Source organism: Streptomyces rubiginosohelvolus (assembly GCF_014649875.1).
GTDB classification, from domain to species: Bacteria; Actinomycetota; Actinomycetes; order Streptomycetales; family Streptomycetaceae; genus Streptomyces; species Streptomyces rubiginosohelvolus.
Genome location: NZ_BMTW01000009.1, coordinates 54,913 through 268,800 on the forward strand (window position 1 = coordinate 54,913; position 213,888 = coordinate 268,800).

A 213,888-nucleotide genomic window follows, 5' to 3' on the forward strand; every position below is an offset into this window, starting at 1 on the left:
CCGCTCGCCTCCTGCGACTACGACTGCCCCTACTGCCCGTTCGCCAAGCGGCGGGACAGCCGCGCGCAGCTCACGGCGGACCGGGAGGCGCTGGAGCGGTTCACCGGCTGGGCCGCGGCGCAGACGGCCGACCGGCTGTCGGTGCTGTTCACGCCGTGGGGCGAGGGTCTAATGCGCTCCTGGTACCGGCGGGCGCTGACCGAGCTGTCGCTGCTGCCGCACATCGAGCGGGTCGCGATCCAGACGAACCTGAGCGGCCGCACCGACTGGCTGGCGGACGCCGATCCGGAGCGGATCGCGCTCTGGTGCACGTACCACCCGGGGCAGACCCCGTACGACCGGTTTCTGGGCAAATGCCGGGATCTGTCGGCGAGGGGCATCCGTTACAGCGTGGGTGTGGTGGGGTTCGACGAGCATCTCGACGAGGCGCGGCGACTGCGGGCGGAGCTTCCGGACGCGGTCTATCTCTGGGTGAACGCCGCCGAGGGGCACACGTACACCGACGAGGAGGCGGCGCGCTGGACGGAACTGGATCCGCTGTTCCCCTACAGCCGTGATCCGCACCGCTCGGCGGGGCTGCCCTGCCGGACGGGCGAGTCGGTGATCTCGGTGGACGGGCACGGCACGGTGCGGCGCTGTCACTTCGTCAAGGCGGAGCTGGGCAACCTCTACGACGGCAGCTACCGCCGGGCGCTCGGCCCGCGGGCGTGTCCGCTCGCCGTGTGCGACTGCCACATCGGCTATGTGCATCTGGAGTCGCTGCCGCTGTACGACGTGTTCGCCGGCGGTGTCCTGGAGCGGATACCGGCCGCCTACGGCACGGGCACGCCGCCGGACGGGCTCGTCGTGCCGAACCCGTCCCGGCGTGCGCTTCCTCTGCTGGAGCCCTGAGCAGGACCCCGGAGGGACCTGCTACAGCGGCAGCAGGTCCGGGCGCTTGGCCTCGACGTGGTCGCCGGAGGACTCGCCGCGCAGCCGTCGGCCGATCCAGGGCACCAGGTATTCGCGGGCCCACTGGATGTTGTCGCGCCGCTCGTCGAAGGGGCGGCGCTGGGCCTGCGGCGGCCAGGGCTGGTCGGGGTCGGCGGGCACCTCGTGGCCGAGGACCTGGGCGGCACGGAGCGCGACGCGGGTGTGTCCCTCGGGCGACAGGTGCAGCCGGTCGGCGTCCCACGCGCGGCGGTCCTGGACGGAGCGCAGCGACCACAGGTCCAGCACGGGGCACTGGTAGCGGTCGGCGATGGCCCGCAGATGGACGTTGTACGTGGCGATCTTGCCGCGCATGTGGCGCAGCACCGGAACGCCCCGGGTGTCGAAGCCGGTGGTGACCATGACCCTGCCGACGGCGTTGCTCAGATCGGCGACGGCCCGCTCGAAGCGCTCGGCGAGATCGTCGGGGTCGGTGCCGGGCCGGATGATGTCGTTGCCGCCCGCGCAGAAGGTGACCAGGTCGGGGGCCAGTTCCTTGGCGCGCGGGACCTGTTCCTCGACGATCTGGTCGAGGAGGCGTCCTCGTACGGCGAGATTGGCGTAGCGGAAGTCCCCGTGCGGGGAGTCCTCGAACGGGGCGCCCTCGGGGCCGGCCGGGTCGGGGGCCGGGAGCCGGTCGGCGAGAAGCACCGCGAAGCGGTCCGCCCACCCGACAAAGGTCCCGCCGGGGCCAGGGTCGCCGACGCCCTCGGTGAAACTGTCGCCGATCGCCGCGTACGACCCGATGATGTGCTGCTGGTTGTTTCTCGAATCGACTGCCACAAGGACGTATCCTGCATCGTCCGATGTGACCTACGCGACCGTAATACGGGGTTGACGGGTGGTGAGATAGACCACCCGGTCAGTTTTCGGTAAACCCGGAATAAAGCGAGGGACGGTGCGCCGCCGCGCACCGCCCCTCGGACACTTCTCGTCGCCGCTCGGTCAGACGGAGACGCCGTGCTGACGCAGGTAGGCGATCGGGTCGACGTCCGAACCGTAGCTCGGGCCGGTGCGGACCTCGAAGTGCAGGTGCGGGCCGGTGGAGTTGCCGGTGGAACCGGAGAGGCCGATCTGCTGGCCGCCGGTGACGGTCTGGCCGACCGAGACGTTCAGCGAGGACTGGTGGGCGTACTGGGAGTACATGCCGTCCTCGTGCTTGATGACGACCTCGTTGCCGTACGAGCCGCTGTTGCCGGCCGAGACGACGGTGCCCGGGCCGATGGCGAGTACGGGGGTGCCGGAGGCGGCCTGGAAGTCCGAGCCGGTGTGGTAGCCGCTGGACCAGCTGGCACCGGAAGCGCGGTACTGGGTGGTGACGTTGGCGCTGGCCAGCGGGGCGGACCAGCCGGAGCCGGTGGCCTCGGAGGAGCCGGTCTGCGCCGAGGCGCCGGAGCCCTCGGAGTCGTCGGCGGAGATGGTGTCGCCCTTCGGTGCCTCTTCCGTCGGCGCGGCCTTCGGAGCCGGTTCGGCCTTCTTCGGGGCGGCCTTGGGAGCGGCGGACTTCTCGGCCGGGGCGGAGCCCTTGGCGCCGAGGGTCAGCTTCATGCCCGGGTGGATCAGGCTGGGGTTGTCGCCGACGGTGGAGCGGTTGTCCTGGTAGAGCTTCTCCCACCCGCCCTTGAGCTGGTGCTCGGAGGCGATCTTCGCCAGGTAGTCGCCGGCGACCACGGCGTACGTCTTCGGGGCGGCCTTCGACGCGGCGGGGGCGGCGGCCGGAGCGGTGTGCGCGGCGGCGACCGAGGCGGCGGCCGGCTTGGCGGCCGGGGCGGTCTGGCCCGCGGCGTTCGCGGCGGTGGCGCCGATGAGCGGGAGGGCGAGTGCGGCGCCGCCGGTCCCTGCGGCGAGGACGCCGCGGGAGATCGGGCCGGACTTCGGACGACGGTGCTTACCCTTTGCGGGCATGGGGAAGTTCCTCTCCGGCGCCTGCGAGGTGAGCTGTCGGGTTCGGGCTGGAGATGCCCGGTCGCATGGCGGCGACTTCACCCCTAGCCGGTCCGGATCTCTCCGGATCGGCGGCTTACCTGGTTCCCCCGCTCCTGCCACACGTGAGTGGGTGGGTGCGAATTCCGGGCGGCGGCAGGATTAGGCGATCCGTCCGGATTGACGGTGACCGTAAACCGGTCAGGACGGGCGGAACAAGCCATCGGTTGCCCGGCGGAATCATCGATTCGATATCGCTCCGGATTTCCCGTCACACTCCGTGGATTACGGATCTTGGATTTCCGTGCGGGCAACGGGAATGCCCGACGGCGCGCTCACCACGGACCGTCACGGATATGATCCCGCTCACCCCCGAAAACCCATCTCCCCCATTAGCGGGGCATGTTCTGCGAAATGCACCAATACGGACATGTGGAGAGCGGAGCCCCTGACGCCGCATCAGCACGACCTCCCCGGCACCCGTCGCCGGGGAGGCCACCGTGATGATTTTCCGTCGAATCGATGTCGTATCGTCACGGGAGCGCCCTCGCCGGAGAGCCGCGCCGACGCCCGAGATCCCAGGAGCCCCCGTGACGCAGCAGGTGCCGCAGGTCCCGCCGACAGAGACCGTGCTGACCGGAGTCCGCAACTTCCGCGATGTGGGCGGGCTCCCCACGACGGACGGGCGGCGCACCGCCTTCGGCCGGCTCTACCGCAGCGGCCACCTGGCGCACGCCACCGCCGAGGACGCGGCCTTCCTCGGCGGTCTCGGACTGCACACGATCTTCGACTTCCGCCACTCCGCCGACCACAAGCTCGACGGATACGACATCGAGCTGACCGGTGTCCGCAATGTCAGCATCCCGCTCTCGGACCCGGCCGACGGCGCGGAGTTCTGGCGACTGGTGGGCAGCGGGAACATCGAGCAGCTGCGTTCGGTCCTCGCGGGCGGCAAGGGCGTCGACCGCATGATCCGGATGTACCGCGCGACGATCGAGGACCGCACCGCCGAGCACAGCCGGGTCCTGCACGCCCTGGCCGAGGACAGCGTCCCGGCGCTCATGCACTGCGCGGCGGGCAAGGACCGGGCCGGCCTCTCGATCGCGGTCGCCCTCCTCGCGGTCGGCGTCGTTCCCGAGGCGATCGAGGAGGACTACCTCAAGTCCAACGACCTCCACCGCCGGTACAAGGTGAAGCGCTCCGACCCGTCGGGGGCCGGCATGTCGCCCGAGGTGCTGGAGCTGCTGGACCCGCTGTTCGGGGCACGGCCCGCCTATCTCGCGGCCGCCTTCGCGGCCATCGAGGAGAACTGGGGAACGGCGGACCGCTATCTGTCCGAGGGGCTGAAGATCTCCGCCGAGACCCGGGAGCGGCTGCGCGAGCGGCTGCTCGACGAGGGCTGACCCCTCCGGCGACCGCTCACCCCGGGTCGGCCCGTCACTTGCTCCCGGCCACCACGAAGAGCAGGTAGAGGAAGGCCGCGACGATGTGGCCCGCCACCAGATAGGCGAAGAGCCGGATGATGACGCCGCGCGGCATCCGCTTCTCCTGCGGGTCCTCGTTCACGCGGCGTCCGGGGCCCAGCGGGTCGTAGTGCTCGGAATCGGACATGACGGTCCTCTCTGTCGGCCTCGCGGCCGGTGGAGTGAAGGGTGGGGCCGGCGGGGACGGCCGGTCAGCGCGGGTGCAGTCCGCTGCCGAGGCAGAGCTCGGCGGCGGGACTCTGCAGCAGGGAGTGGACGAAGAGCAGCTCCGCGCCGCAGCGGTCGACGGCCGCGATCCGGTGCGGGGTGAGCGAGTCGAAGTGGGCGCTGTCGCCGGGTTCGAGGTCGTGGACGGTGTCGCCGAGCCCGACCCGCAGCCGGCCCTCCAGGACGTACAGCCACTCCTCGCCGGGATGGACCCGGACCAGGTCGCCCTGGGCGCCGTACGGGACGCGCACCCGCAGTGCCTGCATCGCGCGGCCGGAGCCGCCCGCCTGCCGGTACATCCAGCCGTCGGCCTCCGCCCCCTCGAAGCCGCCGCCGCGGATGATCGCGTCCCGTTCGGGCGGCTGCTCGCCGAGCAGCTCGGAGACCGTCGTACCGTAGATACGGGCGAGCCCCAGCAGCATCGGCAGCGAGGGCTGCCTGCGGCCGGTCTCCAGCCGGGAGAGATGGGCCGGGGAGAGCCCGGCCCGCTGGGCCGCGGTCTCCAGGGTGAGGCCGCGGGAACGGCGCAGATCGCGCAGTCGGGGGGCGACGCCGGGGAGCTCGTCCGGCACCCCTTCGTCCGGAGGGTTCATACCTCTATTGGGCCAGGACCTTTCCTCTGAGGCAAATAACTTGCCTCAGAGGCAAACGCCAGGTCAGCGGTTGGCCACGGCCTGCTTGACCAGCGTCCGGCCGAAGTCCCACATCAGCCCGCCGCCGCTGTGCGCGTCCTCCATGACGGAGGTGAACGCCTCCACGAACCGGTCCACCTCCGCGTCCCCGATGACCAGCGGCGGGATCAGTTTGATCACTTCCAGATGGTCGCCGGAGACCTGGGTGAGGATCCGGTGCTTCTGGAGCAGCGGCACCACGACCATCTGGGCGAAGAGACCCTTGCGGGCCGCCTGGAGCATGGTCCAGCGGCTGCGGAGCTTCAGGGAGGAGGGCCGGCCGAACTCGATGCCGATCATCAGCCCGCGCCCGCGCACCTCGTGCAGCAGCTCGTAGCGGTCCACCAGGGCGGCCAGCCGCTCGCGCAGAGAATCGCCGGTGCGCCGCGCGTTCGCGACGATCTCCTCGTCCTCCATGACCGTCAGGACGGCGAGCCCGGCCGCCATCGCCTGGGCGTTGGAACCGAAGCTCGCGGAGTGGACGAGGACCCGGTCCATCGAGGAGTAGACCTTGCGGAAGATCCAGTCCTTGCCGAGGGTCGCGCCGACCGGCACATAGCCGCCGGAGAGGGCCTTGGCCACGCACACGAGGTCGGGCTCCACCCCCTCCTCGTGCTGGTAGGCGAAGAAGTCCCCGGTACGCCCGAGGCCCGTCTGGACCTCGTCGGCGATCAGGAGCGCCTTGTGCCGGTGCAGCAGCTCCTGGGCCTCGCGCAGATAACCGGGCGGCGCGGCGAGCACGCCCTTGCCCTGGATCGGCTCGACGACCAGGGCCGCGACGTCCCCCCGCTTCAGCTCGCGGCGCAGCGCGTCGAGGTCGCCGAGCGGGACGGCCGTGTCGGGGAGCAGCGGGGCGAAGCCGTCGCGGAAGCCGCTCTCCCCGTTGACGGACAGCGAGCCCGTGGTGAGCCCGTGGAAGGCGTGGTCGCAGTAGAGGACCCTGGGTTTCCCGGTGGCGTACCGGGCGAACTTGAGCGCCGTCTCGACCGCCTCCGTGCCGCTGTTGCCGAAGAAGACGCGGTCCAGGTGCGGGCTGTGGGTCAGCAGTTTCTCGGCGAGCAGTCCGGGCAGCGGCTGGCAGTCGAAGCGGGTGAGGTCGGCGAGCTGGGCGTCGAGCACGTCGTGGAGGGCCTTGCGGACGACCGGGTGGTGCCGGCCGATCCCCATGACGCCGAACCCGGCGAGCATGTCGAGGTAGTCGTTGCCCTCCGCGTCCCAGAAGTAGGCGCCCTCGGCCCGCTCGTAGACCTTGTCGAAGCCGATGGTGTGCAGCATGCGCGGCAGCTGGTGGTTCAGATGGCGCGCATGCAGCTCGTACCGTTCGGCCCCGCGTTCGGCCAGGAGCCGTCCGAGGTCGAAGCCGCCCGGCCCGCCGTCCGTCACCGGTTGCCGCCCACGCTCTCCCGTGCCGCGCGCAGGGATTCCTTGAGCGATCCCATGGTGGCGAGCACGGCGGTGGGTTCGTAGCCGCAGTGCGCCATGCAGTTGGCGCAGCGCGGGTCCTTGCCCCGGCCGTACTTCTCCCAGTCGGTCTCCTCGATGAGCTGACGGTACGTCGGTACGTAGCCGTCGCTCATCAGGTAGCAGGGGCGCTGCCAGCCGAAGAGGGAGTAGTTCGGGATCGCCCAGGCGGTGCACGGGAAGTCCGCCTTGCCCTCCAGGAAGTCCAGGAAGAGCGGCGAGTGGTTGAGCCGCCAGCGGGCCCGGTTGCCGCCCGCGAAGGCCTTCTTGAAGAGTTCGCGGGTCTGCTCGACGCCGAGGAAGTGCTCCTGGTCGGGGGCCTTCTCGTAGGCGTAGGCGGGAGAGATCATCATCTCGTCGACCTTGAGGTCGTCGTTGAGGTAGTTGAGGACCTCGATGATGGTCTGCGGGGTGTCGGTGTTGAAGAAGGTGGAGTTGGTGGTGACGCGGAAGCCGCGCGCCTTGGCCTCCTTCATCGCGGCGACGGCCTCGTCGAAGACGCCTTCCTTGGCGACCGACTCGTCGTGCCGCTCGCGCAGTCCGTCGATGTGCACGGCGAAGGCGAAGTACGGGGACGGGGTGAACTTGTCGAGCTTCTTCCGCATCAGCATCGCGTTGGTGCAGAGGAAGACGTACTTCTTCCGGGCGACGAGCTGGCGCACGATCTCGTCGATCTGCGGATGCATCAGCGGCTCGCCACCGGCGATGGACACCATGGGGGCCCCGGATTCGAGCACCGCGCCCACCGCCTGGGCGACCGGCATGCGCTGCTTCAGGACACCGGCCGGGTGCTGGATCTTGCCGCATCCCTCGCAGGCGAGGTTGCAGGCGAACAACGGCTCCAGCTCGACGATCAGCGGGAACTTCTCACGCTTGCGGAGCTTCTGTTCGAAGAGATACGTCGCAACCTTGATGGTCTGGCGGAGCGGCATGGCCATCTAGCTCACCTCCTGGGGAGCAGTAAAGATCGGTGCCATTCATAGAAAGCCGGAAGGACGGCACGAAGTACGCGGAACGCCGATATTCCACCGCGGACCGTGCCGATACGGACGAGCTCATGCTCAGGAGCGTCCACGACCACCCGGACGGCCGCAACCGGGCGCGGTCCGTGACACAGGGCGGTACGCAGTGTCGCGGCGGACTCCATGTCGACCGCGATGGCCCCGCTCGCCCGCAGCGCGGCCCGCTCGGGACCTCGTACGACGTGGTCGGAGCCGGTCAGCGGGCCGGTGTGGACGCTGCGGCCGGGGAGGGCGCGGGTGAGGGCGGCGACCAGGACGCCGGTGCCCGTGCAGGGGGTGGTGCCGTCCGCGTCCCGGGTCTCCTCGGCGACGACGAGGTCCCCGGGGTGCATCCCCGGGGCGAGCCCGGCGCAGAAGCCGGAGGCGATGACGGCGGCGTCGGGGACCCCGCCGGGGCCCAGGAGGCGCGCCACGGCCGCCTCCGCCGCCCGGGGGCCCATTCCGGTGCGCAGCACCCGGACCGGGCCCGGGGCGCCCCTGCCGCTGCGCAGGGCCACCTGCTCGATGCCGAGGGCGCAGGCGACCAGCAGCGGCGTCACGGGGCTCCCGGCCCCTCGCGGATCGCCCATCAGGCCCCCTCGGCGGCGTCCGGGCGGTCCGCGAAGGGGTCGCCGTGCACATAGCGCCCGAGTGCGGTGAGGGGGAAGACCTGGCGGTAGAGGTGGTAGTTGATCGAGAAGTCCCAGGGGAATCCGGTGCCGGTGAAATACGGCTCGTCCCAGGACCCGTCGGCCTGCTGCGCCTCGGTCAGCCAGGTGACGCCCCGGGTGACCGAGGCGGTGTCCCGGCGTCCCGCGGCGAGGAGGGCCAGCAGCGCCCAGGCGGTCTGGGAGGCGGTGGACTCACCGTGCCCGATCCACTTCTCCTCCTGGTAGGAGCGCAGGTCCTCGCCCCAGCCGCCGTCGTCGTTCTGGACGGACTCCAGCCAGTCGACGGCCCGGCGGATCGCGGGGTGTCCCGCGGGCAGTCCGGCGGTGATCAGGGCGGGCACCACGGACCCGGTGCCGTAGACGTAGTTGACGCCCCAGCGGCCGAACCAGGCGCCGCACGCCTCCTGTTCGGCGAGCAGCCACTCGATGCCCTCGCGGGTGCGGGGGTGGTTCGCGAGCCCTTCGACGGCGAGCATCTCCACGACATGGCCGGTGACGTCGGCCGACGGGGGGTCGATGACCTCGCCGAAGTCGCAGAAGGGCAGCCGGTTGGGGAAGGGGCTGGTGTTGTCGGCGTCGAACGCGCCCCAGGCTCCGTTGCGGGACTGCATCCCGAGGTTCCAGCGGACCCCGCGGGCGATGGCGGACTCCAGCCGGGCGGGGTCGGGGTGGCGCACCCGGCGCAGCGCCAGGACGACTTCGGCGGTGTCGTCGATGTCCGGGTAGTTGTCGTTGTGGAACTCGAACGCCCACCCACCCGGGGGCAGTTCGGGTTTGCGGACCGACCAGTCGCCGGGTCTGGTGATCTCCTCGGCGAGCATCCAGTCGGCGGCCTTCACCAGGGCGGGGTGGTCGGGTCTGAGCCCGGCGTCGGCCAGCGCGATGGTGGCCAGGCAGGTGTCCCAGACGGGCGACTGGCAGGCCTCGATCATGCGGGCGCCGTCCTCGCGGTGGACGGCGAACCGGTCGAGGGAGGCCAGGCCGGCCTTCATCACCGGGTGGTCGAGGTCGTAGCCGAGGAGGTGCAGGGCGATGACCGAGTAGACGGCCGGAGGCTGGATCCCGCCCCAGCAGCCGTCGTTCTCCTGGCGTTCGATGATCCAGCGGGCGGCCACGTTCATCGCGATACGGCGCAGCGGGCGCGGGGCGACCTTGTGGTAGAGGTGCAGCCCTTTGTCGAGGCGCTGGAAGAGTCCGTCCCAACTGGTGGGCGGGGCAAGCTTCCTGGGCGGGTTGGGGTGGTCCGGGTCGGTGTGCAGCTCGTCCAGGGCGAAGGGCGCGGGGCGTACGGGGCGCTTCGCGGAGACGATGGTGAGCGGCACGATGGTCTGCCGGGCCCAGCAGCCGAAGTCGTAGATGTTGAGCGGGACCCACTTGGGGAAGAACATCAGCTCGGGCGGCAGTTCGGGGAGGTCGTCCCACTTCCACCAGCCGAACAGGGCCAGCCAGATGCGGGTGAAGACGCGGGCGGCGGCGATGCCGCCCTGGTCCCGGATCCAGCCGGAGGCGCGGGCCATGTGCGGTTCGTCGGGGCGGTCCCCGGCCAGCCGCAGGGCGACGTACGCCTCGATCGTGGCGGAGAGGTCGCCGGGTCCGCCGTAGAAGGTGTTCCAGGTGCCGTCACCGAGCTGCTCGCCGCGGATGAAGAGGGCAGCGGCCCGGGTGGTCTCCGGGTCCTGGATACCGAGGAACTGGCGCAGGAGCAGGTCCTCGGCGTCCATCGTGACGTTGGTGGCGAGGTCGCCCTTCCACCAGCCCTGCTCGTCCTGTCTGCCGAGGAGGTGCTCCACGGAGCGTTCCGCGGCCCGCCGCGCGGCGTCGGTGACATCGTCGGCGGCGGTTCTCGTGTCGGTCGGATCGTCGGCGGGAGCCCCGGTGATGTTCGCGGCCCCGGTCGATCCGTCGGTCGTCGCTGTCATGAGCTTCCCCTTACGTGCAGTCGGTTCTCTGCTGTGCTGGGGTCTCCGTCGGCCGGCGCCCCGGTGAGGGCGCCGGCCGGCGACTGCGAGTCATATGGAGAAAGTGATCATCTCTTTCGTACCACCACGAAGTCGGCGAGCTCGGTGAGCTGCACCCGCACCCGGTGGGGCATGTCGACGGCGTGCAGCGCCTCGATGGCGATCGCGTGCTGGCGACGGGCTTCCTGGGCGGTCCACTCGCGGCCGCCCGCCTCCTCGATGAGCGCCGCGCGGGCGGCGAACTCCTCTTCGGAGAAGCTGTCGAAGTCGTTGCTCTTGGCGTCGGCGGCGAGCAGTTCGCCGAGGCGCTCGGACGCTTCGCCGCCCGCGGCGAGCGCGGCGACGACCGGCAGGGACTTCTTGCGCTGGCGCAGATCGCTCCAGGTCTGCTTGCCGGTGGACTCCGGGTCGCCCCAGATGCCGAGCAGGTCGTCGACGGCCTGGAAGGCGAGGCCGAGGTGGTAGCCGTACGCCTCCAGGGTGTCGGCGGTACGGTCGTCGGCGCCGCCGAGCACCGCGCCGATGGAGACGGCGCAGGCCAGCAGGGCGCCGGTCTTGTTGCCCTCCATCTCCAGGCACTCCTCGACGGTGACCCGCTCGCGGTGCTCGTAGGAGATGTCCTGGGCCTGCCCGTCGATGAGCTTGCGGGTGGCGGTGGTCAGCCGGCGGGCGGCGCGGCCCGCCTCGACCGTGCCGAGCTCCAGCAGCAGGTCGTAGGCGAGGGCGAAGAGCGCGTCGCCGACCAGGATCGCCTGGGCGGGGCCGTGCACCTTCCATACGGTGTCGCGGTGGCGGCGCTGTTCGTCGCCGTCCATCAGGTCGTCGTGCAGCAGCGAGAAGTTGTGCACGAGTTCGACGGCCACGGCGCCGGGGATGCCGGCCTCGGCCGGGGCGCACGCCGCCTCGGCGGACAGCAGGGCGAGCGCGGGGCGTACGGCCTTGCCGCCGTCGCCGTCCGAGGGCCGGCCCTCGGCGTCGATCCAGCCGAAGTGGTACGCGGCGACGGTGTCCATGGGCGGCGCGAGCCGGTCCACGGCAGCCCGCAGGACCGGCGCTGACAGGGCTCGTCCGCGCTCCAGAAGCGCGGTGACGTCCGCGGTGTCAGCCACGGTGTCGAAAGCCGGATTCGCCGGGGTCACAGACTCTCCTCTTGTTCCGGTGGTACTGCTCATGCCGCCTCCTGCAGCGGATGTCCTGGGGGGCGGCCGAGGTCGTGGAGGGCCGCGTCGGCGGCGGCGGCGCCGCTGCGAACGGCACCCTCCATCGTCGCGGGCCAGCCGGTGTCGGTCCAGGCCCCGGCCAGCTGGAGGCCGGGCAGCCGGGTGCGGGGGCCGGGGCGCAGCCGTCCGACGCCCGGGGCGGGCGCGAAGGTGGCGGTGCGCTCCCGGGTGACGAAGAAGTCGCGGATGCCCGCGCCGCGGGAGGCGGGCAGCAGCCGCTCCAGCTCGGGCAGGTAGCGGGAGCGCAGTTCGGCGACGGGAAGGTCGATCTCGGCCTGGGCGGCCGACTGCGAGACCGCCAGATACTGCCCGGGGCCCTTCAGGCCCGAGGAGTGGGTGCGGTCGAAGACCCACTGGACCGGGGAGCCGATCGCGGCGAAGAACGGCCTGCGGAGCACCGTGCGGTCGTAGATGACGTGCACGTTGAGGATCGGCGCGTTGTCGATGTCGAGCAGCAGCTCCGGCTCGTCCAGCGCACCCGCGGGCAGCAGGTCGTGGGTCTCGGTCTGCGGCACGGCCAGCACGACGGTGTCGGCGGTGATCCGCTCCCCCGCGCTCTCCACGGTCCAGCGGCCGTCCTCGGTGCGGGTGAGGGAGCCGGCCTTGGCGCGCAGTTCGGTGCGGACGCCCGCGGTGTCCAGGGCCTTGCGGGCGAGGGTGTCGTGCAGGTCGCCGAGGGGGACGGTGGCCCAGCCGATGTCGGCCGCGCCGGGGTCGGAGAGCAGGCCGGTCTTGAAGACCTTCGCCGCGAGCGCCATGGAGGCGTCCGGGGCGGTGGCGTTCAGGGTGGCGACGCCGACGAGGTCCCAGAGGGCCTCGATGGCGCGCTCGGACTGGCCGTGCCGGCGCAGCCAGGTGGCGAAGTCGATCCGGTCCAGCTCGGGGTCGGCGGGGTCGAGGCGGCCGAGCGCGAGGGCGGCCCGGCCCACGGCCGCCTTCTCGGCGAGCGAGAGGTGCGGATAGGCGGCGAGGCCGCCCGCCAGGTGCAGCGGTACGGGCAGGGCGGTGCGGCGGATCCGGCCCAGGCGCGGCCCGGCGGTCCGGCCGACGTCCAGCACGGGCACGTCGAGGCGGTCCTGGAGCGGGGCCAGGTGCGCGGCGTCGATGCGGTCGAGGAACCAGCGGTAGCCGGTGCAGCAGCGCAGGTAGACGTGCTGGCCGTTGTCGACGGTGAGGTCGCCGCGCTGGAAGGAGAAGGCGAGGCCGCCGAGGCGGGGCCGGCCTTCCAGGAGGGTCACGTCGAGTCCGGCGTCGGCGAGGCGGAGCGCCGCCGTCACCCCGGCGAGGCCACCGCCGACGACGACGCCGACGGGGCGCGGGCTCTCGTCGCTCATGTCTGCCCCTCCCGCCGGGTCGTGGCTGTCTGCCGGTTCCTCACCCTGCAGATCGTCGCAGTCAGTGACGCGCCGGGCCACCGGAGGGTTGCCCCGGGGCCGGAGCCGCGCAGCCGCATCAGGCTCGCCCCCTGGCGGTGAGCCGCGAGATGTGGCGGGCGTCGAGACCGGACAGGCCGCGCACCGCGACGTAGGCCTTCTCGTGGCCGGGCAGGGAGACCCGGCCGCGCAGGACGGCTTCGGGGTCGCTCTCGATCCGGTCGAGGAGGCGGCGGTAGATCCCGGCCATCGCGGCGACGCAGGCGCCGCTGCGGCGGTCGAGCATCGGCAGCAGCCGGTAGCCCTCGGCGAACAGGGCGCGGGCGCGGCGGACCTCGAAGTGGATGAGGCCCGCGAAGTCGGACCCGGGGGGCGGGGTGGTCCGGTGGAACCCGGCCGAGCAGCCGAATTTGGCCAGGTCGTCGGCGGGCAGGTAGGTGCGCCCGTTGCCGGCGTCCTCGCGGACGTCGCGCAGGATGTTGGTCAGCTGGAGCGCGAGGCCGAGGGTGTCGGCGTACTCCGCGGCGCGCTCGGCCCCGCGGGCACCCGGCGCGGTGCCGAAGACACCGAGGCTGAGGCGTCCGATGGCTCCGGCGACACAACGGCAGTAGGTCTTCAGATCGTCCCAGGTCTCGTAGGTCGCACCCCGGACGTCCATCAGGACGCCGTCGATCAGCTCGTCGAGTCCGCCGAGCGGGAGCGGGAAGCGGCGAGCGGCGTCGGCGAGCGCGACAGCCACCGGGTCGGTGTCGTCCTCCTCGACCTTGCCGTGCCGGACCCGGTCGAGCAGCTCGCGGGTGCTCTCCAGCCGGGTCCGCTTGGTCCCCGCGTCCAGCTCCCCGTCGCCGATGTCGTCGACCCGACGGGAGAAGGCGTACAGGGCCGACATGGCCTGCCGCTTCTCGTGCGGCAGCAGCCTGATGCCGTAGGCGAAGTTACGGGCCTGCTGTCCGGTGACGGCTTCGCAGTAACTGTATGCGGCCTGCACCGGCGGCGACATGTACGTCGTCTGTCCCTCCACGGTCCGGCTCACCTCTCTCCACGCGCTCTTCGCAAGACGGTTCCCACTTCACGCAGCAGGCTGGGCTTGGTGGCCTTGGGCGGTCCGGGCAGGACGTCGAACCCGGCGGCCGAGATCGCCGTGAGCGCGCTGCGGCCGCCCCCGACGAAGCCGGCGAGGAGCAGTTTCAGCCTGCCGTCGACGCTGCCCACCAGCGGGGGGCCCTCGTCCAGCAGGTCGCTCGCGCGCTGGGCCTCGTACGCGATCAGGGCGCGGACGGAGGCTCCGGCGGAAGGCACGGCCAGGTCGGCTTCGGTGACCCGGAAGCGCTCCATGTCCTCGGCGGGCAGATAGATCCGGTCGCGTTCCAGGTCCTCGGCGACGTCCTGGAGGTGCTCGACGATCTGGAGTGCGGTGCAGACCGCGTCGGAGCGGCGGACGCGCTCGGGGCTGGTGGTGCCGGTGAGGGCGAGGACCAGGCGGCCGACGGGGTTCGCGGAGAGCTCGCAGTAGGCGGCGAGCTCGGCGTAGGTGCCGTAGCGGCGGACCTTCTGGTCCTGGCGGTTCGCCTCGATCAGGCCGAGGAAGGGTTCGGGGGTGAGCGCACGGCGCCGCACGGTGGGGCGCAGCTTGCGCAGCAGGGGGTGGCTCGGCTCCTCGCCGGTGGCGGCGAAGACCCGGCGGAGGTCGGTCTCCAGGGCGTCGAGCATGGCGAGGCGGTCCTCGCTCTGCTCCGGCTCCAGGCCGAGGTGGCGGGCGTCCGCGCCGCCGGGGGCGAGGTCGCCGTCGCCGATGTCGTCGACGAGCCGGGCGAATCCGTAGACCGCCATCAGGTCGCCGCGCCAGGCGCGGGGCAGGAAGAAGGGCGCCACGGGGAAGTTCTCGTCCGCGGCCTTGCCGAGGGTGGCGTCGCCGGTGCGCGCCGTGGGGGTCGGGGTCACTGCGGACCAGCCGGCGCGGGGACGGCGAGACCACGTCGGAGCTGGAGATCTTCCGTCATTGCCGTCACATCTCCCGTTCTACACTGCTGACCCAAAACAACCCTTTTCGGACACGCCGCTCAGTCTTCCGAGTGCACTGCGGCAGAGCGTCGGTGCCGCGGCGTATCGCCCTACTTGCCATGAATCAGCACCGCTCCAGCTTACGTTGTACAGCTCACAGGGGGTCGGCGGGGTGGAGCGCCCGCGACCGCGTCCCGGCCGTACCTGTCAACCTTCCCCGCGCATGGCTGACTTGACGTCATCCGCCGGGAGGAGATCACCCCCGGGCCCCTACTGCGGAGGGCCTGCCCGGCACCGGGCACCGCACGGCCCCCGCCGGACGGATCCGGCGGGGGCCACGGGATGGGCCGGGGGGCTACTTGCCCGTCTCGCGCTCGTACGCCTTGAGGACTTCCTCGGTGGGACCGTCCATCAGCAGCTCGCCCTTCTCCAGCCAGAGCGCGCGGTCGCAGGTGTCCCTGATCGACTTGTTGTTGTGGCTGACCAGGAAGACCGTGCCCGCCTCCTTGCGCAGCTCGCGGATCCGCTCCTCGGAGCGGATGCGGAACTTGCGGTCACCGGTGGCCAGCGCCTCGTCGATCATGAGGACGTCGTGGTTCTTGGCCGCGGCGATCGAGAAGCGCAGCCGCGCCGCCATGCCGGAGGAGTACGTCCGCATCGGGAGGGTGATGAAGTCGCCCTTCTCGTTGATGCCGGAGAAGTCGACGATCTCCTGGTAGCGGGAGCGGATCTCGGCCTGGGTCATCCCCATCGCCAGACCGCCGAGCACGACGTTGCGCTCGCCGGTGAGATCGCTCATCAGGGCCGCGTTCACGCCGAGCAGCGAGGGCTGGCCGTCGGTGTAGACATGGCCGGATTCGGTCGGCAGCAGACCGGCGATGGCCCGCAGCAGCGTCGACTTTCCGGAGCCGTTGGTGCCGATGAGGCCGATGGCCTCGCCGCGGTAGGCGGTGAAGGAGACACCGCGTACGGCGTGCACCTTCCGGACGCCGCGCGGTTCGCCCTTGCCGCGCCGCACCATGCGGCTCAGCGCGGCGGTGGCGCTGCCGCGGCCGCCGCCCGCGCCGTTGACCCGGTACACGATGTGCACGTCGTCGGCGATCACCGTGGGGATGCGCCCCTGCGCGTTGTCGTCAGCCACGGCCGTACCGCTCCTCCGCCTTCCAGAAGTACACGAATCCCACGACGCCCAGCAGCACGGCCCAGCCCAGCCCGGCGGCCCAGACGTGGTCCGGCAGGTTCTCGGAGCCGTACCCGTCGATCATGGCGAAGCGGACCAGGTCCATGTAGATCGCCGCCGGGTTGTACTGGAGCACGTCCGCGATCCAGGCCGGCTTGTCCTTCAGCATCACCGGGATGGAGAACATGACGCCCGAGGCGTACATCCAGGTGCGCATGATGAACGGCATCAGCTGCGCGAGGTCGGGGGTCTTGGAGCCGAGCCGCGCCATGACGAGGGCCAGGCCGGTGTTGAAGACGAACTGGAGAAGCAGGGCGGGGATCACCAGGAGCCACGACAGCGAGGGGTAGCTGCCGAAGATCACGGCGACCGCGACCAGCACGATCATCGAGAAGAGCAGCTGCTGGAGCTGCTGGAGCGAGAAGGAGATGGGCAGCGAGGCCCGGGGGAAGTGAAGCGCCCGGACCAGGCCGAGGTTGCCGGAGATCGACCGGACACCCGCCATCACCGAGCTCTGGGTGAAGGTGAACACGAAGACGCCGGTGACCAGGAACGGCACGAAGACGTCGTGGGGGATCCCCTCCCTCGTCCCCAGGATCAGGCCGAAGATCAGGTAATAGACACAGGCGTTCAGCAGGGGTGTGACCACTTGCCACAGCTGGCCCAGCTTGGCCTGGCTGTACTGGGCGGTCAGTTTCGCCCGGGAGAAGGCCAGGATGAAGTGGCGTCGGCCCCAGAGCTGTCGCATGTACGCGAACAGCCCCGGCCGGGCGCCGCTCACGGTCAGGCCGTACTTGGCGGCCAGCTGGGCCGCGTCGAGGCCCTCGTCGGCGGACGGCGGGGTCCCGAGGGCTACCCCACCGTCGTGGGTCGTGTCACTCACAAGTTGAAACTCTCGTCTTCACGCGCAGCCAGTCGCGGGCGCGGCTCAGGCGGACAGGTTCCGGAAAGAAAATACGCCTCATGCTCTCAGAGGAAAGCGTCTCAGATGACCGGAGGTCGGCCCAGCCTCGTCAGCCGCCACACCGTACGCCACTTCATCGGGCGCCGGGTTCCGCAAGGGGCTGTCCAGCCTTCCCGGAATCCGCCGAACCATGCCTTCAGCGCCGGCCGGGACGGGCGCCTGACCAGGGTCAGCAGCAGCCAGACCCCCGTGTAGAGGGGAACCAGCGGGGCGGGCAGGTTCCGGCGGGCGAGCCAGACCCGGTTGCGGGCGATCATGCGGTGGTAGACCGCGTGCCGGGACGGGGCGGTGGTGGGGTGGTTCAGCACCATGTCGGCGCGGTAGTCGATCATCCAGCCCGCGTCCAGCGCCCGCCAGGCGAGGTCCGTCTCCTCGTGGGCGTAGAAGAAGTCCTCGGGCAGCGGGCCGACCTCGGCGATGACCTTGGTGCGTACGGCGTTGGCTCCGCCGAGGAACGTCGTGACGCGTGAGGAGCGCATCGGGTCGGCGGCCCGCAGCCGGGGCACGTGCCGCCGCTGGGTGGCGCCGGTGTCCGGGTCGGCGATGCGGAAGGTGACGATCCCGAGCTTCGGGTCCGCCTCGAAGGCCTGCCGGCACAGCTCGGCGGTGTCCCGGTTCGGGAGCAGCCCGTCGTCGTCCAGGAAGAGCAGCGCGTCCACGTCCGCCCCGCAGGGGCCGAACGCCTCGATGCCGACGTTGCGGCCGCCGGGGATGCCCAGGTTCTCGGGCAGCTCCACCGTGCGCACCCCGGCGGGCACCTCGGGGACCGGGGCGCCGTTGCCGACCACCACGACCTCGATCCGGTCACCGTGCTGGGCGGTGACCGAATCGAGGAGGGCGCGGAGCTCGTCCGGGCGGTTGCCCATGGTGATGATCACCGCGCCCAGTTTCATGGGAAGGGTCACTTCAGCCTGCTGGACGCCAGGACGGACACCAGGTGCAGCAGGGTCTGCAGCAGCGCGATGCCGGCCATGACCGCCACGGTCAGGCGGGTGTAGAAGAGGTCGCCCGCGATCGCGTCCACGACGGCCACCACGAGGATCACCAGGGATGCCTCGATGCCGAGGATGAGCCGGTGGAACTTGAGTGCGGCGGCGGCCTTGCGGGCCAGCGCCATACCGGAGGAGCGCGGCTCGGACGCCGCTTCCTTCACCGGCGGCAGCCCGCCCTGGTGACGGGCCACGCCCACCAGGTCCGTCTCGGCCTTGATCAGGATCGCGCCGAGCGCGGCGAGTGTCCCGAGGAACGCCCAGAGCCAGTCGATCCGGCCCTCGCCCCAGATGTCGGCGGCCCGCAGGCCGAGGCCCACCAGCACGGCCGCGTCGCACAGATAGGCGGCGACCCGGTCCAGGTAGACCCCGCTGAGCGAGTACTGCTTCTTCCAGCGGGCCAGCTCGCCGTCCACGCAGTCGAAGAGCAGGTAGAGCTGGACCATCACCACGCCGAGCACGGCGCCCCAGACGCCCGGGACCAGCAGCGCCGGGGCGGCCAGCGCTCCGGCCAGCGTCATGACGTACGTGACCTGGTTCGGCGTGACGCGGGTGTTGACCAGGTAGCGGTCCACGCGCAGCGAGACCTCGCGCATGTACATGCGCCCGGCCCAGTGCTCGCCGCTGCGCCGGTCCTTCACGCCCGGGGGGTGAACGACCGGACGGAGTTCAGCTACTGATGGTCGTCGCATAGTCGGCGTACGCGTCCCTGATCTGGTCGGTGGACAGGTTGAGGTGCTCCAGGACCGTGAAGCGTCCCGGACGCGTCTGCGGGGCGTAGTCGACGGCCTTCACGAACTCGTCGACGCTGAACCCGATCTCCTCCGGCAGGACCGGCAGACCGTGGCGGCGCAGTATCGATGCCATCAGGAGGGACTCCTGGCGGGCGCCGCGCAGATGCATGGCGAAGCAGGCGCCGAGGCCGACCTGTTCGCCGTGGCTGGCCGCGCGCTGGGGGTAGAGCAGGTCGAAGGCGTGGTTGATCTCGTGGCAGGCGCCGGACGCCGGACGTGAGTCGCCCGCGACCGACATCGAGATACCCGTCAGGACGAGGCCCTCGGCCAGCACCTTCAGGAAGGCGTCGTCGCCGACGCCGCCCGGGTGACGCAGCACGGCCTCGCCGGCCTGGCGGGCCATCGCGGCCGCGAGCCCGTCGATCTCCTCGCCGTTGACCTCGTGGGCCAGCTCCCAGTCGGCGACGCAGGAGATGTTCGAGATCGCGTCGCCGATGCCGGAGCGGACGTAACGGGTGGGCGCCTCACGGATCACATCGAGGTCGATGACCACGGCGATCGGGGTGGGGACCCCGTAGGAGCCGCGCCCGTTGTCGTTGTCCAGCGTGGCGACCGGCGAGCACAGGCCGTCGTGCGAGAGGTTCGTCGCGACGGCGACCATGGGCAGCCCGACCCGCGCCGCGGCGTACTTCGCCACGTCGATGATCTTGCCACCGCCGAGGCCCACCACCGCGTCGTACCGGTTGCCCTTGATGCCATCGGCGAGCTTCACCGCGGAGTCGATCGTGCCGTCGGCGACCGGATACCAGTCGGCACCGGGCAGGACCGGGGCGAGCCTCTCCCTCAGGGCGCGCCCCGAGCCGTCGCTGATCGCGATGGCGAGCTTGCCCGAGGAGGAGATCCGCTGATCGGCCAGGAGACCCGCCAGATCGTCCATGGCGCCGCGTCGGATGTCGACGACGACCGGGGACGGAATGAGCCGGGTCAGTACTGGCACGCGATCTCCCGGCCCTTCTTGAGGTCGTCGTGGTTGTCGATCTCGACCCAGGTCACGGTGCCGATGGGGGCCACGTCGACGGTGAATCCACGGTTCACGAGCTCCTGGTAGCCGTCCTCGTAGTACAGGTCGGGGTCGCGCTCGAAGGTGGTCTTCAGCGCGTCCGCCAGCTCCTCGGCGGCCTCGGCCTCGATGAGGGTGACGCCGATGTACTCACCGGTGGCGGTGGCCGGGTCCATCAGCTTGGTGATGCGCTGAACGCCCTTGCCCTCCTCGGTGATGACCTTCATCTCCTCGTCGGCGAGCACCTTCTCGGTGTCCAGGGCGAGGATGATCTTCTGGCCCTTGCCGCGGGCGTCCAGGAGGGTCTTCTCGACGGAGACCGGGTGCACGGTGTCGCCGTTGGCGAGGATCACGCCCCGCTTGATGACGTCACGGGCGCACCACAGGGAGTAGGCGTTGTTCCACTCCTCGGCCTTGTCGTTGTCGATCAGCGTGAGGCTGAGGCCGTAGGTGGCCTCCAGCTCGGCCTTGCGGGCGTAGACGGCCTCCTTGCGGTAGCCGACGACGATCGCGACCTCGGTGAGTCCGACCTCGGCGAAGTTGGCCAGCGTGAGGTCGAGGACCGTCTTGTCGCCGTCGACAGGGACGAGCGCCTTGGGGAGCGTGTCCGTGTAGGGGCGCAGACGTCGTCCTGCACCGGCTGCCAGTACGAGGCCGATCATGCGAGTTCTCCTTCGTCGTGTACGGCGGGCGCCGAGGAGGACACCCAGAAGCGGATGGACTCCACGAGCACCACCAGAGCCACGGCGACCGCGAGCGCGGTCAGGGCCGTGGTGAAACCTGCGGCGTGGGTGAGTACGGCGGCGAGGACGGCCACCAGCGCGGTACGGCCCTCGTGTCCACCGATCGTCCGCACCAGCCACTGGGGCGGCGCGCCGGTGCCTCCGCGGATGCGGTACACCGTGTCGTAGTGATGGTAGGCGACGGCCGAGACGAGCCCGAAGGCCGCCGGAACGGCGTGCGGGGCGTCGCTGCGGGCCGCCAGCACGAGGATCGTGACGTACTCCGCCGCACGGAAGAACGGCGGCACCAGCCAGTCGAGCGCGCCCTTGAGCGGGCGGGCGACGGCGAGGCCGGAGAGGAGCACGTACACCGCTGCGGCGGCGACGGTGAGCCAGCTGCCGTACGGGAGGAAGAGCGCCGCGCCGATCATGACCAGCGTGCCGAGCAGCGCGACGGCCGGAGCCGTGAACGCGCCCCGGAGCCCTGGGGCGACCGCCGCCACACCCTGGGCCAGCGGGCCGGAGTCGGCCAGGTCCGCGAGGGCCTGGGCGGCGCGGTCGGTGCGGCTGGCCCGGCGGGTCAGCGAGCGCAGCAGGCGGCCGGCGGTGGTGTAGCAGGCGGCAAGGGAGCAGCCGATGAGCAGCGCGTAGAAGACGATGCGGGGGGTGGTGAGCGCGGTCAGGACCGCGATCATGGCCCAGCGCTCGCCGATCGGCAGCACGATCATCCGGCGCGCCCAGACCGTCCAGCCGACGCTGTCGAGCTTGTCCGAGAGGGCGGCGGTGGGGCTGGTGTTGGCGACCGCGTCGTGGTTGGCCTCGTTGAACGAGAAGTCCACGACATGGCGGCAGGCCTGGAGGACCATCGCGCCGAGCGCCAGTACCCATACGTCATCGCCGCCGCGTACGGCGCCGATGGCGAGGCCTGCGTAGTACGCGTACTCCTTGGCCCGGTCGAAGGTGGCGTCCAGCCAGGCGCCCATCGTGGAGTACTGCAGCGAGTAGCGGGCGAGCTGCCCGTCGGTGCAGTCCAGCACGAAGGAGACCAGGAGCAGGATCCCGGCGGCGACGTAGCCTCCGCGGGTTCCGGTGGCCGCCGCGCCCGCCGCGACGAGCGCGGTGATCAGGGACGCGGTGGTGACCTGGTTCGGGGTGAGGCCCCGGCGGGCGCACCAGCGGGCGATGTAGCGGGAGTACGGGCTGATGGCGAAGGTGGTGAAGAAGCCGTCGTGGGCCTTCACCGCGCTGCGCAGCCGGACCGCCTCGTCGTCGACCCCGTCGCGGGCGCTCTCGGCGGTCGCCCGCGCTCCGGCGTCGGTGGGGACGGTGGCGGTGAGCGAGCCCAGCTCGGGGCGCTTGACGGCGGTGCCCTCGGCCTCCAGCGCCACGGCGATCCGGCCGGGGACGGTGCGGTCCTCGGGCGCCGGGTCGGTGTCCGGAGCGACGACGGGGGCACCCGCGCCGACGGCGGCCGTGGTGCGCCGGAGCGCGCGCAGCAGGGCGCCGCGCGCCTCGGGCTGGGCGGTGAGCGCACCGGGCACGGTGGCGGCGGCGAAGCGGGGGTCGGTCAGCCCGAGCCGCAACGCGTGGACGTGGCCGACGAAACGCGGATCGACGAGGGCGACCCGGCGGCCGGCCGGGACGGCGGCGAGGAGGGTCGCGGCGTCACCGGCGTCGGCGGCGGTCTGCACGTCGAAGCCCAGGGACCGCAGATCGTCCGCGAGCGACGACCCGGGTACCGGCGTACCGGTGAGGATGGCGGTCGACAGACGAACTCACTCCTTGGCACTGACGTGGACGACACACGGCGGCACGGCCACATGGCGGGCCGGCGGCGTGTCGGCTGAGGCTATCGGATGAACGGAAGACCGAGTTCACCACCCGTTTGTGCGCCGTTCGGGTGGACCTGCGCAGTCGGGCGCCGTTCGCGATCATCATCATCGATCGGGGGCCCGGCCCACAAACCGCGAGGGTGGGCGGCGGGAACGCTGCGCTTAGGCTGGCGGTCATGACATGGCTGATCACAGGCGGGGCGGGTTACATCGGGGCACACGTGGCGCGGGCCATGGTCGCGGCGGGAGAGCGGGTCGTGGTGCTCGACGACCGCTCCAGCGGCATCGCCGAGCGGCTGCCGGACGCCGTCACGCTGGTGGAGGGCTCCGCCTCCGACCGGGCCCTGCTGGACCGGGTGCTGGCCGGTCACGCGGTGAGCGGCGTGGTGCATCTGGCGGCGAAGAAGCAGGTCGGCGAGTCCGTGGAGAAGCCGCTGCTGTACTACCGGGAGAACGTCGCGGGACTGGCCGTCCTGCTGGAGGCCGTGGTCGCGGCGGGGGTGCGGCGCTTCCTCTTCTCATCCTCGGCCGCCGTGTACGGCGTACCGGACGTGGACCTCATCACGGAGGAGACGCCCTGCCTCCCCATCAATCCGTACGGCGAGACGAAGCTCACCGGTGAGTGGCTGGTGCGGGCCACCGGCAAGGCGCACGGGCTCTCGACCGCCTGCCTGCGGTACTTCAACGTGGCGGGCGCGGCCGCGCCGGAGCTCGCGGACACCGGGGTCTTCAACATCGTGCCGATGATGTTCGAGCGGCTGACGCACGGCGAGGCCCCCCGGATCTTCGGCGACGACTACCCGACACCGGACGGCACCTGCATCCGCGACTACATCCACGTCGCCGATCTGGCGGAGGCGCACCTCGCGGTCGCGCGCCGGCTGGACGAGACGGGCGCGGGCGATCTGACGCTGAACGTCGGCCGGGGCGAGGGTGTCTCGGTACGGGAGCTGGCGGACGTGATCGGCGAGGTGACGGGAAGCGATCTGAAGCCGGTGGTCGAGCCGCGCCGGGCCGGCGACGCGCCGAAGGCCGTGGCGTCGGCCGCGCGGATCACCGAGGAACTGGGCTGGACGGCCCGGCGGGGTGTGCGCGAGATGGTCGAGTCGGCCTGGGAGGGCTGGTGCCTGAACCACCCCGAGGCCCGTCCGTGATCGGTTCCAGGTGGCGTCCTTGATCGTGTCAACGCTCTGACCTGCGGAACGTTTCCGCAGGTCAGGGCACATGACAACGGTGTTCAGTCCCGTGTTGCCGGATACCCCCCACCCGTAGTTCACTGGGCTTCGCCGGGGCGATTCCGCCCCGGCACGTCCTACGGACCTGGAGGCGTTTCGCATGGGGGCTGGCCACGATCACGGGCATACGCACGGCGGGCCTCCTCCGACGGGAACGGCGGCCGCCGCGTACCGGGGAAGGCTCCGGATCGCCCTGGGGATCACCCTGAGCGTGATGGTCATGGAGATCGTCGGCGGGGTGCTCTCCGACTCGCTCGCGCTGATCGCCGACGCCGCCCATATGGCCACCGACGCCCTGGGGCTCGGGATGGCGCTGCTCGCCATCCATTTCGCCAACCGCCCGACCGCCCCGAACCGCACCTTCGGCTTCGCCCGCGCGGAGATCCTGGCCGCGCTCGCCAACTGCCTGCTGCTGCTCGGCGTCGGCGCCTATCTGATCTTCGAGGCGGTGGAGCGGTTCATCACCCCGGCCGAGACGAAGGGCGGGCTCGCCATCGCGTTCGCCGCGGTCGGCCTGGTGGCCAACGTGGTCTCCCTCTCGCTGCTGATGCGCGGGCAGAAGGAGAGCCTGAACGTACGGGGCGCCTATCTGGAGGTGATGGCCGACACCCTGGGCTCGCTCGCCGTGATCATCTCGGCGGGGATCATCATGGCGACCGGCTGGCAGGCCGCCGACCCGATCGCCTCGCTGGTGATCGGCCTGATGATCGTCCCCCGGACGGTGAAGCTGCTGCGGGAGACCCTGAACGTGCTGCTGGAGGCCGCACCCAAGGGGGTGGACATGGCGGAGGTCCGGGCCCACATCACGGCCCTGCCCGGGGTGCTGGACGTCCACGACCTGCACGCCTGGACGATCACCTCGGGGATGCCGGTGCTCTCCGCCCACGTGGTGGTGCGCCAGGAGATGCTCGACTCGATAGGGCACGAGAAGGTGCTGCACGAGCTGCAGGGCTGCCTCGGGGACCACTTCGACGTGGAACACTGCACCTTCCAGCTGGAGCCGAGCGGTCACGCGGAGCACGAGGCGCATCTCTGCCACTGAGTCGAGGGGCCGGGGTGCGGCGCATCCACGGGGCCGGACATGCCCGGCCCCGGAGTGCGGACAAGCGGCTTTTGTACGGCAGACTTGACCGGACTCCAGGGGCCCGGCGCACGAGGCCGGGGACCAAAGCGAAGGATGGGTATGCCGACCACACCAGCCACCGCGACGCACAGCTCGTCGAACGGCACCGCCGAACCGATCATGCTCGAACTGGTCGACGAGAACGGCACCACCATCGGCACCGCGGAGAAGCTGGCGGCCCATCAGGCCCCCGGGCAGCTGCACCGCGCGTTCTCCGTGTTCCTCTTCGACGAGCAGGGGCGGCTGCTGCTCCAGCGCCGGGCGCTCGGCAAGTACCACTCCCCCGGCGTCTGGTCGAACACCTGCTGCGGACACCCCTACCCGGGCGAGTCCCCGTTCGCGGCCGCCGCCCGGCGTACGTACGAGGAGCTGGGCATCTCGCCGTCACTGCTGGCCGAGGCGGGCACCGTGCGCTACAACCACCCGGACCCGGCGTCGGGCCTGGTCGAGCAGGAGTTCAATCACCTGTTCGTGGGAATGGCACAGGCGGCGCTGAAGCCGGACTCCGAGGAGGTCGGCGAGACCGCTTTCGTGACGGCGGCCGAGCTGGAGAAGCGGCATGCCGAGGGGCCGTTCTCGGCGTGGTTCATGACGGTGCTGGACGCGGCACGGCCGGCGATCCGTGAGCTGACGGGGCCCTCCGCGGGCTGGTGATCCTTCGCCCGGTCGCGTACGGGGGCGGGCGGACAGTCACGCACGGGGCGGTCAGAGCTGCGTCTTCAACGGCAGCGCCGCCCAGATGATCTTCCCGCCGCTCGCCGTGTGCTCGACGTCGCAAGTGCCGCCCGCCTCCGCGGTGACCACCTTGACCAGCAGCAGACCCCGGCCGCCGGTCTGCGCGTAGTCGGTCTCCAGGGCGGTGGGGCGGTACGGGTGGTTGTCCTCCACCGAGACTCTGACCCAGTCGGCGCCGATGGCCACCTCGACGGCGAGCTCGGGCGAGAGCAGCGCCGCGTGCTTGACGGCGTTGGTGACCAGCTCCGAGACGATCAGCAGAAGCCCCTGGAGGATGTCGTCCTCGATCGGCACACCCTGCCGGCCGAGAAGATCGCGTACGGCGTGCCGGGCGCTGGGCACGGACGCCTCCACGGCGGGGGCGGTGAAGCGCCACACCCCCTCGTACGACACGGGGTCGGCAGGGGCACTCCCGAGGCTCTCCATCGTCCGGCACCAGCTCTCACTCGCACTGCACTGACCGTCGAGTAAAGAGTGTGGGAATGGCTTGGTCAGGACCGTGCCACTGACCGGAAGTAGCCAGGTATCGGCGCTATTTGACCAAACCTGTAGGACGCTGACGGCCTGGTGACTACTTCTGCTCGTCTTCTGGTGCCGTGATCGGTTCGTCCGCGGTCGGGACCGATTCATCGAGCCGCTCCGAGACCATGCTGACGATACGGCGGCCGCCGATGCCGATGGCGATCAGCCCGAGTCCGTCGAACAGCAGGGCCAGCGAGAAGAAGCAGCCGAGCACGTACAGGCTGCTGTGCGGCCAGTCGAACAGCACCAGGAGACCCAGCAGCAGGCCGAAGGCTCCCTGCAGCAGCGTCCATCCCATCTGCGGGCCGCGCACCACGACACTGCCGACGAGCCGGAAGACCCCGCCGGTCAGGAAGAGCAGGGCGGCGAACATGGTCAGCGCCTCGGCCGTGCCCTCAGGATGCTTGATGACGACGACGCCCGCGGCGATGTTGAGGGCCGCGACCACCACGCCCAGCCAGAAGTAGTTCGTGCCGCGCGACTCGATCGCGTGCAGCAGCCCGACCAGACCGCCGACGAGCAGCAGCCAGCCGAAGAGCAGCATCGAGGTGAGGGTGGCCACGCCGGTGTAGATGAGCCCGATGATGCCCGCGATCACCAGCAGCGTGCCGAGCAGCGCCAGCCAGCCGAAACTGCGGCTGAGCTTCCTGCCCTCGGCGGTGGGTCCGTTCATCGACAGCTCCTCACGGTGCGTGCCCGTCTCGCGACCCCTTCTTGATCATAGGTTCGAACCGTGGGGATAGCATCCGGCGCATGGACCGTACGGAACCCCGCCTGATCACCTCCGTCGAGCGCGGCGTCGCCACCGTCGTGATCTCCAACCCCGCCAAGCGGAACGCGATGACCACCGCGATGTGGCAGAGCCTGCCGGAGCTGCTGGAGGGGCTGGCGGCCGATCCGGAGGTCCGGGTGCTGGTGCTGACCGGGGCCGGGGACACCTTCTGCGCCGGGGCCGACATCTCCACGCTGCGGGAGAACGCGGGCACCGCCCAGGGCCTGGCGGTGGAGGCCGAGGAGGCGCTCGCCGCCTTCCCCCGGCCGACGCTGGCGGCGGTGCGCGGCTACTGCGTGGGCGGCGGCGGTCAGCTCGCGGCCGCCTGCGATCTGCGGTTCGCGGAGGAGGGGGCCTCCTTCGGGGTCACCCCGGCCAAGCTCGGCATCGTCTACGCGGCGTCCTCGACCCGGCGGCTCGTCGCCCTCGTCGGCCCGGGCACGGCGAAGCATCTGCTGTTCTCCGGCGAGCTGATCGACACGGAGCGGGCGCTGCGCACCGGCCTGGTCGACGAGGTGCTGCCGCCCGGCGGCCTGGACAAGCGGGTCGAGGAGTACGTACGGGTGCTGGCGTCCCGGTCGCAGCTGACCCAGGCGTCGGCGAAGGAGTTCGCCGCGGGCCGGACGGACCGGGACGCCCACTGGGCCGCCGAGGCGCGCGGCAGTACGGACACGGCGGAGGGCGTCGCCGCCTTCCTGGAGCGGCGCGCACCCCGCTTCACCTACACCACGGCGCCCACTCGCTGAGGCCTTTACCGGGGGGTGTGGCGGCTCCTGGTCCGCCACTCCTCGACGAGGGCCGCGGGGGCCTTCTCGGGCGAGCCGCAGTCGTAGGGCGGCTGCGGGTCGTACTCCGTGAGCAGCTGAACCGAGCGCGCCGTGTCGTCGCCGGCGATCCGGCCGAGCAGGGTCAGGCCCATGTCGATGCCGGAGGAGACCCCGGCGGCGGTGACGTACTTGCCGTCGAGGACGACGCGCTCCCCCGTGGGCTCTGCGCCGAATCCCTCCAGCAGCTCCAGCGCCAGCCAGTGGGAGGTGGCCCGCCGCCCCTTCAGGAGTCCGGCGGCCGCCAGCAGGAGCGAGCCGGTGCAGACCGAGGTGGTCCAGGTGGTGGTGGCGTCGACCGCGCGCAGCCAGCCGAGCAGGGCCTCGTTCTCCATCTGGTCGCTCTGGCCGGGGCCCCCCGGCACGATCACCAGGTCGGGCGAGGTCACCTCGGCGAGCGTCTTCTCCGCGACGAGCCCGAGGCTCCCGCTGTCGTTGCGGACGGGCCCGGTCCGCTCGGCGACGAAGACGGTCTCGGCGCCGGGTGCCCGGCTGAGGATCTCGTAGGGGCCCACCGCGTCCAGGGCGGTGAAGCGGTCGAAGAGCACGATGGCGATCTGCACGGTTGCTGCCTCTCGGTACGGCCGGTGGGAGCCGGGCGCGGGTCGGTACGGGTCTGCGTGGGCCGGTGAGGGTCGGTGTGGGCCGGTGGGCTCAGGTCGTGGATGCGGGGGTGCGGAAGCGGCGGCGGTATTCGGCCGGTGCCGTCGCGAGGGTCTTCACGAAGGCGCGGCGCATGGCCTCCGGGGTGCCGTAGCCGCTGGCGCGGGCGACCTGCTCGACACCGTCGGCGGTGTCCTCCAGGAGCCGACGGGCGTGCTCCAGGCGGACCCGCTCGACGTACCGGCCGGGGGTCGTCCCGGTCTCCGCCCGGAACGCTCGGGCGAAGTGCCGGGGCGAGAGCCGGGCGCGGGCCGCGAGGGCGTCGACCCCGAGGTCGGCGTCCGGGTGCTGGGTGATCCAGTGCTGGACCTCGCGCAGCGGTTCCCGCTGTGCGGTCTGGGCGCTGAGCTGGGCGCTGAACTGGGCCTGGTTGCCGGGGCGGCGCAGGAACACCACGAGGTGCCGGGCGATGGTCAGCGCGAGATCCCGCCCGTGGTCCTCCTCGACGAGCGCGAGGGCCAGGTCGATGCCCGCCGTGACGCCCGCCGAGGTGGCCAGTCTCCCGTCCCGTACGAAGATCGGCTCGGGATCGACCCGGACGGCCGGGTGGTCGCGGGCCAGCTGCTCGCAGTAGTTCCAGTGAGTGGTGACCCGGTGTCCGTCCAGCAGGCCCGCCTCGGCCAGCAGCAGCGCCCCCGTGCACACGGAGACGAGCCGGTCGGACCGCGGCCCGTGCTCCCTCAGCCAGGCGGTCAGCTCCGGGTGGGAGCCCCGGGTGCCGTGACCTCCGGGCACCAGCAGGGTGTGCGGGGCGGGCGCGTCGGCCAGGCTGCTGTCGGGCATCAGGACGAGCCCGCTGGTCGACCGGACGGGGCCACCGTCGAGCGAGGCGGTCCGCAGGTCGTAGGAGACCCCGGGCGACCGGGAGGCGCCCGCGAAGACCTCCATCGGGCCGGTCACGTCGAGGCCCTGGACGCCGTCGAAGAGCACGACGAGGACGGTTCGCTGCTTCACGTCTGCCATCCTGGGCGTCGGGCGGCGATGGCTGCAATGACGAATGCCCCTCCTTTCCTGCCATCGCCCTTCTCTCCTGGAGCCCGCCCTCCCCCGGGGTATCTTCCGTACCGACCAGTCGGTAACGTGCTGGTATGACTACTCTTCCGGCCCGCGCGGAGCGCCGCTGCCACAACGCCGTCAACCCGCTGCACTCCTGTCTCTTCTTCTCCCCCGACCTGGGTGCTGAGATGGGGAAGATCGGTATCGAGGACCCCAGCGCGGCCTACTTCGCGACCCGGGCCGCCGCGTTCGGCGCGGTGGGGGCGGGCACCGTCACCGCGACCTTCTACAACTTCAACCCCGTGCTGGTGGCCCGCCATGTGCCGGCCGTCTGGGAGACCGCCTCCCCCGAGGTGGTCCTCGAAGCCCGGCTGCGGGCGGCGGACTCGACGCTGCGGCGGCTGCTCGGCGAGGAGATCATCGCCTCCGACGAGCTGGCGGAGGCGGCCCGCCTCGCCCTGCGCGCCACCGAGGCCTGCACCCCGCACGCCCGCCCGCTGTACGCCGCGCACGCGGATCTGCCGGTGCCCGAGGAGCCGCACCTGGCGTTCTGGCACGCCGCGACCCTGCTCCGTGAGCACCGGGGCGACGCCCATCTCGCCGCCCTGCTCGCGGCCGGCCTCGACCCGCTGGAGTCCCTCGTCAGCCACACGGCCACCGGCAAGGGCATGGCGATCCGCTGGATCCTGTCCTCCCGGGGCTGGCGCCGCACCGACTGGGAGTCGGCGTCCGAGCGGCTGCGGGAGCGCGGGCTGCTGGAGGCGGGCGAGGAACTGGCGCTGACCGAGGCCGGCACCGCACTGCGCGCCGAGGTCGAGGAGGCGACGGACCGTATGGACATCGCCCCCTACGAACACCTGGGCGCGGAAGGCGTCGAGCGGCTCACCGAACTCGCCCGCGGCTTCCTCTTCACCGCCGCCGCGGCGGGCGCGTTCCCGGGCTCGGCGACCGGCCGGGGCTGACCCGGGACGGACCCCGGTACCGCCCGGGGACCCCGCGCACCGCGTCGGGGCACCCGGGCGTGTTGCCCGAGGTCACGCGACACGGCCCCCGGCCACGCGGCACAATGCAGGCCCGGGGGATGCCCCCGGAAAGCACCAACGTGCTCATCACGACCCGAGCACGGCCAGCACAGCCAGTACGAGAAGGCGAGTCGGGAAAACCGTGACGACGTCCATCGAAGGCAGGATCGCCGAGGAGCTCGGCGTACGGGAGCGACAGGTCAGGGCGGCGGTCGAGCTGCTCGACGGCGGATCGACCGTGCCGTTCATCGCGCGCTACCGCAAGGAGGCGACCGAATCCCTCGACGATGCGCAGCTGCGCACGCTGGAGGAACGGCTGCGCTATCTGCGGGAGCTGGAGGAGCGGCGTACGGCGATCCTCGATTCCGTACGCGAACAGGGCAAGCTCGACGCGGCGTTGGAGGCGAGCATCCGGGCCGCCGAGACCAAGGCGCGCCTGGAGGACATCTACCTGCCGTTCAAGCCCAAGCGGCGTACCAAGGCGCAGATCGCCCGGGAGGCGGGTCTCGAACCGCTGGCGGACGGCCTGCTCGGGGACCCGTCGACCGATCCGCTCGCCGCTGCCGCCGCGTTCGTGGACGGTGACAAGGGGGTGGTGGACGCGGCTGCCGCCCTGGACGGCGCACGGGCGATCCTCACCGAGCGGTTCTCCGAGGACGCCGACCTGACCGGCGAGCTGCGTGAGCGCATGTGGACGCGCGGCCGGCTGGCGGCGAAGGTGCGCGACGGCCAGGAGGAGGCGGGCGCGAAGTTCGCCGACTACTTCGACTTCGCGGAGCCGTTCACCGCGCTGCCCTCGCACCGGGTGCTCGCGATGCTGCGCGGCGAGAAGGAGAACGCGCTCGACCTGGTCCTGGAACCGGAGGAGCCGGAGGCCGCCGAGCGGCCGGGCCCATCCGCGTACGAGAACATGATCGCCCGCCGTTTCGAGATCGCCGACCGGGGCCGCCCGGGCGACAAGTGGCTGGGCGACACGGTGCGTTGGGCCTGGCGGACGCGGATCCAGGTGCATCTGGGCATCGACCTGCGGCTCCGGCTGCGTACGGCGGCGGAGGACGAGGCGGTGCGGGTCTTCGCCTCGAACCTGCGTGATCTGCTGCTCGCCGCCCCGGCCGGGACGCGGGCCACGCTGGGCCTGGACCCCGGTTTCCGTACGGGGGTGAAGGTCGCGGTCGTCGACGCCACCGGCAAGGTGGTGGCCACCGATGTGATCTACCCGCATGTGCCCGCCAACAAGTGGGACCAGGCGCTGGCGAAGCTCGCGCATCTCGCGAAGGAGCACGCGGTCGACCTGATCGCGATCGGCAACGGGACGGCGTCCCGCGAGACGGACAAGCTCGCCGGTGAACTGATCGACAAGCACCCGGAGTTGAAGCTCACGAAGGTGATGGTCTCGGAAGCGGGCGCCTCGGTGTACTCCGCCTCCGCGTTCGCCTCGCAGGAACTGCCCGACATGGACGTGTCGTTGCGCGGCGCGGTCTCCATCGCACGGCGGCTCCAGGACCCGCTGGCCGAGCTGGTGAAGATCGACCCGAAGTCGATCGGCGTCGGCCAGTACCAGCACGACCTGTCCGAGGTGAAGCTCTCGCGCTCCCTGGACGCGGTCGTCGAGGACTGTGTGAACGGCGTCGGCGTGGACGTCAACACCGCCTCCGCACCCCTGCTTTCACGGGTCTCCGGGATCAGCTCGGGACTAGCGGAGAACATCGTGGCGCACCGGGACACCAACGGCCCCTTCCGGTCCCGCAAGGCGCTGAAGGACGTGGCGCGCCTCGGCCCGAAAGCGTACGAGCAGTGCGCGGGCTTCCTGCGGATCCGGGGCGGCGACGACCCGCTGGACGGCTCCAGTGTGCACCCCGAGGCCTACCCGGTGGTGCGGCGGATGGGGAAGAGCGCGGGCGGCGAGGTCGCCTCGCTGATCGGCAACACGGACGCCCTGCGGGCGCTGCGCGCGGCGGACTTCGTGGACGACATGTTCGGGCTGCCGACCGTGACGGACATCCTCAAGGAGCTGGAGAAGCCGGGGCGCGACCCGCGGCCCGCTTTCCGCACGGCGACCTTCAAGGAGGGCGTCGAGAAGCTCGGCGACCTGGAGCCGGGCATGGTGCTGGAGGGCGTCGTGACGAACGTGGCCGCGTTCGGCGCGTTCGTCGACGTCGGCGTCCACCAGGACGGTCTGGTGCACGTGTCGGCGCTGTCGAAGACGTTCGTGAAGGACCCGCGCGACGTGGTGAAGCCCGGGGACATCGTGAAGGTCAAGGTCATGGACGTCGACGTGCCGCGCAAGCGGATCTCGCTGACGCTGCGCCTCGACGACGAGCCCGGCGCGGGCGGCGGCTCCGGCGGGCAGCAGGGCCGCGGCGAGCGGGGCGGCCGTCCCCCGAAGCAGCGCCAGGGCCAGGGCTCCGGTGGCGGCCAGGGCCGTCAGGGCGGCGGCCGGGACCGGCGCGGTGGCGGTGGCGGGTCGCGGCAGGGCAGCCAGGGCGCTCCGGCTCCGGCCAACAGCGCGATGGCGGACGCGCTGCGGAGGGCCGGACTGGCGGACCCGAAGCAGGGCGGCGGCGGCCGGGGGCGCTGAACCCGACGGTCTCCGCACCCGGGGACCATCGGCAGGGCTGTCGGCGCCGGGACAGGCCGTGGTCCGGTCGTGGGCGTGGTGACGCGGTGCCCGTACTCGCGGCGGTTCTTGCGCTCGGCAAGGGCCGCCGCGACACCGTGGCTGATGTCTGCCGGCAACGCGGGCAGCTCACGGTGCGCGGCGGGGCGGCTGTGAGGCGGACGGGTGCCGGCGCCCTAGGGCTCGTGGCGCCGACGCGCGAGATGGAGCGTGATGTCGGCTTTCATCTCGACCACGTCGGGCACCACCCGTCCGATCCGCCTGAACAGCTCTTCGCGTTGCGCGGGGGCCAGCACGAAGTAGGCCGAGACCGTGGAGAGGTGGCCGAGGTAGTCGATCGCGCTCAGCGCATAGCGCCGTTCGATGACCGACTGCCGCACGTCGGTGAACCACGAGGACTGCTGGAGTTCGGTCCCCGGCCACTGCATGGCGTGCTCCGGGGGCGTTCCGTCGGGGGACGGGATCTCGTCGCTGTCGAGGAACGGCGCCCGCAGCGTGCGTACGACTTCCTCGACAGCCGGGTCGGCCGGTCGCAGAGGCCCGCCGAACGAGGCGAAGACGCCGCCGGGCCGCACCAGTTCGGCCATGCGCGACCACCTGCCCTCCGGCTGGATCCAGTGCAGCGAGGCCGCCGCGTAGACGAGCCCGTACGTCTCGTCCAGGCGCAGCTCCTCGAACGCGGCCTGTTCCGTGCGGACGCCCGCCGGCACGTGCTTGCGCAGCTCGGCGAGCATGGCCGCGTCGGGGTCGGTGGCGGTGACCGCGGCCACCTGCTGGGCGAACAGGCGCGTCGCCTTGCCCGTTCCGGCGCCGATCTCCAGGGCTGTGTGCACCGGGTGTTCCGCGTGGGCCATCACCCGGTCGAGGAGCACCGGAGGGTATCCGGGCCGAAACCGCTCGTACGCTTCCGCTATTGCTCCGAAACTCACTGCGCGACGGGACATACCGGCAAGCCTGGCATGCGCTCCCCGGTCCCGCTCAGACTTCCTTGACCTGGCCGTCCGCCACTTCGATGCGGCGCGTGGTGCGGACCGCCTCCAGCATCCGGCGGTCGTGCGTGACCAGCAGCAGGGTGCCCGTGTACGTCTCCAGGGCCGCCTCCAACTGCTCGATGGCGGGCAGGTCCAGGTGGTTCGTCGGCTCGTCGAGCACCAGGAGGTTCACACCCCGGCCCTGGAGCAGGGCGAGGGCGGCGCGGGTGCGCTCCCCGGGGGAGAGGCTGGTGGCCGGACGCATCACATGGTCGGCGCGCAGGCCGAACTTGGCGAGCAGGGTGCGGACTTCGGCCGGTTCCGTGTCGGGCACGGCCGCGCAGAAGGCGTCCAGCAGCGACTGCGCCCCGAGGAACAGCTTGCGGGCCTGGTCCACCTCGCCGACCACGACCCCCGAACCGAGCGTGGCGTTCCCGGAGTCGAGCGGCAGCCGCTCCAACAGGGCTGCCAGCAGGGTGGACTTGCCCGCGCCGTTGGCCCCGGTGATGGCGACCCGGTCCGCCCAGTCGATCTGGATCGAGGCGGGGCCGAAGGTGAAGCCGCCGCGCACGACGCGGGCTTCGCGCAGGGTGGCGACGACGGATCCGGAGCGCGGGGCGGAGGCGATCTCCATCCGCAGCTCCCACTCCTTGCGGGGCTCCTCGACCACGTCGAGGCGTTCGATCATGCGCTGGGTCTGGCGGGCCTTCGCGGCCTGCTTCTCGCTGGCCTCGCTGCGGGCGTTGCGGCCGAGCTTGTCGCCGTCGGTGGCCTTGCGGCGGGCGTTCTTGACGCCCTTGTCCATCCAGGAGCGCTGCATGTGGCCGCGCGCTTCGAGGGACGCCTTCTTGTCGGCGTACTCCTCGTAGTCCTCGCGGGCGTGCCGACGGGCGGTCTCGCGCTCCTCCAGGTAGGCCGCGTAGCCACCGCCGTACAGGTTGATCTGCTGCTGGGCGAGGTCCAGCTCCAGCACCTTGGTGACCGTGCGCATCAGGAACTCACGGTCGTGGCTGATGACGACGGTGCCCGCGCGCAGACCGGAGACGAAGCGCTCCAGGCGCTCCAGGCCGTCCAGGTCGAGATCGTTGGTGGGCTCGTCGAGCAGGAAGACGTCGTAGCGGGAAAGGAGAAGCGACGCGAGTCCGGCGCGGGCCGCCTGTCCGCCGGAGAGCGCGGTCATGGGCCGGTCGAGGCCCACGGTCAGGCCCAGCTCGGCGGCGACCTGCTCGGCCCGCTCCTCCAGGTCGGCGCCGCCGAGGGCGAGCCAGCGCTCCAGGGCGTCGGAGTACGCGTCGTCCGCGCCCGGGGCTCCCGCGACCAGGGCCTCCGTCGCCTCGTCCATGACGCGCTGGGCGTCGGCGACGCCGGTGCGGCGGGCCAGGAAGGCGGCCACGGTCTCGCCGTCGCGGCGCTCGGGCTCCTGCGGGAGGTGGCCGACGTTGGCGGTGGGCGGGGAGAGCCGCAGCTCACCCTCCTCCGGCCGGTCGAGCCCGGCGAGCAGACGGAGCAGGGAGGACTTGCCCGCCCCGTTGACTCCGACGAGACCGATCACGTCACCGGGGGCGACGACGAGGTCGAGCCCGGCGAAGAGCGTGCGGTCGCCGTGTCCGGCGGCGAGGTCCTTGGCGACGAGGGTGGCAGTCATCAGGGTGCCGATCCTAGTCGCCGGCGCTCGGTGCCCCTGCCGGGCACTGCCGCCGGTGGGCCGGTGCCCACGGTGGCCCGGCCCCGCCGTCCGACGCGGAGGCTCAGGCCCCGGGGCCGCAGCGCCCCGGCGCCCCGCCGTCAGCCGACGCCGTGGACCAGCTGGGTGCTCAGTTCGTACCGTGCCCCCACGATCGCCAGCTCCCCGGCGGCCACCTTCGCCGCGAGATCGGTCTCGCGCGCCAGCCGGGAACGGACCAGCCGGACCTGGGCGCTGACCGTGGCGTCCACCCGGGCGTCACCGTGCTGCCCGTGCACGATCGCGGGCCTGATCTGGTCGGCCACGTACTGGATGTGCGCGGGCAGGCTCTCCCCGGTCTCCTCCGCGTGGACCGCGGCGGCGACCGCGCCGCACGACTGGTGGCCCAGGACCACGACCAGCGGGATACCCAGTTCGAGAACGCCGTACGCGATGCTGCCGAGGACCGCCTCGTCCAGCACCTCGCCGGCCGAGCGGACGGTCATCAGGTCGCCGAGCCCCTGGTCGAAGACCAGCTCCGGGGGAACACGGGAGTCGATGCAGCCGAGTATCAGCGCGAACGGCGACTGGCCGGAGACCAGGGCGCTGCGCACCCCGGCCGTCTCGTGGGGATGCCGTTGGTGGAGCGTACGCCAGCGGCGGTTCCCGGCGGCGAGTTCCTTCAGCGCAGCGGCCGGGGTCGCGGGCCTCGCGGCGGTCGCGGACCGGGTGCGCGGGGCGGCGCCCACGGGCGAGGAGCCCGCAGCGAGCACGCCCGCCGCCGCGGTGGCGGCGGAGGCGCGGAGCAGGGTGCGGCGCGTGGTCGGCGCCGTGCGGGGGGTTCGGGTGATTGTCACGCGCGGACGTTAACCCCCTTCACCAGTAAGGGAGTTTGAGGCCGGAGAACCCTTGGCCAGACCTTGACCATCTCTTGGGTGAGGGCTGGGGCGGAGCCCGGACGGCACCGGCCCGGCGGGGCGCTGCGGAGCGCGTGCCGCCGGGCCGGAGAGCGGGACGGTCAGCTGAAGCCGCCGAGCGTGATCAGCGCCTCCTGCGGGTTGCCGTCGTGGACGAGCGACTCATGGGCGCCCACGTCGTCGAAGGCGAAGCCGTACGCCTTGCCGTCGACCATCTGCGCGTGGATGAGGCGGGAGTAGTGGTTGGTCACGGAGTCCTTGTAGAAGTTGGCCGCGTTGTTGTCGGGGTGGTTCGTGCCGTTCAGCAGAGTGGAGCGGTTGAAGCCCGCGCACAGCGTGCGGGAGATGGGGCCGCGCACCAGGTCGTTGGGCGCGTCCAGGTGCTTGTAGCAGCCGAAGACGCTGTCCGAGTCCGGCTTCTGGAACGAGGTCACGACGGCGCCCGAGCCGTTGGTGAAGTTCATGACGTTGCCGGAGACCCGGCCGTAGTACTTGGTGTTCGGCTCGTGCGCGAACGGTGTCACGGTCAGGACGGAGCTGCTGTAGCGGCTCCAGACCCGGTTGATGTAGTCGTTCATGATCCCGGACGGCAGGTTGCCGGCCCCGACGCCGTGCCCCGGGGACAGGGCGCGCAGCACCGTTCCGTCGGACCGGGTCTGGATGAGGCCGGACCAGCCGCCGGACTGGTTCCTGAGGTTGTTGAACACCGCGTTGTAGCCGCCCGGCTTGAGCTTGCCGGTACTCTTCACGGCGCCGCCGGGCGCCCTGACGCCGACGGAGTAGGGGGCGGAGAACATGTCGACCTGGGTGCTGTTGATCCACAGACCCGCGTCGTTCAGCGTGTACTCGGTCCAGTTGAACAGGATGTTCCTGTTCGGGTCGCTCGGGTTCTGCACGGCGGGCTGCACGAGACCGCCGGTGGTGACCTTGAAGACGAGCTTCTGACCGTACGAGAAGTAGACGCGCCCGGAGAACTTCGGCATCCGGATCGTCACCGACTGCCCGTTCCGCGGACCGGCGATCGACGCGTCCGGGGCCGGGGTGGGCGGGTTGCCTCCGGCCGGCCAGGGGTGGAAGGTGCCGTTCGCGTCCGCCCAGCCCTGGCGGCCGGTGGAGAGCTCCGTTCCGAGGTTGTAGACGTAGATCTGGTCGGCGCGTCCCGAGTCGTTCTTGATGGTCAGCGGGATGGTGGCGGGTACCGCCGCCTCGGCCGGCGTCTGGCCGACACCGGTGGTCAGACCCAGAGCGAGGGCCAGGGCGGCGGTCAGCGCGCCGAGACTTCTTCGTAAAGCGGGCATGCTCGTTCTCCTCATCGGGCGGATGCGTGGCTGGAACGGGGGGCACATCACCTGCGAGCTTGAGAGCGCTCTCAGAATCCTGCGGGGAGCGACCGCTGTCAACGAGCCTGTCTCAACTTGTTGAACCTGCGGGCGCTGTGCCCTGGCGCGCGGGCTGCCCCTCTCCCCCAGGCCGGGGATTCCGGTTGCTCTGGCCGCAGGATTCCGGTTTCGGTTAGCGTCCGGGCAGCGACGGGCCGGGGCCGAGGGAAGTCGAGAGAAGGGGAGTGACCGTGGTGGCGGATGTGATCGTGGTGGGCGGCGGGGTCGTCGGGCTCACCACCGCCGTGACACTGGCGGAGCGCGGGCTGCGGGTGCGGGTCTGGTCGCGCGACCCGGCCGGGGCCACCACGTCGGCGGTGGCGGGGGCCCTGTGGTGGCCGTACCGGATCGAGCCGGCCGAGCGGGTGGGCGACTGGTCGCTGGAGACGCTGGCGGTGTACGAGGAGCTGGCCGGTACCCCGGAGGAGACCGGCGTACGGCGGGTGGCGGGGCTGCACGGCGGGGAGCGGTTCGCGGCGCTGGGCGAGTGGGCGGCCGGGCTGAAGGACGCCGTGGAGGTGCCTGAAGGGCTGCGGGTGACGCTGCCGCTGCTGGACATGCCGGTCCATCTGGAGTGGCTGGAGCGGCGGCTCGCGGCGGCGGGCGGTGCGGTGGAGCGACGGGCCGTGACGGGGTTCGGCGAGGCGGCGGCGGTGAGCCCGGTGGTGGTGAACTGCACGGGGCTCGGGGCGCGTGAGCTGGTGCCCGACGCCGGGGTGCGTCCGGTGCGGGGGCAGTTGGTCGCGGTGGAGAACCCGGGGATCGAGGAGTGGTACACGGAGGCGGATCCGGCGTCGGCCGCGACGACGTACTTCTTCCCGCAGCCGGGGCGGCTGGTGCTGGGCGGTACGGCGGAGGCGGACGACCCGCGCACGGAGCCCGACCCGGACACGGCGCGGGAGATCGTGGCGCGGTGCGCGCGCATCCGGCCGGAGATCGCCGGCGCCCGGGTGCTCGGGCACCGGGTGGGGCTGCGCCCGGCGCGGGAGGCGGGGGTCCGGATCGAGGCGGAGACCGTGCCGGGCGGCGGCCTCCTGGTGCACAACTACGGGCACGGCGGCGCGGGCGTGACGGTGGCCTGGGGCTGCGCACGCGCGGCGGCGGCGCTGGTGGGGTGACGGGGGCGCGGGCACACCCCTGGGGCACGCCGGTGCGCAAGCACCGCCGAGCCTGGGACCGGCCCGACCGGGCTCGGGCCGCACGGCCGGGCCCGCGGCCGGCCCGCCCCGTCACCACACAGGCCACAGGGTCCTGGGCCGGACCCGCCCCGGTATACGGGCACCACCGGAACCCGAGCCCGGCCTGCCCCAGGCCCCGGGGCAGCCGGACGCGGCACCGCCCGCCGGCGCACGGCCCCGGTCGGTGCGCGGCCCCCCGCCGCCCGACCGGGCTCGGCGCACACACCCCGGAGCCCGCGACCGGCGTGCGGTCGCGGGCTCCGGGGTGGCTGTGCGGTCACGCGGTCACGCTGCGCAGCGCCGCGCGGCCGGTGGTCAGTCGGAGGGGCGATCCTCCGACTGACCGGGGTCCGAGGGCCGCTTCTCGGTGGAGACCGACGTGGCCGTCGAACCCGGTCCGCCGGACTCGTGCAGGTGGCGCTCGTCCGTGACCGGCGTGGTCCCGGGGCCGATCCGGATCTCGAAGTCGCCGTCGTACTTGGCGTGCCCCTCGATCACCGCGGACTCGACCGCTTCCACGCCGAACTCCTGGCGGACGATCTGCGGGTCCTTCCGCAGGTCCCGCATCAGGGCCACGCACATGCCGATCATCACGATGGTGAAGGGCGCGGCCACCAGGATGGTGAGGTTCTGGAGGCCTTGGAGGGCGTTCTCCTTGCCCTCGCCGATCAGCAGCATGATCGCGGCCACGGCCCCGGTCACGACACCCCAGAAGATGACGACCCACTTGCCGGGTTCGAGGACGCCCTTCTGCGAGAGGGTGCCCATGACGATCGAGGCGGCGTCGGCTCCGGAGACGAAGAAGATACCGACCAGGACCATCACGAGGATGCAGGTGAACGTGGCGATCGGGAACTCCTGGAGGACGCCGAACAGCTGCGCCTCGGGGGTGTCGGCGCCCTGGAGCTTGCCGGCCTCGTCCAGCTTCATGGCCGAGCCGCCGAAGACGGCGAACCAGATCAGGCTGACGGTGCTGGGCACCAGGATGACGCCGCCGACGAACTGACGGATCGTACGGCCGCGGCTGATGCGGGCGATGAACATGCCGACGAAGGGCGTCCAGGAGATCCACCAGGCCCAGTAGAAGACCGTCCAGCTGCCGAGCCAGTCCGCGACGCCCTCGCCGCTGGACGCCTCGGTACGCCCGACGAGCTGTCCGAGGTCGCTGAGGTAGGCGCCGAGGGAGGTGGGCAGCAGGTCGAGCACGATGATCGTGGGGCCGGCGATGAAGACGAACACCACCAGGACCAGGGCCAGCACCATGTTGGTGTTGGACAGCCACTGGATGCCCTTCTCGACACCGGAGACGGCGGAGAGGACGAAGCAGACGGTCAGCACGGCGATGATGGCGACGAGGAGACCGGTGCCGGTCTTCTCCATCCAGTTCAGCTCCTCGAAGCCGCTGCCGATCTGGAGCGCGCCCAGACCGAGCGAGGCCGCGGAGCCGAACAGGGTGGCGAAGATGGCCAGGATGTCGATGAAGCGGCCGAAGCCGCCGTAAGCGTGCCGCTTGCCGATCAGCGGCTCGAAGACCGCGCTGATCGTCTGCCGCCTGCGCATCCGGTACGCGCTGTAGGCGATGGCGAGGCCGACCACCGCGTAGATCGCCCAGGGGTGCAGCGTCCAGTGGAAGAGGGTCGTGGCCATCGCCGTTCCCATGGCGTCGGCCGCGTCCGCGGGGTCGGTGCCGGGCGGCGGGGTACGGAAGTGGGCGAGCGGTTCGCTCACGCCGTAGAACATCAGCCCGATGCCCATACCGGCGCTGAACATCATGGCGACCCAGGAGACGGTCCGGAACTCCGGCTCCTCCCCCTCCTGGCCGAGGCAGATCTTGCCGTACCGGCTGATGGCCAGCCACAGCGCGAAGACGACGAAGCCGGAGGCGGCCAGCATGAAGGCCCAGCCGCCGTTGTGGATCAGTCCTTCGAGCAGCGTGCTGGAAACGCTCTCCAGGGAGTCGGTCGCGGTCGCTCCCCACACGACGAAGGCGAGGGTGAGGACCGCCGTGACACCGAACACCACTCGGTCGGTGGTGGGAGTCCTGGTACTGACCGGTTCGGGGGGAAGGTCGGCCGTGACCGCCAGCCCCTCCCGCCCCTCCGCTGTCTGGTCGTCCTGGGACACAAATGGCACCTTTCACCGAGTCTGAAAAACGCTCTCCGTAGGCAGTACCACACCTGCCCCGGATCTCGAAGGATCAACAAGCGGTTCGAGCTTGACCGTTTGTGAGGTGATATGTCGCTCGCTGATCGAGGAGCAGGGGAATCAGGCTCCGAGCCGACTGTCGCAAGGGCACGAATGCGCCATCTCGCTCCGGCCGGGCCCGGACCCCGTGCAGGGCCAATTCGTCCTTCACCGCCGCGTACTGGCCGGCGTCCAGCCGGTAACCGCACGGCGGGTCGACCAGGACCTCGGACGGCTCGGCCGGGTCGTTGTCGGCGCCGCCCAGATAGACTGGTCCCCGGTCGGCGAGACCGGCCAGACGGGAGAGGGCGGTGGCCGTCCGGAGCCGGGCGCGCTGCTCGTCGGTGAAGTCGAAGAGGCCGCCGAGCGCGGTCTTCTGGGAGTCGACCCTGCGCCGGTGGTTGAGGGCCGGATCGGCCTTCTCCGCGTCGCTCAGCGCGTCGACCCGGGACTCGATGAGCAGGCCGACGGCGTGCTTGAGCCCGGAGGTGTTGCGCAGGATGCGTTCCTGGCCGTCCCCGGCGACCTGCTTGATCGGCTCTCCGGTGGCGGGGTCGGTCCAGATGCCGTAGTGCCCGCTGCTGTAGCCGTCGGCCGTCGCGGCGGGGCGGACATAGCGCTCGGAGAGGGTGCGTGAGGCGTCGTGGACCCCGTCGTGGACGTTCAGGTTCCGCGGCCACAGGGTGAAGAGGTCCTTGTCGTAGTACGGCGGAGTCGCGCCGTACTCGTGCAAGTCGTAGATCACCTCCGGCCGTTCGTCGCGGACCACGGCGGCGACCGTCCGCGCCTCGGCGGTCTCCAGGGCGATGTGGTCACGGTTGATGTCGACCCCGTCGGCGTTGCCGCGGGTGTCGGCGGCGCGCCCGTCGGGGTTGGCCGTCGGCAGCACCAGCAGGGTCGTACGGGCCAGGAAGGCGCGGGTCGCCCGGTCCTCGGCGAACGCCAGGTCGCGGATGGTGGTCAGACAGGCCTCGCGCCCGGCGGGTTCGTCCCCGTGCTGGCTGCAGATCAGCAGGACGGTCGTGGCGCCGGGCCGCTCCTGGCCGACGCGTACGAGCCGCAGGGCGCGGCCCTGGCCGGTCGTACCGACACGGTCCACGGAGACCCGGTCGCTCCCCCGGTCCACCGCGGCGAGGAAGTCCCGCTCCTCCGCCTCGCCGGTCCAGCGGGCGCCCTCGCTCGTCTCGAACCCGGTGCGGGGCGGGCGGTGCGCGGCCTCGGCGGGTGCGATGGCGAACGGCAGGGCGAGTGCGGCGAGCGTCGCCGCCACGGCCGTCCGGCACATCGTCCGCGGCGGGCGGCGCGGGGCGGCGGACTCCGGCCGGGCGGGTCCTGCGACCGGTGCGAGCCACGGGTGCGGGCTGAGCAGGTGGAGTGCGCGAGCGACACGACGGGTCATCAGCTGCTGCCTCCGGAACGGGTGGGGGCGGGCGCCGTGACGCCCGTCGGTCTGTCGGCGATGTGCGGACGTTACCCCGGTCAACTCCTGTGCAACAGGGGGCGATCACTCCATCCGTACGTCTCCGCGCACTGCCGTCCGTGACGACGGAATGGCGATCGTGTGACAGAAGCACCCGGAATGCCCCGCCCTGCCCCGGCGGCTGCATAGCCTCGTGACGACCGGTCGGAAGATCATCCGTCCCGACTATTGGAGCTTGTTGTGCACCGCAGATTCATCGTCCCCAGCGCACTGGCGGCCACCCTTCTGCTGGCGATCCCGGCAGCGGCCGCACCGGGCACCGTGGGCGCCCCGGGTATCGGCGACCCCTACTACCCGGCCAGCGGAAACGGTGGCTACGACGTCTCCCACTACGACCTGCGGCTGAAGTACCAGCCCAGGACGGACCTGCTGGACGGGACGGCGACGATCCTCGCCACCACCACGCAGGAGCTGTCCCGCTTCAACCTCGACTTCGGGCTCGACGTCTCCGAGGTGCGGGTGAACGGCAAGAAGGCCCGCTTCGCCACGAGCGGCGACCACGAGCTGGAGGTCACCCCGGCGGAGAAGCCGGCGAAGGGCAGGGCCGTCTCCGTCGTCGTCCGGTACGCCGGGAAGCCCTCGGAACTGAAGATCAACGGCTGGACCGCCTGGGCACGCACTCCGGACGGCGGTGTCGCCGCGCAGGAGCCGGACTCGGCGGTGTGGTGGTACCCGAGCAACGACCACCCGTTGGACAAGGCCACGTACGACATCTCGGTCTCGGTGCCCGACGGCACCCAGGCGATCAGCAACGGGGTGCTCCAGTCGCAGAGCTCGAAGCTCGGCTGGACCCGTTTCAACTGGCGCTCCGACAAGCCGCAGGCGACTTATCTGACGACGCTCGCCGTCGGCAAGTTCGACATCACGACCGACAGGACCGCCGACGGTCTGCCGGTGCTGAACGCCTACAGCAAGGACCTCGGCGCCAACGCCGGTGCGGCCCGCGCGAGCATCGAGCGGACCACCGAGGTCGCCGAGTGGCTGACCGAGGTGTTCGGCCCGTATCCGTACAACGCGCTCGGCGGTTACGTGCCCAACGTGACGAGCGGCTTCGCCCTGGAGACCCAGACCCGGCCGTTCTACAGCCCGAAGCAGTTCGCGAACGGTGCGAACGTCTCGGTCGTCGTCCATGAGATCGCGCACCAGTGGTACGGCAACAGCGTGTCGGTCGACGGCTGGAAGGACATCTGGATCAACGAGGGCTTCGCCCGCTACAGCCAGTGGCTCTGGTCGGAGAAGGAGGGCGAGGGCACCGCGCAGGAGCTGGCGGACTACACGTACGCCCAGCACCCGGCCGACGACCCGTTCTGGAAGGTGAAGCCGGGCGATCCGGGCCCGGACAACCAGTTCGACATCGCCGTCTACGACCGGGGCGCGCTGGCCCTCCAGGCGCTGCGCAACGAGGTCGGCGACGACACGTTCTTCGCGCTGCTGAAGGGCTGGCCGGCCGAGCACGCGCATGCCAACGCGACGGTGGGCGACTTCGTCCGGTACGCGGAGCGGGTCTCGGGCAAGCCGCTCGCGGCGCTGTTCGACACCTGGCTGTACCAGCCGTCGCGACCGGCGTCCCCGGCCGCGGCCGATGCGGGTCTCGCCGAGGCGGCCCTGTCGGCACGCTCGGCGGCGCGGGTCGAGCGGCCCGCGTCCTGGAAGAAGATCGCGGCGACGAACACCGTGCACGACCACGGCGACCACGGGCACGGTGAGCGCCCGGACCGGGGTCACGCGGGTCACGAGCACCGCTGACGGTCGTACGCCCAGGAGCCGGGTGATCGGGGCCGTCGCAGCGGCGGGAGTTCAGCCGCTGCGACGGCCCCTCGGCCTCCGCGTACGGCCGTACGCCGGCGGCGCGGGCCCGCTCAGCCGTTGGGCGCCGCCGTACGGTGGGCCGCTCGGGCAGCTCGCGCCCGGGGCAGATACCGCAGCCGCTCCGGCAGGACGGGGACGACGACCCGCAGGACCGCGCACATCCGGCGCAGCCGCTTCTCCTGCTCAGCGCTCCACGGCAGGCCGACGGCCGCGCGGGCGTCGGGGGGCATGAGCCCGATGGTGACGAACCGCCGGAAGCGGGCCAGCGGCGGCAGCAGCACCGGCCACAGCGCGCGCAGGACCATCCGCAGCGGCCACGGACCCCGGTCCGGCGCGGGCACGGGCTGGTCGACGTCGACCAGTTCCCGCACGACGGTGGTCGCCTCGATCTCCTCGGCGAGCATCTTCTTCCAGTACGGCCAGAACTCCTCGATGGTCTGCGGCATGTCCCGGTCGTGGATGCCGAGGATCCGGCCGACCTGGAGCCACTCCGCGTACAGGGCGCGCTCCTGGGCCGGGGTCATGGGCCGGATCAGATAGCGGGCCGCGTGCTGGTAGACGGGGAAGCCGGTGGCGTGCACCCAGGCGTAGTTGGCGGGCGTCAGGGCGTGGTAGCGGCGGCCCCGGGTGTCGGTGCCCTGGATGGTGCGGTGCAGCACGCGCAGCCGGCGGCCCTCCTCGGCTGCCTCCGCGCCGCCGTACACCCAGAGCTGGAGCGAGCGCAGTGAGCGTTCGCCACGCCCCCAGGGATCTGTACGGAAGACGGAGTGCTCGTCGACTCCGGCGCCGACGGCCGGGTGGGCGACCTGGAGGGTGAGGGCGGCGGGCAGCATCAGCAGGGCGCGGATGTCGCCGGACAGACTCCAGAGGACTCCGCCGGGCGGGGGCGGCTCGGGGTCCGCACCGCGGCAGCGCGCGGGCGGCTCCGGGTCCGAGCCCTGGCCCGGCGGCGGCTCGGGGTCCGCACCCCCGCCCGGCGCTGCCTCCGGTCCGCGGGCCCGGGGGCCCTTCACGTCCTTCGCGCTGCTCATCCGGTGCTCCCGCGATCCCGGCGGGCCTGCCGTGCGCTGCCCGTCCCCTTCCCCTCCATGATCCCTCGCGGACGGCAGAGCCGTGATGGCGGGGCCAGGTCCCCCGCGTACGCCTCAGTCGTGGTCGTACACCGTCACCGACAGGCCGGCGGATATCAGGCGTCGCTCGATCAGCGGCTCGATCCGGGACCACGTGCCGCCCGCGAGCCCGCAGCCGATCCGGGGCATGTGGACGGAGGCCCCCAGCTCGCCCGCCCTGGCGGCCACCGTGCCGAGCGCCGTGTCGATGGCCTCGTACCGCACAGGCACCCCCTTGCTGCCGGTGCGCATGCCGCGCTGGCCGACCAGGTTGGCCACCCAGAGATAGGGCCCCACCTGCACGAACTGCGCAGCTCCCAGGGCGAAGTCGTTGCCCGCGCGCTCCCGGTGCCAGCGGCGGTAGGCGGCTTCGGGCTCGGGCCAGCGGCGGGAGAGGGCGAGGACGAAGCCCTTGCCCCAGCCGCCGAGGTCGTTGCAGACGTGGACGATCAGCTTGGCGCCCTTGCCCTGCGGGGCGGTGGCGTCCCCCCGTACGTAAGTGATCTCCGACATGACCTCACCGTACGGGCCGCCACTGACAGCGGGCCCGGGGTGGACGGCGGCGCGATGGTGCCGGAGACTTTCACAGTAGTGGTGAGACAGCAGAACTGTCCGATACCGGGATTCGACTGCGGGGAGCAGAGATGGCGACGGGGACCGACGAGCCGACGCTCACGGTGGACGAGCTGGCGGCCCGTGCCGGGGTCACCGTGCGTACCGTGCGGTTCTACAGCACCCGGGGCCTGCTGCCGCCCCCGGTCATCGGGCCGCGCCGGGTCGGGCACTACGGGCCCGACCATCTCTCGCGGCTCGCGCTGATCGAGGAACTCCAGCAGCAGGGCATGACGCTCGCCGCGATCGAACGCTATCTGGAGCAGCTGCCGCCCGACCTCAGCGCCCACGATCTGGCCATCCACCGGGCGCTGGTCGCGTCCTGGGCCCCGGACAAGACCGAGGACTTCTCCCGGGCCGGGCTGGAGCGGCGGGCGGGGCGGGCGCTCTCGGAGGCGGATGTGGAGCGGCTGGCCGCGATGGGGGTGCTGGTCCGGCCGGAGGAGGACGGCGGGACGTTCCGGGTGGATCTCGGGCTGCTGCGGCTCGGGGTGGAGCTGCTGGACGTGCCGATCGCCCACGAGACGATCCTGGCGGCGCGGACCGTCCTGCTGGAGCACACCCGGTCGGCGGCGCAGGAGATGACCCGGCTCTTCCGGGACGAGGTGTGGAATCCGTACCGGGAGCGGGAGGGCGATCCGGAGCATGTGGCGGCGATGAAGTCGCTGTCGGCCCATATGCAACCGATCGTGGTGCAGGCGCTGGTGACGGCCTTTCAGCGATCGCTCAAGGAAGAGCTGCGGGCCGCGTTCACCGCCGAGTGACGGTGAACGCGGCGCATCACGGCCTCAGTCGTGGAAGGTCTCGCCCTTCTCCGCCTTCTCCACCAGCAGCGCGGGCGGCAGGAACCGGTCGCCGTAGCGCTCGGCCAACTCCCGGGCGCGGGCGACGAATCCGGGCAGGCCGCTCTCGTACCCGTTGATGTACTGAAGGACGCCGCCGGTCCACGGCGGGAAGCCGATCCCCATGATGGAGCCGATGTTGGCGTCCGCGACGGAGATGAGGACGTTCTCCTCCAGGCAGCGGACGCTGTCCAGCGCCTCGGAGAAGAGCATCCGCTCCTTCATGTCCTCGAAGGGGACGTCAGCCTCGGCCTTGGTGGTGAAGTGCTCGCGCAGGCCCGGCCAGAGGCCGGTGCGCTTGCCCTCCTCGTCGTAGTCGTAGAAGCCTGCTCCCCCGCTGCGCCCCGTGCGGCCGAACTCGTCGACCATGCGGTCGATGACCTCGTCGGAGGGGTGCCCGGGCCAGGTGCCGCCGGCCTCCTCGACCGCGCGCCTGGTCTCGTTGCGGATCTTACGGGGCAGGGTCAGGGTCAGCTCGTCCATCAGGGAGAGGACCTTGGCCGGGTAGCCGGACTGGGCGGCGGCCTGCTCGATCGAGGCGGGCTCGACGCCCTCGCCGACCATCGCCACGCCCTCGTTGATGAACTGGCCGATCACGCGCGAGGTGAAGAAGCCGCGCGAGTCGTTGACGACGATCGGCGTCTTCTTGATGCGCCGTACGAGGTCGAAGGCGCGGGCGAGCGCCTCGTCGCCGGTGCGCTCGCCCTTGATGATCTCGACCAGCGGCATCTTGTCGACCGGCGAGAAGAAGTGCAGGCCGATGAAGTCGACCGGGCGGGACACTCCCTCGGCGAGGACCGTGATGGGGAGGGTCGAGGTGTTGGAGCAGAGCAGGGCGTCGGGCTCGATGACGTCCTGGATCTCCTGGAACACCTTGTGCTTGAGGGCGGTGTCCTCGAAGACGGCCTCGATCACCGCGTCGCAGCCCGCGAGGTCGGCAACGTCACCGGTCGGGGTGATCCGGGCCAGCAGTTCGTCGCGCTTGGCCTCCGTCGTACGGCCCCGGGAGAGCGCCTTGGCGAGCAGCTTCTCGCTGTACGCCTTGCCCTCGGCGGCCGCCTCGGTGGAGACGTCCTTGAGGACGACGTCGATCCCGGCCTTGGCGCAGGAGTAGGCGATGCCCGCGCCCATCATGCCGGCGCCCAGGACGGCGACCTTGCGGACCGGGCGCTCCGGGATGTCCTTGGGCCGGTTGGCACCGGAGTTGACGGCCTGGAGGTCGAAGAAGAACGCCTGGATCATGTTCTTGGAGACCTGGCCGGTGACCAGCTCGGTGAAGTACCGGGCCTCGATGGTCAGCGCGGTCTCGAAGTCGACCTGGGAGCCCTCGACGGCCGCCGCGAGGATGTTGCGCGGTGCGGGCATGGGCGCGCCCGCGAGCTGCTTCTTCAAGTTGGCCGGGAACGCGGGGAGGTTGGCGGCGAACTTGGGGTGGGACGGGGTGCCGCCGGGGATCTTGTAGCCCTTGACGTCCCAGGGCTGCTGGGACTCGGGGTTGGCGTCGATGAAGGCGCGGGCCTTCTCGATCATCTCCTCGCGGGTGGCGGCGACTTCGTGGACCAGGCCGTTCTCCAGCGCCCGCCGCGGGGTGTACTGCGTGCCCTGGAGGAGCACCTTGAGCAGGGCGTCGGCGATGCCCATGAGGCGTACGGTCCGGGTGACGCCGCCGCCCGCCGGGAGCAGCCCGAGGGTGACCTCGGGCAGGCCGATGCGGGAGCCGGGGGCGTCGAGGGCGACGCGGTGGTGTGAGGCGAGCGCGATCTCGTAACCGCCGCCGAGGGCAGCGCCGTTGATGGCGGCGACGACGGGCTTGCCGAGGGTCTCGATGCGGCGCAGCGAGTTCTTGATGGCGGTGCCGGTGTCGAAGGCGGCCTGGGCGTTCTCCGGGCCGACCTTGATCATGTCCTTGAGGTCGCCGCCCGCGAAGAAGGTCTTCTTGGCGGAGGTGTAGATGATGCCGCGGATGGAGTCCTTCTCGGCCTCGGCGCGGTCGGCGATGGCCGCGATGGAGTCCTTGAAGGCCTGGTTCATCGTGTTCGCGGACTGGTCGGGGTCGTCGAGGACGAGGGTGACGACGCCGGTCTCGTCCTGTTCCCAGCGGATGGTGGTGCTCTCGGTCATGTCGGTGTCTTCTCCGTAAGCAGGTGGGGCCGGCCAGGGCCTGTCGTCAAACTGCCGTCGTCGCCCGAAGGGCGGCCGCGCGGCGTCTGGTGCGTGCGATCGCAAGGCGCTGGAATGGTCTTGGATGGGGTCTCCCCTGCTCGAACGCAGTTGAGAGCTCGGGGAAGGAGCTACCAGGGCATTTCGGCAACGCCGCGAGCGTGCGTGCCAGGCGTCGCGCGGCAGGCGGCAGTTTGACGACAGGCCCTGGAGGTCAGATGCGTTCGACGATGGTCGCGACGCCCATGCCGCCGCCGACGCAGAGGGTGACCAGGCCGAACCGCTGGTCGCGGCGCTCCAGTTCGTCGATGACGGTGCCGAGGATCATCGCGCCGGTCGCGCCGAGCGGGTGGCCGAGCGCGATGGCGCCGCCGTTGACGTTGACCTTGTCCAGGGAGAGGCCCATGTCCTTGACAAAGCGCAGGACGACTCCGGCGAAGGCCTCGTTGATCTCGACGAGGTCGATGTCGTCGATGGTCAGTCCGGCCTTGGCGAGCGCCTTGCGGGTGGCGGGGGCGGGGCCGGTGAGCATGATGGTGGGCTCGGAGCCGGAGACCGCCGCGGAGACGATCCGGGCGCGCGGGGTCAGGCCGTAGCGCTCACCGACCTCCTTCGAGCCGATGGCGACGAGGGCCGCGCCGTCGACGATGCCGGAGGAGTTGCCCGCGTGGTGGACGTGGTCGATCTTCTCGACCCAGTGGTACTTCTGCAGCGCGACCGCGTCGAAGCCGCCCATGTCACCGATGGCGGCGAAGGAGGGCTTGAGGCCGGCGAGGGAGTCGGCGGTGGTGCCGGGGCGCATGTGCTCGTCGTGGTCCAGGACGAGCAGGCCGTTGCGGTCCTTGACCGGGACGACGGAGCGGGCGAAGCGGCCGTCCTTCCAGGCCGCGGCGGCGCGTTCCTGGGAGAGGGCGGCGTACTCGTCGACGTCGCGGCGGCTGAAGCCCTCGACGGTGGCGATGAGGTCGGCGCCGATGCCCTGCGGGGCGAAGCCGGTCTCGAAGCTGGTCATCGGGTCCATGGCCCAGGCCCCGCCGTCGGAGCCCATCGGCACCCGGGACATCGACTCGACGCCCCCGGCGAGCACCAGGTCCTCCCAGCCCGAACGGACCTTGGCAGCGGCCAGGTTCACCGCTTCCAGGCCCGAGGCACAGAAGCGGTTCTCCTGGACGCCCGCGACGGAGTCGGGCAGGCCGGCGGCGATGGCGGCGATCCGGGCGATGTCGGAGCCCTGGTCACCCAGCGGGCTGACCACGCCGAGGACGATGTCGTCGATGGCGGCCGGGTCCAGGTCCGGGAAGCGGGCCTGGATCTCGTGGATGAGGCCGACGACCAGGTCGATCGGCTTGGTGCCGTGCAGGGCGCCGTTGGCCTTGCCTCGGCCGCGCGGGGTGCGGATCGCGTCGTAGACGAATGCTTCGGTACTCAAGACAGCTGCCTTTCGAGGGTGGTTGAGAGAGGGAGAGGAGGGCGTCAGGCGAGCAGCGAGCGGCCGATGATCTCCTTCATGATCTCGGTCGTGCCGCCGTAGATCGTCTGGATACGGCCGTCGGTGAACGCCTTGGCGACCTTGTACTCGCTCATGTAGCCGTAGCCGCCGTGGAGTTGGAGGCAGCGGTCGGCGACGCGCTTCTGCAGTTCGGTGGCCCACCACTTGGCCATCGAGGCGTGGACGGCGTCCAGCGTCCCGTTCGAGTGGTCGACGATGCACCGGTCCAGGAAGGTCCGGGTGACGGCGCACTCGGTGGCCATCTCCGCGATCTCGAACCGGATGTGCTGGAGCTTGGAGAGCGGCCGTCCGAAGGCCTCGCGCTCCTTGACGTACTGGGTGGTGATCTCCAGCAGGTGTTCGGCGGCGGCGATCCCGGCGACCGCTATGCCCATGCGCTCCTGGGCCAGATTGGTCATCAGGTGGATGAACGCGCCGTCCAGCTCACCGAGGAGGTTCTCCTTCGGGACGCGGACGTCGTTGAAGAACAACTCGGCGGTGTCCTGGGACTTCTGGCCGATCTTGTCGAGGTTGCGGCCGCGCTCGAAGCCCTCCGCGCCGCGCTCGACGACGATGAGGGAGAGCCCCTTGGCCCCGCCCTCGGGGGTGGTCTTCGCGACGACGACGACAAGGTCGGCGAGGATGCCGTTGGAGATGAAGGTCTTCGAGCCGTTGAGCAGCCAGTGGTCGCCCTTGTCCTCGGCGGTGGTGCGGATGCCCTGGAGGTCGGAGCCCGCGCCCGGCTCGGTCATGGCGATGGCGGTGATGGTCTCGCCGGAGCAGAAGCCGGGGAGCCAACGGCGCTTCTGCTCGTCGGTGGCGAGGCCTGTGAGGTAGGGGCCGATGATGTCGTTGTGCAGGCCGATGGCGAGCCCGGCGGCCCCGGCGCGGGTGAACTCCTCGGCGAGGACCGCGCTGTAGCGGAAGTCGTCGCTGCCGCCGCCCCCGTACTCCTCCGGGACGGCGAGACCCAGCAGTCCCGCGCGCCCGGCGGCGAGCCAGGCCTCGCGGGAGACGATGCCGTCCCGCTCCCACTGCTCGTAGTACGGGAGGACCTCCTTGGCCAGGAAGGCCCGGACGGTCTCGCGGAACGCGTCGTGCTCCTCGGTGAAGATCTGCCGTTGCACGGGGTCTCCTAGTCTCGGGGGGTGGGCCGGAGCCCCGGTACGTCCCAGTCGGCCGCCACGGCCTCCGCGTCCGCGCCGGGCAGCGCGGGCCCGGTGCGTACGGAGACGGGGGTGGCCGAGAAGCGCGGGGCGGGGGCGGGCTGGGTCCGGCCGCCGTGCTCGACGAAGGTGGAGCGGGCGGCGAGGTGGGGGTGGTGCGGGGCCTCGCCGAGCGAGAGGACAGGGGCCACGCAGGCGTCGGTGCCGGCGAAGACCTCGGTCCACTCGGCGCGCGTACGGGTCAGGAAGCGTTCGGTGACGGCGGCGCGCAGTTCGTCCCAGCGGGCGAGGTCCCACCGGTCGGGGAAGGCCTCCGCGATGCCGAGGAGCCGGGCGAACTCCGCGTAGAACTGGCCTTCCAGCGGGCCGACCGCCATGTGGCCGCCGTCGGACGTGGCGTAGGTGCCGTAGAACGGGCAGCCGCCGTCGAGGAGGTTCGCGCCGCGCCGGTCCTGCCAGCTCCCGGCGGCGAGCATGCCGTGGATCATGGTGGCGAGATGGGCGGCGCCGTCCACGATGGCGGCGTCGACGACCTGCCCCTCGCCGTGGGCGCGGGCGTGCTGGAGGGCGGCGAGGACGCCGACCACGAGGTAGAGCGAGCCGCCCGCGTAGTCGCCGACCAGGTTGGCGGGGACGGTGGGCGGTTCGTCCGGCCTGCCGATCATGGACAGGGTGCCGGTGAGCGCGATGTAGGCGATGTCGTGGCCCGCGCGGTCGGCGAACGGCCCGTCCTGGCCCCAGCCGGTCATCCGCCCGTAGACGAGCTTCGGGTTACGGGCGAGGCAGGCGTCGGGTCCGACGCCGAGGCGTTCGGCGACGCCGGGGCGGTAGCCCTCGACGAGGATGTCGGCGCGTTCGACGAGGTCCAGGACGCGGGCCGGCCCCTCGTCGCTCTTGAGGTCCAGGACGACGGAGCGCTTGTTGCGGTTGGTGAGGTCGTGCGCGGGATCGATGCCGAGCCCCGCGCCGCCGGGCCGGTCGACGCGGACGACGTCGGCCCCGAGGTCCGCCAGCAGCATCGCGGCGAACGGTCCGGGGCCGATGCCCGCCAGCTCGACCACCCGGACACCGGTCAGCGGACCGTGCCCGGGTGTTGGGCCTTTCGCCATCTGTGAGCCCCCAGGGGTGTGACACAACCGATGTAACACCTGTGATGCTAAGAAGGTCCCCGGCTCCGCACAACCCCTCGGGCCGAGCAAGCGCTTAGCTCTTTACCCCGATCCTCTCGCACGCGGCCCGCCCGGCCGCACGCCGCCACGGCGCTCTCCGCTACCCTCTGCCTGCCACGTCGGCACCCGTCTCCCAGCCGGAGGTACTCGTGAACAGGCAGAACGACGCGACACGCCCCTTGGACGTGGTCCTCTTCGGCGCCACCGGCTTCGTGGGGGCCCTCACGGCCGAGTACCTGGCGGCCCACGCCCCCGCCGGTCTCCGCTGGGCCCTGGCCGGGCGCAGCCGCACCAAGCTGGAGAAGCTGCGCGAGCGGCTGACGGCGATCGCCCCGCGGTGCGCGGATCTCCAGCTCCTGGAGACCGACGCGGACGACGCGGAGGCGCTGGCCGAACTGGCCGCCTCCACCCGGGTGGTGGCCACGACCGTGGGGCCGTACCTGCGGTACGGCGAGAAGCTCGTCGCCGCCTGCGCGGAGGCCGGGACGGACTACGCGGACCTCACGGGCGAGGCGGAGTTCATCGACCGCATGTATCTGGAGCACGACGCCCGGGCCCGTGAGACGGGGGCGCGCATCGTGCACGCCTGCGGCTTCGACTCCGTACCGCACGACCTCGGGGCGTACTTCACCGTCAAGCAGCTGCCCGAGGACGTCCCCCTCGCGGTCGACGGCTTCGTCCGCACCAACGCGGTTTTCTCCGGCGGGACGTTCGCCTCGGCGCTGACCGCGATGGGCCGGGGCCCGCAGATGCTGGCCGCCGCCCGGGAGCGCCGCCTGCACGAGCCGCGTGTGGTCGGCCGACGGGTCAGCACCCCGGCCGGCTCCCCGCACTTCAGCGGAGAGACCGGCACCTGGGCGCTGCCGCTGCCGACGGTCGACCCGACGATCGTGGGCCGCTCGGCGCGGGCCCTGGAGCGGTACGGCCCCGACTTCCGCTACCGGCACTTCGCCTCGGTCAAGACGCTGCCCATGGCGCTCGGCGCCCCGGTGGCGATCGGCGGGCTGGTCGCGGCCGCGCAGATGGCAGGCGTACGGGAGTGGCTGATGAGCCGTTACGAGCCGGGGCAGGGGCCGGACGAGGAGCGCCGCGGACGGAGCTGGTTCACCGTCCGCTTCGTCGGCGAGGGAGGCGGACGACGCGTCTTCACCGAGGTGTCCGGCGGCGACCCGGGCTACGGCGAGACGGCGAAGATCCTCGCCGAGTCGGCGGTGTGCCTGGCCCTGGACGAGCTGCCGGAGACTTCCGGGCAGGTCACCACGGCGGTGGCGATGGGCGACGCGCTCCTGGACAGGCTGACGGCGGCGGGGCTGCGGTTCCGGGTGGCAGCCGTGCGGTAGCTGTGCGGCCGGTCTAGAAGATCCAGCCGGCCAGCGTGTAGAGCATCGCGCCCAGCCAGACGAGGCCCACGGCGCTGCCGAGGAGCAGGCCCAGGGCCATCCGGCGCTGGGCCGGGTCGAAGGGCACGGGGCGGACGGCTGTGCGAGAGGCGTTCATGCGTTCAGCCTGCCCAGCTGTACGGATCTATGCCATCCGTACGGATACTCAGTTGCAGGACTGTTCCACGCCCGGGACGATCACGCCCCTGCTTGATCAGACGGTCGCTTCCCGCAGGGTCTGCCGGCACAGGGCGTCCGCCCGGCGGGTGCTCTCGGGCTGGCGGTAGCGGCCGGCGAGGCGGAGGGTGTGGGCGCAGGCGTTGTCGAGGCTGATGCGGTGGCCCACCGAGACGAACACCGGGCTGGTGTTCTCCCGGGTGCGCAGCGCGCGGCCGACCACCTCGTCGCCGTCCAGCAGCGGGGAGGAGTCACCGCGCAGGGGACCGGGGGCCTCGTAGGTGAACGTGAACGGGTTCTTGCCGACGCCGATCACCGGCAGTCCGGTGAGCACGCCCAGGTGGCTGGCGAGTCCGAAGCGGCGCGGGTGCGCGAGGCCGTAGCCGTCGCAGACGACGAGACCGGGGTCGACGCTCAGCTCCTCCAGTGCCTTGAGGACCGTCGGGATCTCCCGGAAGGCCAGCAGCCCGGGGACGTACGGGAAGGCGATCGTGCCGACGGCGGTGGCCTCCTCGACCGTCTCCAGCGTCGCGGCGTCCAGCACCACGGCCGCCGCGACGACGACGTCCTTCTCGTCGTCGTAGGCCACGTCCACCCCGGTGACCAGGCCGGTTCCGGGCTCCGGCCCCGCCTCGTCCAGGATCACCCGGTCGCGGAGCCGGTCCTGGATCGCCCGGCCCTCGGCTTCGTCGGCGGGGGTCTCGTGGGCGGGGGCGGGAGAGCTCGTCATGCCGGGAAGCTTATGCGGTGACGGGGCCCGTCCCGTCCCCGGTGGGCCGCGAGGCCGCAGGTGGGGCGGGGGGTACCGGTCGGCGGGCGCGATCTTCATACTGGCGCGATGAAGAGAGCGGACCTCGAACGTCTCGACGGCCTGGCACGCAATCCGGCCGCCCCGGAATCGATGCTCCTGCGGATCCTGACCGGCGCCGAGGGGCCGGTGCGCCGTTCCGTGTTCGAGCGGGACGAGGTCCCGGAGTCGCTGTGCGATGTCGCCGTGTCCCACCCCGACCGGGAGGTCCGCGGCTATCTGGCGGTGGGCCGGGGCGCCTCCGGTGCGCAGCGGGCCCGGCTCGCCGCGGACCCGGATCCGTGGGTACGCAGCCGGGTGGCGGCGGGTCCTGAGGTGTACGGCCGCTGGCGGAAGGCCGATCCCCTGCCGGACGAGGTGTGCGCAGCTCTCGCCCGGGACGAGGACCGGCAGGTACGGGCCTGGCTCGGCATGTTCGTCCCGGTTCCGGACGAGGTGTGGGCGCTGCTGCTCGCGGATCCGGAGGCGAAGGTGCGGGAGTCCGCCCTGTACCACTGGCGGCGTGCCCCGATCGAAGCGGTGCGGCCGCTCCTGGACGACCCCGACCCGGCGGTGCGGCGGGCGGCCGCCCATGTCGCGGGCGTCGTCCTCGGCTCCCCCGCCGAGATCCTGGAACAGGTCGCCGCCGCGGATTCCGGCTGGGGACGGCGGGAGATCGTCGCGGGCGCCGTGCTCACCGACGACCTCGCGGACCGGCTGTACGCCACCGGCGACGAGGACGTACGCGCGGGGCTCGCCGCCAACCGGGGGCTTCCCGACCGGATGGTCACCGCCCTCGCCTCGGACGCTTCCCCGGCTGTCCGGCTCGCGGCGTCCCTGCGACCGGAGCTGACCGAGGAGCGGCGGTCGGCGATCGACTGGCACGTCGGGCCGGAGGACCGCATCCATCCCCCGGCGTGGGTGGCGCAGTCGCTCACCGATCCCGTACTCATGCGGGCCTGCGCCGAGTCCGCGCACCCGGGAATGCGGCGCTTCGCCGCGTACAGCCCGCATCTGCCCGGCGATCTGGTGGCGCGGCTCGCCGCCGACGAGGACTTCGTGGTGCGGATGCTGCTGTGCGAGAACCATCCGGCGGCCCCCGGGGAACTGCTGCTGGAGACGCTGCTCGCATCGCCCTTCATCACCCGGTTCGAGCAGCTGCCCCAACCGCAGTTCCCGCGCGTCGGGCTGGCGCGGTTCGCGGAGAGCGACGATCCGGGGGCGCGGTTGCTGGTGGCGCGGGATCCGGAGGCCCCGGCGGAGCTGATCGAGCGGCTGAGCCATGACCCGTCGGCCGGCGTCCGCTGCGTCATGGCCGGGGACGCCCGGCTGCCGGCGGGCCGGCTGCTCGAACTGCTCGACGAGCCGGAGACCATAGGGGCCGCGGCGGAGGGGCCCGCCCTTCCGCTCACGGCCATGGAGGCCATCCTCGCGGCGGCCGGGATCCCGTAGCCTGACGATCATGTTCGTACTCGAATTGACCTACACGGCCCCGGTCGAGCGCGTCGACGCGCTGATGGCGGAGCACATCACCTGGCTCGACGAGCAGTACGCGGCGGGTGTCTTCATCGCCTCGGGACGCAAGAACCCCCGGGACGGCGGTGTGATCCTGGCCGTCGGGGAGGACCGGGCGGCGATCGAGAGGATCGCGGCGGCCGACCCGTTCGCCGCGCACGGCGTGTGCGCGTACCGGATCACCGAGTTCATCGCCACCAAGACGGCGCCCGCGCTCGCGCCGTACCGGCAGCAACTGCCGTAACGGCGAAGGATCATGGTGGCCGTCACCGATGACTTTCCGGGGCGGGGCCGGTCTGTACGGGTATGGAGACCTACACCCTGACCACCGCCGGCGCCGACCTCGTGTACGACGTCCGTGGACCGCTGCCCACCGCCGACGGCCGCCCGCCGTTGTTCCTGATCGGCCACCCCATGGACGCGAGCGGGTTCACCGCGCTGGCGGCACGCTTCCCCGACCGGACCGTCGTCACGTACGACCCCCGGGGGCTCGGCCGCTCCACCCGTGCGGACGCGCGGGTCGACTACACGCCCGAGACCCTGGCCGATGATGTGCACGCCGTCATCACGAAGCTCGGGGCCGGGCCGGTCGAGATGTTCGCCAGCAGCGGCGGGGCGGTCACCGCCCTCGCTCTCGTGGTGCGCCACCCCGACGACGTCACCACCCTCGTCGCGCACGAACCGCCGCTCATCACGATCACCCCGGACGGCGCGGCGGCCGTCCGGGCCCGGGCCGGGGTCCGGGACGCGTACGAGAAGCGGGGATGGGGCGCCGGGATGGCCGCGTTCGTGGCCATGACCTCGTGGGAGGGCGAGTTCACCGACGCCTACTTCGCGCAGCCCGCTCCCGATCCCGCCGCGTTCGGGATGCCCACCGAGGACGACGGCTCCCGTGACGACCCGCTGCTGTCCGACCGGTCCTGGGCGGTCAGCGGCCACCGGCCGGACGCCGACGCCATCAACGCGGCCCCCACGCGTGTGGTGATCGCCGTGGGCGAGGAGTCCCGGGCGGTGCAGACCGGGCGGACGGCCGAGGCGGCCGCCGAACTGCTCGGGCAGCGGGTGACCGTCTTCCCGAGCCATCACGGCGGCTTCCTCGACGGGGAGTTCGGCTACCCCGGGAAGCCCGACGAGTTCGCGGCGCGGCTGCGGGAGGTGCTGGACGCCTCCTGAAGCCGGCGCGGGGTCAGAACCCCAGCCGGGCCACCCGCCCCTTCTCGCCCGCCGCCCAACAGCCGAGGTCGGGGGTGCAGTCGACGGTGTCGTACGAGCCGGGGTCGACCGTCCGCCAGGTGCGCCCGCCGTCCAGCGTGAGGTCGGTGCCCGTGGGGCCGACGGCCAAGGCGGCGGTGCGGCTGTACGGGAGCCAGGTGACGCCGGAGCGGTAGGCAGGCGGCGGGGTGGCGGACTGCCGCCAGCTCCGGCCGCCGTCCCCGGTGACGGCGGCCGCCTGCGGGGACGCCTGGTCGGGGCGGTAGTCGCCGCCGACGGCGATGCCGTGGGCCCGGTCGCGGAAGGCCACCGCGAAGACGCCCCGGGCCGGGTCGCCCGCCGGGAGGGTCGAGGCGCTCGCCGTCCAGGTCAGGCCCCGGTCGCGGGAGTGCAGGACCCGGGCGGTCTCCGCTCCCCCGGTGGTCAGCCAGACGTCCTTGGCGCCGGAGCTGACCAGGCACTGGCCGCTCGCCGCGAACCCCGCCTCGCCGGGCAGGGCGGCGGGCATCCCGGCATCCGGCAGGACCCGCCAGGAACGGCCGCCGTCCGCCGTGGACAGGACCCGGAACTTCCCGTCCACCGGGTCGCCCGCCGCGAGACCGTGCCGGCTGTCGAAGAACGTCAGGCAGTTGAAGAAGGCGCGGGGATCCGTGTTGCGGAAGGACTCGGTCCAGGTCGCTCCGCGGTCCTCGGTGCGCAGGACCCGGGATGCCTCACCCTCGCCGATCGCCAGGGCGACGGCCCGGCGGCCGTCGAACGCCTCGATGTCCCGCAGTTCCAGTCCGGCGGCGCCCGGCGGTGACACGTCACGCCAGGTGCGGCCGCCGTCCGAGGTGCGCAGGACCGTGCCCTTCGACCCGGCGACCCAGGCGGTGGTGCGGCTGACCGCGGCGAGCCCCCGGAAGCGGACGTCGGTGCCGGTGCCGGTGAGCTTCCAGCCGGGCAGGAGCCCGCGCACGGCGGCCTCCTGAGAGGCCGGCTTCGTCTCCGTGCCCTGCGCCGCGTGTGCGCCCGGTGCGACCAGTGCGGCCGCCAGGGCCGCCCCTCCGGTCACCAGTGCCATCAGCCGTCTCGTCTTCCCCATGGCCTTCATGGCGCTGGAAGCTAGCCCACGGGTCGGGGCCCGTCCAGGGTGCGTCGCCGTCGAGTGGGCAGGAGAGCGGGGGTGCGCGGGGATACGGGCAGGAGCCGGACGGAATCGGTGACGCAGCTCACGCCGCGCGCCGGTGCACGAAACGAGGAGTTCCGTCGTCTACTCCAGTGCCGGGAACCGTTCACCCAGCCGCGAGAGGGAGCAGGTCTTGTCCAGCGTTATCGAGCAGTCCGTGCAGGCTCGCATGGTCGCGTCCGCACCGCGGATGGAGACCTTGCCCGCCATGCTCAGTTACGACCGCCAGTACCCCTTCGCCGTCCGCATGGCGTTCCCGGCCCCGGCGACCCTGGAAGGCACCGAGGTGTCCTGGGAGTTCTCCCGCGAGCTGCTGACCACCGGGGTGGACTCCCCCGCCGGGCAGGGCGACGTACGCGTCCGGCCGTTCGGGTACGAGCGGACCGTCCTGGAGTTCCACGCCCCCGAGGGCATCGCGATGGTCCATGTGCGCACCGAGGAGCTGCGGCTCTTCCTCCAGCGGGCGCAGGAGCTGGTTCCGGTGGGCGACGAGCACCGGTATCTGGACCTGGACCGGGGTCTGACCGACCTGCTCGGCGGCCCCTGCTGACGCCCCGGCCCTAAATCCGGTTGCCGGGCCCGCGCCCCGGCCCTACCTTCGAAGACGTCCCTGTTGTCGTCGATCGGAGTAGGACGTTGCTGATCTGAGGTCCTGTGCACACCGTGCAGCGCCCGCCGCGCCCTGTCGTGGTCCGGAGCGCCCGTGTGCGATCTCAGCCTCCTTCAGCCGTCCTTGCCCGTTCCCGACGTACAACGGGAGTTCCGTATGTCATCCACCGACACACACATCAGCTGTACCTCCCTCTCCTTCTCCTGGCCCGACGGCACCGAGGTCCTCACCGGCTTCGATCTTGCCGTGGGCCCCGGCCGCACCGGGCTCATCGGGCTCAACGGCTGCGGCAAGTCCACCCTGTTGCGGCTGATCGCCGGTGAACTGGCCCCGGCCTCCGGGACGGTCAGGATCCGTGGGGAGCTCGGCCATCTCCCCCAGTCCGTGGTCCTGGACACCGCGCTGCGGGTCGACGAGGTGCTGGGGGTCGCGGAGCGGCGCGCGGCGCTCGACGCCGTGGAGTCGGGCGATGCCCGGGCGGAGCACTTCGCGGTGATCGGCGACGACTGGGACATCGAGGAGAGGTCCCTCGCCACGCTGGACGGGCTCGGCCTCGGGCACATCGGGCTCGACCGCACGGTCGGGGAGATGTCCGGCGGCGAGTGCGTCCTGCTGCGGCTGGCCGCGCTGCTGCTGGACCGGCCCGGGGTGCTGCTGCTGGACGAGCCGACGAACAACCTGGACGCGTACGCCCGCCGAAGGCTGTACGACGCGGTCGACGCCTGGACGGGGGCGCTGCTCGTCGTCAGCCACGACCGGGAGCTGCTGGAGCGGGTGGACCGGATCGCGGATCTGCGCGAGGGGTCGGTCACCTGGTACGGCGGGAACCTGTCGGCGTACGAGGAGGCGCTCGCCGTCGAGCAGGAGGCGGCGCGGCGCATGGTGCGGGCCGCCGAGTCCGACGTACAGCGGCAGAAACGCGAACTGTCCGCCGCGCACGTCACGTTGGCCCGCCGCAAGCGGTACGGGCAGAAGATGTGGGACACCAAGCGGGAGCCCAAGGTCATCATGGGGCAGCGCAAGCGCGCCGCACAGGTATCGGCGGGGAAGCACCGCATCCTGCACACCGAGCGGCTGGCGGCGGCCGAAGAGCGCCTGGACGAGGCGGAGTCGGCGGTACGGGAGGACGAGGAGATCCGGATCGAGCTGCCGGACACCCGGGTCCACCCGGGCAGCGAGGTGCTGCTGCTGCGCGACCCGGTTCCGCCGTACGGCCCGCCGCTGCACGGGGAGTTGATGGTGCGGGGTCCCGAGCGGATCGCACTGACCGGGCGCAACGGGGCGGGCAAGACGGCGCTGCTGCGGACGATCGCGGGCGAGCTGAAGCCCCTGTCCGGGGAGGCGAGCCCGCTGGTCGCGACGGGGTTCCTGCCGCAGCGGCTGGACGTGCTGGACGAGGCGTCGTCGGTGGCGCGAAACGTGTCACGGGCGGCCCCGGACCGTACGGAGAACGCTGTGCGGGCCCGGCTGGCGCGCTTCCTGTTCAAGGGGGCGGCAGCGGACCGCCCGGCCTCGACCCTGTCGGGCGGGGAGCGGTTCCGGGCGACGCTGGCGATGCTGCTGCTGGCCGATCCGGCACCCCGGCTGCTGCTCCTCGACGAGCCGACGAACAGCCTCGACCTGGCGAGCGTACGGCGGCTGACCGAGGCGCTGGAGGCGTACGAGGGGGCGCTGATCGTGGCCAGTCACGATGTGCCGTTCCTGGAGTCGATCGGGATCACCCGGTGGCTCCGGCTCGACGGCGGACTGCGGGACACGACGGCGGAGGCGGTGCGCGAGGGCCGCTGACGCGGTGCGCGAGGGCTGCTCAGGCGGTGCGCGTACGCCTACGACGGCGTGGCCGGGGCCGTCGGCCATGCCATGTCGTCGATGGCGAGCCACGGGGCGGCGGCCACGGCCGTGGGCGTCGCCCCGGTGAACGCCTTGACCTCACGGTGGAGATGGGCCTGGTCGGCGTAGCCGCTCACGGCCGCCACCTCGGCGGCGGGGCGGCCGGCCGCGAGGAGATGGGCGGCGTGGTCGAACCGGACCAGCCGGGCGGCGTGCTTCGGGGCGAGGCCGATCTGGGACCGGAAGCGGGACCAGAGACGCTTGCGGCTCCAGCCGACCTCGTTCGCCAGGCTGTCGACGCCCACCCGGCCCCGGCCGGTGAGGATCAGCTCCCAGGCGGCGGCCACCTCCGGGTCGGGCGACCGGCGGGCGTCCAGCCGCCGGCCGAGGGCGTCCGTCGCGATCGCGAACCGCTCGTCCCACGTCCCGGCCGCCCGCAGCCTGCCCTCGGTCCGCTCGGCGTCGCGGCCCCAGATGTCCTCCAGGGAGACGACCGTCCCGCTGAGATCGGCCGACGCGCCGAGCACCGCGACCGCCAGGGGCGGCGACAGCCGGATCTGCAGGCACTCGATCCGCCCGGCCGCCCGGCCGCCGAGCCGCAGGTCTCCCGGTACCAGCCCCGCGACCGTGCTGCCGCGTGCGCGCCCGCCGTCGGAGTCGTGGACGATACCGCTCCCCTCGCTCAGGTCCACGAAGAGGGTGACCGCGGGGTGCGCGACCATCGCGATGTCCACGTGGACCGGGGCGAGTTGACGGAAGCCGGCCATGACGGCCCCCGGGAGCCGGCCCGAGCGCCGGGGCACCGCGACGCCCACCGCCGACCAGTCGGGAGGTGATTCGGTGAGCCTCACGGAGCCAGGCTAGAGGGTCAGCGGCCCGCCGTCGCCATGAAGCGCAGCAGCAACTCACCTGTTTCTCCAGGCGCTTCGAGCATGGGGAAGTGCCCGACATCGGTCAGTCGCTCGACGCGGGTGTTCGGTGTCGCGTCGTAGACGCGCACCGCATCCGGATCCCAGCGGGGGTCGGCGGTGCCGAAGATCACGAGAGCCGGGACGTGGAGTGCGCCGAGCCGCGCGGGAACGCTCCGCTCGGCGATGTACTCGGTGTTGCGCCGCAGCACCGTCCTGAAGGTGCGGTAACTGATGCCCCGCGCGTCGTCGACCACATCGTCCGGGACGGCCACCGGGCGGCTGCACACCGCGGTCACCCCCCGGCGGAGCATCGCGTCGGACCGGACGCGCCACATCAGCGGGCCGAGCGGCGGGGCGATGAGCGCCCGGAGGACGGCGGGCTGCGGAAGGAGCGCGTCGGGACTCGGGCCGCTGCTGATCAGCGCGAGGGCTCCCACCAGGTCCGGGCGCTGCTCGGCGAGGGCGGTGGCGATGTATCCGCCGCTGGAGTGCCCGGCCACGGTCACGGAGCTCAGGGCGAGCTCGTCGAGGACCGCGGCCAGGACCGCTGCCTGCCCGGGCACGTCGTACGACGCGGCCGGCGGGGACTGGCCATGGCCCGGCAGGTCGACCCGGATGATGTGGTGGCGTCGGGCCAGGGCCGGCACCACCGGGCCCCAGGAGCTGCCCGAGGCGCCCGACCCGTGGACGAGCACGAGCGGCGGCGCCTCCCGGGGGCCGTCGTGGACCACGTGTATTCCGTGCGCGTACGTGCTGTCATCGATACCCATGCAGGCGAGGATGGCCGAGGCGGCGCTCGACGGTCTTGTACGAATGTCGCCCGCGGATCTCCCGGAAAAGCAGACAGAAGTTGTCCGGTATCCCGCCTAGCGTCGCGCTCATGGATCGCTTCCCCGACCGCGACGCGGAGCCGTACATCCCCGGCGCCGCCCACCGCGACATCGTCATCACCGGCGCGCGCGAGAACAATCTGCGCGACGTCTCCCTCAAGATCCCCAAGGGCCGGATCACCGTCTTCACCGGTGTGTCAGGTTCGGGCAAGTCGTCGGTCGTCTTCGACACGATCGCCGTGGAGTCGCAGCGGCAGCTGAACGAGACGTTCACCTCGTTCCTGCGCAACCGGCTGCCGAAGTACGAGCGGCCGCACGTCGAGTCCGTCGAGGACCTGTCGGTGGCCATCGTGATCGACCAGAAGCCGCTGGGCGGGAACGTCCGCTCGACGGTGGGGACGGCGACCGACATCTGGTCGGTGCTCCGGGTGCTGTTCTCCCGGTGCGGGGCCCCGAGCGCGGGCGGGGCGACCGCGTACTCGTTCAACGATCCCGCCGGGATGTGCCCGGAGTGCGACGGGGTGGGGCGCACGGTCCAGCTGGACCTCGACCGGGCGATCGACTGGTCGAAGTCGCTGAACGAGGGGGCGCTGCTGCTGCCCGGTCTGTCGGTGGGCAGTTGGGAGTGGAATCTGTACGGCGGGTCGGGACGGTTCGACAACGACCTGCCGCTGGCCGAGTTCGGCGAGGAGGAACGCCGGCTCCTGCTGCACGGATCGGGGTTCACCGTCCGCCTCGACCTGCGGACCGGGTCGGCCGACATGAAGTTCGAGGGGGTCGTGACCCGCTTCGAGCGCCTGTATCTCAAGCGCGACACCGCCTCCCTCTCCGAGAAGCGCCGCGAGGCTGCCGCCCGGTTCACCGTGGAGCGGGTCTGCGGATCCTGCGGCGGGGCACGGCTGAACGCGGCGGCGCTCGCCACCCGGATCGACGGGCTCTCGCCCGCCGACTACGGGCGGATGGAGGTCGCCGACCTCGTCGGCGTACTGGAGCGGATCGACGATCCGGTGGGCGGGCCGATCGCCGCCGCGGCCCGGGAGCGGCTGGAGCGGCTGGTCGGCATCGGGCTCGGCTATCTGAGTCTGGACCGGGAGACCACAACCCTGTCGGGAGGCGAGGGCCAGCGCCTCAAGATGGTGCGGCACCTGGGAAGTTCGCTCACCGGGCTGACGTTCGTCTTCGACGAGCCGAGCGTCGGCCTGCATCCGCGCGACGTGGGCCGGCTGGGCGATCTGCTGGTGCGGCTGCGCGACAAGGGCAATACGGTGCTGGTCGTCGAGCACGACCCGGATGTGATGGCGGTCGCCGACCATGTCGTCGACATGGGGCCGCGGGCCGGTGCCGACGGCGGCCACATCGTCTTCGAGGGGCCGTTCGCGCGGCTGCGCGAGGCCGATACGCTCACCGGCCGGTCGCTGCGACGTCGTACGCCGGTAAAGGAGGCCGTCCGCTCCCCCACCGGTCAACTCCCGGTGTACGGGGCGGATCTGCACAACCTCAAGGGTCTGGACGTGTCGTTCCCCGCCGGGGTACTGACCGCGGTGACGGGGGTGGCCGGGTCGGGGAAGTCGACCCTGGTGTCGCGGGTGTTCACGGCGGCGTACCCGGACGCGGTGGTGATCGACCAGAGCGCGATCACGGCTTCGTCCCGCTCCACGCCCGCCTCGTACATCGGCGCGCTGGACGCCATCCGCAAGGTGTTCGCCCGGGAGAACGGCGTGGACGCGGGGCTGTTCAGCTTCAACTCCGCCGGTGCCTGCGCGGGTTGCTCGGGCCGTGGCGAGATCTCGACGGATCTGGCGTTCATGGATCCGGTCACCACGACCTGCCCGGAGTGCGAGGGCCGCCGGTTCCACGACGACGTGCTGAAGCACCGGGTCGGCGGCCGGTCGATCGTGGACGTGCTGAACATGACGGCGGCGCGGGCGGCCGTTCTCTTCGACGACCCGGTGCTGCTGCGGAAGCTGCGGACGCTGGACGCGGTCGGGCTCACCTACCTCGCTCTGGGGCAGCCGCTCTCCTCGCTGTCGGGCGGCGAGCGTCAGCGGATCAAGCTCGCCACCCAGCTGCACCGCACCTCCAGCGTGTACGTGCTGGACGAGCCGACGACCGGACTGCACCTCGCGGACACGGGCACGCTGGTGGAGCTGCTGGACCGGCTGGTCGACGCGGGGAACACCGTGATCTGCGTGGAGCACAACCTGGAGGTGGTCAAGCGGGCCGACTGGGTGATCGACCTCGGTCCGGACGGCGGCAAGGGCGGCGGGGAGCTGGTCTTCGCGGGGACGCCCACCGAGCTGCTCGCGCATCCGACGTCCGTCACGGGCCGGTATCTGCGCCGGGATCCAGGGGTGGAATCACCGAATCCGGAAAGCTGAAAACCGCGGGAGCAGGGGCCCGAGAAGGCCCCGGAGCGGCTCTCACGTGCCCTTTCACCTGGGGGCATGACGCTGCGTACCCCGCCCCTGCCGGTGGCGGGCTTGGCTTTGGCCTTACGGTCGCCTTAACCTACGGTCTCGTAACCTACGAAGCCGTAGGTAATTCTCCCGTCCCCAGGAGCTCCCCGTGACGATCACCTCTCCCCACCTCGGCAGTTCGAAGGCGTGGACCGACGCCCAGCTGCTGTACGCGCTGGAAGAGGTGGTGGAGAAGGAGCTCAACCGCCATCTCAAGGTCGCCAAGGACTGGATGCCGCACGAGTACGTCCCGTTCTCCGACGGCCGGAACTTCCCCGGCATCTTCGAGGACGGCGAGGCCTGGGAGGCGGACCAGTCCAAGGTCACCGACATCGGCAAGATCGCTCTCGTGGTGAACCTCCTCACCGAGGACAACCTCCCCAGCTACCACCACGAGATCGCCTCCCTCTTCGGCCGCGACGGCGCGTGGGGCACCTGGGTGCACCGCTGGACCGCCGAGGAGGGCCGGCACGGCATCGTGATGCGCGACTATCTGCTCACATCGCGCGCCGTGGACCCGGACAAGCTGGAGCAGTTCCGCATGGCGCACATGGCGGAGGGATTCGAGTCGGACAACCGGCACTCGATGCTGCACTCCGTCGCGTACGTCGCCTTCCAGGAGCTGGCCACCCGCGTCTCGCACCGCAACACCGGCCACCAGTCCGGCGACCCGGTCTGCGACCGGATGCTGGCCCGGATCGCGACCGACGAGAACCTCCACATGGTCTTCTACCGCAACCTCCTGGGCGCCGCCTTCGAGCTGGCCCCGGACCTGACCATGCAGGCCGTGCGGGACGTCGTCGTCAACTTCCGCATGCCCGGACACGGCATGCCCGGCTTCGAGCGGGCCGCCGCGCAGATGGCGATCGGCGAGATCTACAACATGCGCATCCACCACGACGACGTGATCCAGCCCGTGCTGCGCTTCCTGAAGGTGATGGACATCGACGGGCTCGGCCCGGAGGGTGCGAAGGCGCAGGAGGAGCTCGGTCTGTACATGGGCGGTCTGGACAGCGAGGCGTCGAAGTTCGACGAGAAGCTCGCCGCCCGCAAGGCCCGGATGGTGGCGCGCGGCCGCGCCTGATTCTCCGGGGGCGGGCGTCTCAGCCCCGGTCGCGTCCTTCTCGGCGCAGCCGCTCGCGCTCCTTCTCCGATAGCCCGCCCCAGACGCCGAACCGCTCGTCGTTGGCGAGTGCGTACTCCAGGCAGGCCAGCCGCCCTTCGCAGGCGTTGCAGAGCTGCTTGGCCTCGCGGGTCGAACTGCCCGGGGCCGGGAAGAAGAACTCGGGCCCGGCCTGCGCGCACAAGGCGGTCTCCTGCCAGGCGAGTGCGTCGTCGGTCACGGTGTTGATCAGCATGGAACACACGCTGCCCGGTGGCGATAAACAACCGATCAACGATCCGTCAACCGGCGAGGGCGCCCCGCTCATCCGGAGGGGCGCCCCGCCGTCACCGCCTCGTGGCTACTGCCTCGGATCGGGCTTCATGACCGCGAAGACCGCCCCGTACGGGTCGGCGACGTTGGCCATCTTGCCGACGCCGGGCACCTCCATGGCGGCCAGCGTCTCCCTGCCGCCCAGCCGCTTCGCCTCGGCCACGACGGCGTCGACGTCGGCCACGGCGAAGTACGGCAGCCAGTGGGGGCCGCGCGCGGCCTCGGAGGGGACGTCGCCCTGCCGGACCAGACCGCCGAAGGAGGCGTCCGGTCCTGCGCCCGCCGGGTGGACCGTGGTGTAGGTGTAGTCGGAGCCCTCCACCTTCATCTCGTCGGTCCCCCAGCCGAAGGCGCTTCCGTAGAACGCGGCCGCCGCCGGGACGTCGGGGGTGTAGAGCTCGGCCCAGAGGAACGCGTTCGGCTCCTGGATCACGCCGAAGCCGGGGTGCTCCTTCGGCTGCCACACCCCGAAGTACGCGCCGGCCGGGTCCGTGAAGCCGCCCATGCGGCCGAAGTCGAGGACGTCCATCGCCTCGAACGCGGCGCTGCCGCCCGCCTCGGTGATCGCCCGGGCGGTGGCGTCGACGTCGGGCGACTGGAAGGACACGGACCAGGCGCTCGGCGATTCCTCCTCGGACACCGTCATCACCCCGCCGACGTACCGCCCGTCCAGGGTGAGCATCCCGTAGCCGCCGACCTCGGGGCCGCCGGGAATCAGGTCCCAGCCGAACAGTCCCCGGTAGAAGGCGGTGGCGCCGTCAAGATCGGGGGTGCCGAGATCGACCCAGTTGGGTGCTCCGTCGAGGAAGGTGGGGCTGATCATGGCGTGCTCCTCAGTCGATCCGGGTGGTCCTGCTCGTCGGGTGCTGTCGGGTGATTCCCTCCCTGTCGAGTCTTGCACCGGGCACTGACAGCCGCAGTCCGTGCGGGGCCGACCGGGGCGCGGTCCACCGGCGGTGGCCGCGTCCGCCGTGCGGCCCAGGGTAGGCAGCGCGTGGCGGCCGGGGCGAAGCGTTGGACCGGCGCGTCGCGCGGCGGTCGGGGCGGACCGGGCTGGGGGTGTCGGCAGCGCGTGGCACGATGGCGGGGAGGCCAGGAGAGCGGGGGCCCCGGAGCGGGTGAGGCTCCCCTCCGGGAACAGAAGGACGTACATGAACCGGAGCGGGGCGGCGGGCGGCTCGGCCGACGGAACACTCGCGCGCGGGGCCGCCGCCGGGAGCCCGGTGCCCACCGGCGGCGCGGCCCGTGAGCTGCTCGCGCGGGCGGAGCGACTCCTGGAGAGCGCCCGTGCCGTGCCGGCGGACCGGGCGAACGCCGTGGCCGCCGTACGTTCCGTTCTCGATCCGCTCCTCGACGCCCTGGTGGGCGGGGAGTTGACCCATATCCCCGTCTCCCGGCTCAAGGACGTCACGGAGGGGCGGCTGCGTCTCGGGGCGCTGGAGCAGGCCGGGTTCGGCACGGTCGGGCAGGTCCACGGCACGGACCGCTACGCGCTGCGGCAGATCCCCGGGGTCGGGGCGCACACCGCCGACCAGGCGCTGGCGGCCGCCGGGCAGATCGCCCACGCGGTGCGCGACACCGTCTCGGTGCGGATCGACGTGGACGCGCCGGACGACACGAGCACCGCGCTGGTGATCGCCCTGCACCGGCTGGTCGTGGCCGGTGCGGACGCGCGCCGCGCGGTGGACGCGGCCCGGCGGCTGGCCGAACTGCTGGGCCCCCGGGTGGAGACGGCCGCACCGGGCGGGAGCCGGCTGCGGATGCTGGTCGCCGGGCGGCGGTCCCGGGCGCGGGTGCGGGAGGCGCTCGACGCGGTGCGGTCGGCCGTGGCGGACGCGGTGGAGCGGGAGCTGCCGGTGCTCTTCGCGCAGGCGTCGGCCGACCTGCTGCGCTCCCCGGCGTCGCCCGCCGAGGCCTGGGTGGACTTCGAGCTGCGGTCCGCCGAGTACTACAGCCTCCTCGCCGAGCTGTCGGGCAGCGGCCCCGACCGGGATGCCGCCGAGGGGTTCCTGCCCGCCGGGATCGCGGACCGGGTGCGGGCCCTGCGGCTCGACGACACGCGTCTACGGGTGTCCCTGCGCGGCTACCAGGCGTTCGGGGCACGCTTCGCACTGGCGCAGAAGCGGGTGATCATCGGGGACGAGATGGGCCTCGGCAAGACCGTCCAGGCCATCGCGGCCCTCGCCCATCTCGCCGCCCGGGGCGAGACCCACTTCCTCGTGGTGTGCCCGGCGAGCGTGCTGATCAACTGGACCCGGGAGATCCGGGCCCGCTCCACCCTGCGGGCCGTTCCGGTGCACGGGGCGGAGCGCGTGGAGGCGTTCGCGGACTGGCGTGAGGCGGGCGGGGTGGCGGTGACCACCTTCGACGCGCTGCATCTGCTGCCCGAGGGGGCGGCGGCTCGGGTACGGCCCGGCATGCTCGTGGTGGACGAGGCCCACTTCGTGAAGAACCCCGAGGCCCGCAGGTCCCGGGCGGTCGCGGGCTGGGCGGAGCGGGTGGAGCGGGTGCTGTTCCTGACCGGCACCCCGATGGAGAACCGGGTGGAGGAGTTCCGCAGTCTGGTGCGCCAACTGCGGCCCGAACTGGCGCCGTCGGTGAGCACGACGCACGGCGCGGCCGGTTCGCGGGCCTTCCGCCGGGCCGTCGCCCCCGCCTATCTGCGCCGCAACCAGGTGGACGTGCTGGCCGAACTCCCGGCGCTGGTCCAGGTGGACGAGTGGGAGGAGTTCGGGGCCGAGGACCGGGAGGCGTACCGCGAGGCGGTCGCCTCCGGGCGGTTCATGCGGATGCGCCGGGCCGCCTACGCCGTGCCCGGGACTTCGGCCAAGCTGGAGCGGCTGCGTGAACTCGTCGACGAGGCACGGGAGACCGGCCTGAAGGTGGTCGTCTTCTCCTACTTCCGCGAGGTCCTCGCGGCGGTGGGCGACGCGCTGGGTACTGACGCCTTCGGGCCGCTCTCCGGGAGCGTCCCGCCGGCCCGGCGGCAGGAGATGGTCGACGCCTTCTCCGCCGTGGAGGGGCACGCGGTGCTGCTGAGCCAGATCCAGGCGGGCGGCACCGGGCTGAACATGCAGGCCGCCTCCGTGGTCATCCTGTGCGAGCCGCAGATCAAGCCCACGCTGGAGCACCAGGCCGTCGCCCGCGCGCACCGGATGGGCCAGGTGCGCACGGTCCAGGTGCACCGGTTGCTGGCCACGGACAGCGTCGACCAGCGCCTGGTGGAGCTGCTGGCCCGCAAGGACCGGCTCTTCGACGCGTACACCCGGCGCAGCGATCTCGCGGAGACCACCCCGGACGCGGTGGACGTCTCCGATGCCGACCTGGCCCGGCGCATCGTCGAGGAGGAGCAGCAGCGGCTGGCGGGCGAGACCGGCCTGCCGTGACCGGGCCCGCCCCCTCCGCGGGCCCCGTGACGGACGGGGTCAGTGCTGGTGCTCCCCCGCACCCGCCCCGGCGTCCTTCGCGGCGGCCTTGTCCGCGCCCTTCTTCTCGGCCTTGTCGCCAGTCTTCTCCCCGGCCTTCTTGTCGGCGGATCCGGCCGTGTGGTGGTGGGGTTCGTAGCCCGGGATCGTGCCGTCCGGCTTCTTGATCAGCAGCAGTCCCGCCATCCCCATGTCGGAGTGGCTCTGGACGTGGCAGTGGTACATCCACGCGCCCGCGCCCACGCGTTCGCCCGCGATGATCTGGAGGCCGAAGGAGTCGGCGGGGCCGCAGATCTTGTTGTCGATGACCCGGCTGGGGTCGTCGGGGCCGGTGAGGATGCCGGTGCGGTTGTCCGCCCAGCGGTGACCGTGGATATGGAAGGTGTGGTAGTACTCGCCGTGCGTGATCATCACGAATTCGAGCCGGTCACCCACCGTGGCCTCGAAGTTGACGCTGTTGTGTGCCGTCTTGTTGTTGATCATCATGTCGTTGAAGACGACCGTGCACGTCTGGTCGGGCAGGATGTCGCCCTTGCGGCGGACCACGACCGGCCCGTACAGCCCCTTGCGGATACCGCCCGTGCCGTGGTCCGTGCCGACGACATGGTCGTGGTAGTGCCAGTAGCCCGCGCTGCCCGGCTCGTAGGTGCCGTCCTTGCGGCGGCCCGGGGCGTGGGTGCGCCAGGTGTAGGTCCGGGTGCCGCCGGGTTCGACGTGGCTCTTGTTCATCCGGGTGCCGTCGTTGGCGATGTCGTAGTCCACGCCGTGCACATGGAGGCTGGCGTCGACATCGGTGAGGTTCTCGAACTCGATGTGGACCGTGTCGCCCTCGTTCAGCTCGATGAGAGGGCCGGGGATCGACGCCTTGCCCTTCTCGAAGCCGTAGCCCAGCTCGCCGTTCGGCAACTTCTCGGCGTACATCTTCAGTCGGCGGGTGACGCCGCCCGCCGGGGCCGTACGCGGCGGGTTCTCGGCCGAGCTCGCCTCCACCGCCCCGAGCGACAACGATGTCACTCCCGTCGCGGCGGCCGCCGCGCCACCGACCAGCATCCGCCGGCTGAAGGTCCTTCGGTCCATGTCGAACTCCCCACTGCGATAAGGAAACTGGCGAAGCCGCCGGTACGGGACGGCACTCCCGGGATCCCCGGAACGGGCCACACCGTAGCCGGGGCACCTCCGTTTATCCACACTCAGGACAAAGTTCGTGCGATTGCTGCCGTACCTATTGGCGGACCACGAAAAGAGGTCTAGCTTCGTGCGCTGTCGCAGTGAATCAAGAGTTGCTGAAGCGTTCTGACGCAGAGTGAGCAAGCCACAGTCACCGAGAGGTGCAGTGACCACAGAGGGGTGGGTGACCACATGCAGCGCGCATCACATCACCGGTCCAGATCACGACGCGGCCTCGCGGCGGCCGTGGCGGCCGGCGCACTGACCGTGTCCATGCTGGGCGGCGGAGGCCCGGCCAGCGCGGACCAGTCGCCGGACCGGGCCCTGGTCGAGAAGATGGCGACAACGTTGTCCCTGCCGTCGCCGCCGGGCGCGAAGAACCAGGTGAAGGTGCTGGTCTTCCACGCGTCGGCGGGCGACGAGGCTCCGTACACCGACGCCGGGATCGCGGCGATCGAGAAGATCGGGCTGTCCGGCCCGGAGGCCCAGCGGTACACCACCGTGGCCACGGACGACCCGAAGGTCTTCACCAACGGCAAGCGGCTCGGCTCCTTCCACGCCGTCGTCTTCCTGACCGGCGGGGGCGACGTCCTCGACCCGGAGCAGGAGGCGGGCCTGGAGGCGTACATGGAGGCGGGCGGCGGCTTCCTCGGCATCCATGACGCGGCGCGCACCGAGCCGTACTCCGACTGGTTCACCGGTCTGGTCGGGGCCCGTCCGTCGGCGAAGAGCCCGGCGTCCGTCCAGCGGGCGACCGTGGAGATCGGGGACCGGGTCCACCCGGCCACCAAGAGCCTGCCGTTGGAGTGGAAGCGCCCCGACAAGTGGCTGAACTGGACGAAGAACCCGTCCGGTGACGTCCACACCGTGGCGCGCGTACGGGAGTTGACGTACAAGCCGGGCGAGGGCGCCAACGGCTGGGACCACCCGGTGTCCTGGTGCCGTGACTACGACGGCGGCCGGTCCTTCTACACCGCGATGGGCGGTACGGCGGACAGCTTCGCGGAGACCGACTTCCGCGACCATCTGCGCGGTGCGCTCTCCTGGACGAACCGTACCTCGCAGGCCGACTGCAAGGCGACGATCACCTCGAACTACACCGCCGAGCGGGTCACCCAGCCCAACCAGCCGGGCCAGAACGACCAGATCGGCGAGCCGCACGGCATGGTGACCGCGCCGGACGGGCGGGTCTTCTACATCGGGCGCGGCGGGGCCGACAGCTCCCAGCCGGTCGTCATCGACTGGAACAACCCGAACATCGGCAAGGGCAAGGGCGAGATCCACGTCTACGACCCGAAGACCAAGAAGGTCACCCTGGCCGGCGCGCTGGACGTCTTCGGCAACAAGGGCGGCGGCGACGAACTGGTCAAGAACGAGGAGGGGTTGCTCGGCATCGAGCTGGACCCCGACTTCGCGTCCAACGGCTGGGTCTACCTGCACTACACGCCGCACGCGAAGATCGACCGTGACAAGCGCATGGCGACCCGTCAGGTCTCGCGCTTCACCTTCGACTCCGCGACCGGCAAGCTGGACCTGGCGTCGGAGAAGGTGCTGCTGGGCTGGCCGGTGCAGATCAACAGCTGCTGCCACGCGGGCGGCGGGATGGCCTGGGACTCGAAGGACAACCTGTACATCGCGACCGGCGACAACAACTCCTCGGGTTTCAGCGACGGTTACTCCGGCAACAACCCGCAGCCGAACTACAAGGGCGTCTCCTTCGCCGACGCGCGGCGCACCGCGGGCAACACCAACAACCTCAACGGGAAGATCCTGCGGATCCACCCCGAGGACGACGGCACGTACACCCTGCCCTCCGGCAACCTCTTCACCGGCAAGGAGCCGGACGAGGGCGGCGGCAAGACGCGCGGCGAGATCTATGTGATGGGCGTGCGCAACCCGGCCCGGATCTCGATCGACCCGTCGACGGACACGCTGTACGCGGGCTGGGTCGGCCCCGACGCGGGCTCGCCGTCCACCACCTGGGGTCCGGCGAAGTACGACACGTTCGCCGCGATCACCAAGGCGGGCAACCACGGCTGGCCGTACTGCATGGGCAACAACCAGCCCTACCGCGACCGCAATCTGCCGGACCCGACGAAGCCGCTGGGCTGGTACGACTGCAAGGCCCCGAAGAACGAGTCGCCGAACAACGACGGCCTGGTCAAGCTGCCGCCGGTGACCCCGAACACCATCTGGTACTCGCCGCAGGGCGGCGGGGTCGACTACCCGCGCGACGCCAACGGCGTACCGAGCTACAAGCCGGAGGAGGGCAAGCAGCTGCTGCCCTGGCTCAAGGGCGGCGGTCAGGCCACGATGAACGGCCCGGTCTACCGCTACGACGCGCAGAGCGAGTCCACCGCCAAGTGGCCGGCCTACTGGGACGGCAAGTGGTTCGTCGGTGACTTCTACGACGACACGCAGCCCCGGCACGCCGTGATCACCGACCCGAAGACGGTCGGCAAGGGCGGACTGCCCACACACGCCGAGTCGTTGAAGAAGATCATCCCGGTCGGGGCGGACGGCATCCGCAATCTGATGGACTGGAAGTTCGCGCCGGACGGTTCGCTGTACGTCCTGGACTACGGGCGGGGCTTCTTCACCTCCGACTCCAAGTCCGCGCTGTGGCGCGTGTCGTACAAGGGCGGCGGCGCGACGCCGGCCGCCGCGGATCTCGTCGGGAAGGCGGCGGCGAAGTGAGACACCATCCCTACCTCGCACGCAGGCGGCATCGTCCGCGGAGTTTCTGGGTGGCCCTGCTGGCCTCCCTCCTGATGGTCCTCGGGCTGACCTCGACGGCCGCGTACGGCAAGGGCGGCGACGCTCCCGAGGCCATGGCCGCCGACCAGGTGCTCACCTGGACCGCGGGCGACCCGATCGACCGCTATCTGTCCGCGCCGAAGACGGCCGTGGCCGGCAAGGCGACGATCGTCTTCGAGAACAGCACGGCGACCGGCAACACGACGAGCATGCCGCACACGCTGACGTTCAGCGTGTCGGACCCGGAGTTCAACAACGACGTCCAGCTGAACATCCTGGCCAACCCGGGTGACTCCGAGGGCGGCAAGCACAGCGTGGAGGTCACGCTGTCGCCCGGCCGGTACTTCTACCACTGCACGATCCCCGGCCACGGCATGATGCAGGGCATCCTGACCGTCACCGAGGGCGGTGGCGGCGAGGACGCCGAGGCTCCCGCGACCTCGGCGAAGGTCGACGGCGACCAGAACGGCGACGGCGCGTACATCGGCCAGGCATCGGTGACCGTCGAGGCCACCGACGAGGGCTCCGGCGTCGACACCGTCGAGTACGCGCTCGGGGCCGACGGCGAGTGGCAGCCGTACACCGCGCCCGTCGTGGTGAACGAGGTCGGCGACCACACGGTCCGCTACCGGGCCACCGACAAGGCGGGCAACGCCGCCGAGGAGAAATCCGTCGACTTCGCGGTGGCGGCCCCGCCGACCGACGACGAGACACCGCCGGAGACCTCGGCGACCGTCACCGGCGAGAAGGACGACGCGGGCGCGTACCTGGGCATGGCCACGGTCACCGTGACCGCGTCCGACACCGGGTCCGGCGTCAACACCATCGAGTACGCGCTCGGCGCGGCCGGCGAGTGGAAGCCGTACACCGCTCCGGTGATGGTCCACGAGGTGGGCGAGCACACCGTCCGCTACCGGGCCACCGACCGGTCGGGCAACGTCGCGGACGAGAAGTCCGTCGCGTTCACCGTGGTCGAGCCGCCGTCGCAGGACCAGACGGCCCCGGAGACCTCGGTGAAGGTCGAGGGCGACAAGAACAGCGACGGCGCGTTCATCACCAGCGCCAAGGCGACCGTCACCGCGACCGACGACGACTCGGGCGTGGACAAGGTCGAGTACAGCCTCGACGGCGGACCGTACCTCGCGTACACCACCCCGGTGATCGTCGACCGGGTCGGCCACCACACGATCGCCCACCGGGCGACGGACAAGGCGGGCAACACGTCCGGGGCGAAGAAGGCGTCGTTCACCATCGCCCAGGGCGGCGGCGTTCCCGCGCCGAACTGCGCGGAGTTCGACGAGCGGCACACCGTCTTCGTCGGCACGGTCGACACGGGTGTCCCGAACCGGATCACCCGTAACCGCTGCACGATCAACGAGCTGATCGAGGACGAGAAGGACTGGTCCTCCCACGCCCTGTTCCTCAAGCACGTGACGACGGTCCTCGACAAGCTCAAGGCCGACGGCGTCATCGACCAGCGCGAGCGCAAGGCGATCAACCAGGCCGCCAAGAAGTCGGGCATCGGCAAGCCGGGCCAGTCCGAGGGCTACACCAAGCTCTTCGACGGCACGGCGGCCTCGCTCGCCAAATGGGAGCAGGTCGGCGGCGGCAAGTTCGAGCTGAACGAGGAGGAGGGCTCGATCACCAGCTCCACCGAGGTGGAGGGGATGGGCATGCTGTGGCTGCCGAACCGGGCCTACGGCGACTACTCGCTGAAGCTCCAGTGGCGGGACGACGCCCCGGGCTCGGGCAACGCCAACGGCGGGGTCTTCGTCCGCTTCCCGAAGGTCCACGACCACCCGGAGGAGTCGCGTCCGGAGTGGGTCGCCATCAAGTACGGCCATGAGATCCAGGTCAACGACCGGCCGGACGGCGACATGTACAAGACCGGTTCGGTGTACGGCTTCGACCGGGTGGGTCTCGGCGGCGCCGGGGTCACGCCCAAGGGCACCTGGAACGACTACGAGATCAAGGTGGTCGGCCAGCACTACGAGATCTACCGCAACGGTGTCCTGATCAACGAGTTCGACAACACCGGCGGTCAGCTCTTCGAGCCGCCGCGGGGCGACGACCCGGGCACCGACGGCCGGCGGTTCGCCTCCGGTTACATCGGGCTCCAGGTGCACGGCGTCACCGACGTCATCTCGTACCGCGACATCCGCATCAAGGAGCTGTAAGCCGTGCGATAACCCGTAAGGAGAAGCTCTCAGGTGGCCGCGGCCGCATGCTCCGGCGTGCGGGCGCGGCCACCTGGGTGTCGGTGCCGCCACACCCAGAAGACCGTGCAGGAGACCAGCGCCCAGGCGGCGAGGACCAGGTACGGGAAGACGAACTGGTGGCCCTGGTAGTAGACGGCGGTGTGCTGGGCGTTGACGGAGGCCCCCGGCGGCAGCCAGCGGCCGATGTGGCCGAGCGCGGAGGGCAGCAGCGGCCAGGACACCGCCCCGCCGGACGACGGGTTGCCGAGCAGCACCATGACGCCCCAGGTGGGGATCATCGCCCAGCGGCCCATCAGGGTGTTGAACATGGTGAAGACCATGCCGGAGGTGAACATGGTGAACGCCAGGATCAGCCAGGACTGGACGAACGGCAGGTCGACCGCCCCGAGCCACCAGTCCACGGCCGCAGCGATCGCGAAGCCGCCGAGCAGGGCGTAGGCGACGGTGAAGGCGATGCGCTCGGCCGGGTTGAGGCCGTGGGCGTGCACGCTGAGCTGGATCGCGCCGAGGAAGCCCATGATGACGGCGGCCAGCGAGATGTAGAACAGGGCGAGCCCGCGCGGGTCGCCCCGCTGGAGCGGCTTGACGTCCCGCACGGTGACCTCGACACCGGTGGCGTCCCCGACCTCGATCCCCGCCTTGCCGAGCAGCTCGGCCACCGAGGCGCCCGAGGCTCCGGCCACGTCGAGCGCCACCCCGTCGTCCGACGCTCGGACGATCGTGAAGACCTTCTGTTCGTCCAGGGCGCGGCGGGCGTCGGCGACGTCCGGGTAGTCGTGGAGTTCGAGCGAGGCGCCGAGGGCCTTCTCCATCCCCGCGACGAACGCCTCGCCGCGCTCCACCTCCGGCTGGGTGACCAGGGCCGCCGGGATCCGGTGCGGGGTGGGGTTCGCCATCGCGTACGTGTAGGAGCCGGCGAAGAGTCCGGCCGCGGCGGCGACGATGAGGACGAGGACGGTCGCGGGGAGGAACGGGCTGTTCTTGTACGCCTCCCAGCGCTCGCGGAGGGTGAGCGGCCGCCCGTGCGCCCCGTGCCTCTCGCTGCTTCCGCTCACGCGGGGTCCTCGTCGTCGTGGCGGGCGCGGCTGGGCTGGACGCGCTTGGGCTCGCCGGGCATCTTCGGGTACTCCGGCGGGTAGGGCATGTCGCCGAGCCCGCGTTCCTTCTCGTCCCGGTCGGCCAGCTCCAGCAGCCCGTCGAGCCGGAATGCCTCCTGGTCCATGTCCGCGTGGACGTCGCCGAGTTCGGCGTAACGCACCGGGAGGGTCCGGATGTCGAAGTCGCGGGGTTCGGCATCGTCGATCTCGTCCCAGCGCAGCGGTGCGGAGACCGGGGCGTGCGGGAAGGGGCGTACGGAGTAGGCGGAGGCGATGGTGCGGTCACGGGCGGTCTGGTTGAAGTCGACGAAGATCCGCTCGCCGCGCTCCTCCTTCCACCAGGCGGTCGTCACCCGCTCGGGCATCCGCCGCTCCAGCTCGCGCCCGGCGGCGATCGCGGCGCGCCGCACCTCGACGAAGGTCCAGGCGGGCTCGATGGGCACGAAGACGTGCATCCCGCGTCCGCCGGAGGTCTTGGGCCAGCCGCGTACGCCGTGGTCCTCCAGGACGGAGCGCAGCTCGTGGGCAGCGGTGACGGCGTCGGCGTAGTCGGTGCCGGGCTGCGGGTCCAGGTCGATGCGCAGTTCGTCCGGGTGGTCGGTGTCCCCGGCCCGCACCGGCCAGGGGTGGAAGGTGAGGGTGCCGAGGTTGGCGGCCCAGATCACGGCGGCGAGCTCGGTCGGGCAGATCTCGTCGGCCGGACGGCCGCTCGGGAAGGCGATCCGGGCGGTGGGAATCCACTCGGGGAGGTTCTTCGGGGCGCGCTTCTGGTAGAAGAAGTCGCCCTCGACCCCGTCCACGAAGCGCTGGAGCGTGGTCGGCCGGTGGTTCAGGGCACGGGTGATCCCGGGGCCGACGGCCAGGAAGTACTCGGCCACGTCCCTCTTGGTGTAGCCCTTCTCCGGGAAGTACACCTTGTCCGGGTTGGACAGCCTCACGGCCCGTCCGCCCGCGTCCAGCTCCACCGCTGCTCCCATGTCGGCCACCGTAGGCCGGTCGCACATATGCCGCACATCGGGCGACATGGGTGGGTGCGGGGTCCAGAATCGGGCCATGGACCTGCCGGTGATGCCGCCCGTGAAGCCGATGCTCGCCAAGTCGGTGGCCAAGATCCCGCCGGGCATGGCGTACGAGGCGAAGTGGGACGGCTTCCGGGCGATCGTCTACCGGGACGGTGACGAGGTCGAGATCGGCAGCCGTACGGGCAAGTCCCTGACCCGTTACTTCCCCGATCTGGTGGACGCCGTGCGGGACAACCTCCCGCCGCGCTGTGTGATCGACGGGGAGATCGTGATCGCCCACGAGGGGCGGCTCGACTTCGAGCGGCTCAGCGAGCGCATCCATCCGGCGGACTCCCGGGTGCGGATGCTCGCCGAGCAGACCCCGGCGAGCTTCATCGCCTTCGACGTCCTCGCGGTCGATGACACCTCTCTGTTGAGCACCCCGCAGGCGGACCGGCGGGCCGTGCTGACGGCCGCCCTCTCCGGCGCCTCCGCGCCCGTGCTCCTCGCCCCGTCCACCACGGACATCGAGGTCGCCCGGGAGTGGTTCGACCGGTACGAGGGGGCCGGGCTCGACGGGATCGTGGCCAAACCGCTGGATCTGCCGTACCGGCCCGACACCCGCGCGATGTACAAGATCAAGCACGAGCGGACCGCCGACGTCGTGGTGGCCGGCTACCGCGAGCACAAGAGCGGCCCGGTCGTCGGCTCGCTCCTGCTCGGCCTGTACGACGCCGGTGGCGTGCTCCAGCACGTCGGGGTCTGCGCGGCCTTCCCGATGAAGCGGCGCGCCGAGCTGGCCGAGGAACTCGCTCCGCTGCGCTGCGAGTTCGCCGAGCACCCGTGGGGCGCCTGGGCGGACGCGGCGGCGCACGAACAGTCCCGGCTGCCGGGGACCCAGAACCGCTGGACGGGCAAGAAGGACCAGTCCTGGGTGCCGCTGCGCCCGGAGCGGGTCTGCGAGGTGGCCTACGACCACATGGAGGGTGACCGGTTCCGGCACACCACCCAGTTCCGCCGGTGGCGTCCGGACCGGTCCCCCGCGAGCTGTACGTACGCGCAGTTGGAAGAGGTCGTCTCCTACGATCTCGCGGAGGTGCTGGCGGGGGGCTGAACCCGCGGCCGCGGGCATGGACGGCGGTCCCGGGGGCACGTTCCGGTGCGGGGGAGGGCCCACCCGCGGCGGGTGGGCCCTCCCCCGCACCGGTGGGCGACGAGGCGAGCGGGGAGACCAGGGCGATGACCGAAGGACCGGGGACCGATCCGGCGGAGCTGCTGAAGGGGCTGACCGTGGACGGCAGCCGTCCCGAGCAGCCCGTCCTGCTGGACGACCGTGGCCGCCCGATCGAGACGTGGCGGGAGAACTACCCGTACGACCGACGGGTCCGGCGCAAGGAGTACGAGCCGGCCAAGCGCGTCCTCCAGATCGAACTGCTCAAGCTCCAGCGCTGGGTCCGCGAGAGCGGGCAGCGGCTGGTGGTCCTGTGCGAGGGGCGGGACGCGGCGGGCAAGGGCGGAACCATCCAGCGCTTCACCGAGCGGCTGAATCCGCGTGGCGCACGTGTGGTCGCCCTGGAGAAGCCCACCGAGCGCGAGAGCGGCCAGTGGTACTTCCAGCGCTACGTGGCCCAGCTCCCGACGGCCGGGGAGATCGTCTTCTTCGACCGTTCCTGGTACAACCGGGCCGGTGTGGAGCGGGTGATGGACTTCTGCACCACGGAGCAGTACGAGCACTTCCTGCGCCAGGCCCCGCAGTTCGAGCGGATGCTCGTCGAGGACGGTGTGCTGCTGGTGAAGTTCTGGTTCTCGGTCTCCCGCAGCGAGCAGCGGACCCGGTTCGCGATCCGGCAGGTCGACCCGGTCCGCCAGTGGAAGCTGTCGCCGACCGACCTGGCGTCGCTCGACCTGTGGGACGAGTACACGGCCGCGAAGGTGGAGATGTTCCGGGCCACGGACACCGAGTACGCCCCGTGGACCGTGGTGAAGAACAACGACAAGAAGCGCGGCCGGCTGGAGGCGATGCGCAGCCTCCTGTCACGGTTCGACTACGACAGCAAGGACGAGAAGACCGTCGGTAACCCGGACCCCCAGATCGTCGGCCCGGCGGACACCCTGCTGGAGCCGGGCGAGGAGCGGGCGGACCTCTCGCCCACGCCGCTGACCGGCCGGGCGCACGGGCCGGGCGACCATCCCGGCCAGGATTGAGCCGGGCCTTTTCCGCCACGGGGCTGATAAAGGGGGCTCCTCCACCAGCAGGTGGAGGAGCCCCCTTTATCAGTCCTTCTCCGCGCCCGAAAAGCGGAATGCGTCAGGCGTTGATCTTTTCCAGATCCACCACGTCCTCGGCGGCGGGCTTCTGGGCGTCAACCTCTTTGTTGTAATCGCTCAGCACCGTCTCGCTCGGCGTATCGCCGCCCTCGGAAACCGCCTTGAGGACATAGGGTTCGCCCTCGGTGGCCACGTACATGGTGATCTTCTCGCCGTTCTCCTGCTTCTTCTCCAGGATCAGCGCGGGCTTGCCGTCGACCTCCGTGGTGTCGCCCTTCTTCATTCCCTTGCGCTCGGACTTGTCGCTGTCCAGCATGGCCAGGGCGGCCTGTTTGTCGCACATTCCCTCCGTGCCGGACTGCGCCGGGTCGGAGGCCACCCACTTGCCCTGCACCTGCTTGACCACCTCTTCGGTGCCGGGCTTCCCCTTCAGCGTGTTCTGCCAGAACTTCTCGTCGCCCCGCACATAGACGCTCTGCCCGACCTGGAGGACATCGGCCTTGGCGCCCCGTCCGGTCATGGTGCCCGTGCAGTGGTCCTGGTCGTCGACATGGAAGTCGATGCCGATCTCGTTGCCACCGGGCTGCTGCGCCTTTCCGGCGATCCGCAGGGATTTCGCGTCACGCGTCGCCTTGATCGCGTCCGCAGCGATGGTGTCCGCACTCTTTCCGTCGAACGCTTCATCGGATCCTCCACCGCCGCACCCCACCAGCGCCGTTGCCCCCAGAGAAACCGAAACCGCAGCCAGGATGACCTTCTTCATCGCATTCCCTCCCTGAAATGGTGAGGGCCTCCCCGGGCCCTCATGAGCCCGGGTACCCAGCGGATGAAGAAAGTCACTCACCTTTTTCCCGCCGTCCTTTTCCGGCGGCTCCGGGAGCGAAGTGGAATTCAGCCCTCCCGGCCGACTGGAGGGAATGGGCGTGACTCAGACCGCGGCTTCCTCCCCCGGTACGCACGGGTCGTCAGGCTCGTCCTGGCCGCCCGGGGCCGTATCGGACGGCAAGGGGTCCGCGGGGGACGGGGACGGCGTTTCGCCCGGGCAGCCCGGGTCGGTCCCACCGGGGTCGGGCGGCGTGGTGGGCCCGGTCGGATCGGGGCTGGGGCCGGGGTCGGTCGGATCAGGGCTGGGGCCCGGGTCGGTCGGGTCGGGGCTGGGGCTCGGACCGGGGTCGGTGGGTCCGGGGCCCGGGTCCGTCGGGTCGGGGCTGGGGCTCGGGGAGCCGGGGCCCGTCGGGCGGGGCGTGGGGGTCGGGCTCGGCGGCCTGCTCGGCTGCGGGCCGACGACGACGCCTCCGTCGTCCTTGCCGGGACGCTCCGGAGCACCGGGACCGCCGACCGGCGCCTTGGGCCGGGTCTTCCCGCCCGGGCCGGGGCTGCCCGGGAGGACGCCCTCGCCGTCGGCGACCGGGTGGCTGCCGTTGCGGTAGAACTCCAGCCAGGACAGCACCGTCCGCAGATAGGTGTCGGAGCGGTTGTAGCTGAGGATCGCCCGGTCCAGGTCGGAGCGGCGGGTCAGATCGCGCGGCCCGGCGCAGAGGTAGTGCCCGGCGGCGAGCGCCGCGTCGTAGATGTTGTCCGGGTCCTTCCGGCCGTCGCCGTTGCCGTCCGCGCCCCAGGCCGCCCAGGTGGACGGGATGAACTGCATCGGTCCGACGGCCCGGTCGTAGGTGCCGTCACCGTCGTACGCCCCGTCGTCCGTGTCCCGGATCAGGGCGAAGCCGTTGCCGTCGAGCGCGGGGCCGAGGATGGGGGTGAGGGTCGTCCCGCGCGCATCGACCCGCCCGCCGGACGCCTGGCCGGACTCGACCTTGCCGATCGCCGCGAGCAGCTGCCACGGCAGACCGCACCCCGGGTCGCTGCGGCCCACCGCGCTCTCGGCCTTGCGGTAGGCGGCCAGGACGGTGGCCGGGATGCCCGCCTCCGACCAGGCGCGGGCCACGAGGGGGTTCGGCTTCTTCCCGGGCTTCAGGGGTGCGGGCGGCTTCGGGGACCGCAGCGGCGGCAACTCGGTGTGGTAGACGTCGTCGCCCGGCACCTCGGTCCACACCACGTCGTCGGAGGCCGCCGCCTTCCCCTTCCGCGGCTCGGGCAGGGCGAGCCCCGGGGCCTGGGAGGCGGTGAGCGCGGTCATCGCGGCGACGGCGGTGGCCGTGGTGCCGAGCCGGCGGCGCACCGTGCGGTGGAAGCTCATGCGGATTCCCTTCGCTCAGCGGGTGAACGTGTCGATGGCGGCGATCAGCCAGGTGTCGCCGCGGCGGACGGCGTCCACGGCGAACATGGCCGCCGCGTAGGTCGTCTCCTCGTCCTTGCCCGTACGGGTGTTGCTCTGGTCGGCGAAGACCAGCAGCCGGGCGCGGTCGCCGTCGAGGAACTCGACCCCGCTCCCGGTGACGGTGGTGGTCAGGACGAGCTTCTGCTCCGGGGCCTGCTCCCGTACGTCGGCGAGCATGTCCTTGTGCTGCTGCACGGCCCGGCCGGTCAGATAGGTGCTCGCCGCACGCTCGGACCGGGCGGGCGAGGCGTAGTCGTAACTGAACACCGCGCCGACCGCCTCGCTGATCCGGCCCTTCACCTCGCTGGTGCGGCCGATGTCGGTGAGCGCGGCGTTCTGCCGGGCGGGCTCGTCGCGGAGACTGCTCGCCGAGGCGAACGCCCAGACGGCGACGGCCCCGAGAAGCACGGTGAGCGCGCAGAGCACGGCGGGCAGCGTGATGCGGAGGCGGGCGGCCCGGGCCCGGGGAGCTTCGTCCGTGGGGCTGTCGTCAGCGGCGTCAGGCGCGGCTTCCACGGCGTCAGCGGCGTCGGGCGCGCTGTCGTCAGCGGCGTCCAGCTCGGCTTCGACGGTGTCGGGCTCTCCGTAGGCCGGTTCCGTCCCCGTTCCCGCCGTACGGGAAGGGGTCGTGGCCAGCCGGCGTCGGCGGTTGACGAGGTGACGGGTCGTCGACATGGGTGGGTCCTCTCCGGGGCGTGCGGGGTGGGTGGGGTGCGGCGCGAGGTCAGCCGGCCGTGGAGCCGACGGGCGCCTGGCCCAGCGCACTGAGCTTCCACCCTCCGGCCGTCCTGGTGAGGGTGCCGAGCAACCGGCTCTCCTTCACCGCCGGTTCGCCCTCGGGCGCGGTCACGGTGACCCGTAGGGCGACCATCACCCCTGCCCGTCCCGCCCGTTGGTCCAGTTCGGTCACCGCGCCGGAGAGGACCTTCGCCGTGCTCACCGTCTTCGCCTCGGCGATCTGGCGGGCGAAATCGTCCCGTCCGTCGACTAGTTGGCGGTGCAGGTCGCCGGTGGTGGACTGCTCCCAGCTGTCGAGCCCCTGCTCCAGCGCCTTGTGGTCCAGGGTGTTCATGTTCTGCACCGCCTGCTCCCCCGCCGCCAGCGCGTCGTCCCGCGCCTGCGCGAAGGACGCCGCGTCGTCGTGCGAGGCCTCGTAGCGCTGCCAGCCGCCCCAGCCCGCCGCGCCGGCCGCGCAGACCACCAGGGCCAGGGCGGCGAGCAGGAGTGGGTTCCTCGTCCCGGTCGTCCCACCGCTCTCGGTGTTCACTGTCGCCGTTCGCCGCCGTTCCATGTGCTGCCTCTCCCCTGTCTGCCGAACCGGGCCTGTGCGCCATCGCCTCCGGGTCGCCGTCATGTGGAGCCGATCTCGACGATCCACCAGCGTCCGTCGCGCAGTTCGGCGGTCACCGTGAGCTGCGCGGAGGCGGTGGTGGGGGTGCGGCCCCGGCGTTCGTAGACCTGGTCGAGGAAGACCAGGAGGTGGGCGCTGTCATCGGTCAGCCGGGTCACGCCGGCCCGGACGACCTCGGTGGTGAGCGTCAGCTTCTGGTCGGCGGACTGCCGCTCGACCTGGCCGAACAGCGTCGCGTACTGCTGGAGCGCCTTGCCCGCCAGGACCCTTTCTGCTGCCGCCCTGGTGCCGGCGGTGGCCCCGGGACCGTACGAGAAGACCTTGCTGAGTGCGCTGCTGACATCGCCGGTGACGCGGGTCGTCGCCTCCGCGTCGGTGAGCGCCAGGTTCGCCGTGGCCGGGGTGTCGCGCAGCTGGCGCCCTTCGGCGTACAGGGCGCCGCCCGTGGCGATGAGCGCGACCGTCAGCAGGGCGCCGAGGACGCGCGGCCACCGGCGGCGGGACACGTCCGCGCCGACTTCCGGGTCCGGCGTGCCCGTTCGGGCCTCCTCGGCCTCGGGGTCGAGGGCGGCATCGCTGCTCACCGTCGTCGTTGCTCCGCTCGCGCTCATCGGCCGCCGCCCGTCCCTATCGCCGTGAGTGCCTTGACCTTCCAGCCGTCGGCCGTACGGGCGAGGGTCGCCCCGAACCGCTTGCGCTGGGTGCCGGAAGCGCCGGAGCGCGGAGTGACCTCGACGTCCACGGTGGCGATCAGCTCCGCCGTACCGGTGCGCTCGTCCAGTGCGGTGAGCGCCGCCGACGTGACTTTGCCCCGGGCCGTGTCGCCCGCCGTCGTGAGGGACTTCGCGTCGGCCTTACGGGTCCGCGCCAGTTCGTCGTGGAGCGGACCGGTGGAGGAGTCCAGCCAGGCCCGTAACCCGTCGTCGACCCGCTGCGCGTTCTCGCCGTCCAGGCTGTTCAGCGTCGCGAGGTGCCGCTTGCCCTCGGCCAGGGCCGTGTCGCGGGCCTTCGCGTGGGACAGGGAGCGGTCGCCGCGCGCCTGCCCGTACGACCAGGCCCCCAGGCCGCAGACCAGGGCGGCGACGAGGAGGACGGCCCAGCCGCCCAGGTGCCGGGTCCGGGGGGTCATGAGCCGCCTCCCAGGCCCAGCAGCCCGGCCATGCCCTCGGCCGGCGGCTGGGAGGTCGCGGCTGCCCCGTCCACGGCTCCGGGCAGCTTCATCGAGCCCGGGACGGCGGGTTTCGGCACCGGGCCGCCCTTGGGGGCGTTGGCGCTGCCCCGGACGTTGATGCCGGTGCCGGGTGAGGACGTGCAGCGGGCGGCGGTGTTCACGGCGGGCCCGGCCGAGGTGTTGAGCCCGTTGCGGTAGACCGTGCCGCCGTAACCGGCGGTGCAGGGCAGCGGTTCGAAGAAGGTGACGGACATCCCGAACCGGGCGCCGTCGTCGTCGACCGCGCTCGCCCCGGCGGCGGCGACGGCGGGAAGTTTCACGAGGAGTTCCTCCAGGCCGCGTTGGCGGGTGACGGCCACTTCCGATGTGGTGAGGAGGTTCGCGACGACGACGCCGAAGGCCGGGTCCACGTCGCGCAGCAGTCCGCTGATCTGGACGGCGGCGTCCGGGGTGGTCGCGATGAGGCGGCGCAGGTCGGCGTCGGAGCCCTTGAGTTCGGCGGCCAGTTCCTTCGCGCCCCTGGCAAAACCCTTGAGCGCCTTGCCCTGTTCGGCCTGGGTGCGCAGGACCTGCTCACCGTCGGCCATCAGCCGGGTCGTGACCGGCAGGGCCTGGTCCGCCGCCTCGATGAAGTCGCCGCTGGTGTCCAGGAGGACCTGGAGGTCGTCGCCGCGCCCTTCGAAGGCGGCCCCGAACTCCTCGACGACGGTCCGCAGGCTCTCCAGGTTCACCGAGCTCGCCAGGTCGTCGACGCTGGTGAGGACGTCGGTGGGGGGTGCCGGAATGGTGGTGTCGGCTTCGTCGATGACCGAGCCGTTGCCCAGGAAGGGGCCCTCCGTCCGGGTGGGCCGCAGGTCGACGTACTGCTCGCCGACCGCCGAGAGGTTCGCCACGACGGCCGTGAGGCTGTCCGGGATCCGCGGGGCGTCCTTCTCGATCCGCAGCTCGGCCTCGACACCGTTCTCGGTCAGCTCGATGGGGCCGACGCGGCCCACGGAGACGCCCCGGTAGGTGACGTTGGAGTGGGTGTAGAGGCCGCCTGTCTGCGGGAGTTGGACCGTGACGGTGTAGTAGCTGCGCAATCCGACGTAGTGGCCGAGATCGGCGTAGCGGACACCCAGGTAGCCGAGGACGAGGACGGCGATGACGAGGAAGGCGAGGTTCTTCAGCCGGACGGCGAGGGTGATCACGGTGTCGCCTCCTTCGTGGTCTTCGGCGTACCCGACACGGCGGGCAGCGGGAGCGGGAGCGGCAGCGCGCCCTTGACCGACGCGGCGGCCGGTTCCTCTCCCTCTGCCGGGGGCTCGGGAATTCCCGGCGGGTCCGGGGTGAGGGCCGGGATGATCTGCGTCCCGGGCATGGCCGTCACGTCCAGGTAGACGTTGAGGTAATCGCCCTTGACGCCGCGCAGCACCTCGTCGGTGAAGGGGTAGGTCAGCAGCACCTGGAGCGAGTTCGGGAGGTCCTGGCCCGAGTCGGCGAGCGCCTTGAGGGTCGGGGCGAGCGCCTTGAGGTCGGCGATCATGTCGGCCTTGCTCCGGTTGATGGTGTCGACCGCGACCGTGGACAGGGTGTCGAGGGAGCGCAGCATGGTCAGCAGGGAGCCGCGCTGCTTCTCCAGGACTTTGAGTCCGGGGCTGAGCCCGGTGAGGACGGTGCCGACGTCCTGTTTGCGGGTGGCGAGGGTGGTGGCGAGCCGGTTGACGCCGTCGAGTGCCCGGGTGATGTCGCCCTTGTTCTCGTCCAGGTTGGTCACGAGGGTGTCGACCCGGTTGAGCACCGAGCGGATCTGCGGTTCCTGCCCGGCGAGCGCCTTGTTCAGCTCGGTGGTGATGGTCTTGAGCTGGTTGACCCCGCCCCCGTTGAGGAGCATGGACAGGGCTCCGAAGACCTCTTCGACCTCGGGGTTCCTGTTGGTGCGGGAGACGGGGATGCGGCCGGCGCTCGCGAGCGATCCGTGGGCGGTGCCCTCGGGGGGCGGGGCGAGCTGGATGAACTTCTCGCCGAGCAGGCTGGACTGTTCGAGCCGGGCGTAGGCGTTGGCGGGAAGCTCGACCTTGCCGTTGACCTGCATGGTGACCCGGGCCCGCCAGCCGTCCGGGGCGAGCGTGATCTTCGTGACGCGCCCCACCGAGACGTCGTTGACCTTGACCGAGGACTGCGGGGCGAGGCTGAGGACGTCGCCGAACTCGGCGGTGACCTCGTACGGCCGGTCGCCGAGGTCCGCGCCGCCGGGCAGCGGGATCTGCTCGATGCCGGTGAAGGAGGGGGCGTCGGGGCGGACCACGACCAGGGCGATCAGCGCGCCGGTGGCGAGCAGCGCGACCGCGCCGACGGCCGCCCGTGCGGCGGGTCTGCGCCGGTTCTCGTCGTTCATCGCTCAGCCCCCTTCTCCTCGTCGGTCCGGCCGGACGTGCCTGTCCTTCCGGCCTCGCCGGGCTTGCCGGGCTGCTTCTCGGGGGTGCCGTAGACCGTGCCGACCTCGGGCAGCGGCAGGACCGGCAGCGCCTTGCGGCGGGTCGCGTCGACGGGAGCGAGGCCGGTGAGCCGGCCTGCCGCTTCCGCGGCCCCGGGCTCCACCAGCGGTCCGCCCATGGACAGTTCGTTGAGGTTGGTCCGGCCGTTGAGAGTGCGGTGGGCCGGGTCGTAGGCGTTGAGGACGTTGCCCGCGGCGAGCGGCAGGGTGTCCATCGCCTCGGCGAGCGAGGCGCGCTGGTCGACGAGCGCCTGGGTGATCGGCACGAGGGCCTCGACGTTCTTCTTGAGCGAGCCGCGGTTCTTGGCGATGAAGGTCTTGACCTGGCCGAGGGCGGTGCCGAGCTCCTTGAGGGCGGCGCTGAGGTTCTTCTTGTCGTCGGCGAGGAAGGTGGTGACCGTGTTCAGCTGCTGCTCGGCGCTGCGGACGTTGCCGTCGTTCTTCTTGAGCATCGTGGTGAAGCTCTGGAGGTACTTCAGGGTGTCGAACAGGTCTCCGCTGCTCTTGTCGAGCGTCTTGGTGGCCTTGCCGAACTGCTCGATGGAGTCCCCGATGGCCTTGCCGTTCCCGTCGAGGTTCTTCGCCCCGGTGTCCAGGAGCCGGGCCAACGCCCCGTTCGCGTTCGCCCCGTCGGGGCCGAGCGCGGTGGACAGCTCGGTGATGGAGGCGTACAGCTCGTCGACCTCGACGGGGGTGGCGTTGCGGGCTGCGGGCAGCACCGCGCCGGCGGCGAGGCGGGGGCCGCCGTCGTAGGCCGGGGCGAGCTGGATGTAGCGGTCGGCGACGAGGCTGGGGGCGACGACGACGGCGTGGGCGTCCCGGGGGACGTCGATGCCCCGGTCGAGGCGCAGCACGACCTTCACCTCCTTGCCGCGCGGCTCGACGGAGTCGACGGTGCCGACCTTGACGCCGAGGATCCTCAGGTCGGATCCGGCGTAGACGCCGGTGGCCCGGTCGAAGTAGGCGGTGACGGTGGTCTTGCCGTCCTCCTCCAGGGCACTCACGCCGGTGGCGGCCACGACGGCGACGAGGGCGAGTCCGGCGCCGATGCCGGTGATGCGGGTGCGTCTCATGTCAGCGGCCCCCTTGCTGCCGGGGTGGCATGCATCCGGTCGCCGGGGGTGTGCCGGCGGGGAGGTAGTTCTTGGGCACGACGCCGCAGACGTAGTTGTCGAACCAGCGCCCGCTGCCGAGGGTGTTGCCGACGAGCCGGCTGTAGGAGCCGGTCGTGGCGAGGACCTTGTCCAGGCTCTTGCGGTTCTTCACCAGGACGGCGGTGACGCGGCCGAGGGAGGCCAGAGTCGGCCCGAGCTGCTTGTCGTTGTCCTTGACGAGTCCGGTGAGCTGGGTGCCGAGGTCGCGGGTGCCGGTGAGCAGCAGATGGATGGAGTCGCGGCGGGCCCGGATCTCGCCGAGCAGCAGGTTTCCGTCCTCCAGGAGCGTTTCGAAGCTGCTCTTCTTGCCGTCGAGGGTCTTCGTGAGCTTCTTGCTGCTGCTGAGCAGGGTGGCGAGCTGGGCGTCGCGTTCGGAGACCGTACGGGAGAGGGCGGAGAGCCCGTCGGCGGCGCTGCGGACGTGGGGCGGGGAGTCCTTGAAGGTGGCGGAGATCGTCTCGAAGCTCTTGGCGAGCTGGTCGGTGTCGATCTCGCCGATGGTCTCGCCGAGCCCGTTGAACGCCTGGGTGACGTCGTACGGGGAGGTCGTGCGGCTCGCGGTGATCCGGGAGCCGGGGTCCTGCGGGGCGTCGCCGAGGGGGTCGACGGCGAGGTACTTCTCGCCGAGCAGGGTCTTGATGGCGATGCCCACGGTGGAGGAGTCGCCGATCCAGGCGTCCTCGACCCGGAAGTCGACGCGGACCTTCGCGCCGTCGAGGGAGACGCCGGTGACCTCGCCGACCTTCACTCCGGCGATGCGCACCTCGTCGCCGTCGTCGAGTCCGGCGGATTCGGTGAAGTCGGCACTGTAGGAGGTGCCGTTGTCGACGAAGGGCAGGGAGTCGGCGCGCCAGGCGGTGAGGCCGACGAGGGCCAGGACGAGGAGCCCGACGACGGCGACGGCGACCGGGTTGCGTTCCCGGATGGGGGTGATGCTCATGCCAGGCACCTCGGTTGGGTGATCGCGATGCCGGTGGGCGGCTTGCTGCCGTCGTCGTGGGTCACGCCGCTGACCTTCGCTTCGCAGAGGTAGAGGTTGAGCCACGATCCGTAGGACGTCAGCCGGCTGATGGCCGCCATCTTGGCCGGGGTCTTCTGGAGGAAGTTCTCGATCTGCGGGGTGCCCTTCTCCAGCTGGCCGCTGAGGCGCCCGAGTTGGCGGATGTCGTCCTTGAGGGGCTTCCTGCCGTCCTGGAAGAGGTCGGCGGTGACGGTGGTGAGCGCGCCCATCGCGGTGATGGCCTCGCCGAGCGGTTTGCGGTCGCCGGAGAATCCGGTGACGAGCTTCTGGAGGGTGACGACGAGGTCGTCGAAGCCCTCCTCGCGGTCGTTGACCGTCTTGAGGACCGTATTGAGGTTCGTGATCACCTCGCCGATCACCTTGTCCTTCGCGGCGACGGTCGTGGTGAGCGAGCCGACGTGCCGCAGGATGCTGTCGACGGTGCCGCCCTCGCCCTGGAGGACCTGGACGATGGAGCCGGCGAGCTGGTTGACGTCGGGCGGCGACAGCCCTTCGAAGAGGGGCTGGAAGCCGTTGAAGAGCTGGGTGAGGTCGAGGGCCGGGGTGGTGCGGGAGAGCGGGATGGTGTCCCCGGGCGCGAAGGCCTTGCCGACGGGCCCGGGACCCCGGTCGAGGTCGACGTACCGCTGGCCGACCATGTTGAGGTACTTGATGGACGCGGTCACCGAGGCGGGGAGGTCGCGCCCCTTGCGTACGGCGAAGGCGACCTCGGCGACGCGCCGGTCGGCGAGCCGTACGGATTCGACCTGGCCGACCTTCACCCCGGCGATCCGGACGCTGTCGCCGGGGATGAGGCCGGTGGCGTCGGTGAACCGCGCCTTGTACGTGGTGGTGTCGCCGACGCCCGTGTTGGCGATGGAGAGCCCAAGGACGGTGGTGGCCAGGACGGTGACGACGATGAAGACGAGGGACTTGGCGATCGGTCCCGCGAGCGAGCGGCGTTTCACTTGAGCTTCACCTCCGCACCGCGGAAGGCCGGGCCGATGAGCACGCTGCTCCAGTCGGGCAGGTCGTCCGGCCGGACCTTCAGCGAGGGGGCGACCAGTTCGTTCACGAGCTGCGACTCCTGGGGCGAGTTGGGCAGTCCGAGCGCGGTGTCGGTGCCGTCGCCGCCGTCGCCCCGGGTGGGCGGGGGCGCGGTGACGTCGGCGGCCCGGCGGGTGTCGGCGGTCGGGGCGTGCTTGCCGACGTACGGCACCGAGTAGCACGTCGGGCCGCCCGTCGCGTTGTAGACCGGGGTGTCCCTTCCGGGGACGTATTTACCCTTCGAGGGAACGGACTTGACCGACACGTGCAGCCCCGGCTCGTCGGTTCCCTTGCCGAGCGCCTTGTCCATGGCGGGCACGAATCCGGCCATGGTGCGCAGGGTGCAGGGGAACGACTCGGCGTATTCGGCGAGGAGTTCGAGGGAGGGGCGGCTCGCGGCGGAGAGCCGGATGAGGTTGTCCTTGTTCTCCCGCAGGAAGGAGGTGACGTCCTGCGCGGCGGCCGTGGTGGTGCCGTGGAGAGCGGCGAGCCGCGCCTCCTCGTCGGCGAGGGTGGAGCTGGTGACCGTGGCGTCCCGCAGCGCGTCGAGGACGTCCGGCGCGGCGTCCGCGTACAGCGTGCTCACCTTGACGAGTTCCTTGATGTCGGCGTTGAGGGTGGGGAGTTGGGGGTTGAACTTCTTCAGGTGGTGATCCAGCGTGGTCAGCGTCTCGCCGAGGCGTTCACCGCGTCCCTCCAGCGCCTGGGAGACGGCGTTGAGGGTGGCGGAGAGCTTCTCGGGCTTCACGGCGGTCAGCAGCGGCAGGACGTTGTCGAGGACCTGTTCCAGCTCGATGGCGTTGCTGGAGCGGTCCTGCGGGATGACGGCCCCGGCCCGCAGGGTGGTGGCCGCGGGGATACGGGGCGGGACGAGTGCGACGAACCGCGCGCCGAAGAGGGTGGTCGGCAGCATCTGGGCGGTGACGTCGGCCGGGACCTGGCCGAGCTTGTCGCGGTCGATGGCCAGGGTGAGCCGGGCGCCGTCGCCGTCGGTGGCGATGGAGCGGACCTGCCCGATGACGACGCCGCGGAGCTTCACATCGGCGTTGGTGTGCATCTCGTTGCCGACCGATCCGGTGCGGACGGTGACGGTGGCGTCGTCGGTGAAGTCCTTCTCGTACACGGAGACCGAGACCCACACCAGGACGGCGGGCACCAGCAGGAAGGTGACTCCGGCCAGGCGGCGGCGGATGGTGCGGGTGCTGGATGTGCGCATCAGCCGGCCACCTTCACCGTCGTCGTGGCGCCCCAGATGGCGAGCGAGAGGAAGAAGTCGGTGACGCTGATGAGCACGATGGCGTTGCGTACCGAGCGGCCGACCGCCACCCCCACGCCGGCCGGGCCGCCGGTGGCGTGGAAGCCGTAGTAGCAGTGGGCGAGGATCACCAGCACGCTGAAGATCAGCACCTTGAGCACCGACAGCAGGACGTCCTGCGGGGAGAGGAAGAGATCGAAGTAGTGGTCGTAGGTGCCTGCCGACTGGCCGTTGAAGAAGATGGTGATCCAGCGGGAGGCGACGTACGAGGAGAGCAGCCCGATCGCGTACAGCGGGATGATCGCGACGACTCCGGCGATGATCCGGGTGGTGACGAGGTAGGGCATGGAGCGGACGCCCATCGCCTCCAGGGCGTCGACCTCCTCGTTGATCCGCATCGCGCCGAGTTGGGCGGTGAAGCCCGCGCCGACGGTGGCGGAGAGGGCGAGCCCGGCGACCAGGGGGGCGATCTCCCGGGTGTTGAAGTAGGCGGAGACGAACCCGGTGAAGGCCGAGGTGCCGATCTGGTTGAGGGCGGCGTACCCCTGGAGTCCGACGACCGTGCCGGTGAACAGGGTCATCGCGATCATGACGCCGATGGTGCCGCCGATGACGCCGAGTCCGCCGCTGCCGAAGGCGACCTCGGCCAGGAGTCGCTGGACCTCGCGCAGATAGCGGCGCAGGGTGCGGGGAATCCAGAGGAGTGCCCGTACATAGAAGGTGAGTTGATCGCCCGACCGGTCGAGCCAGTTCAGCATGGCCATCGGTCAGCTCCCCTTCGCGGGGACGATCTGGAGGTAGATCGCCGTGAGGACCATGTTCACGAAGAACAGCAGCATGAAGGTGATGACGACGGACTGGTTGACCGCGTCGCCGACGCCCTTGGGGCCGCCGCGGGGGTTGAGGCCTCGGTGGGCGGCGACGATGCCGGCGATGAAGCCGAAGATCAGGGCCTTGAACTCGCTGATGTAGAGGTCGGGCAGCTGGGCGAGGGCGGAGAAGCTCGCGAGGTAGGCGCCCGGGGTGCCGTCCTGCATGATCACGTTGAAGAAGTAGCCGCCGAGCGTGCCGACCACCGAGATCAGCCCGTTGAGCAGGACGGCGACGAGCATGGTGGCGAGCACCCGGGGGACGACGAGGCGCTGGATGGGCGAGACGCCCATGACCTCCATCGCGTCGAGCTCCTCGCGGATCTTGCGGGAGCCGAGATCGGCGCAGATCGCGGAGCCGGCGGCGCCGGAGATCAGCAGCGCCACGATGAGCGGGCTCGCCTGCTGGATCACGGCGAGGACGCTGGCACCGCCGGTGAAGGACTGGGCGCCGAGCTGCTGGGTGAGGGAGCCGACCTGGAGGGCGATGACCGCGCCGAACGGGATGGAGACGAGGGCGGCGGGCAGGATCGTGACGCTCGCGACGAACCAGAACTGCTCGATGAACTCCCGCACCTGGAACGGTCTGCGGAAGATGGCCCGGGCCACGGCGACGGCGAGCGCGAACAGCTTCCCGGTCTCGCGGAGCGGGGCGAGCAGCCGGGAGGGGCGGGCCTGGCCGGGGGCCTTCCCGGAGGTGGCCGGCGGGGGCTTTTCGGGCGGCTCGGGCGGCCGCACCGGCATCGGGGCGGTCACGCGCGCGCACCTCCCGCGGCGGGGGCGTAGCTGTCGAGGATCGCCGTACGGGCGGCCTCCGGCAGCTGGCCCATCATCGACATGACCCGCTCGCGTCGGCGCAGCGCTCCCTGGCGTACGGGCATCCCGGGCGAGGGCTCCAGCTGGGGGACGACGGTGCGGGGGCCGGTGGGCAGCGGGACGGTGTCGGCCAGCTGCTCGGCGGCGAGAGTGGCGGCGTCCTTCTCCTCGGACATGCCGATGGGCCCTTCGCGGCGTCCGGCGAGGAACTGGGAGACGACCGGGGTATCGCTGGTGAGCAGCACCTCGCGCGGGCCGAAGGTGACGAGGTTGCGGCAGAACAGCATGCCCATGTTGTCGGGGACGGTCGCCGCGATGTCGAGGTTGTGGGTGACGATGAGCATCGTCGCGTCGATCTGCGCGTTGAGGTCGATGAGGAGCTGCGAGAGGTACGCCGTGCGGACCGGGTCGAGGCCGGAGTCCGGTTCGTCGCAGAGAATGATCTGGGGGTCCAGGACGAGGGCCCGGGCGAGGCCGGCCCGCTTGCGCATACCGCCGGATATCTCGCCCGGCAGCTTTCCCTCGGCGCCGAGGAGCCCGACGACGTCGATGCGTTCCATCACGATGCGACGGATCTCGGATTCCTTCTTGCGGGTGTGCTCGCGCAGCGGGAAGGCGATGTTGTCGAAGAGCGACATCGAGCCGAAGAGGGCCCCGTCCTGGAACATGAGGCCGAAGAGTTTCCGGGTCTCCATGATGTCGCGTTCCGGGCTGTTCACCATGTCGACGCCGTTGATGAGGACGCGCCCCTGTTCGGGTTTCAGAAGCCCGATGATGGATTTCAGGAAAACGGTCTTTCCGGTTCCGGAAGGACCGAGCATGACGCTCACTTCACCGGCGGGCAGGGTGAGGCTGACGTCCTGCCAGATGTTCTGCTTGCCGAAGGATTTCGTCAGGCCCTCGACGACTACTTCGATTCCCATCGACCCTCCCTCGAAGTGGCGGTGAACGTTTTCATCGGCTGACGCTCCGGCTCTGAGAATGGCGATGGCGGCTCGTCACACATGCACCGGGGGCGCACGTTATGTCCGCCGAAACCGCCAGGGCAAGCCGTTGAACAGCGGATTTCGACGAGCCAGGGGCGGTGATCGGATCACTTGTCATTCGATGACAAAGCCGGTCTCCGACCTTGTCGAAACCTGCGCATGCAGCCAGGCGTTCCCGATCGGCACGCCTGGGACGCTACGGGCCGGTAACCTGACTTCGCAATACTGGGTACAGATTTTCCTCGGCGAGAATTCATGAGGTGCCGATGATTGTCTCCGGGTGAGCAATCTGCTTGCCAAACCTGTCGGATGATGAGGAAACGCACGGTCGGCGGACCGGCCCGCGGGCATGAAAGAGCCCTTCCGGTCCCGTGGAACCGGAAGGGCTCGGAGGCTTTCAGGTCACCGCTCGGGCTTCGGCTTCCTCGGCGGGCAGTCGGGCCCCTCCGGGTTCGTGGCCACACACAGCGGCGCCTGGGTCATCTTGGTGTAGTTGTCGGCCTTCTTGCCCGGGCTGGAGATCGCCGAGGTGAAGATCGGGTCGAGGTCCTCCGTGGCGCCGCACCCCTCGAACGGCGGGATGTGGGCGTACCCGGTCAGGGTGCCGCCGTACGCCACCAGGTAGCCGGCCGGCGGATAGCTCTGGCCGTACCCCTTCAGCACCTGCTCGAAGGGGCGTGCGGTGCGGCAGTCGGGTCCCACGTCCAGGGGCACGCCGTTCACCTCGACGTCGGAGAGCCGCATCACGAGCTGGGCCGTGACCGTGGTCTCCTCCGGGTAGGTCGGCGTGTTGGTGACCGTGTGGGTGTGGATCGCGGCCGGGGGGCCCACCTGCTCCAGCGTCATGGTGGCGGTGGTCGGCATGAACCCGTAGCTGAGGAACGTGGCCTTCGTCGGCGGGAGTTGGCGCTTCCCTCCGTAGTCGAAGTTCACCTCGGAGCTGACGTCGACGGTGGAGGCGCAGGAGTCGTTGATGTAGCGCTTGTTGAGCACCACCTTCATGAACGCGGGCCCCAGCGCCGCCGCGCCGTCCAGCTTGGCGGCGTTCGCGTAGCCGGCCGCATAGGTCTCGGCGGTGGTCATCACCCACTCGGGCGGGATCTCGATCGGGCAGCTGCCCGGGTCGTCCTCCAGGGCTTCGCGCCGCTTCTCGGTGAGGGCGTCGATCTTCTCCCGTGCGGTGGGCGGCAGCCCCTCGGCCGGGCGGGTGGGGGCGGGATCCGGTGCGGGCTCGCTCTCGCCGGGCCGGGGTGCGGGCGCCGTGGGGTCCTGGTCGCCGCGGATCGCGATGGCGGCCAGTTCGGGCTCCTGGCCGGAGGCCGGGGTGCAGGCGACGTCGAGTCCCGGGGGCGTGGTCGGCTCTCCGGCCTCCGTGAGCGAGGTCAGCGCGAGGTCGAGCGCGTCGGGGGCGAGCGTCGCGCGTCCGGGGCTGCCGAAGGTGACCGTCGGCACGTCTCCGGTCGCGGTGAGGGTCAGTGCGCCTGGGTCTTGGCCCTCGCCCTCGCCCTCGCCCGGCGTGGGCAGCTCCGCCGGCGGGGCGGTCAGGTCCTGCCAGGAGGCGTCGGCGGACTTGTCGCCGACGCTGTTGCGGACGGTGAGCCGGGCGACGGCCGACAGGGTGGCGGCGTCCAGGTCGGCGAACCGGGCGAGCGCCGTCGGCGGCAGAGTCACCTCGACCGCCACCTGAGCGGGGCGGATCTCCTCGCCCGTACGGGCCGAGGTGGGCAGCACCGCCGAGACGAGGACATCCACCTCCTCGGGCCCGGAGGGGAAGGGGCAGGTGTAGCGGAGGGCGACCTCCGACTTCTGTTCCGCGGCGGCCGATTCGGCGCTGGGTACGAGCGCGGTGGCGACGACGAGCGCCCCGCCCACGGCCCAGTGGATCGGTCGTCTCGCTGCGGCGCGTGCATCGACGGTCATACGGATGTGTCCTTCCGGCGCGCGTGGGCCCGGAGAGCGGGCGGCTGCGGAGCGGGTCCGGGGTGCGGCGGCTCTGCGGGCGGCGGCCGGGCGGGCCGCGGGCGGACTTCGGGGCGGGTCGGACGACGGCCCTACCGACGGGTAGGGTACGCACGCCGGCGACCCCCTGGGAAGGGCCGGGTTCCCGATCGGATCACCGGCGCGGGGACTTTGGCAGCGGGTGACAATCCGCCGCCGGGCTCCTTGTCGGCGGGTGCGCGAAATCGTGCCCGGCCGTCGGGTGCGCACGGCCGGGCACGACGTTCAGACGCGCTACGTCAGCGGTACGTCAGCGGGGACGGGATCAGCCGCTGATGACCGGGGACTTGTTGGTCGCGGTGCTGATGATGGTGTACAGCCCCTGGAAGCTGGCGGTGGTGCCGACGATGCCGCAGCCGCCGCCGACCTTGTTGGCTATGGAGAGGGTGAGCCCGCCGCCGGCGGTGTTCAGGGTGCCGTTGCTGCCACCCGCGGTCGGGTTGTTGTACTTGGCCGCGACCTTGCCGGTCACGTCGAAGGTGCAGGGGCCGAGGATGCTGCTCCCGGACACCTTCGCCTTGATCGCTCTGATCTCACCGGTCACCTGCCCCGTGGAGTTGGTTCCGGCGCCCGCCGCGTAGTCCAGGCCCCAGATCTCCCACGGCGGCGTGGTGGTCACCGTCCAGGTGGAGCTGAAGGGGCCGGTGCACGGCGAGTTGAACGAGATCGCCGAGATGGACGCGAGCTTGGCCGGGCTCCCCGCGACCGGGGAGGTCGGCGCGGAGCCCGAGGCGGCGGAGGTCGCACACTGGATCTTGTTGCCGTTGTTGTCGGTCAGGACGGTCACTCCGGCGGTGCCCTTGAAGGCGCCGGTCGGGCTGATCGTCCAGCTGGTCGGCGCGGCGACGGCCGACGGGGCGGCCAGTACGACGGATGCCGCGGCGGCACCGATCGCGGTCAGGACACCGGTTCGCTTGAACATGGGGGTACTCCCTTTTCTTGTCCCGTTGGGGATTCGGCTGAACGTGACTGGAGAGGTTCGTGCGCTGTGTCCGCCGGGCCGGACGGTTCGGCGCTCGGCGGATCCAAGGACGGTTGCCGCATCACCTCCTCGTACGGGTGAAGGGGACGGCCTACCGCTTGGCGGAGTGCCAGAATTCGGACAGCTTCCGGCCCTCGTTCGGCGCGAGGCCGGCGGGGTCGTAGGGGCTGCCGAAGTACGTGGTGGTGGCGTCGAGCGTCACGCTGTTCTTCCCGGCGGCGGACGGGAGACCGGTCTTGAGGTTCACCGCCCAGTCCAGGAGCCCGGCTCCGCAACCGCTTGCGCCCGGTACGGCGAACGTGGCGTCGCCCTGGTCGGCGCCGTCGAAGGTGTAGCGCCCCATCTCGCCCTCGTCGTCGTTCGGCGTCCCGTCGGCTCCGAACCGCTGGAGCGAGAGGGTGGGCGCCGTCACGTTCTGCGGCTTGAGGAGCACCGGGTTCGCGGTGGTCCCGATGTAGCACTTGTCACCCAGGAACGGATTCTTGAGGTGGATACGCACCGGGATGGTGAGAATGGGCTCACCGGTGGAGAAAGCCGCGCTCATATTGAAGTCGCGGGGCGCTCCGGCCGGTTCGATGGTGGCCGTCACCCGGTTGAGATTGTTGTCCGTCAACTGACGGCAGATTCCCGAGATGAGGGGAATTCCACTGGGGCACATCAGCCCGAGGAGCCCGCCGGGGATCTCCGCCGGGTCCGCCCTCAGGGCCCCTTCGGGCGGGGCCACCAGCGAGGCGGTGCCGTCGGCGCGCTGGATGACGCCGAGCTGCAGATCGGTGTGGCCGGTGGAGACCACGCTCTTGCCCAGCGTGATGGAGCCGGTGGCCGAGCTCGACGCGATGCAGGCGGCGATGGTGTTCACACCGTCGGCGGCCAGCATGGCGGGCGCGTCGACCGGACAGCGGTTGAAGGGCGCCCAGTCGCCGTTGAGCTGGGTGGCGGCGGTGGCCGAGCCGGTGGAGAGCACAGCGCTGAATGCCGTGAAGGCCGCGAGCAGACCTACGCGGGCTCGATTGGAAACGGATCTCATGTCGTCCCCTCTGTCGGCCGCCGTGGCGCGGCCTCGTGCACGAAGTTGACCGGTTCTGCAACGCATGCCCGCACCGCGACGACCGTCGGCGGCGTTGGGGCCTCGGGCGGCCCGGGGGCGGAGGATCGGAGCATCAAATTTCGGGCAGATTTCATGCCCGAATTGACCGAGGCGTGATGTTACTCGCGGGAAACAGGGCGACACAATCCGTCCGGCTAAGATTCTTTGCACCGCACTCTTTTTGATCCGTAAATGAGCATCAAGGCCCGCTCCCCTTATCAAGGAATGCGCACCCGGAGGCAGGGAATTGCGCACCGTCGGCCGGAACCCCGCGCGCGGTACGCACGCGGGGCCGATCCGCCGGGAGACACGGAAGTCAGGCTTCCGTTCTCCGGCGGACGGCATGTAATTCGGCCAGGCGGCTTGAAATCCCTGTTCAGGAGAGGGCGTTCACTCGCGTTCGCCATGGTGAGCCGCCCGTACACCCGACCACTCCCCGGCGAGCCTCACTCCGACCCGACCACGCCGGGAACTACTCGACGGCAGCGGAACCGCTTTGTTGTCACCGCCTGAGCGGGCGGCCGAAATTCATTGTCCGAAAGCGCGCAGCAGCGCCCGACCTGCACGGAAGTCGCACAGTGCGGCCGAGATGTGTGCCCCCTGCACGTCGATCTTGTCCAAGTGGTGTGCAGTACCTGTTCCTTGGTCTATCTTCGTCGCGGACTTGGTACGCACCTGTCGGTTCGTGGGAGCGCTTTCCCCCCACCGTCTCACCCCACCACCGGGCGCCGGGAGCAAGGGGATCTGTCATGCCACATCTCATACAGCCGTTGGATACCGAAGACCCGCTCGGGCCGCTCCCGCAGGAATTCGCGGCGATCATGAGGCCCGAACTGCCCAGCCTCATCAAGGAAATCGGCGTCGAGGTCACCCGGGCCTATCCGGAATACGCCCGGCTGCTCGACGGACCGAACGGGCAGGCCATCAGGGTGGGCGTGGAGCAGAGCCTCGCCTCTTTCGTCGATCTGGTGGCCGAGCCCTCCTCCCCGACCACGCTCCGGGACGACATGTGCCGGCGCTTCGGACGGTTCGAGGCGTACGAGGGCCGGAGCATGGACACCCTTCAGGGGGCCTACCGGCTGGGCGCGCGGGTCGCGCTGCGCCGGGCGAAGAAGGTCGGGCAGAGCTATCACCTCTCCCCCACCTTGATGCTGAGCTTCGCCGACGCGCTCTTCGCCTACGTCGACGAACTGGAATCGCTTTCCCGGGAAGGCTTCCTGGAGGCGCAGTCCCAGTCGGGCGAGCACAGCGAGGCGCTGCGCCGCCGGCTGCTCCATCTGATCCTCGCCGGACGTCCGGCCCCCGGGAGCGCCATCGCCGATCTGTGCGAGCAGACCGGGTGGGCACTGCCCGAGGAGGTGACGCTGGTCGCCGTGCGCGCCCCGGCGGAGCTGGACCGGCTCAACGCGGACCGTGACCTTCTCGTCGATCTCAGCGCCCCTCAGCCGCATCTGCTCGTCCCCGGAGCGCTGGACGACGCACGAAGATCCATGCTCGCCCAGGCCCTGCCGGCCGGGCGCATGGCGATCGGGCTGACCGTCCCCACGGCGCTGGCCTGCGAATCGCTCCGCTGGGCCCGCCGGGTTCTGGAGCTCGTCGACTCCGGTGTGATCGAGGACGCTCCGCTGATCCGCTGTGAGGACCACCTCCTCACCCTGTGGCTCCTGTCCGACCCCGCCCTGCTCGACCAGCTCGCCCAGCGGGAGCTGGCCGCCGTCGCGGGGATCAGCGCGACCCGCCGGGAACGGCTGGTCGAGACGCTGCGGATCTGGCTCGACACCCGGGGCACCGCGGCGCAGATGGGCGCGCTGCTGGATGTCCACCCGCAGACCGTGCGCTACCGCATGCGCAGCCTGGAGACCATCTTCGGTGACCAACTCGTCGATCCCGAGAGCCGCTTCGCCACCGAGGCGGTACTGCGCGCGCTGCGGCTGCGTTCCCGTGCCACCGGCACATCCCCCTGATCCGGATCACGTTCGGCGTGACGGGTCAACTTACCGGCGCGTAAGGCGAAATAGACGGTCAGTCCCAAACGGTTGCGACACGGAGACGTATCCGGCGAGAAACCCGGAACCGCGTCCCGTACACAGGAGGGAGTCCGTCGCCCGCCGGGCGACGGCTCCCGTGCACCGCCTCCTGGCCGACCACCGAAAAGGGAAAGCCCCATGACCGCCTCGCACCTCCTCGTCCCCGTGCCGATCCCGGACCGGGTCGCCGCGCTGATCGGTTCGTGCATTCCGCCGCACATCCTCCAGGCGGAGTTCGACGCCGACTGCGCGGCCCGCGAGGTCCGCAGGTTCCGCGGGCCACGGCTGGGCGTCGAGGACCAGGCCGACCGCGAACAGGCCCTGTCCGAACTTGCCCGCGCCAACAAGGTGCTCTCCGCGCACCACCCCTGTCTCGCCGTGCTGCCCGGATCGCCCTTCTGACCGGCCTTGCGGGACGCCACCGCTCCCCTTACCTTACTCCCAAGTAAGTTTACTTCGGAGTAAGGAATTGGTGTGGACGGAACCAGCAGCGGCAACCTCACCGACGACCTGTCCGCGCTCGACTTCGCCGCGGTCGCTCCCGAGGAGTTCGCACGGATCGTCAAGGGTCTGTCGGCCAAGCAGCTCGCCGAGGTCATGCGGGGTGAGCTGCGTACCCGGATCCTCGGCGAGGTCTTCGGCCGGATGCGGCAGCAGTTCCGGTCCGAGGCGGCCGGCGGCCTCACCGCGCTGATCCGCTGGAAGATCACCGGGGAGAGCGACGCGGTCTACGAGACGGCGATAGCCGACGGCGCCTGCCGGGTCACCGCGGGCCGCTCGGACGCCGAACCCCGCACCACGCTGGTGATGGCCGACGCGGAGTTCCTCAAGCTCGTCTCCGGCAACGGCAATCCGGTCACGATGTTCATGACGCGCAAGCTCAAGGTCGCCGGTGACGTCGGTCTGGCGTCCGGCCTCACCCGCTACTTCGACATCCCGAAGGCGTGAGGGCATGAGCTTCTTCTCCCTGGCCCTGACCGAGGAACAGCAGGACCTGCGCGACTGGGTGCACGGCTTCGCCGCCCAGGTGGTCCGCCCGGCCGCCGCCGAGTGGGACGCCCGGGAGGAAACGCCCTGGCCGGTGATCCAGGAGGCCGCCCGGATCGGTCTGTACGGATTCGAATCGCTCGCCGACCTGTACGGGGACCCCACGGGGCTCTCCCTCCAGATCGCCAACGAGGAGCTGTTCTGGGGTGACGCGGGCATCGGCATGGCCCTGTTCGGCACCTCGCTCGCGGTCGCCGGGATCTTCGCCTCCGGCACTCCGGACCAGCTCGCCGAATGGGTGCCGCAGTGCTTCGGCGACGAGGACGACCCGAAGGTCGCCGCGTTCTGCGTCTCCGAGCCGGGCGCCGGGTCCGACGTCTCCGCGATGACGACGAGGGCCCGTCACGACGAGGCGACCGACGAGTGGGTGATCTCCGGCCAGAAGGCGTGGATCACCAACGGCGGCATCGCCGAGGTCCATGTCGTCGTCGCCTCGGTCGACCCGTCGCTCGGCTCCCGGGGACAGGCCGCGTTCATCGTGCCACCGGGCACGAAGGGCCTGACAGCGGGCCGTACGGTCAAGAAGCTCGGCCTGCGCGCCTCGCACACCGCGGACCTCTTCCTCGACGACGTCCGCGTCCCCGGCCACTGCTTGCTCGGCGGAAAGGAGAAGCTGGACGCCCGCCTCGCCCGAGCCCGCGAGGGCGGCCCCGCCAAGGGCCAGGCGGCCATGGCCACGTTCGAGGTCAGCCGCCCGACGGTGGCCGCGCAGGCGCTCGGCATCGCACGCGCCGCCTACGAATACGCCCTGGAATACGCCGGTGAGCGCGAGGCGTTCGGCAGGCCGATCATCGAGAACCAGTCGATCGCCTTCGCGCTGGCGGACATCCGTACCGAGATCGAAGCCGTACGCCTGCTGATCTGGCAGGCCGCCTGGATGGCCCGCAACGACCGCACCTTCGACGCGGGCCAGGGCTCCATGTCGAAACTGCGGGCGGGTGAACTCGCGGTCGCGGCGACGGAGAAGGCGGTCCAGATCCTCGGCGGCGCGGGCTACAGCCGGGAGCACCCGGTCGAGCGCATGTACCGCGACGCCAAGATCTACACGATCTTCGAGGGGACCAGCGAGATCCAGCGCCTCGTCATCGCGCGGGCGATCTCGGGGCGGCAGATCCGCTGAACGGTCTCAACACCTCTCCCCCACCTTTTGGTCACAACTCCATCACCACCGGAACAACTCGCTCCCCCGGGCCCCGTCGGGTCGCTACGGTCGGGCCTCCGCACAGCACTTGGGGGGACCATGGACTGGAACAGTTCGCAGCACCCGTCGCGTCAGCCCGGCTGGGGCCAGGGCGGCAACTTCACACCGCAGCCGCCTTCGACGGATGGACCGCGGTGGGCGCGGAAGCGTGTCGTGCTCCCGGCGGCCGGCGTGTTGCTCCTGCTCGGTGTCGGGATCGGCGCAACCGGTGAACAGCCGCAGGAAGTGCGCACGGTCGCGGCGAAGGCGAAGCCCGGGCCGACGGTCACCGTCACGGAGACGGCGAAGGTCATCGTGACCGCGACCCCGGAGCCGGCCCCGACCGTCACGAAGGTCAAGAAGGTGCGGGTCACGGTCACCGCCGCTCCCCCGGAGCCGAAGCCCGCGAAGAAGCCCGTGGCCCGCGACGATTCCTCCGGCAGCAGTGGAGGCTCCGGCTCCGGCGGCACGTCGACGTACTACAAGAACTGCGATGCGGTTCGCGCCGCCGGCGCCTCACCCATCCGGTCCGGCCAGCCCGGGTACGGGCCGCATCTGGACCGTGACGGCGACGGGGTGGGCTGCGAATAGGGTCCGCAACGGTTCTCCGGGGGCCTCGAAGCATGTGATTCTCGTCGCGCCGGACGGGTACGCCGTCGCCGGACCGCAAGCCCGCGCATCGCGTTTCCGGCCGAGCGCACCGAGCCCCTCGGCGAGCCCGTCGGGGTCTGCGCGGCCGGGCCTGCCGCCCCGTCACACGCCGTCTACGTGCGGCAACGGGGGTTCGGGCCGGTCGGTCGCGGCGGGACGTGGCGGCGAGGTGAAGAGGTTCGCCGGGCGGCAGGACAGCGCCCCGGTGGCGCTGTCCTGCCGGGGCGGCGGCTGTCCGTGGTGGGCCCCACACGTGCGACCGGCCGTCGGACCCCCTCCGTGCCACTAGCCTCTTCACATGACCTCCACTTCGACCGAGCCGACGCCTGCCCGCCCGATGGTTGAGCTGAACGCGGAGATCCGCGCTCTGGTCGCCGACGGCGGTGTGGTGTCGCCGGAGGGCCGCCGGGAGTACGAGCGGCTTCTCGTCGAGTGGGTGGCGGCCGTACGGGGCAGCTCCGCGGAAGCCGTCTGACGGTACGGGGACGGGGGCGCCCACCGGAAGCGGCGCGGGTCCTCGTACCGGGGGAGCCATCGAGACACCCCCTCCGCGAAGCCCGGTCCGGGTGTCGGCGATAGTGATCGTCCGTCCGCGACCTCACCCCGGGAGCACCCCATGACCGCCGCGTCCCCCGCCGGCGCACGCCGCCCGTCCCTCCTGCTCGTCACCGATCTCGCGTACGAGGCGCGCGGCCGGCGCTACTGCGACGAGGACATCTTCCTGGCCTCCCGGCTGCGCGAGGCGTTCGACGTGGCGCTCTGCCATCCCCGGGACGCGGCCGCGCTGCTGGACCGCTTCGACCTCGCCCTCGTACGCAACAGCGGGCCCGTCCTGCACTACCGAGAGGCGTACGACGCGTTCCGCGCACGCGCCCTGGAGCTGCGGGTTCCGGTCTACAACCCGCTGGGCGGGCGCGGCGACATGGCGGGCAAGGAGTATCTGGTCGAGATGACGGCGGCCGGGCTGCCGGTCATTCCCACCGTGGACCGGGCGGCGGACCTGGCCGAGCTGCCCGACGTCGCCCAGTACGTGGTGAAGCCGAAGCTCGGGGCGGACTCGGTCGGCCTGCGTTTCGTCACGGCGGCGGAGGCCCGCGCCGAGCTGGAGGCGGCGGCCGAGGGCTCCCTCCTCGTCCAGCCGAGGATCGACTTCCGGCACGAGGTGTCGTTCTACTTCGTCGACCACGACTTCCAGTACGCGCTGTACGCCCCCGACCCGGAGCGGCGCTGGGTGCTGGAGCCGTACGCGGCGAGCGCGGAGGACCTGGAATTCGCCCGGCGCTTCATCGACTGGAACACCCTCGACCACGGGATCCAGCGGGTCGACGCCTGCCGGACGGCGGACGGCGCGCTGCTGCTCGTCGAGTTGGAGGACCTCAATCCGTATCTCTCCCTCGACCGGGTCGGGGAGGACGTCCGGGAGGCGTTCGTGGACCGGCTGACGACGTCGATCGCCTCGCTGCCCCGCTAGTCGCGCCGACCCCCCGTCCGGCCCGTCCCCGCATGCGGGGACGCACGGCTGGTGTGAGGGTGCAGGGGTGACGACTGCCAGCGAGCAAGCCCCCGCCACGCAGAGTGCCGCCGCGCCGCCGCCCGTCCTCGACCGGCGGCGGCGCAACATCGTCTTCGCGACGATCGTGCTCGGCATGCTGCTCGCGGCACTCGACCAGACGATCGTCGGCACGGCCCTGCCGACGATCGTCTCGGACCTGGGCGGCGCCTCGCACATGTCGTGGGTGGTCACCGCGTATCTGCTGGCCGAGACGGTGGCCACCGTGCTGGTCGGCAAGTTCGGCGACCTGTTCGGGCGGAAGCTGGTCTTCCAGGTCTCGGCGGTCATCTTCATCACGGGATCGTTCCTGTGCGGCCTCGCCTCGGACATGCTGCTGCTGATCATCTGGCGCGGTATGCAGGGCATCGGGGCGGGCGGGCTCATGGTCACGTCGATGGCGCTGATCGCGGATGTGATCCCACTGCGCGAACGGGGCAAGTACCAGGGCGCGATCGGAGCGGTCTTCGGCATCTCCACCGTGATCGGGCCGCTGCTCGGCGGGTTGTTCACCGACCATCTGACGTGGCGCTGGGCGTTCTACGTCAATGTGCCGATCGCCATCGTGGTGGTCATCGCCGCCGCCCGGAACATCCCGTCGGTGAAGGCCGCGGGGCGGCCGGTCATCGACTACCGGGGCATCGCGCTGGTCACCGTCGGGGCGAGCGCGCTGATCCTGGCGACGAGCTGGGGCGGCAACGAGTACGCCTGGGGCTCGGCGGTGATCATCGGCCTCTTCGTCGGCGGTCTGATCGCGCTCGCCCTGTTCTGCCTGGTGGAGACGCGGGCGAAGGAACCGATGCTGCCGATGCGGCTGTTCCGGAACCCGGTCTTCACCGTCTGCTCGATCCTCAGCTTCATCGTGGGCTTCGCGATGCTCGGCTCGATGATCTTCCTGCCGACCTATCTGCAGTACGTGGACGGGGACTCGGCGACCCTGTCGGGGGTGCGGACGCTGCCGCTGGTCGCCGGTCTGCTGGCCGCCTCGATCTTCAGCGGCAACGTCGTGAGCAAGACGGGCCGCTACCGCGTCTTCCCGATCGTGGGGACGCTGGTGATGGCGGCCGGGCTGTTCCTGCTGTCCCGGATGGGGCCGGGGACCGGCGTCTGGCTGGAGTCCCTCTACATGGTGGTGCTGGGGCTCGGCATCGGTCTCGCCATGCAGGTGCTGACCATCGCCGTGCAGAACACCGTCGACTACGAGGACCTCGGCACGGCGACCTCGGGCGTGACGTTCTTCCGTACGCTGGGCAGCGCCTTCGGCACGGCGGTGTTCGGCACCATCTACACCAACGCGCTGAAGCCGAACCTCACCGACGGCGTGGCGCAGGCGGTCGCCGCGGGCGGCGACCCGGCGGTCCTGGCCAGGGCTTCGGAGAGCCCGCAGGCCCTGCACGCGCTGCCCGCCGCCCAGTCGGAGCCGCTGGCCCAGGCCTACGCGGACACCCTGCACACGGTGTTCCTGTGGACGGTGCCGGTCGCCCTGATCGGGTTCGTCATCGCGCTGTTCCTCAAAGAGGTGAAGCTGCGGGACTCGGCCCGGCTCGGATCGACGGACATGGGCGAGGGCTTCGCCCAGCCGGGCAGCGGGGACTCGGCGAAGGTCCTGGAGTATTCCGTGGCCACGATCCTGCACAGCGCGGGTCCGGAGACCGCCCGGCGGATCACCGCCGAGTCCGACACCCGGCTCGACATGGCGGGGGCCTGGGCGGTGATGCAGGTGGACCTGTTCACCCGGATGGTCGGCCATGCGGGCCTCGGGCTGATCGCGGCCCGGCACCGTATCCCGCCGGAGGTGCTGGTGCCCGTCTTCGACCGGATGATCGAGGAGGGCTATCTGACGGGCGACGGCCGGATCTTCTCGCACACGGCGGCGGGCCGGCGGGAGGCGGCGGTGATCTCCGACGCCTGGGGCCGCTGGCTCAACGACCGCCTGGCCGAGGACGGCGCCCGCCCCGACGACGGTCAGCTCCGGGCCACCGTGGACGTGATCGCCAAGCGGCTGCTGGCGGAGGACCTGGCGCAGGAGCTGTCCCCCGCGGCCGGCTCCGGCGGATCGTCGCGGGTGGGGGCCCCGGTCTGAGCGGCCTCGGAGACGGTCGCCGCTCTCAGTGCTCCCAGGACCGGGGGCGCTCCAGCGCTTCCCACTCCGCGCGGAGCAGGCCGAGGATCGCGTTGTCGTAGCGGCGGCCGCGGTGCAGGCAGGAGGACAGGCGTACGCCTTCGTGGACGAAACCGGCTCCGCGCAGGGTGGCGAGGGCCGCCGTGTTGTCGGTGTGGGTGACCGCCTCGACCCGGTGCAGGCCCAGTTCGCCGAAGGCCAGGTCGGTGAGGGCGGCGAGCGCGTCGGCGCCGAGCCCCCGGCGGCGGTGCCCGGCCGCGAGCAGGAGGTAGGCCTCGGCGGTGCCGTCGACCAGGTCCTCCTCGATGAGGGCGATGTGCCCCACGGGCGTGCCGTCCGGCAGGAGGACGAGGAAGTCGTCGCGGTCGCGGTCCTCGACCTGGGCCTCGATGCGCTCGCGGAACTCGTGGAGGGAGCCGGGCCAGACGCCCATCTCGTGGGCGGCCACCGGGTCGGCGCGCCAGCTGTGGATCAGTTCGGCGTCGTCGGGTTCCAGCGGGGTGAAGGCGACGTCATGGCCCCTCCAGAATCGTTGCCTCGCGGCGTACGGCGGCGTCGCCGCTTCGTCCTCGTCCATGATCGGATCGTACGGTCGGGCGCGGTGGGCCGAAAAACGGATTTCGGGTGGCCGGACGCCGGTCAGTCGACGAAGACCGCCGTCGTGTAGACCCAGGCGCCCTCGTGCCGGACGAAGCGGCTCTTCTCGTGGAGGGAGTCGGGGCGCCCGTCGTCGGTGTAGTGGGCGCGGAAGGTGACCGTTCCGGTGGAGTGGAAGGCGCTGCCCTCGGTGGTTTCCAGGATCTCCAGGCCCACCCAGCGCATCGCCGGGTCGAAGTCGACACCGGGCGGCCGGGTCTCGGGGTGCCAGGTGCGCAGCAGGTACGCCGCGTCCTGGACGACGAAGGCCGCGTACCGGGAGCGCATCAGGGCCTCGCAGGTCGGAGCGGCGGCGCTGCCGGAGTGGAACCGCCCGCAGCACTCCCCGTAGGCGGCGGGCAGGCCGCAGGGGCACGGGGAGGCGGGAGTGATCCGCGGGGCGGCGGTCCCCCGGGGTCGGGGGGTGCGTCGTGACATGGCTCCATTGTGACGCGTGGCGGCCGGAACCCGCGTGCGGGCCGTGCCGCACCGCCGTCGGCCCGCCCCGTGCGCGGGCCGACGGTGACGGGGTGTACGTCAGGGCTTGCGCGCGACGCCGGCGTAACCGGGGATCGGCTCGTCGCCGGGCACGTCGATGACCTCGCCGAGTTCGGGGTGCCAGTCGGCCGAGAGCGAGACACCCGGGTCGACCAGTTCGAGGCCGTCGAAGAACGCCGTCAGTTCGGCGCGGCTGCGGGGGCGCAGCGTCATCCCGCGCGCCTTGTACATGGCCCGGGCCTGGGCCGCGCCCTCCGGGTTGAAGTCGCCGGTGGTGTGCGAGAGCACCAGATAGCTGCCGGAGGGAAGCTGTTCGACCAGCTTGCCGACCAGGGCGGCCGCGCCGTCCTCGTCGTCGATGAAGTGCAGGAGGGCCAGCAGGGAGAGGGCGATCGGCTGCTCGAAGTCCAGCACCTTGCCGGCCTCGGCCAGGATCGTCTCCGGTTTGCGGGCGTCCGCCTGGATGTACTCGGTGGCCCCCTCGGGCGTCGAGCGGAGCAGGGCCGCCGCGTGGGCCAGCACGATCGGGTCGTTGTCGCAGTAGACGACGCGCGCCTCGGGGGCGGCCTGCTGGGCGATCTGGTGGAGGTTCGGCTCGGTGGGTATGCCGGTGCCGATGTCGAGGAACTGGCGCACACCGTGCTCGGCGAGCCAGCGGGTCGCCCGGTGCATGAACGCCCGGTTGACCCGCGCCATGTCACGACCCCGCGCGTCCAGGGCGAGCAGCTGGCGCGCCATCTGTTCGTCGACCGGGTAGTTGTCCTTGCCGCCGAGGAACCAGTCGTACATGCGGGCCGGATGCGGCTTGCTGGTGTCGATCTCGATGGAGTGGGGTTCTTGCCCGGTCATGGCGCGCTCCGTGGTCGGTGGGCCGTGCAGAGGAGGTGGGTGGTGTCAGGTGAGCAGGAAGTCGGCCTGGCCCGCCTTGGCGCCCTGGATGAACGCGGCGATCTCGCCGTTGGAGTAGATGAGAGCCGGGCCGTCGGGGTCGGCGGACTGGCGTACGGCGACCCGCCCGTCGGCGAGCTTCATCGCCTCGATGCAGTTTCCGCCGTTCCCGCCGCTCCACGGCTTGTACCAGCCTTCGGAGCCGAGGTCACCGGCCGGCATGCCGTTGTATATGTGGTTCATCACAGCTCCTTGCGGAAGTCCCGGAGGATTTCCTTCGTGCGTTGTGCAGTTGCGGCCTGAGCCGCCATGCGGTCCATGACTTCGAGGTAGGAGGCCACCTCGGGTCGGGCGTCGAAGTAGACGGCACCGGTCAGGTACTCGCTGTAGACCATGTCGGGGAGTTCGGGGACGGCGAACCGGAAGAGGACGAAGGGGCCGTAGGTTCCCGGGTGGTGGCCGGAGGCGAACTCCGCGATCTGCACGGTGACATGGGGAAGCTCCGTGGCTTCGAGCAGCTTGTCGATCTGCCCGCGCATCACCTGCGCGCTCCCGACGGGCCGCCGCAGCACGGTCTCGTCCATGATCACCCAGAGCCGGGGGGCGTCCTCCTTGGCCAGCAGCGACTGCCGCTCCATCCGCAGCGCCACATGCCGCTCGATGTCCTCGGGCCGCGTCTGGCCGACCGCCCCGGTCCGCATCACGGAGCGGGCGTAGTCCTCGGTCTGGAGCAGTCCGGGCACGAAGTGCGGCTCGTACATGCGCAGCAGGCTCGCGGCGCCCTCCAGGCTGACGTACATGCTGAACCAGTCGGGCAGCACGTCGTGGAAACGCTGCCACCAGCCCGGCCGGTTCGCCTCCTCCGCCAGGTCGACGAAGGCCTCGGCCTCTTGGTCGGCGACGCCGTACGCCTTCAGCAGCAGCTGGACGTAGGGGATCTTCAGCCCGACCTCGGCCGTCTCCATTCTGCGTATCGTCGCGGGGGCGACCCGGAGGACCTTCGCCGCCTGGTCACGGGTCAGACCGACACGCTCGCGCAGATCCTGCAGGCGCTTGCCGAGAACGACCTGGCCCACGGTCGGGGCGGACCGCGGTTCGCTCACTTCAGACCTCCCCATGCGCTGTTTTGCGAGCAGTGTGCCATGCGTGCGCCCCCAACGACACAGTCACTCTGGAAATTTCAGAGTGCCCCTTGCCAAGTGTCATCGTCAGAGGGAGAGTTGACTCCCGAACCAGTTCGCTCAGTCATGCCCGCCCCCGGACACCCGGGGAACGAAGCGTGACGCAGCCCCCACTGTGAGGAATCGGTCGTGGCACCTGGCAGTGCGCTCATCCCCCGGCTCGCGGACCTCAGCCCCGGGACGGAGGCGCTCCGTTACTGCTTCGCGCTGCCGGCGCACCCCGAGTCGGTGGCCGGCGCGCGGGAGCTGACGCGAACGCGGCTCGACGCCTGGCGGCTGGGCCGGGACCTCGGTGACGCGGCGGTCCTCATCGTCTCCGAGCTGGTGACGAACGCGGTCGTGCACACCGCGAGCACCCGGGTGGTCTGCGAGCTGAGCCGGTTCGGCAGACGACTGCGGATAGCCGTGCAGGACCAGGGGCACCAGCCCTGCGGCCCCCGGCTGCGCCCCTCTTCCGACGACGAGCACGGCCGTGGTCTGCTCCTCGTCGAGGCGATGAGCAGCGCCTGGGGCTCGCACGACGCCCAGGACGCCTCCGGGCGCATCGTCTGGGCGGAGCTGGCGCACGGCGCCGAGCAGCTGTCCGGCACGGACCGGCCGTGTTGAGGAACGCGCTGTCCCGGCTGCGCGCGGCGCACCGGGGCGGGACGCCCGAGGAGGCCCGCGGCGGCCGGGTGCGGCTGGCGCTGCCGGCCTCGATGTCGGCGACTCTGGGCTGTGACGCGGTCGGGGTGCCCGCCCGGCACGGCTTCCGCCTCATGTCCCATCTGCCGCGCACCGGCTGCGTATTCGCCGACGCGGACCGCTGGTGGTGGATCGTCCCGGCCGGCTCCGACCTGGATCTGGACTGGCCCGAGCAGGTGACGTACGCACGCGACGCGGCCGTGCCCGGCGGACGCCCCCGGTTGATCCACTCACCGGACGCCCTGACCCCGTACACCCCGCCCATTCCGCTGTTCCTCATGGTCTGCCAGGTCACGGGTGTGGCGCCGAGCTGGGCCGCCCCCGGCCCGCGGAGCGTCGTGGCGTCCGGCTGACCGGGCCCGGAACCCACGACCGAACGAGCCGGGCCCGGTCAGGTCGGGCCCGTCTCGTTCGGTCGTGTCCCCCGCCGGGTCAGGCCCCGTCGAGGTACGCGAGCCCGGGGTGGACCTCGGTGTACCGGTCGAGCAGCCGTCGGGCCACCGTCACCGAGTCGACCAGCGGGTGCAGGGCGAAGGCCTGGACGGCCGCCGCGCGGGAGCCGCTCTCCGCCGCTTCCAGCACCGCCCGCTCCACGGCCTTCACCGCGGTGACGAGGCCGACCGCGTGGTACGGCAGCGGCGAGACGGTCACCGGGTGGGCCCCGTTGGCGTCGACGAGGCAGGGCACTTCGACGACGGCGTCCGCGTCCAGGACCGACAGGGTGGTGCGGTTGCGGACGTTGAGGATCAGGGAGGTGCGTTCGTTGCGGGCGACGGCCCGCATGAGGGCGAGCGCGACCTGTTCGTAGCCGCCGGACTCCAGGTCGCTCTCCTCCCGCTCCCCCGCCCCGGCGACCTCGCGGTTCTCCGCCATGTACGTCGCCTCGCGTTCGGCACGGGTGCGGTCCCAGGTGTCCCAGGCCGGCGTGCCGGGTTCGCGCATCCGGGCGTAGAAGCCCTCCTGCTGGTCCTGGAGGAACGCGCCCCGGGTCTGCTCCGCCTCCTGGTAGGCGCGTACGGCCTCGCGGTTGACGTAGTAGTAGTGCAGGTACTCGTTGGGGATCGCGCCCAGCGACCGGAGGAGTTCCGCGCCGAAGAGGCGGCCCTCCTCGAAGGATTCGAGCAGTTTCGGGTCGCCGAGCAGCCGGGGCAGTTCGTCGCGCCCGTCGACGTACAGTCCCCGCACCCATCCGAGGTGGTTGAGCCCGGCGTAGTCGATCCAGGCCCGGTCCGGGTCGGCGCCCAGGACACGGGCGATGCGCCGCCCGAGCCCGACCGGCGAGTCGCAGATCCCGATGACGCGGTCGCCCAGGTGCCGGGACATGGCCTCGGTGACCAGGCCCGCCGGGTTGGTGAAGTTGATGACCCAGGCCTGCGGGGCGAGGCGGGCGATGCGCCGGGCGAGGTCGAGGGCGACGGGCACGGTGCGCAGCCCGTACGCGATGCCCCCGGCGCCGACGGTCTCCTGGCCGAGCACGCCTTCGTCGAGGGCCACGCGTTCGTCGGCGGCGCGGCCGGCGAGTCCGCCGACCCGGATGGCGGAGAAGACGAAGTCGGCGCCGCGCAGCGCCTCGTCGAGTTCCGTGGTGGCGACGACGGCCGGGGCGTCCGCGATGTCCCGCCCCTGTTCCGCGAGGACGCGGGCGACGGCGGTGAGCCGGTCGGCGTCCGTGTCGTACAACGTGACCCGGGAGACGCGGCCCTCGGCGTGATCGCCGAGAAGGGCCCCGTACACGAGAGGCACCCGGAATCCGCCACCGCCAAGAATTGTCAGCTTCACGCTGCTCGATGGTACGGGCAGGTCGCAGCCGTACGGGGTGGGCCGCGCCCGGCCCGGCGCGCGCCGCGGCGGCCCCGGGCCCGTGGGCGTGATCCGGGGCCGCCGCGGCGGTCGGGGGAACGGCGCGTCAGTAGCCGTTCCACCAACGGGTGACCGCCTGCCAGAGGCGGGCGGGGGCGGCGGGGCGGCGCTGGCGCGGGATCGTCGCGACCGGCGCCGTCCCGGGCGCGGGGGCGGCGGGAACGGGCTGGGCGGCGGCGGGTACGGCGGCCGGGGCGCCCGGGGCGTGGGCGGGCTGGGCTCCGGCCACCTCCTCGTGCCGGGGCTCGGGGACGGTCCTGGCCGGGGAGGAGATCTCCCAGGCGTCGGCGGGGCGGGGGGTGCGCGCCATCACGGAGAGCGGGTCGGCGTCCAGCTTCTGCTGCGGGCTGGGGGCGAACTTCACCGGCAGCTCCACCAGGTGGCGGGACATGATGTTGCCGACCCAGCGCAGCTCGCTCTCGCCGACGCCGAGCTCCAGGTCCGGCAGGCGCATCAGGAGCGCGTCGACGCCGACATCGGCGATCGCCCGGCCGATGTCCTGTCCCGGGCACTCGTGAGGGCCGCCGCTGAAGGCCAGATGGGCGCGGTTGCCGCCCATGTCGGCGTTGAGATCGGGGCGGACGGTGGGGTCGGTGTTGGCCGGGGCGATCCCGACGAGGAGGGCATCGCCCGCCTTGATCTGCTGGCCGCCCAGCTCGGTGTCGCCGACGGCCCAGCGGCCGAAGACGGCGGTGAACGGCGGTTCGTCCCAGAGGGTCTGCTCGACCGCCTCGGGGACGGTCATGTGCCCGCCGCTGAGCCGGGCGCGGAAGCGGGGGTCGATGAGGACCATGCGCAGCACGTTGGCGATGAGGTTGGCGGTGGACTCGTACGCGGCGATGAGGATGAGGCGCAGGTGTTCGACGACCTCGATGTCGGTCATCGTCGCCGGGTGCTCGACCAGCCAGCTGGCGAAGTCGGGGGCCGGTTCGGCGCGGCGGCGCTCTACCAGGCGGGTCAGCACGGCCACGATGTGGGCGTTGGAGGCCACGGCGGTCTCGGTGCCGCGGGTCATGTCGCGGGCGGCCTGGACGAGGCGCTCGTCGTACTCCTCGGGCATGCCGAAGATCGCGCACATCACCATCATCGGCAGGTGCTCCGCGAACTGGCTGACCAGGTCGGCGGTGCCCTTCTCGCAGAAGTCGTTGACCAGGCGGTTACTGAAGCGGTTGATGTGGCGGCGCACGCCGCGGGTGTCGATGCGCTCCATGCTGTCGGTGACCGCGCCGCGCTGCCGCTCGTGCTTGGCGCCGTCGGCGAAGACGCAGACGGGCTGCCAGGTGAAGATCGGGGCGAGCGGGTGGTCCGGGGCGACGCTGCCGTCCTGGAGGGCCCGCCAGCGCCGTGAGTCCCGGGAGAACTGGGACGGCGTACGGGTGAGGTGGAGGTTCTCGCTGTGGCCGAGGACGAGCCAGGCGGGGACGTCGCCGTGGAGCAGGACCGGGGCGACCGTGCCGTGTTCGGCGCGGAGCTTGTCGTAGAGGCCCGCGGGGTTGCTCTCCGCCTCGGGGCCGTGGAGCCGGCGCAGTCCGCCGGGGCCGATGTCGAGGTTGTGGGCCGGGCACTGGGGCGGGGGCACGGCGCCGGGTTCGTGGTGGAAGGGGGTTGTCACAGGGGCTCCAGGGATCAGGATTCCAAGGCTGGTGCACAAGCGGGCGGGTGCGACGGGGCGTTCGGGCGCGGACCGGGCCGGGGGCGTACGCCGGGGGATGGCGCGCGCCCCCGGGGCGGTCCCGTCGCCGGGCCCGGGTGCGGGGTGTCAGGCGAGCGGGACGGCCAGGCTGTGCAGGTAGCGCATCAGGGTCATCAGCACATCGCGGCTGGAAGCCCGCAGCCGGGCGTCGCAGTCGATCATCGGGACCTCGTCCGGCAGGTCGAGGGCTCTGCGCAGGGCCTCGACCGGGTGGTGCGGTGCGTCGGGGAAGGTGTTCACGGCCACGACGAATGGCACGCCGCGCTCCTCCAGCCGGCCGATGACGTCGAAGCTGACTTCGAGGCGTCTGGTGTCGATGAGGACGACCGCGCCGAGGGCGCCTTCGAAGAGGCCGTTCCACAGGAACCAGAAGCGTTCCTGGCCGGGGGTGCCGAACAGATAGAGGATCAGTTCCTCGCTGAGGCTGATCCGTCCGAAGTCCATGGCGACGGTGGTGGCGGTCTTCGTCTCCACCCCGGCGTTGTCGTCCACGCCGACGCCGGCCTGGGTCATGGTCTCTTCGGTGGTCAGCGGCCGGATCTCGCTCACCGAGCCGACCATCGTCGTCTTGCCGACGCCGAACCCTCCGACGATCACGACCTTCACCGCGGCGGTGGCCGTGGTGGGGAGGACGTCCTCGGTGCGGGGTCCGGTGATCGTGTCAGAGCTTCTGAAGTCCATGCATCACCGCTTCGAGAAGGGACCTGTCGGGGAGAGTGGCGCGGACGATCGGCGCGCGCGACTCGATGAGCTCGGTGGCGAGGAGATCGCTCAGGAGCGAGGTGACCACGCTGAACGGCAGGCCGAGGTAGGCCGAGATCTCGGCGACGGACAACGGGGCCTGGCAGAGCCGGAGGATAGCCGCCTGTTCGGGCTGGAACGTCGGCGAGGGCTCCGCCTGCGCGACGACCATCGTGACCAGGTCGAGCGCGGCCCGTTCGCTGTCGTCGAGATCGCCGGTGATCACGTACAGCCGTTCCGGATCGAGGAGATCCGGGTCGGCCTTGCGGCGTTCTCGTCGAGGTCCACTCATCCGGACTGCCCGCCGTGGCGGGGCGGGCTGGTCAGATGGGCTCCGATCCGCACGACCATGTCCCGCATCCGGGCCCCGACGAGTCCGGCGTCGACGGTCTCGCCGGCCAGGACCGCGAGGTACGCGCCGGTGCCGGCCGCCATCAAGTAGAAGAACCCGCCGGTGACTTCGATGACCACGAGCTTCATCAGTCCGTCGCTGTACGGGATCTCGGTGGCCACCGCGGCGGCCAGGCTCTGCAGTCCGGCGCAGGCCGCCGCGAGCCGGTCGGCGACGTCGGGGTCGCCGCCGTGCATCGCGATGCGCAGGCCGTCCGACGAGAGCACCACGATCTGGTGGATGCTCGGAACGTCGTCGGCCAGCTCCTTGAGCATCCAGTCCATGTTTCCCCGCTGCTGGATCACTTCAGGTCTCCCTTGTCCCACGCGTCATCGGAGTCTTCGCCGTGCTTTCGTTCCTGCGGTACGCCGTTGACGGCCTTGGTGAAGGCCTCCAGCCACAGGCCGGGGGGCTTCTCCTCGCCGCGTCCGCCGTCCGTGCCGTCGCCCGGGCCGGGCTGGAAGCCGTTCGCGGGGGCCGGGGGCGGTGTGGGCTGCTGCGGCAGGTTGTGCGAGCCGAGCGGGGCGCGGCCCCGGCTGCGGCGCTGCGGCAGCCCGTTCTCGGTCCACTCGGTGACCACGGGAACGTCGTCCTCCATGGCGGCCGCGGGAGGGGCCGGGCGCGCGGCGGCCGCGGGGGCGCCGGTGGGGACCGGTGCGGCCACGGACGGCACGGGGCCGGTGGCGGCGGGCTTGGGCTTGCGCTTGCCGGGCGGCGGCACCACGTGCTGGAGCTGCGACATGTCCAGGGAGCTGGTGGGCCGGGAGGTGGCGCCGATGCCGTGGGCGATGCCCGGGGCGGGCCCGGTGGTGATCATCTCGCGCGGCACGATGAGGACGGCGCGGACGCCGCCGTACGCCGACTGACGCAGCGACACCTGGAGCTGGTACATCCGGGAGAGCCGGCCGACGACGGCCATGCCGAGGCGCGGGGACTCCCCGAGGTCGTTCATGTTGATGCCGGCCTGGGCCTGGGCGAGCATGTTCTCGGCCCGGGCGCGGGCCTCCTCGCTGAGGCTGACGCCGCCGTCCTCGATCTCGATGGCGATGCCGGTCTGCACCTCGACCGCGGTGACGTGCACCCGGGTCTGGGGCGGCGAGTAGCGGGTCGCGTTGTCGAGGAGTTCGGCGCAGGCGTGGATGAGCGGTTCGACCGAGGTGCCGACGATGGCGACCTTGGCGATCGAGTGCAGATCGACGCGCTGGTACTCCAGGATGCGGGACATCGCACCGCGCAGCACGCTGAACAGCGGTACGGGCTTGGGCCACTGGCGGCTGGGGCGGGCGCCGCCGAGCACGGCGATGGAGTCGGCGAGCCGGCCGATCAGCGCGGTGCCGTGGTCGATGCGCAGCAGGTCGTCGAAGACCTCGGGGTTGCGCCCGTAGTGGTCCTCCATCTCCCGCAGTTCACTGGCCTGGCGGTGCACGATCGCCTGGACGCGGCGGGCGACGCTGACGAAGGCGCGCTGAGCGGAGTCACGCCGGGCCTCCTCGTTGTCGATGACTTCGAGGACCTGGTGGATCTGCTCGCGCAGCGCCTTGGGCAGATGGCGGTTGGCCGCGTCCGCGTCGACGATGTCGCGCATCACCTCGTCGGGTGAATTGCCCACGCGCAGCCGCCGGATGGCGGCGGGCATGACTTCCTTGGTGAGCCGTACCGTCTCGGCGTCGTGCGAGAGGATGCGGTGTTCCAGGTAGGCGATGCGCTGTTCGTGCTCGGCGCGCTGGACACGCGTGGCGCGCCGAGCCCGGTGGAGCGCCACGGTGAGTACGGCGACCACGAGCGTGGTGATCGCGCCGCACACGGCGACTGGTATCCGCGCGGCCGGTGCGACCAGGGCCGACCCGGCGGCGGTCGCGCCGAGGAGCAGGACCACGGGCAGCAGGACTACGCGGACGACGGGTACTTCTCTGTCGGTCGGCGGTGATTCAACACGGACCATCTAAAACCCTCTGGCGGTTGATTCCGGGATGTATGCGCACGTGAGCGGAGACTTAGGAACAAGTGCTCGAATTCATCTCAACTCGACTTCACTGCGCGTGAGCTTAGCCAGATCAGAACAGTGCTTCGGCATATTCACCCAACCCCCTGCGGAAGCCCGCCGAGAGGAATACACTCACCAGTTTTTGCACTGAGCGCTGTGGAACGTGTGCGGGGAGTAGCGGCGGCTGGAAATAGCTCTTCTCCGGCCCGTTGGGCATGCGGAAGGGGCACCTTCGCCGCTGAACAAGCCGTTTACGGGGTGAAAAGACCCATCACCCACTCCTGCCACCGCACAGAATCAGTCAGAGGCACAGGTGACCGAACCGGATCGAAAGGAACAGATTCCCGGCCGGCAGAGGGGTGATGGGAAAAATGGGCACGCTGACGCGTATGCGGACCCCCACCGCCGAGGGGGCACCGGGTCAGCGGCGGGCGCCCCCGAGACGCCCTTCCAGCTGGACGAGCAACTCACTCAGCCGAGAGGCGAGTTCATCGCGACCGGGCTGGTCGAGACCGGCCAGCACCGAGCGCTCGTACGCCAGTTGCTCGGGCAGCAGCCGGTCGACCAGGGCCCGCCCCTCGTCGGTGAGCCGGACGTGGGCCACCCGCCGGTCGCGGTCGTCGCCCCGGCGCTCGACCAGGGCGCGGTCCTGGAGGGCGCGCAGCCGCTTGGTGACGGCGGCCCCGGAGGAGAAGGTCTCCCGGGCCAGCTCGCCGGGGGTCAGCTCCCGGTCCGTCCGGCGTACGGCGCCGAGGAGGTCGAATTCGGCGCGGGTCAGCCCGGCGGAGCGCAGCGGGGCGTCCTCCGCCTGCTGGAGCAGGGCGGCGCAGCGGTTGATCCGGCCGATGATCTCCATCGGCCCGGTGTCGAGCTCGGGGTTGACGGTCTGCCACTGCCGGACCACCGAGGCAACGATGTCGTCGGTCACTCCGCTCCGATCGAAGGGGCGTGGGCCGTGGGCCCGCGCCGTGGTGCTGTCGCGGCGAGCGTACGGTGTCCGGCCCGCTCGGCCGCGAGAAGACGCTGCTCGGGCAGGGCGCGCTGCCACCATTCGCCCGCGGCGGTGTCACCCGCCTCGCGCAGTTCGACGAGGCTCGCGGTGAGCGCCCGGCGGGCCCGGTCCCGCTCGGTGGGAGCGACCGCGGGGTCGGCGACGGTCCGTTCCGCGGCGGCGCGGGCCCGGTCCGTGGCGTCCAGGGCCTGCTCGACCCGGCCCGTCGCGCGCCGGTTGGTGACGAGCGTCGCCGCCAGGAAGCCGGTGGCCGCGCCGAGGACGGTGTCGACGACCCGGTCGCCGATCAGCTCCCCGGCCGGGTGGGCGCCGCCCAACTCCAGGACCAGCAGGGCCATCGGGGTCACCGCGACGGAGCCGAGCCAGTAGTTGCGGGTGATGAGGGCCTCGGCGGCGAAGCCGAAGAAGAGGCAGCAGCAGACGAGGGCGAGCGGGCTGATCCGCGAGACCGGCAGGACGGCGGCGAAGACGAGCACGCCCAGGAGGTTGCCGAGGGTGCGCTGGAGGGTGCGGTTCCACGACAGGGTGAGGTTGGCCTGGTAGAGGGAGGCGGCGGTGACGATCGCCCAGTAGGGGCGGCCGACGCCGAGCGCGGCGCAGAGGTACCCGGCGAGCGCGCAGCCGATCAGGGTGCGGATGGCGACCGGCAGGAGCGGGGATCCGGGGCCGAGGCGGCGCAGCAGGGCGCGGCGGGCCGCGCGGCGGCCTTCGCGGGCCCGCAGGACGGCGCGTTCGGCGTCGATCCCGTACAGCTCGTCGGCGGTTCCGGGGGCCGACGGCGGGGTGGGCACGGGCCCCCGGCCCCGGGTCAGGGCGGCCCAGGCGCGCAGCCGCTCCGGATCCGCCGCCCCCGCGCCGGGGCTCGGGCCCGGGGCCACGAAGGCCGCTTCGGCGTGCACCACCAGGCGTTCCAGCGACCGGCGTACGGGGGTGGGGCCCCCGGAGGCGAGCAGGCACTGCAAGGCGGCGTGCACGGCGGCGGCCGCGGCGTGGCGGTGACGCGAGCCGGGGTCGGCGGCGTTGTGGTGACGCGGGCCCGGGCCGGCGGCGTCGCGGTTCCGGGGGCCGGGGTCGGCGGCGCAGACCGCCGCGGCCTCCAGGGCGCGGGCGACGGCCCGGCGTTCGGGCCCCTCGCGGCGGACCAGGGCGGGCGCGAGGGCGACCAGCCAGGCGAACGCGCCCGCGCCGAGGGTCAGGGCGAGGTGGCCGGGGATCTGGCCGAGGTGCTGCGGGGCGAAGAGTGCGGCCGAGCTGACGAAGGTGAAGATCACATGGCCGGGCGGTCCGATCCGGGTGGCGTCGCACAGCACCTTCTGTACGGCGGCGAGCAGCGCCCCGACCGCGATGAGTACGGCGGTCGAGCCGGTGAGCGACGCGGTGACGAGGGAGACGGCGAGCCCGGCGGCCATGCCGAGCACCACGCCCGCGACGGCCCGCGCCCGCCGGGCGTACGGCAGACCGTGGCCGTACAGCGCGCACAGCGACCCGGCCATGGTGTAGACGATCAGATCCAGCCGGCCGATGGCGAGGAGCGTCAGATGGGGTACGGCGGAGGCGACGACCACGCTGAGGGCGGGCTTGAACCAGGTGTCCGAGGGCCGGGAGAGCCGGAGGGCCGGGGCCGGCGCGAGGCCGCGGACGGCCGACGGGAGCTGCGGGAGCTTGCGGACGGAGGGCCGCCCGGGGCGGACAGGTGTATCACTCACCCATATACGTTAACAGGTATTACACCTGTAAACGATTTGACCTCTGTTCGAGCGGCGGCGACTCGGGCACACTGTCCCGCGGACAGCGCGACCCATATTCTTTGAATCTTCATGCACCCACTACGATGACGGGCGATGACCAGGGTGAGCACGCGGACGGACCGGCAGCGGTACCGCTCCCGCGCGCCTTACGCCCTGGGCTGGGTCTTCTTCCTGCTGGCCATGCTCTTCTGCTGCTCGGCCACCACGTCCTCCGCCGCCGTGCCGGTCGCGGCGGGCCAGGCCGAAGCGGCCGCCGTCCGCGCGTTCACCCCGACTCCCGACGCGGCCGTCGAACCGGTCGTGCTGGCGTCGCCGTCGGACCGCGGTCTCGGGACGTCGTGTCACGGGGGCTCGACGCACACGGTGGCCGTGGTGCTTCCGGTGCCGTCTGCCCCCGCTGCCGTTCCCTCGCCCGTGGCCCTCGCCCCCGCCGCCCCACTCGTGGGGGCCGCGGCCATCAGGGGTCCCGCGCACGACGGTGCGCCTTCCGTCGATCAACTGCGCCTCCAGGTCCAACGGATCTAGAGGCCGGGTCCGCTCCCCCGCCGCGCCCCGGCGCCGGTTCACCGGGGGCGGCTTCTCGTATGCACCGCATCCCCTACCCCCTCATGCACAGACCCCTTGTGCATCGGTTGAACGACGAGGACTTCTCATGGCTTCCGCCAAGAACCAGAACAACCCGGCAGCAGCGCGTCGCGCCAAGCTCGAGGAGGCGCGCCGCAAGGAGCGCGCCCGTGAGCGCCGGGTCCGCATGATCACCATCGGGGCTTCGGTGGCCGTGGTCGCCGCGCTGGTCGCCGGAGGCGGCTACCTGATGGTGCAGGCCAACGAGAAGGAGAAGAAGGACGAGCAGGCCAAGACCTCGCCCGTCACCGGTGAGCGCAGCTGGGACAAGCTGACGCAGGAGCACGTGGCGAACAAGGTCGACTACCCGATGAACCCGCCCGTCGGGGGTGACCACAACCAGGTCTGGATGAACTGCAACGCGGACGTCTACACCCAGGAGATACCGAAGGAGAACGCCGTGCACTCGCTGGAGCACGGCGCGGTCTGGGTGACGTACAACGACAAGGCGTCGGACGCGGACATCGAGGCGCTGACGAAGAAGGTCAAGTCGACCCCGTACTCCCTGATGAGCCCGGTCAAGGACCAGAAGGACCCGCTGATGCTGAGCGCCTGGGGCAAGCAGGTCACGGTCAAGAACGCCTCGGACGACCGGGTCGACCAGTTCTTCACCAAGTACGTGCAGGGCCCGCAGACTCCTGAGCCGGGGGCCGCCTGCACCGGCGGGCTGGACGGATGACCGCCCTCGCACCCGTCCGCTCCACCCGTCGGCTGGTCCTCGCGGGAGCCTCGGTGCTGCTCGTCGCGCTGGGGCTGGTGGCACTGATGGTCGTCCGCCCCTCCGCGGCCTCCCCGTCCGGGGCGTCGTCGCAGTCCGCCCCGGCGGAGGACTCCGTGGACGCGGGCTTCGCCCGGGACATGGCGATCCACCACCAGCAGGCGGTCGAGATGTCGTTCATCGTGCGGGACCGCACCGACGACGAGGACGTGCGGCGGCTCGCGTACGACATCATCAACACCCAGGCCAACCAGCGCGGCATGATGCTGGGCTGGCTGGAGATGTGGGGGCTGCCGAAGAGCGCGGCCGGACCGCCGATGAAGTGGATGGGACACACCTTCACGCCGACCGACGACGGTTCGCTGATGCCGGGCATGGCGACCGACGCGGAACGGGCGGCGCTCACGGCCGCGAAGGACGAGAAGGCAGAGGTCCTGTTCCTGCGGCTGATGACCGTGCACCATCGCGCGGGCGCCGACATGGCGCAGGCGGCCGCCGGTGCGGCGAAGACGGACGCCATCCGGAATCTGGCGGAGGGCATGGTCCGGGGCCAGCAGTCGGAGATCGGACTGATGGCGGACATGCTGAAGGACCGGGGCGCCAAGCCCTGACCACGAGGGGCGGTTCCGGCCGGATGGCCGGGGCCGCCGTTCTCGTACCGTCCTCCCGGAGCCCCGCATCACATAGGCTCGGCGACGATATGAAGAGCATCCTCACTCCGCTGGGGCCCAAGGCCGACAAGGACACCGTGCGACGGCACAATCTGAGCCTGGTACTGCGTGCCGTGCGGGACGAGGGCGAGCGAGGCGACGCCACGCGTGCCGGAGTGGCCGCCCGGGTCGGGCTGACCCGGGCCGCGGTGTCCTCGCTCGTCGAGCAGCTGATGGACAGCGGGTTCCTCACCGAGTCGGGCAAGACGTTCAGCGGCCAGGCCGGCCGCCCCGGCACCGCGCTCAAGGTGGCCCGCACCGGTCTGGCCGGGCTCGGTGTGGAGATCAACATCGATTACGTCTCGGTGTGCGTCGTGGATCTGGCGGGCACCGGCCGGGTCCGGCAGACCGAACACCTCGACAACCGGGGCGCGCCCGCCGGGGAAGCGCTGGCGCGGGCGGCCCGGCTCGCGGCGCGGACCCTGGAGTCGGCGTACGAGCAGGAGTTGCGTCCGGTGGGCGCGGCGCTGGCGCTGCCGGGTCTCGTCTCCGGCGGGTCGGTGCGGCAGGCCCCCAACCTCGGCTGGAACGAGGTCCCGGCGCAGGAGCTGTTCGCCGACGCGCTGGCCGCCCTGCGCCCCGGCCGGCCGGCGCTGCCGGTCGCCTCGGAGAACGAGGCGAATCTCGCGGCGCTGGCCGAGCTGTGGTTCGGCGGGCTCGGGGACGTCCGCAGCTTCCTCTATCTGACCGGGGAGATCGGGGTCGGCGGGGCGCTCGTCCTCAACGGCGAACTGCTGCGCGGGGCGCACGGTTTCGCCGGGGAGATCGGCCATGTGGTGGTGGATCCGGCGGGTCCGGAGTGCCGGTGCGGTTCGCGGGGGTGCCTGGAGCAGTACGCCGGACAGGCGGCGCTGCTGCGGGCGGCCGGGATCGAGGGGATCGGCGGCGCCTCCGGGGTGCTGGAGCTGGAGCGGCGCGCGGGGGCGCGGGACCCGCGTGCGGTGGCGGCGATCGGTGAGGCGGGCCGGATGCTCGGCCGGGTGCTGTCGGGGGCGGTGAATCTGGTCGACCCGGACGCGGTGGTGCTCGGCGGCATCTACCGGGGCCTGATGCCGTGGCTGGCGCCGCCCGCCGACGAGGAGCTGACGGGCCGGGTGGTGTCGGGCCTCTGGTCGCCCGGCAGCGGCCGGCTGCGGGCGTCGTCGGTGGCGGGCGACGCGGCGCGGGGCGCGGCGGCGCTCGTGGTGCAGGACGTGCTGGACGATCCGGTGGCGTACGCGGAGCCGGCGGGCGGGTGAGCGGAGGCGGGGGCCGGCGGCCGGGGCCGGGAACGCCCGGCTCCAGCCCCCGCTCAGCCGGTCCGTCAGCGGCCCCGGCCCGCCGGTGTGGCATCCCGCGCGTCAGCCGCCCCGGCCCACCCGGTGAGTCGCCCGGTACGCCGGCTGTCCTGGCCCACCCGATGATGGGTCCCCCCGTACGTCAGCGGACGGCGAGCAGGTGGTCCATGGCGAGCTGGTCCAGCGCCTCGAACGCCATACCGCGTTCCGCCGCCGCGTCCACGTCGAACTCCTCGTACGCCGTGCGGTCGGCGAGCAGCTCGGCCAGGCCGTCCCCCGCGGTCGGGCGCGCCAGTTCGTCCAGGCGGGAGGCCCGCAGCGCGGCCCGCACCTCGGGGTCGGAGCGGAAGGCGGCGGCCCGCTCCTTGAGGATGAGGTAGTTGCGCATACAGCCCGCGGCCGAGGCCCAGACGCCGTCGTAGTCCTCGGTGCGCGGGGGCTTGAAGTCGAAGTGGCGCGGGCCTTCGTAGCCGCTCTCCAGCAGGTCGACGAGCCAGAACGCCTGACGCAGGTCGCCCGCGCCGAAGCGCAGGTCCTGGTCGTACTTGATGCCGGACTGGCCGTTGAGGTCGATGTGGAAGAGCTTGTCCGCCCACATGGCCTGGGCGATGCCGTGGGGGAAGTTGAGCCCGGCCATCTGCTCGTGCCCGGTCTCCGGGTTGACGCCGACCAGCTCCGGGCGCTCCAGGCGCTCGATGAAGGCAAGGGCGTGGCCGATGGTGGGGAGCAGGATGTCGCCGCGCGGCTCGTTGGGCTTGGGCTCGACGGCGAAGCGGAGGTCGTAGCCCTGCTCGGTGACGTACTCGCCGAGCAGGTCGAAGGCCTCCTTCATCCGGTGCAGGGCGAGGCGGACGTCCTTCGCCCCGCCGGACTCGGCGCCCTCGCGGCCGCCCCACGCCACGAACGTCTTCGCGCCCAGCTCGACGGCGAGGTCGATGTTGCGCAGGGTCTTGCGGAGCGCGTAGCGGCGTACGTCGCGGTCGTTGGCGGTGAACCCGCCGTCCTTGAAGACGGGGTGCGTGAAGAGGTTCGTCGTCACCATGGGCACGACGAGACCGCTGCTGTCGACCGCCTGCCGGAAGCGCTTGACGATCCTCTCGCGCTCGGTCTCCGGCGCGCCGAAGGGGATCAGGTCGTCGTCGTGGAAGGTCACACCCCAGGCGCCCAGCTCGGCGAGCCGCTGGACCGACTCGACGGGGTCGATGGCCGCGCGGGTCGCGTCGCCGAAGGGGTCCCGGCCCTGCCAGCCCACGGTCCACAGGCCGAAACTGAACTTGTCCTCGGGGGTGGGGGTGAAGCGTTCCGTCATCGTCGTCCGACCGCCTTCGCCTGCCGTCGGGACGCAGGGCGGCGAGCCCGGCACCCCTATTTGTTCAGTGTCATGACTAATCAAGCACACCGCACCCCGGGCACGGAACCCCCTGGCAGTGCGGAACACGTGCGACCCCCTGTGCAGCGGCTCACGCATCCCGTAATTTGTTCGTGCCGCAGCCGAATGATCGGCACGCGAATGCCAGGTACCCAGCACGCGCAGCGCGAAAGAGGCCCCCATGCCGTCACCCGCCGTCGTCATCGGCGTGGACAGTTCGACCCAGTCCACCAAGGCAGCCTTCATCGACGCCGGAACCGGCGAGCAGCTCGCCGTGGGGCGCGCCCCGCATGTGGTCACCGGCGAGGCGGGGGCCCGGGAGAGCGATCCGGAGATCTGGTGGCGGGCGCTGTGCGAGGCGGTGGCCGCCGGGCTGAAGGAGTCCGGACTCCCCGCCCGCGCGGTCACCGGGATCGCGGTGGCCGGGCAGCAGCACGGGCTCGTCGTGCTGGACCGGGCGGGCCGCCCGCTGCGCCCCGCGCTGCTGTGGAACGACACCCGCTCCGCGCCGCAGGCCGCCGCGCTCACCGAGGCGCTCGGCGGACCGGAAGCCTGGACGGCGCGGACCGGGTCCGTGCCGGTGGCGTCCATCACCGCCTCCAAGTGGCAGTGGCTGCGGGAGAACGACCCGGCGAGCGCGGCGGACGCGGCGGGCGTCCGGCTCCCCCACGACTTCCTGACCGAGCGCCTCGCGGGTGTCGCCGCCACCGACCCCGGGGACGCCTCGGGCAGCGGCTGGTACTCCACCGCGACCGGCGCGTACGACCCCGAACTGCTGGACCTTCTCGGCCTCGACGCTGCCCTGCTCCCGGAGGTGGCGCCCACCGGGGCGGCCCGGATCGGCTCGCTGACCGAAGCGGCGGCACAGGCGCTCGGCCTGCCCGTGGGCATCGCGGTGGCGGCCGGCACCGGCGACAACATGAGCGCCGCCGTGGGCCTCGGTCTCGGCGGCGCGGGGCTGCTGGACCACCCGGCCCTCAGCCTCGGCACCTCCGGCACGGTGTTCGCGGCCTCCCGCACCCGCCCCACGTCCCCCTCGCTCAACGGCTTCGCCGCCGCCGACGGCACGTACCTCCCGCTGGCCTGCACCCTCAACTGCACGCTCGCCGTGGACAAGGTGGCGGCCCTGCTGGGCCTGGACCGCGAGGACGCGGCACCCGGCGGCGAGGCGGTCCTGCTCCCGTACCTCGACGGCGAACGGACCCCCGACCTGCCGACCGCCTCCGGCCTCCTCACCGGGCTCCGCCACGACACGACCCGGCAGCAACTGCTGGGCGCCGCCTACGAGGGCGCGGCCGTCACCGTGCTGCGCGCCACGGACGAACTCCTGTCGGCCTGCGGCCTCGACCCGGCCGCCCCCGAGGTCGCCGCCCGCCCGCTGCGCCTGATCGGCGGCGGGGCGCAGGGCCGGATGTGGGTGGAGACGGTACGCCGCCTCTCCGGGCGCCCGCTGGTTATCCCGGGCAGCGGAGAACTGGTCGCCCTCGGCGCGGCGGCACTGGCCGCATCGGCCGCGGGCGGCGGCGACCCGGTGGCGCTGGCGACGGCCTGGCAGCAGTCCGGAACGGACCGTCAACTGCCGCCGGTGGAACGGGATACGGAGACCTGGGAGCGGGTCGCGTCGGTCCTGGAGCGGGCGTCGGAGCCGTTGCTGGGCGGTCCGTGACGTCTCAGGGCGTCAGCATCTCCTCGATCAGGCGTACGGCACGCGGGGTGCCGCCCTCGCTCAGGGCCTCGGCGCGCAGGCGTGCGGATCGGCGGGCCACCTCCGGGTCGGCGCGCAGGTAGTCCAGGGCGGCCCGCAGGGTTTCGGCGGTGGCGTCGGCGGTGTCGACGCGGCGAGCGACGCCCAGCTCCACCAGCCGGTCCGCGTTCATGAACTGTTCCGCACCCTGGGGCACGGCGATCATCGGGACACCCGCGCGCAGGCCGTCGCCGCATCCGCCCATTCCGGCGTGGGTGACGAAGACGTCGGCCTGTGCCAGGATCGTCCGCTGCGGAACCCAGGGGTGCACTTCCACGGTGGGCGGGATCTCGCCCAGCTCACGCGGGTCGGTGTGCTTGCCGATCTGGAGCACGACGTGCCAGCCCGGGAGGTTTCCGTACGCGGCGAGGCACTGGCGGTAGAACTCCGGCCGGTGCGTGTAGGCCGAGCCGAGGGAGACGAGCAGGACGCGCTCGGCCGCCTCCGGCCGGATCCACCGGCCGGTGTCGCCGTCGGCATCGGGGCAGGGTCCGACGAAGGTGACCCTCCGGGAGTCGACCTTGTCCGCGCTGGGCTGCATGGCCCGGGGAATCAACGCGAGGGCCCGTGCCGGGGTGCCGGAAAAGGCGTCGACATCGAGGGTGGTCGCCCCGCAGTCGGCCAGCCAGCGGGCGAACCTCTCCCGGTGCTCGGTCGCGCCGGGCAGGTTCCGCAGGTGGGCGCCGACTTCCTGCTCGTATCCCTCCCAGGCGACGAAGGACGGGGACAGCTGCATCAGGGGCCGCCCCTGTGCTTCGGCGAGGGCGCGTGCGGCGTAGGAGCCGATGTCATACAGATACAGATCGGCGGGGTCGTGGTCGTAGGCGGCGCGCAACGGGGGCAGCGCCTGGACGTTGTCGTCGAGGAAGAGGTTCATCGCGGCGACGGGGTCGGCCGGCCAGTTGTCGTCGGCGACAGGCAGCGTCGAGGTGTACGGGACGAACGCGGCACCGGTCGCGGTGATCCGGTCGGCCAGGGCCGGATCGTTGGCGTAGGTGACCCGGTGGCCGCGGGCCACCAGCTCCCGGACGATGCCGAGACCGGGCAGAACGTGACTGACGATCGGGACGCCGATGATCGCGATGTGGGAACGGTGCCGGGACAAGGGTGATCACTCGCTTCGGGTAGGGGCGCGGAAGCCCGGGCCTTCGAGTACGGGCACGCGCGCGGCCCGCAGGGTCAGTCGGGTGCCCTGCCAGCGGCGCCGGAGCAGCCGGTCGTGGCTGACGAGGACGACGGCGCCCGTGAAACCGGACAGGGCGCTCTCCAACTCCTCGGCGAGGGCAGGCGAGAGGTGGTTGGTGGGCTCGTCGAGCAGCAGGACGTCGGCGGGACGGGAGACCAGCCGTGCCAGGGCGAGCCGCCGGCGCTGTCCGGTGGAGAGCCGGCCGACGGGCACCGACAGCCGGGCGCAGTCGAACAGCCCGAGCGCCAGCAGCCGTTCGGCGTGCTCGTCCGGCTCCCCCGGCAGCCCCCGGGCGTAGGCGGCCAGCAGGGTTTCGTGCGGCGAGCCGGGCGCGGGGTCCTGCGGGAGGAAGCCGATCCTGCCTCGGCGGACGACATGCCCCCGATCGGCGGCCAGTTCACCGGCGAGTACGCGGAGCAGGGTGCTCTTGCCCGCGCCGTTCTCGCCGGTGATCAGCAGGTGTTCGCCCGCCCGGACCGTCAGGTCGACCGGGCCGAGTCTGCCCGCGACGGAGACCTTGACGGCGTCGATCACTGTGCCGGTCAGGGGTGTGGCGTGCAGCGCGGGCGAGAACGTCAACGGGTCGGGCGGGGCCGGTACCGGGTGGGCCAGCAGGCGGCGCAGCCGTTCCTCGGCGTTGCGGACGCGACCGGCCAGCGACTGCTGCACACGAGCGCCGGCCTGGTTGTAGGAGAGTTTGTCGCCGTCCTTCATCGGCCGGCCGGGGGCCACGCGGCGTGCCGTGCCCGCGATCGTGTCGCGCAGCCGGTCGGTCTCCTCGCACCACCCCTCGTGGTCCCGGCGCCGGCGCCGGCGGACCGCGGCCCTCTCGGCGAGGTAGCCGGTGTAGCCGTTTCCGTACCGGGCGACGTCGTGCCGGTCACCGTCCACCTCCAGGAGGCTGGAGGTGACCTGTTCGAGGAAGCCCCGGTCGTGCGAGACGACCGCCGTGGTGCCCCAGTGCCCGCGCAGGTGCTCCTCCAGCCAGGTCAGGGCGGGCCCGTCCAGGTGGTTGGTCGGCTCGTCGAGAAGCAGCACCTCCGGGGCCGCCGCCAGCACCGCGGCGAGCCGCAGCCGGGCGCGCTCGCCGCCGGAGAGCGCGCCCATGGTCGAGGTGCGGTCGACCTGCCGCAGACCGAGTCCGTGCAGGGCCCGCTCCAGCCGGGCGTCGGCGTCGTAGCCCCCGCGCAGTTCGAAGACCGAGACGGCGTCGGCATAGGCGTCCAGCGCCGACGTGTCGCCCTCGGCCATCACCGCTTCCAGGCGGCGCATCCGGGCCTCGATTGCCCGGAGATCGCCCAGGGCCCGGTCGATCACCTGCTGCGCCGTCATGCCGGCCGGGAGGTCCTCGTCCTGGGCGAGGTACCCGACGCCACCGTCGGCCCGCACGACGATCCGCCCCTCGTCGGGGCTCTCCCGTCCGGCGAGCAGCCGCAGAAGGGTGGTCTTCCCGGACCCGTTCTCACCGACGATGCCGGTGCGTTCGCCCCGCGCGAGCGAGCAGGTCACCGAGTCGAGGACGGGCTTGCCATCGAAGGATTTGCTGACGGCGAGCGCTGTGATCTGGGTGGGCATACGGGCGACTCCGAAGCTGTCGTGGACGAGGCGGTGGCGGTGGACCGCGAGGCCGGGGGAAAGCTTCGGAGGAACATCGACGACTCCACTAGTGCGACAACTGTTGCTTTAAGATGCTGCCATGACCACCACCACCGGGCAACCGGATTACCTGTGAACCCGCCACCGAACGGCGCGCCGGACCGCCGGCCGGGCGGCCGCACCGCCCGCATTCGGGCCCAGGTGCTCGACGCCGTCCGTGCCGAACTCGGCGAACACGGTTACGAGGGGCTCACGATGGAGGCCGTCGCAGCCCGTGCCGGGGTGCACCGGACCACGGTCTACCGGCGCTGGCAGGACGTCGGCGGCCTGCTCGCCGACGTCCTCGACGCGGCGGGCGAGGACGACTGGGCTCCGCCGGATACGGGCTCCCTGCGAGGCGACCTGACGGCCCTCAACGGGGAGATCCATGACTCGTTGGTGGTACGCCCGTCGATCCCGCAGGCCTTGGTGGCCGCCTCGTTCCGCTCCGCGCGGGCGGCCGACGCCCAGCAACGGCTGTGGGAGGACCGCTACCAGCGCTGCGAGGCCATCGTCGAGCGCGCTGTCGAGCGGGGCGAACTCCCGCCGGACACGGCCGCACGGCCGCTGCTGATCGCCGCCACCGCGCCCCTGTACCACCAGCTGGTGCTGTTGCGAACCGCCCCCGACCCTCACCTGGCCGCACAGGCGGCGACCACGGCGGCCCTGGCGGCCACGGCCGGCGCGTTCGCCCGCCCGGCGCCGGGGGACGGGCCCTGACAGCGGGCGACGAGCCTGACAGCGGGCCGGAGAAGCCGTCGGCGGCCGGGGCCCCCGGACCCCGAAGCCCCCAGTTGGGAATACGAACTGATCTTCCATAAGATCCGGCGATGATCACTAGAAAACGGCTGACGGCCGGGGTGGGCATAGCGCTCGCCACCCTGGCCGCCGGGCTCGGCACCGCGATCCCCGCCGCCGCCGACGAAGCCCCCGCCGCCCCCTCCCCCAAGGTCGAGCTGGTGCTCGACGTCAGCGGTTCCATGCGCACCCGGGACATCGACGGTCAGTCCCGGATGGCCGCTGCCAAGCAGGCGTTCAACGATGTTCTGGACGCGGTGCCCGAGCAGGTTCAGCTCGGGATCCGGACGCTCGGTGCGGACTACCCGGGTGAGGACCGCAAGGTCGGGTGCAAGGACACCCGGCAGCTCTACCCGGTCGGCCCGCTCGACCGTACGGAGGCCAAGACCGCGGTCGCCACCCTCGCCCCCACCGGGTTCACCCCGATCGGCCCTGCCCTGCTCGGCGCTGCCGACGATCTGGAGGGCGGGGACGGTTCGCGGCGGATCGTGCTCATCACGGACGGCGAGGACACCTGCGGGCCGCTCGACCCGTGCGAGGTGGCCCGGGAGATCGCGGCCCGGGGCACCCATCTGGTCGTGGACACCCTGGGTCTGGTGCCCAACGCCAAGATCCGCCAGCAGCTGACCTGTATCGCGGAGGCCACCGGCGGCACGTACACAGCCGTCCAGCACAAGGAAGAACTCTCGGGCCGGGTCAAGCAGTTGGTGGACCGGGCGGCCGAGCCCGTCGTCACTCCGGTGGCGACCGAGGGGGCCAAGAGCTGTTCCGGTGCGCCCGAGCTGAAGCCGGGTCTCTTCACCGACCGTTCGGAGATCGGCCAACACCGCTGGTACCGCGTCGACGTGCTGCCCGGTCAGGAGCTGCGTGCCTCGGCGAGCGTCGCGGCCGACCGTGCCGTGGACAACGACTACGGGGTCCTGCTGCGTGCGGTGACCACGCACGGACGTGAGATCGTCCGGGGTTCCGAGGCCGGGACCGGCCGTACCGATGTGATCTCGTCCGGACTGCGCTATCCGAAGCCCGAGGCGGAGGACGGTGACGACGGCGACGGCAAGCCCGCCGCCGAGACCGTCTGCCTCCAGCTCGCCCACTCCTTCTCCGCGCCCACCTCGGTGAAGCGCTCCCCCGGCCTGCCGGTCGAGCTGACCGTGGATCTGGTGGACGGCCCGGACAACGCATCGGACGTGGCGGCCTTCGGGCTCGGCCGCGGCTGGTGGCTGCTCGGCGTGCTCGTCCTGACCGGACTGGTCGCGGGCCTGCTGACCGGCTGGCTCTCGCGCTGGCGTGTCGCCGTCTGGAGGACGAACTGATGACCACAACCCCTCGCCGCACGCGCGGCATACGGCTCGCGCTCACCGGGGCGCTGCTCGCCGGGCTGACCCTCCTCACCACGGCCGGCCCGGCACTCGCGGACGACCCGTCGGCGAGCGCGAGCCCCGCCGGGGACGAGGCCGGACCCACCGAGGCCGGCACCACGTTCCGTACGGCGACCGCCCTCAAGCAGGGCCAGTCCGGCACCGCCCAGGCCTCGGCCGGCGACTACCTGTACTGGGTGTTCCCGGCCGACGCCGGTCAGCGGCCCACCGTCGAGGCCACGGTCAAGCTGCCCGGGAGCGCCGCCCGGCGCGGTACGTCCACCTGGCAGGTCGACGTGTACGACGGGCTGCGCCGCCGCCAGGCCTGCATGTACGGGCACCAGACCCGTAAGGCCGCGGCCGACGCGGCCACCGTCGAGCTGTCCTGCGTCCTGCGCCCCGTGCGGGCCTGGTCCGAGCCGTGGGCGAACGACCCGCTGCCCGGCAGCTACTACATCCGCCTCACGGTGGTGGACCTGCCCGCCGCCGACCTGGGGCTGCCGGTCGACGTGGAAGTGAAGACGAGCATCGAGGAGTTGGGCGGGGGCCATGACGGGGGCGGCAGCCTCGCCGAGCCTCTCGTGCCGGGGGTCTCGGTCGCCTCGGCGGGCGAGACGGGCGATGGACCCGCTTCGGCCGCGCCTCGGACCCTCGCCACCGGTGAGCCCGAGGACGGCTGGGCCTCGGGCTGGTGGACCGACCGCTGGCTGTGGACCGTTGGCGGTGGCGTACTCGCGGCGCTGGCAGCCGTGTTCGGCTACTCGCTGACGCGTGGCCGGGGCCGCCCGGCCCACGTACCGCCCGGCGTCTGACAGGCGGGACGGCCCGCACCTGCGTGGCGGCTGTGGCGGCTCTCCCCCGGCCTGGGCGATCCTGGCTCCCGGCAAGGGCGGGATCGTCGAGGCCGGGAAACGTCCCGGTGGACAGGAACGAGATGAACGGAACGACGACGTACGTACGGTTCCAGAGCACCGAGCGCAGCCCCCGGGGCCATTTCCCGGGCATCTTCGCCCTGGCCAACGGGCTGGCGCGGGAAGGGCGTCTCAGCGAGGAGCAGCATCGCTTCTGGCGGGCGGGGAACGACTGGTACGACACCGCGTACACCGACCCCTCGCGGGTCGACCCGACGGTGTACGACCCTGATGTGAACCCCGGGGCCGTGGCCTGGTTCAAGAGGACGGCGACCCATCTGCTGGACCGGATCCCGGGCTATCTCACGTTGTTGGCCGCGCACGGGGTGCCGTGCGAGCGACTGGAGTCCGCGGATCCCGGCAGGGTCGTGTACGAGGACGACGTCCAGATCGTCGTGGTGCCCCGGCAGGCGGTAGCGGTGGTGCGCGAGGACGGCTCCGGATCCGCTCAGGCCGGCCGTACGCTCAGCTGACGGCCCACTTCCCGGTAGCCCAGCGCCCGCGCGACCCGGCGGGACGCGGGCGGCCGGGCCCGCCACTGCGGCAGCAGGCCGGCGGCGAGGGCGTGCGCGGTCGCCGCGTGCGCCGCCTGCCGGGCGAGGCCCCGGCCCCGCGCGTCCGGCGCGGTGAGGACGCAGAGGTGGGCGGTGTCGCGCGGCCAGTGCTCGTACCCGGCGGCGGCGAGCACCTCCGTGCCCCGGCGGACGACGAACACCGGTGAGGTGACGTCCGCCAGTCCGCTCTCGCCCGCGTCCGACGGGCCCGCCTCCGCCAACAGCGCTCGTAGCGCGGCATGTTCAGGAGACAGGCACGTGACCAAGGCTCCGGTTCGTCCGGCCGGGCGGAGGGCGTCCGGGGCCAGGTACCCCAGGGCCGCCGGGCCGAGGGTGTCGGCCACCGGCAGCAGTCGGGCGACGGTGGTGGGGTCGGTGAGCGCGGCGGTCGTCAGGCCGGTCAGCGCGGAACGTACGGAATCCGCGGCGCGGTCGGTCGGCGCGGTGATCAGCGCGGCGTCCCCGACAGCCACGACTCCCACCCAGGACGGCGGCGCGAGGGCCGAGTCCGGGGCGACAAGGACCGTCGGGCGGCCGGGAGTTCCGAAGGCGGCGCCCGGTTCGGCCGCCAGCTCCTGCCACAGCGCACGGGCCCGGGAGACGAGCGGATCCATCGGCATGGCGGGATTCTCGCACGGGGACGAAACTCCGCCCGCAATCCCTGTTCAAATCCGTGGGCGGCTGCGGCTACCCTCGACAACTCGCGTACTCCGTAAGGCGTCTGGCGGATTCCGGCCACGCCCTGCCGACGCCCTGGTGGAGTGCCACCCCCATCCTGTTCGATGGGGTTCGAACGGTTGCGCGTCGGCAATGGCGCGCCCCAGGGAGCGGAGTTCCTCGATGTCCACGCAGACCGGTCCGGCGCTCGACACCCAGCCTCGCGGCCACGCGTTCACGCCGGGGCCCAAGGGGCTGCCGCTGGTGGGGAATCTGCCGCAGTTCGGGAAGAACCCGCTGGCCTTCTTCGAACTCCTGCGTGGGCACGGGGACATGGTGCGCTGGCGGTTCGGCCGCAACCGGTGCGTATTCCTCTCCGACCCTGATTGCATAGGCGAGTTGCTCACCGAGACCGAGCACACCTTCGACCAGCCGAAGCTCGGTATCGCCTTCCGTACGGTGCTGGGCAACGGGATGCTCGTGGCGCGGGGCCGGGACTGGCGGCGCAAACGCTCGCTGGTGCAGCCCTCGGTGCGGCCCAAGCAGGTCCGGTCGTACGCGGCCACGATGGCGGACTCGGCGGTGGAGCTGGCGGACCGCTGGTCGGACGGCCAACGGATCGACGTCAAGCAGGAGATGGCCGCGCTGACGCAGAAGATCGCCGTGCGCACGATCTTCGGCGTCGACACCCCGGCGGACTCCGAGGCGATGGGCCGGGCGATGGACGTCGCGCAGATGGAGATCGGTAAGGAGTTCGCCGGGATCGGCGCGCTGCTCCCCGACTGGGTGCCGACGCCGGGCCGGGCGCGCATCAAGAAGGCCGCCGCCGTCATCGACGCCGAGGTGGGCCGGGTGGTCGCCCGGCACCGGGACGGCGAGGAGGAACGCCCCGATCTGCTCAGCCGGTTGCTCACCGCGGTCGACGAGAGCGGGACGCACCTCACGGACGACGAGATCCGCGACGAGACGGTCACGCTGTACATCGGCGGTCACGAGACGACGAGTACGACGCTGGTGTGGGCGTGGTATCTGCTCGGCCGCAACCCCCGGGTGCGCGACGCGCTCGCCGAGGAGCTGGACCGGGTGCTCGGCGACCGGGAGCCCGGCTTCGATGACTACGCCCGGCTGACGTACACCCAGGCCGTGGTGAAGGAGACGCTGCGGCTGTACCCGGCGGTGTGGCTGATCACCGGTGTCGCGAAGGAAGGGGCGGTGATCGGGGGCCTGCCGATCGAGGAGGGCACCCGGGTGTGGACCAGCCAGTGGTCCGCTCAGCGCGACGCGCGGTGGTTCCCGGAGCCGGAGGAGTTCCGGCCCGAGCGCTGGGACGCGGAGCACGGCGACGAGATCGCGGAGTACGCGTGGTTCCCGTTCGGCGGTGGGCCCCGGGTCTGCATCGGTACGCGCTTCGCGATGGTGGAGGCGGTCCTCCTGCTGGCCGTGCTGGCCCGCCGCTTCACCCTGGACGTCGACCCGGGCGAGATCACGCCGGTGACGGGTCTGACGCTCCAGCCGGACCGGGACGTCACGGCGACGGTCCGGGCGCGCTGACGGGACGGCGCCCGGTCCCTCGGGAAGGGGCCGGGCGCCGGCGCACATCAGTCGAGTCGGCGCCCGGCTCCCCTCAAGGGGGCCGGGCGCCGGAGCGTGTCAGCCCTTGGGCAGCCACTTCTTCCAGACGTCCGGGTGGCGCTCGATCCAGCGCTTCGCCGCCTCCTGGGGAGTGAGCTTCTGCGAGGCGATCATCTCGGACACCTCGTTCTGGTCCTTCTCCGACCAGTGGAACTTCTTCAGGAACGCGGACGCGTCACCGCCGCGCTGGGCGAAGTCCGCGTTGAGGAACTTCTGCAGCGGCGTCGTCGGGTACGCGCAGTCGATGTCCTTCGGGTCCTTGGCGGCGCACTCGTCCGTGTACTCGGGGAGCTTCACCTCGACCATCGGCACCTCGTTGAACAGCCACTGCGGCTGGTACCAGTAGCTGAGGAAGGGCTTCTTCTCCTTGGCGAACTGCTGGATCTGGGTGATCTGGGCCGCCTCGGAGCCGGCGAAGACCACTTTGTAGTCCAGGTCCAGGTTCTTCACCAGGGCCACGTCGTTGGTGACGTAGGACGGCGAGCCGTCCATCAGCTGGCCCTTGCCGCCGCTCTCGGCGGTCTTCAGCTCGTCCGCGTACTTGTTGAGGTTCTTCCAGTCGGTGACGTCGGGGTTCTCGTCGGCCCAGTACTTCGGGACGTACCAGCCGATGTGGCCGGTGACGCCGAGGTCGCCGCCCCGGACGATGGTCTTCTTCTCGTCGATGTACAGCTTCTCCTGGTCCGGGTGGCCCCAGTCCTCCAGGATCGCGTCGACGCGGCCCTGGCTGAGGGCGTCCCAGGCGGGGACCTCGTCGGTCTGGACGAGGTCGACGCGGTAGCCGAGCTCCTCCTTGAGGAGCTGTTCGGCGACGGCGACGTTCGCCTGGGCGCCGACCCAGGACTGGACGGAGAGCGTCACCGTCTTGACCCCGGCGGGGGCTGCGAACGGGGAGGCCTGCTTGGTCATGTCGGCGGCGCCGCAGCCCGCCGTGGCGAGCAGGGCGGCGGCCGACGACAGCGCCGTGATCAGGCGCGTACGGGAGCGGTTCATCTCAGCTCTCCTGTCGCTGGCGGCGGGTGGTGGGCTGGGTGACCCGGTCGAGCATCAGCCCCAGGCAGACGATCGCCGCTCCGGCGACGAGACCGGTGGCCAGGTCGCCCTGGGCGAGGCCGAGGACGACCTCGTAACCGAGGGCGCCGGAGCCGACGAGTCCGCCGATGATGACGACGGCGAGGACCAGCACGACCGCCTGGTTGACGGCGAGCAGCAGGGAGGGCCTGGCCAGCGGGATCTGCACCTGGCGCAGTTGCTGGCCCGGGGTCGCCCCGAGCGAACGCGCGCACTCCATAGCCGCCGGGTCGACGCCCCGCAGCCCCTGGGTGGTGATGCGGATGACGGCGGGCAGCGCGTAGACGACCGCGGCAGCGGCGGCGGGGGCGCGGCCGACCCCGAAGAGGGCGACGACGGGGATCAGGTACACGAACTGCGGCATGGTCTGGAAGACGTCAAGCACCGGGCGCAGCAGCCGCTCCAGGCGTTCGCTGCGTGCCGCGCCGATGGCGACGCCGAAGCCGATGACCAGGGTGACGGCGACGGCGGCGAGCACCTGGCTGAGGGTGTCCATCGATGGCTCCCACACACCGAGCACGCCGATCGCGGCCATGGCGAGGACGGCGGTGGCGGCGGTGCGCCAGGTCCCGATGGTCCAGGCGAGGGCGGCGACGATCAGCAGCACCGACCACCAGGGCAGACCGGTGAGGCCGCTGCGCAGGGGGTTGAGGACGCCGCTGGTGAAGTGGGACGCGAGGTCGGCGGTACCGCCGACGACGGGGACCCCGGTGTAGAGGTGGTCGACCATCCAGTCCTTGGCGGTGTTGACAGGGCCGGCGATGGCCACGGTCATGTCGTCGGGCCAGACCTGGCCGTCGGTGGCCCGTCCGACGACGGCCACGGCCGCGGTGACGGCGGCGGCCAGGGACCAGCCGCGCCAGCCGCGCAGCAGGGCCGGGCCGGTGGGTTCGGCGCCGATACGGCGTCCCGCCGCCTCGGTCGTACGGTCGAGCACGACGGCCAGCAGCACGATCGGGATGCCCGCGGCGAGGGCGGCGCCGACGTCCACCGAGGACAGCGCCTGGTAGACGCGGTCACCGAGGCCGCCCGCGCCGATCACGGAGGCGATGACGGCCATGGAGAGGGCCATCATGATGGTCTGGTTGAGGCCGAGGAGGAGCTCCTTGCGGGCCAGCGGGAGCCGGGCGCTCAGCAGCCGCTGGCGTCCGGTCGCGCCGAGCGAGGTGACGGCCTCCATGACGCCGCTGTCCGCGCCGCGCAGGCCGAGCGCCGTGAGCCGGGCCATCGGCGGAGCCGCGTACACGACGGTGGCGAGGACGGCTCCGGGCACGCCGATGCCGAACACCAGCACCACCGGCAGCAGATACGCGAAGGCGGGCAGCACCTGCATGGTGTCCAGCACCGGGCGCAGGATGCGGAACACCCGGTCGGAGAGACCGGCGGCGAGGCCGAGGAGCAGCCCCAGCACGACCGAGGCGAGGACGGCGACGACCATCAGGGCGAGCGTCTGCATGGTCGGCACCCACATGCCGAGCAGCCCGCAGAGCAGGAACGACACGCCCGCGGTGAGGGCGAGGCGGATCCCGGCGACGCGCCAGGCGACGGCAGCGGCGAACACGGTGACGCCGGCCCAGCCGAGGGCCAGGAGGACCAGATAGACGCCGCGTACGGAGAGGACGACGGCGTTGCTGATGTGGCCGAAGAAGTAGAGGAACAGCGGGTGGCTGTCGCGGTTGGAGACGATCCAGTCCGTGACCTCGCCGAGCGGGGCGGAGAGGTCGGCGGTCAGCGCCTCGGGCCAGATCCCGCCGCCCCAGCGGCCGTGCACGACGGGCACGACGACGGCGGCGACGAGCGCGAGCAGCAGGAGCTTCGCGGCGGCGGGGCGGTCGCGGAGGGCGGCCAGCGGCCCCCGGCGCGCGCCCGTTGCGGCGGGGCGGGCCGGGGTGGCCTGTGCGGTGGCCATCAGAGGGTCACCTCGCGGAAGCCGTCCGGCGCGTCGGGGGCTTCGGTGGCCCCGGACACGGAGGAGTCCGGCGCGGTCGCCGTGCCGGGTTCGGACGTTCCGGCGACGACGTCGAGCAGGCAGGCGTGGTCGACGACGCCGACGAGGCGCCCGCCGTCCATCACGCGGGCGACGGGGTCGCCGGAGCGGGCGACCGCTTCGATGGCCTCGGAGACGGTGGCTTCGGGGCGTACGGCCGGGCCGCGCTCGCTCTCCCCGGCGAGCGCGGGCCGCATCGCGGTGGCTACGGTGAGGACCTGCTCGCGCGGGACGTCGCGGACGAACTCGCGGACGTAGTCGTCGGCGGGCGAGCCCACGATCTCCTCGGGGGTGCCAAGCTGGACGATGCCGCCGTCGCGCATGAGTGCGATCCGGGTGCCCAGGCGCAGGGCCTCGCTGAGGTCGTGGGTGATGAAGACCATGGTGCGGCCCTCCTCGCGGTGCAGCCGGACCACCTCGTCCTGCATCTCGCGGCGGATCAGCGGGTCCAGCGCGCTGAACGGCTCGTCGAAGAGGAGGACGGACGGGTCGACGGCGAGCGCGCGGGCGAGCCCGACGCGCTGCTGCTGGCCGCCGGAGAGCTGGGACGGGCGGCGGTCCTCCAGCCCTTCGAGACCGACCTTCGCCACCAACTCGGCTGCCTTGGCGCGGCGTTCGGCCTTGCTCAGGCCCTGGATCTCCAGACCGTAGGCGACGTTGTCCAACACCGTGCGGTGCGGCAGCAGTCCGAAGTGCTGGAAGACCATCGCGGCGCGGTGGCGGCGCAGTTCACGCAGCCGGGAGCGGTCCATCGCGAGGACGTCCTCGCCGTCGATGGCGAGGGTGCCGCTGGTGGGCTCGATCAGCCGGGTCAGACAGCGTACGAGGGTCGACTTGCCGGAGCCCGACAGGCCCATGACGACGAACACCTCGCCCTTGCGGACGTCGAAGGAGACGTCGCGGACGGCGGCGGTGCAGCCGGTGGCCTCGCGCAGTTCGGCGGGCGGGAGCGCGGCGTGCTCGCTGCCGGGGATCCGGTCGGCCTTGGGGCCGAAGACCTTCCAGAGGTTGCGGACGGAGAACACGGCGTTCTCGTCGGTCGCGGCGGCTCCGGCGTTCCCGGCGGCCTTGAGGGTCTCGGTTCCGGTCATCGGGCATCGCCTCCGGTGCTGGTGCTGGTTCCCGCGGCCGGCGCGGTACCGCGCGCCTGGTCGGCGAGGAGTTCGGCGCACTTCTCGCCGACCATGAGGACCCCGATCATCGGGTTGACGGCGGGCATCGTCGGGAAGACGGACGCGTCGGCGATCCGGATGCCTTCCAGGCCCCGGATGCGCAACTGCGGGTCCACGACGGCCTCGTGGTCGTCGGTGGCGCCCATCCGGCAGGTGCCCGCCGGGTGGTAGACGGTGTGGGCGACCTTGCGGGCGTACTCGCTGATGTCCTCGTCCGATGTGACCTCGGGGCCGGGGCAGACCTCGCGCTTCAGCCAGTGGGCCAGCGGCTCGGTGCGGGCGATCTCCCGGGCGAGCTTGATGCCGTCGACCAGGGTGCGGCCGTCGTGGTCGTCCTCGTCGGTGAAGTACCGGAAGTCCAGGGCCGGCTTGACCTCGGGGTCGGCGCTCGTGAGGTAGAGGCGGCCCCGGCTGCGCGGCTTGGGGATGTTCGGGGTCATCGACACGCCGTGCTCGGGCTTCTCGTAGCCGAGCCGCTCCGGGTTGTCGGTGAAGGGGATCTGGTAGAAGTGGAACATCAGGTCCGGACCCCGGGATCCGGGGTCGCGGCGGACGAAGAGTCCCGCGTCGGAGTCCATCGCGGAGTTCTCCGGGATGGGCCCGTCGGTCTCCCAGACGATGACGGACTCGGGGTGGTCGAGCAGGTTCTCGCCGACGCCCGGGAGGTCGTGGCGGACGTCGATGCCCAGGGCGGACAGGTCCTCGCGGGGGCCGATCCCGGAGTGCATCAGCAGCCGGGGCGTGTCGACCGCGCCCGCGCAGACGATGACCTCACGGGCGGCGTGCAGCAGGATCTCCTCGCCGTCCTTCGTGCGGACGTGGACACCGGTGGCGCGGTTGCCGTCGAACTCAAGGCGGTACGCCCAGGTCTCCAGCAGGATCCGGAGGTTGGGGCGGTCGCCGGCCTCGATGTGCGGGTGGAGGTAAGCCACCGACGCGGAGGAGCGCTTGTTGTTCTCGGGGTGGTAGGCGAGGTCGAAGAAGCCGACGCCCTCGTGGAACGGCTTGCTGTTGAAGCTGTCCACGCGCGGGACCCCGGCCGCCTCCTGGGCGGCGTCGACGAAGTCGCGGGCGATGGCGTTGCGGTCCTTCTCGTCCACCGGGACGATGTTGTTGCGCAGCTTGGCGAAATACGGGTCCATCGCGGCCGCGTCCCAGCCCTCGGCGCCCGCCTCGGCCCACTCGTCCCAGTCGCCGGGCAGCGGCTTGAAGCTGATCAGCGTGTTGTGCGAGGAGCAGCCGCCGAGGACGCGGGCGCGGCTGTGCCGGATGTGGCTGTTGCCGCGCGGCTGTTCGGTGGTCGGGTAGTCGTAGTCGAGGTCGCCGCCGAGGAGGCCGAGCCAGCGGCGCAGGGTCAGCACGTCGTCGCGGTCGATGTCGGTGGGGCCGCCCTCGATGACCGTGACGGTCACGTCCGGGTCCTCGGTGAGCCGGGAGGCGATGACCGATCCGGCGGTGCCGCCGCCGACGATCACGTAGTCGGCCACGGGCCCTTCGGGGTCGGGGACGGCGGTGCTGCGGGGGGTGGAAGGCATCGGTCACTGCTCCTTCTGCAAGGTTCGTGCGTGTACGTGGTGCTGCGAACAGCCGGGCGGGGCCCCGGGGTTGAGTCGTTTCGGGGCCCCCGCAGGCGTCAGCCGGCGAACCAGCGCTGGGGGCGCGGGTTGAGGTTCTGGTAGATGTGCTTGGACTCGCGGTACTCGGCGAGCCCCGTCGGGCCGAGCTCGCGTCCCGTGCCGGACTTCCCGAAGCCGCCCCACTCGGCCTGCGGGAGGTAGGGGTGGTAGTCGTTGATCCAGACGGTGCCGTGGCGCAGCCGTCCGGCGACCCGGCGCGCGCGGCCGGCGTCGGTCGTCCAGACGGCGCCCGCGAGCCCGTAGTCGGTGTCGTTGGCCAGCGTGATGGCCTCTTCCTCGGTACGGAAGGTCTCGACGGTGAGAATCGGGCCGAAGGTCTCCTCGCGGACCACCTTCATCTCGCGGTGGCAGCCGTCCAGGACGGTCGGCCGGTAGAAGTAGCCACCCTCGGGGCGTACGTCGCTGGGCTTCGGGCGTTCGCCGCCGGCCCGGACGATGGCGCCCTCCTCGCGGGCGGAGGCGACGTACGCCTCGACCTTGGCGAGCTGCTGGGCGGAGACGAGGGGGCCGCACTCGACGCCGTCGAGGGTGCCCCGGCCGAGGCGGATGGCGTCGGCGCGGCGGGCCAGCTCGGTGACGAAGCGCTCGCTGATGGAGTCCTGGACGATCAGGCGGGCCCCGGCGGAGCAGACCTGGCCGCTGTGGAAGAACGCGGCGTTCAGGGCCTGGTCGACGGCGGTGTCGAAGCCCTCGTCGGTGGCGCAGGCGTCGGCGAAGACCACGTTGGGGTTCTTGCCGCCGAGCTCCAGGGCCACCTTCTTCACGGTGGGGGCTGCTGCCTGAGCCACCTTCGTGCCGCTGGCGAGGCCGCCGGTGAAGGAGACCAGGTCGACGTCCGGGTGCTCGGAGAGCCGGGCGCCCACCGGGTCGCCCGCACCGGTGACGAGGTTGGCGGCCCCGTCGGGGAGCCCGGCCTCGGCGAGCAGCTTGATCAGGTGGACGGTGGAGAGCGGGGTGACCTCGCTGGGCTTGAGCACGAAGGTGTTGCCCGCGGCGAGGGCCGGGGCGATCTTCCAGCTGGCCTGGAGGAGGGGGTAGTTCCAGGGCGCGATGAGGGCGCAGACGCCGACGGGCTCGTGGACGACGATGCTGTGGACGTCGGGGTCGCCCGCGTCGACGACCCGGCCGCCGCTCTCGTTCATCACGAGGTCGGCGAAGTAGCGGAAGGCGTTGGTGACGTCGTCGACGTCGACCCGGCCCTCTTCGAGGGTCTTGCCGGTGTCGCGGCTCTCGATGATCGCGATCTCCTCGCGGTCCCGCTGGAGCAGCTCGGCGACCCGGCGCAGCAGCCCGGCCCGCTCGGCGACGGGCCGGTGCGGCCAGGGGCCGTCGTCGAAGGCGCGCCGGGCCGCCGCGATCGCCGCGTCGGTGTCCGCCACGCCGCCCTCCGCGACGACGGCCAGGACCGTGGCGTCGGCGGGATCGAGGACCTCGCGGGTCGCGCCGGATTCGGCGGCCCGCCAGACGCCGTCGATGTGGATGGTGCTGAGCGCCGACATGTCGTTTTTAGCCTTCCGTGCCTGAAATGCCCCCTCCGGTTTCGGCCGAGGCGTACGCATGGCGGGCCGACATCCGGCGCACCAGCGGCCTGGACCCCTCCCCAGTCCGGCGGAATGTATGCCGAGAATTTCACGCAGAGTGATACGCCTCACGCGTGACGGCCTCGGCGGGGCGCTTCCCGGTCCCCCTCCCGAACGGCCCGGTGCTGGTCAGACGGGTGATCCGGGGGTCGCCAGCCGGTGCGCCGCGTGCTCCCACACTTCCGGCCCCTCCCCCTCGACGGCGGCGGCGAACCGCTCCGGACGGGCGAGGAGCCTGCGGTGGCCGGGGTGGAGGGCGGTGTGCGCCAGCAGCCAGCCCGCCAGCAGATGCGGGTCCCCCGGGGTGGCCGCCCCCTGCTCCCGGTACGCCTCCCGTGCCGATGCGGCCTCCCCGTGGACCAGCAGGACGTCGGCCTGGCCCGGTGCGGTGTCCGCCGCCGGGTCCGTGGCGACGTCCGGGCGGAGGTAGAGCGCGCCCCGCACGTCACGCCAGTGGGTGCGTTCCGCCGCCGGGACGAGCCGGGGCGGCCGGGGCGGTGGGAGCGGCGTCCCGGAGCGCACCGCCGCCGCAAGCCCGGCGCGCTCCTCGTCCGCGCACCGCAGATGGCGCAGCCGCCACTCCGCCCGGTGTCCGGCCGCCGCCGCGCGGGCCCGCGCCACGGCCTGCCCGTCCACCGGCTCGCGCAGCCAGCCGTCGACGGTGCGGGTGAGGCCGGCGACCAGTCGGCGGCCGGGTCCGGTGAGCGCCGCGCGGGTCGCGAGGGTCCGCAGGACCGTACGGGTCTGGATGCGGCGGAGCGCGAACCGGAAGGGCGCCAGGTCCAGCGGATCGGCGGCCCGGTCCCCGATCCGGTCCCGCCAGAATCCGGCGACGCCGACGAAGGCGTACGCCCCGTGGAGGAGGCCCGGCAGATGGCGCGGGTCCGGGCGCCACGGGGCGTAGTGCTCCTCCGTGCGGTCGTCGTCGAGCATCGCGAAGAGGTGGAGCAGCGCGCCGAGTTTGCTGTGCTGGAACTCGTGGACCATCGTCTCGGCGAGGGCCGCCCCGTTCGGCGGCTCGGCCACCACCATGGAGCCGAACGCGTCCGCGGTGGAGGCACTGAGCCCCTCGACGGGGCCGTTCGGCAACCGCCCGGGCCAGGGCACGATGCGCCTGATCTCCTCGGGGCGGAGGGTGCCGGGGCCGGTGTCTCCGGATTCGGGCGGGACACCGGAGCCGGGGACTGGGATCGGGCCGGGGGCGAGCAGCGTGACCGCTTCGGCGAACAGCCGCCGCCAGGTGGCGAGTTCGCGTGGGGTGAGCCGACGGGGCGGGATCGGGCTGTCGAGGTCGCGGTAGGGGTCGGTGTCGTCGAGGGCGACCTCGGGACCGCCCTGCCGGACCGGCAGCCGGTGGGTCGGCCACCACACGGCGCTCTGCTGTGCGGTGAGCGGGCGCAGGGTCAGTGCGGCCGCCCCGGTGCCCGGCACGGTCGCGGTGAGCAGCAACTCCCCCTGCCGCACCCGTGCGTGGACCGGCTGGAAGCCCAGCAACGGGATGCCCGGCAACTGGGCGAGGCCGAGCGTCGGCAGGGGTATCGCGCCTTCCCTGGCGGGCACGACGAGATCGGCGTCCGCCCCGGAGCGCAGCGCGGCCACCAGGGCGACGGCGGCCAGGTGCCCGGCGTCCACCCAGAGCGGAGGGCCGACGGAGACACCGTGCAGGCGGCGCAGGGTGTGGGCGAGCCAGCTACCCACCTCCGGGCTGAGCAGCAACTCCTCGGCACAGCCCGGCCGCCGCTCCTCGGCCTGTTCCACGGTCTTCCAGATGGCGCCGAGGTCGGCGGGGCCGAGCAGGGTGGGCCGTTGCTCCAGTCGGCTCAGCAACTCCTGCAGCAGGACGAGACGTCGGGACCGCTCGCCATCCGTCAGGAAGGCAATGGCCTCCTCCGAACCACCGCCCGAGGCCAGTTCGTCGAACCTGGCGCCGGGCATCCGCATCGGTCTGTGCACCAGCGCTCCTCTGTCGTGGTCCCGGCGCGACCTGCGGGCACGCTCATCCGCGGAGGGCCCGCACAGCGCTCAGTCGGCGCGGGCGCTAGGAGGGTTGCCACCGGACAGCGTGCTGGTGCGCGCTCTTCGGATCTCCTCCAGCAGACGCTGTCCGGGCGCGGGCGCGAAGTCGCGCACGGCGGCGACTCCCACCTCCGCGAGGTCCGCGACATCGGACTCCAGATAGTCGGCCGGATCACCGACCGATGGCGTCTGCTGCAAGGCCTGTTCCCCCTTTTCGATCCGGCGGCACACGATGCCACCCGTCCCTTCCCATCATGACGAATGGGTTGCCTTCCGGAAACCCGTGCGATCACGCCGGGCGATCAGGGAGCCGGTCGGTTCTCGGCCAGGAACTCCCTCAGGGCCTCCGCCAGTTCGGCGGCCCGGTCCCGGTCGTCGTCGAGCAGGGTGACGGCCCGGTAGAGGTCCCAGGGGCCTTCCGGCCGCCTCCGCAGCGTCCGCAGGATGCCGAGGACGTCCGTACGGGGCACCGCGTGCCGCGGCATTCTGGCCACCAGGACGGGGTCCAGCTCCGCGACCATCGTCTGGCGTTCTTCACGGTCGCTCATCAGCGGATAGGCGAGGAGCGCGTCGACCACCCGGGCCAGTCCGCCGCCCCTCCGCTCCGGCCCGGGGGCACCCGCGTTCCGTGCCGCGGGCGGCCCCGGAGGGGCGGGCAGATGTTCCGCGTGTCCGGGACGGTACAGGTGGAGCGTGGGCACCTGGGTGTGGCCTCCGTCGGCGCGCAGCCGGTCGAACCGGCCCCGGACCGCGGCGAAAAGCGCTTCCGGGTCGGGGGCCGGGCCGCCGGGCAGGGCGGCCAGCTCGCGCAGGAGGATGTCCGAGAAGACACCTTGGCCGCCCACGGGGTCGTTGGCCGCACGCTGCCCCCGGTCGGCGGCCAGCAGCACGCTCTGCCGGTGGACCCGCAGGCGCTGCCCGGCGGGGAGGCTCCCGTCCGGGATCGTGACGGCCGGGCGGTGGCGCTCCTCGAAGGTCTGGCAGGCGTCGACGACCCAGTTCTGCTCCGTGAAGCCGGGCAGGACGTCACTGCTCAGCCGGCGGCGGGCGGACTCCAGGTCGATGTTGCGCCGGTCGGCGTCCGTGGCGTCGGCGCAGTAGAGCCGCAGGTGTTCGTCCCGGTCCAGGACGCCGTGCCCGCCCCACCAGATCCAGAGCACGTCCCCCTGCCGGGCGGGCAGTTCATGGACCAGGGCGCGCCGCAGGGTCTCGTGGTCGGCGTCGCGGTGGCCGGTGTCCGCGTCCACCGTAGCCGCCGTCTCCGCCGTTTCCGCAGGGGCGAGATGCAGCAGGATGTTGGCGTCCGGCACGCCCGTGGACCGCAGCCAGTCCCGGAAGCGCAGGGCGTCGCGGACCGGCCCCGGCAGCGTCCAGCGGGGGCCCGCGGCATAGCGCTCGACGCCGACGACGAGCGCCACCACCCGTGCCGGGTCGACGGCGTCCGCGCTCACGGCAGGCGCGGAGACGGCGTCCGCGCTCATGGCAGCCGCTCCGCGATGGCGCGGTAGACGGCCGGGTCGCTCCAGTAGGCGCTGTGGGCGACGGGGAACGGCTGCCGGTTGTCCGTCGCGATGTCCTCGGCCCGGCCGGGGAACACCGGTGCGGCGGCGAAGCCGAGCAGATCGCGGCGGTCGTGGATGTTCAGCCAGCCGGGGACGTGGGCGGGCAGCGGCTCCGGGTGCTCGAGGTGGGGCAGCGCCCCCGTCTCGTACAGGAACGGCCCCTGCGAACCCACCGTGACCAGCAGCCGGACGCCGGGCAGCGGGGCCTCGATCAGGGTGTCGAGGGCGATGATCCCGCCGAGGCTGTGGCCGAGGAGGACGACGGGCGGCTCCACGGCGGCGACCAGTTCGCGCAGGGCGGTGCGCAGGGGACCGCCGCGTACGAGGAACGTGAGCACGTCGCCCGCCGCCGGGTGGGCGGCCTCGGTGAGGGCGCGGCGGCGGCGCACCGCGTAACGGGAGCCGAGCCGCAGGACGGGCCGACCGATCAGCCGGCCCACCGGCCCCCGGGTGGAGCCGGGCTCGGTGGCGCCGAGCTCCCGGGCGATCCGGTCCACGGCGGCGTCCCGGGTCGTGCCGTCGCAGAGGACGGGCGCGTCCTCCGCCATGGCCGCGCCGATCACGGCGGCGGCCAGCGCACGGGCCAGGAGCGGCGCCAGCTCCTCGCGGTCCAGGGCTTCGGCGGCCGGGGAGAGCAGGGGGCTGCGGGCGAGATCGGCGGCCCGCGCTCCGAGGCCGGGGCCCAGCTCCGGGGCGATGCTCCCGTCCCGGGCGGCCAGGGCCGCGAGCCGCTCCCGGAACTCCTCGTCCGGGAAGGCGGCGCCCGGGGGTATCGCCCCCGAGGTGCCGCGCGTGGCGGCGAGGGCCAACTCCGCCTCCGGGTCCCGGTACAGGCGTTCCCAGGCGGCGGCCTCGTCGTCCTCCTCGCTCTCCGCGTCCCGCTCGGTGGCCCCGGCCCTGTCCAGCGGGATGCTGGCCCCGCCCGCGGCGAGCCGGGCACCGTACGGCTCGCCCCAGTCGAGCGGCACGACCCGCACGCCCGGGGCGGCCTCGGCGAGCGAGGCCGTGACCCGTGCGTTCAGGGCTTCGGTGTGCGGTGGCCGCACCCCCGTGCCGTGGATGAATATGACCGTCGTCATGCGTCCCCCCGTCCGTGGCATTCCCGTCGGCCGCACCCGTCACACGTTTCCCGTCAGCGGTCCCCCGGCCCCGTCCCCGTACCGCTCGGTCGTCTCACAACGGGATCACCGTCGCGTCGTACTCGATGCGCTGGTGCAGCCGGGCCGAGGTCCGCCAGGGGTGCTCCTCCCCCAGGACACGCGTCAGGCCTTCCACCGCTTGGGCGTTGAGCCGGTCCGCCTCCGTCGAGTGGCCGAGTCCGCGATGGTCCAGGGAGAGGTTCGCGACACAGACGAGGGTGAACGGGTGGTCTTCGCCCACCGCCTCGGTGAGCAGGGGCAGTGTCGCGCTGTCGACCTCCAGGGCGCCGACGAAGTCGAGCCGGGCGTAGTGGTCGTTGGCCCGGCCCAGTGCGGCGGCCAGGGAGTAGACGTGCCGCTCCCCCAGATCCGCCCGGAGCCGTTCCCCCGCGACCGTGTCCAGCCGCTCGGCCTCCTCCACCTCGCCCAGGGCCCGCAGCGTGGCGGCCACGTTGACCATGGCGCACAGGGTGTACGGGTGGTGCTCGCCGAAGATGTCCCGGTAGTGGTCGAGGATCTGCCGGCCGAGATGCCGGGATTCCTCGAGCCTGCCCGCGATCCTGCGGTCGACGACCGCCGCCAGGGCTGCTCCCAGGGTCTCCGGGTACTCCGCTCCGTACCGGGTGGTGAAGCGCTCCAGGATCTCCTCGACCAGCTCCTCCGCCTCGTCCAGGTGTCCGGCGCGGCGTCGGCAGATCGCGAGATTCAGGGCGGCCCGGATCGTCGCCGCGTTGGTGGGGCCGAAATGGGTCCGATAGGTCTGGTACGTCGTCTCCTGCAGGGCCCGGGCCTTGCGGAAGTCACCCGCCTCGCGGGTGTCCGCCGCCAGGGCGCTCAGGGTGTTGAGGGTAAGGCCGCTGGTCGGACCGTAGAGCAAGTGGCGCTGCCTGGACGCCTCTTCGTCGATCTCCATGGCCCGTCGGAAGTCGCCGTTCACCCGGAGCGAGACGCCGTAGCTGTGGGCCGCGTTCAGTGTCGTCGGGTCCTCCGGACCGTAGAGGTCGCTCGCCCGCTCGAAGGCCTCGGCGCTCAGCTCCCGGGCGGCGTGGAAGTCGCCCCGGTAGCGCAGCGAACCGGCCATTTGGAGCATGGAGTCGATCAGCTCCTCCTCCGGGATCGGCGCGGTGCGCGAGACCTCCATGGCCCGTTCACTCAGCGCCGCGGCCTCCGGGATCCGGCCGAGGTGCTGGAGGTAGAAGCCGAGCATCTTGGTGATCCGGATGACGTGCAGGTCCTCCCCGGCCGACTGCTCGCTCCAGGCTTCCCACGCCCGCCGGGTCAGGTCCTCGCCCGCCTCGTGGGCGCCCCAGTAGTAGAGGAAGGTGACCATGTCGAACACCAGGTCCCGCACCCAGCCGTCGGAGCTTTCGACAGCATCCGAGGCGATCACATGGGGCAGCAGTCCGAGGTAGGCGGGCCACTGTTCCGGGGAGGCCGGCAGCCCCGGTTTGGCGGTGGTCAGGAGCAGGTGGGCGGCGTTACGCATCGCCTCCCGCTCCTCCGGGCCGAGCCGGGCGACGATCACGTTCTGCATGAGCCGGTGCATCTGGAGCGTGCCGGCCTTGTGGTCGAGGCGGACCAGCGAGAGCTTGCTCAGATCGCGGGTCGCGCGGGCGAGCAGCAGCGGGTCGCGGAGCACGGGATCCAGCTCGGGGGTGATCTGGACGTTGCGGCCGCCGCGGAGCATGTTCAGCGGGATGGGTTCGGGCGCCATGCAGGCGCAGATCTGCAGGAGTTGGCGGGCGGCCGGGTTCTCGGCGGTGAGCCTGCCGAGCGAGATGTCCCAGACCGCCGCGACAGGCAGCGGGTAGTCGGGGGAGGGGGCCAGTTCGAGGATCTCGGGGCGGCGTTCGTCCAGCAGTCGGAGGTACTCGTCGACCGGCATGCCCGTGGCCGCGTGCCAGGCTCCGGCCTGCTCGACGGCCAGCGGCAGATCGCCGAGCGCCTCGGCGAGCCGGCCCGCGTCGTCGGTACTCAGTCCCCGGGCGCGGCGCTGGAGCAGGGCGACGCTCTCCTCGCGGTCGAAGACGTCGACGCTGAGGGGCGTGGCGACCCGCTCCCACTCCCGGTTGCGCGAGGTGACGATGATCTTCCCCGGGCCCCCGTTGGGGAAGTAGGAGCGCACGGACTCGATGTCCTCGGCGTTGTCGAAGACCAGCAGCCAGTTGTCGAAGGGCTTTCCGGTGCGCAGGGCCTCGCGGACGGCGGGCACGGCGGTGTTCGCCTGCGGCCCGACCTCCAGGCCCAGGCCGGCCGCCAGCTCGGCGAGCGCGGCCAGGATCAGGCTCTCCTGTTCGGCGGGGATCCACCAGATGACGTTGTACTCGCCGCTGTGGCGGTAGACGTACTCCACCGCGATCTGCGACTTGCCCACGCCGCCGAGGCCGTGCAGGGCGTGCGGGAGGACCGCCGTCGTCTCGTCCTCGGTCAGCTGCCGCTCCACGGCGGCGAGAAGGGACTCGCGGCCGGTGAAGTTGGGATTCTTAGGGGGGACGTTGCCCATGATCTTCGGCTGGCCCGAACGGACGAAGCGTGCTTCCGGCGCTTTGACGTTCATCTCCGCGTGAGACCTCCGGGCTGTGTCGTCAGCTGGTACCGAGGTGTCAGCTGCTGTGGGTGTCGTGGGCGGCACGGGTCCTCCTGGTGAAACGACGCTTTCCGGTGGCAGCTTTGCCCAATTCGGGGCGTCTTTCATCGATTCCGCACCGATCTCACCCGGGTGGGCAGGGAGACCGCTCAGCGGGCGGACCAGCCGGGTGGCCACCCGGGCGGCCCGTCCGGCGTACGGGCCTGCCAGCGCCCGGAGAACCGCGAGTTCGATCCTCAGCCAGGGGCGGGAGCCGGGCTCCGTGCCGGGCAGCGCGGTGCGTACCGGATCGTGGAGGGCGGCGCGGAGCCGGGCACCATGCCCCTGGCTCGTCCGCAGCTCCGCCAGCAGGCCCACGGTGCGGGCCAGTTGGGTTCTGGTGCTGGTGGCGAGCAGCGCTTCGCGTACGTCGTCGGCGAAGTCCGGCCCGCTCCCGGCGTCGGTGTCCCAGTCGATCAGCCCGCCCATCATGACCTCGGCGAGGTGCTCGGGCCCGGCGTCCGGCAGGGCCACGTCGCGCAGCTCCTGGATGACGGCGAAGTCCATCGGGGCGAGGGCGAGCAGCACGGCGAGCTGCCGGGCCAAGGGGCTGGCGAGCGAGCGGAATCTGCGTACGGCGGCGGCCGCACGGGGGCCGCCGCCGACCGGGGTGCGCAGCCCGGGGGCGGAGGCCCCCTTGGCCATCGCGCCCGCCAGGACGACCGGCAGCGTTCGCCGCACCCCGCGCTCGCCGGTCACCAGGTCGGCCCAGGCTCGGAAGGACCCGGCGTGGGCGCTGAGCACCGGTACGGGCACGGTGTCGTCGTCCGGTTCGGGCAGCGGCCGGATGGGGTCGTGGGCGCCGAGGGGCGGGCGGCAGTGGAAGCGGCGGTTCGGCGCGCCGAAGCCGGCGGCGTCCAGTTGGGCGCGGAAGGGGAACAGCGAGGAGCGATGGCGCAGATAGGGCGGCAGGAGGTGGACGATCGCGGTGGGCCCGCCCGAGGTGAGCCGTTCCAGTAACCGGTCGGCCCCAGGGCCCGCCCAGCCGTGCGCGAGCCCGTCCGTGACGACGAGGAAGAGCCGTGCGCTCCGGCCGTCGAGGAGTTCGGCGGGGTCGCCGTCGCGTCCGCCGGGCCAGCACAGGGCGGGTTCTCCCTCGGCGGTGGGAAGGGTCACCCCGACGGTGCGGACATCGCGGAAGGACCCACTGCGGGCCGCCTCGTCGGCGATCTGCTGGACGGTGCCGTGCCACGGCGGCATGGTGGGGGCCCGGTCGACGAGGAGCACCAGGTCGAAGGCGCGCTCACGGTCGGGGAGGAAGTAGGGGATCCACAGCCCGTCGGTGAGCCCGTGCTCGGCCGTGCTCTCCTCGTCCAGCACACCGCGGCCGCCGGTGGGCAGCCTGCGGCCCAGCCCACGCAGGGACCTGGCCAGCCGCAACGGGACCGTCCGCGCGGCCCGCGTACCGGGGCCAGGCAGCCGGTCGGGGCCGGTGCGCGTGCGCTCCTGGACGGTCCGGATCTCCCGTTCGTGCGCCGCGGGGCCCGGCTGCCCGGAGACCCCGGGCACGGCATCGCGCGCGGGGGCGGACAGCGGGTCGGGGACCTGGGCGGGCAGGGGTTCGGGCACCTCGGCGGTCGGTGGCTCGTCGGGTGACAGGCGGGCGGGCCGGGGCGTGTCGGGGCGCCGTTCGGCGGGTGGAGTGTCGTCCGGCGCGGGCCCGGTGGCGCGGTCGGCGCCGATCCGGGCGGCGGCGAGCCATGCGGCGTCGGCGAGCCCCGTCCAGTCGGCCCCGCCCTGGTCGTACGGGCTGTCGTCCTCGGTCCGGTCGCCGGTGGCACGATCGGGGGAGGCGGCCGGCGCGGACGCGGCGTCCGGAGCGCGCTCCCTGGGCAAGCCGTTCATCAGCGGCCCTTCGAGAGGTCTCGGAGGAGCATCTCGAGGAGTTTACGCCCGTCGGCATCCGCTTGAAAACCGCCCGCGGTGGTCAGCTGGACGGCGTTGAGCAACTGGTCGATCGACTGGGTGCCGCCGCCGCGCAGCCGGTTCTCGAACTCGTCCACCAGCGCCTCGACGCCCTCCGGGCGCTGCCGCAGATGGCTGACGACGATCCCGATCAGCTGCTCACGGCCCGGCGGCTCCATCTCCAGCGGCAGGCAGCGGCGGCGGAACGCGGCGGGGAACTCCCGTTCGCCGTTGCTGGTGATGACCACGACGGGGAACTGCGCGCACTCGACCCGGCCGCCCTCGACGCTCGCCGTGCCGCGCGGGTCGTCGGTGAACACGGTCGCCGACTCCTCGTTGCTGCGGACGAGTTCGGGGATCTCGTAGCTGCCGTTCTCCAGGACGTGCAGGAGGTCGTTGGGCAGGTCGATGTCGCTCTTGTCCAGCTCGTCGACGAGGAGCACCCGAGGGCGCTCGTAGGGGAGCAGCGCGGTGCCGAGCGGGCCGAGGGTGACGAAGTCGCCGAGCGCGGGCGGCTTTTCACCGGACACCGGGTCGGTGCCGGGCGGGTTTCCGGTGTCGCCGGCCCGCCAGGCCGCGATGGCCTGGGCACGGCCGATCGCGTCGTACGCGTACAGGCCGTCCTTGAGCGTGCTGCGGCTGACGACGCTCCACGCCAGGACCCGGCCGAGCCTCAGCTCACGGGCGATCAGATAGGCGAGGGTGGACTTGCCGACGCCCGGCGGGCCGGTGATGAGGAGCGGACGGCGCAGCAGCAGGGCCGCGTTGACCGCGTCGATCTCCTCACGGCGCAGTTGCGGGCCGTCCTGGACCCGGCCGAGGCGGCGTTCCGCGGCTCGGTCGTCGTCGGGCGGGGGCGGCTGGAGGGACCCGCCGGGGAAGGTGCGCCAGGGCGGCGGCGCGGGCAGCTCCGGCGGCTCGCCTCCGGGCGCCTTGCCGGTCGCGTGGAAGACCCACCACGGGGGCGGCGGCGACGGGGGGGCGGCAGAGGTCTCTCCGGTCATGCCGACAGCAACTCCTCACGATCGACCAGTCGGTGAGGATCGTCCCAGAGAAAGGCGATGTGCCGGCCCAGCCACAGCGGACCGTCCTCCTCGATCTCCGCTCCGACCCTCAACCTGTTCACCGTTTCCGGCAGTTGTGCGTACGAGTGGCCCAGGAGCAGGGTGAGGAGCTCGCTGGACTGCGACGTGCTCTTCAGCCTGCGGTCCCAGGCGGCGAGGCCGACGCCCTCGACGACGGCGGTCTGGAGTGCCTCCAGGCCGCGCCCCTGGACGGCGGGCTCGTCGAGGATGACCGCGGTGAGCGACTCGTCGCCCGCGAGCTGCGCCCGCCAGCGTTCGAATCCGCTCCGGTCCGCCGCCTTCCACCGGTGGGCGGCCGGGGCGGGCGCGGTGCGCAGCCGGTCCCAGCGGGCCTGCCAGCGGCGCAGCTGCCCGGCGTCGCCGCGCATCCGGTCCAGGCTGCGCAGATGAACCCGGTAGCGCATCCCGATCGGCCACGACCTCGGGGTTCGGGTACCCAGCTCCAGGCGGGCCATGTCGTGGTTGAGCAGGTCGAAGGGCAGGAGGAACTCGACGTGGACGGGGCCCGCGCCGGCCGCGGTGCGCTCGGCCCACAGCGACTCGCCCCGGTCGACGGCGCGTTCGACCGCTGTGGCCAGGGTCTCCAGGGTGGCGGTCTCCACAGAGCCCGGCTCCGGCCGCCAGTAGCCGGGGACCTTGTTGATCCAGTGCCGGACGAAGACGTCCGGTGAACCGTCCCGGGCCGGGTCGACCATCACGACGAGGCAGCGGGGCACGGTCGGGTCGGGGGCGGCGGGGTGCTTCAGGCGCTCCCGGCAGCCGGCGAGCGCCTCGACCGCCCCGGGGACGGGCCCCCGGGCGTCGCCGGCCGGCGCGGTGGGGTCTCCCGCGGCCCACCGGTCCGACCACACCCGCAGCGGTGCGCCGCGCTTCGCCGAGGTGGCCGCGGCCACCTCGACCAGCACCACAGCGGCCGGAAGACCGTCGGCGCACGCGGTCATGTCCAGTGCGTGGTCGAAGAGTTCGGCTGGTGTCCCGTGGTCGGGCAGCTCCCCGGGCAGTTCCTCGGCGAGGAGGGCGCGCAGCCGGCCGGCGTCGATGTCCGCCGTCTCACCGAGCAGTCGGCGCGCCTGGCGGGCGACGTCGTCGGCGAAGACGGGCGCGGGCCAGGCGCCCGGCCGCTCGCCGTCGGTCCGGATGCCCGCCTCGGCGGCGATCCGGTCGGCGTCGTCCTTGCCGGAGACGGCGCGGACCGCGTAGATCAGCGCCTCGGGGCCGCCGGGGCGGTGGATCACCTTGCGGACCACATGCGTCATGTCGATGCGGGGGGTGGTGTCCGGGTAGGTCAGTTCGATGTCGAGCCGGTACGCCACCACGTCCACGAACTCGAAGCGCTGACTGCGGTCCTTGACGCAGTCCAGCAGTGTCAGCGCATCGACCAGGATCTGCACCAGGTCCGGTCCCGGGCGCCCGTGCGGGACAGCGTTCATCGCCGACCATCCCCCCGCCGAGTCGGTCCAACTCACATGGCTGAACGCGAAGTTACCACGGTTGAATCTTCGGCAACCAGGATCTTGCCGGGCCCCGTCGGTCGCGCCGTCAGCCCAGGAGAACGGGGAAGGCGGCCATGTCGTTCTGCGTCATCACGGGAAGTTTGGTGATCTCCTCGTCCGGGACGGCGAGGCGCAGTCCGGGGAAGCGCGCGAACAGGGCGGGCAGCGCGATGCCCGCCTCGACGCGCGACAGGGCGGCGCCGGGGCAGATGTGCGGGCCGTGGCCGAAGGTCATGTGGCGGTTGCGGGTGGGCCGGGTGATGTCGAAGGCGTCGGCGTCGGGGCCGTGCTGCTCGAGGTCGCGGCCGATGGCCCGGTAGGAGATGACGACTCCCTCGCCCTTGCGGATCACTTCGTCGCCGACGGCTATGTCCTCGGTGGCGAACCGCATCAGCAGGTGGGTGGTGGGGGTGTCCCAGCGCAGCGTCTCCTCGACCACCGCGTCCCAGCCGATCTCCCCGTCGAGCACCTTGCGCAGCTGCTCGGGGTGGGAGAGGAGGGCGCGTACGGCGTTGAGGACGAGTCCGATGGTGGTCTCGTGCCCGGCGGCGACCATGGCCTTGAGGTTGCCCACCACCTCCTCCTCGGTGAGCGGTTCGCCGCCCTCCTCGGCGAGGATCAGCGCACTGGTGAGGTCGTCCGTCGGCCGGGCGGTCTTCTCCCGTACGAGGTCGGTGTAGAAGACGTCCAACTCGGCGAGCAGGGCTAGGCGTTCGTCCTGCGGGGTGAGCATGGAGAAGAACGCCTTGTACTGCCGGGTGAGCATGGCGTGCTGGGACTCGTCGACGCCCATCAGCATGCCGACGACCTTCATCGGCAGCGGCTGGGCGAACACCGCTTTCAGGTCGACGACCCCGTCCTCGCCGCGTGCGGCGTCGAGGGCGTCCAGCAGTTCGTCGGTGAACTTCTCGATGTCCGGGCGGATCGCCTCCAGGCGGCGGGGGGTCAGCGCCTGCGAGGTCTTGGTGCGCAGCCGCCGGTGTTCGGCCCCGTCGACGGTGAACATGGAGCGTCCGGCGTCGATCATGCCGATCAGCGGCCATGCACGTGTCACCACTCCGCTCTGCCACAGGCCCCAGGCGTCGATGTCCTTCACCAGCCGCGGGTCGACGAGGAGTTGGCGTGCCTCGGCGTGCCGGGTGACCGTCCAGGCCGGGACGCCGAGCAGGTCTATCCGGGCGAGGACCCCGGCGTCGCGCAGCCGTACGGTCTCGCCGTCCAGGTCCTGGACCATGGGGTCGATGGCGATGACCCCGGCGTTCCGGGCGGCTTCGGCGTGCGGGCAGTTCACAACGCGTCTCCTGTCGTGCGTACGGGGGTGAAGCGGACGGGCAGCGCGGTCGTGCCGCGCAGGAAGGCGGACGGCCGGCGGACCAGGTCGCCGGCGGGGACGGCCAGTTCGAGATCGGGCAGCCGGTCGAGCAGCACTTCGATGCCGGTACGGGCGATGATCTCGGCGATCTCCTGGGCGGGGAAGGGGCAGCGGTACTCGCCGTGGCTGAACGCCAGATGGGCGCTGTTGCCGCCCTGCCCGGAGCGGACGGCGGAGGCGGTGACCTGCTGCCGGATGTGGGGGTCCGCGTTGGCGGCGCCGAGGCCGAGCAGCAGCATGTCGCCGCGGGCGATGCTCCGGCCGCCGAGCCGGGTGTCGCGCGCGGCCCAGCGACCGGCCAGGATCTGGGTGGGGCCGTCCTCCCAGAGCACCTCGTTCATGGCCTCGGCCACACTGTGCCGGCCGCCGGACAGCGCGTCGGCGAACTGGTCCTCGGTGAGCATCAGCCGGGTGGAGTTGCTGATCCAGTCGGCGGTGGTCAGGTGCCCGGCGGCCGTGATGGCCATGAGGTCGAGCGCGTACTCCTCGTCGGTGAACGGCCCGGGATGGGCCAGCATCCGCGAGGTCACGTCGTCGCCGGGCCGGACCCGCTTGTCCGCGACGAGCCGCTGCATGTGCTCGCCGAAGCGCAGGTGCGCCTTCTGCGCGTCGGGCCCGCCGTCGGCGAGGTCCTTGAGCACGCGCGCGATGTCGGCGCCCTCGTCGTCGGGGAAGCCGACGAGCCGGGCGAGCACGAGGACGGGCAGCGGCTCGGCGTACTCGGCGACGAGGTCGGCGGTTCCCCGGCTGCACACGGCGTCGATGAGCCGGTCGGCCAACTGCTCGCAGTGCTGCCGGATGTGGAAGGGGTCCGCCCCTTCGAGGGCGGGGACGACCATGTCGACATGGCGGCGGTGCTCGGCCCCGGCGGTGAAGTAGATGGACGGCATCGGGGTCCCGACCATGGGCAGCAGCGGCCAGTCGGCGGGGATGTTGCCCCACTGGTTCCACAGGGAGACGTCCCGGGGGTACAACTCCCCTTCGCTGGTGACCTGATGGAGTTCCCGGTAGCCGATCACCAGCCAGGCGGGAAAGCCGCCGGGCAGCTCGACCGGGACGACGGGACCGTGTTCGCGCCGCATGGAGCGGTAGAGCTCCTGGGGTTCGGCGTCGAAGCCGGGGCCCCCGAGCGCGACGGCGCCGGTACCGGCGCCCACGGGACATCCGCCGCCGGTGCCGGTCGGGGACGCGGGCGTGGCGGACGGGGGGTTCGTCATCGTACGGACTCCAGTGGCGGCGGCTTCGCGCGTTGCGACCATACGATCAACGCGGCACCACTATAAGGAGGTTACGTGAACGTTTGGGCCCTGTTCGCGCTCATTTTCGCCCGAACCCCGAACGATGCGGGCCCGCCCTCCGCGGAGCCGGACCCCGCCCCGGCCTCGCACCGCAGTACCGCCGCTCTACGATCGGGAGCGTGTGCGCAGACGTCATGGTCGCCGAGGACGACGAGAAGCAGGCCGAGCTGGTACGCCGCTATCTGGAACGGGAAGGACACGCCGTACGGGTCGTGGGCGACGGCCTCGCCGTGCTCGACGCCGTCCGGCACCGGGAACCCGACCTGCTGGTTCTCGATGTGATGATGCCCCGGGCCGACGGCCTGGACGTGGTGCGTGTACTGCGGTCCGAGGACCGCGAACTGCCCGTGCTGATGCTGACCGCGCGGTCGACCGAGGACGATCTCCTGCTCGGTCTCGACCTCGGCGCCGACGACTACATGACCAAGCCCTACAGCCCGCGCGAACTGATGGCGCGGGTCCGCACCCTGCTGCGGCGCACCCGGCGGCCCGCCGCCCCGGAGCCGGTGGCCGAGGATCCGGTCCTGCGCGTCGGCGACCTCGTGGTCGATCCGGGGCGGCACGAGGTGTCGGTGGGCGGCGGACCGGTGGAGTGCACCCCGGGCGAGTTCCGGATCCTGGCGGCCCTGGCCGCGGAGCCGGACCGGGTGTTCAGCCGTCAGCGGCTCCTGGAGGAACTCCACGGGTTCGACCGCTACATCAGCGCCCGGACCGTCGACGTGCACGTCATGAACCTGCGCAAGAAGATCGAGCGGGCCCCTCGGCGGCCGGAGCGGCTGCTCACCGTCTTCGGCGTCGGCTACAAACTGACCGACCCGGCGAAGGCCGCGGCCCGGCGTGCGTAGGAGACGCGGGCACGGCGGCGCCCGGGAGCAGGAGCCGCGCCGGGCGGATCGGGCGCGGCTGCCGCTGCGGCGGAGCCTGCTGGGGCGGCTGCTCGCCGTCTCGGCGCTGGTGGCCGCGTGTTCGGTGGCGGCCACCGCCTGGATCGCCGTACAGACCACCTCGGGCGCGATCAAGCAGGAGCAGGGGCAGAACCTCACCGCGGACGCCCGTATCTACGACACCCTGCTGGAGTACGCCGCCCGCAACCCGACCTGGGACGGGGTCGGGGCGACGGTCCGCAAGCTGGCGCGGGAGTCGGGCCGCCGGGTCGCCCTGACCACGCAGGGCCGGCAGCCGCTCGCGGACTCCGCCACCGAGCCGACCGCCCCGGCGCTCCCGCCGCAGGCGTCGGCGGTGGTCGACCCGTTGTCCGTGGACACCGTTCTGGCGGTGCGCGGCGCCGACGGGCAGGGGACGGGCGCCGACCGGATCGACCCCCGGGCGGTGGGTCCTTTCCGGCTCTCGGCGGCCGACAGCCGGGCGTTGCGGCGGACGGCCGACGACAAGGTGGCGTGCCTGAACCGGGCGGGGATCGCCTCGGACGTGGTGGTCGGCGCGAGCGGCCGCCCCCGGGTGCAGATCGTCGGCAACGACCCCGAACGCGCGCTCGGCACCCGCTGCGATCTCGCCGCCCTGGACACGCCCACCCGTTCGGAACGCAAGGCGCTCGACGCGCTCAGCGAACTGGCCGACGCCTGCCTGAAGCGCCAGGGCCGCGAGGGCGTACGGCTGAACAACGATCTGTCCTGGGGCGATCCGGCCCCGGTGGCCGTGCCGGGCGAACCCGGGGCGGTCGTACCGCGGCCGGTGCCCGCGCCGCGCGACGCCCCGGCGGAGCAGGCCGCGCCGTCGGTCGAGATGCCGGAGCTGACCGGGGAGAACGACCGGGCCATCGCGTCCTGTGTGGGCACGGCCCGCAGCGAGCAGCTCAGTTCGTACGTGGCCTCCCCCGCCCTCCTCTTCATCGGCGACGAGGGCGGCGCGACGCTGCCCGGCTTCGACCTCTCGCCGGCGAACACCGCGAGGATCGCCGGGGCGGCGGCGCTCGTGCTGGCCCTCACGGTGGGCGCTTCGGTGTTCGCGGGAGCCCGGCTGGTACGCCCGCTGCACGCGCTGACCGGCGCCGCACAGCGGATGCGGGACGGGGAGCAGCCGGCGTCGGTGCCCGTGTCGGGGGACGACGAGGTCGGGCGGCTGGCCGCGGCGTTCAACGACATGTCGGCCCATCGGGCGCGGTTGGAGGAGCAGCGCAAGGCGATGGTGAGCGATGTCGCCCATGAGCTGCGCACCCCGCTGAGCAACATCCGGGGCTGGCTGGAGGCCGCCCAGGACGGACTGGCCGACCCCGACCCGGCGTTCGTCTCCTCGCTGCTGGAGGAGGCCGTGCTGCTCCAGCACATCATCGACGACCTCCAGGACCTGGCGGCGGCCGACGCGGGGGCGCTGCGCCTGCATCCGGAGCCCGTCGAGGTCCGGGAGCTGCTGGGCCAGGTCGCCGCCGCGCACCAGGCGCGGGCGGAGAACGCGGGCGTCACGCTCGCCGTCACGGCACCCGCCCCGGGCCCGGCGCTGAGCGCGGACCCGGTCCGGCTGCGGCAGGCGGTGGGCAACCTGGTGTCCAACGCCGTACGGCACACGCCGGAGGGCGGGCGGGTGACGCTGCGTGCGTACGTCGCGGGGCGGGACGCCTCCGGGCCGTACGCCCCCGGGCCGAACGCCTCCGAGGATGGCTGCGGGACGGTCGTGATCGGCGGCGGGACGGTGGTGATCGAGGTGGCCGACACCGGATCCGGTATCCCCGCGGACGACCTCCCCCATGTCTTCGACCGCTTCTGGCGCGCCGAGAAGTCCCGCAGCCGCCGCACGGGCGGCAGCGGCCTGGGCCTGGCCATCGTCCGCAAACTGGTCGAGGCGCACGGCGGCACCGCGGAGGCGACGAGCACCGAGGGCGAGGGGTCGACGTTCGCCCTCCGCCTGCCCGGAGCTGAGCCGCCGTCCGCGCCCTGATGGGATGACCACAGCGTTCTGACAGCTTCTTCATATCTCCACGCCAGCCTGGCGGCATGCCCCGTCCCCGGTGCGAACCGGCATCCGGGACCGTCACGGGGCCGAGTATGGAATGGAGCCATCCGTATGACCGCTTTCCCCTCGCGCACCACCCTGCGCGCCGCCGTCCTCGCCGCTGTCGCGGCCGGCGCGGTGCTGGTCCCGTCCGCCGCCGCCTTCGCCGACGCCTCCCCGAAGCCGTCGGCGCCCGTCGAGGCCACACCGGCCCCGGAACGGAGCGAGGCCGCCGCGGAGGCCCCGTCGGAGGCCCCGCAGGACGCCGCCCCGGCAGTGACCCCGCGCGGCGGTGTGGCGGCGGGCGACCGCCCGGCACCGGCGCCGAAGCAGGCCGCGCCCGCGGAGGCGGCCCCGTCGGTCACCCCGCGCGGTGGTGTCGCCGCCGGTGAACGCCAGGCCGGCAACGGCGACAACAGCACCACGCTGCTCGCCGGTTCGGCGGCCGGGACCGCGCTGCTCGCGGGCGCGGGCACGATCGTGCTGCGCCGCCGCTCGGCGGCCGGCCACAACGGCTGACCCGACCGCTGACTGTGGCGCCGCCCCGCACCGGGGCGGCGCCACACCCACACCCCCCGTCCCACCCTGACTCCGGAGTCTGCTGTGCTGTCGCCCCGTACGCCCCACCTCTTCCGGCGGACCGCCGCCCTGCTGACCGCCGTCGCGGCCTGCGTCGCCCTGGCCGGATGCTCGTCCGCCGAGCCCTCCGCGGCCACGGCCGCCGCCCCCTCCGCGTCGGCGCGGGACGAGGCGGGCTCCGGATCGACCGCCCCGCCCCGGGCCGACGAGACGGAACGGTCGGCTCCCACGGAGGTCTCCATCCCCTCGATCGGCGTACGAAGCACCCTCATGGAGCTGGGCCTCAACGCGGACGGCACGGTCGAGGTCCCGCCGGCGGAGAAGGGTATGACGGCGGGCTGGTACCGCGGCGGGTCCGTACCCGGCGCACCGGGCCCGGCGGTACTGATCGGCCACAACGACACCCGCTTCGGCCGGGCCGTCTTCCACGACCTCAAGAACATCCGCGAGGGCGCCGAGGTGCTGGTCCGCGACGGCGTGGGGAAGACCCTGCGCTTCACGGTCACGGGAAAGGAAGCGGTCAGCAAGAAGGCGTTCCCCACCGAGAAGGTCTACGGCCCGACGAAGGGCAGCACGCTGCGGCTCATCACCTGCGACGGGGAGTTCGACGCGGAGGGCCACCCGGTGGACAACCTGATCGTGTACGGCGCCCTCGCCTGAGCGGCGCCGAACACGAGCCGGCGTGTCCGGCCGCGATCCGGATGGCAGCCGATCGGACAGACTCGTGCCACCCGATGTCTACCCGTGGGTAACTGCCGCTGCTTGGATGGGGGACGCCCGGTACGCCCCCCACTCGACCACAGGAGACCTCGTGCCGAACACCGCGTTCCGCCGCCTGACCGGCGTCGCCCTGTCCGCCGCGCTCGCCACCGCCACCCTCGCCGCGAACGCTCCCCAGGCAGCGGCTGCCGAGACCCCGTCGCTGCGGGTGCTCTCGTACAACGCGTTCCTCTTCAGCAAGACGCTGTACCCCAACTGGGGCCAGGACCACCGGGCGGCCGAGATCCCGAAGACGTCGTTCTTCCAGGGCAACGACGTCGTGGTGATCCAGGAGGCCTTCGACAACGGCGCCTCCGACGCGCTGCTGCACAACGCCGCCGCCCAGTACCCGCACCAGACCCCGGTGGTCGGCCGGAGCAAGAGCGGCTGGGACGCCACGGGCGGCTCCTACTCGGCGACGACGCCGGAGGACGGCGGCGTCACCATCCTCAGCAAGTGGCCGATCGTGCGCAAGGAGCAGTTCGTCTTCAAGGACGCGTGCGGTGGCGACTGGTTCTCGAACAAGGGCTTCGCCTACGCGGTGCTGAACGTGAACGGCGCCCGGGTCCACGTCGTCGGCACCCACGCCCAGTCGACCGACCCCGGCTGCTCGGCGGGCGAGGCGGCGCAGATGCGCAGCCGGCAGTTCAAGCAGATGGACGCGTTCCTCGACGCGAAGAACATCCCGGCCTCCGAACAGGTCGTCGTGGTGGGCGACTTCAACGTCGACGGGCACTCGGCGGAGTACGCGTCGTTCCTCTCCGACGCCGGCCTGACCACCCCGGACTCCCGGACGGGCCACACGTACTCCTTCGACACCCGCGACAACTCCATCGCCTCCGAGCGCTACCCCGACGACCCGCGCGAGGACCTGGACCACGTCCTGCACCGTACGGGCCACGCGAAGCCGTCGGGCTGGAAGAACGATGTGATCAAGGAGCAGAGCGCCCCGTGGACAGTGTCCAGCTGGGGCAAGAAGTACACGTACACGAACCTCTCCGACCACTACCCGGTGATCGGTTCGGGCCAGTGACCGTCCTCTGACGTGGTGGTCCCCCCGGCACCTCGCCGGGGAACCACCACCTGGGCGGGCACGGGAGACTGGTGTGCGACGAAGACGGCACACCGGAGGAGAAGTACCCGTGAGCGACCCCCGACAGCCCTTCACCCTCATCCCGGGCTCCCCCGACTCCCCGGTCCTCCTCCACGTACCGCACGGGTCCCGCCGCATCCCCCACCACGTACGCGAGGGGATCACGTTGGACGACGCCCCGCTGGAGCGCGAGCTCGATCACATCACCGACGCCCACACCGCCGAACTGGCCGCGGCTGCGGCGCACATCGCCCCGGCCACCCCGTGGCGCTTCGTCAACAACCTGTCCCGGCTCGTCGTCGACCCCGAGCGCTTCCCGGACGAGCGGGAGGAGATGCTCGTCGTCGGCATGGGCGCCGTCTACACCCGCACCACCCACCGCGAACCGCTCCGCCCGCCGGGAAGCGACCCCACTTCCCTGCTGGAGGCGTACTTCCACCCCTACGCCGCCGCCATGACCGAGGCGGTCGAGGCACGCATCGCCGCCGCCGGCCGCGCGGTGATCATCGACGTCCACTCGTACCCGACCGAGCCACTCCCCTACGAGCTCCACGGCACCGGCCCCCGCCCGCCCGTCTGCCTGGGCACCGACCCGTTCCACACCCCGCCGGAGCTTCTCGCGGCGGCGGAGGCGGCGTTCGGCGGACGCGTCGGCCATGACGGCATCGGGCACGACACGCCGTTCGCCGGTACGTACGTCCCTCTCCGGCACTACGGAACGGACCGCCGGGTCACCGCGCTGATGATCGAGATCCGCCGCGACACGTACATGAGCGAGCCGGGCGGCCCGGCGGGACCCGGCCTCGACCCGCTTGCCGAGGCGCTGGCGGAGCTGGTGGGGAGCGTCACTGCCCGGTGACCGGCCCCCCTGCGGCGGGTCCGATTCGGCCACGAAGGCGCTCAGCCGATCTCCACCACTCGCGCCCACGCCGGCGGCCGCCGAGGGACGTAGTCGGGGTTGTCCTCGTTCCAGGAGCCGCGCCGGTGGTCCCTCGGGAACAAGCCGATGACCGTCCGGCACGCCGGCTGCACGCTCGGCCACGGTGTCTGCCCGTCCGTCAGGATGACGACGGCGTCGGGGCGGGGATGGGACCGCAGCGCCTTGGCGAAGCCCGTACGCAGATCCGTGCCGCCACCGCCCACCAGCGGGATGCCCTCGGCCTGGCACAGCGGGTGGACCACCCGGGTCGCCGCGTCGCACGCGAGGACGGTGACCAGGTCGCGTCGGCCGCCCACCGCGCGGGAGATGGCAGCGACTTCGAGGAGGGCGCTGCCGAGTTCGGCGTCGCTGACCGAGCCGGAGGTGTCGATGACGACGGAGACCCGGGGCGGTCTGCGGCGGAGGCTCGGCAGGACGACGCCGGGGAGTCCGGTGGAGCGGCGCGAGGGCCGCCCGTAGGTGTAGTCCTCCCCCGCGCCGGGGCCCGATGCGGCCGAGCGGACGGCGGCGCCCAGCAACTCCCGCCAGGGCTGCGGAGGATGGAACGCCTCCTCCGCCCACCGCTTCCACCCCTTCGAGGCGTTTCCCGGGCGGCCGGTGATGCCCTGCGCCACCCGGAAGCGGACGGCGTCCTGTTCGTGGGCGCTGAGCCCGTGCGCGCCGTCCGGCCCCAGCTCCCATTCCCTCTCCAGTCCGTCGGCGCCGCTGCCGCAGTCCAGCCAGGCGAGGTTCTGGGTGCGCGGGCCGAGGCGGAACTGGTACAGGTAGTCCTCCATGAGCTCCCCGGACTGGAGGTGCAGCGTCGACGGGTAGACGGCGCCCTTGGGCCGGGCCAGGCCGTCGCCGTACACGTCGTCGTTGATCTCGCAGTCGGCGGCGATGTTCATCCGCAGCCGGTCCCCCGGGCCGGTCAGCCCGCGCTGCCGGGCGACCCGGTCGCTGCGGCCGTGGTGGTCGCGCAGCAGGTGCGACACCTCGTGGACCCAGACCCCGGCCAGCTCCTCCACCGGGGTGCGGGCGACGAAGCCCGGCGAGACGTAGCACCGCCAGTACCGGTCGACGGCCATGGTCGGAACCTCGCGCGATTCCACGGTGTGCAGGGCGAACAGGGCCGTGGCCAGATAGGGGCGGGCCCGGGCGGCCTGGAGGCGGGCGGCGAAGAGTTTGTCCAGGTCGAGCGCGCCCGGCGCGTCCGAAGTCGTCATCGGCCCGCCTTCGCTCCGACGCGGGCCACCCGGTCAGCCGCCCGGTCCGCCCGTTGGGACAGGGAGACCACGCCCGCGAGGTGCTCGACGGCCGCGGGCACGTCCCAGTCCTCCTGGCGCACCGAGGCGAGGGTGGTGGCGGGGACGACCACCAGGTCGGGGGCTCCGGTCTCCAGCGCGCGGACGAGCAGCGCCCACGCCGCGTCCCAGCGCGCCCGGTCCGGGCGGGTACGGACCGCGGCGACAACCCCGTCCAGTGCGGCCTGCCGGAGATCGCCGCGCTCGGGCAGAACGGCGTTGGCCGGATCGGCGAGGAGGTCCTCGGGGTCGGGAAGGTCCATCCGGTCCAGGCTGGCCAGCAGTTCAAGGCCCGGGCCGTCTCCCACCGTTCCCCTGACCAGGAGGGACAGCACCTCCCTGGAGGATCCGGCGGCGGTCGCGAAGGCGATCAGGTTCAGCGTCATGTCCCAGCTGCGCGGCGACGGCCACGGGCCGCCCCGGCGGGTCTCCGTGGTGGGCAGCCGGTGGACGAGCGTGGGGCGGGCGGAGAGGAGCCCGCATACAGCGCGCCGGGCGAAGTCCACCGCCTCGGGCAGCTTCTCGGGGGCGAGGCGGGGCAGCGTCGCGCGAGGCCAGGTGCCGGCGAGGCCGCGTACGACGACCTCGTGGTCGTGGGTCCACTGGAGGTGGACGAACCGGTTGGCGAGCGGCGGGCTCAGCTCCCAGCCGTCGGCCGCGGACGAACGCGGATTGGCCGCCGCCACGATCCGCACGCCGGGCGGGAGTTGCAGCGCACCGATCCGCCGCTCCAGTACGAGGCGCAGCAGCGCGGCCTGGACGGCGGGCGGTGCGGTGGAGAGTTCGTCGAGGAACAGCAGGCCCTTTCCCGCCCGTACGAGGCGGACGGCCCAGTCCGGCGGGGCCATCGGCACACCCTGTTCGGCCGGGTCGTCGCCGACGATGGGCAGCCCGGAGAAGTCGGACGGCTCGTGCACGCTGGCGATGACCGTGGTGAGCGGCAGGTCCAGGGAGGCGGCGAGCTGGGTCAGAGCCGCGGTCTTGCCGATCCCCGGCTCGCCCCACAGCAGGACGGGCAGATCGGCGGAGACCGCGAGGGTCAGCGCCTCCAACTGGATGTCGGGGCGCGGCTCGGTCGTGGTGTCGCGGAGCAGGCTCATCAGCGTCTCGGCGACGGCGAGTTGGGAGTCGGGAGCGGAGTTCATGGGCGCGGAGGGCGGGGTGTTCGTGAGCACGAGTGATCACCTGAGGGTGTGCGAGATGACGGATGGGCGGAGAGTGAGCAGGGGCATGAGCCGTCAGGGGGCAGCGCAGGGCGGCCCCGAGGCTCGTGGACCCCGGATCAGCTGACGGTGGTTGTGTGGCGCGGTCGTCGGGCCCTGCGCGGGCGGGGTTCGACGGGGCGGTGGGGGTCGAAGCGGCGGCGGATGGGGCCGGGGCCGAGCAGGTCGGCCCGGAACAGTCCGTAGGTGATCCGCCGTCGGGCCGCGGCTTCCAGTTCGTCCCTCAGGGGGCCGTCGCGGAGCACCGCCTCGGGGCCGAGCAGCCCCTCGACGACGGCCAGCGCACCGGCGATGTCCCCGTGGTCGAGGCGTTCGCGCACACCGGTGAGGCAGTCGGGCCGTCGGTGTGCCTCGTCGATGGCCCGGAGGCAGGGCAGCGGCGTACCGGTGAGGGCGACCAGCAGTTCCTCTCGGCGGATCTCGGCCGGGTCGTGGTCCAGCGGCGCGAGGGCCCCTTCGACCAGGCCGATCCTGTGCTGGGCTCCCCGGCAATCCACCAGGCGCGTGGCTCCGGCCCCGTCGCCGGTACGTGAACGGGTCGGGGGCGGAGCCGGCGGCGGGAGGTCCGGCACGAGCGCCCGTGCGACCAGTGGGTGCAGTTGCCCGGCCTCGATCGCCCCGGTACGGAGCAGGTCGAGGTCGGGCAGCACCCAGGTGGCCGCGTCCGGAAGCACCGGTGCCGTGGACGAACCCGGGTCCGGCACCACCGCCGCGATCCGCGCGACAGTCGTGCCCGGGGCGTCCTCGTCGGCCTCCACGCGGAGAAGCAGTCGGCGTCGGCCGCCCAGCCGCACGCTCACCGTGCCGCCCGGCCCCCGCCCATCGGCTCGGAGCAGGGTCGCCGCCTCCGCCGCCCACCGGTCGACGGCACAGCGGAGGTCCGGTGGCACGGCACTCCACAGCTCAGGGTCAACGGCCGTATCGGCATGCCCGGTTGACCGGAGGTCGGACCCGGAGCGAAGCCGCAGCTCATGAGCCCTGCGCGCATCCCACAGGTGGCGGTGCAGGTCGAGGCGGAAGCGGCGGTTCGGATGCGGGTGGGGGTGACGGCGGGCGGTGGGCTCGCTGTGCGAGCCGTCCCACAACCCGAGGCTGATCCGCTGCCCGGCGTCCGCCCAGGCGGGCGGGGTCCGGACGACCAGGTGCAGCGGGCCCGGCCCATCGCGCTCCGGTGGGTCGTAGCGGACCAGTTCAATCGTCAGCCCCGGGCGCAGCAGCCCGTGCGGTGCGATTCTCGGCATGTGCCAGCGCAGCAGGTCGGGAGCCAGGTGGCGCAGGTCGGCCCGGATGCGGGCGGTGAGGGCCCGGCCGTGGCTGCGTGCCACGGAACGGAGTTGGAGATCGACGTCGACGCCTGCCGCGGCGCACGCTCCTGCCCAGTCCCCGGCCTCGCGGCGGGCGGTCGCAGTCTCGATCATCGGGGCCGGCACGGCGAACTCGCGTACGCGCGGCCAGAAGGAGGGGGAAGGAGAAGAGGACGGGCGGGAATCCCGGTTCGCGGTCGAAGGGAGCATCAGCACTCACCTTGCGCGGACGGGTCCCCCAATCTGTTCATGGAGTGAGTCATCGCGGGGAGCTTAGCTCCGGTCACCGGGATCTGCCAGAGCTTTCTTCAGCACCATGGAGGACCCACTCCGCCGAACGGTCTCAGCGCAACGCGCTCATCCCCTGCCACTCGGTCCACGAGAGGTTCCACGCGCCGAAGCCGTTCCCGGGCGCGACCACGCCCTTGGTGTCCTTGCCGGTGATCTCGAACGGATCGCCCGGCCGCACCTGCCCGTAGAACCAGGCCGCGTCCGCGTCGCTCATACCGATGCACCCGGAACTCCGGTTGGCCCTGCCGAGATGGCGGGCGTTCCACGGGGCGGCGTGCGCGTACATGCCCGACCAGGTCAACCGCATGGAGTGGTCGACCATCTTGTCGTAGGCGTCGGCGAGGCCCACGGTCTCGGAGTTCATGTTGATCGTGCCCTCCTTGGCCATGAGCACGGCGGTCCCTCGCCAGGACCGCTTGTCGCCGCCGGGCGTGCCGCCGGAGACCGGGATCCGGCGGACCGTCTCGCCGTTGCGGACGAGGGCGAGTCGGTGGCGGTCGAGGTCGACCTCGACGACCTGCCGGTCGCCGATGGTGAAGGCCGTCGTGTAGTCGCGGACGAACCAGCCGCCGTCCGCGCCCGAGTCGGTGCCGTTCAGCTCGGCCTTCAGCGTGACCTCGGTCCCCGGCTTCCAGTACGTCCTGGGCCGCCAGTCCACCCGGTCCCGGCCCGACCAGTCGCGCATCCAGCCCCAGGAGCCCTCGGTGTCGTTGGAGGTGGTGACCTTGAGCTGCTTCTCGACCTCGGCCCGGTTCTTGACCGGGTGGTCGAAGACCAGGGAGATGGGCTGGGCGACGCCGACGGTGGTGCCGGTGCCCGGTCGCCAGTCGACCTTGTTGACCTTGCCCGCCTGCGCCGTGGTGAAGCCGGCCCGGGCGGTCCGGGCCGTTCCGCCCGCGCTCCTGGTCGCGGCCGTCACCTCGTACGCCGTACCGGGTACGGCCTTGCGGTCGGAGACCCAGGACCGGCCGTCGGCGGCGGCCTTTCCGGCGAGCCGGTGGCCGTCGGCGGCGGTGACGGTCACCGAGGTGAGGCGGCCGCCCGAGACCGCGACCCGTACGGGCTCACCGGCCGGGACCTGCTTGCCCGTCGGTGTGACGGAGACCGTGACGGGCCGGTCGTCGGGGCTCGGTGTCGCCTCGGCGGCCGGGGTGCCGGAAGAAGCGCTCGACGAGCAGGCGGCGAGCGGTGCCACGAGGGCGGCGACCACGGCGGCGCGGACGCGGGCGTGGATGTGCACGGGTATGAGTGACGAGCGGGACAACAGGACCTCCGGGAGAGCCGCGAGAGAGCCGGACGAGTCGGCGATGCTGCGACTGTAGAGGCGGAAAACCCCAGTTCAGACGCCGTGGGGCGATGTGACGGCGACTGGTGAGGAACGGTCATGGTCCGGTCACATTCGCCGCTCGGAGCGGTCATGAAGCGCTGTGAGCATCCTCGGTGTCCCCGCGGCCGGTCCCGGGGAGAAGGAGAGGCCAGACCGTGTCAGCGCTGCTCGTGCCGTCGTCGTCCAGCCCCGTGCGCCGCGCACGGAACCAGGGCTCGGCCCTGGGCACCATCACCCCGGAGACCTACCGCGCCTTCCTCGCGTCCCCGGAAGGCCGGGCCCTCGGCCCCGGCTTCCTCCAATGCCCGTCCTGGGCCGACGTCAAGGAGGGCTGGCGCGCCCACCTGATCGGCTGGGGGCCCGATCCGCAGGCGGGCGCGCTGACGGGCGCGGCCTTGGTGCTGCTGCGTCAATTCCCCGGTACGCGCAAGTACTTCGCCTACCTCCCCGAAGGGCCCGTCGCGGACTGGAGCGACCCCGACGTCGACGCATGGCTCGATCCGCTCCTGGAGCACCTACGCCGTGCGGGGGCCTTCGCCGTGCGCATCGGCCCGTCGCCCGCCTACCGGCGCTGGGACGCCGCCCGGCTCAAGCCGCTCGCCGGCCCCGGCCGCCGCATCGGTGACGTCCTGGCCAGCGAGGTCGACCCCCTCGGCTCCGCCGTCGCCGACCGGCTGCGGGTCAGGGGCTGGCGGCGCTGCGGTGGCGACGGGACGGGCCAGGGCGGGGACGCCCAGCCGCGCCACGTCTTCCAGGTACCGCTCGCCGGACGCACCCCGGACGACCTGTGGGCCGGGCTCAACCAGGAGTGGCGCCGGAACGTGCGCCGGGCCCGGAAGGAGGGTGTGGAGGTGGTGGTCGGCAGTGCGGCGGACCTGCCCGAGTTCAGCCGTCTGCTCACCCTCACCGAGCGTCGCGACGGATTCCGTCTCGGCCGCTCACTCGCGTACTACGAGCGTCAGTACGCCGCTCTCAACGCCGAGGAACCGGGCCGCATGAAGCTGTACCTCGCCCGGCACCGGGGCGAGATCCTGGCCGCACACACGATGATCACCGTGGGCCGCCGGACCTGGTACCAGACCGGCGCGTCGGCCGACCACCGCCGCGAGGTCCGGCCCTCCAACGCCCTTCAGTGGCGGATGCTGCTGGACGCCCACGCGACCGGGGCGGACGTCTACGACATGCGCGGGGTACCCTCCACTCTCGATCCGGAAGAACGTGCGTACGGATTGCTGCGGTGGAAGCTCGGCACCGGTGGTCAGGTCGTCGAGACGTTGGGGGAATGGGAGAGGCCAGTGGGCGGCAGCGCCAACCATGCGCTTCACCGTGCCTTCCAGGCGTACCTGAACCGCCGATGAAGCAGACGTCACCGACGACGCGCACCGACCGCGCCGCCGTGGTCCCGCCGGATGCGAAGGCGGCGGTCACCGCTCCGCGCGGCAGTGCGGTCATGGCCGCCGGATCCGTCGTCGCCCGCGCCACCGGCTTCGCCCGGTCCGCCGTGGTCGCGGCGGCCCTGGGCACCATCGGGCCGGCCGCCGACGGTTATGCGGTCGGCAACGCCCTGCCCACCATCGTCTACATGCTGCTGCTGGGCGGTGCGCTGAACGCCGTCTTCGTCCCGGAGCTGGTGCGGGCCGCGAAGGAGCACCCCGACAAGGGGGTCGCGTACACCGACCGGCTCGTCACCGTCTGCGTCGTCGCGCTGCTGGTCATCACCGCGGCCGCGGTGTGGGCGGCCCCCGCCATCGTCGACGTGTACACCGACTACACCGGACAGCAGGCGGCGATGACCGCCGCGCTGGCCCGCTACTGCCTGCCCCAGATCTTCTTCCTGGGACTCTTCACACTGCTCGGCCAAGTCCTCAACGCCCGGGGCCGGTTCGGCGCGATGATGTGGACCCCGGTCCTGAACAACGTCGTCGTCATCGCCGTCTTCGGCCTCTACCTCGCCCTGTCCCTGGGGGGCGGGGACACCCTCACACCGACCGGGACCGCCCTGCTCGGCTGGGGCACGACCGCCGGTATCGCCGTCCAGACGCTCGCCCTCGTGCCGGCCCTGCGCGCCACCCGCTTCCGCTGGCGGCCCCGCTTCGACTGGCGCGGCAGCGGCCTGACCCGGCCCCTGCGGGCGGCCGGCTGGCTGGTGCTGCTGGTCCTCGCCAACCAGGCCGCCTACTGGGTCACCACCCGGCTCGCCACGAGCGCCGGTCTGGACGGCGGACCGGGGTTCGGCGCCTACAACAACGCCTACGTCCTGTGGGTCGTACCGCACGGCATCATCACCGTGTCCGTGGTGACGGCGCTCCTGCCGGGGATGAGCGCTGCGGCGGCCGACGGGGACCTCGCCGGTGTGCGGCGCGATGTCTCCCACGCCCTGCGGGTCTGCGCCGCCGCCGTCGTACCCGCCGCCTGCGTACTGCTCGCCCTCGCCGAGCCGGTGACGGCTCTCGTCTTCGGGTACGGGAGGGCCAGTGCCGCCGACACGGCCGCCCTGGCGGGAATCCTGATGGCCTTCGCACCGGGGCTGATCGCCCTGTCCGGCCAGTACGTCCTGTCCCGCGCCTTCTACGCGCTCTCCGACACCCGTACGCCGTTCCTGCTCAACCTGGTGATCGTCGCGCTCAACGCGGGCCTGTCCCTGGCCGCCGCGCACCTGCTGCCGGCCCGGTGGACCGTCACGGGCATGGCAGCGGCCTACTCGCTGGCCCTGTGCGCGGGCTGGGCGCTGACCGGCAGGGTGCTGTGCCGCAGGCTCGACGTCGTACAGCCCTTCCGGTCGTCCCCCGTGGCCGCCCACGCACGCCTGCTGCTCGCCGCCGTCCCCGCCGTCGTGTTCGGCCACCTCGCGGCCGTCGGCGCGGCACCGGCGGGCGCCCTGGCCGCCACCCTCGCCGGCGCGGCCGCCGTCGGCCTCACCTTCGCCCTGCTCGCCCGTCCGCTGCGACTCGCCGAACTGAACGCGCTGCTCCTGCGTGTACGCAGTCGGCGGGCCCGGACCTGACCCGCCACCACCACCGAGGGAGAACAGCCGATGTCCCGCGTGCTCCTCGTCGAGGACGACCCCTTCGTACGTGAGGGGGTCCAACTCGGTCTGCGCCGACGCGGCCACGACGTACGAGCAGCCGGAACCGGCGAGGACGGACTCGCCGCGCTGGCCGAGTTCCGCCCCGATCTGCTGCTGCTGGACCTGATGCTGCCCGGCATGACCGGCGTACAGGTCTGCCGGCGGATCCGGGAGCACAGCCAGTTGCCGATCATCATGCTCACCGCGCGCGGCGACGACTTCGACGTGGTCATCGGCCTGGAGGCCGGTGCCGACGACTACATCGTCAAGCCCGCCCGGCCCGAGGTGATCGACGCCCGGATCCGGGCGGTGCTGCGCCGCATGGACGACGGCGCGACGGGCCGCCCGGCCATCGAGGTCTACGGCGACCTCACCATCGACCGGGTCGGGCTGACGGTGTCCAAGGCCGGCAGGCCCCTGACGCTCGCTCCCTCGGAGCTCAGGCTGCTGCTGCACCTGTCCGCCGCTCCCGAGCAGGTGTTCAGCAGGCAGCAGCTCCTGGAGAACGTCTGGGAGCACACCTTCCACGCCGACGGCCGGCTGGTCGACGCCTGCGTCGCCCGGCTGCGCGGCAAGATCGAGGACGAGGTCGGCCACCCGCGGTACGTCCAGACCCTGCGGGGCTTCGGCTACCGCTTCGGCCCGCTGTGATCACCGTCCCCCGCCCCGGCCGCCCGCGCGACGGCGGAAACGAGGGAGCGGACGGCGCGGGGCCGGCCGCACCCACCCGTAGGCGTTCGCGGGTCAGGGCGTTCGGTCTGCGTACCCGGATGCTGGCCGCGTTCCTTCTGGTCGCCGCGGTCAGTGCCGGCACGACGTCCGCCCTGACCTACCGCGAGGCCCGCAACGCGCTGCTGAAAACAGCCCAGGACATGGCCGTCTCGACCTTCCGCGACCAGGTCGAGCGGACGGGCTGGCGGCTGCCCGTCGAGGAGGAGGGGATCGAGGAGATCCTGCGCGACCTCGCCCGCACGGGCAAGCCGCGCCCCTGGGTGGTGTTCGCCGAATACGGTTCGATCCGCGCGTCCTCCGGCGAGAACCCGGTCTCCTCCGTCATCACCCCCGAACTGCGCCGGGCGGCGACGGCCGACCGGTACGGCAGCTTCGAGCGGGTGGTCAAGGACGGCGTCCCCTATCTGACCATCGGCATGCCCACGGTCTTCAAGACCGGCCCCGACAGCACGCTTCCCACCGGGCTCGTCCTGTACGCGGTCATGCGGATGACCGACGAGCAGATCAACGTGGACGCCCTCCTCATCGCCGCCCGGAACGGCGCCCTGCCCGGCCTCGCGGTCGCGCTCGTCCCCGCCCTGCTCGCGGCGCGCAGCGTGCTGCGTCCGGTTCGGGAGCTGCGCCGTGCGGCCCGGAGCATGGGCAGCGGCAGACTCGACACCCGTATCCCGGTACGCGGCAGGGACGAACTGGCCGACCTGGCCGACACGTTCAACGAGTCGGCGGGCCAACTGGAGCGTTCCGTCGGTGAGCTGCGCGATGCCGAGGCGCGTGCGCGCCGCTTCGCCTCCGACGTCTCGCACGAACTGCGCACTCCTCTCGCCGGGATGCTCGCCGTCACCGAGGTCCTCGACGAGGACGCGGACCGGCTGGACGCCGACACCGCCCAGGCGGTCCGGCTGGTCAGCGCGGAGACGGGAAAGCTGGCCGTGCTCGTCGAGGACCTGATGGAGATCTCCCGCTTCGACGCCCGCGCGGCCGAGCTGAACTCCGACGAGATCGACGTCGCCGAGGCCATCCGCAAGACCCTCCAGGCCCGGCACTGGGCGGACGACGACCGGATCCGCACCGAACTCCCTCCGGACATCCGGGCCCGGCTCGACCCGCGCCGCTTCGACGTCGTGATCGCCAACCTCGTCGGGAACGCGCTGCGGCACGGCGGAGCGCCCGTCACCGTGCTCCTGCGCACCGAGGCGAGCTCCTCGGGGACGCTCGTGCTCGTCGTCGAGGTCGCGGACCGCGGCCCCGGCATCCCCGCCGCCGCGCTCCCGCACATCTTCGACCGCTTCTACAAGGCCGACGCGGCCCGTACGCGCTCGCCCGGCAGTGGCCTGGGCCTGGCGATCACCCTGGAGAACGTGAATCTGCACGACGGCACGATCCGCGCCGGGAACCTGCCCGGCGGCGGTGCCGTCTTCACCGTCGAGATACCGCTCCGGGCCGAGGAGGCCGGCAGATGAGGCGTGGGGGGCGGCGCGGTGTCGCGAGGAGGCGTACGCGGTGGCGCGGCCTCGCCACGGCCGTCGTCGCCGCGGTCGGCGGTCCGCTGGTGGGCGGCTGCGGGATCCAGGACTCGGACGTCATCGAGGCGGGCGGCCCCGCGACGGTCGAGGCCTTCCTCAACCGTGACGCCGACATGCTGCTCTTCTTCCGTTCCCCGGACGGCGGGCTGAGTCCCGTGGTCCGGGAGGTCAGGCCCTCGGCCGGGTTCGGCGACGAGTACATCGAGCCGGGCGCCGTCGCCCGGGACCCCTCCGGGCCCGCGGGTCCCGCCCCCACGGAGAAGGTCGTCCTGGCGCTGCTCTCCGGCCCGGGCGAGGCGGACCGGGCCGCCGGTCTGACCACGGCGCTTCCCGCTGTCCGCGAGAAGGAAGCCGTGCAGGTGGAGGTCGCATCGGACGGCGGGATCACCGCCCGCCTGCCCCTCGCCGTGCAGGACCTGGACGCCACGGCCGTACGCCAGTTGACCTGCACGATCGCCTACAACCAGGCCAAGGACGGCCGGGGGGTGGTGACGCTGAGGGGACAGGACGGGGCGCAGAGGTCCGGTTCCTGCGGACTCGCCCCGGGGGCGTCCGGCTGAGGAACAGCTCCCCGGCCGGACGCACAGCCCCCGAGCGGCCTTCAAACCGGTGTCAGAAGAACACCCCGCACCGCAGCAGGACGTTCGCGTACGGCCGTGCCTCCCCCGTACGGACCACCAGGCGGGCCGTCGCCGTCAGCGCCTTCAGGTCGTCGTGCGGGACCGACTCCAGCCAGGGGAAGTGGGTGTCGAGAAGCGCCGCGGCCGCCGGGTTGGCGTCGCGGATCTCCTCGGCGGCCGTCGCGCCCTCGACGACCAGCTCGTCGAGCAGGCCGTCCAGTACCTCGGCGAACGACGGGGTACCGGCGCGGAAGGCCAGGTCGACGACGCGGGGGCCGGAAGGTATCGGCATGCCGGCGTCGCAGATCAGGACGGTGTCGCCGTGGCCGAGTTCGGCGATCGCGCCCGCCAGGTGGCGGTTGAGGATGCCCGACTTCTTCACAGCGCGTCGACCTCCTCCAGCGTCGGGAACGATTCCTGCGCCCCTCGTGCCGTGACCGCCGCCGCGCCCACCCGCACGGCGAAGGCCGCCGCCTCCCGCAGATCGTCGCCCCGGCCAAGACGCCAGGCCAGGGCCGCCGTGAACGCGTCCCCGGCGCCGGTCGTGTCGACGGCCTCGACCTTCGGGCTGACGAGGTGGTCCAGGGAACCCGTACGGCTGTCCGCGACCAGGGCCCCGGCGGCGCCCAGGGTGATGACGACCGAGCGCGGGCCGAGCGCGAGGAGCGCCGGGGCCCAGGCGTGCGGCCCCTCCCCCGCGTCCTCGCCCAGGATGTACCGCGCCTCGTGCTCGTTGACCACCAGCGGATCGCAGGCGGCGAGCACCTCCTCGGGGAGCGGGGCGGGCGGCGACGGGTTGAGGACGAGCCGGGTGTCCGGCCCCCGGCCGCGTACCGTCTCGGCCACCGTGTCGAGCGGGATCTCCAGCTGTACGGAGATGACCCGGGCGGCGGCCAGCAGCGGGGCCGCCGCCCGGACGTCCTCGGGCGTGAGGCGTCCGTTGGCCCCCGGGGAGACCACGATGCTGTTGTCGCCCGAGGGGTCGACGGTGATCAGCGCGACACCGGTGGGGGCCCCGCCGACCAGGACGCCGTCCGTGTCCACGCCCGCCGCGCGCTGGGAATCCAGCAGCAGGCGCCCATGGTCGTCGTCGCCGACCCGGGCGAGCAGGGCCGTTCTGGCGCCGAGGCGGGCGGCGGCCAGCGACTGGTTGGCGCCCTTGCCGCCGGGGTGGACGGCCAGGTCGGAGCCGAGGACCGTCTCGCCGGGGGCGGGGCGCCGCTCGACGCCGATCACCAGGTCGGCGTTGGCCGACCCGACGACCAGCAGGTCGTACCGGTCGTCGGGGGCGTTGTCGTGCATGGGCGTGCTTCCTGCTTTCGTCGGTCCGGGTTCGGCAGTCCGGTGTGCGGGGCGGGTTCAGGAGAAGTCGGCGACATTCTCCCGGGTGACCACCTTGACCGGCACCTTCACCGTGCTGGCGACCTTCTCGCCCTTCGCGGCCTTGACGGCGTTCTGCACGGCGATCTTCCCGAGTTCGGCGGGCTGTTGGGCGACCGACGCGTAGAGCGTGCCGGCCTCGACCGCCTTCAGACCGTCCGGGGTGCCGTCGAAGCCGACGACGGAGACGGACTTCCCGGCCTTGCTGCCGAGCGCCTTGACCGCGCCGAGCGCCATCTCGTCGTTCTCGGCGAAGACGCCGGTGACGCCGGGGTGCGACTGGATCAGGTTCGTCATGACGTCCAGGCCCTTGGTGCGGTCGAAGTCCGCGGGCTGCTTGGCGACCACCTTGATGTCCGGGTACGCCTTCAGCCCCTCGGCGAAGCCGGCCCCGCGCTCACGGCTGGCGGAGGTGCCCGCCGTGCCCTGGAGGATGACGATGCTGCCCTTGCCGCCGAGCTTGTCGGCCAGCGCGTCGGCGGCGAGCTTGCCGCCCGCCACGTTGTCGGAGGCCACGAGGGTGGCGGTGTCGGCCTTGTTGACGCCCCGGTCGGCGGCGATCACGGGGATGTCCGCCTTGTTGGCGCTGCGGACGCCCGGTCCGACGGCGTCCGAGTCCACCGGGTTGACGATGATCGAGGAGACTCCCGAACTGGTGAAGTTCTGGAGTTGGTTGGCCTGCTGGGAGGCGTCGTTCTGGGCGTCGGTGACGGTGAGGTCGATGCCCGCCTTCTCTGCTTCCGCCTGTGCGCCTTCCTTCATCTGCACGAAGAAGGGGTTGTTGAGCGTGGAGAGGGACATGCCGACCTTCTTCGTGCCCCCGGACGAACCGGAGTTGAAGTAGGAGACTGCGCCGACGACGAGGGCCACGGCGAGCGCCGCCCCGGCGAACTTGAGCGCTCCCCTGCGCCCGGCGCCCGGTGCGCCGGGTGCCGTTCCGGCCGACGAGGCCGCCCCCGAACCGGCCTTGCGGCGCAGCGTGTCGAGCAGGACGGCGAGGGCGATGACGACGCCGATGACGACCTGCTGCCAGAACGCCGAGACGGAGAGGAGGTTGAGGCCGTTGCGGAGGACGGCGAGGATCAGCGCGCCGATCAGGGTGCCGGACGCCTTGCCGACGCCGCCGGCCAGGCTCGCCCCGCCGATGACGACGGCGGCGATGGCGTCGAGTTCGTACCCCTGGGCGGCCTGCGGCTGGGCGGAGACGAGGCGCGAGGCCAGGACGATGCCCGCGACGGCGGCGAAGAGGCCGGACAGCGCGTAGATGACGATCTTCTGGCGCTTGACGCGGAGACCGGAGAGCCGGGCCGCCTCCTCGTTGCCGCCGATGGCGTACATCGAGCGGCCGATGAAGGTGCGGCCGAGGATCAGCGCGGTGATCAGGCCCATCGCGATCATCACGAGGACCGGGACGGGCAGCCAGCCGCCGAGCGTGTCACCGAGCCGTGAGACGGAGTCGGGGAAGGCGATCGGGCTGCCCTGCGAGATGACCAGTGAGAGACCGCGGGCGATCGACAGCATGGCCAACGTCGCGATGAACGGCGGGAGTTTGCCGTACGAGATCAGTGCGCCGTTCACGAAGCCACAGGCGATGCCGGTGACGATCGCGAGGACGACGGCCAGGACGACGGGTACGCCCGCCGAGGTCGCCGACCACGCGAGGACCGTCGCGGACAGGGCGGCCACCGAGCCGACGGACAGGTCGATGCCCGCCGAGACGATGACGAAGGTGACGCCGAACGCGAGGATGGCGGTGACGGCCGCCTGGACGCCGACGTTCAGCAGGTTCTGGGTGGTGAGGAAGTCGCCGGAGAGCAGCGACATCGCCACCACCAGGACGACCAGGGCGCTCAGGGCTCCGTTGTCGAGCAGGACGCGGCGTATCACGGAGGTGCCCCCTGCGCCCGTGTCACTCTTGAGTGTCTCAGTGGCCACGGGGGCCCTCCTCTTCGTTCTTCGGTGCGGGGTGTTCGTGGGGAGCGGAGGTGGAGACCGCGAGGGCCATCACCGCGTCCTGGGTGGCTTCTTCGGCGGGGAGTTCGCCGGCGATCCGGCCCTGGGCCATGACGAGGACGCGGTCGCTCATGCCGAGCACCTCGGGCAGATCGCTGGAGATCATCAGGACGGCGTGGCCGGAGGCGGTCAGTTCGTTGATGAGCTGGTAGATCTCGACCTTGGCGCCGACGTCGATGCCCCGGGTGGGCTCGTCGAGGATGAGGACCCGGGTGTCGGCCAGCAGCCACTTGCCGATGACGACCTTCTGCTGGTTGCCGCCGGAGAGGGTGCGCACGTGCTGGCCGATGCCGGACATGCGGACGCCGAGCTGCTTCGCGATGCGGGCGGCGGCGGTGCGCTGGCCCTTGAGGTCGACGAGCCCGGAGCGGGTGGCGGACCGCAGGGTGACCAGGCCCAGGTTCTCCTGCACGGAGGCGTCGAGCACCAGCCCCTGGCCCTTGCGGTCCTCCGGTACGAGTCCTATCCCGGCGCTCATGGCGGCGGGGACGTCGTGCCGGGCGAGGCGTTCGCCGCGTACGTCGACGGTACCGGCGTCGTACGGGTCCGCGCCGAAGACCGCCCGCGCCACCTCCGTACGCCCCGCGCCGACGAGTCCGGCGAGGCCGACGACCTCGCCGGCGTGCACGTCGAAGCTGATGTCGTGGAAGACGCCGTTACGGGTCAGCCCCCGCACGGACAGCAACGCGTCGCCCGTGTCGGGGCGTTCACGCGGGTACTGCTGCTCGATGCTGCGGCCGACCATGAGCTGGACGAGTTCGTCCTCGGGGGTGGAGGCCGGGACCTGGTCGATGCTGCGGCCGTCGCGGAGGACGGTGACACGGTCGCCGAGTGCGGCGATCTCTTCCAGGTGGTGGGTAATAAAAACAATCCCGACGCCGTCCGCGCGGAGTTGGCGGACGATCGCGAAGAGCTTGTCGACCTCCTCGGAGGTGAGCACGGCGGTCGGCTCGTCCATGATCAGGACGCGGGCGTCCAGGCTGAGCGCCTTGGCGATCTCCACCATCTGGAGCCGGGCGATGCCCAGTTCACGCACCTTGGCGTCGGGGCGCACGTCGACGCCGACCCGGCGCAGCAGCTCTGCCGCGTCCCGGCGCATCCGACCGTGGTCGACGAGCCCGTAGCGGCGCGGCTGGCGGCCGAGATAGATGTTCTCGGCCACCGTCAGATCAGGGACCAGGTTGAACTCCTGGTAGATGGTGGCGATCCCGAGCCGTTCGGCGTCCTGGGCGCCGTCGATGCGCACCTCGCGGCCGTCGGCCAGGATGCGGCCGTGATCGGGGCGGTAGGCGCCGGAGAGCATCTTGATGAGGGTGCTCTTCCCTGCGCCGTTCTCACCGAGCAGGACGTGTACTTCACCTCTACGGAGGTCGAAGTCGACGTTGTCGAGCGCCACCACGCCGGGGAAGGTCTTGCGCAGACCCTCGATGCGCAGCAACTCGTCGGGCGCGGTGGTCGGTTGCTCCTCCGGTGCGGTCACCGGTCGCTCCTCTGGTTCGTTGCGGCCCCGCCGCACGAGCGGCGTACGACGAGGCGGGCGGGCAGGGTGACGGACTGCGGGGTCCGTCCTTCGATCAGGTCGGCCAGCGCGCGTACGGCGGCCCGTGCCAGGTCGGCGGTGGGCTGGGCGATGGCGGTGACCGGCGGATCGGTGTGGACGAACCACGGGATGTCGTCGAAGGCGGCGAGCGCGATGTCGTCGGGCACCCGCAGGCCCCGTGCCCGGATCGCGTCGAGCGCGCCGAGTGCCATCAGGTTGTCGGCGGCGAAGACGACCTCGGGCGGTTCGGCCAGGGCGAGGAACCGCTCGGTGGCCCGCCGCCCGCTGGCGGCCTGGAAGTCGCCCTGCCCGATGTAGGCGTCGGGCAGGGCGAGCCCGAGCCCCCGCATGGCCTCCCGGAACGCTTCGACGCGCTCGTTGCCGGTGGTGGTGGCGGCGGGCCCGGCGATGATGGCGAGCCTGCGGTGACCGAGTCCGTGCAGATGGGCGACGAGATCCTTGACCGCGCCCGTACCGTCGGCCCGGACGACGGGCACGTCGATGCCGGGGATCCAGCGGTCGACGAAGACCATCGGCGTACCGCCCAGGGCGACGTCCCGCATCAGCGGGGAGCCGCCGTCGGCGGGCGAGACGAGGAGCCCGTCGATCCTGCGGTCGATGAGCGTACGGATGTGATGGTCCTGGAGCTCGGGCCGCTCGTCGGCGTTGCCGATGATGACGCTGTAGCCGAGCGCGCGGGCCTCCTCCTCGACGAAGCGGGCCAGCTCGGTGAAGTACGGGTTGAGCACATCACTGATGACCAGGCCGAGGGTGCGGGTCTGGGCCGTGCGCAGCGACCGGGCCACCGCGTTGGGCCGGTAGCCGAGCGCCTCGACGGCGGCGAGGACACGGGTGCGCGCCTCTTCGCTGACGGACGGATGGCTGTTCAGCACCCGCGAGACCGTGGCGACGGACACTCGCGCCTCGGCCGCGACATCTTTGATACTCGCCATGTCCGGACCACCTCCTTGTGGTTTCCGTACACCTCGAAACCTGGGGGCGGACCGGTGGTGGACCGGTTCACGACGCCGTGGAATCGATTACACGGATGATTGGAATCGATTACATGGCCGAAAGCAAGACCCCCTCCCGTGGCCGAGACCGGATCGTGACGGGGAAGGGCGGGGTGTACGGACTCACAGCGGGTTGAGTCATCCGCCTCATGCCCGGACGACAGGCACCGGCGAGGATCAGTTCATGGATCCCCGCGCGTATGACGCCCTCTACCGACCGGCCCGCATGGCTCCTCCGCGCCGACGCCCCGGCGTGGTGGCGCTCTCCGCGGTGCTGTGGCTGCTCACGTCGCTGTCCGCTTCCTGGCTGTGCTTCCTGGTCGGGATGACAGCGCTGTGGGGAGCGGCGGTAGGTGCCCCGGTCGGCGGCCTTCTGCTGCGCTGCGCCGTGGTCCTGTGCTGTGGCGCGGGCGTGTTCGTAGCGGTCTGCCGGGCACCGGCGGTGCGGCGTATGTCCGGTGACACGCGCAGCCTCCTGCTGGGAGCGCTGGCCTGCCCGGTTCCTCTGGTCCTGGCGGTGGCTGCGTGGTTCTCCATCGGGTGATCGCTTCCGCAGCGCATCCGGACTCTGCCCACCGGGGCACGCCACCGGTCCGGAAGAGCGAAAGACCCCGGGTCGTAGCTGGTGACCAAGGAGAAGTCTTTGTCGTCGCCGAGTTCGCCGTCGAGGGGGCCGCACAGATGGCTGCACCTCGGGCGACGGCGGTCGTGGGCCGGCACAGGCCTCTGTCGACGATGCGATCATGACCCAGGAGCTCGCCCAGGGCACGATGCACCCGGGGGATTTGCGAGGTGCCGCCGATCACCAGAACGGAGTCAATGTCGCCCGAGGAGATGGCCAGGAGCTGCTGGACCAGCTCCAGGGGCGGGCGATGAGCGGGGTGACGGCCTCGGTGTATTCGGCCGCGGTGATCCTGACCTCGCCTCGAGATCGAGGAGGCGAGGCCGACCGGGAGATCGAAGAAGAGCGCGCCATCCATCAGCACGGGGGACAGGGCGATCTTCGTCGGCTCGACCGACCGGCATCACCGGCGTCGTTCGGCCTTGGTGAGCTGGTCCGCGGTCAGGCCGATCTTCTGCTGTATCAGCTTGGCCAGCGCGTTGTCGAACTCCAGGCCTCCGAGAGCCGTGATGCGGCGGGAGTTCTGCTCTTCGACGAGGAAACGGCCGGGGATCGGGACGTCGCGGGCGTACGAGATCGCAGCCACGGTGGGCTCGTCGTGCAGGGCCCGGAACCTCACTCCGTCGAGCGCTGCCGTGGCACTGGTGCTGTAGCGCGCCGTCCGTGGCATTGGCGGAGACGGTGACAACTGCGTCGGGCAGGTCGAGCAGCTGGGCGGAGACGCCTTCATTCATCCGGCTGAAGAGGGAGGCGGCCGCGACCGTGATGCGGAATTTCTCCGAGCTGGCCCAGACGTGGTGTTCTTCAAGCTGGGCTGCGACCCCAAGGCCGTCGATGCCGCCGTCCTTCAGTTCCGATGCGTCGCGGTCATCGGCGTCACCGAGGACGCGCTGCCATTCCCGAAGGCGGTCGCACCGCCCAAGGTGGATTCCGAGCGGCACGAGACGGACATACTGTCGGAGCGCTGCCTGCTGTTCGTCGCCTGCACAAGAGCCCGCGCAAGCCTGTACGTCTCCTGGTCGGGCAAGCCCAGTCCGCTTTTTGGTGGAGGCAGGAGTGTAGATCGAGTTCCTCACTGCCTGGTTCTGCTGGCATGGGTCAGGCAGACTCTTCGTCAGAGCTTCGTGTCCCGCGCAGGGCACGGACACGGAACAAGGCGATCGCCACCCGTGGCGCTCCGCCGCCGGCGCTGACGTGGCGCACCGGCGCGACCGGAGGGGCAGGGCAGGGCACGGCGGAGTTCGCGCGGCAAGGGGGCCGATCGTGAGTGCTCAGGAAACGCACTTCCAGGGCGCAGAGATCTTGCAGAGCACACGTACTCATGTGCGCTGGACCTTGCAGAAGCTCTCCGCACCAATTTCGTTCAGGTGCCATCAATGCAGCAGGGCAACCAAGGACGCGGTGGTCGCCATCAAGACCACGAGTGCGGGCAGGAAACTCGCCCACTGCGCGGACTGCCACCTTTCTAGACTCACCGACGTGGCCAGTACGCATGAGCCTCATGCCCCGGTCGTCGGCACTGCCTCGGCTCCTGACAGTGCAGAAGGTGCAGCAACCTCCAGGCTCGACCAGACGGTAGTGATCCGGCAACCGGACCCGGGTCAACCCCATGACGTAGTCGAGACGGCCTCCGAACTGCAGTGGACGTTCGTGATCCGCCGGCATCACGTGGAGCACGGGCAGTGTCCGCTCCCCTCGCAGGCCGCACGTCGGATCCGGACGGCGAAGGTCGTGCACCTTGACCACGGCCGCGGCTTCCCGACAGTGTTACTGGATTCGCTCTGCAAGAAGGTCACCAAAGAGCACCTCCGAGGGATCCGGTGGGCGGGCGCGGGACTCATGCCCGGCACGCGGATCACGGCCAAACTGGACCGCAGCCGGCTGCGCTTGTCTCTCACCCCGCTGGAACGTCCCGTCTTCATCGGGGGGAAGCGGTTCTCTCACGCGTTCGACCCCCGGATCATCGCCCGTGAACTCCCGATGAGCCTCGCCCACAGCCCAGCGGGCATCGGTGTCTCGCTCGATGTGCTAGTGCAGGAGACAATCCGCAAACTCGGCTATCTCGACGAGGCGGGCAGCGCGCTTCTGCCGGTGGAGAACCTGATCCGCGGCGTTCGCAGCCGTGGCATATCCCACCACTACTCGAGCAACGCGATCCGCGCTTCGGTGAACGGGCTCATCAGCCGCAGCCGCCTCACCTGGGAAACAGGAAGCTGTGCGGCCGACGGCCTTCTTCACTTTCCGGCCCGTCCGGGCGAGAGAACGGTCCGCCTCGTCTGCTACACGCCCTTCGTACTGCCCAAGCCGAAGAGCCAGCGAGTCGTACACCTGCCGAGCCCCTCTTCACAGCACGGCGTCGCGGGGCACCTGATGAAGATCGAACACCTGGGCAAGCAGGCCAGCGTTACGGCCCAGGCCGCGTACGCCGAAGCTCATCGCAGCGCCGGCCTCACCGGGACTCATCAGCTGCCGAAGGGGCACACCTACGTCAAACCTCACAAGCGCGGAACCCCGACGTAGGTGGACGAATGGAGGGGCCGTTCACTACCGAATGCTTTGCAACAACCGTCCTGTAGCAGTTACGGTCCAGAAGTTCCATCCGTTCCGATTCGGATTGACGTGCGGGTTGAGGACGTGAACCACGGCGACCGCCGCCCCGCTGGGAGTCTCGTACTCGCCTCGTCCCGGACCGGAGGGGATCCTCACAACGCGCGACAGGGGATCGTAGTAGGCGTCGACGCGCTGGCCTTCGTAGACCGCGTGGATCGCGACACCGCGCTTCGTGCGAAGTTCTTGGATTTCCGCCCCGACGAGCGTAGGTGCGGTCGGGCCCTCCACGATCAGCTGCTCGTCGGCAGGCAGTTCGTCGGTGTCCCGGGGGATGACCTGTGCGTCGTAGTGGGGAAGACCGAGCAACTCGTTGAGGACGTTGGCCAGCAGACTCCGGCGTGCGGCCAGGAAGTCGGGGAAGCGGTCCAGGGACCACAGCTCCGGATCGCCGGGGATCCACTGTTCGGCCAGGCGCTCCGGTGCGATCCCCGCCATGTAGTCGACGGGCAGCCCAGAGGAGATCATCTTATTCGTCTGACCGGTGACGAAGGCAAGGTTGGCGAGGCTGTTCCATTCCTCCTTCGCGAATGTCCCCTGAACTCGGGCGCGCGGGAACACGTGATGGAATTCGATCTTGGCGCCGCTGTTCATCGGCTGGTCGCTGATGGCGATGTTGGTCGCCCAGTCCCGCGCCGTGCCCCGCAACGCGGCGATGTAGAGCAGTTTGAAGAAGGGATGCGTGGAGTACTTCTGCTCCAGATCCCTCGGGTGGAGGGCGCTGTCCCGGGACCGAGTGCCGGAGGCTCGGCGAATGAGTTCGGCGAACAGGCCGTCTCCCTCACGCGATTTGATAAGCCTTGCCTCCGCGTCGAGTTTACCCTCGACCTGCAGCGAGTAGTGACTAAACGCCATCGCCGTGTACACCCAGCGACGCAGTAGCTGAGCCTCCCCCGGACGCAGCTTGCCGTCCCGGTGGTGCAGCAGCAGGGCGGGCAGGATGGTGACGTTCGGTGACGAGAGGACCTCGGACCGAGGGATCGCGCACTCGCCCTTCAGGAAGTCGATGGCGAAGCGCAGCGCCCTCTCGGTGGCGTGCCAGGCCTCCTTCAGGGCGGCTTCGTCCATGTCCGCCCCGATGAGCTTGATGTGATGGGCGCCGGTTCCCGCGAGGAGGCTCGTGAGACGCAGGACAGCTTCCCTGTTCAGGGCGAAGTTGCTGTCCTGCAGCTCCTGGTGGAAGGCGTCCATCGTGTCCAGGCCGTCGGACCACCGCGCCGCGATGGCGCTGTAGACGAGGTCACCCTTGGACAGCCTTCGACCGCCCTTGTTCAACCGGGCGAAAAGTTCGGCGACTTCCTCGTAGTCGTCGGACTCGTAGGTGATGACGGCGATCTCCTGCTTGCGGATGTCGTGCACCTTCTGCAAGCACTGCATCCATGCGCCGAACTGCGGGGCGGAGTAGTCGATCCCGGCCGCTTTGAGCTCCTCGTGGTACTGCACGTTCTCCTGCAGCAAGGTGGAAACACGGAAGAGAAGCGGGTCCTTGCTTTGGATCGCGCTCGGGTTGACGAACTCCTCGGTGCGCACATCGAAGCGCAGGTCGATAAGGCGGCCGTCCGCCTTTGACTCCGGCCGGTACACCCAAGCCAGGGAGGTCAACCGCTGTTGCCCGTCCAGGAGGTAGAGAGGCTGGTGCGCCGACTTGTCGGCCTGGACGACGGCAGCCGTCTTGAAGGGGACGGTCAGGTTGGTCTTCCACAACAGCAGGGCACCGACGGGATAGCCTCGGTAGAGGGAATCGAAGAGATCGCGCACGTCGGGCCTCATCCAGACGAAGTCGCGCTGGATTGAGGGGATGACGACCTTGCCCTGCAGCAGTTCCTCGATTTGAGAAGCGATCTTTTGGTTTGCCAGCCCCATGCTGCCCCCAACCTGTGTGTGCTCCGCCGCACACACGCTATCAACTGCCGAGGAGGGCCAACTGCGTCCGAGGGAAACCACCTTCGCTTGCCAGGGTCGTCGCGTACCCCGCTCGGCCTTGCACGGTTTCAGGCCGCGCGTCCGCGCGGCGGAGATGGGAGAGGCTGAACTCGACGACTTATTCGAGCAGTGCGTGAGTTGGGGGACGGCGGTGCCGCGTACGAGGAGATCGGTATCTGTGCGCAGTCACATTGACTTGCGAGAAAGGCAAGGACCGCTCGATCGCGGCCGGGGTCCCCGCAAGCCGGGTGGTCCACGCGGGAGTCGCCCGGCACCGACGACGCAGGCAACCTGGGGGGTACATGCACACCTTTTAGGGCTCGAATACCGCTACACCGCCGTCGTCGGCGTCAACGACCTTGCCCTGCCGAATCCTTCGGCCGCCACCCCGCAGAAGCTCGACCAGCCCGAGCACGAGGCCGCCCTCGCCGCTGAAGCCGCATGCTGTTCCCCGCCTGATGAGCCCCTGAGCCCCGGCTGCGGGCACGGACTGCTCACCAGGTGCCCGGTTATCGACACCCTGCCGACGCGAGAGGGGGTCCTCGGCCCCCCGAAACGTTCACGAATTACCGGTCGAGTCATGTGACTGACCGGTATTTCGAACGGCGTGGGGCCGGTGGCGGTCGCCCGCTCCGCGGCGTCGCCGGCCGCGACCGACGCGTTGCTCACCGTCTTCGATCTCAACGCCGTCGAGCACCCGCACCTCTTCTTCGTCCGACCAGCAACTTCACCACCGTCCTCGACGAGGCGTTCCTCTCCCGCTCCGACGCCGCGATCCTCGTCCCGCTTCCCGGGCCGGAGGCACCGCGGAAGATCCTGGCCTCCACTCTGATGATGGCCGACGAGTACCCCGGCTTCGGTGAGCTCGCGCGCTCCTCGACGCTGGAGCACATCGCCGAGGCGGCTCTCGGGCTGGACGGCCGCCGTACGCGCAAGGTGATCTTCGAAGCCCCGGCTCAGCTGCTGGACACGGTGCTGGACCCCGGCAGCCTCACCGAAGACGATTTGGCCGCCACAGTGCACATCGCCGTCGCGGAGACGGGTGCCGAAGGTGTCTGTGCGGCGCACTGGGCAAGAGGCGCCCTCTCCCCATGCGCAGTGCCAGCGGAGCCTGGGCGGTGGTCTCGGACCTCGTGGCCCGCGGTGCAGGCGATATCGGCCACCGAGGCGGTCGGGCGAATGCTGATCGCGGCGGGGCACCTGCGGCAGCATTCGATCACCCTGGTGGCCGGGAAGGTGCACTGCGAGATCACGACAGCCGTCGCGCAGGCATGTCCTGTTTCCACAGGTGAGAGGCGCAGTACCTGGTCCGCCACCGCCTCACCCCTGGTCGAGCCGATCACAGGATTCGAGGCCCCAGAAACGACGAATTACCGGTGAGTCACATGACTCACCGGTAATTCGCGAACGCTTCGGAACGATCTCATGAACGTTCTGCTGGTGTCCGAGGGGGGACTTGAACCCCCACGCCCGATAAAGGGCACTAGCACCTCAAGCTAGCGCGTCTGCCATTCCGCCACCCGGACAAGGTGTCTGTCGTTCGCGGTGTGTTCCCCGCGGCGACATGGAAAACAATACCAGGGGTTCGGCGTGCCCTTCACCCGCATATCCGGTGGTCAGTGCGGTGCGGCGGGCCGGTGGGCGGTCGGCCTCCCCGGTCCGTGGGGGTCGCGGGGCTACCTTCGCGTTCATGAGTGATCGCGGCTACCGCCGGCCCCGCCCGCTGTCCCCTCTGCGCGAGCATCTGCGCGACACGTTCTGGTTCGCCCCGACCATGGGGTTCGTCTGCGTGTTCGTGCTGTGGTTCGTCGCCACCGAACTCGACGACGCGATCGTCCGGCTGCTCCAGCGGGAGGAGGCGTACGACGAGCTGGGCGACCTCATCGGGTTCTCCCAGGACACGAAGACCGTGGTGACCACCGTCAGCTCGGCGATGATGACGTTCATCGGTGTCGTCTTCAGCATCTCGCTGGTCGCGGTGCAGATGGCCAGCGGTCAGCTCACCCCCCGCGTGGTGCGGATCTTCGTCAGGAGCCGGATCAGCAAGCTCACGATGACGGTGTTCCTGGCGACGTTCCTCGTGTCTCTGCTGGTGCTCTCCTCGTACGAGAGCGAGACGGACCCGCGCCGGGTGGTGTCGGTCCCGCTGGTGCAGAGCCTGCTGATCCTGGTGCTCGTCGGGATGAGTCTGCTGCTCTTCGTCGTCTATGTGAGCGCCACGCTCCGGCTGATGCAGGTCGGGCCGGTCGTCGACCGGATCGCGCGGGACTCGTTCCGCGTCCTCGGCAGGATGCCGCGGGGGCCGCAGGGGGATGACGAGGTGGGGTCCGAGACGGCGCGCGTCGTGTACGAGGGGCGCGCCGGGGTGCTGCGGGACGTGAACACGGCGCGGCTGGTCAGGGCCGCGCGGCGGCAGGGTGTGGTGTTGCGGGTGATCCCCCGGATCGGGGACTTCGTCGTGCCGGGGACGCCGATGCTCGCCGTTCACGGCGGGGCCGTGCCGCCCCGGCTCCGGCTGCGGTACGCCGTCTCCGTGTCGGTGGAGCGCACGCTGCACCAGGATCTGGCCTTCGGGCTGCGTCAGCTCGCGGACATCGCGCTGCGGGCGCTCTCCACATCCGTGAACGATCCGACCACCGCTGTGCAGTGCCTGGACCGGATCGTGCAGTTCCTCGCGGCCGTGGCGCATCTGCCGCTCGGCACCGTCCATCACCGGGACCGGGCCGGACGGGTGCGGCTCGTGCAGGACGGTCCGGGCTGGGACGACCTGGTGGATCTCGCCTTCGAGGAGATCCGCTGGTGTCTCGCCGGCAGCCCTCAGGTCTCGCGGCGGCTCATGGCGGGGCTCGATGATCTGCTGCTGATCGTTCCCGGGGACCGGAGGAAGTCACTGGCCCGACATCGTGAGCTGCTCGTCCAGACCATGGAGCGGGGCGTTCCGGTGGCCGCCGACCGCGCGTTCGCCCTGCTGCCGGACCGGCAGGGCATCGGGTAATCGGGGAGGGGCGGAGGCACGGGGGGGGGCGGTGCGGCCCGGCCCGCCGGGATCTCTCCGGCGGGCCGGGCCTCGTGCGTCAGTCGCCGCAGCGGCCCTCGCGCAGCGAGTGCAGGTGCTCGCTGGACTTGCGGGCGAACGCGAGCGACTCGACCGGGTTGTCGTGCTCGGCCTGCCAGTGGTGGTAGGTCCGGCCGTGGTGGGTGCGCTTGGTGACCTTGGACAGGAACGTCTTGTAGTCGATGTCCCCGTCGCCCACGTCCGACATGCGGTAGCCGTCGCGGGTCGTCTCGTCTCGGACCCCGTCCTTCACGTGGAAGAGGGGGTAGCGGTTCGGGTACTTCAGGACGTACTTCAGCGGGTCGAGCGGGGCCCGGGTGCCGTCCACGCGCTTGCTGAAGCGGAACTGGGCGCAGTACGCCCAGTAGATGTCCATCTCCAGAAAGACGAGGTCCGGGTCGGTCTCGGCGAGCAGGACGTCGTAGAGGCGGACGTTCGGCTTGTCGGTCGCGAAGGAGAACTCCTCGGCGTGGTTGTGCTGGTAGAACTTCATGCCCCGCTTGCGGGCGGCCGCGCCGTACTTGTTGAAGTCGTCGGCCGCGCGCTTCCAGCCGTCCACCGTGGAGCCGTAGCGGAACGGTCCTGAGGCCGTGCCGATGTGCTTGAGGCCGAGCGCCTGGGCGTCGTCGAGGACCTTCTCCAGGTTCTGGGCGAAGGTGTACGCGCCGGGGTTGTTGTCGTCGTAGTAGCCGACGTGGCTGCCGATCGGGTTGAGGCCGTGGTCCCGGGCCAGCCTCTTGAGTTGGGCCAGGGTGATGGGGCCGGCGGAGCCCTGGGTGTAGCCCGCGAGTTCGATCTCGTCGTAGCCGTACTTCTCCAGTTCGGCGAAGACGGGCGCGAAGCCCAGCGTGGAGATCTGGTCGCGGAGGCTGTAGAGCTGGATGCCGAGGCGGCCGGGGGGCAGGACGGGCTTGCCCTTGCCGTGCCCGTGCCCATGCCCGTGGTCGTGGCCATGGCCGTTGCCGTGCCCGTGGCCCTGGCCCCGGTCGGCTGCCTGGGCGCTCGCGGTGCCGATGATCGTGGCGGCGGTGGCTCCGGCGGCGACACCGAGGATGTTGCGGCGGCTCAGTCTGCGGGCGAGTTCGGTGTCCTTGGAGGTGCGGCTCATGTTCGCGTGACTCCCTTGGGTGACGTGGGGTGAGCAGTGCGGTGCCGGGGCGTTGTCAGTGCAGTCCGGCAAGCTGGAGGAGCAGGGACTTCACTTCGGTGGCCCTGACCCGTTCGGTGAACGCGTGGGGGGTGGAGCTGAGGATGAGCGGACCTTCGTCGTCGCTCTCGGGGAGGCGGCCGTGGCTGCCGCGAATAGGTGAGGGGTCCAGGGGGACGACCGCCATGCGGTAGCGCATGCCGAGCTTCTTGCGGGCGACCGCCGAGACGGCCTTGACCCGGACGTAGGGGTCCTCGGGGTCCATGAAGAGCTCGACGGGGTCGTAGCCGGGTTTGCGGTGGATCTCGACGAGCTGGGCGAAGTCGGGGGCGCGCGCGTCGTCGAGCCAGTAGTAGTACGTGAACCACGCGTCCTTCTCCGCGACGGCGACCAGTTCGCCGGAGCGGGGGTGGTCCAGGTGGTGCTCCTTCTTGCCCTCGTCGTCGAGGAGCTGCTCGATGCCGGGCAGGTCCGCGAGGGCGGCCCGGGTCGCTTCCAGGTCCTCGGGACGGCGTACGTAGATGTGGGCGAGCTGGTGGTCGGCGACGGCGAAGGCGCGTGAGGCCATCGGGTCCAGGTATTCCATGCCGTCCTGGGTGTGGACCTCCAGCAGGCCCGCCCGGCGCAGGGCGCGGTTGATGTCGACCGGGCGGTTCACGCGGGTGATGCCGTATTCGGAGAGGGCGACGACCGTGCGGCCCTCGGCCCGGGCGTCCGCCAGCAGCGGGGCCACCGCCCGGTCGAGCTCGGCGGCGGCCCGGTGCGAGCGGGGATCGTCGGGGCCGAAGCGCTGGAGGTCGTAGTCCAGGTGCGGCAGATAGCAGAGGGCGAGGTCGGGGGTGCGGGTGGCGATGATGTGGCGGGTGGCGTCGATGATCCACTGGGAGGAGACGAGGTCGGCGCCGGGGCCCCAGAAGTGGAAGAGGGGGAACGTGCCGAGCTTGTCGGTCAGTTCGTCGTGCAGGGCGGGGGGCCGGGTGTAGCAGTCGGGTTCCTTGCGGCCGTCGGCGTAGTAGACGGGGCGCGGGGTGACGGTCCAGTCGGTGTCGGCGCCCATCGCGTACCACCAGCAGATGTTGGCGACCGTGTAACCGGGGTGGGCACGGCGGGCGGCGTCCCAGAGTTTGTCGCCCTCGACGAGTCCGTTGTGCTGGCGCCACAGCAGGACGTCGCCGAGTTCGCGGAAGTACCAGCCGTTGGCGACGATGCCGTGTTCGGCGGGCATGGCCCCGGTGAGGAAGGTGGACTGGGCGGCGCAGGTGACGGCCGGCAGCACGGTGGACAGCGGGGCCTGCGCGCCCTGCTCCCCCAGGGCCCGGAGGTTCGGCATGTGGGCCAGGAGCTGCGGGGTGAGGCCGACGACGTCGAGGACGAGGAGGGGCGTGGGGCCGCCGGTCCCCTGTGCGGTTTCGGTGCCGGGTTCGGGCGCGCTCATGGCAGTTCCTTGAGGCCGAGGTCGACCAGGAGGTCGCGGGCGAGGGTGAGTTCGGCGGCGATGCCGTCGGCGAGCTGGGTGCGGGTGCGGGGGCGCAGCTCCGCGGGCAGCGCCTGCCAGGTGTACGTCTCGACCTCCAGGTGCCGGGTCAGGGGCGCGGGTCCGCCGACGAGCCGGGCGAGCGTGTCCCGGAGCACGGGCAGCGTCGAGGTGAGCGGGGGCGCCGGGGGTGCGTGCAGCGGTACGTGGAAGTGGGCGCGCCAGGGGGTGGAGTCCGGGAGCGCCCGGCCGGCGACGGCCTCGTCGAGGTCGTCGGTGCCGCGCAGCCCGGCCGCGGTGCTGGTGCGGGTCTGGTGCAGGAAGCGGGGTTCGGCGAACGCGGCGAGCGCGGTGCGGACCTCGGGCAGATGCGGGTCCTCGGCGTGCAGGGCGGCGGAGAGCTGGGACTTGACGATGCGGACACCGGCGGCGGCCAGGGCGTCGAGCGCGGTCGCCGGGTCCTCGAAGGAGGTGGCGAGGTGGCAGGTGTCGACGCAGATGCCGATGCGGTCGTGGCCGACGTCGGTGAGCGGGGCGATGGCGTCGGCGGTGGTCTCGACCGTGCAGCCCGGTTCCGGTTCGAGGCCGATACGGATGGACTTGCCGGTCATCTCGGCCAGGGCGTCGAGGCGCTGGGCGAGGGTGGTGAGGGCGGAGCGCGCGGTGCGGGCCGCCTCGGGGTCGCCGTCGTAGGGGGTGCGCCAGGCGAGGGGCAGGGTGGAGATGGTGCCCTCGGTGGCGTCGTCGGGGAGCAGGGCGGCCAGGAGGCGGGCGAGGTCGGTGGTGTGGGCGAGGCGGTCGGGTTCGGTCCAGTCCGGCCGGTAGACCCGGTATTTGACCTCGTCGGCGCCGAACCCTTCGTACGGGAAGCCGTTGAGGGTGACCACTTCGAGGCCGCGGCTGTCGAGTTCGGAGCGCAGGGCGCGCAGTTCGGCGGGGTCGTTGATCAGGGTGCGGGCGGCGTCCCGGGCGAGCCAGAGGCCGATGCCGAGCCGGTCCCGGCCGAGTCGGCGGCGGACGGGTTCGCAGTGGTCGCGGAGCTGGGCGCGGACGCCGTCGAGGGTTTCGGCGGGGTGGACATTGGTGCAGTAGGCGAGGTGGACCGTCGAGCCGTCCGGGTGGCGGAAGCGCATGGCCGCCTCACTCCCCGCCGCGCAGGATGGAGTTGCCCTCGTGGAGCGGGTCAGGGGTGAGCACGTCCAGCTGGAGGCGGCCGCTCTGGCCGTAGAAGGCGACCGGGTTGCGCCACAGGACCTGGTCGACGTCGTCCTCGGTGAAGCCGGCCTTCAGCATCGCGTCGGCGACCTTGCGGGTCTTCAGGGGGTCGCTCTTCCCCCAGTCCGCGGCCGAGTTGACGAGGATCTTCTCAGTGCCGTGGTTCTGAAGGATGGTGACCATCCGGTCCTCGTCCATCTTGGTGTCCGGGTAGATGGAGAACCCGGCCCAGCAGCCGCTGTCAGTGGCGGCCTTTACGGTTGTTTCATTGAGGTGGTCGAGCAGGACGAACTCCGGGGGGAGGTTCGATTCGCGGATGACGTCGATGGTGCGGTGGAGACCGGCGAGCTTGTCGCGGTGCGGGGTGTGGACGAGGGCGGGCAGTGCGTGGTCGGCGGCGAGCTGGAGCTGAGCCGCGAGCGCGTGGTCCTCGGCCGGGGTCATGGAGTCGTAGCCGATCTCGCCGACGGCGACGACGGAGTCCTTCACGAGGTAGCGGGGCAGCGCGTCCAGGACGGGGGTGCAGCGGGGGTCGTTCGCTTCCTTGGGGTTGAGGGCGAGCGTGCAGTGGTGGGCGATGCCGTATTGGGAGGCGCGGAAGGGCTCCCAGCCGAGCAGCGCGTCGAAGTAGTCGAAGAAGCTGGCGGGCGAGGTGCGGGGCTGGCCGAGCCAGAAGGAGGGCTCGACGAGCGCGCGGACGCCCGCGTCGTACATCGCCTGGTAGTCGTCGGTGGTGCGGGAGGTCATGTGGATGTGGGGGTCGAAGATGCGCATCAGGACTCCTCCGTGGGGGCGGGGGCTGCGGGAGCTGCGGTCGGGCCGGCCGGGTGGCCGCCCTCGTCGGCCGGAGCGGTGAGGGCCAGGACCGTGCGCAGGTCTTCGGGGACGGGGCGGCCCGCCGCCGTGCGTTCGGCGGCGAAGTCGCTGAGCATGCGGGCGAGTTCGGCATCTCCGCGGGCGCGGTCGTCCAGCCGGGCCACGGCCGTGACGGGCACCTCGTTGAACAGGCACTTCAGCACCGCGTGCCGCCAGGCGTGCGGGTCCAGGTGGTCGGCGGCGTAGGGGCCGACAGCCGCGGCGACCAGCCGGGTGTCGTTGGCGCGCAGGGCGTCCTCGATGAGCGGGAGTGCGGTGTCGCCGAGGTCGAGGAGGTGCAGGGTGAGCAGGACGGCGCGGCGTTCGGCGGCGGTGCCCTGCTCGTAGAGCCGGGTGACGGAGGACAGGGGGGCGCGGGCCTCGACGAGGAGGAGGGAGCGTACGGAGTCGGCGTTCTCCTGGCGGCAGTGCCGGCCGGCGGCGGCGAAGCGCAGTTCCCAGGACGGGGAGGCGTACGGGCTCGCCTCGGGGTGGGGGGTGCCGGAGGCGGCTGGCGCACGGGCCGCGTCGTGGGCGGCTTCGGCGAGTGCCTCGTCGAGCCAGGCGCGGGCGGCGCCGCCGAGTTCGGCGTCGAGTTCCTTGCGGGACTTGAGCGAGTCGGAGGACGTCAGCACGGGGCGGCTCCCTTCGTCGCGGTACCGCGCGTCATCGCGTCGCGCAGGAAGTCGATCGAGGTGTGCGCCAGTTCGGGGCCGGCGTGGGAGTGGCGGGGCAGTTCGACGACGGTGAGGCCCCGGTAGTCCGAGGCGGCCAGGGCGGCGAGCACGGGCGGGAAGTCGATCTCCCCGTCGCCGAACGGCAGGTGCTCGTGGACTCCGCGTCGCATGTCCTCGATCTGGACGTGCCGGAGCCAGGGGGTGGAGTCCCTGATGCACTCCACGGGTGAGGCGTCCTCCAGGCACTGGCAGTGGCCGATGTCGAGGGTGAGGCCGAGCGGTCCCGGGTCGCCCAGGAGACCGCGCAGGTGGTGGAAGTCGGCGAGGGTGGCGAGCAGGTGACCGGGTTCGGGTTCGATCGCGAGGGGGATGCCGGACCGGTCGGCGGCTTCGAGGACGGGGGTGAGCGCTTCGGTGAGCCGTTTCCACGCGGTGTCCGTCGAGGTGCCGGGCGGGGTGATGCCGCTGAAGCAGTGGACGGCGTGCGCGCCGAGTTCGGCCGCCACGTCGACAGCGCGGACCAGCAGCGCGGTGCGGGCGGCCCGGGCGTCGGGGTCCGGGTCGAGGAGGGAGGGGCCGTGCTTGCGGCGCGGGTCGAGGACATAGCGGGCGCCGGTCTCCACGGTGACCCGGAGCCCGAGGGAGGTGAGCCTGCGGCGGACCTGGCGGGTGCGCTCGGTGAGGTCCGGGGCCATCGGGTCCAGGTGCATGTGGTCGAGGGTCAGGCCGACTCCCTCGTAGCCGAGGTCGGCGAGCAGGCCGAGGGCGTCGTCGAGGCGGAGGTCGGTGAGCCCGTTGGTGCCGTATCCGAGGTGGAGGGTCATGTGAGGCTCACCTTCCGGGCGAGGCTGCGGGCGAGGGGGACGAGCCCCATGACGGCGAGACCGGTGACGGGCGATCCGGCGCGGGCGGCGAGCGCGGCCTGGAGCGGGATCATGGCCCGGATGCCACCGCCGACCGCCCGCTGGGTCAGGGGCGGCGACGGGTTCAACGCGGCGTGCAGGAGGGGTGGTGCGGCGGTACGGAGGTAGGCGCCGGTGAGCGCGAGGGTCAGCAGGCGGGTGGGGTCGGCGACGGTCCTGCCGAGCAGGCTTTCGGGGCGTGGCGCAGGAACCGCGCCGCCGCCGGGCCCGGCCTGCGCCCAGCCGGGGAGGCCGCTCCGGAGCGTGCCCTCGGGCTGCGGGGTCGCACCGGGAACCGCGGACTGTCCGGGGAAGCCACCCCCCGGCTGCGAGGTAACGCCAAGGGCGGCGGCCCACCCGAGGATGCCTTCGAGGGGTGCTGCTCGTCCTGGGCCCGCGCCGGAGTCGGCGGCCCGGGCGAAGCTGGCCTCCGGGTGCGGGGCGGGTCCGACACTTGCCGGGCCCCTCGTCGCGAGACCCTCCGGCCTCTGCCCCCAGCGCCCTCGCCACTCCCCCAGCACCGCTGCCGCGAGTGCCGTCGTCGTGGCGAGCACCGCGAGTGGCGTGCCCGTGGAGCCGCCCTGTGTCTCGTGGCGCGATACGGCGGTGACGCCGTAGGTGTGCGCCCCGAGCACCAAGGCTGCGGGCAGCGCGGGCAGGGCCCCGGTCAGGCCGCCGCGCGTCGGGGGCGGCAGGATGACCGGCCCCGGTCCGGGGGTGCGAAGCGCACGCGCCGCCGTCCTCGGCCCGGCAACGTTGTCGGGCCGGCTGCCTCCACCCGCCGCACCAGCACTCGTACGCCTGGCCGTGCCCGTCGCCGTCACAGCAGCCGTCGCCCCCAGCAGGAGGTCCAGCGAGCGGGCCGCCGCCATGGCCGCCGGGCCCGCCTTCGTGTGCTTCAGGTGCAGGTCGTAGGCCCAGACCGTGGCGGCCAGGCCCGTGGCGACCGTCAGTGCGGGGCGGCCCGCCCGGGCCGCCAGGGCGAGGCCCGCGGCGGTCAGCACCCCGGCCGCGCCCAGGGCCGCCGCCGGGCTGATGCGGCCCGAGGGGATCGGGCGGTGCGGGCGGTCGACGGCGTCCTCGTCGCGGTCGGCCCAGTCGTTGAGGGCCATCCCGGCCTCGTACAGGCAGAGCGAAGCGCCGATCGCCAGCGCGGTGCCCCGGCCGGGCCGACGGCCGACCGCGGCCGCGCCGGCCAAGGCGTCCCCGGGCACGGAGAACAGGGCGGAGACGCGCAGCAGTTCCGCCCAGGCCCGCAGGCGCTGCCGGGGCGCGCCCCGGCCGCTGCCCACGCCGGTGCCGGGTCCGGCGGCCGGGCCACTGGCAGGTCCGATGCCCGCTCCGGTGCTCGGGGCCGTGCCCGATCCGGCGGCCTGCCCAGTGCCCGAACCGACAACCGCCCCCGCGCCCGGCCCGAAAGCCGCGTCCGTCAGGCCCGGGCCCGCGTCCGCGCCCTGTTCCCCGTTCCGGCCCGTGGGGGGCGGTCCGGGCCTGTCCGGTGCGGGCGCAGTCCCACCCGCGCCGGACAGGCTGTCATGGGTCACGGCGTCCGTCCGCACGCCGTGAGGAAAACCGTTCCGCCGTCCGGGCCCCGCCGGGAGGGCCGCCAGGGCCGCGACCAGCGCGGCCGGCAGGACTCGCCCCCGCCGCCTCACGCCTGGTCCCGCAGCCGCTCGGCGAAGGAGAGCAAGGTGGCGTACTGCTCGGCGAGTGCCGCCGATGTGCCGCCGTCCGGGTCCTTGAAGTAGAAGCCCAGCTCCGGCAGGGGGCCGCTGATCCCGGCCTCGTGGGCGCGGGCGAGCAGCCGGGCCAGGTCCAGGACCAGCGGGGCGGCGAGAGCCGAGTCGCAGCCCTGCCAGATGGTCTGGAGGATCATGCGGGAGCCGAGGAAGCCGTCGAAGGCGATGTGGTCCCAGGCGGTCTTCCAGTCGCCCATGGCGGGCACGTCGTCGATGTGCACCTCGCCCTCGGGGGCGGTGCCGAAGGTGTCGGCGAGGACGCGTTCCTTGCCCGCGTTCTTGGCGGCGGCCGCCGCCGGATCGGCCAGCGCCGCCCCGTCCCCACCGCCCAGCAGGTTCGACCCGGACCACGCCCGTACGGCGAGGGCGCGTTGGAGGAACATCGGGGCGAGCACGGAGCGGAGCAGCGTCTGGCCGGTCTTGCCGTCGCGTCCGGCGTGGGGAAGTCCGCTGGAGGCGACGGTGTCGGTGAGCGCGGGCGTGCGCAGTCCGGTGGACGGGGTGAAGTTGGCGTAGGAGCAGCCGGCGCGGAGGGCGGCGGCCGCGTAGAGGGAGCTGGCGGGCAGCCGGGTGTCGCCGGGTCCTGGGGCGGGTTCGGTGGAGGCGACGTTGATCACGACGGTGCGGGCCAGGTCGTGGCGGTGGGCGAAGTCGGTGAGGTCGGCGGCGAACGCGGCGATGAGTTCCTGGTCGGTGCGGGTGTCGCCGGGGAGGGGCCCGCCGGGCCGGATCTCGGCGTCGGCGGCGTCGAGTTCGGCGCGTACGGCGGAGGGCAGCCCGTGTGGGAGGACGCCGCCGTCGGCGAGCGCCTCGGCCCGCTTGGACAGCGGGCAGTCGAGGGTGTCGTGGCCGCCGAAGACCAGGTCGGTCAGGGCGGGCAGTCCGCTGTCGGCGAAGGGAGGCGTCTCGGTGACCATGCCGGTCGGCGGGTGGAGGCCCGCGGCGATGGCGGCGCAGCCGGCGGTGGCGGTGGTCGCCACGGAGCCGCGTGCTCCGATGAACCAGACGCCGGTGCGGCCCGCGACCTGCGCACGGTCCTCGGCACCGGCCAGGCCCACGGCCTCCGGACGGCCCACGGTCCCCACGAGGCCGGGGGCCTCGGCGGTGAGCGGCGCGTCGGTGCGGCCTGGGGCGTCGGTTCGGCCTTCACGATCGGCGTGTGCGGTCACGGGCTGCCTCCCTGGGGGGATGTGTCGGGGTGGAGGACGACGGACGGGGGAAGGTGCGTGCTTCCCCCGCCCGTCGTCGGCAGAGGCGGCTGCCCTACTTCGAGGGCAGCTCCTTCAGTTGGATGTTGCGGAAGGACACCTGGTCGTCGGCTCCGTGGTTCTGGAGGCCGATGTAGCCGTCCTTCAGACTGCGGGCCGGGTCGGTGTTGGTGAAGTCGTTGATCTTCGCTCCGTTGAGGAAGATCTGCAGACGTTCGCCCTGGACCTTGATCTCGTAGCTGTTCCACTGTCCCGGCGGCCGCAGGACGCGGTCACGGGCCTTGATGTTGGCGGACTTGAAGGTGTAGACGGCGCCGGTGGTGCGGTCGGCGGCGTCGGTGGCGTCGATCTGGATCTCGTACCCGTTGTTGACCGCCGACCAGGGGTCGTCGGACTCCGGGAAGCCCACGAAGATGCCGGAGTTGTCGTCGCCGGCCATCTTCCAGTCGAGCTTCAGCGAGTACGACTTCAGCTCCTTGGCCTGGTAGGTGAGGAGACCCATGCCGCCCTCGGAGTGCAGGGCGCCGTCACTGACGGAGAACTTCCCCGGGCCCGCCTGCTTCCACCCCTCCAGCGTCTTGCCGTTGAAGATCGGCCGGTAGTCGGTGTCCGGCTTGCAGTCGGCCTTGACCTGGCCGGTGGCGTAGCGCAGCCCGCCCAGGACGTGGCTGCGGAAGGCCGGTTCGGCGTAGGACTCCTTGGTGTGGCCGAGTCCGGTGTAGAAGGAGCGGCCGCCCTGGTAGGTCTGGCACCAGGAGATCGGGTGGTCGCCCTTCATGTTCCCGCCGGTGTAGGTGGTCTCGTCGAGCGTGGCGAGGACCTTGGCCTTGTCCCGGGGGTTGGTGCGGTAGTTGTACCACTCGTCGGTGCGCTCCCACTCCTCGTCCAGGTGGGCGGTGGCGGGGTGGTCGTGGTCCTCGACGCGGACGGTGGCGGGCTGGATCTGCGGGTGGGAGTCGAAGTAGGCGCCGACGAGGCCGCCGTAGAACTCCCAGTCGTACTCGGTGTCGGCGGCCGCGTGGATGCCGACGTAACCGCCGCCGGTGGCCACGTAGTTCTCGAACGCCTTCTGCTGTTCGGCGTTGAGCACGTCACCGGTGGTGGAGAGGAACGCGACGGCGTCGTAGCGGGCCAGGTTGCTGGTGGTGAACTGGGCGGCGGACTCGGTGGAGTCGACCGTGATGTTGGTGTCCTTGCCGATCTCCTTCAGGGCCTCGATGCCCGCGGGGATCGAGTCGTGGCGGAAGCCGGCGGTCTTGGAGAAGACCAGGACGCGCTTGGCGGTCTTGTCGACCGGGGTGTTGGACAGTTCGAAGTCGTCGACGTCGTAGAGCGCTCCGTCGCCGCCCTTGAAGACGAGGAAGAGTTCGGTCTGCTTCTTGGGGGCGCCGCGCAGCGGGATGTCGACGTCCTGGAAGGTGTCCCAGCTGCCGGTCACCGGGACGGGTCCGGATCCAAGGATCTTGCCGGTGGGCGATCCCGCGCGGACTTCGAGGAAGCCGCCGGAGCCGGCCGAGGAGATCCGTGCGGTGAGCTTGGTGGTGTTGCCGAGGACGTAGGTCTTGAAGGAGATCCAGTCGTCGTTGTGGATGTCGCCGACGGTCTTTCCGCCGTGCGCACTGGACTTGCTCGGCGTGGTGACTCCGGAGGAGTCGTCGAAGTGCTCGGCCTGGCGGTGCTTGGGCTGGAGCCGGGAGGCGTCCTTGCCCGTCAGCTTGGCCTGGCCGCCAACGCCGTTGTCGGTGTACGAGGCCGAAATGCCGCCGTAGATGTTGGCGTTGGGGTCGTGGCCGCCTTCCATGGCGGTCTTGATGGTGCCTTCACAGCCGTGCTCGGTGGTGATGTCGTGGCCGTGGCTGTCGTGGCCCAGGGTGAACTTGACCTCGACCTTGGCGCAGTCGATGGTCCCGTCCTCCGGGTCGCTGACGTTCACCTTGAACGGCACGGAGTCGCCGAACTCGAAGAGCTGCCCGTCCTCGGGGAGCACCAGCTCCACGGTCGGGGCGGTGTTGCCGACGGTGACGTGGACGCTGGCGGAGCCGGTGCGGCCCGTCGGGTCCTCGGCGGTCAGGGTCGCCGTGTAGGTGCCGTTCTTCTTGTACGTGTACGTCGGGTTGGCGGCGGTGGAGGTGCCGCCGTCACCGAAGTCCCAGGAGTAGGTCAGCGGGTCGCCGTCGCCGTCCGCCGTCCCCGCCGAGGAGAACTTCACCTTCAGCGGCGCGGTGCCCGAGGTCTTGTTCGCCGAGGCCTCGGCGATGGGCGAGCGGCCTCCGGTGGCGTTCTCGATGCGGTAGAGCGCGGAGTTCTCGTCGCCGCCGAACCAGGCGAGGCCGTAGTCGAGGACGTACAGCGCCCCGTCCGGGCCGAAGGCCATGTCCATGATCTGGGTGCCGGACCACGGCACGTCGTTGATGGACTGGACGCCGCCGTCGGCGTCCTGCTCGATGCGCTTGATCCACTGGCGGCCGAACTCACCGGCGAAGAAGTCGCCGTCGTAGGCCTCGGGGAACTTGACCGGGGAGTCGAGGTCCGCGTCGTAGCGGTAGACGGGTCCACCCATCGGGGACTCGGAGCCGGAGCCGAACTCGGGCACGGAGCCGCCGTCGTACGGGATCCACGCGGCCTCGGCCGGCGGCAGGTCGACGAGTCCGGTGTTGTGCGGCGACTCGTTCTTAGGGGCGGCGCAGTCGAAGGCTGCGCCGGAGGCCTTGGTGGCGAAGTCGTACTCGATGTACGGCTCGTTGTCGCCGACGCAGAAGGGCCAGCCGAAGTTGGCGGCCTTCGTCACGCGGGCGAACTCGACCTTCCCGGCCGGTCCGCGCTTGGGGTCGGCAGCGCCCGCGTCGGGGCCGTAGTCACCGACGTACACGGTGCCGGTGGCCTGGTCGACGGAGAAGCGGAAGGGGTTGCGGAAGCCCATCGCGTAGATCTCGGGGCGGGTCTTGTCCGTGCCCGGCTCGAAGAGGTTGCCCTCGGGGACGGTGTACGAGCCGTCGTCGGCGACCTTGATGCGCAGGATCTTGCCGCGCAGGTCGTTGGTGTTGCCCGAGGTGCGGCGGGCGTCGAACGCCGGGTTACGGTCCGGGCGTTCGTCGATCGGGGTGAACCCGTCGGAGGCGAAGGGGTTGGTGTCGTCGCCGGTCGAGAGGTAGAGGTTGCCGTCCTTGTCGAAGTCGATGTCACCGCCGACGTGGCAGCAGATGCCGCGCGAGGTGGGGACGTCCAGGACCTTCTTCTCGCTGGCGGTGTCGAGGGTGCCGTCCTCGTTGAGGACGAAGCGGGAGAGCCGGTTGACGCCGTCGAACTTCGCGAAGTCGGCGGCGGTTCCGGTCTCGGGTGCGTCGCCCGCCGGGGTGTCCATCGGGGGCGCGTAGAAGAGGTAGATCGCCCGGTTCTCGGCGAAGTCCGGGTCGACGCCGACGCCTTGGAGGCCTTCCTCGTCGTGCGTGTACACGGGGAGGGTGCCGGAGATCCTGGTGTTGCCGGCGCTGTCGGTGATCCGCAGCTCGCCGCCGCGCGAGGTGTGCAGCACGCTGCGGTCGGGGAGGACGGCGAGCGACATGGGCTCGCCGGTCTCCTCGGCGCCCTTGGCGAGGGTGACTTGCTGGAAGTCCTCCGCCACGGGCTCCTCGTGCCCGGGGTGGCCCGGGTGGGCGGTGGCGCCGGGGGCGGAGCCGAGGGTCAGGGTGGCGGCGGCGAGCAGGCCGCCGGTGAACAGCGCGAGGGTTTTACGGACGCGGGTCCGGGCCAGGAGCCGCTTTCTGGTTCTGTGCACGTAGGTCCTCCGGAGAGTGCCGGTTGTACGGGCGGGTGTAGCCGTGCCGTGCCGCGCGGGGACTGCCGCGCGTGTGTCACCGGAGACGGGAGCGACCCCGGTGACGCGAGTCATGTCGTGTACACGTGGTGGACGGTAGACCTGTTCGTCCTCGACGGAAAGCCCTTGTGCAACAGGTAAGTCGAACTTCTGCTTCCGGCAGGACAAAGAGATTTCCGGGCAGGGCGAGGCAGCCCCGGGGGCGGGAGTGATGCCGTGCACCATGCCCCCGGGGCTTGGCCGTCCGCCCTACTCGCCGCCGCCGAAGGCCGCGTCGAAGGAGGCCGACGGCGGGTCGAAGTCGAACCGCTTGAGGCTGGCAAGCGCTTCCGGAGCGCCGGTCAGCCGGTCCATCCCGGCGTCCTCCCACTCGACCGAGACCGGTCCTTCGTAGCCGATGGACCGGAGCATCCGGAAGACGTCCTCCCAGGGGACGTCGCCGTGGCCGGCGGAGACGAAGTCCCAGCCGCGCCGGGGGTCACCCCACGGCAGATGCGAGCCGAGGCGGCCGTTGCGGCCGTCGAGCCGCTTGCGGGCCTCCTTGCAGTCCACGTGGTAGATCCGGTCCCGGAAGTCGTAGAGGAAGCCGACCGGGTCGAGGTCCTGCCAGACGAAGTGGCTCGGGTCGAAGTTCAGCCCGAACGCGGGCCGGTGGTCCACCGCTTCGAGCGCGCGCTTGGTGGTCCAGTAGTCGTACGCGATCTCGCTCGGGTGCACCTCGTGGGCGAAGCGCACCCCCTCGGCGTCGAAGACGTCCAGGATCGGGTTCCAGCGCTCGGCGAAGTCCTCGTAGCCGCGTTCGATCATGTGCGGCGGGACGGGCGGGAACATCGCGACGAGGTGCCAGATCGAGGAGCCGGTGAACCCGATGAGCGTGTCCACGCCGAAGGCGGCGGCGGCCCGCGCGGTGTCGGCGATCTCGGCGGCGGCCCGCTGCCGTACGCCTTCTGGCTCCCCGTCGCCCCAGATGCGGGCGGGCAGGATGCCCTGGTGGCGTTCGTCGATCGGGTTGTCGCAGACGGCCTGCCCGACGAGGTGGTTGGAGATCGCGAAGCACTTCAGCCCGTACTTGTCGAGCAGTTGGTGCCGGGTGTCCAGGTAGCCGGGGTCGGCCAGCGCCTTGTCGACCTCGAAGTGGTCTCCCCAGCAGGCGAGTTCGAGCCCGTCGTAGCCGAAGTCCCGGGCGTGCTTGCAGACCTCCTCCAGCGGGAGGTCGGCCCACTGGCCGGTGAAGAGGGTGAAGGGGCGGGGCATGGGCGGCAGCCTCCTAGGACGAGGACGGGACCGGGGTGTGGACGGAGTTCTTGGCGGCGCTCTCCTCGACGGCGGCGAGCACCCGCTGCACCTGGAGGCCGTCCGCGAACGACGGGACGGGCGGGGCCCCTTCGGCGATCGTGCGGACCACGTCGCGGGCCTGGTGGACGAAGGTGTGCTCGTAGCCGAGGCCGTGGCCCGGCGGCCACCAGGCCTCCAGGTAGGGGTGCTCGGGTTCGGTGACGAGGATGCGGCGGAAGCCCGCGGTGGCGGCGGGCTCGGTGTGGTCGTGGAAGGACAGCTCGTTCAGCCGCTCCAGGTCGAAGGCGAGCGAGCCCAGCTCCCCGTTGATCTCCAGGCGCAGGGCGTTCTTGCGCCCGGCGGCCATCCGGGTCGCCTCGAAGGAGGCGAGAGCGCCGGAGGCGAGGCGGCCGGTGAAGATCGCCGCGTCGTCGACGGTGACCTCGCCCCGCTCCACCGTGTCGGCGCTGCCGGAGAGCCCGGCCGACGCCCCGGCGAGCAGGGGCCTCTCGCGTACGAAGGTCTCACTGACGGCGGAGACTCCGGTGAGCAGCTCGCCCGCGAGGTACTGGGCGAGGTCGACGATGTGCGCCCCGAGGTCGCCGAGCGCGCCGGAGCCGGCGTGCTCGCGCTTGAGCCGCCAGGTGAGCGGGGAGGCCGGGTCGACCAGCCAGTCCTGGAGGTAGGTGGCCCGCACATGGCGCAGGGGTCCGAGCCGGCCCTCGGCGATGAGCTGACGGGCGTAGGAGATCGCGGGCACCTTGCGGTAGTTGAAGCCCACCATCGCCACCTGGCCGCGGGCGGCGGCCGCTTCGGCGGCGCGGACCATGGCCTCGGCCTCGGCGACGTTGTTGGCGAGCGGCTTCTCGCACAGGACGTGCTTGCCCGCTTCCAGGGCGGCGATGGCGATCTCCGCGTGGCTGTCGCCGGGGGTGCAGATGTCGATCAGCTGGACGTCGTCCCGGGCGATCATGGCCCGCCAGTCGGTCTCCGCCGCCGCCCAGCCGTGCCGGGCGGCGGCGGCGTCGACCGCCGCACGGTCGCGTCCGCAGATCGCGGCGAGAGCGGGCCGCAGCGGCAGGTCGAAGACGTGTCCTGCGGTGCGCCACCCCTGGGAGTGGGCGGCGCCCATGAACGCGTATCCGACCATGCCGACCCCGAGCGTTCCCGGCGTCTGCCGGGGCGGCGGTGCTGGGGCTTGCGTTTCCGTCTCTTGACTACGGGCCATGCGGACTTCCTCCTCATCGGTGTGCGGTAACGGGCCGGGGGACGCGCTCTCCGCCTCCCCCGGAGTCCCGGTCAGTTGAAGCCCGTCGGCAGGTACTGGTCGATGTTGTCCTTGGTCACGACCGCGGAGTACAGGGTCAGGGAGGTCGGGATCTCCATCTCGGAGAGCCCGCTGATGCCCTTGGACTGGCCGAGCGCCCGGGCCAGGTCGATGGCGGACGCGGCCATCGTCGGCGGGTAGAGGACGGTCGCCTTGATGACCGAGTTGTCGGCCTTGATGGCGTCCATCGCGGACTTGGCGCCGGCGCCGCCGACCATGATGAACTCGTCGCGGCCCGCCTGCTCGATGGCGCGGAGCGCCCCGACGCCCTGGTCGTCGTCGTGGTTCCACAGGGCGTCGAACTGCTTCTGCGCCTGGAGGAGTTGGGCCATCTTGGCTTGGCCGGACTCGACGGTGAAGTCGGCCGCCTGGCGGGCCACCAGCTTGATGTTGGAGTAGTTCTTGAGGGCGTCGGCGAAGCCCTGGCTGCGCTGCTTGGTCAGCTCCAGGTTGTCGATCCCGGCGAGCTCGACGACCTTGGCGTTCGGCTTGTCCTTGAGCTGTTCGCCGATGTAGTGCCCGGCGTTGAGGCCCATGCCGTAGTTGTCGCCGCCGACCCAGCAGCGGTACGCCTGCGGAGAGGCGAAGATGCGGTCCAGGTTGACGACGGGGATGCCCGCCTTCATCGCCTCCAGGCCGACCTGGGTGAGCGCCTTGCCGTCGGCGGGGAGGATGACGAGGACGTCGACCTTCTTGTTGATGAGGGTCTTGACCTGGCCGATCTGGGCGGCGGTGTCGTTGGAGCCCTCGGTGATCTCCAGGGTGACGTCGGAGTACGTCTCCGCCCGGGACTTGGCGTTCACGTTGATCGCGTTGAGCCAGCCGTGGTCGGCCTGCGGTCCGGCGAAGCCGATGGTGACGGCCTTGCCGGGCTTGTCGTCGGCCGGGGCGCTGTTGGCCGCGGACTCGGTCTTCTTCGGCTCGTTGCTGGTACAGGCGGTGAGGAGCGCGCCCGCGGTGACGGCGGCGGTTCCGAACAGCAGCCCTCTGCGGCTGGTTTCTGGCATGACGGTCTGACCCTTCATCCGGTGGGTGCGTACGAGGTGCGGGTGCGGGGGGTTCGTTTCGGTGCCGGGGTGTCCGGTCGGTCGGGGCCGCTCAGGTCTCCCGGCCGCGCATGGTGCGGCTCTGGACGAGGACGGCGGCGACGATGATGGCGCCCTTGGCGATCTGCTGGACGTCGCTCTGGAGGTTGTTGAGCGCGAAGATGTTGGTGATCGTGGTGAAGATCAGGACGCCGAGGACGGAGCCGACGATGGTGCCCCGGCCGCCGCTGAGCAGGGTCCCGCCGATGATCGCGGCGGCGATGGCGTCGAGTTCGTACAGGTTGCCGTTGGTGTTCTGACCGGATCCGGCCAGCACGATCAGCATGAAGGCGGCGATGCCGCAGCAGAGCCCGGACAGCAGGTAGAGGTACAGGCGCTGGCGGCGGACGTCGATCCCGGCGAGCCGGGCGGCCTCCGCGTTGCCGCCGACGGCGACCGTGCGGCGGCCGAAGGTGGTCCGGTTGAGGATCAGCCAGCCGACGATGACGACCACCGCGAACATGATGACCAGCGGCGGGATCCCGAGGATGTAGGAGTCCGGCAGACCGAGGTCGAGGACCGAGTCGACGGTGACGATCTGGGTCTTGCCGTCGGTGATCTGGAGGGCGAGTCCGCGGGCCGAGGCGAGCATGGCCAGCGTCGCGATGAACGGGACCATGTTCCCGTACGCGATGAGGACGCCGTTCACGAGTCCCGCGGCGAGGCCGACGATCACCGCGGTGAACGCGATGCCCGCGAAGCCGTACTCCTGGGTGGCCAGGGTCGTCGCCCACACCGAGGCGAGGGCGACCATCGCGCCGACGGAGAGGTCGATGCCGCCGCTGATGATGACGAAGGTCATGCCGACGGTGACGACGCCGATGACGGACGCCTGGGTCAGGATCAGCTGGAGGTTCCCGGTGTCCAGGAAGGCGTCCGGTTCGGTGATGCCGCCGACCAGGACCAGCGCGGCGAGGACGCCGAGCAGGGACAGGATCCGGACGTCGAGCCGCAGACCGAGGGCCGGCATGCCCCCGCCCGACTTCGAGGGCGGCGTGTCGGAGGGGGCCGCGACGGCCCCCTTGTCCGGCCCGTTGTGCTGCGCCGACGGGGCGGGCTGTGTCATGGCGTCGGGCTCCCTTCCATCACGAGGTCGAGTACGCGGTGCTCGTCGAGCTCCTGGGCGGGGGCCGTGTGGACCACTTCGCCCTCGCGGAGGACCAGCACCCGGTCGGCGAGGCCCAGGACTTCGGGCACTTCGCTGGAGACGAGCAGGACGGCGAGGCCTTCGTCGGCCAGCCGGCGGATCACGGCGTAGAGCTCGGCGCGGGCGCCGACGTCGACGCCACGGGTGGGTTCGTCCAGCAGCAGGACCCGGCAGCCGCGCAGCAGCCAGCGGGCGAGGACGGCTTTCTGCTGGTTGCCGCCGGAGAGGGTGCGGACGGCGGCGTCCGGGTTGTCGGGCCGCATCTGCAGTTCGCGGGTGGCGCTCCGCGCGGCCTTCCGCTCCCCGCCCCGGTCGATCCAGCCGATCCGGGCGAAGCGGGAGAGGGAGGAGACGGAGACGTTACGGGTGACCGACTCGGTCATCAGCAGGGCCTGCGCCTTGCGTTCCTCGGGGGCGAGGCCGATCCCGGCGGCGACGGCGGCGCGGACGCTGCCGGGGCGGAGCTGCTTGCCCGCGACGGTGACGGTTCCGGTGCTCGCCTTGCGGGCCCCGTAGATCGTCTCCAGGATCTCCGAGCGGCCCGAGCCGACGAGTCCGGCCAGGCCGACGATCTCGCCGGGCCGCAGTTCGAGGTCGACAGGGGCGAACTCGCCCTTGCGGGACAGGCCTTGGACCCGGAGCACCGGTTCGCCGGTGATGGCGGCAGGCTCGTCGGGGCGGGGCGGGAAGACATAGGCGACGTCACGGCCGGTCATCATGGCAACGATGTCGCGGGTGGGCGTGTCCGCCGCGGGCAGCCCGACGGCCACGGTCCGGCCGTCCTTGATGACGGTGACCCGGTCGCCGATGCGGCGGATCTCCTCGAGACGGTGCGAGATGTAGACGACGGCCACCCCGTCGGCGGTGAGTCCCTCGACGATGCGGAAGAGGTTGTCGACCTCGTCGGGGTCGAGGGCGGCGGAGGGCTCGTCCATCACGATGAGCCGGACCTCGTGGGAGAGCGCCCGCGCCATGGAGACGATCTGCTGCTGGGCGGCGGAGAGGTCGCCGACGTGCCGGGCCGGGTCGATCTCCGGATGCCCGAGGCGGGCCAGCAGTGCCTTGGCGGCGGCGCGCCCCTCGCCCGTACGGACGATGAATCCGGCGCTGGTCGGCTCGTGGCCCAGGAAGACGTTCTCGGCGACCGAGAGGCCCTCGACCAGGTCGAGTTCCTGGTAGATGGTGGCGATGCCCAGGCGCATGGCGGCGATCGGCGACTTGAGCTGGACCTTCTCGCCGCGCCAGGTGATCTCGCCGTCGTTGGGCTGGTGGGCTCCGGCGAGCACCTTGATGAGGGTGGACTTGCCCGCACCGTTCTGGCCGAGGAGGCAGTGGACCTCGCCGGCCTGGACCTCCAGGTCGACGCCGTCCAGGGCGCGGACGCCCGGGAAGAGCTTGGTGATGCCGGACATGGTGAGCAGGGGTGGTTCTGGTGCCATGACGAATCCCCTCGGCGAATGGGGTCTCCCCTGCTCGGGCGGGTGCCGAGGGCCGGGGAGGGCCGGTGAGCGGACAGGGCGCAGAGCTGGAGGTGCCGTGGAGCCGGCGGCACCGCGAACGGCTGCTGACAGGGGGTGGTTCCGTGGAGCGTGGAGCGGGGTGCGTTCGGCCTGGGGTCAGGCCGGGGAGAAGAGGTGGTCGCTGATGAGCCGGGCCGCGCCGATGACTCCGGCGGTGGGCCCCAACTCGCCCAGGACGATGGGGAGATTGCCGGTGGCCAGGGGCAGGGACTGCTTGTAGACCTGCGTGCGGACACTGGCGAGGAGGTTGTGACCGAGGCCGGTGACCCCGCCGCCGATCACCACCAGACCGGGATTGAAGAAGCTGACCAGGCTCGCGATCACCTGGCCGAGCCGGTTGCCGCCTTCGCGGATGAGATCGAGCGCGGCGGCGTCCCCGGCAGCGGCGGCCGCCGCCACGTCGGCCGCGGTGAGGCGGCCCGCCGCCTCCAGCCGGACGGCGAGTTCGGGTGAGCGGCCCTCCCGGGCGGCGTCCTCCGCGTCGCGGGCGAGCGCCGCGCCGCTGAAGTGGGCTTCCAGGCAGCCCTTGTTGCCGCAGGCGCAGGGCCGGCCGTCGGCGTCGACCTGGATGTGCCCGATGTCCCCGGCGCTGCCGGTCGTACCGCGGTAGACCTCGCCGCCGACGACGATGCCGCAGCCGATACCCGTACCGATCTTGACGCAGAGGAAGTCGCCCACGGAGCGGGCCACGCCCGCGTGCTGCTCCCCCATCGCCATGAGGTTCACGTCGTTGTCGACCATGACGGGGCAGCCCAGCTCCTGGCTGAGCGCCTCGCGGACCGGGAACCCGTCCCAGCCGGGCATGATCGGCGGCGCGACCGGCACGCCCTCGGGGAAGCGGACGGGGCCGGGGACCCCGATGCCCGCGCCGTCGAAGCCTTCGGCGAGCCCGGAGGCCCGCAGTTTGGCTGCGAGTGACAGGACCTGCTCGAAGACGGCGACGGGCCCTTCACGCACGTCCATCGGGTGGTTGAGGTGTCCCAGTACCTCCAGCTCCGCGTTGGTGACGGCCACATCGACCGAGGTGGCGCCGATGTCGACGCCGAGGAAGCGCAGTTCGGGGGCGAGCCGGATGTTGTGCGAGCGGCGCCCGCCGCGCGATGCGGCGAGTCCGTCGGCCACCACCAGACCGGTCTCCAGGAGCCGGTCCACCTCGACGGCGAGTTTCGAGCGCGACAGATCGACCTGATCGCCCAGCTGCGCACGGGAGTTGGGACCCCCGTCGCGCAACAGCCGGAGCAGCCGCGCCTGATGCGCGTTCGCGGGTCGTGCCGTCATGCGTCTCACGCGTCCCTCCCCGCCACATCGGCCAGTCCGTCGGGCTTTCGAGGGGAACGTAGCAGCGCTTTCCCGGAGTGGGAAGAAGTTGCGCAGGAATCCGCCCCAACTTTTTCCACACTCAGGACAAAGGTCGGCGGGGAGGGGTCACGGGGACCGGTGGGGAGGGGTCATGGGGCCGACGGGAATGGGTCACGGAGATCCGCGGAGGGCGGTCAGGGGCAGCGGATGACCTGGCCCGCGTAGGAGAGGTTTCCGCCGAATCCGAAGAGCAGGACGGGCGCGCCGGAGGCGACCTCGCCGCGCTCGACCAGCTTGGACAGGGCCATCGGGATGGAGGCGGCGGAGGTGTTGCCGGAGTCGACGACGTCCCGGGCGATGACGGCGTTGACCGCGCCGATCTTGCGGGCGACCGGCTCGATGATCCGCAGGTTGGCCTGGTGCAGGACGACCGCGCCCAGGTCCTCCGGGGCGATGCCCGCCTTCTCGCAGACCCGGCGGGCGATCGGGGGGAGCTGGGTGGTGGCCCAGCGGTAGACGGACTGCCCCTCCTGCGCGAAGCGCGGCGGCGTCCCCTCGATCCGGACGGCGTTGCCCATCTCCGGTACGGAACCCCACAGCACCGGTCCGATGCCGGGCCCGCCCGGGGCGTCGTCGGCGGCCGGGTCGGCGGTGACGACCGCGGCGCCCGCGCCGTCGCCGAGCAGGACGCAGGTGGAGCGGTCGGTCCAGTCCGCGATGTCGGCCATCTTGTCGGCGCCGATGACCAGCGCCCGGGTCGCCGCACCGGCCCGGATCGCGTGGTCGGCGGTGGCCAGCGCATGCGTGAAGCCGGAGCACACGACGTTGATGTCCATGACGGCGGGCGAGCCCATGCCGAGCCGGGCCGCGACCCGGGCCGCCATGCTCGGGGACCGGTCGATCGCGGTGGAGGTGGCCACGAGGACCAGATCGATGTCCGAGGGCCCGAGACCGGCCGTGGCCAGCGCCTTGGCTGCCGCGTGCGCGGCCATCTCGTCCACCGGCTCGTCGGGTCCACCCACGTGGCGGGTCTTGATGCCGACCCGGCTGGTGATCCACTCGTCGCTGGTGTCGACCATCGCGGCGAGATCGTCGTTCGTGAGCACCTTGGCGGGCTGGTAGTGGCCGAGCGCCACGACACGTGAGCCGGTCATACGGGTTCCCATCGTCGGGTGGGGGCAGGGATCAAACACAGTCTTGGTCGCTACCGCCGAGTACGGGGGCACGTGATCCCACAGGAATCGGGCCCACACGTTGGAGCATTGACAACAGCCTGGTCAGCGTGCTGAACAGCTCGCTGCGACACGCCGGTGCGCGTGCCGGACAATGACCCGGGGAAACGAACAGCCGCACACGGACAGAATCGGGTTCAGTTCTATGGGACGGGTCACCGAACGCCGCCGCACCCTCCGCATCCGGGACGGTGCCGTCTCCTCCCGGCCGGACACCCTGGTGGCGGAGGAGCCCTTGGAGATCCGGCTGAACGGCAAGCCGCTGGCCATCACCATGCGGACGCCGGGCGACGACTTCGCGCTGGCCGCGGGCTTCCTGGTCAGCGAGGGGGTGATCGCCGAGGGGGACGAGGTCCAGTCGATCGTCTACTGCGCCGGGGCGACGGCGGACGGCGTGAACACCTACAACGTGGTGGACGTGAAGCTCGCGCCCGGGGTCGAGGTCCCCGACATCACGCTGGAGCGCAACGTCTACACGACCTCCTCGTGCGGCCTGTGCGGCAAGGCCAGCCTGGACGCGGTGCGTACCACGACCCGGCACCCGGTGGCCGACGCTCCCCCGGTGCGGATCACGCCCGAGCTGCTGTCCGCCCTCCCGGACCGGTTGCGGGCCTCGCAGCGGGTCTTCGACCGGACGGGCGGCCTGCATGCCGCAGCCCTGTTCTCCGAGGAGGGCGAGCTGCTGGACGTACGGGAGGACGTCGGCCGGCACAACGCGGTCGACAAGCTGGTGGGCCGGGCGCTGACGGACGGACGGCTGCCCCTGTCGCGGGCGGTGCTGCTGGTGTCGGGGCGGGCCTCGTTCGAGCTGGCGCAGAAGGCCGTGATGGCCGGGATCCCGGTGCTCGCGGCGGTCTCGGCACCGTCGTCGCTGGCCGTGGACCTGGCGGCGGAGAGCGGACTGACGCTGGTGGGCTTCCTGCGCGGACCGTCGATGAACGTGTACGCCGGTGAGCACCGGATCGCGCTGGAGGCGGCGGCCCCGCAGGGCTGAGCCCGGACCGCTCGCACGCGGGGCGTCGTACGGGGCCCTCGCTCACTCCCCCGCGAAGGCCAGGCCCTCGGCGGCCAGCGCCTCACGGAGCACCCGGATCGCCTTCGGGCCGACCCCGTGGAGGGCGAGCACCTCGGCGGCGGTCACGGTGGTGAGCTGGGCGAGGCGGGTGTAGCCCGCCGCGCGCAGAGCGCCACGGGCCGGGTTGCCCGCCCCGTGCGGAAAGTCGTCGGGAGGTGTCCCGCCCTTGTCGCTCATGGCACGTCCTCGCTGTGGGTCCACCTGGGCTACCGGCTACCGGCTACCGGCTACCGGCTACCGGCTACCGGCTACCGGCTACCGGCTACCGGCTACCGGCTACC

At 71.8% G+C, this 213,888-nt stretch carries 182 protein-coding genes, 1 tRNA gene, 2 pseudogenes and 1 riboswitch (1 of these 186 only partly in view); of the genes and pseudogenes, 61 read left to right on the plus strand and 124 right to left on the minus strand.

The features are described 5' to 3' along the window. Window positions 1–891, plus strand: the 3' portion of a protein-coding gene (locus tag IE134_RS20660; RefSeq protein ID WP_098020381.1) for an STM4011 family radical SAM protein. 27 nt of this gene lie to the left of the window's left edge; 891 of the gene's 918 nt are visible here — the last part of the coding sequence; its start codon lies off the left edge, out of view; the stop codon is at window positions 889–891. A 21-nt stretch (window positions 892–912) separates the two neighbouring features. Here IE134_RS20660 and IE134_RS20665 read toward each other — a convergent pair whose 3' ends face one another. Continuing rightward, complete coding sequence (locus IE134_RS20665; protein WP_030711485.1) at window positions 913–1,752, minus strand: SGNH/GDSL hydrolase family protein; 840 nt, start codon at window positions 1,750–1,752, stop codon at window positions 913–915. Between the two features lie 162 nt (window positions 1,753–1,914). Then, window positions 1,915–2,874 (minus strand): LysM peptidoglycan-binding domain-containing M23 family metallopeptidase, encoded by a 960-nt coding sequence (locus IE134_RS20670; protein ID WP_030711487.1) that lies wholly within the window; start codon window positions 2,872–2,874, stop codon window positions 1,915–1,917. A 3-nt stretch (window positions 2,875–2,877) separates the two neighbouring features. Continuing rightward, window positions 2,878–3,038, minus strand: a riboswitch (cyclic di-AMP (ydaO/yuaA leader). A gap of 444 nt (window positions 3,039–3,482) precedes the next feature. Here IE134_RS20670 and IE134_RS20675 point away from each other — a divergent pair. Then, window positions 3,483–4,295: a tyrosine-protein phosphatase gene (locus IE134_RS20675; protein ID WP_030711489.1), complete on the plus strand. Its 813-nt coding sequence runs from the start codon at window positions 3,483–3,485 to the stop codon at window positions 4,293–4,295. 34 nt (window positions 4,296–4,329) lie between these two features. Here IE134_RS20675 and IE134_RS20680 read toward each other — a convergent pair whose 3' ends face one another. The 17 genes from IE134_RS20680 to IE134_RS20760 all read right to left on the minus strand — a co-directional run bounded on the left by IE134_RS20680 (window position 4,330) and on the right by IE134_RS20760 (window position 22,279). After that, on the minus strand, window positions 4,330–4,503 hold the full coding sequence (locus IE134_RS20680) for a DUF6126 family protein (RefSeq protein WP_179887521.1): 174 nt from the start codon (window positions 4,501–4,503) through the stop codon (window positions 4,330–4,332). A 64-nt stretch (window positions 4,504–4,567) separates the two neighbouring features. Continuing rightward, window positions 4,568–5,176: a helix-turn-helix domain-containing protein gene (locus IE134_RS20685; protein WP_097948355.1), complete on the minus strand. Its 609-nt coding sequence runs from the start codon at window positions 5,174–5,176 to the stop codon at window positions 4,568–4,570. Between the two features lie 63 nt (window positions 5,177–5,239). Further along, window positions 5,240–6,637 carry an aspartate aminotransferase family protein gene (locus tag IE134_RS20690; RefSeq protein ID WP_030711493.1) on the minus strand — a complete coding sequence of 466 codons (1,398 nt, stop codon included), beginning with the start codon at window positions 6,635–6,637 and terminating at the stop codon, window positions 5,240–5,242. Next, window positions 6,634–7,653, minus strand: a complete 1,020-nt coding sequence (gene hpnH / locus IE134_RS20695) for an adenosyl-hopene transferase HpnH (RefSeq protein ID WP_006128938.1) — start codon at window positions 7,651–7,653, stop codon at window positions 6,634–6,636. The genes IE134_RS20690 and hpnH overlap by 4 nt, the downstream gene beginning before the upstream one ends. Window positions 7,654–7,658: 5 nt before the next feature. Beyond that, complete coding sequence (locus IE134_RS20700) at window positions 7,659–8,306, minus strand: phosphorylase family protein (protein WP_030711496.1); 648 nt, start codon at window positions 8,304–8,306, stop codon at window positions 7,659–7,661. Then, entirely contained in the window at window positions 8,306–10,306 is a 2,001-nt protein-coding gene (gene shc / locus IE134_RS20705; protein WP_032785889.1) for a squalene--hopene cyclase, read from the minus strand. Before shc ends, IE134_RS20700 begins: the two co-directional genes overlap by 1 nt. A 107-nt stretch (window positions 10,307–10,413) precedes the next feature. Further along, window positions 10,414–11,517 (minus strand): polyprenyl synthetase family protein, encoded by a 1,104-nt coding sequence (locus IE134_RS20710; protein ID WP_189431336.1) that lies wholly within the window; start codon window positions 11,515–11,517, stop codon window positions 10,414–10,416. After that, complete coding sequence (gene hpnE, locus IE134_RS20715; protein ID WP_189431338.1) at window positions 11,514–12,899, minus strand: hydroxysqualene dehydroxylase HpnE; 1,386 nt, start codon at window positions 12,897–12,899, stop codon at window positions 11,514–11,516. The genes IE134_RS20710 and hpnE overlap by 4 nt, the downstream gene beginning before the upstream one ends. A gap of 118 nt (window positions 12,900–13,017) precedes the next feature. After that, window positions 13,018–13,938 carry a presqualene diphosphate synthase HpnD gene (gene hpnD / locus IE134_RS20720; protein ID WP_179888311.1) on the minus strand — a complete coding sequence of 307 codons (921 nt, stop codon included), beginning with the start codon at window positions 13,936–13,938 and terminating at the stop codon, window positions 13,018–13,020. Between the two features lie 29 nt (window positions 13,939–13,967). Then, window positions 13,968–14,879 carry a squalene synthase HpnC gene (hpnC, locus tag IE134_RS20725; RefSeq protein WP_089117354.1) on the minus strand — a complete coding sequence of 304 codons (912 nt, stop codon included), beginning with the start codon at window positions 14,877–14,879 and terminating at the stop codon, window positions 13,968–13,970. Window positions 14,880–15,294: 415 nt separating this feature from the next. Further along, a complete protein-coding gene (locus tag IE134_RS20730) occupies window positions 15,295–16,080 on the minus strand; it encodes an ABC transporter ATP-binding protein (RefSeq protein WP_030711508.1) in 786 nt (261 codons plus the stop codon). Beyond that, the gene (locus IE134_RS20735; RefSeq protein WP_097877265.1) at window positions 16,073–17,002 is read right to left on the minus strand and encodes an ABC transporter permease; all 930 of its coding nucleotides are present in this window, start codon (window positions 17,000–17,002) and stop codon (window positions 16,073–16,075) included. Before IE134_RS20735 ends, IE134_RS20730 begins: the two co-directional genes overlap by 8 nt. Before the next feature lie 101 nt (window positions 17,003–17,103). Then, window positions 17,104–17,976: a glycosyltransferase family 2 protein gene (locus IE134_RS20740; protein WP_189431436.1), complete on the minus strand. Its 873-nt coding sequence runs from the start codon at window positions 17,974–17,976 to the stop codon at window positions 17,104–17,106. A gap of 8 nt (window positions 17,977–17,984) precedes the next feature. Beyond that, window positions 17,985–18,764: a CDP-alcohol phosphatidyltransferase family protein gene (locus tag IE134_RS20745; protein WP_029182049.1), complete on the minus strand. Its 780-nt coding sequence runs from the start codon at window positions 18,762–18,764 to the stop codon at window positions 17,985–17,987. Beyond that, window positions 18,742–19,803 carry an iron-containing alcohol dehydrogenase family protein gene (locus tag IE134_RS20750; RefSeq protein ID WP_032785882.1) on the minus strand — a complete coding sequence of 354 codons (1,062 nt, stop codon included), beginning with the start codon at window positions 19,801–19,803 and terminating at the stop codon, window positions 18,742–18,744. Before IE134_RS20750 ends, IE134_RS20745 begins: the two co-directional genes overlap by 23 nt. After that, a complete protein-coding gene (locus tag IE134_RS20755; RefSeq protein ID WP_030711519.1) occupies window positions 19,791–20,528 on the minus strand; it encodes a phosphocholine cytidylyltransferase family protein in 738 nt (245 codons plus the stop codon). The genes IE134_RS20750 and IE134_RS20755 overlap by 13 nt, the downstream gene beginning before the upstream one ends. Then, window positions 20,525–22,279, minus strand: coding sequence for a DUF5941 domain-containing protein (locus tag IE134_RS20760; RefSeq protein ID WP_030711522.1), 1,755 nt, complete (start codon window positions 22,277–22,279; stop codon window positions 20,525–20,527). Before IE134_RS20760 ends, IE134_RS20755 begins: the two co-directional genes overlap by 4 nt. A gap of 317 nt (window positions 22,280–22,596) precedes the next feature. Between IE134_RS20760 and galE the strand changes: the two genes are divergently transcribed. From galE to idi, 3 genes are all read left to right on the plus strand, one after another. After that, window positions 22,597–23,574 (plus strand): UDP-glucose 4-epimerase GalE, encoded by a 978-nt coding sequence (gene galE, locus IE134_RS20765; RefSeq protein ID WP_089117352.1) that lies wholly within the window; start codon window positions 22,597–22,599, stop codon window positions 23,572–23,574. Between the two features lie 181 nt (window positions 23,575–23,755). Next, window positions 23,756–24,697 (plus strand): cation diffusion facilitator family transporter, encoded by a 942-nt coding sequence (locus tag IE134_RS20770; protein WP_030711529.1) that lies wholly within the window; start codon window positions 23,756–23,758, stop codon window positions 24,695–24,697. A 141-nt stretch (window positions 24,698–24,838) separates the two neighbouring features. Then, a complete protein-coding gene (idi, locus tag IE134_RS20775) occupies window positions 24,839–25,432 on the plus strand; it encodes an isopentenyl-diphosphate Delta-isomerase (protein WP_030711532.1) in 594 nt (197 codons plus the stop codon). Window positions 25,433–25,483: 51 nt separating this feature from the next. Here idi and IE134_RS20780 read toward each other — a convergent pair whose 3' ends face one another. Next, complete coding sequence (locus tag IE134_RS20780) at window positions 25,484–25,939, minus strand: ATP-binding protein (RefSeq protein WP_029182052.1); 456 nt, start codon at window positions 25,937–25,939, stop codon at window positions 25,484–25,486. Between the two features lie 145 nt (window positions 25,940–26,084). Further along, window positions 26,085–26,708, minus strand: coding sequence for an HdeD family acid-resistance protein (locus IE134_RS20785; RefSeq protein ID WP_030711535.1), 624 nt, complete (start codon window positions 26,706–26,708; stop codon window positions 26,085–26,087). Between the two features lie 80 nt (window positions 26,709–26,788). Between IE134_RS20785 and IE134_RS20790 the strand changes: the two genes are divergently transcribed. Further along, window positions 26,789–27,553, plus strand: coding sequence for an enoyl-CoA hydratase/isomerase family protein (locus tag IE134_RS20790; protein ID WP_030711539.1), 765 nt, complete (start codon window positions 26,789–26,791; stop codon window positions 27,551–27,553). A 5-nt stretch (window positions 27,554–27,558) separates the two neighbouring features. Here IE134_RS20790 and IE134_RS20795 read toward each other — a convergent pair whose 3' ends face one another. Both IE134_RS20795 and IE134_RS20800 read right to left on the minus strand, forming a co-directional pair. Then, complete coding sequence (locus tag IE134_RS20795) at window positions 27,559–28,194, minus strand: DJ-1/PfpI family protein (protein ID WP_030711542.1); 636 nt, start codon at window positions 28,192–28,194, stop codon at window positions 27,559–27,561. Between the two features lie 91 nt (window positions 28,195–28,285). Continuing rightward, a complete protein-coding gene (locus IE134_RS20800; RefSeq protein ID WP_126932386.1) occupies window positions 28,286–29,248 on the minus strand; it encodes a GlxA family transcriptional regulator in 963 nt (320 codons plus the stop codon). Window positions 29,249–29,382: 134 nt separating this feature from the next. Between IE134_RS20800 and IE134_RS20805 the strand changes: the two genes are divergently transcribed. Together IE134_RS20805 and IE134_RS20810 are read left to right on the plus strand one after the other, a co-directional pair. Beyond that, window positions 29,383–30,252: an SCO6745 family protein gene (locus IE134_RS20805; RefSeq protein WP_030711549.1), complete on the plus strand. Its 870-nt coding sequence runs from the start codon at window positions 29,383–29,385 to the stop codon at window positions 30,250–30,252. A gap of 202 nt (window positions 30,253–30,454) precedes the next feature. Further along, entirely contained in the window at window positions 30,455–32,890 is a 2,436-nt protein-coding gene (locus tag IE134_RS20810; RefSeq protein ID WP_098895930.1) for a Tex family protein, read from the plus strand. A 215-nt stretch (window positions 32,891–33,105) separates the two neighbouring features. On the opposite strand, the gene IE134_RS20815 is transcribed toward IE134_RS20810, so the two are convergent. The 4 genes from IE134_RS20815 to IE134_RS20830 form a co-directional block, all read right to left on the minus strand. Further along, on the minus strand, window positions 33,106–33,801 hold the full coding sequence (locus IE134_RS20815; RefSeq protein ID WP_218924927.1) for a class I SAM-dependent methyltransferase: 696 nt from the start codon (window positions 33,799–33,801) through the stop codon (window positions 33,106–33,108). Window positions 33,802–33,907: 106 nt separating this feature from the next. Beyond that, on the minus strand, window positions 33,908–35,545 hold the full coding sequence (locus tag IE134_RS20820; RefSeq protein ID WP_098895928.1) for an ABC-F family ATP-binding cassette domain-containing protein: 1,638 nt from the start codon (window positions 35,543–35,545) through the stop codon (window positions 33,908–33,910). A gap of 140 nt (window positions 35,546–35,685) precedes the next feature. Continuing rightward, on the minus strand, window positions 35,686–36,420 hold the full coding sequence (locus IE134_RS20825; protein ID WP_189431342.1) for a carbonic anhydrase: 735 nt from the start codon (window positions 36,418–36,420) through the stop codon (window positions 35,686–35,688). 161 nt (window positions 36,421–36,581) lie between these two features. Further along, entirely contained in the window at window positions 36,582–37,778 is a 1,197-nt protein-coding gene (locus IE134_RS20830; protein ID WP_030711566.1) for a glycoside hydrolase family 64 protein, read from the minus strand. 266 nt (window positions 37,779–38,044) lie between these two features. Here IE134_RS20830 and IE134_RS20835 point away from each other — a divergent pair, with 266 nt between their 5' ends. Then, the gene (locus IE134_RS20835; RefSeq protein ID WP_098020674.1) at window positions 38,045–38,977 is read left to right on the plus strand and encodes an FAD-dependent oxidoreductase; all 933 of its coding nucleotides are present in this window, start codon (window positions 38,045–38,047) and stop codon (window positions 38,975–38,977) included. Window positions 38,978–39,352: 375 nt separating this feature from the next. Here the strand turns inward: IE134_RS20835 and IE134_RS20840 are convergent, their stop codons facing one another. After that, on the minus strand, window positions 39,353–41,161 hold the full coding sequence (locus tag IE134_RS20840) for a BCCT family transporter (RefSeq protein ID WP_030711572.1): 1,809 nt from the start codon (window positions 41,159–41,161) through the stop codon (window positions 39,353–39,355). A gap of 73 nt (window positions 41,162–41,234) precedes the next feature. Next, the gene (locus IE134_RS20845) at window positions 41,235–42,620 is read right to left on the minus strand and encodes a M14 family metallopeptidase (RefSeq protein WP_098020629.1); all 1,386 of its coding nucleotides are present in this window, start codon (window positions 42,618–42,620) and stop codon (window positions 41,235–41,237) included. 261 nt (window positions 42,621–42,881) lie between these two features. Between IE134_RS20845 and IE134_RS20850 the strand changes: the two genes are divergently transcribed. Next, a complete protein-coding gene (locus IE134_RS20850) occupies window positions 42,882–44,447 on the plus strand; it encodes a M1 family metallopeptidase (RefSeq protein WP_189431344.1) in 1,566 nt (521 codons plus the stop codon). Window positions 44,448–44,560: 113 nt separating this feature from the next. On the opposite strand, the gene IE134_RS20855 is transcribed toward IE134_RS20850, so the two are convergent. Next, window positions 44,561–45,541 carry an oxygenase MpaB family protein gene (locus IE134_RS20855; RefSeq protein WP_189431346.1) on the minus strand — a complete coding sequence of 327 codons (981 nt, stop codon included), beginning with the start codon at window positions 45,539–45,541 and terminating at the stop codon, window positions 44,561–44,563. Between the two features lie 114 nt (window positions 45,542–45,655). Continuing rightward, the gene (locus IE134_RS20860; RefSeq protein ID WP_189431348.1) at window positions 45,656–46,132 is read right to left on the minus strand and encodes a macro domain-containing protein; all 477 of its coding nucleotides are present in this window, start codon (window positions 46,130–46,132) and stop codon (window positions 45,656–45,658) included. 131 nt (window positions 46,133–46,263) lie between these two features. Between IE134_RS20860 and IE134_RS20865 the strand changes: the two genes are divergently transcribed. Next, window positions 46,264–46,995, plus strand: coding sequence for a MerR family transcriptional regulator (locus tag IE134_RS20865; protein WP_097982724.1), 732 nt, complete (start codon window positions 46,264–46,266; stop codon window positions 46,993–46,995). Between the two features lie 24 nt (window positions 46,996–47,019). Here IE134_RS20865 and IE134_RS20870 read toward each other — a convergent pair whose 3' ends face one another. The 4 genes from IE134_RS20870 to IE134_RS20885 all read right to left on the minus strand — a co-directional run bounded on the left by IE134_RS20870 (window position 47,020) and on the right by IE134_RS20885 (window position 52,997). Further along, on the minus strand, window positions 47,020–49,194 hold the full coding sequence (locus IE134_RS20870; protein WP_189431351.1) for a 3-hydroxyacyl-CoA dehydrogenase NAD-binding domain-containing protein: 2,175 nt from the start codon (window positions 49,192–49,194) through the stop codon (window positions 47,020–47,022). Between the two features lie 253 nt (window positions 49,195–49,447). Next, window positions 49,448–50,662 carry an acetyl-CoA C-acetyltransferase gene (locus tag IE134_RS20875; protein WP_030711590.1) on the minus strand — a complete coding sequence of 405 codons (1,215 nt, stop codon included), beginning with the start codon at window positions 50,660–50,662 and terminating at the stop codon, window positions 49,448–49,450. A 44-nt stretch (window positions 50,663–50,706) separates the two neighbouring features. Then, window positions 50,707–51,849 (minus strand): acyl-CoA dehydrogenase family protein, encoded by a 1,143-nt coding sequence (locus IE134_RS20880; protein ID WP_030711592.1) that lies wholly within the window; start codon window positions 51,847–51,849, stop codon window positions 50,707–50,709. An 8-nt stretch (window positions 51,850–51,857) separates the two neighbouring features. Beyond that, the gene (locus IE134_RS20885) at window positions 51,858–52,997 is read right to left on the minus strand and encodes a CaiB/BaiF CoA transferase family protein (protein ID WP_098020309.1); all 1,140 of its coding nucleotides are present in this window, start codon (window positions 52,995–52,997) and stop codon (window positions 51,858–51,860) included. A gap of 209 nt (window positions 52,998–53,206) precedes the next feature. Here IE134_RS20885 and IE134_RS20890 point away from each other — a divergent pair, with 209 nt between their 5' ends. After that, on the plus strand, window positions 53,207–54,397 hold the full coding sequence (locus tag IE134_RS20890; RefSeq protein ID WP_030711596.1) for a saccharopine dehydrogenase family protein: 1,191 nt from the start codon (window positions 53,207–53,209) through the stop codon (window positions 54,395–54,397). Between the two features lie 13 nt (window positions 54,398–54,410). Here the strand turns inward: IE134_RS20890 and mmpA are convergent, their stop codons facing one another. Beyond that, window positions 54,411–54,554: a morphogenic membrane protein MmpA gene (gene mmpA, locus IE134_RS20895; RefSeq protein WP_179888047.1), complete on the minus strand. Its 144-nt coding sequence runs from the start codon at window positions 54,552–54,554 to the stop codon at window positions 54,411–54,413. A gap of 96 nt (window positions 54,555–54,650) precedes the next feature. Further along, complete coding sequence (locus IE134_RS20900; protein ID WP_189431352.1) at window positions 54,651–55,343, minus strand: endonuclease V; 693 nt, start codon at window positions 55,341–55,343, stop codon at window positions 54,651–54,653. Window positions 55,344–55,451: 108 nt separating this feature from the next. Here IE134_RS20900 and IE134_RS20905 point away from each other — a divergent pair, with 108 nt between their 5' ends. From IE134_RS20905 to IE134_RS20915, 3 genes are all read left to right on the plus strand, one after another. Continuing rightward, window positions 55,452–56,852, plus strand: coding sequence for an LRV domain-containing protein (locus IE134_RS20905; protein WP_126932378.1), 1,401 nt, complete (start codon window positions 55,452–55,454; stop codon window positions 56,850–56,852). A gap of 10 nt (window positions 56,853–56,862) precedes the next feature. Beyond that, a complete protein-coding gene (locus IE134_RS20910; RefSeq protein WP_030711607.1) occupies window positions 56,863–57,159 on the plus strand; it encodes a YciI family protein in 297 nt (98 codons plus the stop codon). A gap of 62 nt (window positions 57,160–57,221) precedes the next feature. Next, the gene (locus IE134_RS20915) at window positions 57,222–58,088 is read left to right on the plus strand and encodes an alpha/beta fold hydrolase (RefSeq protein WP_189431354.1); all 867 of its coding nucleotides are present in this window, start codon (window positions 57,222–57,224) and stop codon (window positions 58,086–58,088) included. Between the two features lie 13 nt (window positions 58,089–58,101). On the opposite strand, the gene IE134_RS20920 is transcribed toward IE134_RS20915, so the two are convergent. Then, window positions 58,102–59,220: a WD40/YVTN/BNR-like repeat-containing protein gene (locus IE134_RS20920; RefSeq protein WP_229823674.1), complete on the minus strand. Its 1,119-nt coding sequence runs from the start codon at window positions 59,218–59,220 to the stop codon at window positions 58,102–58,104. Window positions 59,221–59,428: 208 nt separating this feature from the next. Between IE134_RS20920 and ssgD the strand changes: the two genes are divergently transcribed. Together ssgD and IE134_RS20930 are read left to right on the plus strand one after the other, a co-directional pair. Continuing rightward, window positions 59,429–59,845 (plus strand): spore wall synthesis regulator SsgD, encoded by a 417-nt coding sequence (ssgD, locus tag IE134_RS20925; protein ID WP_078614374.1) that lies wholly within the window; start codon window positions 59,429–59,431, stop codon window positions 59,843–59,845. A gap of 216 nt (window positions 59,846–60,061) precedes the next feature. Beyond that, window positions 60,062–61,693 carry an ABC-F family ATP-binding cassette domain-containing protein gene (locus IE134_RS20930; protein WP_098894687.1) on the plus strand — a complete coding sequence of 544 codons (1,632 nt, stop codon included), beginning with the start codon at window positions 60,062–60,064 and terminating at the stop codon, window positions 61,691–61,693. Between the two features lie 38 nt (window positions 61,694–61,731). On the opposite strand, the gene IE134_RS20935 is transcribed toward IE134_RS20930, so the two are convergent. Next, window positions 61,732–62,586, minus strand: coding sequence for a helix-turn-helix domain-containing protein (locus tag IE134_RS20935; RefSeq protein ID WP_218924403.1), 855 nt, complete (start codon window positions 62,584–62,586; stop codon window positions 61,732–61,734). Between the two features lie 17 nt (window positions 62,587–62,603). Further along, complete coding sequence (locus IE134_RS20940; protein ID WP_189431356.1) at window positions 62,604–63,416, minus strand: alpha/beta fold hydrolase; 813 nt, start codon at window positions 63,414–63,416, stop codon at window positions 62,604–62,606. A 110-nt stretch (window positions 63,417–63,526) separates the two neighbouring features. Here IE134_RS20940 and IE134_RS20945 point away from each other — a divergent pair, with 110 nt between their 5' ends. Next, window positions 63,527–65,854, plus strand: a complete 2,328-nt coding sequence (locus IE134_RS20945; protein WP_189431358.1) for an ATP-binding cassette domain-containing protein — start codon at window positions 63,527–63,529, stop codon at window positions 65,852–65,854. Window positions 65,855–66,041: 187 nt separating this feature from the next. After that, on the plus strand, window positions 66,042–67,016 hold the full coding sequence (locus tag IE134_RS20950) for an acyl-ACP desaturase (protein WP_030711636.1): 975 nt from the start codon (window positions 66,042–66,044) through the stop codon (window positions 67,014–67,016). 19 nt (window positions 67,017–67,035) lie between these two features. Here the strand turns inward: IE134_RS20950 and IE134_RS20955 are convergent, their stop codons facing one another. Both IE134_RS20955 and IE134_RS20960 read right to left on the minus strand, forming a co-directional pair. Further along, on the minus strand, window positions 67,036–67,290 hold the full coding sequence (locus IE134_RS20955; RefSeq protein WP_006128884.1) for a WhiB family transcriptional regulator: 255 nt from the start codon (window positions 67,288–67,290) through the stop codon (window positions 67,036–67,038). A gap of 105 nt (window positions 67,291–67,395) precedes the next feature. Further along, window positions 67,396–68,190 (minus strand): VOC family protein, encoded by a 795-nt coding sequence (locus IE134_RS20960; RefSeq protein WP_030711639.1) that lies wholly within the window; start codon window positions 68,188–68,190, stop codon window positions 67,396–67,398. 328 nt (window positions 68,191–68,518) lie between these two features. Between IE134_RS20960 and IE134_RS20965 the strand changes: the two genes are divergently transcribed. After that, window positions 68,519–70,753, plus strand: coding sequence for a DEAD/DEAH box helicase (locus IE134_RS20965; RefSeq protein ID WP_189431360.1), 2,235 nt, complete (start codon window positions 68,519–68,521; stop codon window positions 70,751–70,753). Window positions 70,754–70,792: 39 nt separating this feature from the next. Here the strand turns inward: IE134_RS20965 and IE134_RS20970 are convergent, their stop codons facing one another. Continuing rightward, on the minus strand, window positions 70,793–71,869 hold the full coding sequence (locus IE134_RS20970) for a multicopper oxidase domain-containing protein (protein ID WP_030711644.1): 1,077 nt from the start codon (window positions 71,867–71,869) through the stop codon (window positions 70,793–70,795). A gap of 336 nt (window positions 71,870–72,205) precedes the next feature. On the opposite strand from IE134_RS20970, the gene IE134_RS20975 reads away from it, so the two are divergent. Both IE134_RS20975 and IE134_RS20980 read left to right on the plus strand, forming a co-directional pair. After that, entirely contained in the window at window positions 72,206–74,656 is a 2,451-nt protein-coding gene (locus IE134_RS20975; RefSeq protein ID WP_030711646.1) for a ThuA domain-containing protein, read from the plus strand. Continuing rightward, window positions 74,653–76,893: an OmpL47-type beta-barrel domain-containing protein gene (locus tag IE134_RS20980; RefSeq protein WP_229823675.1), complete on the plus strand. Its 2,241-nt coding sequence runs from the start codon at window positions 74,653–74,655 to the stop codon at window positions 76,891–76,893. Before IE134_RS20975 ends, IE134_RS20980 begins: the two co-directional genes overlap by 4 nt. 29 nt (window positions 76,894–76,922) lie before the next feature. Here the strand turns inward: IE134_RS20980 and IE134_RS20985 are convergent, their stop codons facing one another. Further along, on the minus strand, window positions 76,923–77,990 hold the full coding sequence (locus tag IE134_RS20985; protein ID WP_098894693.1) for an ABC-2 transporter permease: 1,068 nt from the start codon (window positions 77,988–77,990) through the stop codon (window positions 76,923–76,925). Continuing rightward, window positions 77,987–79,009: a non-homologous end-joining DNA ligase gene (ligD, locus tag IE134_RS20990; protein WP_229823676.1), complete on the minus strand. Its 1,023-nt coding sequence runs from the start codon at window positions 79,007–79,009 to the stop codon at window positions 77,987–77,989. Before ligD ends, IE134_RS20985 begins: the two co-directional genes overlap by 4 nt. A gap of 76 nt (window positions 79,010–79,085) precedes the next feature. On the opposite strand from ligD, the gene IE134_RS20995 reads away from it, so the two are divergent. Beyond that, window positions 79,086–80,147, plus strand: coding sequence for an ATP-dependent DNA ligase (locus IE134_RS20995; RefSeq protein ID WP_030711659.1), 1,062 nt, complete (start codon window positions 79,086–79,088; stop codon window positions 80,145–80,147). Window positions 80,148–80,272: 125 nt separating this feature from the next. Further along, the gene (gene ppk2, locus IE134_RS21000; RefSeq protein ID WP_030711662.1) at window positions 80,273–81,238 is read left to right on the plus strand and encodes a polyphosphate kinase 2; all 966 of its coding nucleotides are present in this window, start codon (window positions 80,273–80,275) and stop codon (window positions 81,236–81,238) included. Between the two features lie 103 nt (window positions 81,239–81,341). Here the strand turns inward: ppk2 and IE134_RS21005 are convergent, their stop codons facing one another. The 18 genes from IE134_RS21005 to IE134_RS21090 all read right to left on the minus strand — a co-directional run bounded on the left by IE134_RS21005 (window position 81,342) and on the right by IE134_RS21090 (window position 99,708). Continuing rightward, window positions 81,342–82,064, minus strand: coding sequence for a hypothetical protein (locus tag IE134_RS21005; protein ID WP_030711666.1), 723 nt, complete (start codon window positions 82,062–82,064; stop codon window positions 81,342–81,344). Between the two features lie 165 nt (window positions 82,065–82,229). Beyond that, on the minus strand, window positions 82,230–83,495 hold the full coding sequence (locus IE134_RS21010) for a lytic transglycosylase domain-containing protein (protein WP_189431364.1): 1,266 nt from the start codon (window positions 83,493–83,495) through the stop codon (window positions 82,230–82,232). Between the two features lie 15 nt (window positions 83,496–83,510). Continuing rightward, window positions 83,511–84,251, minus strand: a complete 741-nt coding sequence (locus tag IE134_RS21015) for a hypothetical protein (RefSeq protein WP_030711670.1) — start codon at window positions 84,249–84,251, stop codon at window positions 83,511–83,513. Window positions 84,252–84,300: 49 nt separating this feature from the next. Then, window positions 84,301–84,867 carry an Rv1363c family protein gene (locus IE134_RS21020; RefSeq protein WP_050513656.1) on the minus strand — a complete coding sequence of 189 codons (567 nt, stop codon included), beginning with the start codon at window positions 84,865–84,867 and terminating at the stop codon, window positions 84,301–84,303. Between the two features lie 59 nt (window positions 84,868–84,926). Then, window positions 84,927–85,511: a hypothetical protein gene (locus IE134_RS21025; RefSeq protein WP_189431366.1), complete on the minus strand. Its 585-nt coding sequence runs from the start codon at window positions 85,509–85,511 to the stop codon at window positions 84,927–84,929. A gap of 23 nt (window positions 85,512–85,534) precedes the next feature. Beyond that, complete coding sequence (locus IE134_RS21030; protein WP_030711677.1) at window positions 85,535–86,056, minus strand: hypothetical protein; 522 nt, start codon at window positions 86,054–86,056, stop codon at window positions 85,535–85,537. Further along, entirely contained in the window at window positions 86,053–87,288 is a 1,236-nt protein-coding gene (locus IE134_RS21035; protein ID WP_098019696.1) for an MCE family protein, read from the minus strand. The genes IE134_RS21030 and IE134_RS21035 overlap by 4 nt, the downstream gene beginning before the upstream one ends. Continuing rightward, window positions 87,285–88,475: an MCE family protein gene (locus IE134_RS21040; protein WP_030711683.1), complete on the minus strand. Its 1,191-nt coding sequence runs from the start codon at window positions 88,473–88,475 to the stop codon at window positions 87,285–87,287. The genes IE134_RS21035 and IE134_RS21040 overlap by 4 nt, the downstream gene beginning before the upstream one ends. Further along, window positions 88,472–89,647, minus strand: a complete 1,176-nt coding sequence (locus IE134_RS21045; RefSeq protein ID WP_189431368.1) for an MCE family protein — start codon at window positions 89,645–89,647, stop codon at window positions 88,472–88,474. The genes IE134_RS21040 and IE134_RS21045 overlap by 4 nt, the downstream gene beginning before the upstream one ends. A gap of 1 nt (window position 89,648) precedes the next feature. Continuing rightward, a complete protein-coding gene (locus IE134_RS21050; RefSeq protein WP_030711688.1) occupies window positions 89,649–90,668 on the minus strand; it encodes an MCE family protein in 1,020 nt (339 codons plus the stop codon). Then, window positions 90,665–91,696 (minus strand): MCE family protein, encoded by a 1,032-nt coding sequence (locus IE134_RS21055; RefSeq protein WP_126932371.1) that lies wholly within the window; start codon window positions 91,694–91,696, stop codon window positions 90,665–90,667. Before IE134_RS21055 ends, IE134_RS21050 begins: the two co-directional genes overlap by 4 nt. Continuing rightward, entirely contained in the window at window positions 91,693–92,991 is a 1,299-nt protein-coding gene (locus IE134_RS21060; protein ID WP_098019700.1) for an MCE family protein, read from the minus strand. The genes IE134_RS21055 and IE134_RS21060 overlap by 4 nt, the downstream gene beginning before the upstream one ends. Beyond that, window positions 92,991–93,794 (minus strand): MlaE family ABC transporter permease, encoded by an 804-nt coding sequence (locus IE134_RS21065; protein WP_030711697.1) that lies wholly within the window; start codon window positions 93,792–93,794, stop codon window positions 92,991–92,993. Before IE134_RS21065 ends, IE134_RS21060 begins: the two co-directional genes overlap by 1 nt. Before the next feature lie 3 nt (window positions 93,795–93,797). After that, window positions 93,798–94,655, minus strand: coding sequence for an MlaE family ABC transporter permease (locus IE134_RS21070; RefSeq protein ID WP_030711700.1), 858 nt, complete (start codon window positions 94,653–94,655; stop codon window positions 93,798–93,800). Continuing rightward, window positions 94,652–95,638: an ABC transporter ATP-binding protein gene (locus tag IE134_RS21075; RefSeq protein ID WP_030711703.1), complete on the minus strand. Its 987-nt coding sequence runs from the start codon at window positions 95,636–95,638 to the stop codon at window positions 94,652–94,654. The genes IE134_RS21070 and IE134_RS21075 overlap by 4 nt, the downstream gene beginning before the upstream one ends. 465 nt (window positions 95,639–96,103) lie before the next feature. Then, a complete protein-coding gene (locus IE134_RS21080) occupies window positions 96,104–97,621 on the minus strand; it encodes a DUF6801 domain-containing protein (RefSeq protein WP_098019701.1) in 1,518 nt (505 codons plus the stop codon). A 343-nt stretch (window positions 97,622–97,964) separates the two neighbouring features. After that, window positions 97,965–98,621, minus strand: coding sequence for a hypothetical protein (locus tag IE134_RS21085; RefSeq protein ID WP_030711708.1), 657 nt, complete (start codon window positions 98,619–98,621; stop codon window positions 97,965–97,967). 151 nt (window positions 98,622–98,772) lie between these two features. Beyond that, complete coding sequence (locus tag IE134_RS21090; RefSeq protein ID WP_030711711.1) at window positions 98,773–99,708, minus strand: hypothetical protein; 936 nt, start codon at window positions 99,706–99,708, stop codon at window positions 98,773–98,775. An 809-nt stretch (window positions 99,709–100,517) separates the two neighbouring features. On the opposite strand from IE134_RS21090, the gene IE134_RS21095 reads away from it, so the two are divergent. The 8 genes from IE134_RS21095 to IE134_RS21130 all read left to right on the plus strand — a co-directional run bounded on the left by IE134_RS21095 (window position 100,518) and on the right by IE134_RS21130 (window position 108,305). After that, window positions 100,518–101,732 (plus strand): PucR family transcriptional regulator, encoded by a 1,215-nt coding sequence (locus tag IE134_RS21095; RefSeq protein ID WP_030711714.1) that lies wholly within the window; start codon window positions 100,518–100,520, stop codon window positions 101,730–101,732. Between the two features lie 201 nt (window positions 101,733–101,933). Then, window positions 101,934–102,197: a hypothetical protein gene (locus IE134_RS21100; RefSeq protein ID WP_030711717.1), complete on the plus strand. Its 264-nt coding sequence runs from the start codon at window positions 101,934–101,936 to the stop codon at window positions 102,195–102,197. 72 nt (window positions 102,198–102,269) lie between these two features. Next, entirely contained in the window at window positions 102,270–102,743 is a 474-nt protein-coding gene (locus tag IE134_RS21105; protein ID WP_030711722.1) for an SCP2 sterol-binding domain-containing protein, read from the plus strand. A gap of 4 nt (window positions 102,744–102,747) precedes the next feature. After that, window positions 102,748–103,962, plus strand: a complete 1,215-nt coding sequence (locus IE134_RS21110) for an acyl-CoA dehydrogenase family protein (RefSeq protein WP_030711726.1) — start codon at window positions 102,748–102,750, stop codon at window positions 103,960–103,962. Window positions 103,963–104,196: 234 nt separating this feature from the next. After that, window positions 104,197–104,613, plus strand: coding sequence for an excalibur calcium-binding domain-containing protein (locus tag IE134_RS21115; protein ID WP_306471748.1), 417 nt, complete (start codon window positions 104,197–104,199; stop codon window positions 104,611–104,613). Between the two features lie 358 nt (window positions 104,614–104,971). Beyond that, the gene (locus IE134_RS21120) at window positions 104,972–105,148 is read left to right on the plus strand and encodes a hypothetical protein (protein WP_157849961.1); all 177 of its coding nucleotides are present in this window, start codon (window positions 104,972–104,974) and stop codon (window positions 105,146–105,148) included. Window positions 105,149–105,289: 141 nt separating this feature from the next. Further along, the gene (locus IE134_RS21125; RefSeq protein ID WP_098019704.1) at window positions 105,290–106,144 is read left to right on the plus strand and encodes an ATP-grasp domain-containing protein; all 855 of its coding nucleotides are present in this window, start codon (window positions 105,290–105,292) and stop codon (window positions 106,142–106,144) included. A gap of 67 nt (window positions 106,145–106,211) precedes the next feature. Beyond that, window positions 106,212–108,305, plus strand: a complete 2,094-nt coding sequence (locus tag IE134_RS21130; protein ID WP_097883723.1) for an MDR family MFS transporter — start codon at window positions 106,212–106,214, stop codon at window positions 108,303–108,305. Between the two features lie 25 nt (window positions 108,306–108,330). Here IE134_RS21130 and IE134_RS21135 read toward each other — a convergent pair whose 3' ends face one another. The 5 genes from IE134_RS21135 to IE134_RS21155 form a co-directional block, all read right to left on the minus strand. Continuing rightward, window positions 108,331–108,921 (minus strand): GNAT family N-acetyltransferase, encoded by a 591-nt coding sequence (locus IE134_RS21135; RefSeq protein ID WP_189431370.1) that lies wholly within the window; start codon window positions 108,919–108,921, stop codon window positions 108,331–108,333. 62 nt (window positions 108,922–108,983) lie between these two features. Beyond that, window positions 108,984–109,418, minus strand: coding sequence for a YchJ family protein (locus IE134_RS21140; protein WP_030711739.1), 435 nt, complete (start codon window positions 109,416–109,418; stop codon window positions 108,984–108,986). Window positions 109,419–109,517: 99 nt separating this feature from the next. Further along, the gene (locus IE134_RS21145) at window positions 109,518–110,327 is read right to left on the minus strand and encodes an SAM-dependent methyltransferase (RefSeq protein WP_030711741.1); all 810 of its coding nucleotides are present in this window, start codon (window positions 110,325–110,327) and stop codon (window positions 109,518–109,520) included. A gap of 45 nt (window positions 110,328–110,372) precedes the next feature. Further along, window positions 110,373–110,609 carry a DUF397 domain-containing protein gene (locus IE134_RS21150; protein ID WP_010058136.1) on the minus strand — a complete coding sequence of 79 codons (237 nt, stop codon included), beginning with the start codon at window positions 110,607–110,609 and terminating at the stop codon, window positions 110,373–110,375. Continuing rightward, complete coding sequence (locus IE134_RS21155) at window positions 110,609–111,469, minus strand: Sco1979 family transcriptional regulator (RefSeq protein WP_030711743.1); 861 nt, start codon at window positions 111,467–111,469, stop codon at window positions 110,609–110,611. The genes IE134_RS21150 and IE134_RS21155 overlap by 1 nt, the downstream gene beginning before the upstream one ends. Before the next feature lie 207 nt (window positions 111,470–111,676). Between IE134_RS21155 and IE134_RS21160 the strand changes: the two genes are divergently transcribed. Then, window positions 111,677–112,153, plus strand: a complete 477-nt coding sequence (locus IE134_RS21160) for an ATP-binding protein (RefSeq protein ID WP_030711746.1) — start codon at window positions 111,677–111,679, stop codon at window positions 112,151–112,153. Continuing rightward, the gene (locus tag IE134_RS21165; RefSeq protein WP_030711748.1) at window positions 112,147–112,584 is read left to right on the plus strand and encodes a hypothetical protein; all 438 of its coding nucleotides are present in this window, start codon (window positions 112,147–112,149) and stop codon (window positions 112,582–112,584) included. Before IE134_RS21160 ends, IE134_RS21165 begins: the two co-directional genes overlap by 7 nt. Before the next feature lie 79 nt (window positions 112,585–112,663). On the opposite strand, the gene IE134_RS21170 is transcribed toward IE134_RS21165, so the two are convergent. From IE134_RS21170 to IE134_RS21205, 8 genes are all read right to left on the minus strand, one after another. Further along, window positions 112,664–114,010 (minus strand): 6-phospho-beta-glucosidase, encoded by a 1,347-nt coding sequence (locus IE134_RS21170; RefSeq protein WP_030711750.1) that lies wholly within the window; start codon window positions 114,008–114,010, stop codon window positions 112,664–112,666. Window positions 114,011–114,137: 127 nt separating this feature from the next. Then, complete coding sequence (locus IE134_RS21175; protein WP_189431372.1) at window positions 114,138–115,703, minus strand: cytochrome P450; 1,566 nt, start codon at window positions 115,701–115,703, stop codon at window positions 114,138–114,140. 147 nt (window positions 115,704–115,850) lie between these two features. Then, window positions 115,851–116,465: a GTP-binding protein gene (locus IE134_RS21180; RefSeq protein WP_010058144.1), complete on the minus strand. Its 615-nt coding sequence runs from the start codon at window positions 116,463–116,465 to the stop codon at window positions 115,851–115,853. Then, window positions 116,446–116,817, minus strand: a complete 372-nt coding sequence (locus IE134_RS21185; protein WP_030711754.1) for a DUF742 domain-containing protein — start codon at window positions 116,815–116,817, stop codon at window positions 116,446–116,448. Before IE134_RS21185 ends, IE134_RS21180 begins: the two co-directional genes overlap by 20 nt. Continuing rightward, the gene (locus IE134_RS21190; RefSeq protein WP_006128841.1) at window positions 116,814–117,221 is read right to left on the minus strand and encodes a roadblock/LC7 domain-containing protein; all 408 of its coding nucleotides are present in this window, start codon (window positions 117,219–117,221) and stop codon (window positions 116,814–116,816) included. The genes IE134_RS21185 and IE134_RS21190 overlap by 4 nt, the downstream gene beginning before the upstream one ends. Beyond that, window positions 117,218–118,858: a sensor histidine kinase gene (locus IE134_RS21195; protein ID WP_030711756.1), complete on the minus strand. Its 1,641-nt coding sequence runs from the start codon at window positions 118,856–118,858 to the stop codon at window positions 117,218–117,220. Before IE134_RS21195 ends, IE134_RS21190 begins: the two co-directional genes overlap by 4 nt. A 463-nt stretch (window positions 118,859–119,321) precedes the next feature. Then, entirely contained in the window at window positions 119,322–119,828 is a 507-nt protein-coding gene (locus IE134_RS21200; protein WP_030711758.1) for a MarR family winged helix-turn-helix transcriptional regulator, read from the minus strand. Beyond that, window positions 119,825–121,618: an FUSC family protein gene (locus tag IE134_RS21205; RefSeq protein ID WP_189431373.1), complete on the minus strand. Its 1,794-nt coding sequence runs from the start codon at window positions 121,616–121,618 to the stop codon at window positions 119,825–119,827. The genes IE134_RS21200 and IE134_RS21205 overlap by 4 nt, the downstream gene beginning before the upstream one ends. A gap of 135 nt (window positions 121,619–121,753) precedes the next feature. Here IE134_RS21205 and IE134_RS21210 point away from each other — a divergent pair, with 135 nt between their 5' ends. From IE134_RS21210 to IE134_RS21225, 4 genes are all read left to right on the plus strand, one after another. Beyond that, on the plus strand, window positions 121,754–122,185 hold the full coding sequence (locus IE134_RS21210; protein ID WP_032785618.1) for a hypothetical protein: 432 nt from the start codon (window positions 121,754–121,756) through the stop codon (window positions 122,183–122,185). A 127-nt stretch (window positions 122,186–122,312) separates the two neighbouring features. Beyond that, the gene (locus tag IE134_RS21215) at window positions 122,313–122,963 is read left to right on the plus strand and encodes a thioredoxin-like domain-containing protein (RefSeq protein ID WP_030711764.1); all 651 of its coding nucleotides are present in this window, start codon (window positions 122,313–122,315) and stop codon (window positions 122,961–122,963) included. Continuing rightward, window positions 122,960–123,613: a DUF305 domain-containing protein gene (locus IE134_RS21220; protein WP_098020611.1), complete on the plus strand. Its 654-nt coding sequence runs from the start codon at window positions 122,960–122,962 to the stop codon at window positions 123,611–123,613. Before IE134_RS21215 ends, IE134_RS21220 begins: the two co-directional genes overlap by 4 nt. A gap of 89 nt (window positions 123,614–123,702) precedes the next feature. Next, the gene (locus tag IE134_RS21225) at window positions 123,703–124,950 is read left to right on the plus strand and encodes an ROK family protein (RefSeq protein ID WP_098896066.1); all 1,248 of its coding nucleotides are present in this window, start codon (window positions 123,703–123,705) and stop codon (window positions 124,948–124,950) included. A 181-nt stretch (window positions 124,951–125,131) separates the two neighbouring features. Here the strand turns inward: IE134_RS21225 and xylA are convergent, their stop codons facing one another. Further along, window positions 125,132–126,298, minus strand: coding sequence for a xylose isomerase (gene xylA / locus IE134_RS21230; protein WP_030711772.1), 1,167 nt, complete (start codon window positions 126,296–126,298; stop codon window positions 125,132–125,134). A 241-nt stretch (window positions 126,299–126,539) separates the two neighbouring features. On the opposite strand from xylA, the gene xylB reads away from it, so the two are divergent. Next, on the plus strand, window positions 126,540–128,024 hold the full coding sequence (gene xylB / locus IE134_RS21235) for a xylulokinase (protein ID WP_126932364.1): 1,485 nt from the start codon (window positions 126,540–126,542) through the stop codon (window positions 128,022–128,024). A gap of 4 nt (window positions 128,025–128,028) precedes the next feature. Here xylB and IE134_RS21240 read toward each other — a convergent pair whose 3' ends face one another. Both IE134_RS21240 and IE134_RS21245 read right to left on the minus strand, forming a co-directional pair. After that, complete coding sequence (locus IE134_RS21240; protein ID WP_189431375.1) at window positions 128,029–129,207, minus strand: macrolide family glycosyltransferase; 1,179 nt, start codon at window positions 129,205–129,207, stop codon at window positions 128,029–128,031. 6 nt (window positions 129,208–129,213) lie between these two features. Then, entirely contained in the window at window positions 129,214–130,863 is a 1,650-nt protein-coding gene (locus IE134_RS21245; protein ID WP_189431378.1) for an ABC-F family ATP-binding cassette domain-containing protein, read from the minus strand. A 153-nt stretch (window positions 130,864–131,016) separates the two neighbouring features. Between IE134_RS21245 and IE134_RS21250 the strand changes: the two genes are divergently transcribed. From IE134_RS21250 to IE134_RS21265, 4 genes are all read left to right on the plus strand, one after another. After that, on the plus strand, window positions 131,017–131,643 hold the full coding sequence (locus IE134_RS21250; protein ID WP_229823678.1) for a TetR/AcrR family transcriptional regulator: 627 nt from the start codon (window positions 131,017–131,019) through the stop codon (window positions 131,641–131,643). A gap of 110 nt (window positions 131,644–131,753) precedes the next feature. Next, window positions 131,754–133,034 (plus strand): VWA domain-containing protein, encoded by a 1,281-nt coding sequence (locus IE134_RS21255; protein WP_126932361.1) that lies wholly within the window; start codon window positions 131,754–131,756, stop codon window positions 133,032–133,034. Next, the gene (locus IE134_RS21260; protein WP_098020625.1) at window positions 133,034–133,891 is read left to right on the plus strand and encodes a hypothetical protein; all 858 of its coding nucleotides are present in this window, start codon (window positions 133,034–133,036) and stop codon (window positions 133,889–133,891) included. Before IE134_RS21255 ends, IE134_RS21260 begins: the two co-directional genes overlap by 1 nt. Window positions 133,892–134,013: 122 nt before the next feature. After that, window positions 134,014–134,463, plus strand: coding sequence for a hypothetical protein (locus IE134_RS21265; RefSeq protein WP_126932360.1), 450 nt, complete (start codon window positions 134,014–134,016; stop codon window positions 134,461–134,463). Here the strand turns inward: IE134_RS21265 and IE134_RS21270 are convergent. Next, complete coding sequence (locus tag IE134_RS21270; RefSeq protein WP_126932359.1) at window positions 134,439–135,164, minus strand: GNAT family N-acetyltransferase; 726 nt, start codon at window positions 135,162–135,164, stop codon at window positions 134,439–134,441. The two genes, IE134_RS21265 and IE134_RS21270, sit on opposite strands and share 25 nt — an antisense overlap. A 220-nt stretch (window positions 135,165–135,384) precedes the next feature. On the opposite strand from IE134_RS21270, the gene IE134_RS21275 reads away from it, so the two are divergent. Then, the gene (locus IE134_RS21275) at window positions 135,385–136,752 is read left to right on the plus strand and encodes a cytochrome P450 (RefSeq protein ID WP_030711806.1); all 1,368 of its coding nucleotides are present in this window, start codon (window positions 135,385–135,387) and stop codon (window positions 136,750–136,752) included. Window positions 136,753–136,851: 99 nt separating this feature from the next. On the opposite strand, the gene IE134_RS21280 is transcribed toward IE134_RS21275, so the two are convergent. The 14 genes from IE134_RS21280 to IE134_RS21345 all read right to left on the minus strand — a co-directional run bounded on the left by IE134_RS21280 (window position 136,852) and on the right by IE134_RS21345 (window position 158,695). After that, the gene (locus tag IE134_RS21280; protein ID WP_030711815.1) at window positions 136,852–137,826 is read right to left on the minus strand and encodes an ABC transporter substrate-binding protein; all 975 of its coding nucleotides are present in this window, start codon (window positions 137,824–137,826) and stop codon (window positions 136,852–136,854) included. Window position 137,827: 1 nt separating this feature from the next. Continuing rightward, window positions 137,828–139,813: an ABC transporter permease gene (locus IE134_RS21285; protein WP_030711817.1), complete on the minus strand. Its 1,986-nt coding sequence runs from the start codon at window positions 139,811–139,813 to the stop codon at window positions 137,828–137,830. Beyond that, entirely contained in the window at window positions 139,813–140,982 is a 1,170-nt protein-coding gene (locus IE134_RS21290) for a quaternary amine ABC transporter ATP-binding protein (RefSeq protein ID WP_030711827.1), read from the minus strand. Before IE134_RS21290 ends, IE134_RS21285 begins: the two co-directional genes overlap by 1 nt. Further along, window positions 140,979–142,598: a GMC family oxidoreductase gene (locus tag IE134_RS21295; protein WP_030711830.1), complete on the minus strand. Its 1,620-nt coding sequence runs from the start codon at window positions 142,596–142,598 to the stop codon at window positions 140,979–140,981. The genes IE134_RS21290 and IE134_RS21295 overlap by 4 nt, the downstream gene beginning before the upstream one ends. Before the next feature lie 98 nt (window positions 142,599–142,696). Next, on the minus strand, window positions 142,697–144,199 hold the full coding sequence (locus IE134_RS21300) for an aldehyde dehydrogenase family protein (RefSeq protein ID WP_030711833.1): 1,503 nt from the start codon (window positions 144,197–144,199) through the stop codon (window positions 142,697–142,699). Window positions 144,200–144,409: 210 nt separating this feature from the next. Next, window positions 144,410–146,233, minus strand: coding sequence for an HEXXH motif domain-containing protein (locus tag IE134_RS21305; RefSeq protein ID WP_189431380.1), 1,824 nt, complete (start codon window positions 146,231–146,233; stop codon window positions 144,410–144,412). A 69-nt stretch (window positions 146,234–146,302) separates the two neighbouring features. After that, window positions 146,303–146,494, minus strand: a complete 192-nt coding sequence (locus IE134_RS21310; RefSeq protein WP_229823679.1) for a hypothetical protein — start codon at window positions 146,492–146,494, stop codon at window positions 146,303–146,305. A 104-nt stretch (window positions 146,495–146,598) separates the two neighbouring features. Beyond that, window positions 146,599–147,777, minus strand: coding sequence for an effector-associated domain 2-containing protein (locus tag IE134_RS21315; protein WP_189431382.1), 1,179 nt, complete (start codon window positions 147,775–147,777; stop codon window positions 146,599–146,601). Next, window positions 147,774–148,937, minus strand: coding sequence for an alpha/beta fold hydrolase (locus IE134_RS21320; RefSeq protein ID WP_189431383.1), 1,164 nt, complete (start codon window positions 148,935–148,937; stop codon window positions 147,774–147,776). The genes IE134_RS21315 and IE134_RS21320 overlap by 4 nt, the downstream gene beginning before the upstream one ends. 94 nt (window positions 148,938–149,031) lie before the next feature. Beyond that, window positions 149,032–153,468 carry an FxSxx-COOH system tetratricopeptide repeat protein gene (fxsT, locus tag IE134_RS21325; RefSeq protein ID WP_189431385.1) on the minus strand — a complete coding sequence of 1,479 codons (4,437 nt, stop codon included), beginning with the start codon at window positions 153,466–153,468 and terminating at the stop codon, window positions 149,032–149,034. Then, window positions 153,468–154,532: an AAA family ATPase gene (locus IE134_RS21330; protein WP_189431387.1), complete on the minus strand. Its 1,065-nt coding sequence runs from the start codon at window positions 154,530–154,532 to the stop codon at window positions 153,468–153,470. Before IE134_RS21330 ends, fxsT begins: the two co-directional genes overlap by 1 nt. After that, window positions 154,529–156,043 (minus strand): VMAP-C domain-containing protein, encoded by a 1,515-nt coding sequence (locus IE134_RS21335; RefSeq protein WP_030711854.1) that lies wholly within the window; start codon window positions 156,041–156,043, stop codon window positions 154,529–154,531. The genes IE134_RS21330 and IE134_RS21335 overlap by 4 nt, the downstream gene beginning before the upstream one ends. A gap of 109 nt (window positions 156,044–156,152) precedes the next feature. Next, window positions 156,153–157,397 carry a cytochrome P450 family protein gene (locus IE134_RS21340; RefSeq protein WP_189431389.1) on the minus strand — a complete coding sequence of 415 codons (1,245 nt, stop codon included), beginning with the start codon at window positions 157,395–157,397 and terminating at the stop codon, window positions 156,153–156,155. After that, complete coding sequence (locus IE134_RS21345) at window positions 157,394–158,695, minus strand: cytochrome P450 (protein ID WP_098019901.1); 1,302 nt, start codon at window positions 158,693–158,695, stop codon at window positions 157,394–157,396. The genes IE134_RS21340 and IE134_RS21345 overlap by 4 nt, the downstream gene beginning before the upstream one ends. Before the next feature lie 215 nt (window positions 158,696–158,910). Here IE134_RS21345 and IE134_RS21350 point away from each other — a divergent pair, with 215 nt between their 5' ends. The 6 genes from IE134_RS21350 to IE134_RS21375 all read left to right on the plus strand — a co-directional run bounded on the left by IE134_RS21350 (window position 158,911) and on the right by IE134_RS21375 (window position 165,012). Then, window positions 158,911–159,621 (plus strand): response regulator transcription factor, encoded by a 711-nt coding sequence (locus tag IE134_RS21350; RefSeq protein ID WP_030711860.1) that lies wholly within the window; start codon window positions 158,911–158,913, stop codon window positions 159,619–159,621. Next, a complete protein-coding gene (locus tag IE134_RS21355) occupies window positions 159,614–161,668 on the plus strand; it encodes a sensor histidine kinase (RefSeq protein ID WP_373296770.1) in 2,055 nt (684 codons plus the stop codon). Before IE134_RS21350 ends, IE134_RS21355 begins: the two co-directional genes overlap by 8 nt. A gap of 126 nt (window positions 161,669–161,794) precedes the next feature. Beyond that, window positions 161,795–162,241, plus strand: a complete 447-nt coding sequence (locus tag IE134_RS21360; RefSeq protein ID WP_030711863.1) for a hypothetical protein — start codon at window positions 161,795–161,797, stop codon at window positions 162,239–162,241. 84 nt (window positions 162,242–162,325) lie between these two features. Further along, on the plus strand, window positions 162,326–162,961 hold the full coding sequence (locus IE134_RS21365) for a class F sortase (protein ID WP_030711866.1): 636 nt from the start codon (window positions 162,326–162,328) through the stop codon (window positions 162,959–162,961). Window positions 162,962–163,112: 151 nt separating this feature from the next. Continuing rightward, complete coding sequence (sph, locus tag IE134_RS21370) at window positions 163,113–164,093, plus strand: sphingomyelin phosphodiesterase (protein ID WP_098019902.1); 981 nt, start codon at window positions 163,113–163,115, stop codon at window positions 164,091–164,093. Window positions 164,094–164,202: 109 nt separating this feature from the next. Beyond that, a complete protein-coding gene (locus IE134_RS21375; protein ID WP_030711872.1) occupies window positions 164,203–165,012 on the plus strand; it encodes an N-formylglutamate amidohydrolase in 810 nt (269 codons plus the stop codon). Window positions 165,013–165,053: 41 nt separating this feature from the next. Here IE134_RS21375 and IE134_RS21380 read toward each other — a convergent pair whose 3' ends face one another. From IE134_RS21380 to IE134_RS21395, 4 genes are all read right to left on the minus strand, one after another. Further along, on the minus strand, window positions 165,054–166,298 hold the full coding sequence (locus IE134_RS21380) for a vWA domain-containing protein (RefSeq protein WP_030711874.1): 1,245 nt from the start codon (window positions 166,296–166,298) through the stop codon (window positions 165,054–165,056). After that, on the minus strand, window positions 166,295–167,521 hold the full coding sequence (locus IE134_RS21385; RefSeq protein WP_189431447.1) for an AAA family ATPase: 1,227 nt from the start codon (window positions 167,519–167,521) through the stop codon (window positions 166,295–166,297). The genes IE134_RS21380 and IE134_RS21385 overlap by 4 nt, the downstream gene beginning before the upstream one ends. A gap of 137 nt (window positions 167,522–167,658) precedes the next feature. After that, entirely contained in the window at window positions 167,659–169,113 is a 1,455-nt protein-coding gene (locus IE134_RS21390) for a hypothetical protein (RefSeq protein WP_189431391.1), read from the minus strand. Between the two features lie 133 nt (window positions 169,114–169,246). Continuing rightward, window positions 169,247–170,458: a L,D-transpeptidase gene (locus IE134_RS21395; RefSeq protein ID WP_098896039.1), complete on the minus strand. Its 1,212-nt coding sequence runs from the start codon at window positions 170,456–170,458 to the stop codon at window positions 169,247–169,249. A gap of 218 nt (window positions 170,459–170,676) precedes the next feature. Between IE134_RS21395 and IE134_RS21400 the strand changes: the two genes are divergently transcribed. From IE134_RS21400 to IE134_RS21420, 5 genes are read left to right on the plus strand one after another with little or no spacing between them, the layout of a single operon-like run. Continuing rightward, complete coding sequence (locus IE134_RS21400; protein ID WP_189431393.1) at window positions 170,677–171,879, plus strand: lipid II:glycine glycyltransferase FemX; 1,203 nt, start codon at window positions 170,677–170,679, stop codon at window positions 171,877–171,879. Then, the gene (gene murJ / locus IE134_RS21405) at window positions 171,876–173,525 is read left to right on the plus strand and encodes a murein biosynthesis integral membrane protein MurJ (RefSeq protein ID WP_189431395.1); all 1,650 of its coding nucleotides are present in this window, start codon (window positions 171,876–171,878) and stop codon (window positions 173,523–173,525) included. Before IE134_RS21400 ends, murJ begins: the two co-directional genes overlap by 4 nt. Window positions 173,526–173,555: 30 nt before the next feature. Beyond that, window positions 173,556–174,239 (plus strand): response regulator, encoded by a 684-nt coding sequence (locus IE134_RS21410; RefSeq protein WP_030711891.1) that lies wholly within the window; start codon window positions 173,556–173,558, stop codon window positions 174,237–174,239. After that, window positions 174,236–175,780, plus strand: coding sequence for an ATP-binding protein (locus IE134_RS21415; RefSeq protein ID WP_098019908.1), 1,545 nt, complete (start codon window positions 174,236–174,238; stop codon window positions 175,778–175,780). Before IE134_RS21410 ends, IE134_RS21415 begins: the two co-directional genes overlap by 4 nt. Continuing rightward, the gene (locus IE134_RS21420; protein ID WP_189431396.1) at window positions 175,777–176,403 is read left to right on the plus strand and encodes a hypothetical protein; all 627 of its coding nucleotides are present in this window, start codon (window positions 175,777–175,779) and stop codon (window positions 176,401–176,403) included. The genes IE134_RS21415 and IE134_RS21420 overlap by 4 nt, the downstream gene beginning before the upstream one ends. A gap of 52 nt (window positions 176,404–176,455) precedes the next feature. Here IE134_RS21420 and rbsD read toward each other — a convergent pair whose 3' ends face one another. Genes rbsD through IE134_RS21445 form a run of 5 tightly spaced genes read right to left on the minus strand, consistent with a single transcriptional unit; the run spans window position 176,456 to window position 182,349 of the window. Beyond that, on the minus strand, window positions 176,456–176,845 hold the full coding sequence (gene rbsD / locus IE134_RS21425) for a D-ribose pyranase (RefSeq protein ID WP_030711901.1): 390 nt from the start codon (window positions 176,843–176,845) through the stop codon (window positions 176,456–176,458). Further along, window positions 176,842–177,765 (minus strand): ribokinase, encoded by a 924-nt coding sequence (locus IE134_RS21430; RefSeq protein ID WP_030711904.1) that lies wholly within the window; start codon window positions 177,763–177,765, stop codon window positions 176,842–176,844. The genes rbsD and IE134_RS21430 overlap by 4 nt, the downstream gene beginning before the upstream one ends. Window positions 177,766–177,822: 57 nt before the next feature. After that, a complete protein-coding gene (locus IE134_RS21435) occupies window positions 177,823–179,778 on the minus strand; it encodes an ABC transporter permease/substrate-binding protein (RefSeq protein WP_030711906.1) in 1,956 nt (651 codons plus the stop codon). Beyond that, complete coding sequence (locus IE134_RS21440; RefSeq protein ID WP_098019911.1) at window positions 179,768–181,336, minus strand: sugar ABC transporter ATP-binding protein; 1,569 nt, start codon at window positions 181,334–181,336, stop codon at window positions 179,768–179,770. The genes IE134_RS21435 and IE134_RS21440 overlap by 11 nt, the downstream gene beginning before the upstream one ends. Continuing rightward, window positions 181,333–182,349 (minus strand): LacI family DNA-binding transcriptional regulator, encoded by a 1,017-nt coding sequence (locus IE134_RS21445; RefSeq protein WP_098895602.1) that lies wholly within the window; start codon window positions 182,347–182,349, stop codon window positions 181,333–181,335. Before IE134_RS21445 ends, IE134_RS21440 begins: the two co-directional genes overlap by 4 nt. A 244-nt stretch (window positions 182,350–182,593) precedes the next feature. On the opposite strand from IE134_RS21445, the gene IE134_RS21450 reads away from it, so the two are divergent. Further along, window positions 182,594–182,953 (plus strand): hypothetical protein, encoded by a 360-nt coding sequence (locus IE134_RS21450; protein WP_030711913.1) that lies wholly within the window; start codon window positions 182,594–182,596, stop codon window positions 182,951–182,953. Window positions 182,954–183,092: 139 nt separating this feature from the next. Here IE134_RS21450 and IE134_RS34670 read toward each other — a convergent pair. Together IE134_RS34670 and IE134_RS21460 are read right to left on the minus strand one after the other, a co-directional pair. Continuing rightward, window positions 183,093–183,389: pseudogene (locus IE134_RS34670) on the minus strand (Hsp70 family protein); the annotation flags it as partial. A gap of 45 nt (window positions 183,390–183,434) precedes the next feature. Beyond that, a complete protein-coding gene (locus IE134_RS21460; protein ID WP_126932344.1) occupies window positions 183,435–183,701 on the minus strand; it encodes a hypothetical protein in 267 nt (88 codons plus the stop codon). Between the two features lie 175 nt (window positions 183,702–183,876). Here IE134_RS21460 and IE134_RS34675 point away from each other — a divergent pair. Then, a pseudogene (locus tag IE134_RS34675) lies at window positions 183,877–184,093 on the plus strand (DNA helicase UvrD); the annotation flags it as partial. A 201-nt stretch (window positions 184,094–184,294) separates the two neighbouring features. Beyond that, window positions 184,295–185,551: a hypothetical protein gene (locus IE134_RS21465; protein WP_189431399.1), complete on the plus strand. Its 1,257-nt coding sequence runs from the start codon at window positions 184,295–184,297 to the stop codon at window positions 185,549–185,551. Between the two features lie 24 nt (window positions 185,552–185,575). Here IE134_RS21465 and IE134_RS21470 read toward each other — a convergent pair whose 3' ends face one another. Continuing rightward, window positions 185,576–187,501, minus strand: a complete 1,926-nt coding sequence (locus tag IE134_RS21470) for a GmrSD restriction endonuclease domain-containing protein (protein ID WP_030711921.1) — start codon at window positions 187,499–187,501, stop codon at window positions 185,576–185,578. 894 nt (window positions 187,502–188,395) lie between these two features. Between IE134_RS21470 and IE134_RS34240 the strand changes: the two genes are divergently transcribed. After that, the gene (locus IE134_RS34240) at window positions 188,396–188,941 is read left to right on the plus strand and encodes a hypothetical protein (RefSeq protein WP_229823680.1); all 546 of its coding nucleotides are present in this window, start codon (window positions 188,396–188,398) and stop codon (window positions 188,939–188,941) included. Between the two features lie 58 nt (window positions 188,942–188,999). Here IE134_RS34240 and IE134_RS21480 read toward each other — a convergent pair. Beyond that, window positions 189,000–189,087 (minus strand) — tRNA-Leu (locus IE134_RS21480). 164 nt (window positions 189,088–189,251) lie between these two features. Between IE134_RS21480 and IE134_RS21485 the strand changes: the two genes are divergently transcribed. Continuing rightward, window positions 189,252–190,556, plus strand: a complete 1,305-nt coding sequence (locus tag IE134_RS21485) for a DUF2254 domain-containing protein (RefSeq protein ID WP_098020591.1) — start codon at window positions 189,252–189,254, stop codon at window positions 190,554–190,556. A gap of 79 nt (window positions 190,557–190,635) precedes the next feature. Here the strand turns inward: IE134_RS21485 and IE134_RS21490 are convergent, their stop codons facing one another. The 16 genes from IE134_RS21490 to IE134_RS21565 all read right to left on the minus strand — a co-directional run bounded on the left by IE134_RS21490 (window position 190,636) and on the right by IE134_RS21565 (window position 212,454). After that, entirely contained in the window at window positions 190,636–191,724 is a 1,089-nt protein-coding gene (locus tag IE134_RS21490; protein WP_098020590.1) for a sugar phosphate isomerase/epimerase family protein, read from the minus strand. Window positions 191,725–191,779: 55 nt separating this feature from the next. After that, window positions 191,780–193,198: an alkaline phosphatase family protein gene (locus IE134_RS21495; protein ID WP_189431400.1), complete on the minus strand. Its 1,419-nt coding sequence runs from the start codon at window positions 193,196–193,198 to the stop codon at window positions 191,780–191,782. Next, on the minus strand, window positions 193,195–194,370 hold the full coding sequence (gene eboE, locus IE134_RS21500) for a metabolite traffic protein EboE (protein ID WP_030711933.1): 1,176 nt from the start codon (window positions 194,368–194,370) through the stop codon (window positions 193,195–193,197). The genes IE134_RS21495 and eboE overlap by 4 nt, the downstream gene beginning before the upstream one ends. Window positions 194,371–194,377: 7 nt before the next feature. Then, entirely contained in the window at window positions 194,378–195,226 is an 849-nt protein-coding gene (locus IE134_RS21505) for a TatD family hydrolase (protein ID WP_010058264.1), read from the minus strand. Continuing rightward, window positions 195,226–195,942 carry an EboA domain-containing protein gene (locus IE134_RS21510; RefSeq protein ID WP_229823681.1) on the minus strand — a complete coding sequence of 239 codons (717 nt, stop codon included), beginning with the start codon at window positions 195,940–195,942 and terminating at the stop codon, window positions 195,226–195,228. Before IE134_RS21510 ends, IE134_RS21505 begins: the two co-directional genes overlap by 1 nt. After that, window positions 195,936–196,808, minus strand: coding sequence for a sugar phosphate isomerase/epimerase family protein (locus IE134_RS21515; protein ID WP_030711939.1), 873 nt, complete (start codon window positions 196,806–196,808; stop codon window positions 195,936–195,938). The genes IE134_RS21510 and IE134_RS21515 overlap by 7 nt, the downstream gene beginning before the upstream one ends. After that, window positions 196,805–198,541 (minus strand): SCO3242 family prenyltransferase, encoded by a 1,737-nt coding sequence (locus tag IE134_RS21520; RefSeq protein WP_444545690.1) that lies wholly within the window; start codon window positions 198,539–198,541, stop codon window positions 196,805–196,807. The genes IE134_RS21515 and IE134_RS21520 overlap by 4 nt, the downstream gene beginning before the upstream one ends. Then, complete coding sequence (locus IE134_RS21525; protein ID WP_030711947.1) at window positions 198,538–199,794, minus strand: inositol-3-phosphate synthase; 1,257 nt, start codon at window positions 199,792–199,794, stop codon at window positions 198,538–198,540. Before IE134_RS21525 ends, IE134_RS21520 begins: the two co-directional genes overlap by 4 nt. A gap of 94 nt (window positions 199,795–199,888) precedes the next feature. Continuing rightward, window positions 199,889–203,608, minus strand: a complete 3,720-nt coding sequence (locus IE134_RS21530; protein ID WP_189431402.1) for a ThuA domain-containing protein — start codon at window positions 203,606–203,608, stop codon at window positions 199,889–199,891. A gap of 288 nt (window positions 203,609–203,896) precedes the next feature. Then, window positions 203,897–204,901, minus strand: coding sequence for a sugar phosphate isomerase/epimerase family protein (locus IE134_RS21535; RefSeq protein WP_189431404.1), 1,005 nt, complete (start codon window positions 204,899–204,901; stop codon window positions 203,897–203,899). A gap of 13 nt (window positions 204,902–204,914) precedes the next feature. Further along, window positions 204,915–206,150, minus strand: coding sequence for a Gfo/Idh/MocA family protein (locus IE134_RS21540; RefSeq protein ID WP_030711957.1), 1,236 nt, complete (start codon window positions 206,148–206,150; stop codon window positions 204,915–204,917). 71 nt (window positions 206,151–206,221) lie between these two features. Then, window positions 206,222–207,256: a substrate-binding domain-containing protein gene (locus IE134_RS21545; protein ID WP_189431406.1), complete on the minus strand. Its 1,035-nt coding sequence runs from the start codon at window positions 207,254–207,256 to the stop codon at window positions 206,222–206,224. 91 nt (window positions 207,257–207,347) lie between these two features. Then, on the minus strand, window positions 207,348–208,400 hold the full coding sequence (locus IE134_RS21550; RefSeq protein WP_030711961.1) for an ABC transporter permease: 1,053 nt from the start codon (window positions 208,398–208,400) through the stop codon (window positions 207,348–207,350). After that, entirely contained in the window at window positions 208,397–209,920 is a 1,524-nt protein-coding gene (locus tag IE134_RS21555) for a sugar ABC transporter ATP-binding protein (RefSeq protein WP_030711967.1), read from the minus strand. The genes IE134_RS21550 and IE134_RS21555 overlap by 4 nt, the downstream gene beginning before the upstream one ends. Window positions 209,921–210,097: 177 nt before the next feature. Continuing rightward, window positions 210,098–211,279 carry an ROK family transcriptional regulator gene (locus IE134_RS21560; protein ID WP_030711970.1) on the minus strand — a complete coding sequence of 394 codons (1,182 nt, stop codon included), beginning with the start codon at window positions 211,277–211,279 and terminating at the stop codon, window positions 210,098–210,100. A gap of 215 nt (window positions 211,280–211,494) precedes the next feature. Next, complete coding sequence (locus tag IE134_RS21565) at window positions 211,495–212,454, minus strand: beta-ketoacyl-ACP synthase III (protein ID WP_030711973.1); 960 nt, start codon at window positions 212,452–212,454, stop codon at window positions 211,495–211,497. Window positions 212,455–212,677: 223 nt separating this feature from the next. Between IE134_RS21565 and fdhD the strand changes: the two genes are divergently transcribed. Continuing rightward, window positions 212,678–213,526, plus strand: coding sequence for a formate dehydrogenase accessory sulfurtransferase FdhD (fdhD, locus tag IE134_RS21570; protein WP_030711976.1), 849 nt, complete (start codon window positions 212,678–212,680; stop codon window positions 213,524–213,526). 42 nt (window positions 213,527–213,568) lie between these two features. On the opposite strand, the gene IE134_RS21575 is transcribed toward fdhD, so the two are convergent. Then, window positions 213,569–213,784, minus strand: coding sequence for a helix-hairpin-helix domain-containing protein (locus IE134_RS21575; protein ID WP_030711979.1), 216 nt, complete (start codon window positions 213,782–213,784; stop codon window positions 213,569–213,571). Window positions 213,785–213,888: the final 104 nt, after the last annotated feature.

What these genes read in the sequence shown, in the direction of transcription:
- IE134_RS20670 (WP_030711487.1), bottom strand. Translation starts at nt 2,874, where the DNA reads ATGCCCGCAAAGGGTAAGCACCGTCGTCCGAAGTCCGGCCCGATCTCC.
- IE134_RS20680 (WP_179887521.1), bottom strand. Translation starts at nt 4,503, where the DNA reads ATGTCCGATTCCGAGCACTACGACCCGCTGGGCCCCGGACGCCGCGTG.
- IE134_RS20685 (WP_097948355.1), bottom strand. Translation starts at nt 5,176, where the DNA reads ATGAACCCTCCGGACGAAGGGGTGCCGGACGAGCTCCCCGGCGTCGCC.
- hpnH (WP_006128938.1), bottom strand. Translation starts at nt 7,653, where the DNA reads ATGGCCATGCCGCTCCGCCAGACCATCAAGGTTGCGACGTATCTCTTC.
- IE134_RS20700 (WP_030711496.1), bottom strand. Translation starts at nt 8,306, where the DNA reads ATGGGCGATCCGCGAGGGGCCGGGAGCCCCGTGACGCCGCTGCTGGTC.
- shc (WP_032785889.1), bottom strand. Translation starts at nt 10,306, where the DNA reads ATGACAGCGACGACCGACGGATCGACCGGGGCCGCGAACATCACCGGG.
- IE134_RS20710 (WP_189431336.1), bottom strand. Translation starts at nt 11,517, where the DNA reads ATGAGCAGTACCACCGGAACAAGAGGAGAGTCTGTGACCCCGGCGAAT.
- hpnE (WP_189431338.1), bottom strand. Translation starts at nt 12,899, where the DNA reads ATGAGCGACGAGAGCCCGCGCCCCGTCGGCGTCGTCGTCGGCGGTGGC.
- hpnD (WP_179888311.1), bottom strand. Translation starts at nt 13,938, where the DNA reads ATGTCGCCGCCGGTGCAGGCCGCATACAGTTACTGCGAAGCCGTCACC.
- IE134_RS20740 (WP_189431436.1), bottom strand. Translation starts at nt 17,976, where the DNA reads ATGAAACTGGGCGCGGTGATCATCACCATGGGCAACCGCCCGGACGAG.
- IE134_RS20745 (WP_029182049.1), bottom strand. Translation starts at nt 18,764, where the DNA reads ATGCGACGACCATCAGTAGCTGAACTCCGTCCGGTCGTTCACCCCCCG.
- IE134_RS20755 (WP_030711519.1), bottom strand. Translation starts at nt 20,528, where the DNA reads ATGATCGGCCTCGTACTGGCAGCCGGTGCAGGACGACGTCTGCGCCCC.
- galE (WP_089117352.1), top strand. Translation starts at nt 22,597, where the DNA reads ATGACATGGCTGATCACAGGCGGGGCGGGTTACATCGGGGCACACGTG.
- IE134_RS20770 (WP_030711529.1), top strand. Translation starts at nt 23,756, where the DNA reads ATGGGGGCTGGCCACGATCACGGGCATACGCACGGCGGGCCTCCTCCG.
- idi (WP_030711532.1), top strand. Translation starts at nt 24,839, where the DNA reads ATGCCGACCACACCAGCCACCGCGACGCACAGCTCGTCGAACGGCACC.
- IE134_RS20780 (WP_029182052.1), bottom strand. Translation starts at nt 25,939, where the DNA reads ATGGAGAGCCTCGGGAGTGCCCCTGCCGACCCCGTGTCGTACGAGGGG.
- IE134_RS20785 (WP_030711535.1), bottom strand. Translation starts at nt 26,708, where the DNA reads ATGAACGGACCCACCGCCGAGGGCAGGAAGCTCAGCCGCAGTTTCGGC.
- IE134_RS20790 (WP_030711539.1), top strand. Translation starts at nt 26,789, where the DNA reads ATGGACCGTACGGAACCCCGCCTGATCACCTCCGTCGAGCGCGGCGTC.
- IE134_RS20805 (WP_030711549.1), top strand. Translation starts at nt 29,383, where the DNA reads ATGACTACTCTTCCGGCCCGCGCGGAGCGCCGCTGCCACAACGCCGTC.
- IE134_RS20820 (WP_098895928.1), bottom strand. Translation starts at nt 35,545, where the DNA reads ATGACTGCCACCCTCGTCGCCAAGGACCTCGCCGCCGGACACGGCGAC.
- IE134_RS20830 (WP_030711566.1), bottom strand. Translation starts at nt 37,778, where the DNA reads ATGCCCGCTTTACGAAGAAGTCTCGGCGCGCTGACCGCCGCCCTGGCC.
- IE134_RS20845 (WP_098020629.1), bottom strand. Translation starts at nt 42,620, where the DNA reads ATGACCCGTCGTGTCGCTCGCGCACTCCACCTGCTCAGCCCGCACCCG.
- IE134_RS20855 (WP_189431346.1), bottom strand. Translation starts at nt 45,541, where the DNA reads ATGAGCAGCGCGAAGGACGTGAAGGGCCCCCGGGCCCGCGGACCGGAG.
- IE134_RS20860 (WP_189431348.1), bottom strand. Translation starts at nt 46,132, where the DNA reads ATGTCGGAGATCACTTACGTACGGGGGGACGCCACCGCCCCGCAGGGC.
- IE134_RS20865 (WP_097982724.1), top strand. Translation starts at nt 46,264, where the DNA reads ATGGCGACGGGGACCGACGAGCCGACGCTCACGGTGGACGAGCTGGCG.
- IE134_RS20870 (WP_189431351.1), bottom strand. Translation starts at nt 49,194, where the DNA reads ATGACCGAGAGCACCACCATCCGCTGGGAACAGGACGAGACCGGCGTC.
- IE134_RS20885 (WP_098020309.1), bottom strand. Translation starts at nt 52,997, where the DNA reads ATGGCGAAAGGCCCAACACCCGGGCACGGTCCGCTGACCGGTGTCCGG.
- mmpA (WP_179888047.1), bottom strand. Translation starts at nt 54,554, where the DNA reads ATGAACGCCTCTCGCACAGCCGTCCGCCCCGTGCCCTTCGACCCGGCC.
- IE134_RS20900 (WP_189431352.1), bottom strand. Translation starts at nt 55,343, where the DNA reads ATGACGAGCTCTCCCGCCCCCGCCCACGAGACCCCCGCCGACGAAGCC.
- IE134_RS20905 (WP_126932378.1), top strand. Translation starts at nt 55,452, where the DNA reads ATGAAGAGAGCGGACCTCGAACGTCTCGACGGCCTGGCACGCAATCCG.
- IE134_RS20910 (WP_030711607.1), top strand. Translation starts at nt 56,863, where the DNA reads ATGTTCGTACTCGAATTGACCTACACGGCCCCGGTCGAGCGCGTCGAC.
- IE134_RS20915 (WP_189431354.1), top strand. Translation starts at nt 57,222, where the DNA reads ATGGAGACCTACACCCTGACCACCGCCGGCGCCGACCTCGTGTACGAC.
- IE134_RS20920 (WP_229823674.1), bottom strand. Translation starts at nt 59,220, where the DNA reads ATGAAGGCCATGGGGAAGACGAGACGGCTGATGGCACTGGTGACCGGA.
- IE134_RS20930 (WP_098894687.1), top strand. Translation starts at nt 60,062, where the DNA reads ATGTCATCCACCGACACACACATCAGCTGTACCTCCCTCTCCTTCTCC.
- IE134_RS20940 (WP_189431356.1), bottom strand. Translation starts at nt 63,416, where the DNA reads ATGGGTATCGATGACAGCACGTACGCGCACGGAATACACGTGGTCCAC.
- IE134_RS20945 (WP_189431358.1), top strand. Translation starts at nt 63,527, where the DNA reads ATGGATCGCTTCCCCGACCGCGACGCGGAGCCGTACATCCCCGGCGCC.
- IE134_RS20955 (WP_006128884.1), bottom strand. Translation starts at nt 67,290, where the DNA reads ATGCTGATCAACACCGTGACCGACGACGCACTCGCCTGGCAGGAGACC.
- IE134_RS20960 (WP_030711639.1), bottom strand. Translation starts at nt 68,190, where the DNA reads ATGATCAGCCCCACCTTCCTCGACGGAGCACCCAACTGGGTCGATCTC.
- IE134_RS20965 (WP_189431360.1), top strand. Translation starts at nt 68,519, where the DNA reads ATGAACCGGAGCGGGGCGGCGGGCGGCTCGGCCGACGGAACACTCGCG.
- IE134_RS20970 (WP_030711644.1), bottom strand. Translation starts at nt 71,869, where the DNA reads ATGGACCGAAGGACCTTCAGCCGGCGGATGCTGGTCGGTGGCGCGGCG.
- ligD (WP_229823676.1), bottom strand. Translation starts at nt 79,009, where the DNA reads ATGGGAGCAGCGGTGGAGCTGGACGCGGGCGGACGGGCCGTGAGGCTG.
- IE134_RS20995 (WP_030711659.1), top strand. Translation starts at nt 79,086, where the DNA reads ATGGACCTGCCGGTGATGCCGCCCGTGAAGCCGATGCTCGCCAAGTCG.
- ppk2 (WP_030711662.1), top strand. Translation starts at nt 80,273, where the DNA reads ATGACCGAAGGACCGGGGACCGATCCGGCGGAGCTGCTGAAGGGGCTG.
- IE134_RS21005 (WP_030711666.1), bottom strand. Translation starts at nt 82,064, where the DNA reads ATGAAGAAGGTCATCCTGGCTGCGGTTTCGGTTTCTCTGGGGGCAACG.
- IE134_RS21010 (WP_189431364.1), bottom strand. Translation starts at nt 83,495, where the DNA reads ATGAGCTTCCACCGCACGGTGCGCCGCCGGCTCGGCACCACGGCCACC.
- IE134_RS21015 (WP_030711670.1), bottom strand. Translation starts at nt 84,251, where the DNA reads ATGTCGACGACCCGTCACCTCGTCAACCGCCGACGCCGGCTGGCCACG.
- IE134_RS21020 (WP_050513656.1), bottom strand. Translation starts at nt 84,867, where the DNA reads ATGGAACGGCGGCGAACGGCGACAGTGAACACCGAGAGCGGTGGGACG.
- IE134_RS21030 (WP_030711677.1), bottom strand. Translation starts at nt 86,056, where the DNA reads ATGACCCCCCGGACCCGGCACCTGGGCGGCTGGGCCGTCCTCCTCGTC.
- IE134_RS21040 (WP_030711683.1), bottom strand. Translation starts at nt 88,475, where the DNA reads ATGAACGACGAGAACCGGCGCAGACCCGCCGCACGGGCGGCCGTCGGC.
- IE134_RS21045 (WP_189431368.1), bottom strand. Translation starts at nt 89,647, where the DNA reads ATGAGACGCACCCGCATCACCGGCATCGGCGCCGGACTCGCCCTCGTC.
- IE134_RS21050 (WP_030711688.1), bottom strand. Translation starts at nt 90,668, where the DNA reads ATGAGCATCACCCCCATCCGGGAACGCAACCCGGTCGCCGTCGCCGTC.
- IE134_RS21060 (WP_098019700.1), bottom strand. Translation starts at nt 92,991, where the DNA reads ATGCGCACATCCAGCACCCGCACCATCCGCCGCCGCCTGGCCGGAGTC.
- IE134_RS21065 (WP_030711697.1), bottom strand. Translation starts at nt 93,794, where the DNA reads ATGGCCATGCTGAACTGGCTCGACCGGTCGGGCGATCAACTCACCTTC.
- IE134_RS21075 (WP_030711703.1), bottom strand. Translation starts at nt 95,638, where the DNA reads ATGGGAATCGAAGTAGTCGTCGAGGGCCTGACGAAATCCTTCGGCAAG.
- IE134_RS21080 (WP_098019701.1), bottom strand. Translation starts at nt 97,621, where the DNA reads ATGACCGTCGATGCACGCGCCGCAGCGAGACGACCGATCCACTGGGCC.
- IE134_RS21085 (WP_030711708.1), bottom strand. Translation starts at nt 98,621, where the DNA reads ATGTTCAAGCGAACCGGTGTCCTGACCGCGATCGGTGCCGCCGCGGCA.
- IE134_RS21090 (WP_030711711.1), bottom strand. Translation starts at nt 99,708, where the DNA reads ATGAGATCCGTTTCCAATCGAGCCCGCGTAGGTCTGCTCGCGGCCTTC.
- IE134_RS21095 (WP_030711714.1), top strand. Translation starts at nt 100,518, where the DNA reads ATGCCACATCTCATACAGCCGTTGGATACCGAAGACCCGCTCGGGCCG.
- IE134_RS21100 (WP_030711717.1), top strand. Translation starts at nt 101,934, where the DNA reads ATGACCGCCTCGCACCTCCTCGTCCCCGTGCCGATCCCGGACCGGGTC.
- IE134_RS21110 (WP_030711726.1), top strand. Translation starts at nt 102,748, where the DNA reads ATGAGCTTCTTCTCCCTGGCCCTGACCGAGGAACAGCAGGACCTGCGC.
- IE134_RS21120 (WP_157849961.1), top strand. Translation starts at nt 104,972, where the DNA reads ATGACCTCCACTTCGACCGAGCCGACGCCTGCCCGCCCGATGGTTGAG.
- IE134_RS21125 (WP_098019704.1), top strand. Translation starts at nt 105,290, where the DNA reads ATGACCGCCGCGTCCCCCGCCGGCGCACGCCGCCCGTCCCTCCTGCTC.
- IE134_RS21135 (WP_189431370.1), bottom strand. Translation starts at nt 108,921, where the DNA reads ATGGACGAGGACGAAGCGGCGACGCCGCCGTACGCCGCGAGGCAACGA.
- IE134_RS21140 (WP_030711739.1), bottom strand. Translation starts at nt 109,418, where the DNA reads ATGTCACGACGCACCCCCCGACCCCGGGGGACCGCCGCCCCGCGGATC.
- IE134_RS21145 (WP_030711741.1), bottom strand. Translation starts at nt 110,327, where the DNA reads ATGACCGGGCAAGAACCCCACTCCATCGAGATCGACACCAGCAAGCCG.
- IE134_RS21150 (WP_010058136.1), bottom strand. Translation starts at nt 110,609, where the DNA reads ATGAACCACATATACAACGGCATGCCGGCCGGTGACCTCGGCTCCGAA.
- IE134_RS21180 (WP_010058144.1), bottom strand. Translation starts at nt 116,465, where the DNA reads ATGGACTTCAGAAGCTCTGACACGATCACCGGACCCCGCACCGAGGAC.
- IE134_RS21185 (WP_030711754.1), bottom strand. Translation starts at nt 116,817, where the DNA reads ATGAGTGGACCTCGACGAGAACGCCGCAAGGCCGACCCGGATCTCCTC.
- IE134_RS21195 (WP_030711756.1), bottom strand. Translation starts at nt 118,858, where the DNA reads ATGGTCCGTGTTGAATCACCGCCGACCGACAGAGAAGTACCCGTCGTC.
- IE134_RS21210 (WP_032785618.1), top strand. Translation starts at nt 121,754, where the DNA reads ATGACCAGGGTGAGCACGCGGACGGACCGGCAGCGGTACCGCTCCCGC.
- IE134_RS21215 (WP_030711764.1), top strand. Translation starts at nt 122,313, where the DNA reads ATGGCTTCCGCCAAGAACCAGAACAACCCGGCAGCAGCGCGTCGCGCC.
- IE134_RS21220 (WP_098020611.1), top strand. Translation starts at nt 122,960, where the DNA reads ATGACCGCCCTCGCACCCGTCCGCTCCACCCGTCGGCTGGTCCTCGCG.
- IE134_RS21225 (WP_098896066.1), top strand. Translation starts at nt 123,703, where the DNA reads ATGAAGAGCATCCTCACTCCGCTGGGGCCCAAGGCCGACAAGGACACC.
- xylA (WP_030711772.1), bottom strand. Translation starts at nt 126,298, where the DNA reads ATGACGGAACGCTTCACCCCCACCCCCGAGGACAAGTTCAGTTTCGGC.
- xylB (WP_126932364.1), top strand. Translation starts at nt 126,540, where the DNA reads ATGCCGTCACCCGCCGTCGTCATCGGCGTGGACAGTTCGACCCAGTCC.
- IE134_RS21245 (WP_189431378.1), bottom strand. Translation starts at nt 130,863, where the DNA reads ATGCCCACCCAGATCACAGCGCTCGCCGTCAGCAAATCCTTCGATGGC.
- IE134_RS21255 (WP_126932361.1), top strand. Translation starts at nt 131,754, where the DNA reads ATGATCACTAGAAAACGGCTGACGGCCGGGGTGGGCATAGCGCTCGCC.
- IE134_RS21260 (WP_098020625.1), top strand. Translation starts at nt 133,034, where the DNA reads ATGACCACAACCCCTCGCCGCACGCGCGGCATACGGCTCGCGCTCACC.
- IE134_RS21265 (WP_126932360.1), top strand. Translation starts at nt 134,014, where the DNA reads ATGAACGGAACGACGACGTACGTACGGTTCCAGAGCACCGAGCGCAGC.
- IE134_RS21270 (WP_126932359.1), bottom strand. Translation starts at nt 135,164, where the DNA reads ATGCCGATGGATCCGCTCGTCTCCCGGGCCCGTGCGCTGTGGCAGGAG.
- IE134_RS21275 (WP_030711806.1), top strand. Translation starts at nt 135,385, where the DNA reads ATGTCCACGCAGACCGGTCCGGCGCTCGACACCCAGCCTCGCGGCCAC.
- IE134_RS21280 (WP_030711815.1), bottom strand. Translation starts at nt 137,826, where the DNA reads ATGAACCGCTCCCGTACGCGCCTGATCACGGCGCTGTCGTCGGCCGCC.
- IE134_RS21285 (WP_030711817.1), bottom strand. Translation starts at nt 139,813, where the DNA reads ATGGCCACCGCACAGGCCACCCCGGCCCGCCCCGCCGCAACGGGCGCG.
- IE134_RS21290 (WP_030711827.1), bottom strand. Translation starts at nt 140,982, where the DNA reads ATGACCGGAACCGAGACCCTCAAGGCCGCCGGGAACGCCGGAGCCGCC.
- IE134_RS21295 (WP_030711830.1), bottom strand. Translation starts at nt 142,598, where the DNA reads ATGCCTTCCACCCCCCGCAGCACCGCCGTCCCCGACCCCGAAGGGCCC.
- IE134_RS21300 (WP_030711833.1), bottom strand. Translation starts at nt 144,199, where the DNA reads ATGTCGGCGCTCAGCACCATCCACATCGACGGCGTCTGGCGGGCCGCC.
- IE134_RS21315 (WP_189431382.1), bottom strand. Translation starts at nt 147,777, where the DNA reads ATGAGCGCGGACGCCGTCTCCGCGCCTGCCGTGAGCGCGGACGCCGTC.
- IE134_RS21320 (WP_189431383.1), bottom strand. Translation starts at nt 148,937, where the DNA reads ATGACGACGGTCATATTCATCCACGGCACGGGGGTGCGGCCACCGCAC.
- fxsT (WP_189431385.1), bottom strand. Translation starts at nt 153,468, where the DNA reads ATGAACGGCTTGCCCAGGGAGCGCGCTCCGGACGCCGCGTCCGCGCCG.
- IE134_RS21330 (WP_189431387.1), bottom strand. Translation starts at nt 154,532, where the DNA reads ATGACCGGAGAGACCTCTGCCGCCCCCCCGTCGCCGCCGCCCCCGTGG.
- IE134_RS21335 (WP_030711854.1), bottom strand. Translation starts at nt 156,043, where the DNA reads ATGAACGCTGTCCCGCACGGGCGCCCGGGACCGGACCTGGTGCAGATC.
- IE134_RS21345 (WP_098019901.1), bottom strand. Translation starts at nt 158,695, where the DNA reads ATGACGAACCCCCCGTCCGCCACGCCCGCGTCCCCGACCGGCACCGGC.
- IE134_RS21350 (WP_030711860.1), top strand. Translation starts at nt 158,911, where the DNA reads ATGGTCGCCGAGGACGACGAGAAGCAGGCCGAGCTGGTACGCCGCTAT.
- IE134_RS21360 (WP_030711863.1), top strand. Translation starts at nt 161,795, where the DNA reads ATGACCGCTTTCCCCTCGCGCACCACCCTGCGCGCCGCCGTCCTCGCC.
- IE134_RS21380 (WP_030711874.1), bottom strand. Translation starts at nt 166,298, where the DNA reads ATGACGACTTCGGACGCGCCGGGCGCGCTCGACCTGGACAAACTCTTC.
- IE134_RS21385 (WP_189431447.1), bottom strand. Translation starts at nt 167,521, where the DNA reads ATGAACTCCGCTCCCGACTCCCAACTCGCCGTCGCCGAGACGCTGATG.
- IE134_RS21390 (WP_189431391.1), bottom strand. Translation starts at nt 169,113, where the DNA reads ATGCTCCCTTCGACCGCGAACCGGGATTCCCGCCCGTCCTCTTCTCCT.
- murJ (WP_189431395.1), top strand. Translation starts at nt 171,876, where the DNA reads ATGAAGCAGACGTCACCGACGACGCGCACCGACCGCGCCGCCGTGGTC.
- IE134_RS21410 (WP_030711891.1), top strand. Translation starts at nt 173,556, where the DNA reads ATGTCCCGCGTGCTCCTCGTCGAGGACGACCCCTTCGTACGTGAGGGG.
- IE134_RS21420 (WP_189431396.1), top strand. Translation starts at nt 175,777, where the DNA reads ATGAGGCGTGGGGGGCGGCGCGGTGTCGCGAGGAGGCGTACGCGGTGG.
- IE134_RS21430 (WP_030711904.1), bottom strand. Translation starts at nt 177,765, where the DNA reads ATGCACGACAACGCCCCCGACGACCGGTACGACCTGCTGGTCGTCGGG.
- IE134_RS21445 (WP_098895602.1), bottom strand. Translation starts at nt 182,349, where the DNA reads ATGGCGAGTATCAAAGATGTCGCGGCCGAGGCGCGAGTGTCCGTCGCC.
- IE134_RS21450 (WP_030711913.1), top strand. Translation starts at nt 182,594, where the DNA reads ATGGATCCCCGCGCGTATGACGCCCTCTACCGACCGGCCCGCATGGCT.
- IE134_RS21460 (WP_126932344.1), bottom strand. Translation starts at nt 183,701, where the DNA reads ATGCCACGGACGGCGCGCTACAGCACCAGTGCCACGGCAGCGCTCGAC.
- IE134_RS21470 (WP_030711921.1), bottom strand. Translation starts at nt 187,501, where the DNA reads ATGGGGCTGGCAAACCAAAAGATCGCTTCTCAAATCGAGGAACTGCTG.
- IE134_RS34240 (WP_229823680.1), top strand. Translation starts at nt 188,396, where the DNA reads ATGGCCGACGAGTACCCCGGCTTCGGTGAGCTCGCGCGCTCCTCGACG.
- IE134_RS21485 (WP_098020591.1), top strand. Translation starts at nt 189,252, where the DNA reads ATGAGTGATCGCGGCTACCGCCGGCCCCGCCCGCTGTCCCCTCTGCGC.
- IE134_RS21490 (WP_098020590.1), bottom strand. Translation starts at nt 191,724, where the DNA reads ATGAGCCGCACCTCCAAGGACACCGAACTCGCCCGCAGACTGAGCCGC.
- IE134_RS21495 (WP_189431400.1), bottom strand. Translation starts at nt 193,198, where the DNA reads ATGAGCGCGCCCGAACCCGGCACCGAAACCGCACAGGGGACCGGCGGC.
- eboE (WP_030711933.1), bottom strand. Translation starts at nt 194,370, where the DNA reads ATGCGCTTCCGCCACCCGGACGGCTCGACGGTCCACCTCGCCTACTGC.
- IE134_RS21505 (WP_010058264.1), bottom strand. Translation starts at nt 195,226, where the DNA reads ATGCGCATCTTCGACCCCCACATCCACATGACCTCCCGCACCACCGAC.
- IE134_RS21515 (WP_030711939.1), bottom strand. Translation starts at nt 196,808, where the DNA reads ATGACCCTCCACCTCGGATACGGCACCAACGGGCTCACCGACCTCCGC.
- IE134_RS21535 (WP_189431404.1), bottom strand. Translation starts at nt 204,901, where the DNA reads ATGCCCCGCCCCTTCACCCTCTTCACCGGCCAGTGGGCCGACCTCCCG.
- IE134_RS21540 (WP_030711957.1), bottom strand. Translation starts at nt 206,150, where the DNA reads ATGGCCCGTAGTCAAGAGACGGAAACGCAAGCCCCAGCACCGCCGCCC.
- IE134_RS21545 (WP_189431406.1), bottom strand. Translation starts at nt 207,256, where the DNA reads ATGCCAGAAACCAGCCGCAGAGGGCTGCTGTTCGGAACCGCCGCCGTC.
- IE134_RS21550 (WP_030711961.1), bottom strand. Translation starts at nt 208,400, where the DNA reads ATGACACAGCCCGCCCCGTCGGCGCAGCACAACGGGCCGGACAAGGGG.
- IE134_RS21555 (WP_030711967.1), bottom strand. Translation starts at nt 209,920, where the DNA reads ATGGCACCAGAACCACCCCTGCTCACCATGTCCGGCATCACCAAGCTC.
- IE134_RS21560 (WP_030711970.1), bottom strand. Translation starts at nt 211,279, where the DNA reads ATGACGGCACGACCCGCGAACGCGCATCAGGCGCGGCTGCTCCGGCTG.
- IE134_RS21565 (WP_030711973.1), bottom strand. Translation starts at nt 212,454, where the DNA reads ATGACCGGCTCACGTGTCGTGGCGCTCGGCCACTACCAGCCCGCCAAG.
- fdhD (WP_030711976.1), top strand. Translation starts at nt 212,678, where the DNA reads ATGGGACGGGTCACCGAACGCCGCCGCACCCTCCGCATCCGGGACGGT.
- IE134_RS21575 (WP_030711979.1), bottom strand. Translation starts at nt 213,784, where the DNA reads ATGAGCGACAAGGGCGGGACACCTCCCGACGACTTTCCGCACGGGGCG.